212 protein-coding genes, 1 tRNA gene, 2 pseudogenes and 1 riboswitch (1 of these 216 only partly in view) are annotated in these 228,777 nt (G+C 58.3%); of the genes and pseudogenes, 164 read left to right on the forward strand and 51 right to left on the reverse strand.

Annotated elements, in window-relative coordinates:
- The 29 genes from PMI27_RS06245 to flhB all read left to right on the forward strand — a co-directional run.
- Positions 1-476: the 3' portion of a ketoacyl-ACP synthase III gene (locus PMI27_RS06245; RefSeq protein WP_008151032.1), read on the forward strand. 451 nt of this gene lie to the left of the window's left edge; only the last 476 of its 927 coding nucleotides appear in the window; the start codon falls outside the window, past its left edge; its stop codon occupies positions 474-476.
- 82 nt (positions 477-558) lie between these two features.
- Positions 559-1,851: a motility associated factor glycosyltransferase family protein gene (locus tag PMI27_RS06240; protein ID WP_008151034.1), complete on the forward strand. Its 1,293-nt coding sequence runs from the start codon at positions 559-561 to the stop codon at positions 1,849-1,851.
- Positions 1,848-2,114: a hypothetical protein gene (locus PMI27_RS06235; RefSeq protein ID WP_008151036.1), complete on the forward strand. Its 267-nt coding sequence runs from the start codon at positions 1,848-1,850 to the stop codon at positions 2,112-2,114. Before PMI27_RS06240 ends, PMI27_RS06235 begins: the two co-directional genes overlap by 4 nt.
- Positions 2,115-2,362: 248 nt before the next feature.
- The gene (locus PMI27_RS06230; protein WP_008151038.1) at positions 2,363-3,208 is read left to right on the forward strand and encodes a flagellin domain-containing protein; all 846 of its coding nucleotides are present in this window, start codon (positions 2,363-2,365) and stop codon (positions 3,206-3,208) included.
- Between the two features lie 72 nt (positions 3,209-3,280).
- Positions 3,281-3,649 (forward strand): flagellar protein FlaG, encoded by a 369-nt coding sequence (locus PMI27_RS06225; protein WP_008151040.1) that lies wholly within the window; start codon positions 3,281-3,283, stop codon positions 3,647-3,649.
- 82 nt (positions 3,650-3,731) lie between these two features.
- Positions 3,732-5,174 (forward strand): flagellar filament capping protein FliD, encoded by a 1,443-nt coding sequence (gene fliD, locus PMI27_RS06220; RefSeq protein WP_008151043.1) that lies wholly within the window; start codon positions 3,732-3,734, stop codon positions 5,172-5,174.
- A 126-nt stretch (positions 5,175-5,300) separates the two neighbouring features.
- Positions 5,301-5,696: a flagellar export chaperone FliS gene (gene fliS / locus PMI27_RS06215; RefSeq protein WP_008151045.1), complete on the forward strand. Its 396-nt coding sequence runs from the start codon at positions 5,301-5,303 to the stop codon at positions 5,694-5,696.
- Between the two features lie 10 nt (positions 5,697-5,706).
- Positions 5,707-6,003 carry a hypothetical protein gene (locus tag PMI27_RS06210; protein ID WP_008151048.1) on the forward strand — a complete coding sequence of 99 codons (297 nt, stop codon included), beginning with the start codon at positions 5,707-5,709 and terminating at the stop codon, positions 6,001-6,003.
- Between the two features lie 173 nt (positions 6,004-6,176).
- Positions 6,177-7,652, forward strand: a complete 1,476-nt coding sequence (locus tag PMI27_RS06205) for a sigma-54 dependent transcriptional regulator (RefSeq protein WP_008151050.1) — start codon at positions 6,177-6,179, stop codon at positions 7,650-7,652.
- A 128-nt stretch (positions 7,653-7,780) separates the two neighbouring features.
- On the forward strand, positions 7,781-8,986 hold the full coding sequence (locus tag PMI27_RS06200; RefSeq protein ID WP_166675828.1) for a sensor histidine kinase: 1,206 nt from the start codon (positions 7,781-7,783) through the stop codon (positions 8,984-8,986).
- 5 nt (positions 8,987-8,991) lie between these two features.
- Complete coding sequence (gene fleR, locus PMI27_RS06195) at positions 8,992-10,377, forward strand: sigma-54-dependent response regulator transcription factor FleR (RefSeq protein ID WP_008151054.1); 1,386 nt, start codon at positions 8,992-8,994, stop codon at positions 10,375-10,377.
- Between the two features lie 264 nt (positions 10,378-10,641).
- Positions 10,642-10,971: a flagellar hook-basal body complex protein FliE gene (fliE, locus tag PMI27_RS06190; protein ID WP_008151056.1), complete on the forward strand. Its 330-nt coding sequence runs from the start codon at positions 10,642-10,644 to the stop codon at positions 10,969-10,971.
- Positions 10,972-10,985: 14 nt separating this feature from the next.
- The gene (fliF, locus tag PMI27_RS06185; RefSeq protein ID WP_008151059.1) at positions 10,986-12,770 is read left to right on the forward strand and encodes a flagellar basal-body MS-ring/collar protein FliF; all 1,785 of its coding nucleotides are present in this window, start codon (positions 10,986-10,988) and stop codon (positions 12,768-12,770) included.
- Positions 12,763-13,782, forward strand: a complete 1,020-nt coding sequence (gene fliG / locus PMI27_RS06180; protein WP_007948903.1) for a flagellar motor switch protein FliG — start codon at positions 12,763-12,765, stop codon at positions 13,780-13,782. Before fliF ends, fliG begins: the two co-directional genes overlap by 8 nt.
- 7 nt (positions 13,783-13,789) lie before the next feature.
- Entirely contained in the window at positions 13,790-14,599 is an 810-nt protein-coding gene (gene fliH / locus PMI27_RS06175) for a flagellar assembly protein FliH (RefSeq protein ID WP_008151061.1), read from the forward strand.
- Positions 14,589-15,947 carry a flagellar protein export ATPase FliI gene (gene fliI / locus PMI27_RS06170; RefSeq protein WP_008151063.1) on the forward strand — a complete coding sequence of 453 codons (1,359 nt, stop codon included), beginning with the start codon at positions 14,589-14,591 and terminating at the stop codon, positions 15,945-15,947. Before fliH ends, fliI begins: the two co-directional genes overlap by 11 nt.
- A gap of 6 nt (positions 15,948-15,953) precedes the next feature.
- A complete protein-coding gene (gene fliJ, locus PMI27_RS06165; RefSeq protein WP_008151064.1) occupies positions 15,954-16,403 on the forward strand; it encodes a flagellar export protein FliJ in 450 nt (149 codons plus the stop codon).
- A gap of 166 nt (positions 16,404-16,569) precedes the next feature.
- Positions 16,570-16,875: an STAS domain-containing protein gene (locus PMI27_RS06160; protein WP_008151067.1), complete on the forward strand. Its 306-nt coding sequence runs from the start codon at positions 16,570-16,572 to the stop codon at positions 16,873-16,875.
- Positions 16,876-16,880: 5 nt separating this feature from the next.
- Positions 16,881-18,587, forward strand: coding sequence for an ATP-binding SpoIIE family protein phosphatase (locus PMI27_RS06155; RefSeq protein ID WP_008151069.1), 1,707 nt, complete (start codon positions 16,881-16,883; stop codon positions 18,585-18,587).
- A 30-nt stretch (positions 18,588-18,617) separates the two neighbouring features.
- Positions 18,618-18,986, forward strand: coding sequence for an Hpt domain-containing protein (locus PMI27_RS06150; protein WP_008151070.1), 369 nt, complete (start codon positions 18,618-18,620; stop codon positions 18,984-18,986).
- An 83-nt stretch (positions 18,987-19,069) separates the two neighbouring features.
- Positions 19,070-20,431 carry a flagellar hook-length control protein FliK gene (locus PMI27_RS06145; RefSeq protein WP_008151073.1) on the forward strand — a complete coding sequence of 454 codons (1,362 nt, stop codon included), beginning with the start codon at positions 19,070-19,072 and terminating at the stop codon, positions 20,429-20,431.
- 236 nt (positions 20,432-20,667) lie between these two features.
- The gene (fliL, locus tag PMI27_RS06140) at positions 20,668-21,168 is read left to right on the forward strand and encodes a flagellar basal body-associated protein FliL (protein ID WP_008151075.1); all 501 of its coding nucleotides are present in this window, start codon (positions 20,668-20,670) and stop codon (positions 21,166-21,168) included.
- A gap of 9 nt (positions 21,169-21,177) precedes the next feature.
- The gene (gene fliM, locus PMI27_RS06135; RefSeq protein ID WP_008151077.1) at positions 21,178-22,146 is read left to right on the forward strand and encodes a flagellar motor switch protein FliM; all 969 of its coding nucleotides are present in this window, start codon (positions 21,178-21,180) and stop codon (positions 22,144-22,146) included.
- A gap of 72 nt (positions 22,147-22,218) precedes the next feature.
- Positions 22,219-22,677: a flagellar motor switch protein FliN gene (fliN, locus tag PMI27_RS06130; RefSeq protein ID WP_008151080.1), complete on the forward strand. Its 459-nt coding sequence runs from the start codon at positions 22,219-22,221 to the stop codon at positions 22,675-22,677.
- A complete protein-coding gene (gene fliO, locus PMI27_RS06125; protein ID WP_008151082.1) occupies positions 22,678-23,148 on the forward strand; it encodes a flagellar biosynthetic protein FliO in 471 nt (156 codons plus the stop codon). It begins immediately after the preceding gene.
- Positions 23,148-23,906, forward strand: coding sequence for a flagellar type III secretion system pore protein FliP (fliP, locus tag PMI27_RS06120; protein WP_008151084.1), 759 nt, complete (start codon positions 23,148-23,150; stop codon positions 23,904-23,906). The genes fliO and fliP overlap by 1 nt, the downstream gene beginning before the upstream one ends.
- Complete coding sequence (fliQ, locus tag PMI27_RS06115) at positions 23,903-24,172, forward strand: flagellar biosynthesis protein FliQ (protein ID WP_007948918.1); 270 nt, start codon at positions 23,903-23,905, stop codon at positions 24,170-24,172. Before fliP ends, fliQ begins: the two co-directional genes overlap by 4 nt.
- Positions 24,173-24,175: 3 nt before the next feature.
- A complete protein-coding gene (gene fliR, locus PMI27_RS06110; RefSeq protein WP_008151086.1) occupies positions 24,176-24,958 on the forward strand; it encodes a flagellar biosynthetic protein FliR in 783 nt (260 codons plus the stop codon).
- 2 nt (positions 24,959-24,960) lie between these two features.
- On the forward strand, positions 24,961-26,100 hold the full coding sequence (gene flhB / locus PMI27_RS06105; protein ID WP_008151088.1) for a flagellar biosynthesis protein FlhB: 1,140 nt from the start codon (positions 24,961-24,963) through the stop codon (positions 26,098-26,100).
- A gap of 1,096 nt (positions 26,101-27,196) precedes the next feature.
- Here flhB and PMI27_RS06100 read toward each other — a convergent pair.
- Positions 27,197-27,556 (reverse strand): DUF6124 family protein, encoded by a 360-nt coding sequence (locus PMI27_RS06100; protein ID WP_008155825.1) that lies wholly within the window; start codon positions 27,554-27,556, stop codon positions 27,197-27,199.
- A 587-nt stretch (positions 27,557-28,143) separates the two neighbouring features.
- Here PMI27_RS06100 and flhA point away from each other — a divergent pair.
- The 14 genes from flhA to PMI27_RS06030 all read left to right on the forward strand — a co-directional run bounded on the left by flhA (position 28,144) and on the right by PMI27_RS06030 (position 42,553).
- Positions 28,144-30,273 (forward strand): flagellar biosynthesis protein FlhA, encoded by a 2,130-nt coding sequence (gene flhA, locus PMI27_RS06095; RefSeq protein WP_033053491.1) that lies wholly within the window; start codon positions 28,144-28,146, stop codon positions 30,271-30,273.
- An 11-nt stretch (positions 30,274-30,284) separates the two neighbouring features.
- Positions 30,285-31,613 (forward strand): flagellar biosynthesis protein FlhF, encoded by a 1,329-nt coding sequence (flhF, locus tag PMI27_RS06090; RefSeq protein WP_008155822.1) that lies wholly within the window; start codon positions 30,285-30,287, stop codon positions 31,611-31,613.
- Between the two features lie 114 nt (positions 31,614-31,727).
- Positions 31,728-32,558, forward strand: coding sequence for a flagellar synthesis regulator FleN (gene fleN / locus PMI27_RS06085; protein WP_008001746.1), 831 nt, complete (start codon positions 31,728-31,730; stop codon positions 32,556-32,558).
- Complete coding sequence (gene fliA / locus PMI27_RS06080) at positions 32,555-33,295, forward strand: RNA polymerase sigma factor FliA (protein WP_007894214.1); 741 nt, start codon at positions 32,555-32,557, stop codon at positions 33,293-33,295. The genes fleN and fliA overlap by 4 nt, the downstream gene beginning before the upstream one ends.
- Positions 33,296-33,462: 167 nt before the next feature.
- Positions 33,463-33,834, forward strand: a complete 372-nt coding sequence (locus tag PMI27_RS06075; protein WP_003183998.1) for a chemotaxis response regulator CheY — start codon at positions 33,463-33,465, stop codon at positions 33,832-33,834.
- A gap of 31 nt (positions 33,835-33,865) precedes the next feature.
- Complete coding sequence (locus tag PMI27_RS06070) at positions 33,866-34,654, forward strand: protein phosphatase CheZ (protein WP_008155819.1); 789 nt, start codon at positions 33,866-33,868, stop codon at positions 34,652-34,654.
- 37 nt (positions 34,655-34,691) lie between these two features.
- A complete protein-coding gene (locus tag PMI27_RS06065) occupies positions 34,692-36,941 on the forward strand; it encodes a chemotaxis protein CheA (protein ID WP_008155817.1) in 2,250 nt (749 codons plus the stop codon).
- A gap of 49 nt (positions 36,942-36,990) precedes the next feature.
- Entirely contained in the window at positions 36,991-38,121 is a 1,131-nt protein-coding gene (locus PMI27_RS06060; RefSeq protein WP_008155815.1) for a protein-glutamate methylesterase/protein-glutamine glutaminase, read from the forward strand.
- A complete protein-coding gene (locus PMI27_RS06055; protein WP_008155813.1) occupies positions 38,121-38,861 on the forward strand; it encodes a flagellar motor protein in 741 nt (246 codons plus the stop codon). Before PMI27_RS06060 ends, PMI27_RS06055 begins: the two co-directional genes overlap by 1 nt.
- Positions 38,862-38,876: 15 nt before the next feature.
- Positions 38,877-39,767: a flagellar motor protein MotD gene (gene motD / locus PMI27_RS06050; protein WP_008155811.1), complete on the forward strand. Its 891-nt coding sequence runs from the start codon at positions 38,877-38,879 to the stop codon at positions 39,765-39,767.
- Between the two features lie 43 nt (positions 39,768-39,810).
- Positions 39,811-40,599 carry a ParA family protein gene (locus PMI27_RS06045; RefSeq protein WP_008155810.1) on the forward strand — a complete coding sequence of 263 codons (789 nt, stop codon included), beginning with the start codon at positions 39,811-39,813 and terminating at the stop codon, positions 40,597-40,599.
- A gap of 120 nt (positions 40,600-40,719) precedes the next feature.
- On the forward strand, positions 40,720-41,586 hold the full coding sequence (locus tag PMI27_RS06040) for a CheW domain-containing protein (protein WP_008155808.1): 867 nt from the start codon (positions 40,720-40,722) through the stop codon (positions 41,584-41,586).
- An 88-nt stretch (positions 41,587-41,674) separates the two neighbouring features.
- Positions 41,675-42,160 carry a chemotaxis protein CheW gene (locus PMI27_RS06035; protein ID WP_008155806.1) on the forward strand — a complete coding sequence of 162 codons (486 nt, stop codon included), beginning with the start codon at positions 41,675-41,677 and terminating at the stop codon, positions 42,158-42,160.
- The gene (locus PMI27_RS06030; protein WP_008155804.1) at positions 42,161-42,553 is read left to right on the forward strand and encodes a DUF2802 domain-containing protein; all 393 of its coding nucleotides are present in this window, start codon (positions 42,161-42,163) and stop codon (positions 42,551-42,553) included. It begins immediately after the preceding gene.
- Between the two features lie 128 nt (positions 42,554-42,681).
- Here the strand turns inward: PMI27_RS06030 and PMI27_RS06025 are convergent, their stop codons facing one another.
- Together PMI27_RS06025 and fliK are read right to left on the reverse strand one after the other, a co-directional pair.
- Entirely contained in the window at positions 42,682-43,011 is a 330-nt protein-coding gene (locus PMI27_RS06025) for an EscU/YscU/HrcU family type III secretion system export apparatus switch protein (protein WP_008155802.1), read from the reverse strand.
- Positions 43,008-44,582 carry a flagellar hook-length control protein FliK gene (fliK, locus tag PMI27_RS06020; protein ID WP_008155800.1) on the reverse strand — a complete coding sequence of 525 codons (1,575 nt, stop codon included), beginning with the start codon at positions 44,580-44,582 and terminating at the stop codon, positions 43,008-43,010. The genes PMI27_RS06025 and fliK overlap by 4 nt, the downstream gene beginning before the upstream one ends.
- A 197-nt stretch (positions 44,583-44,779) precedes the next feature.
- Here fliK and ccmA point away from each other — a divergent pair, with 197 nt between their 5' ends.
- The 10 genes from ccmA (at position 44,780) to PMI27_RS05970 (ending at position 52,145) form a co-directional block, all read left to right on the forward strand.
- Complete coding sequence (gene ccmA, locus PMI27_RS06015) at positions 44,780-45,415, forward strand: cytochrome c biogenesis heme-transporting ATPase CcmA (protein WP_007894233.1); 636 nt, start codon at positions 44,780-44,782, stop codon at positions 45,413-45,415.
- A complete protein-coding gene (gene ccmB, locus PMI27_RS06010; protein WP_008155797.1) occupies positions 45,412-46,080 on the forward strand; it encodes a heme exporter protein CcmB in 669 nt (222 codons plus the stop codon). Before ccmA ends, ccmB begins: the two co-directional genes overlap by 4 nt.
- A 75-nt stretch (positions 46,081-46,155) precedes the next feature.
- Positions 46,156-46,911, forward strand: a complete 756-nt coding sequence (locus PMI27_RS06005) for a heme ABC transporter permease (RefSeq protein ID WP_033053494.1) — start codon at positions 46,156-46,158, stop codon at positions 46,909-46,911.
- Entirely contained in the window at positions 46,908-47,084 is a 177-nt protein-coding gene (gene ccmD, locus PMI27_RS06000; protein WP_008145547.1) for a heme exporter protein CcmD, read from the forward strand. Before PMI27_RS06005 ends, ccmD begins: the two co-directional genes overlap by 4 nt.
- On the forward strand, positions 47,081-47,536 hold the full coding sequence (gene ccmE, locus PMI27_RS05995; protein WP_008145548.1) for a cytochrome c maturation protein CcmE: 456 nt from the start codon (positions 47,081-47,083) through the stop codon (positions 47,534-47,536). The genes ccmD and ccmE overlap by 4 nt, the downstream gene beginning before the upstream one ends.
- A 3-nt stretch (positions 47,537-47,539) precedes the next feature.
- Positions 47,540-49,528, forward strand: a complete 1,989-nt coding sequence (locus tag PMI27_RS05990) for a heme lyase CcmF/NrfE family subunit (RefSeq protein ID WP_008145549.1) — start codon at positions 47,540-47,542, stop codon at positions 49,526-49,528.
- Entirely contained in the window at positions 49,525-50,061 is a 537-nt protein-coding gene (locus PMI27_RS05985; RefSeq protein ID WP_008145551.1) for a DsbE family thiol:disulfide interchange protein, read from the forward strand. The genes PMI27_RS05990 and PMI27_RS05985 overlap by 4 nt, the downstream gene beginning before the upstream one ends.
- Positions 50,058-50,531, forward strand: a complete 474-nt coding sequence (locus PMI27_RS05980; RefSeq protein WP_008145552.1) for a cytochrome c-type biogenesis protein — start codon at positions 50,058-50,060, stop codon at positions 50,529-50,531. Before PMI27_RS05985 ends, PMI27_RS05980 begins: the two co-directional genes overlap by 4 nt.
- Positions 50,524-51,726, forward strand: coding sequence for a c-type cytochrome biogenesis protein CcmI (gene ccmI, locus PMI27_RS05975; RefSeq protein WP_008145553.1), 1,203 nt, complete (start codon positions 50,524-50,526; stop codon positions 51,724-51,726). The genes PMI27_RS05980 and ccmI overlap by 8 nt, the downstream gene beginning before the upstream one ends.
- 14 nt (positions 51,727-51,740) lie before the next feature.
- Complete coding sequence (locus tag PMI27_RS05970; protein ID WP_008145556.1) at positions 51,741-52,145, forward strand: hypothetical protein; 405 nt, start codon at positions 51,741-51,743, stop codon at positions 52,143-52,145.
- Between the two features lie 181 nt (positions 52,146-52,326).
- On the opposite strand, the gene PMI27_RS05965 is transcribed toward PMI27_RS05970, so the two are convergent.
- From PMI27_RS05965 to PMI27_RS05955, 3 genes are all read right to left on the reverse strand, one after another.
- On the reverse strand, positions 52,327-53,214 hold the full coding sequence (locus PMI27_RS05965; RefSeq protein ID WP_008145557.1) for a LysR family transcriptional regulator: 888 nt from the start codon (positions 53,212-53,214) through the stop codon (positions 52,327-52,329).
- A gap of 147 nt (positions 53,215-53,361) precedes the next feature.
- Complete coding sequence (locus PMI27_RS05960) at positions 53,362-54,081, reverse strand: SDR family oxidoreductase (protein WP_008145558.1); 720 nt, start codon at positions 54,079-54,081, stop codon at positions 53,362-53,364.
- 183 nt (positions 54,082-54,264) lie between these two features.
- Positions 54,265-55,470 carry an MFS transporter gene (locus PMI27_RS05955; protein ID WP_008145559.1) on the reverse strand — a complete coding sequence of 402 codons (1,206 nt, stop codon included), beginning with the start codon at positions 55,468-55,470 and terminating at the stop codon, positions 54,265-54,267.
- Positions 55,471-55,705: 235 nt separating this feature from the next.
- Between PMI27_RS05955 and PMI27_RS05950 the strand changes: the two genes are divergently transcribed.
- Positions 55,706-56,335 (forward strand): hypothetical protein, encoded by a 630-nt coding sequence (locus tag PMI27_RS05950; protein ID WP_008145560.1) that lies wholly within the window; start codon positions 55,706-55,708, stop codon positions 56,333-56,335.
- Between the two features lie 191 nt (positions 56,336-56,526).
- On the opposite strand, the gene PMI27_RS05945 is transcribed toward PMI27_RS05950, so the two are convergent.
- From PMI27_RS05945 to gcl, 8 genes are all read right to left on the reverse strand, one after another.
- Positions 56,527-57,525, reverse strand: a complete 999-nt coding sequence (locus PMI27_RS05945; protein ID WP_008145562.1) for a sulfate ABC transporter substrate-binding protein — start codon at positions 57,523-57,525, stop codon at positions 56,527-56,529.
- Positions 57,526-57,718: 193 nt separating this feature from the next.
- Positions 57,719-58,543 carry an ion transporter gene (locus tag PMI27_RS05940; protein WP_008145563.1) on the reverse strand — a complete coding sequence of 275 codons (825 nt, stop codon included), beginning with the start codon at positions 58,541-58,543 and terminating at the stop codon, positions 57,719-57,721.
- Between the two features lie 21 nt (positions 58,544-58,564).
- Positions 58,565-59,479: an urea transporter gene (locus PMI27_RS05935; protein ID WP_008145564.1), complete on the reverse strand. Its 915-nt coding sequence runs from the start codon at positions 59,477-59,479 to the stop codon at positions 58,565-58,567.
- Between the two features lie 147 nt (positions 59,480-59,626).
- On the reverse strand, positions 59,627-61,042 hold the full coding sequence (gene pyk, locus PMI27_RS05930; protein ID WP_008145567.1) for a pyruvate kinase: 1,416 nt from the start codon (positions 61,040-61,042) through the stop codon (positions 59,627-59,629).
- On the reverse strand, positions 61,032-62,312 hold the full coding sequence (locus tag PMI27_RS05925; protein ID WP_008145568.1) for a glycerate kinase type-2 family protein: 1,281 nt from the start codon (positions 62,310-62,312) through the stop codon (positions 61,032-61,034). The genes pyk and PMI27_RS05925 overlap by 11 nt, the downstream gene beginning before the upstream one ends.
- A gap of 173 nt (positions 62,313-62,485) precedes the next feature.
- On the reverse strand, positions 62,486-63,376 hold the full coding sequence (locus PMI27_RS05920; RefSeq protein WP_008145569.1) for a 2-hydroxy-3-oxopropionate reductase: 891 nt from the start codon (positions 63,374-63,376) through the stop codon (positions 62,486-62,488).
- A 125-nt stretch (positions 63,377-63,501) separates the two neighbouring features.
- Positions 63,502-64,284: a hydroxypyruvate isomerase gene (gene hyi, locus PMI27_RS05915; protein WP_008145570.1), complete on the reverse strand. Its 783-nt coding sequence runs from the start codon at positions 64,282-64,284 to the stop codon at positions 63,502-63,504.
- A 180-nt stretch (positions 64,285-64,464) separates the two neighbouring features.
- A complete protein-coding gene (gcl, locus tag PMI27_RS05910; RefSeq protein ID WP_008145572.1) occupies positions 64,465-66,240 on the reverse strand; it encodes a glyoxylate carboligase in 1,776 nt (591 codons plus the stop codon).
- Positions 66,241-66,507: 267 nt separating this feature from the next.
- Between gcl and PMI27_RS05905 the strand changes: the two genes are divergently transcribed.
- Entirely contained in the window at positions 66,508-66,948 is a 441-nt protein-coding gene (locus PMI27_RS05905) for a GlcG/HbpS family heme-binding protein (RefSeq protein ID WP_008145573.1), read from the forward strand.
- A gap of 199 nt (positions 66,949-67,147) precedes the next feature.
- Complete coding sequence (locus PMI27_RS05900) at positions 67,148-67,606, forward strand: REP-associated tyrosine transposase (RefSeq protein WP_008145574.1); 459 nt, start codon at positions 67,148-67,150, stop codon at positions 67,604-67,606.
- 127 nt (positions 67,607-67,733) lie between these two features.
- Here PMI27_RS05900 and PMI27_RS05895 read toward each other — a convergent pair whose 3' ends face one another.
- Positions 67,734-68,342, reverse strand: coding sequence for a TetR/AcrR family transcriptional regulator (locus tag PMI27_RS05895; protein ID WP_008145575.1), 609 nt, complete (start codon positions 68,340-68,342; stop codon positions 67,734-67,736).
- Positions 68,343-68,477: 135 nt separating this feature from the next.
- Between PMI27_RS05895 and PMI27_RS05890 the strand changes: the two genes are divergently transcribed.
- On the forward strand, positions 68,478-69,392 hold the full coding sequence (locus tag PMI27_RS05890; RefSeq protein WP_008145577.1) for a DUF808 domain-containing protein: 915 nt from the start codon (positions 68,478-68,480) through the stop codon (positions 69,390-69,392).
- 175 nt (positions 69,393-69,567) lie between these two features.
- Here the strand turns inward: PMI27_RS05890 and PMI27_RS05885 are convergent, their stop codons facing one another.
- Together PMI27_RS05885 and PMI27_RS05880 are read right to left on the reverse strand one after the other, a co-directional pair.
- Positions 69,568-70,356 (reverse strand): MlaA family lipoprotein, encoded by a 789-nt coding sequence (locus PMI27_RS05885; protein WP_008145578.1) that lies wholly within the window; start codon positions 70,354-70,356, stop codon positions 69,568-69,570.
- A complete protein-coding gene (locus PMI27_RS05880) occupies positions 70,349-71,647 on the reverse strand; it encodes a hypothetical protein (RefSeq protein ID WP_008145579.1) in 1,299 nt (432 codons plus the stop codon). The genes PMI27_RS05885 and PMI27_RS05880 overlap by 8 nt, the downstream gene beginning before the upstream one ends.
- Positions 71,648-71,871: 224 nt before the next feature.
- On the opposite strand from PMI27_RS05880, the gene PMI27_RS05875 reads away from it, so the two are divergent.
- On the forward strand, positions 71,872-72,240 hold the full coding sequence (locus PMI27_RS05875; protein ID WP_024164596.1) for a hypothetical protein: 369 nt from the start codon (positions 71,872-71,874) through the stop codon (positions 72,238-72,240).
- Between the two features lie 123 nt (positions 72,241-72,363).
- Here the strand turns inward: PMI27_RS05875 and PMI27_RS05870 are convergent, their stop codons facing one another.
- Positions 72,364-73,959 (reverse strand): glycoside hydrolase family 17 protein, encoded by a 1,596-nt coding sequence (locus PMI27_RS05870; RefSeq protein WP_008148575.1) that lies wholly within the window; start codon positions 73,957-73,959, stop codon positions 72,364-72,366.
- Between the two features lie 286 nt (positions 73,960-74,245).
- On the opposite strand from PMI27_RS05870, the gene PMI27_RS05865 reads away from it, so the two are divergent.
- From PMI27_RS05865 to PMI27_RS05855, 3 genes are all read left to right on the forward strand, one after another.
- Positions 74,246-75,097, forward strand: a complete 852-nt coding sequence (locus PMI27_RS05865; RefSeq protein WP_008148577.1) for a glycine betaine ABC transporter substrate-binding protein — start codon at positions 74,246-74,248, stop codon at positions 75,095-75,097.
- 250 nt (positions 75,098-75,347) lie between these two features.
- Positions 75,348-75,659, forward strand: a complete 312-nt coding sequence (locus PMI27_RS05860) for a DUF485 domain-containing protein (protein ID WP_008148580.1) — start codon at positions 75,348-75,350, stop codon at positions 75,657-75,659.
- Entirely contained in the window at positions 75,656-77,314 is a 1,659-nt protein-coding gene (locus PMI27_RS05855) for a cation acetate symporter (protein ID WP_008148582.1), read from the forward strand. The genes PMI27_RS05860 and PMI27_RS05855 overlap by 4 nt, the downstream gene beginning before the upstream one ends.
- Before the next feature lie 337 nt (positions 77,315-77,651).
- On the opposite strand, the gene gltA is transcribed toward PMI27_RS05855, so the two are convergent.
- The gene (gene gltA / locus PMI27_RS05850; protein WP_008148584.1) at positions 77,652-78,941 is read right to left on the reverse strand and encodes a citrate synthase; all 1,290 of its coding nucleotides are present in this window, start codon (positions 78,939-78,941) and stop codon (positions 77,652-77,654) included.
- Between the two features lie 364 nt (positions 78,942-79,305).
- Between gltA and sdhC the strand changes: the two genes are divergently transcribed.
- The 12 genes from sdhC to PMI27_RS05795 all read left to right on the forward strand — a co-directional run bounded on the left by sdhC (position 79,306) and on the right by PMI27_RS05795 (position 93,767).
- A complete protein-coding gene (sdhC, locus tag PMI27_RS0229755; protein WP_033053500.1) occupies positions 79,306-79,680 on the forward strand; it encodes a succinate dehydrogenase, cytochrome b556 subunit in 375 nt (124 codons plus the stop codon).
- Positions 79,674-80,042, forward strand: coding sequence for a succinate dehydrogenase, hydrophobic membrane anchor protein (gene sdhD / locus PMI27_RS05845; RefSeq protein WP_008148589.1), 369 nt, complete (start codon positions 79,674-79,676; stop codon positions 80,040-80,042). The genes sdhC and sdhD overlap by 7 nt, the downstream gene beginning before the upstream one ends.
- Positions 80,043-80,045: 3 nt before the next feature.
- Positions 80,046-81,821 carry a succinate dehydrogenase flavoprotein subunit gene (gene sdhA / locus PMI27_RS05840; protein ID WP_008148591.1) on the forward strand — a complete coding sequence of 592 codons (1,776 nt, stop codon included), beginning with the start codon at positions 80,046-80,048 and terminating at the stop codon, positions 81,819-81,821.
- Between the two features lie 11 nt (positions 81,822-81,832).
- Entirely contained in the window at positions 81,833-82,537 is a 705-nt protein-coding gene (locus PMI27_RS05835; RefSeq protein WP_008148594.1) for a succinate dehydrogenase iron-sulfur subunit, read from the forward strand.
- A gap of 259 nt (positions 82,538-82,796) precedes the next feature.
- On the forward strand, positions 82,797-85,628 hold the full coding sequence (locus PMI27_RS05830) for a 2-oxoglutarate dehydrogenase E1 component (protein WP_008148596.1): 2,832 nt from the start codon (positions 82,797-82,799) through the stop codon (positions 85,626-85,628).
- 42 nt (positions 85,629-85,670) lie between these two features.
- Entirely contained in the window at positions 85,671-86,891 is a 1,221-nt protein-coding gene (gene odhB, locus PMI27_RS05825; protein ID WP_008148598.1) for a 2-oxoglutarate dehydrogenase complex dihydrolipoyllysine-residue succinyltransferase, read from the forward strand.
- A 110-nt stretch (positions 86,892-87,001) separates the two neighbouring features.
- Positions 87,002-88,438, forward strand: coding sequence for a dihydrolipoyl dehydrogenase (lpdA, locus tag PMI27_RS05820; protein ID WP_008148600.1), 1,437 nt, complete (start codon positions 87,002-87,004; stop codon positions 88,436-88,438).
- Positions 88,439-88,638: 200 nt separating this feature from the next.
- Positions 88,639-89,805: an ADP-forming succinate--CoA ligase subunit beta gene (gene sucC, locus PMI27_RS05815; protein WP_008148602.1), complete on the forward strand. Its 1,167-nt coding sequence runs from the start codon at positions 88,639-88,641 to the stop codon at positions 89,803-89,805.
- Positions 89,805-90,686 carry a succinate--CoA ligase subunit alpha gene (gene sucD, locus PMI27_RS05810; RefSeq protein ID WP_008148605.1) on the forward strand — a complete coding sequence of 294 codons (882 nt, stop codon included), beginning with the start codon at positions 89,805-89,807 and terminating at the stop codon, positions 90,684-90,686. Before sucC ends, sucD begins: the two co-directional genes overlap by 1 nt.
- Before the next feature lie 402 nt (positions 90,687-91,088).
- Complete coding sequence (gene brnQ / locus PMI27_RS05805; RefSeq protein WP_008148607.1) at positions 91,089-92,402, forward strand: branched-chain amino acid transport system II carrier protein; 1,314 nt, start codon at positions 91,089-91,091, stop codon at positions 92,400-92,402.
- Between the two features lie 226 nt (positions 92,403-92,628).
- On the forward strand, positions 92,629-93,366 hold the full coding sequence (locus PMI27_RS05800) for a DUF599 domain-containing protein (RefSeq protein WP_008148609.1): 738 nt from the start codon (positions 92,629-92,631) through the stop codon (positions 93,364-93,366).
- On the forward strand, positions 93,366-93,767 hold the full coding sequence (locus PMI27_RS05795; protein WP_008148612.1) for an MAPEG family protein: 402 nt from the start codon (positions 93,366-93,368) through the stop codon (positions 93,765-93,767). Before PMI27_RS05800 ends, PMI27_RS05795 begins: the two co-directional genes overlap by 1 nt.
- A 74-nt stretch (positions 93,768-93,841) precedes the next feature.
- Here the strand turns inward: PMI27_RS05795 and PMI27_RS05790 are convergent, their stop codons facing one another.
- Positions 93,842-94,075 (reverse strand): hypothetical protein, encoded by a 234-nt coding sequence (locus PMI27_RS05790; RefSeq protein ID WP_008148614.1) that lies wholly within the window; start codon positions 94,073-94,075, stop codon positions 93,842-93,844.
- 159 nt (positions 94,076-94,234) lie between these two features.
- Between PMI27_RS05790 and PMI27_RS05785 the strand changes: the two genes are divergently transcribed.
- The 4 genes and pseudogenes from PMI27_RS05785 to PMI27_RS30735 form a co-directional block, all read left to right on the forward strand.
- Positions 94,235-94,711, forward strand: coding sequence for a PaaI family thioesterase (locus PMI27_RS05785; protein ID WP_008148616.1), 477 nt, complete (start codon positions 94,235-94,237; stop codon positions 94,709-94,711).
- On the forward strand, positions 94,708-95,145 hold the full coding sequence (locus tag PMI27_RS05780; RefSeq protein WP_008148618.1) for a PaaI family thioesterase: 438 nt from the start codon (positions 94,708-94,710) through the stop codon (positions 95,143-95,145). Before PMI27_RS05785 ends, PMI27_RS05780 begins: the two co-directional genes overlap by 4 nt.
- Before the next feature lie 96 nt (positions 95,146-95,241).
- Positions 95,242-97,146, forward strand: a complete 1,905-nt coding sequence (gene htpG / locus PMI27_RS05775; protein WP_008148620.1) for a molecular chaperone HtpG — start codon at positions 95,242-95,244, stop codon at positions 97,144-97,146.
- Positions 97,147-97,187: 41 nt separating this feature from the next.
- Positions 97,188-97,328, forward strand: a pseudogene (locus PMI27_RS30735) (dienelactone hydrolase family protein); the annotation flags it as partial.
- 133 nt (positions 97,329-97,461) lie between these two features.
- On the opposite strand, the gene PMI27_RS05770 reads toward PMI27_RS30735, so the two are convergent.
- Positions 97,462-98,322 (reverse strand): pirin family protein, encoded by an 861-nt coding sequence (locus tag PMI27_RS05770; protein WP_008148622.1) that lies wholly within the window; start codon positions 98,320-98,322, stop codon positions 97,462-97,464.
- 61 nt (positions 98,323-98,383) lie between these two features.
- Complete coding sequence (locus tag PMI27_RS05765) at positions 98,384-98,800, reverse strand: OsmC family protein (RefSeq protein WP_008148624.1); 417 nt, start codon at positions 98,798-98,800, stop codon at positions 98,384-98,386.
- A 252-nt stretch (positions 98,801-99,052) separates the two neighbouring features.
- On the opposite strand from PMI27_RS05765, the gene PMI27_RS05760 reads away from it, so the two are divergent.
- From PMI27_RS05760 to PMI27_RS05750, 3 genes are all read left to right on the forward strand, one after another.
- Positions 99,053-100,678, forward strand: a complete 1,626-nt coding sequence (locus PMI27_RS05760) for a methyl-accepting chemotaxis protein (protein WP_008148626.1) — start codon at positions 99,053-99,055, stop codon at positions 100,676-100,678.
- A gap of 169 nt (positions 100,679-100,847) precedes the next feature.
- Complete coding sequence (locus PMI27_RS05755; RefSeq protein ID WP_008148628.1) at positions 100,848-102,224, forward strand: pyridoxal-phosphate dependent enzyme; 1,377 nt, start codon at positions 100,848-100,850, stop codon at positions 102,222-102,224.
- Complete coding sequence (locus PMI27_RS05750; RefSeq protein WP_008148631.1) at positions 102,221-103,399, forward strand: cystathionine gamma-synthase; 1,179 nt, start codon at positions 102,221-102,223, stop codon at positions 103,397-103,399. The genes PMI27_RS05755 and PMI27_RS05750 overlap by 4 nt, the downstream gene beginning before the upstream one ends.
- A gap of 63 nt (positions 103,400-103,462) precedes the next feature.
- Here the strand turns inward: PMI27_RS05750 and PMI27_RS05745 are convergent, their stop codons facing one another.
- The 3 genes from PMI27_RS05745 to purM are packed head-to-tail and all read right to left on the reverse strand — an operon-like array spanning position 103,463 to position 105,893.
- On the reverse strand, positions 103,463-104,176 hold the full coding sequence (locus PMI27_RS05745) for a DUF3108 domain-containing protein (protein WP_008148635.1): 714 nt from the start codon (positions 104,174-104,176) through the stop codon (positions 103,463-103,465).
- A gap of 8 nt (positions 104,177-104,184) precedes the next feature.
- Positions 104,185-104,835: a phosphoribosylglycinamide formyltransferase gene (gene purN, locus PMI27_RS05740; RefSeq protein ID WP_008148637.1), complete on the reverse strand. Its 651-nt coding sequence runs from the start codon at positions 104,833-104,835 to the stop codon at positions 104,185-104,187.
- Positions 104,835-105,893, reverse strand: a complete 1,059-nt coding sequence (gene purM / locus PMI27_RS05735; RefSeq protein WP_008148639.1) for a phosphoribosylformylglycinamidine cyclo-ligase — start codon at positions 105,891-105,893, stop codon at positions 104,835-104,837. The genes purN and purM overlap by 1 nt, the downstream gene beginning before the upstream one ends.
- 382 nt (positions 105,894-106,275) lie before the next feature.
- Between purM and PMI27_RS05730 the strand changes: the two genes are divergently transcribed.
- The 6 genes from PMI27_RS05730 to PMI27_RS05705 all read left to right on the forward strand — a co-directional run bounded on the left by PMI27_RS05730 (position 106,276) and on the right by PMI27_RS05705 (position 111,629).
- Complete coding sequence (locus PMI27_RS05730; protein ID WP_008148641.1) at positions 106,276-107,337, forward strand: DUF2066 domain-containing protein; 1,062 nt, start codon at positions 106,276-106,278, stop codon at positions 107,335-107,337.
- Positions 107,338-107,375: 38 nt separating this feature from the next.
- On the forward strand, positions 107,376-108,449 hold the full coding sequence (locus PMI27_RS05725; RefSeq protein WP_008148643.1) for an AI-2E family transporter: 1,074 nt from the start codon (positions 107,376-107,378) through the stop codon (positions 108,447-108,449).
- A gap of 230 nt (positions 108,450-108,679) precedes the next feature.
- Positions 108,680-109,384 (forward strand): DnaA regulatory inactivator Hda, encoded by a 705-nt coding sequence (gene hda / locus PMI27_RS05720; RefSeq protein ID WP_008148645.1) that lies wholly within the window; start codon positions 108,680-108,682, stop codon positions 109,382-109,384.
- A gap of 227 nt (positions 109,385-109,611) precedes the next feature.
- Positions 109,612-110,259, forward strand: coding sequence for a C40 family peptidase (locus PMI27_RS05715; protein WP_008148647.1), 648 nt, complete (start codon positions 109,612-109,614; stop codon positions 110,257-110,259).
- Between the two features lie 164 nt (positions 110,260-110,423).
- On the forward strand, positions 110,424-110,960 hold the full coding sequence (locus tag PMI27_RS05710; protein WP_008148649.1) for a C40 family peptidase: 537 nt from the start codon (positions 110,424-110,426) through the stop codon (positions 110,958-110,960).
- A gap of 15 nt (positions 110,961-110,975) precedes the next feature.
- Complete coding sequence (locus PMI27_RS05705; protein WP_008148651.1) at positions 110,976-111,629, forward strand: O-methyltransferase; 654 nt, start codon at positions 110,976-110,978, stop codon at positions 111,627-111,629.
- Between the two features lie 122 nt (positions 111,630-111,751).
- Here the strand turns inward: PMI27_RS05705 and PMI27_RS05700 are convergent, their stop codons facing one another.
- Both PMI27_RS05700 and PMI27_RS05695 read right to left on the reverse strand, forming a co-directional pair.
- The gene (locus PMI27_RS05700) at positions 111,752-113,065 is read right to left on the reverse strand and encodes a PQQ-dependent sugar dehydrogenase (protein ID WP_008148652.1); all 1,314 of its coding nucleotides are present in this window, start codon (positions 113,063-113,065) and stop codon (positions 111,752-111,754) included.
- A 68-nt stretch (positions 113,066-113,133) separates the two neighbouring features.
- On the reverse strand, positions 113,134-113,718 hold the full coding sequence (locus PMI27_RS05695) for a hypothetical protein (RefSeq protein ID WP_008148655.1): 585 nt from the start codon (positions 113,716-113,718) through the stop codon (positions 113,134-113,136).
- Between the two features lie 155 nt (positions 113,719-113,873).
- Positions 113,874-114,108, forward strand: a riboswitch (cobalamin riboswitch).
- A gap of 81 nt (positions 114,109-114,189) precedes the next feature.
- On the opposite strand from PMI27_RS05695, the gene cobO reads away from it, so the two are divergent.
- The 14 genes from cobO (at position 114,190) to PMI27_RS05630 (ending at position 125,741) form a co-directional block, all read left to right on the forward strand.
- Positions 114,190-114,801, forward strand: coding sequence for a cob(I)yrinic acid a,c-diamide adenosyltransferase (gene cobO / locus PMI27_RS05690; protein ID WP_008148657.1), 612 nt, complete (start codon positions 114,190-114,192; stop codon positions 114,799-114,801).
- Between the two features lie 10 nt (positions 114,802-114,811).
- Entirely contained in the window at positions 114,812-116,212 is a 1,401-nt protein-coding gene (locus PMI27_RS05685; protein WP_008148659.1) for a cobyrinate a,c-diamide synthase, read from the forward strand.
- On the forward strand, positions 116,209-116,859 hold the full coding sequence (gene bluB / locus PMI27_RS05680; protein WP_008148660.1) for a 5,6-dimethylbenzimidazole synthase: 651 nt from the start codon (positions 116,209-116,211) through the stop codon (positions 116,857-116,859). Before PMI27_RS05685 ends, bluB begins: the two co-directional genes overlap by 4 nt.
- The gene (cbiB, locus tag PMI27_RS05675; protein ID WP_008148663.1) at positions 116,856-117,764 is read left to right on the forward strand and encodes an adenosylcobinamide-phosphate synthase CbiB; all 909 of its coding nucleotides are present in this window, start codon (positions 116,856-116,858) and stop codon (positions 117,762-117,764) included. Before bluB ends, cbiB begins: the two co-directional genes overlap by 4 nt.
- Positions 117,757-118,749, forward strand: coding sequence for a threonine-phosphate decarboxylase CobD (gene cobD, locus PMI27_RS05670; RefSeq protein ID WP_008148665.1), 993 nt, complete (start codon positions 117,757-117,759; stop codon positions 118,747-118,749). The genes cbiB and cobD overlap by 8 nt, the downstream gene beginning before the upstream one ends.
- The gene (locus tag PMI27_RS05665) at positions 118,746-120,197 is read left to right on the forward strand and encodes a cobyric acid synthase (protein ID WP_008148668.1); all 1,452 of its coding nucleotides are present in this window, start codon (positions 118,746-118,748) and stop codon (positions 120,195-120,197) included. Before cobD ends, PMI27_RS05665 begins: the two co-directional genes overlap by 4 nt.
- A 129-nt stretch (positions 120,198-120,326) precedes the next feature.
- Positions 120,327-120,848, forward strand: a complete 522-nt coding sequence (gene cobU / locus PMI27_RS05660) for a bifunctional adenosylcobinamide kinase/adenosylcobinamide-phosphate guanylyltransferase (protein ID WP_008148670.1) — start codon at positions 120,327-120,329, stop codon at positions 120,846-120,848.
- Positions 120,845-121,900, forward strand: a complete 1,056-nt coding sequence (cobT, locus tag PMI27_RS05655; protein ID WP_008148673.1) for a nicotinate-nucleotide--dimethylbenzimidazole phosphoribosyltransferase — start codon at positions 120,845-120,847, stop codon at positions 121,898-121,900. The genes cobU and cobT overlap by 4 nt, the downstream gene beginning before the upstream one ends.
- Entirely contained in the window at positions 121,897-122,472 is a 576-nt protein-coding gene (gene cobC, locus PMI27_RS05650; RefSeq protein WP_008148676.1) for an alpha-ribazole phosphatase family protein, read from the forward strand. Before cobT ends, cobC begins: the two co-directional genes overlap by 4 nt.
- A 2-nt stretch (positions 122,473-122,474) precedes the next feature.
- Positions 122,475-123,209: an adenosylcobinamide-GDP ribazoletransferase gene (locus PMI27_RS05645; RefSeq protein ID WP_008148678.1), complete on the forward strand. Its 735-nt coding sequence runs from the start codon at positions 122,475-122,477 to the stop codon at positions 123,207-123,209.
- Positions 123,210-123,349: 140 nt separating this feature from the next.
- Positions 123,350-123,754: a MarR family winged helix-turn-helix transcriptional regulator gene (locus PMI27_RS05640; protein WP_008148679.1), complete on the forward strand. Its 405-nt coding sequence runs from the start codon at positions 123,350-123,352 to the stop codon at positions 123,752-123,754.
- A gap of 52 nt (positions 123,755-123,806) precedes the next feature.
- Positions 123,807-125,015, forward strand: a complete 1,209-nt coding sequence (locus PMI27_RS05635) for an MFS transporter (protein WP_008148680.1) — start codon at positions 123,807-123,809, stop codon at positions 125,013-125,015.
- The gene (locus tag PMI27_RS32290; protein WP_008148682.1) at positions 125,012-125,134 is read left to right on the forward strand and encodes a hypothetical protein; all 123 of its coding nucleotides are present in this window, start codon (positions 125,012-125,014) and stop codon (positions 125,132-125,134) included. The genes PMI27_RS05635 and PMI27_RS32290 overlap by 4 nt, the downstream gene beginning before the upstream one ends.
- A gap of 55 nt (positions 125,135-125,189) precedes the next feature.
- Positions 125,190-125,741 (forward strand): glutathione peroxidase, encoded by a 552-nt coding sequence (locus PMI27_RS05630; RefSeq protein WP_008148685.1) that lies wholly within the window; start codon positions 125,190-125,192, stop codon positions 125,739-125,741.
- Positions 125,742-125,830: 89 nt separating this feature from the next.
- Here the strand turns inward: PMI27_RS05630 and PMI27_RS05625 are convergent, their stop codons facing one another.
- The 3 genes from PMI27_RS05625 to PMI27_RS05615 all read right to left on the reverse strand — a co-directional run bounded on the left by PMI27_RS05625 (position 125,831) and on the right by PMI27_RS05615 (position 128,246).
- Positions 125,831-127,117 (reverse strand): OmpP1/FadL family transporter, encoded by a 1,287-nt coding sequence (locus PMI27_RS05625; RefSeq protein WP_008148686.1) that lies wholly within the window; start codon positions 127,115-127,117, stop codon positions 125,831-125,833.
- A 145-nt stretch (positions 127,118-127,262) separates the two neighbouring features.
- A complete protein-coding gene (locus PMI27_RS05620) occupies positions 127,263-127,745 on the reverse strand; it encodes a hypothetical protein (protein ID WP_008148688.1) in 483 nt (160 codons plus the stop codon).
- A gap of 276 nt (positions 127,746-128,021) precedes the next feature.
- Entirely contained in the window at positions 128,022-128,246 is a 225-nt protein-coding gene (locus tag PMI27_RS05615; protein WP_007898912.1) for a hypothetical protein, read from the reverse strand.
- A gap of 998 nt (positions 128,247-129,244) precedes the next feature.
- Here PMI27_RS05615 and PMI27_RS05610 point away from each other — a divergent pair.
- Positions 129,245-129,568, forward strand: a complete 324-nt coding sequence (locus PMI27_RS05610; protein ID WP_081757437.1) for a sel1 repeat family protein — start codon at positions 129,245-129,247, stop codon at positions 129,566-129,568.
- A 175-nt stretch (positions 129,569-129,743) separates the two neighbouring features.
- Positions 129,744-131,108, forward strand: coding sequence for a DNA recombination protein RmuC (gene rmuC / locus PMI27_RS05605; RefSeq protein WP_166675829.1), 1,365 nt, complete (start codon positions 129,744-129,746; stop codon positions 131,106-131,108).
- Positions 131,109-131,240: 132 nt separating this feature from the next.
- Here rmuC and PMI27_RS05600 read toward each other — a convergent pair whose 3' ends face one another.
- Complete coding sequence (locus PMI27_RS05600) at positions 131,241-134,711, reverse strand: hybrid sensor histidine kinase/response regulator (protein WP_008148694.1); 3,471 nt, start codon at positions 134,709-134,711, stop codon at positions 131,241-131,243.
- A 250-nt stretch (positions 134,712-134,961) separates the two neighbouring features.
- A complete protein-coding gene (locus PMI27_RS05595) occupies positions 134,962-135,501 on the reverse strand; it encodes a TetR/AcrR family transcriptional regulator (RefSeq protein ID WP_008148697.1) in 540 nt (179 codons plus the stop codon).
- Between the two features lie 89 nt (positions 135,502-135,590).
- Here PMI27_RS05595 and PMI27_RS05590 point away from each other — a divergent pair, with 89 nt between their 5' ends.
- From PMI27_RS05590 to PMI27_RS05575, 4 genes are all read left to right on the forward strand, one after another.
- Complete coding sequence (locus tag PMI27_RS05590) at positions 135,591-136,784, forward strand: MFS transporter (RefSeq protein ID WP_008148699.1); 1,194 nt, start codon at positions 135,591-135,593, stop codon at positions 136,782-136,784.
- A gap of 42 nt (positions 136,785-136,826) precedes the next feature.
- Positions 136,827-137,138 (forward strand): cupin domain-containing protein, encoded by a 312-nt coding sequence (locus PMI27_RS05585; RefSeq protein ID WP_008148700.1) that lies wholly within the window; start codon positions 136,827-136,829, stop codon positions 137,136-137,138.
- Positions 137,139-137,243: 105 nt separating this feature from the next.
- A complete protein-coding gene (locus PMI27_RS05580; protein WP_008148701.1) occupies positions 137,244-138,395 on the forward strand; it encodes a TDT family transporter in 1,152 nt (383 codons plus the stop codon).
- Positions 138,396-138,493: 98 nt separating this feature from the next.
- On the forward strand, positions 138,494-140,368 hold the full coding sequence (locus PMI27_RS05575; RefSeq protein ID WP_008148702.1) for an MFS transporter: 1,875 nt from the start codon (positions 138,494-138,496) through the stop codon (positions 140,366-140,368).
- A gap of 46 nt (positions 140,369-140,414) precedes the next feature.
- Here the strand turns inward: PMI27_RS05575 and PMI27_RS05570 are convergent, their stop codons facing one another.
- The 5 genes from PMI27_RS05570 to PMI27_RS05550 form a co-directional block, all read right to left on the reverse strand.
- Positions 140,415-141,341 (reverse strand): GGDEF domain-containing protein, encoded by a 927-nt coding sequence (locus PMI27_RS05570; RefSeq protein ID WP_008148703.1) that lies wholly within the window; start codon positions 141,339-141,341, stop codon positions 140,415-140,417.
- 373 nt (positions 141,342-141,714) lie between these two features.
- Positions 141,715-142,455 carry a YciK family oxidoreductase gene (locus PMI27_RS05565; RefSeq protein ID WP_008148704.1) on the reverse strand — a complete coding sequence of 247 codons (741 nt, stop codon included), beginning with the start codon at positions 142,453-142,455 and terminating at the stop codon, positions 141,715-141,717.
- 183 nt (positions 142,456-142,638) lie between these two features.
- Positions 142,639-143,310, reverse strand: coding sequence for an N-acetylmuramic acid 6-phosphate phosphatase MupP (gene mupP / locus PMI27_RS05560; protein WP_008148705.1), 672 nt, complete (start codon positions 143,308-143,310; stop codon positions 142,639-142,641).
- 4 nt (positions 143,311-143,314) lie between these two features.
- Positions 143,315-144,013, reverse strand: coding sequence for a bifunctional 2-polyprenyl-6-hydroxyphenol methylase/3-demethylubiquinol 3-O-methyltransferase UbiG (gene ubiG, locus PMI27_RS05555; protein WP_008148706.1), 699 nt, complete (start codon positions 144,011-144,013; stop codon positions 143,315-143,317).
- Between the two features lie 57 nt (positions 144,014-144,070).
- The gene (locus PMI27_RS05550; RefSeq protein WP_008148708.1) at positions 144,071-145,405 is read right to left on the reverse strand and encodes a TRZ/ATZ family hydrolase; all 1,335 of its coding nucleotides are present in this window, start codon (positions 145,403-145,405) and stop codon (positions 144,071-144,073) included.
- Between the two features lie 108 nt (positions 145,406-145,513).
- Between PMI27_RS05550 and mtnA the strand changes: the two genes are divergently transcribed.
- The 20 genes from mtnA to PMI27_RS05460 all read left to right on the forward strand — a co-directional run bounded on the left by mtnA (position 145,514) and on the right by PMI27_RS05460 (position 174,203).
- Entirely contained in the window at positions 145,514-146,590 is a 1,077-nt protein-coding gene (gene mtnA, locus PMI27_RS05545; protein WP_008148711.1) for an S-methyl-5-thioribose-1-phosphate isomerase, read from the forward strand.
- A gap of 424 nt (positions 146,591-147,014) precedes the next feature.
- Complete coding sequence (gene gyrA, locus PMI27_RS05540) at positions 147,015-149,672, forward strand: DNA gyrase subunit A (protein ID WP_008148713.1); 2,658 nt, start codon at positions 147,015-147,017, stop codon at positions 149,670-149,672.
- A gap of 236 nt (positions 149,673-149,908) precedes the next feature.
- Positions 149,909-150,994 (forward strand): 3-phosphoserine/phosphohydroxythreonine transaminase, encoded by a 1,086-nt coding sequence (serC, locus tag PMI27_RS05535; protein WP_008148715.1) that lies wholly within the window; start codon positions 149,909-149,911, stop codon positions 150,992-150,994.
- Positions 150,994-152,088, forward strand: coding sequence for a prephenate dehydratase (gene pheA, locus PMI27_RS05530; RefSeq protein WP_007899727.1), 1,095 nt, complete (start codon positions 150,994-150,996; stop codon positions 152,086-152,088). Before serC ends, pheA begins: the two co-directional genes overlap by 1 nt.
- Before the next feature lie 12 nt (positions 152,089-152,100).
- Positions 152,101-153,213: a histidinol-phosphate transaminase gene (gene hisC / locus PMI27_RS05525; protein ID WP_008148717.1), complete on the forward strand. Its 1,113-nt coding sequence runs from the start codon at positions 152,101-152,103 to the stop codon at positions 153,211-153,213.
- 28 nt (positions 153,214-153,241) lie between these two features.
- On the forward strand, positions 153,242-155,449 hold the full coding sequence (locus tag PMI27_RS05520; protein WP_008148718.1) for a bifunctional prephenate dehydrogenase/3-phosphoshikimate 1-carboxyvinyltransferase: 2,208 nt from the start codon (positions 153,242-153,244) through the stop codon (positions 155,447-155,449).
- Positions 155,446-156,135, forward strand: a complete 690-nt coding sequence (gene cmk, locus PMI27_RS05515) for a (d)CMP kinase (RefSeq protein ID WP_008148720.1) — start codon at positions 155,446-155,448, stop codon at positions 156,133-156,135. Before PMI27_RS05520 ends, cmk begins: the two co-directional genes overlap by 4 nt.
- 120 nt (positions 156,136-156,255) lie before the next feature.
- The gene (rpsA, locus tag PMI27_RS05510; RefSeq protein ID WP_008148721.1) at positions 156,256-157,947 is read left to right on the forward strand and encodes a 30S ribosomal protein S1; all 1,692 of its coding nucleotides are present in this window, start codon (positions 156,256-156,258) and stop codon (positions 157,945-157,947) included.
- A gap of 218 nt (positions 157,948-158,165) precedes the next feature.
- On the forward strand, positions 158,166-158,444 hold the full coding sequence (locus tag PMI27_RS05505) for a hypothetical protein (protein WP_008148723.1): 279 nt from the start codon (positions 158,166-158,168) through the stop codon (positions 158,442-158,444).
- 152 nt (positions 158,445-158,596) lie between these two features.
- Positions 158,597-158,893, forward strand: a complete 297-nt coding sequence (gene ihfB, locus PMI27_RS05500) for an integration host factor subunit beta (protein WP_008148724.1) — start codon at positions 158,597-158,599, stop codon at positions 158,891-158,893.
- Between the two features lie 27 nt (positions 158,894-158,920).
- Entirely contained in the window at positions 158,921-159,160 is a 240-nt protein-coding gene (locus PMI27_RS05495; protein WP_008148725.1) for a LapA family protein, read from the forward strand.
- A 230-nt stretch (positions 159,161-159,390) separates the two neighbouring features.
- Positions 159,391-160,461, forward strand: coding sequence for a dTDP-glucose 4,6-dehydratase (gene rfbB / locus PMI27_RS05490; RefSeq protein WP_008148726.1), 1,071 nt, complete (start codon positions 159,391-159,393; stop codon positions 160,459-160,461).
- Between the two features lie 2 nt (positions 160,462-160,463).
- Entirely contained in the window at positions 160,464-161,357 is an 894-nt protein-coding gene (rfbD, locus tag PMI27_RS05485; protein WP_008148727.1) for a dTDP-4-dehydrorhamnose reductase, read from the forward strand.
- Positions 161,354-162,244, forward strand: coding sequence for a glucose-1-phosphate thymidylyltransferase RfbA (gene rfbA, locus PMI27_RS05480; RefSeq protein ID WP_008148728.1), 891 nt, complete (start codon positions 161,354-161,356; stop codon positions 162,242-162,244). Before rfbD ends, rfbA begins: the two co-directional genes overlap by 4 nt.
- Before the next feature lie 54 nt (positions 162,245-162,298).
- On the forward strand, positions 162,299-163,222 hold the full coding sequence (locus PMI27_RS05475; RefSeq protein ID WP_008148729.1) for a glycosyltransferase: 924 nt from the start codon (positions 162,299-162,301) through the stop codon (positions 163,220-163,222).
- Positions 163,219-164,181 (forward strand): UDP-glucose 4-epimerase family protein, encoded by a 963-nt coding sequence (locus tag PMI27_RS05470; protein ID WP_008148730.1) that lies wholly within the window; start codon positions 163,219-163,221, stop codon positions 164,179-164,181. Before PMI27_RS05475 ends, PMI27_RS05470 begins: the two co-directional genes overlap by 4 nt.
- Entirely contained in the window at positions 164,178-165,197 is a 1,020-nt protein-coding gene (locus tag PMI27_RS05465) for an MraY family glycosyltransferase (protein ID WP_008148731.1), read from the forward strand. The genes PMI27_RS05470 and PMI27_RS05465 overlap by 4 nt, the downstream gene beginning before the upstream one ends.
- Positions 165,198-165,333: 136 nt before the next feature.
- Positions 165,334-167,271, forward strand: coding sequence for a glycosyltransferase family 2 protein (locus PMI27_RS30060; RefSeq protein WP_008148732.1), 1,938 nt, complete (start codon positions 165,334-165,336; stop codon positions 167,269-167,271).
- A gap of 729 nt (positions 167,272-168,000) precedes the next feature.
- Positions 168,001-172,965: a glycosyltransferase gene (locus PMI27_RS30065; RefSeq protein ID WP_160171638.1), complete on the forward strand. Its 4,965-nt coding sequence runs from the start codon at positions 168,001-168,003 to the stop codon at positions 172,963-172,965.
- 260 nt (positions 172,966-173,225) lie between these two features.
- Positions 173,226-174,203 carry an NAD-dependent epimerase/dehydratase family protein gene (locus tag PMI27_RS05460; RefSeq protein ID WP_008148734.1) on the forward strand — a complete coding sequence of 326 codons (978 nt, stop codon included), beginning with the start codon at positions 173,226-173,228 and terminating at the stop codon, positions 174,201-174,203.
- A gap of 250 nt (positions 174,204-174,453) precedes the next feature.
- Here the strand turns inward: PMI27_RS05460 and PMI27_RS05455 are convergent, their stop codons facing one another.
- Together PMI27_RS05455 and PMI27_RS0229775 are read right to left on the reverse strand one after the other, a co-directional pair.
- Positions 174,454-175,197, reverse strand: coding sequence for an ABC transporter ATP-binding protein (locus PMI27_RS05455; RefSeq protein ID WP_008148735.1), 744 nt, complete (start codon positions 175,195-175,197; stop codon positions 174,454-174,456).
- A gap of 13 nt (positions 175,198-175,210) precedes the next feature.
- The gene (locus PMI27_RS0229775) at positions 175,211-176,011 is read right to left on the reverse strand and encodes an ABC transporter permease (protein WP_033053507.1); all 801 of its coding nucleotides are present in this window, start codon (positions 176,009-176,011) and stop codon (positions 175,211-175,213) included.
- A 679-nt stretch (positions 176,012-176,690) separates the two neighbouring features.
- Here PMI27_RS0229775 and PMI27_RS05450 point away from each other — a divergent pair.
- The 8 genes and pseudogenes from PMI27_RS05450 to PMI27_RS05425 all read left to right on the forward strand — a co-directional run bounded on the left by PMI27_RS05450 (position 176,691) and on the right by PMI27_RS05425 (position 186,785).
- On the forward strand, positions 176,691-178,685 hold the full coding sequence (locus PMI27_RS05450; protein WP_033053509.1) for a polysaccharide biosynthesis protein: 1,995 nt from the start codon (positions 176,691-176,693) through the stop codon (positions 178,683-178,685).
- 728 nt (positions 178,686-179,413) lie between these two features.
- Positions 179,414-182,650 carry a glycosyltransferase gene (locus tag PMI27_RS05445; protein ID WP_008148740.1) on the forward strand — a complete coding sequence of 1,079 codons (3,237 nt, stop codon included), beginning with the start codon at positions 179,414-179,416 and terminating at the stop codon, positions 182,648-182,650.
- A gap of 120 nt (positions 182,651-182,770) precedes the next feature.
- A complete protein-coding gene (locus PMI27_RS05440) occupies positions 182,771-183,799 on the forward strand; it encodes a GHMP family kinase ATP-binding protein (protein ID WP_008148742.1) in 1,029 nt (342 codons plus the stop codon).
- Positions 183,784-184,380 carry a D-sedoheptulose 7-phosphate isomerase gene (locus PMI27_RS05435; RefSeq protein WP_033053512.1) on the forward strand — a complete coding sequence of 199 codons (597 nt, stop codon included), beginning with the start codon at positions 183,784-183,786 and terminating at the stop codon, positions 184,378-184,380. The genes PMI27_RS05440 and PMI27_RS05435 overlap by 16 nt, the downstream gene beginning before the upstream one ends.
- Positions 184,380-185,069 (forward strand): nucleotidyltransferase family protein, encoded by a 690-nt coding sequence (locus PMI27_RS05430; RefSeq protein ID WP_008148746.1) that lies wholly within the window; start codon positions 184,380-184,382, stop codon positions 185,067-185,069. The genes PMI27_RS05435 and PMI27_RS05430 overlap by 1 nt, the downstream gene beginning before the upstream one ends.
- A 216-nt stretch (positions 185,070-185,285) precedes the next feature.
- A pseudogene (locus PMI27_RS31610) lies at positions 185,286-185,443 on the forward strand (IS66 family transposase zinc-finger binding domain-containing protein); the annotation flags it as partial.
- A gap of 44 nt (positions 185,444-185,487) precedes the next feature.
- On the forward strand, positions 185,488-185,655 hold the full coding sequence (locus tag PMI27_RS31800; RefSeq protein WP_160171639.1) for a hypothetical protein: 168 nt from the start codon (positions 185,488-185,490) through the stop codon (positions 185,653-185,655).
- Between the two features lie 41 nt (positions 185,656-185,696).
- On the forward strand, positions 185,697-186,785 hold the full coding sequence (locus PMI27_RS05425) for an acyltransferase family protein (RefSeq protein ID WP_008148748.1): 1,089 nt from the start codon (positions 185,697-185,699) through the stop codon (positions 186,783-186,785).
- Positions 186,786-187,068: 283 nt separating this feature from the next.
- Here the strand turns inward: PMI27_RS05425 and PMI27_RS05420 are convergent, their stop codons facing one another.
- Together PMI27_RS05420 and PMI27_RS05415 are read right to left on the reverse strand one after the other, a co-directional pair.
- Positions 187,069-188,178: an acyltransferase family protein gene (locus tag PMI27_RS05420; protein ID WP_008148750.1), complete on the reverse strand. Its 1,110-nt coding sequence runs from the start codon at positions 188,176-188,178 to the stop codon at positions 187,069-187,071.
- 36 nt (positions 188,179-188,214) lie between these two features.
- Entirely contained in the window at positions 188,215-188,982 is a 768-nt protein-coding gene (locus tag PMI27_RS05415) for a putative nucleotide-diphospho-sugar transferase (protein WP_008148753.1), read from the reverse strand.
- A 359-nt stretch (positions 188,983-189,341) separates the two neighbouring features.
- Between PMI27_RS05415 and PMI27_RS05410 the strand changes: the two genes are divergently transcribed.
- From PMI27_RS05410 to fabF, 3 genes are all read left to right on the forward strand, one after another.
- Entirely contained in the window at positions 189,342-189,677 is a 336-nt protein-coding gene (locus PMI27_RS05410) for a ComEA family DNA-binding protein (RefSeq protein ID WP_008148755.1), read from the forward strand.
- A gap of 204 nt (positions 189,678-189,881) precedes the next feature.
- Positions 189,882-190,676 (forward strand): SDR family NAD(P)-dependent oxidoreductase, encoded by a 795-nt coding sequence (locus tag PMI27_RS05405; RefSeq protein ID WP_008148756.1) that lies wholly within the window; start codon positions 189,882-189,884, stop codon positions 190,674-190,676.
- A gap of 32 nt (positions 190,677-190,708) precedes the next feature.
- Positions 190,709-191,983, forward strand: a complete 1,275-nt coding sequence (gene fabF, locus PMI27_RS05400) for a beta-ketoacyl-ACP synthase II (protein WP_008148757.1) — start codon at positions 190,709-190,711, stop codon at positions 191,981-191,983.
- Here the strand turns inward: fabF and PMI27_RS05395 are convergent.
- Positions 191,980-192,537, reverse strand: a complete 558-nt coding sequence (locus PMI27_RS05395) for a TetR/AcrR family transcriptional regulator (protein ID WP_008148758.1) — start codon at positions 192,535-192,537, stop codon at positions 191,980-191,982. The two genes, fabF and PMI27_RS05395, sit on opposite strands and share 4 nt — an antisense overlap.
- A gap of 176 nt (positions 192,538-192,713) precedes the next feature.
- On the opposite strand from PMI27_RS05395, the gene PMI27_RS05390 reads away from it, so the two are divergent.
- Positions 192,714-193,367: a GntR family transcriptional regulator gene (locus PMI27_RS05390; protein WP_008148759.1), complete on the forward strand. Its 654-nt coding sequence runs from the start codon at positions 192,714-192,716 to the stop codon at positions 193,365-193,367.
- A gap of 15 nt (positions 193,368-193,382) precedes the next feature.
- Positions 193,383-194,234, forward strand: coding sequence for an urea carboxylase-associated family protein (locus PMI27_RS05385; protein WP_008148761.1), 852 nt, complete (start codon positions 193,383-193,385; stop codon positions 194,232-194,234).
- A gap of 43 nt (positions 194,235-194,277) precedes the next feature.
- Here PMI27_RS05385 and PMI27_RS30745 read toward each other — a convergent pair whose 3' ends face one another.
- Positions 194,278-194,445, reverse strand: a complete 168-nt coding sequence (locus PMI27_RS30745) for a DUF2897 family protein (protein ID WP_008148765.1) — start codon at positions 194,443-194,445, stop codon at positions 194,278-194,280.
- A 124-nt stretch (positions 194,446-194,569) separates the two neighbouring features.
- Positions 194,570-195,934, reverse strand: coding sequence for an ethanolamine permease (eat, locus tag PMI27_RS05380; protein WP_008148767.1), 1,365 nt, complete (start codon positions 195,932-195,934; stop codon positions 194,570-194,572).
- A gap of 404 nt (positions 195,935-196,338) precedes the next feature.
- Here eat and kdpF point away from each other — a divergent pair, with 404 nt between their 5' ends.
- The 6 genes from kdpF to PMI27_RS05355 all read left to right on the forward strand — a co-directional run bounded on the left by kdpF (position 196,339) and on the right by PMI27_RS05355 (position 204,624).
- Entirely contained in the window at positions 196,339-196,428 is a 90-nt protein-coding gene (gene kdpF, locus PMI27_RS30750; protein WP_007899818.1) for a K(+)-transporting ATPase subunit F, read from the forward strand.
- 8 nt (positions 196,429-196,436) lie between these two features.
- Positions 196,437-198,131 (forward strand): potassium-transporting ATPase subunit KdpA, encoded by a 1,695-nt coding sequence (gene kdpA / locus PMI27_RS05375; RefSeq protein WP_008148771.1) that lies wholly within the window; start codon positions 196,437-196,439, stop codon positions 198,129-198,131.
- Between the two features lie 10 nt (positions 198,132-198,141).
- A complete protein-coding gene (gene kdpB / locus PMI27_RS05370; RefSeq protein ID WP_008148773.1) occupies positions 198,142-200,199 on the forward strand; it encodes a potassium-transporting ATPase subunit KdpB in 2,058 nt (685 codons plus the stop codon).
- Positions 200,200-200,533: 334 nt separating this feature from the next.
- A complete protein-coding gene (gene kdpC, locus PMI27_RS05365) occupies positions 200,534-201,079 on the forward strand; it encodes a potassium-transporting ATPase subunit KdpC (RefSeq protein ID WP_008148776.1) in 546 nt (181 codons plus the stop codon).
- A 132-nt stretch (positions 201,080-201,211) separates the two neighbouring features.
- On the forward strand, positions 201,212-203,857 hold the full coding sequence (locus PMI27_RS05360) for a sensor histidine kinase (RefSeq protein WP_008148778.1): 2,646 nt from the start codon (positions 201,212-201,214) through the stop codon (positions 203,855-203,857).
- Positions 203,858-203,925: 68 nt separating this feature from the next.
- Entirely contained in the window at positions 203,926-204,624 is a 699-nt protein-coding gene (locus tag PMI27_RS05355; RefSeq protein WP_008148780.1) for a response regulator, read from the forward strand.
- 140 nt (positions 204,625-204,764) lie between these two features.
- Here PMI27_RS05355 and PMI27_RS05350 read toward each other — a convergent pair whose 3' ends face one another.
- The gene (locus PMI27_RS05350; protein WP_008148782.1) at positions 204,765-205,805 is read right to left on the reverse strand and encodes a patatin-like phospholipase family protein; all 1,041 of its coding nucleotides are present in this window, start codon (positions 205,803-205,805) and stop codon (positions 204,765-204,767) included.
- Between the two features lie 221 nt (positions 205,806-206,026).
- Here PMI27_RS05350 and PMI27_RS05345 point away from each other — a divergent pair, with 221 nt between their 5' ends.
- The 3 genes from PMI27_RS05345 (at position 206,027) to PMI27_RS05335 (ending at position 208,190) form a co-directional block, all read left to right on the forward strand.
- Positions 206,027-206,305 carry a hypothetical protein gene (locus PMI27_RS05345; RefSeq protein ID WP_008148784.1) on the forward strand — a complete coding sequence of 93 codons (279 nt, stop codon included), beginning with the start codon at positions 206,027-206,029 and terminating at the stop codon, positions 206,303-206,305.
- A gap of 89 nt (positions 206,306-206,394) precedes the next feature.
- Positions 206,395-207,153 carry a CHAD domain-containing protein gene (locus PMI27_RS05340; protein ID WP_008148787.1) on the forward strand — a complete coding sequence of 253 codons (759 nt, stop codon included), beginning with the start codon at positions 206,395-206,397 and terminating at the stop codon, positions 207,151-207,153.
- Positions 207,154-207,392: 239 nt separating this feature from the next.
- Entirely contained in the window at positions 207,393-208,190 is a 798-nt protein-coding gene (locus PMI27_RS05335) for an acyl-CoA thioesterase (protein WP_008148789.1), read from the forward strand.
- Here PMI27_RS05335 and PMI27_RS05330 read toward each other — a convergent pair whose 3' ends face one another.
- Both PMI27_RS05330 and PMI27_RS05325 read right to left on the reverse strand, forming a co-directional pair.
- The gene (locus PMI27_RS05330) at positions 208,191-208,556 is read right to left on the reverse strand and encodes a hypothetical protein (protein ID WP_008148791.1); all 366 of its coding nucleotides are present in this window, start codon (positions 208,554-208,556) and stop codon (positions 208,191-208,193) included.
- A gap of 240 nt (positions 208,557-208,796) precedes the next feature.
- The gene (locus PMI27_RS05325) at positions 208,797-210,278 is read right to left on the reverse strand and encodes a methyl-accepting chemotaxis protein (RefSeq protein ID WP_008148792.1); all 1,482 of its coding nucleotides are present in this window, start codon (positions 210,276-210,278) and stop codon (positions 208,797-208,799) included.
- A 178-nt stretch (positions 210,279-210,456) separates the two neighbouring features.
- On the opposite strand from PMI27_RS05325, the gene PMI27_RS05320 reads away from it, so the two are divergent.
- From PMI27_RS05320 to PMI27_RS05285, 8 genes are all read left to right on the forward strand, one after another.
- Complete coding sequence (locus PMI27_RS05320; protein ID WP_008148794.1) at positions 210,457-210,987, forward strand: hypothetical protein; 531 nt, start codon at positions 210,457-210,459, stop codon at positions 210,985-210,987.
- A gap of 64 nt (positions 210,988-211,051) precedes the next feature.
- A complete protein-coding gene (locus PMI27_RS05315; protein ID WP_008148797.1) occupies positions 211,052-211,243 on the forward strand; it encodes a PLDc N-terminal domain-containing protein in 192 nt (63 codons plus the stop codon).
- 200 nt (positions 211,244-211,443) lie between these two features.
- Positions 211,444-212,319 (forward strand): polyamine aminopropyltransferase, encoded by an 876-nt coding sequence (speE, locus tag PMI27_RS05310; RefSeq protein WP_008148800.1) that lies wholly within the window; start codon positions 211,444-211,446, stop codon positions 212,317-212,319.
- A gap of 169 nt (positions 212,320-212,488) precedes the next feature.
- Positions 212,489-212,722 carry a hypothetical protein gene (locus PMI27_RS05305; RefSeq protein ID WP_008148802.1) on the forward strand — a complete coding sequence of 78 codons (234 nt, stop codon included), beginning with the start codon at positions 212,489-212,491 and terminating at the stop codon, positions 212,720-212,722.
- Between the two features lie 213 nt (positions 212,723-212,935).
- Positions 212,936-213,277 carry a ribonuclease E inhibitor RraB gene (locus PMI27_RS05300; RefSeq protein ID WP_008148805.1) on the forward strand — a complete coding sequence of 114 codons (342 nt, stop codon included), beginning with the start codon at positions 212,936-212,938 and terminating at the stop codon, positions 213,275-213,277.
- Between the two features lie 458 nt (positions 213,278-213,735).
- Entirely contained in the window at positions 213,736-215,145 is a 1,410-nt protein-coding gene (locus tag PMI27_RS05295) for a circularly permuted type 2 ATP-grasp protein (protein WP_008148806.1), read from the forward strand.
- 12 nt (positions 215,146-215,157) lie between these two features.
- Positions 215,158-216,108, forward strand: a complete 951-nt coding sequence (locus PMI27_RS05290) for an alpha-E domain-containing protein (RefSeq protein WP_008148807.1) — start codon at positions 215,158-215,160, stop codon at positions 216,106-216,108.
- On the forward strand, positions 216,105-216,914 hold the full coding sequence (locus PMI27_RS05285; protein ID WP_008148810.1) for a transglutaminase family protein: 810 nt from the start codon (positions 216,105-216,107) through the stop codon (positions 216,912-216,914). Before PMI27_RS05290 ends, PMI27_RS05285 begins: the two co-directional genes overlap by 4 nt.
- 122 nt (positions 216,915-217,036) lie before the next feature.
- Here the strand turns inward: PMI27_RS05285 and PMI27_RS05280 are convergent, their stop codons facing one another.
- A complete protein-coding gene (locus PMI27_RS05280; RefSeq protein WP_008148811.1) occupies positions 217,037-217,858 on the reverse strand; it encodes a c-type cytochrome in 822 nt (273 codons plus the stop codon).
- Positions 217,859-218,454: 596 nt separating this feature from the next.
- On the opposite strand from PMI27_RS05280, the gene PMI27_RS05275 reads away from it, so the two are divergent.
- From PMI27_RS05275 to PMI27_RS05265, 3 genes are all read left to right on the forward strand, one after another.
- Entirely contained in the window at positions 218,455-219,660 is a 1,206-nt protein-coding gene (locus tag PMI27_RS05275; RefSeq protein WP_008148813.1) for an acetyl-CoA C-acetyltransferase, read from the forward strand.
- Positions 219,661-219,689: 29 nt separating this feature from the next.
- On the forward strand, positions 219,690-221,834 hold the full coding sequence (locus tag PMI27_RS05270; RefSeq protein WP_008148815.1) for a 3-hydroxyacyl-CoA dehydrogenase NAD-binding domain-containing protein: 2,145 nt from the start codon (positions 219,690-219,692) through the stop codon (positions 221,832-221,834).
- 95 nt (positions 221,835-221,929) lie between these two features.
- The gene (locus PMI27_RS05265; protein ID WP_008148817.1) at positions 221,930-222,658 is read left to right on the forward strand and encodes an amidotransferase; all 729 of its coding nucleotides are present in this window, start codon (positions 221,930-221,932) and stop codon (positions 222,656-222,658) included.
- 124 nt (positions 222,659-222,782) lie between these two features.
- On the opposite strand, the gene PMI27_RS05260 is transcribed toward PMI27_RS05265, so the two are convergent.
- The 3 genes from PMI27_RS05260 to PMI27_RS05250 form a co-directional block, all read right to left on the reverse strand.
- The gene (locus PMI27_RS05260; RefSeq protein ID WP_008148819.1) at positions 222,783-223,754 is read right to left on the reverse strand and encodes a magnesium and cobalt transport protein CorA; all 972 of its coding nucleotides are present in this window, start codon (positions 223,752-223,754) and stop codon (positions 222,783-222,785) included.
- A gap of 162 nt (positions 223,755-223,916) precedes the next feature.
- Positions 223,917-224,639, reverse strand: coding sequence for a 1-acylglycerol-3-phosphate O-acyltransferase (locus PMI27_RS05255; RefSeq protein ID WP_008148821.1), 723 nt, complete (start codon positions 224,637-224,639; stop codon positions 223,917-223,919).
- Between the two features lie 214 nt (positions 224,640-224,853).
- Positions 224,854-225,543, reverse strand: coding sequence for a crotonase/enoyl-CoA hydratase family protein (locus tag PMI27_RS05250; protein ID WP_008148824.1), 690 nt, complete (start codon positions 225,541-225,543; stop codon positions 224,854-224,856).
- A 64-nt stretch (positions 225,544-225,607) separates the two neighbouring features.
- Here PMI27_RS05250 and PMI27_RS31805 point away from each other — a divergent pair, with 64 nt between their 5' ends.
- The 5 genes from PMI27_RS31805 (at position 225,608) to PMI27_RS05235 (ending at position 228,184) form a co-directional block, all read left to right on the forward strand.
- The gene (locus PMI27_RS31805) at positions 225,608-225,757 is read left to right on the forward strand and encodes a hypothetical protein (RefSeq protein ID WP_160171640.1); all 150 of its coding nucleotides are present in this window, start codon (positions 225,608-225,610) and stop codon (positions 225,755-225,757) included.
- Positions 225,758-225,850: 93 nt separating this feature from the next.
- Positions 225,851-225,940 (forward strand) — tRNA-Ser (locus tag PMI27_RS0229785).
- 329 nt (positions 225,941-226,269) lie between these two features.
- Positions 226,270-226,452, forward strand: a complete 183-nt coding sequence (locus PMI27_RS05245) for a hypothetical protein (RefSeq protein ID WP_008148826.1) — start codon at positions 226,270-226,272, stop codon at positions 226,450-226,452.
- A gap of 96 nt (positions 226,453-226,548) precedes the next feature.
- The gene (locus PMI27_RS05240) at positions 226,549-227,829 is read left to right on the forward strand and encodes a serine hydrolase domain-containing protein (protein WP_238545918.1); all 1,281 of its coding nucleotides are present in this window, start codon (positions 226,549-226,551) and stop codon (positions 227,827-227,829) included.
- A gap of 34 nt (positions 227,830-227,863) precedes the next feature.
- Positions 227,864-228,184, forward strand: coding sequence for a YbjQ family protein (locus PMI27_RS05235; protein WP_008148829.1), 321 nt, complete (start codon positions 227,864-227,866; stop codon positions 228,182-228,184).
- The last annotated feature ends 593 nt before the right edge of the window (positions 228,185-228,777 follow it).

Below are 228,777 nucleotides of genomic sequence, written 5' to 3' on the forward strand. Positions count from 1 at the left end.
AAGACCGCAACACCACCATGCTGTTTGGTGATGCCGCCACCGCGACCTGGATGGGCGAAGACGCACCATGGCAGTTGGGCAAGGCCAAGTTCGGCACTGACGGTTCCGGCGCACCGCACCTGAAGGTCACCGATGGCGTGTTCTTCATGAACGGCCGTCAGGTGTTCAATTTTGCGCTGCTTAAAGTCCCGGCGCATTTGCACGAGTTGCTGGCCGATTCGCAACTGACCGCTGACGATATCGATGCCTTTTGCATCCATCAGGGCAGTGCAGCGATTGTCGATGCCGTGGCGCGACGCTTCGAAGGCGAGCCGGAGAAGTTCATCAAGGACATGGTCGAAACTGGCAACACGGTGTCCTCGAGCATTCCGTTGCTGTTGGAAAAACATGTCATGGACTCCGCCTGGAAGCGCGTCGCGTTGAGCGGTTTCGGTGTTGGTCTGTCGTGGGGTTCGGCGATTATCTATCGCCCTTGATCTTTCAAAGCCAGGCACAAAAAAAGCGTTCAAGGTGTAACCTTGAGCGCTATTTTTTTGCCCGAATGAAAAGCGAGGCTCCATGAGCGAGTTCTTTGAGCGCAACGTCGACGTCATACAGCGCCGCTGGCCGATGCTGTCTGCGCGCTTGCTGGTTGAGAACACAAGCTTGTTGCAGGCTGAACTGGTGGAAGGCCTGGGCTCGACACTGAGCATCAATGGCATTCAACTGACCAGCCGCCATGACCGCGTCCGTGAGGCCAGGCTTCAGGCCGACAGCCTGCCGATCGACAGCCCCGTGGTGCATGTCTACGGCACCGGGCTTGGTGATCTGCAAGTGGAGCTGCTGGCGCGCGTCGGGCTTGAGCGTTTGTATGTGCACATCCTCAACGGTGCGGTGTTTGCGCTGGTGCTGCAACTGCTGGATCAGCAGCAGTGGCTCGGCGATCCGCGGGTCGAGCTGATGTACGCCGGCGATCTGGCGGAAATCCAGCTGCCGTTTTTCGCCTTGCCGTCCGAGCTGGTATTGGCGGATGACTTCAATGCCAAGATCCGCGATCGCCTGATCAGCGAAACCCACTTGATGTTCAATAACCGTGAGTTTGATCCTCAGGCTCCAGACATCGTCGAGCGCTTGCAGGCGAGTCTGAGCCTGGTCCAGGCCGATGATGATGTCGCCCGGCTGTTCGGTACGCGGCCGGGGCAGGAAGTGTTCGTGATCGCCACCGGACCGAGCCTGGAGTTGCACTTCGAGACATTGCACGCAATTCGCCATCAGGTAGAGCGGCCGCTGTTCATCTGTGTCGATACCGCTTACCGGCCGCTGCTTGATCACGGCATCCGTCCCGACATCGTCGTCAGTATCGATCAACGCATCTCGACCCGGCACCTGCCGCCTGAAGGAACGACGGACATTGCCCTGGCATACATGCCCATGGTCGATCCACAAGTGCTGAAAGCCTGGCAGGGCGCACGGTATGTCGGTTATTCCGCCAGTCCAATTTATCAACACATGCGGCAGCAGTTACCGAGAGGCGAGCTGTATGTCGGTGGCAGCGTGATTCATCCGGCGGTGGACCTGGCGGTGAAGATGGGCGCGGTGCAGATCACCCTGTTTGGTGCCGACTTTGCCTTTCCAAGCGACAAGACCCATGCGGGCTGGGACGATGGCGACTTGGGGCCACAACTGGGGGCGGCCAAACACTGGGTGCTCGACGGTCTCGGACAACGAATCAAAACCCAGCTCAACTTCCGCAGCTACCTGTGTGAGCTGGAGCGCTATATCGCTGCGCATCCACACGTAGCCTTCTACAACAGCAGTCGAGCCGGGGCCATGATTGCCGGCACGACATTTCATCCGGAGTTCACTCAATGAGCGAAGTGTTACTCGTTGATCAGGCCCGGCAATGTTCAGCATTGTTTCGCCTGGGAAGAGATGTCGAGGCTGCGCTGGTCATGGTCGAGGTGGCGGAGCGAGTGCAGTCGCGGGTCGGCGGGGCAGACAGCCAGATTGCGGCCCGGTGGATGGCATTGCTGACATGCCTGCTTGATAGTCAGGAACGACAGGACTGGTTGGCGCTGGCGGACTACCTTGAATACGAACTGGTCGATTTGCTGCTGGCTGTCAATTCCGCGTAATCCATAGGAGATCAGCGAGAGCGGGGATGTAAGGAGGTTTTTCGGCAGTTCTCTGGCGTCATTTTTTGGTGGTTGGGTCGTCGCTAGGCCTTTGTTTTAAAGGGGGTGGCAGGGTGATGGCAAAAAAATTTCAAAATCCCCTAAAGCAACCTGCGTTGGCGACGATAACTATTACGAAGGTTCTCTAGGCCATACCCGGCGGTTGCCAGGGCCGGAAGCCGCAGTACCCAACCAACGAGGAATTCGTCATGGCTTTGACAGTAAACACCAACACTACTTCTCTGAACGTTCAGAAAAACCTGAACCGTGCTTCCGACGCTCTGTCGACTTCGATGACCCGTCTTTCTTCCGGCCTGAAAATCAACAGCGCCAAAGACGACGCCGCCGGCCTGCAGATCGCTACTCGTATGAATTCGCAAATCCGTGGTCAGACCATGGCTATCAAAAACGCCAACGACGGTGTTTCGATCGCTCAGACCGCTGAAGGCGCTCTGCAAGAGTCGAGCAACATTCTGCAGCGTATGCGTGAAATCGCACTGCAATCGCGAAACGATTCCAACGGCACTGCTGACCGTACCGCTCTGGACAAAGAATACCAACAGTCGATCGCTGAGCTGACCCGTATCGCTCAGTCGACCAACCTGAACGGCAAGGCGCTGATCGACGGTACTGCTGGTGCGATGGAGTTCCAGGTAGGTTCGAACACTACCTCTGACAACCAGATCACTCTGACCCTGTCGACCAGCTTCGACGCCAGCGCCCTGGCCATGACCGGTACTGTGATCTCCGGCGTAGACAACACAACTAACCACACTAACGTTGATGCCTCTATCTCGGCTATCGACGCTGCTCTGGCAAACATCAACGCCACTCGCGCTGACTTGGGTGCTGCTCAGAACCGTTTCTCGACTACCATTTCCAACCTGCAGAACATCAACGAAAACGCCAGTGCTGCACTGAGCCGCGTACAAGACACCGACTTCGCTGCTGAAACTGCACAGCTGACCAAGCAACAAACTCTGCAACAAGCTTCCACCGCAGTTCTGGCTCAGGCCAACCAACTGCCATCCGCTGTACTGAAACTGCTTCAGTAATAGCCGGATGAGTTTTGGCGGGGGAGTGCGTATACGTGCTCTCTCGCTTTTTCAGTTTAAGAGGTAATGGACATGGATATGAGCGTGAAGCTGAACTTGTCTTATCCAGCTGCGAAGCCGGCGACGACCGTTGCTGACAAGCCGGTGGAAAAGCCTCGAGCCGATGCCCTTGTGGTGGCGCCGGTCAAGGATGAACAAAAGCAAGACTCGGTATCCGAGCGGGACAAACTCAAGATGGCCGTTCAGGAAATTGAAAAGTTCGTTCAGTCGGTCAAGCGCAATCTGGAGTTCTCGATCGACGAGCCTTCAGGCAAAGTAATCGTCAAGGTTATTGCCAGTGACTCGGGTGAGGTGGTTCGCCAAATCCCCAATGAAGAAGTCCTGCGGCTGGCCAATAGTTTGAATGATGCAAGCAGCCTGTTGTTCAGCGCGAAAGCCTGACAGCTGGCATGAATATTGTTGCTATGTTCTTTTGGACGTTGTAGTGGTCAAAAGACCGGCGACACACTGAAGGGAGATATGCATGGCAAGTCCAATTCTACCGGGCACGGGTTTAGGCTCTGGCCTTGATACCGGTGCTATTGTCAAAGCCTTGGTCAATGCCGACAAAGCAGCCAAGCAGAACCAGATCGACCGTCAGACGACCACCAACACCGCGCAGATTTCCGGTATCGGTAGCCTCAAAAGTGTCCTGGCGAACTTCCAGACTGCAATCAAGAATCTGGGCAATACGCAAACTCCGCAATTCCTGGGTTACAACGCCACCTCCGCTGACGCGAAAGTATTGACCGCTGTAGCCAGCAACACGGCCGTCAACGGCACTTACGTGATCAAGGTCTCTAATCTTGCGACCTCGTCCAAAGTGGCTACCGCAGCCTTTGCCGGCGGTACCAGCAGTGCCATTGCGAGCGGCACGCTCAATATCACGCAAAACGGCGTTTCCAGTTCTGTCACCATTCCGGCAGGCGCGACGTTACAGTCGGTTCGAGATGCGATTAACACCCAGCAGGGCGCCAACGGCTTCAGTGCCAACATCGTGACCGACTCGTTTGGCTCGCGTCTGGTGATGGGCTCCACGGCGACCGGTGCCGGTTCCGATATCACCCTCAGCGGTATCGCGGGTCTGGAGATCAATGCCGGCCAGCAAATGGGTACAACCCCGACAGCGACTTCGGCGGGTGCCATTGGCGATTTCGCGAAGGACGCCAATTTCACCGTGGACGGGCTCGCGCTGACCAGCAAAAGCAACAAGGTTGACGCGGCCATTTCCGGCTTGACCCTGAATCTGGTCGCTGGTGGTGATGCAACCACGACGGTAACGGTCGGCCCGAACAGTGATGGTCTGAAAAAATCCATTCAAGCTTTCGTTGATGCTTATAACCAGGTTGTGACCAGTGTTAATGCGCTGACCAAGCCCACCCTGGATGACGATGGCAAACCGACCATTGCTGCTGCACTGACCGGTGACCCGTTGGCGCGCGGCATCCTGGCCTCGATTCGTTCGCCGTTGGTCACTACCGGTGCGGGTGACAAACTTACTGTTCTGTCGCAATTGGGTATCACCACCAATCAGAAAACCGGTGCGCTGGATTTCGATAGCACCAAGTTCACCACCGCGATGGATACCCAAAAACTCGGTGGTGAGGTTCAGAAGCTGTTCCTGGGCGATCCGACGGCGACTGGCGATGCGGCCAAAGGCCTGTTGACGCGCATGAACGATGCCATCACCCCATACACGGTCACTGGCAGTGAGGGTATCCTCGATGCCCGTTCGACCAGCCTGGCCAAGGCCAAGTCGAATCTGGCCAACCAGCAGCTAGCTCTGGATCGCCGTATCGAGACGCTGACTGCCGTGCTGACCAAGAAGTACAACGATATGGATTCTCTGGTGGGCAAACTCAAGGCAACTGCCAGCAACATCACCTCGATGTTCGAGGCGATGAACGCGCAGAAAAACGCCTCATAGCGCATAAACGCCAAAAGCCCGGCAGCGGATTCCGCTTGTCGGGCTTTTTTTTGTTGGGTCTAAAGATTTTTGACGCCGTGTCGATACACTGGCTATACGAATCACAGAGTTTTGATGAGGTACAGCATGAACCCGATGTTAGCCCTTCGGCAGTACCAGAAGATTGGTGCTCAGGCCCAGACTTCCGAAGCCAGTCCCCATCGCCTGGTGCAAATGCTTATGGAAGGCGGTCTGGACCGCATCGCTCAGGCCAGGGGAGCCATGGAGCGCAAAGACATCCCCAATAAAGGCATTTTCATCGGCAAGGCGATCGGGATCATTGGCGGCTTGCGTGAAGGTCTGGACTTGGAAAATTCTATCGAGTCCGTGGGTGAGTTGGACAAGCTGTACACCTACATGATGAAGCGCCTGACGGAAGCCAACATCAAAACCGATCCAAAGATTCTCGACGAAGTCGCTGATTTGCTTCGCACCGTAAAAGACGGCTGGGATGCTATCGCCGCGCCGGGTCCGCAGTTTTAAGGAGATCACCATGAGTCTTGTATTGCAGCGAATCGAACAAACCCGTGAAGGCCTGGTCGGTGCTTTGGCCGAGCGTAACTGGGAAGCCATTGGTGAGTTGGACTTGGCTTGCCGTTCCTGCATGGAAGACGTCTTGAGTGAAGCTTCGGTGGACGAGGCCGCGTTACGCGACAATCTTGAGGAGTTGCTGGGGGTGTATAAACAGCTTCTTGAGGCGGCGACAGGGGAGCGACAAGCGATAGTTGACGAGATGTCGCAGATCCACCAAGCACAGAGCGCAGCAAAGGTTTACCATCTGTTCGGTTAATTAATCCCCGGTTAATCCAAACATAGTGCGCCATAAATTTGACTGTGCACGGTTTTTTGACTTAACTAGTGGCTGGTTCCAGATTTCAGGCGTCTACAGGCATAACGTGTCTGCAAGCGTCTAGCTTGCCCCATCATTTTGGGCATTGAGTTGACTAGGGAAGTTGCTATTGCATGTGGCGTGAAACCAAAATTCTGCTGATTGATGACGATAGCGTCCGCCGCCGCGACCTGGCGGTGATTTTAAATTTTCTTGGCGAAGAAAATTTACCCTGCGGTAGCCATGACTGGCAGCAGGCTGTCGGCTCATTGTCATCAAGTCGTGAAGTAATCTGTGTCCTCATCGGGACGGTCAATGCTCCTGGCGCACTCGTGGGCTTGTTAAAGACACTCTCAACCTGGGATGAGTTCCTTCCGGTTTTGTTAATGGGCGATAATTCTTCCGTTGACTTGCCAGAAGACCAGCGTCGCCGAGTGCTTTCGACCCTCGAGATGCCACCCAGCTACAGCAAACTGCTCGACTCCCTGCACCGTGCCCAGGTCTATCGCGAGATGTACGACCAGGCCCGCGAGCGCGGCCGTCACCGTGAACCCAATCTTTTCCGCAGTCTTGTCGGCACCAGCCGGGCGATTCAACACGTCCGTCAAATGATGCAGCAAGTCGCCGACACCGACGCCAGTGTGCTGATCCTCGGTGAGTCGGGGACCGGCAAGGAAGTGGTCGCGCGCAACCTGCACTATCACTCCAAGCGTCGAGACGCGCCGTTCGTACCGGTCAACTGCGGGGCGATCCCGGCCGAGTTGCTGGAAAGCGAACTGTTTGGCCACGAGAAGGGCGCCTTCACCGGGGCAATCACCAGCCGCGCCGGGCGTTTCGAACTGGCCAATGGCGGCACGCTGTTCCTCGATGAAATCGGCGACATGCCGTTGCCGATGCAGGTCAAGTTGCTGCGCGTATTGCAGGAGCGCACCTTTGAGCGCGTGGGCAGCAACAAGACCCAGAGCGTCGACGTGCGGATCATCGCGGCAACCCACAAGAATCTCGAAAGCATGATCGAGATCGGTACCTTCCGCGAAGACTTGTACTACCGCCTGAACGTGTTCCCGATCGAAATGGCGCCACTGCGCGAGCGTGTCGAAGACATTCCGCTGCTGATGAACGAGTTGATCTCGCGCATGGAGCACGAGAAGCGTGGGTCGATCCGTTTCAATTCCGCGGCGATCATGTCGCTGTGCCGCCACGGCTGGCCGGGCAACGTCCGCGAACTCGCCAACCTGGTGGAGCGCATGGCGATCATGCATCCGTACGGGGTGATCGGCGTGGTCGAGCTGCCGAAGAAATTCCGTTACGTCGACGACGAAGATGAGCAGTTGGTCGACAGCTTTCGCAGCGATCTTGAAGAGCGCGTGGCCATCAACGGTCATACTCCGGACTTCTCTGTCGGCGCCATGCTGCCGCCGGAAGGTCTGGACCTGAAGGACTACCTCGGTGGTCTGGAACAAGGGCTGATTCAGCAGGCGCTGGATGATGCCAATGGCATCGTGGCGCGCGCGGCAGAGCGGCTGCGTATTCGTCGCACCACACTGGTGGAAAAGATGCGCAAGTACGGTATGAGTCGTCGTGATGGTGATGAACAGGCAGATGATTGACGCCTGTTTTTCAAGTCCTTCATTTATATGCGGTTTTTTTTAGGCACGGGTATTGCTACACCCCTCGCAACGTTCCGTTTAACTGACGGTCAGCCAAGCGAGAGTGCACGATGCCCCAAGCCGCCCAGATGTCTCCTGTCCCTGACGCTTCGGGACAACCGTCGTCCGTAGAGCAGGCGAGCCGGCTTGGCCTTGAGCAGGCGTTTGCACTGTTCAACCAGATGTCGAGCCAATTGACCGATTCCTACAGCATGCTCGAAGCCCGGGTCACCGAGCTCAAGGGTGAGCTGGCGGTGGTCAGTGCTCAACGCATGCAGGAGCTGGCGGAAAAAGAACGCCTGGCCAACCGGCTGCAAAACCTCCTCGATCTGTTGCCCGGCGGCGTCATCGTCATCGATGCCCAAGGCATCGTGCGCGAAGCCAACCCCGCTGCCTGCGAACTGCTCGGTCTGCCCCTCGAAGGCGAGCTGTGGCGTCATGTCATTGCCCGCTGCTTTGCGCCCCGTGAAGACGACGGTCACGAAATCTCGCTCAAGGACGGTCGGCGTTTGTCGATCTCCACTCGCTCGCTGGATGCCGAGCCCGGTCAGTTGGTGTTGCTCAACGACCTGACTGAAACTCGTCATCTGCAAGATCAGTTGGCCCGCCACGAACGTCTGTCGTCCCTCGGCCGAATGGTCGCGTCCTTGGCTCATCAAATTCGTACCCCCTTGTCCGCCGCCTTGCTCTACGCCAGTCATTTGACTGAGCAAGCGTTGCCGGTCGAGACCCAGCAACGTTTTGCCGGGCGCCTGAAAGAGCGTCTGCATGAGTTGGAGCATCAGGTTCGCGACATGCTGGTGTTTGCGCGCGGCGAGCTGCCGCTGACCGATCGCGTCACGCCCAAAGTGCTGATGCAGTCGCTGCAGGCGGCCGCACTGACCCATGTGCAGGACCTGCCGATTCGCTGGCAGTGCGACAGTCATTCGGGCGAGTTGTTGTGCAATCGCGACACGCTGGTCGGGGCGATCCTGAACCTGATCGAGAACGCCATCCAGGCCAGCGCCGGCGATGTGCGTTTGAAAGTCCATTTCTATACCCGTGACAACAACCTGCGTGTAGCGGTCAGCGACAGCGGTAGTGGCATCGATACGAAAGTACTGGCGCGTCTGGGTGAACCCTTCTTTACCACTAAAACCACTGGAACCGGCCTCGGCCTGACCGTGGTCAAGGCAGTGACGCGTGCTCATCAAGGAGAATTGCAGCTGCGCTCGCGGCTCGGTCGCGGCACGTGTGCGCAGGTGATCCTGCCGCTTTTTTCGGGTGAAAAGCCCAGCGCTCAGGGAGCGGAGTGAAGGACATGGCAATCAAGGTTTTACTGGTCGAGGATGACCGCGCGCTACGTGAAGCATTGGCCGATACGCTGTTGCTCGCCGGCCACGATTTCAAAGCCGTCGGCTCGGCTGAAGAAGCGCTGGCAGCGGTCGGTGCCGAGGCGTTCAACCTGGTGCTGAGTGACGTCAACATGCCGGGCATGGACGGCCATCAACTGCTCGGATTGCTGCGCGCTCGTCAGCCGCAGCTGCCAGTGTTGCTGATGACCGCTCACGGGGCTGTCGAGCGGGCGGTCGATGCGATGCGTCAGGGCGCAGCGGATTACCTGGTCAAGCCATTCGAGCCCAAAGCCTTGCTCGATCTGGTGGCGCGACATGCGCTGGGCAGTCTCGGCGCGACCGAGGGCGAGGGCCCTGTAGCGTTCGAGCCGGCCAGTGCGCAATTGCTGGAATTGGCCGCACGGGTGGCGCGCAGTGATTCCACGGTGTTGATTTCCGGTGAGTCCGGGACCGGCAAGGAAGTGCTGGCGCGTTACATCCATCAGCACTCTCACCGCGCCAGTCAGCCGTTCATTGCGATCAACTGTGCAGCGATCCCGGACAACATGCTCGAAGCCACCTTGTTCGGTCACGAAAAGGGTTCGTTCACTGGCGCCATCGCAGCGCAGGCCGGCAAGTTCGAGCAAGCCGATGGCGGCACGATCCTGCTCGATGAAATCTCCGAAATGCCCCTGGGCCTTCAGGCCAAGTTACTGCGGGTATTGCAGGAGCGCGAAGTCGAGCGAGTCGGTGCTCGCAAGCCGATCACGCTGGATATTCGAGTGGTCGCCACCACCAACCGTGACCTGGCCGGTGAAGTGGCTGCGGGGCGTTTTCGTGAAGACCTTTACTATCGCCTGTCGGTGTTTCCGCTGGCCTGGCGTCCGTTGCGCGAGCGTACCGCCGACATCCTGCCGTTGGCCGAGCGTCTTCTGGCCAAGTACGTCAATAAAATGAAGCATGCCGCGGCAAAGCTGTCGCCCGAGGCTCAGGCGTGCCTGATCGGTTATCCATGGCCGGGTAATGTGCGTGAGCTGGATAACGCGATTCAGCGGGCGCTGATCCTGCAGCAGGGCGGATTGATACAGCCTGAGGATTTCTGTCTGGCCGGGCCGGTCGCCTGTGCGCCGTTGCCAGCCTTGGCGCCAGTGTCCGTGCGAGCCGTGGAGGTTGAATCCGAGTCCGCCGGGGCGCTGGGTGATGACCTGCGTCGCCGTGAGTTCCAGATGATCATCGACACCTTGCGCTCTGAACGCGGCCGTCGCAAAGAGGCTGCCGAGCGTTTGGGCATCAGTCCGCGCACCCTGCGTTACAAGCTGGCGCAGATGCGTGATGCCGGAATGGACGTGGAAGCGTACTTGTTCGCCACCTGAAAGTTGACACAAGCAACACTAATCCAAAAATGTGGGAGCGGGCTTGCTCGCGAATACGGTTTTCCATTCAACAGAGATGCTGGCTGGTCTACAGCTTTCGCGAGCAAGCCCGCTCCCACATTTGTTTTGCGGTGATTCATGGTTAAAGCAAAGCAGGGAAGGCTTTTGTTTAGAGCGGCCACGGAGCTGGCACCCTTGTTGCTAACACCTCACTACCCGCCGAGTGAGTGTCAAAAAATTGCGGGTCGCCAGAGAGAATAGACCATGAGCCAAGGTATTGAATTTAATCGATTGATGTTGGACATGCGCTCCATGCAAATGGATGCCATGTCTGCGTCGAAATCGACTGCCGCTGTTCCTGAAATGGGTGGCAGCAGCTTTTCCGACATGCTCGGTCAGGCCGTCAATAAAGTGAACGACACCCAACAGGCGTCCAGTCAGTTGGCCAGTGCCTTCGAGATCGGCAAGAGCGGCGTCGACCTGACGGACGTGATGATTTCCTCGCAGAAGGCCAGCGTGTCTTTTCAAGCGTTGACCCAAGTACGCAATAAGCTGGTTCAGGCATACCAAGACATCATGCAGATGCCGGTTTAAGGACGATTTGAGTCATGGCAGAAGCAGTCGCCGATAACGTTCCGGCCAAGGCCACTCCAATAGACGGCAAGCCGCCGCTGTTCGGGTTGTCCTTCCTGGAAAACCTCTCCGAGATGACCATGTTGCGTCAGGTGGGCCTGTTGGTCGGCCTGGCTGCGAGTGTGGCGATTGGCTTTGCCGTGGTGTTGTGGTCCCAGCAGCCGGACTACCGGCCTCTGTACGGCAGCCTTGCCGGTATGGACGCCAAACAGGTCATGGATACCCTGGCCGCAGCCGACATTCCCTATACCGTTGAACCGAACTCCGGTGCCTTGCTGGTCAAGGCCGATGACCTGTCCCGTGCGCGAATCAAACTCGCGGGCGCTGGTGTCACTCCCAGCGACGGCAACATCGGCTTTGAAATTCTCGACAAGGACCAGGGCCTGGGTACCAGCCAGTTCATGGAAGCGACCCGTTATCGTCGCGGTCTCGAAGGCGAGCTGGCTCGCACCATCTCCAGCCTGAACAACGTCAAGGGTGCCCGCGTGCACCTGGCGATTCCGAAAAGTTCGGTGTTCGTGCGCGACGAGCGCAAGCCGAGCGCTTCGATTCTGGTGGAGCTGTACGCCGGCCGCTCGCTGGAGCCGGGTCAGGTGCTGGCGATCATCAACCTGGTGGCCACCAGCGTTCCCGAACTCAGCAAATCCCAGATCACTGTTGTCGACCAGAAAGGCAACCTGCTGTCGGATCAGGCGGAAAATTCCGAGCTGACCATGGCCGGCAAGCAATTCGATTACAGCCGTCGCATGGAAAGCATGCTGACTCAGCGCGTGCACAACATTCTGCAACCGGTGCTGGGCAACGATCGCTATAAAGCCGAAGTCTCGGCCGATGTGGATTTCAGCGCTGTCGAGTCGACCTCCGAGCAATTCAACCCGGACCAACCGGCGTTGCGCAGCGAGCAGTCGGTCAACGAACAACGTACCGCCAGCAATGGCCCGCAAGGTGTGCCGGGTGCGCTGAGCAACCAGCCGCCGTCGCCTGCTTCCGCACCGCAAACCACCGGTGGCGCTACCGCATCGGCCGGCATGGTGCAGCCAGGCCAGCCACTGCTGGATGCCAACGGTCAGCAAGTCATGGACCCGGCCACCGGCCAGCCTATGCTCGCTCCGTACCCGGCGGACAAGCGTCAACAGTCCACCAAGAACTTCGAACTCGACCGTTCCATCAGCCACACCAAACAACAGCAGGGTCGTTTGAATCGCCTCTCGGTGTCGGTGGTGGTGGATGACCAGGTCAAGATCAACGCGGCCAACGGTGAAACCACCCGTGCGCCGTGGACCGCCGATGAATTGGCGCGCTTCACTCGCCTGGTACAGGACGCCGTCGGCTTCGATGCCAGCCGTGGTGACAGCGTCAGCGTGATCAACATGCCGTTCTCCGCCGAGCGCGGTGAAGTGATTGCCGAAATTCCGTTCTACTCCCAGCCGTGGTTCTGGGACATCGTCAAGCAAGTGCTGGGTGTCTTGTTCATCCTGGTGCTGGTGTTCGGTGTGCTGCGTCCGGTGCTCAACAACATCACCGGCGGCGGCAAAGACAAACAGCTAGGCATCGGCAGCGACGTCGAGTTGGGTGGCATGGGCGGCCTGGACGGCGAACTGGCCAACGACCGCGTCAGTCTCGGTGGCCCGACCAGCATTCTGCTGCCGAGCCCGAGCGAAGGCTATGACGCACAGTTGAACGCAATCAAGAGTCTGGTGGCCGAAGATCCGGGTCGCGTGGCCCAGGTCGTGAAAGAGTGGATTAACGCAGATGAGTGATAACCGAGCCGTTGCCGCCAAACTGTCCAAGGTCGACAAAGCCGCGATTCTGCTGCTGTCCCTGGGTTCGACCGACGCCGCCCAAGTGCTGCGCCACATGGGGCCTAAAGAGGTCCAGCGTGTGGGTGTGGCCATGGCCCAGATGGGTAATGTGCACCGCGAGCAGGTCGAGCAGGTGATGAGCGAGTTCGTCGATATCGTCGGCGACCAGACCAGCCTCGGCGTCGGCTCCGATGACTACGTGCGCAAAATGCTCACGCAGGCCCTGGGCGAAGACAAGGCCAACGGCCTGATCGACCGGATCCTGCTGGGCGGCAACACCAGTGGCCTCGACAGCCTGAAGTGGATGGAACCGCGCGCCGTCGCCGACGTGATCCGTTACGAGCACCCGCAGATCCAGGCGATCGTGGTGGCGTATCTCGATCCGGACCAGGCCGGCGAAGTACTCGGCAATTTCGACCACAAGGTGCGTCTGGACATCATTCTGCGGGTCTCCTCGCTGAATACCGTGCAGCCTGCGGCCCTGAAAGAACTCAACCAGATTCTCGAGAAGCAGTTCTCCGGCAACTCGAATGCCTCGCGCACCACCTTGGGTGGCATCAAGCGCGCGGCAGATATCATGAACTTCCTCGACAGCTCGATCGAAGGTCAGCTGATGGACTCGATCCGCGAAGTCGACGAAGACCTGTCCGGTCAGATCGAAGACCTCATGTTCGTGTTCAACAACCTGTCCGATGTCGACGATCGCGGTATTCAAGCGTTGCTGCGCGAAGTGTCCTCCGACGTGCTGGTGCTGGCCCTCAAGGGTTCGGACGAAGGCGTCAAAGAGAAGATCTTCAAGAACATGTCCAAACGGGCGGCCGAACTGTTGCGCGACGACCTCGAGGCCAAAGGCCCGGTGCGTGTCAGCGACGTGGAAACCGCGCAGAAAGAAATCCTCACCATTGCCCGCCGTATGGCCGAAGCCGGAGAAATCGTTCTCGGCGGGAAGGGCGGCGAAGAGATGATCTAAGGTCACTATGTCGTCCAAACATGATGAGTCCAACACCGACCTGATCCGCGGCAAGGACGTCGATGGTTTCGACGTCTGGTCGCTGCCCAGTTTCGATCCGTTCGTGCCGGAACCCGAGCCGGAACCTGAGCCCGAGCCGCCGGAAATGGAAGAAGTGCCGCTGGAAGAAGTCCAGCCACTGACCCTCGAAGAACTCGAAAGCATTCGCCAAGAGGCCTACAACGAAGGCTTCGCCACGGGCGAGAAAGAAGGTTTCCACAGCACCACACTCAAGGTCCGCCAGGAAGCCGAGGTGGCCCTGGCCGCCAAGATTGCCGCTCTGGAGCAATTGATGGGGCATTTGTTCGAGCCTATCGCCGAGCAGGACACCCTGATCGAAAAGTCCCTGGTCGACCTCGTGCAGCACATCACCAAACAGGTGATTCAGCGCGAACTGGCCATCGACTCGACGCAAATCGAACACGTCATGCGTGAAGCCCTCAAGCTCTTGCCGCTGGGCGTGGGCAATGTGCGGCTGTACATCAATCCGCAAGATTTCGAACAGGTCAAAGCCCTGCGCGAACGCCATGAAGAAACCTGGCGCATCGTCGAGGACGAGGCATTGTTGCCCGGCGGTTGCCGGGTCGAGACTGAACACAGTCGCATCGATGCCACGGTCGAAACCCGCGTTGCACGGGTCATGGACAAGCTCTTCGATCAGATGCACGAACAGGCCTTGCACCCGGCCGAGCCGGATCTGAGCCTGGAACTGCCGATCAGCGACAAGCCAGCGGTCGTGCCGGTCGAACCTGAACCGGACGTTCCCGATGCGCCTTGATCGCACCAGCTTCGCCAAGCGCCTCGGCAGCTACGCCGAGGCCACGGAGCTTGCAGGCGCGCCGATCCTTGAAGGCCGCTTGCTGCGCATGGTCGGCCTGACCCTCGAAGCCGAGGGCTTGCGCGCCGCCATGGGCAGCCGCTGCATGGTCATCAACGACGACAGTTATCACCCGGTGCAGGTCGAAGCCGAAGTCATGGGCTTCTCCGGCAGCAAGGTGTTTCTGATGCCGGTCGGCAGTGTTGCCGGCATCGCTCCCGGTGCCCGCGTGGTTCCTCTGGCCGATACCGGCCGTCTGCCGATGGGCATGAGCATGCTCGGGCGGGTGCTCGATGGCGCCGGTCGCGCGCTGGACGGCAAGGGCGGGATGAAGGCCGAAGACTGGGTGCCGATGGACGGCCCGACCATCAACCCGCTCAAGCGCGAACCGATCAGCGAGCCGCTGGACGTGGGCATTCGCAGCATCAACGGTTTGTTGACGGTCGGTCGCGGTCAGCGTCTGGGCCTGTTCGCCGGTACTGGCGTGGGCAAGAGTGTGCTGTTGGGCATGATGACCCGCTTCACCGAGGCCGACATCATCGTCGTCGGGCTGATCGGTGAGCGGGGTCGTGAAGTTAAAGAATTCATCGAGCACATCCTCGGTGAAGAAGGCCTCAAGCGTTCGGTCGTGGTGGCGTCCCCGGCGGACGATGCGCCGCTGATGCGTCTGCGCGCGGCGATGTACTGCACGCGAATCGCCGAGTATTTCCGCGACAAGGGCAAGAACGTCCTGTTGCTGATGGACTCCCTGACCCGTTTCGCCCAGGCCCAGCGGGAAATCGCCCTGGCCATCGGCGAGCCGCCAGCGACCAAGGGCTATCCGCCATCGGTGTTCGCCAAACTGCCGAAACTGGTGGAGCGGGCCGGTAATGCCGAGAAGGGCGGCGGCTCAATCACCGCGTTCTACACCGTACTGTCCGAAGGCGATGATCAGCAGGACCCGATTGCCGACGCCGCGCGAGGCGTGCTCGACGGGCACATCGTGCTGTCCCGGCGCCTGGCCGAGGAAGGTCATTACCCGGCCATCGATATCGAAGCGTCCATCAGCCGGGTCATGCCGTCGGTGGTTACGCCGGAACACATGATGCGCGCCCAGTATTTCAAGCAGCTGTGGTCGCGTTATCAACAGAGTCGAGACCTGATCAGTGTCGGTGCCTACGTCGCCGGTGGTGATCGGGAAACCGACCTGGCGATCTCCCTGCAACCGCAGTTGGTGAAATACCTGCGCCAGGGCCTGAACGACAGCATCGGCCTGGGCGAAAGCGAAGCCTATCTCGGCACGATTTTCGCTCCCGCGGCCGGCGGCTAACCGGCCATGGCCCAGAGCCGAGCCTCGCGCCTGGCCCCCGTGGTCGAAATGGCCGAAAAGGCCGAGAAAACCGCGGTCCTGCGTCTGGGGCACTTTCAGGGGCAAGTCCGTCTGGCGGAAAGCAAACTCGCCGACCTCGAAGCCTTTCGTCTCGATTACCAGGAGCAATGGATCGTGCGCGGCAGCAGTGGCGTGTCGGGCCAATGGCTGCTGGGTTATCAAGGCTTTCTGGCGCAACTGGGGACCGCCATCGACCAGCAGCGACAAAGCCTGGTATGGCATCAAAACAACCTGAACAAGGCGCGGGAGTCCTGGCAGCAGGCGTTTGCCCGGGTCGAAGGCTTGCGCAAACTGGTGTTGCGCTACATGGATGAGGCGCGGCGGCTGGAAGACCGGCGTGAGCAAAAGCTGCTGGATGAGTTGTCCCAGCGGTTGCCGCGCGAAAATCCGTATTGAGTGGTGCCTTCGAAAAGATCGCAGCCTTCGGCAGCTCCTACAGACCGGGTTTACACGCGGCCCCTGTAGGAGCTGCCGAAGGCTGCGATCTTTTGATCTTGCTCCAGCCTCAGCCAAGTGCTAAACCTTGTACACGTACGTTCACCAATGACAAGGAAGCCGTTAAATGCCAGTTGTTACAGAAGTCTCCCAAGATGGGCAAAAGCTGACGATATCGGTCAAGGGACGTTTCGATTTCGCAAAGCATCAGGAATTTCGTGAATCCTACGAAAATCTTCAGCCAAAACCCGAATCCTTCGAAGTGGATCTGAAAGACGCCACCTACCTCGACAGCTCAGCGCTCGGCATGCTGTTGCTATTGCGTGATCACGCGGGCGGCGAGAATGCCGAGATCACGTTGACCAACGCTAATGCAGATGTGCGCAAGATTCTCGCCATCTCCAACTTCGAACAAATCTTCGACGTGGCGTGACCGCCATGCAGGCCTTGTTCGAACCGCTGACGATCCTGATCGCCGAAGACAGTGCGGCCGATCGCATGCTGCTGTCGACCATCGTTCGTCGCCAGGGGCATGAGGTGCTGACCGCCGCCAACGGTGCCGAAGCCGTTAAAGCGTTTCGCCAGCAACGACCGCAACTGGTGCTCATGGACGCGATGATGCCGGTGATGGACGGTTTTGAGGCGGCGCGGCAAATCAAGGTATTGGCAGGGGAAACCCTGGTGCCGATCATCTTCCTCACCTCGCTGACCGAAAGCGAAGCGCTGGCCCGTTGTCTGGAGGCCGGGGGCGACGACTTTCTGGCAAAGCCCTACAACCAGGTGATCCTCGCCGCCAAGATCAAGGCGATGGACCGCTTGCGACGATTGCAGGCCACGGTGTTGCAACAGCGCGACCAGATCGCCAGGCACCACGAGTACCTGCTCAACGAGCAGCGCGTCGCCAAGGCCGTGTTCGACAAGGTGGCCCACTCCGGCTGCCTGAATGCACCGAATATTCGCTACCTGCAATCGCCCTATGCGTTGTTCAACGGCGATCTGCTGCTGGCCGCATTTACCCCCGCGGGCGACATGCACGTGCTGCTCGGTGATTTTACCGGTCACGGTTTGCCGGCCGCGGTCGGTGCCATGCCCTTGGCCGAAGTTTTCTATGGCATGACCGCCAAGGGTTACGGCCTGTCCGAAACCCTGCGCGAGATGAATGCCAAGCTCAAGCGCATCCTGCCGGTGGACATGTTCTGTTGTGCAACGATGCTGTGCCTGAGTTTTCAGCGACGCTCGGTGGAGGTCTGGAACGGCGGAATGCCGGACGGTTACTTGCACAGCATCGCCAGCGGTGAGCGAACGCCACTGACGGCTCGGCATTTGCCGCTCGGCGTGCTGAGCCCGCAATCCTTTGTTGACCGCACCGAGGTGTTTCCGATGGCGGTCGGGGATCGGGTCTTCCTGTTGTCCGACGGGGTGATTGATACCTGCGATGCCAACGAACAGTTGTTTGGTGTGGAGCGATTGCAGCAGGTGTTTGCGGCCAATCGTCAGCCTGATGAGCTGTTCGAAGAGATCGAACAGGCGTTGCGGGACTTTCGCGGCGAGGCCCGTGATGACGTGAGCATGGTCGAGGTCAGTCTGCTGGAGGCCGCACAACTGAGCCCGCCGGCGCTGGTGTATTCCGACAGTGGTCAGTCCTGCCCGCTGGACTGGTCAGTGAGTTTCGAATTTCGTGCCGCCACGCTCAAACGCTTCAATCCGCTGCCGTATCTTCTGCAATTGCTGCTTGAAGTCCACGGTCTGCGGGCTCAGAGCGGGGCGCTCTACAGTGTTTTGGCTGAACTGTATTCCAATGCCCTGGAGCATGGGGTGCTGGGGCTGGATTCGGCGCTCAAGCGCGATGCCTCGGGTTTTACCCGCTACTATCAACAGCGCAATACCCGCCTGGACGAGTTGCAGGATGGCTTCGTGCGGGTGCATTTGCAGGTGACACCCAAGGGCGAGGGCGGGTGCCTGATTGTTCGGGTTGAAGACAGTGGCAAGGGTTTCGATGTCGCGCGGGTGATGGAGCGGCCCGCTGATGGCGTCCGTCTGTCGGGACGTGGCGTCAGTCTGATCCGTCAGCTGGGCCGCAATGCGAGTTGGTCTGACAATGGTCGAAGTGCCCGCGTGGAGTTTTTCTGGGAGGCTCTGGCATAATCCACGCATTCTTGATCAAGGAGTGAGCAAGTGGCTGACACACACCTGGACCGCGACGTCTTGAACGCGTTGCAAGAGGTCATGGAGGATGAGTATCCGATGTTACTGGATACCTTTCTCGCCGATTCCGAAGAGCGTTTACGCATCTTGCGAAAGGCTGAAGATGCCGCGCAACTCATGAATGCTGCCCATAGCTTCAAGGGCAGCAGCAGCAACATGGGCGCCATTCGCCTGGCTGAGTTGTGCCATGAGCTGGAGGAGCGCGCCAAGCAAAATAGCCTCGCTGGCGTCGAAAAGCTGATCGGGGAAATTGACGGCGAATTCGCCATCGTCCGACCTCTGTATGAGGCGGAGCGTCAGCGTTCCCTTTCTGCCAAAGAGACCGTCCGGCGCTTTTAGCGCCTGTCACTCAAATCTGGCGCGACCTTTGCACTAATCTCAGTCAACTGTACCTACGATCCCAGTGCAGCGGAGACCGTTCCATGCCCGTTACCCCCAATATGCTTCTTCAGGCCGCCGCGCAGGCCAAGACTCAAGCCGCTTCCGCCAATACACCGGCGCTGGCCGCAGAGCCTGGGGACAAGGCATCCAGCTTCGCTCAGGTCTACGCCAATCAAGCCCGGAACAAACCCTCTGCGGTGGGTGATGGATCGGCCAGCCCGGTACGCGATAAAGCGCCGGACAGCTCCGATAAAAAGGACGTCAGCAACGACGAGTCTGCCGCCCCGGAACCTGCGGTTGCCGATAGCGGCAAATCCTTGCCTGCCGATAAACCGGCGCAGGCTGACGACGAGGTCGCCAGCGATGACGGGTCGGATACTGCGCAGACGCCGGTTGCCGATGCCGCGCCCGTTGACCCGACGCTGGATCCTGCGTTGATGCAGGCAGTACAACCTGCGGTGCCAGCACCGGTCCCGGCAGCGCCGCTCGTTGTAGTCACCCCGCAACCGCAGGTCGAGGCGGCCGTGACGGCGGCAACGACTCCGGTCGTTGCAAGCCCTGACACCGATTTCGATCCCGAAGCCGATCCTCTCGATTCATTGCCCGCCGTGCGTATGGCCATGGAGCAGGGCGGCCATATTTCGGCGGCGAGTCAGGCCCAGCCCAAAGCGGCACCGACCTCCGCCCAGGCTCAGGCCGACGGCGAGTCCACCTCGGCGCAGAACTTCGCCGCCGGCATGGCGAGCATGCTCGATGTGCAAGCCGACAAGGACAGCACCGGCCAGGGCGGCGACAAGGCCTTCAGTGGTCTTATCGATGACGGTCTCAAGGACCTGAAGTCCGCGAGCAGCGATACCCGGGTCGACGATTTCGCCAACCGTCTGGCGGCACTGACCCAGGCGGCCACGCCGAAAACCGCGAACGCATTGCCGGTGAATCAACCGATCGCCATGCATCAGAGCGGCTGGACCGAAGAAGTGGTGAACCGGGTCATGTACCTGTCCAGCGCCAATCTCAAGGCCGCCGACATCCAGTTGCAACCGGCCGAACTGGGGCGCCTGGACATTCGGGTGAACATGGTTCCGGATCAGCAGACCCAAGTGACGTTCATGAGCGCCCATCCAAGTGTTCGCGAAGCGCTGGACGGGCAGATGCATCGCTTGCGTGACATGTTTGCGCAGCAGGGCATGGGCCAGGTCGATGTCAACGTGTCCGACCAGTCCCGTGGCTGGCAGGGCCAGGGGCAGGAACAGGCTCAACAGGGTCAAAGTCAGGGTGGGCGCACCAACGCCAGCGGTGGTCGTCTCGATTCCATGGACGAAGAGCTGGCACCAACAGCTGCCGAAGTAGCGGCCAGCACCACCAGCGTCATTGGCTCCAGCGCCGTCGATTATTACGCCTGATAGACCCCGACACCAATCCCTGTGGGAGCGAGCCTGCTCGCGATGAGGTCTGAACAGTCAACATCTTCATTGACTGTTCAGACCTCATCGCGAGCAGGCTCGCTCCCACAGTGGATTTGCAGCGTTCTTCAAATTGCTATCAGTCCCACCCATCTTCCCTCAGACACTTCTGGCATAACACTTGCTCTTGCCTTGCCGTGCGACTGTGAAAACCCGAATAGTGACGGATTATTGGCATGGCGAAGAGCGAAGCAGCAGTAAAAGACCCCGCAACCAAAGGCAAACTCAAGCTGATCATTGTGATCGTGGTGGCCCTGCTGCTGGCGATCGGTTTGTCCGTGGGAGCAACCTGGTTCTTCATGCACAGCGCTCAGAGCAAGCCTGCCGCCGCGGCTGAAACCGCCCCGGTCGGCAAGCAGCCAGCGATTTTCGAGCCCATGGCTCCAGCCTTCGTGGCCAACTACAACCAGAACGGCCGTCAGCGCTACATGCAGGTGAGCATCACCATGCTTGGTCGCAATCAGGCCGATCTGGACGCGCTCAAAGTCCACATGCCTGTCATCCGCAATAACCTGGTCATGCTGTTCTCCGGGCAGGACTTCGCCACCCTGGCGTCGCCGGTCGGCCAGGAAATGTTGCGTCAGAAAGCCACGGCCAGCGTCCAGGAAGTGGCGCAGAAAGAACTCGGCAAAGTGGTCATCGAACAGTTGCTTTTCACTAATTTCGTACTGCAGTAGGAACACGACATGGCCGTGCAGGACCTGCTGTCCCAGGATGAGATCGATGCGCTGTTGCATGGCGTCGACGATGGTCTGGTACAGACCGATACCGCTGCTGAACCCGGCAGTGTCAAAAGCTACGACCTGACCAGTCAGGATCGGATCGTCCGTGGACGCATGCCGACCCTGGAAATGATCAACGAGCGTTTCGCCCGTTACACCCGCATCAGCATGTTCAACATGCTGCGCCGCTCGGCGGACGTTGCCGTCGGTGGCGTGCAGGTAATGAAGTTCGGCGAATACGTGCACTCGCTGTACGTGCCGACCAGTCTCAACCTGGTCAAGATCAAACCGTTGCGCGGCACCGCGTTGTTCATCCTCGACGCCAAACTGGTGTTCAAACTGGTGGACAACTTCTTCGGTGGCGACGGCCGTCACGCGAAGATCGAAGGGCGTGAATTCACCCCCACCGAATTGCGTGTAGTGCGCATGGTGCTGGAGCAGGCCTTCGTCGATTTGAAAGAAGCCTGGCAGGCGATCATGGAAGTGAACTTCGAGTACATCAACTCGGAAGTGAACCCGGCCATGGCCAACATCGTCGGCCCGAGCGAAGCGATTGTGGTGTCGACGTTCCACATCGAACTCGATGGCGGTGGCGGCGACCTGCACGTGACCATGCCGTACTCGATGATCGAACCTGTACGCGAAATGCTCGACGCCGGCTTCCAGTCGGACCTCGACGATCAGGACGAGCGCTGGGTCAACGCCTTGCGCCAGGACGTGCTGGACGTTGATGTACCGATTGGTGCCACGGTTGCCCGTCGCCAGTTGCGCCTGCGGGACATTTTGCACATGCAGCCGGGGGACATTATCCCGGTCGAGATGCCAGACGAAATGATCATGCGCGCCAACGGCGTGCCTGCGTTCAAGGTCAAGATGGGGTCGCACAAAGGCAACCTCGCGTTGCAAGTGATCGAGCCGATCGAGCGCCGCTGACCGGCGCTCCAAACCCCCTGTGCTTTTAACTGACGGCTCCTGATTGAAGGGATGCCCGCCGAGGACAAATTGATGGCTAACGATATGAACACCCAGGACGACCAGGCGCTGGCCGATGAATGGGCTGCGGCCCTGGAAGAAACCGGCGACGCCGGGCAGGACGACATCGATGCCTTGCTGGCTGCCGACGCCGCCAGTTCGCCGTCCAACCGTCTGCCGATGGAAGAGTTCGGCAGCGTGCCGAAAAACAACGATCCGGTCACCCTCGATGGTCCGAACCTGGACGTGATTCTCGATATCCCGGTGTCGATTTCCATGGAAGTCGGCAGCACTGATATCAACATCCGCAACCTGCTGCAGCTTAACCAGGGTTCGGTGATCGAGCTCGATCGTCTGGCCGGCGAACCGCTGGACGTGCTGGTCAACGGCACGCTCATCGCTCACGGTGAAGTGGTGGTGGTCAACGAGAAGTTCGGCATCCGCCTGACCGACGTGATCAGCCCAAGCGAACGCATCAAGAAGCTGCGCTGAGTGAAAAAGGTTCTGGGGGTTTTGCCAGGGGTGGCGCTGGGGTTAGCGCTGGCCTTGCCGTTCAGCGTTCTGGCTGCCGAGCCGGTGACGACAGCTGCCACTGCCGCCGTGCCTGCCGTCAGCAGTGGCGTGGCTGGGCAATTGACGCAGTTGGTGCTCGGTTTGCTGCTGGTGCTGGGGTTGATCTTTTTCCTCGCCTGGTTGCTGCGTCGGGTCCAGCAGGCCGGGCCAGCCGGCAAAGGGCAGGTCATCGAACTGATCGGCTCCCGCGCGCTGGGCCCTCGCGACCGGTTGATGCTGGTGCAAGTCGGCAACGAGCAGATCCTGCTCGGCCTGAGCCCCGGCACCATCACCGCGTTGCATGTGCTCAAGGAGCCGGTGCAAGTGCCCAGCGGTACTGAAAAAGCGACCCCCGAGTTTGCCCAGCGCCTGATGGAGTTGTTGGGCAAGGATCAGAAGGATAAGAAGTAATGGGTGCGTTACGCATCGTCTTGACGCTGGCCCTGATGCTGGCCGCGCCGCTGGCGTTCTCCGCCGATCCGTTATCGATCCCGGCAATCACCCTGGGCACCAACGCCAACGGCGCTCAGGAATACTCGGTCAGCCTGCAAATCCTGCTGATCATGACCGCGCTGAGTTTTATCCCGGCGTTCGTCATGCTGATGACCAGTTTCACCCGGATCATCATCGTCTTCTCGATCCTGCGTCAGGCCCTGGGCCTGCAGCAGACACCGTCTAACCAGATACTCACGGGTATGGCGCTGTTTCTGACAATGTTCATCATGGCGCCGGTATTCGACCGTGTTAACCAGGATGCCTTGCAGCCGTATCTGGCGGAGAAACTCACCGCTCAAGACGCCGTGGCCAAGGCGCAGGTGCCGATCAAGGATTTCATGCTCGCCCAGACTCGCAGCAGCGATCTGGAGTTGTTCATGCGCTTGTCCAAGCGCACTGATATCGCATCGCCCGATCAGGCGCCGCTGACGATTCTGGTGCCGGCGTTCGTCACCTCGGAGCTGAAGACCGCGTTCCAGATTGGCTTCATGATCTTCATTCCGTTCCTGATCATCGACCTGGTCGTGGCCAGTGTGCTGATGGCGATGGGTATGATGATGCTCTCGCCGCTGATCATTTCCCTGCCGTTCAAGATCATGTTGTTCGTGCTGGTGGATGGCTGGGCGTTGATCATCGGTACGCTGGCGAGCAGCTTCGGCGGTGTATCGCCATGACGCCAGAAGTTGCGGTAGACATCTTCCGGGAAGCGCTGTGGCTGACCACCATGATGGTTGCCGTGCTGGTGATTCCGAGTTTGCTCGTGGGCCTGTTGGTGGCGATGTTCCAGGCCGCGACCCAGATCAACGAGCAGACCCTGAGCTTCCTGCCGCGCCTGCTGGTGATGCTGGTGACGCTGATCGTCGCCGGTCCGTGGCTGGTGCAGACCTTCATGGAATACATCCTGCAGTTGTACGGCAGTATTCCTCAGGTTATCGGCTAAACCATGTCGCTGCTTCAGCTGACCGATACCCAGATCAGCACGTGGGTAGCTTCCTTCATACTGCCGCTGTTTCGCATCGGCGCGGTACTGATGACCATGCCGATCTTCGGCACGACCCTGGTGCCGACCCGCGTACGTTTGTATTTCGCCCTGGCAATCACAGTGGTCGTCGTGCCCGGCCTGCCACCGATGCCACAGGTTCATGCGCTGGACCTGAGCGCGCTCCTGCTGATCGCCGAACAGGTCATTATCGGCGCATTGATGGGGCTCTCCCTTCAGCTGTTTTTTCAAGCGTTTGTCGTCGCCGGGCAGATCATTTCGATTCAGATGGGGATGGGCTTCGCGTCTATGGTCGACCCTACCAACGGCGTGTCGGCAGCGGTGATCGGTCAGTTCCTGACGATGCTCGTTACCCTGTTGTTTCTCGGCATGAATGGGCATCTGGTGGTGTTCGAGGTGTTGACGGAAAGCTTCACCACCTTGCCGGTCGGCAGCGCGATGTTGATCAACCACTTCTGGGAAATGGCCAACAAGCTGGGATGGGTGCTGGGTGCGGCGATGCTGCTGGTTTTGCCCGCGATTACGGCGTTGTTGGTGGTTAACATCGCTTTCGGGGTGATGACGCGGGCGGCGCCGCAATTGAACATCTTTTCCATCGGTTTTCCGCTGACCCTGGTTCTGGGGCTGGTGATCTTCTGGGTCGGTCTCGGCGACATTCTCAATCAGTATCAGCCCTTGGCCACCGAGGCCCTGCAGCTGTTACGTGATATGGCACAGGCGCGCTAGCCATGGCCGAGAGCGAGAGTGGTCAGGACAAAACAGAAGACCCCACGGATAAGCGCAAAAAGGACTCCAGGGAAAAGGGCGAGATTGCCCGATCCAAAGAACTCAATACCTTGGCAACCATGCTGGCCGGTGCTGGTGGGTTGTTGATCTACGGCGGCGGGCTGGCCCAGGATCTGCTGGAAATCATGCGTCTGAACTTTTCGCTGCCGCGGGAAGTGTTGCTCACTCCGGGGGCGATGGGGCAGTACCTGCTGCATTCCGGCAAGATCGCGATTCTGGCGGTGCAGCCGATATTGCTGACGCTGCTGCTGGCGGCATTCCTGGGGCCTGTCTCCTTGGGTGGCTGGTTGTTCGCCGGTGGTAGCCTGGCCCCAAAATTCAGCCGGATGAACCCGGCGGCGGGTCTCAAACGGATGTTCTCCAGCAGTGCCCTGATCGAACTGCTCAAGGCGCTGGCCAAATTCCTGCTGATTTTATTCGTGGCATTGTCCGTCCTGCGCTCGGACATTGATGATCTGTTACGCATCGCCCATGAACCGCTGGAGCAGGCGATCATCCATAGCGTTCAGTTGGTGGGCTGGAGTACGTTGTGGATGGCTTGTGGGCTGATTCTGATTGCCGCGGTGGATGTCCCGGTGCAGCTTTACCAGAGCCACAAGAAACTGCTGATGACCAAGCAGGAAGTGCGCGACGAGCATAAGGATCAGGAAGGGAAGCCAGAGGTTAAACAGCGCATTCGCCAGCTGCAGCGCGAAATGTCCCAGCGCCGGATGATGGCGGCGATCCCCGATGCCGATGTGGTCATCACCAACCCGACCCACTACGCCGTAGCGCTCAAGTACGATCCGGACAAGGGTGGGGCGCCGATGCTGATCGCCAAGGGCAGCGACTTCCTGGCCTTGAAGATCCGTGAAATCGCTGTGGCCAACGAAGTGCTGCTGCTTGAGTCGCCGGCACTGGCGCGTTCGATCTACTACTCCACCGAACTTGATCAGGAAATCCCAGGCGGCCTCTACCTTGCCGTCGCCCAGGTGCTCGCTTACGTCTACCAGATCCGCCAGCACCGCGCCGGCAAGGGTAAGCGCCCGGATCCGCTCAAGGACGACCTGCCGATTCCACCGGATTTGCGGCGCGATTCCTGATAACACCCCAATCCCTGTGGGAGCGAGCCTGCTCGCGAAAGCGGTATCCAAGTCAACATGTATGTTGAGTCTGACGGCCTCTTCGCGAGCAGGCTCACTCCCACATTGATCGTTGTCGGCCACAGAACCAGCGTGCAATAGGAGCCGAGCTTGCTCGCGATGGCGTCAGCCCAGGCAATGCAAATTTCCCGGATGCATCTGGAAAGCGGTAGCCAAGTCAACATGGATGTTGAGTCTGACGGCCTCTTCGCGAGCAGGCTCACTCCCACATTGATCGTTGTCGGCCACAGAATCATCGTGCAATCACGCTCCCTTGTAGGAGCCGAGCTTGCTCGCGATGGCGTCAGCCCAGGCAATGCAAATCTCCCGGATGCACCTGGAAAGCGGTATCCAAGTCAGCATGGATGTTGAGTCTGACGGCCTCTTCGCGAGCAGGCTCGCTCCCACATTGATCGTTGTCGGCCACAGAATCATCGTGCAATCACGCTCCCTTGTAGGAGCCGAGCTTGCTCGCGATGGTGTCAGTCCAGGCAATGCAAATTTCCCGAATGCACCTGGAAAGCGGCAGCCAAGTCAGCATGGATGTTGAATCTGACGGTCTCTTCGCGAGCAGGCTCACTCCCACATTGATCGTTGTCGGCCACAGAACCAGCGTGCAATCACGCTCCCTTGTAGGAGCCGAGCTTGCTCGCGATGGCGTCAGCCCAGGCAATGCAAATCTCCCGGATACACCTGGAAAGCGGTAGGGCAGACAACATTTCTGTTGAATGTGAAATTGCATTCGCGAGCAGGCTCACTCCCACATTGATCGTTGTCGGCCACAGAACCAGCGTGCAATCACGGTCCCTTGTAGGAGCCGAGCTTGCTCGCGATGGCGTCAGCCCAGGCAATGCAAATCTCCCGGATGCATCTGGAAAGCGGTAGCCAAGTCAGCATGGATGTTGAGTCTGGCGGCCTCTTCGCGAGCAGGCTCACTCCCACAGGTTCGGCGTGTAAACACAGATTTGTGATCGACACCGATCCCTGTGGGAGCGGGCTTGCCCGCGAAGACGTCAGCAGACACAACGCCGCACTCAGGGCTTGTCACAGCTGCCTGCTACTGCGGCAATTCCAGATTATCCATCACCCGATTCACCGCCAGCTCGCCGAGCATGATCAGTTGCGCGATACCCAGCAGCGTCCTGCGCTGCGACGCGGGTATGAGGTGGGCGAAGTCATGGGCGATGGTTCTGGCTGAAGCGAGTGTTTCGCTGGCATCGGCCAGCAGCTCCTCGTTTTTGAAGTCCGCGGTGACGGCGTACATTCTGCGGGCTTTACGTGGCGGTGGCGTGGAGCCGGGTGGGCAGAGATAGTGATCGAGGGCGCGTTCGGCGGCGTCGTTGAGCTTTTTGGGATCGAGGGATTCGTAGGGGGAGGTGGAGTCGGTTTCGGGCGGGTTGGGTGTTGGTTTGATCATGGTGAGGCTCCTTGATGAATGGAGCTGCCACCGTTCGCGGTCAAACAAACAGGGTGGCAGCTGTACGCGGGTTGACCGACCGGACATCAAGGAATCCGGCACACCCGAAGGTGTCCCACGCACAGCCGCCGCGACATGATTTCAGACAAAGCCTGAGTACGTGCAGGATGCTGCGCCTTGATGTTGGGCGGACGGTCAAACCCGATCGCTGATTCGTCAGCGACCGATCCACAATAGAACCCGCCCCCAAGGCGCACAAGCCGGCGGATTCTGGCGTAGCTGTAGGCAATGGCGCAAGGATGCGTAGCCTTGGTGGTGTGTCTTGAGGTGTCTTTTAAACGCCAGAGTTTAAAAGACATTTTGTGCTGACTTCACGGGCCCCTTCGCGAGCAGGCTCGCTCCCACATTTGGAATGCATTTCCCTGTGGGAGCGAGCCTGCTCGCGAAAGGGCCATCCCGGTCAGCAGAAAAATCACGTTCAAAACCCTCTGTTTCAATCATTGGCAAAAGTTGGAAGGCTTCTTGCAGTAGCGGCTCTGCGCCTGCTTCAGGCGTCAAAAGTTTGCTTTAAGGGACGGGGAAAACCGGTGGATCGCTCTCAGTTACTCAACAGTGCTCGCACAAACGTTGCCGACTTAAGTCGAGGCAATCTGGGTGTGCCGTTGTTGCTGCTGGTCATGCTGGCGATGATGATGTTGCCGGTGCCGCCGTTCCTGCTGGACGTGTTCTTCACGTTCAACATCGCGTTGTCGATCGTCGTGTTGCTGGTCTGTGTTTACGCCTTGCGGCCGCTGGATTTCGCGGTGTTCCCGACCATTCTGCTGGTGGCGACATTGCTGCGACTGGCGCTGAACGTGGCCTCCACGCGCGTGGTGATGCTCCACGGTCAGGACGGCCATGCCGCTGCCGGTAAGGTGATTCAGGCCTTCGGCGAGGTGGTGATCGGCGGTAACTACGTGGTCGGTATCGTCGTCTTCGCGATTTTGATGATCATCAACTTTGTCGTGGTGACCAAGGGTGCCGGGCGGATTTCCGAGGTGAGCGCGCGTTTCACCCTCGATGCGATGCCCGGTAAACAAATGGCCATCGACGCCGATTTGAACGCCGGCCTGATCGACCAGAACCAGGCCAAACTGCGCCGGATGGAAGTGGCCCAGGAAGCCGAGTTCTACGGTTCCATGGACGGTGCCAGCAAGTTCGTTCGCGGTGACGCCATTGCCGGCCTGCTGATTCTGTTCATCAACCTGATCGGCGGCATGGCGGTCGGTATCTTCCAGCACGGCATGACCTTCGGCGATGCCGGTCGGGTGTACGCCTTGTTGACTATCGGTGACGGTTTGGTGGCGCAATTGCCATCACTGCTTTTATCGACAGCTGCGGCGATCATGGTGACCCGTGCTTCCGGTTCGGAAGACATGGGCAAGCAGATCAATCGCCAGATGTTCGCCTCGCCCAAAGCGTTGGCCGTGGCGGCGGGTTTGATGGCGGTGATGGGCCTCGTGCCGGGCATGCCGCACTTTTCCTTTCTCAGCATGGCAGCCCTGGCGGCTGGCGGCGCGTACCTGTTCTGGAAGAAGCAGAACGTGGTCAAGGTTCAGGCCTTGCAAGAGGTCAAGCGTCAGCAGGAGCTGTTGCCATCGCCGGCTCGCGCTCAGGAGACCAAGGAGCTTGGCTGGGACGACGTCACGCCGATCGACATGATCGGCCTGGAAGTCGGCTACCGGCTGATTCCGCTGGTGGACCGCAATCAGGGTGGTCAGTTGCTGGCGCGGATCAAGGGCGTGCGCAAGAAACTGTCCCAGGATCTGGGCTTCCTGATGCCGACTGTGCATATCCGTGACAACCTCGACCTGGCGCCGAGCGCCTACCGCCTGACCCTGATGGGGGTGATCCTGGCCGAAGCGGAGATTTACCCGGACCGCGAACTGGCGATCAACCCGGGGCAGGTCTACGGCACGCTCAACGGCATTACCGCCAAAGATCCGGCTTTCGGTCTGGAGGCGGTCTGGATCGAAATCAGCCAGCGTGCCCAGGCTCAATCCCTCGGTTACACCGTGGTCGATGCCAGTACGGTAGTGGCAACTCACTTGAACCAGATTTTGTACAAGCACTCGAGCGAGTTGATCGGTCACGAGGAAGTGCAGCAACTCATGCAATTGCTGGCCAAAAGCTCACCAAAACTGGCCGAAGAGCTGGTGCCAGGCGTGGTGTCGCTGTCGCAGCTGCTCAAAGTATTGCAGGCGTTGCTGGCCGAACAGGTGCCAGTACGGGACATTCGCAGCATTGCCGAGGCCATCGCCAACAATGCCAGCAAGAGTCAAGATACTGCCGCGCTGGTGGCCGCGGTGCGCGTCGGCGTATCCCGCGCAATCGTCCAAAGCATTGTAGGGACTGACTCCGAGCTGCCAGTGATCACCCTGGAGCCAAGGTTGGAACAAATATTGCTCAATAGTCTTCAGAAGGCAGGACAAGGCTCGGAAGAGGGCGTTCTGCTGGAGCCAAGCATGGCTGAGAAACTGCAACGCTCGTTGATCGATGCGGCGCAGCGTCAGGAAATGCAAGGTCAACCGGTGATTCTGTTGGTGGCCGGTCCGGTTCGCGCGATGCTGTCGCGATTCGGCCGATTGGCAGTCCCGGGTTTGCATGTGTTGGCTTACCAGGAAATTCCTGACAACAAGCAAGTGACCATCGTTGCGACAGTAGGGCCCAACGGCTGAGGTAGTGGTTTATGCAAGTTAAGCGTTTTTTCGCCGCCGATATGCGTCAGGCCATGAAGCTGGTTCGTGATGAGCTGGGCGCTGATGCCGCCATCATTGGCAACCGCCGGATCGCTGGTGGTGTCGAGCTGACGGCTGCCCTGGATTACAAGTTGTCGGCGCTGGCTCCGCGTGTTCCGAACATGGAACTCGAAGACGAGCTGCGCAAGACCCAATCGCGGATCGTCACCGCCCAGGCCGAACTGAGCCTGCGCAGCGATGGCGAGAGCGACAAGTCCACCAATCGCCAATTGTTCGCCGGCCTGCCACTGACCGCCGCCGAGCCGCTGATCGAACCGACCTACACCGAACCCCGTCGTCCTGCACCGGCTGCGGCACCTGCTTCCGGCGGCGTTGACCCACGGGCGTTCGACTCGATGCGTTTCGAACTCAACAGCCTGCGCGAACTGATGGAAGTGCAACTCGGCTCCCTGGCCTGGAATCAGCTGCAAGGCAGCCGTCCGGCCCAGGCCAATCTTTGGCGTCGCCTGCAACGCATCGGCCTGTCCGGCCCGTTGTCGCGCGATTTGCTGGCGCTGATTACCGATATTGAAGAACCTCGTCAGGCCTGGCGCATGTTGCTGGCACACCTGGCGCGGATGATCGCCACACCGGAGGTCGAGCCTCTGGAGGAGGGCGGCGTGATTGCCATGGTCGGCCCCGCCGGCATGGGCAAAACCACCACCCTGGCCAAACTCGCGGCCCGTTACGTGCTCAAGTACGGCGCGCAAAATATCGCGCTGGTCAGTATGGACAGCTATCGTATCGGTGCTCAGGAACAGCTCAAGACCCTCGGTCGGATCCTCAATGTGTCGGTGACTCACGTCGATCCGGGGCAGTCACTGGTACAGGCGCTGGAGCCTTTGTTGCGCAAACGCGTGGTGCTGATCGATACCGCCGGCCTTCAGGCCAGTGATCCGGCACTGCGCATGCAGCTCGAAAGCCTGGCCGGTCGTGGCATCAAATCAAAAAATTACCTGGTTCTGGCAACCACCAGCCAGAAACAGGTTCTAACGGCCGCTTATCACAGTTACAAGCGTTGTGGGCTCGCTGGCTGCATCCTGACTAAACTGGATGAAACGGCAAGTCTGGGCGAGGTGTTGAGCCTGGCCATCAGTCATGAATTGCCGGTGGCCTACCTGACCGATGGCCCGCGGATTCCGGATGATTTGCATCTACCGCGTCGTCATCAGTTGGTCAGTCGCGCCGTAAGCGTGCAAATGCAAGAAGAACCCAGCGAAGAAGCCATGGCTGACATGTTCGCTGATATTTACCACAGCCCGACCAAGCAGGTCGGCTGAGGTACTAATGACAGTTTTTGTACCTACATCGATGGTCTGCCATGCATTGTTCCGTTTGTGAACGCGCAGCCAGTAATGTGGCCTCCGTCTAAGTAAGACAAGGTAAAGAAATTCATGGGCAGCATGCATCCCGTACAGGTGATCGCGGTGACCGGCGGCAAAGGTGGCGTCGGGAAGACTAACGTGTCAGTGAACTTGTCCCTGGCTCTAGCTGAGCTCGGTCGGCGCGTCATGCTGTTGGACGCCGATCTGGGGCTGGCGAACGTCGACGTCCTGCTGGGACTGACACCTAAACGTACTTTGGCCGACGTGATCGAAGGCCGCTGCGAGCTGCGCGACGTACTGTTGCAAGGCCCCGGCGGCATCCGCATCGTCCCGGCCGCGTCCGGCACACAGAGCATGGTTCATTTGAGCCCGGCTCAACACGCCGGCCTGATCCAGGCGTTCAGCGATATCGGCGACAACCTCGACGTGCTGGTGATCGACACCGCGGCGGGCATTGGTGACTCGGTCGTCAGTTTCGTCCGCGCAGCGCAAGAAGTCTTGCTGGTGGTCTGCGACGAGCCGACCTCGATCACCGATGCCTACGCACTGATCAAATTGCTGAACCGCGATTACGGCATGAACCGCTTCCGCGTCCTGGCCAACATGGCCCAGAGCCCGCAGGAAGGGCGCAACCTGTTCGCCAAGTTGACCAAGGTCACGGATCGCTTCCTGGACGTCGCCTTACAATACGTCGGCGCGGTGCCTTACGACGAAAGCGTGCGCAAGGCTGTGCAGAAGCAGCGCGCCGTTTACGAAGCCTTCCCGCGCTCCAAGTGCTCACTGGCGTTCAAGGCCATTGCACAGAAGGTCGATACCTGGCCGCTACCTGCCAACCCGCGTGGGCACCTGGAGTTTTTCGTCGAGCGCCTCGTGCAACAAACCGCGGGACCTGTGCTATGACAGCCAGTGGCTACAACCTCTACAAGAAGTCGGCACGTGACGCGCAGTACGAGCTGATCGAGCGTTACGCGCCACTGGTTAAACGCATTGCCTACCACTTGCTGGCGCGTCTGCCGGCCAGTGTCCAGGTTGAAGACCTGATCCAGGCCGGGATGATCGGCCTGCTTGAAGTGTCGACCAAATACGACGCCAGCAAAGGCGCGAGTTTCGAGACGTACGCGGGCATACGAATCCGCGGCGCGATGCTCGACGAAGTACGCAAAGGGGACTGGGCGCCACGTTCGGTCCACCGCAATACCCGGATGGTCAGCGACGCCATTCGCTCGATTGAAGCTAAAACTGGCCGTGACGCTAAAGATCACGAGGTTGCGGCCGAACTCCAATTGAGTCTCGACGATTATTACGGGATTTTGAACGACACCCTGGGCAGCCGGTTATTCAGTTTCGACGATCTGTTGCAGGACGGCGAACACGAAGGGCTGCACGAGGATGGCGCCAGTGCACATCTGGAGCCGTCACGCGATCTGGAAGATGAACGCTTCCAGGCGGCGCTGGCGGACGCGATTGCCAATTTGCCGGAGCGTGAGCGACTGGTGTTGGCGCTGTACTACGACGAAGAGTTGAACCTCAAGGAAATCGGTGAGGTCCTGGGGGTCAGCGAATCTCGGGTCAGCCAGTTACACAGCCAGTGCGCGGCCCGTTTGCGGGGGCGTTTGGGGGAGTGGCGAGCGCGCTGAAGGCAGTGTGGGGACACTGCGAACGCGGCTGGTGGGGTGTTGAACCTTGCCGGTCCCGATCTGTTGTGCTCCAGACAGTCATTGAGTGCTTTGCCGGATTGATTGAAATGGCGCGTCCAGGTGCTGGGCGCGTTTAAGACTGCTTGGAGGTCGAATTGGACAAGAACATGAAAATCCTCATCGTTGATGACTTCTCAACGATGCGGCGGATCATTAAAAACCTGTTGCGTGACCTTGGGTTCACCAACACGGTCGAGGCCGACGATGGCACTACTGCCATTCCGGTTCTCAACAGCGGCAGCATCGACTTTCTGGTAACAGACTGGAACATGCCTGGCATGACCGGTATCGACCTGCTGCGCCACGTGCGTGCCGATGAAAAGCTCAAGCACCTGCCGGTGCTGATGGTGACCGCTGAAGCCAAGCGCGAGCAGATCATCGAGGCAGCCCAGGCCGGTGTTAACGGCTATGTGGTCAAGCCCTTCACGGCCCAGGCGTTAAAAGAAAAAATCGAGAAGATTTTCGAACGCATCGGTTGATGTGCGAAGCCACTGCGCCACGGGGGGAGCTATGGAGCATTACGAGTCTTCACAGGGCGATTTCGAATCGACTCTGAAAAAACACGCGGTCGAACTGGTCGAAAGCCTTGAAAAAGGCAGGTTCGGCGACGCTGTGCAATTGATCCATGAGCTCAATCAGACCCGTGACCGTGGCCTGTATCAAGAGGTGGGCAAGCTCACTCGCGAGCTGCATAGCGCGATCGTCAATTTCCAGATTGACCCGCACATGCCGCAAGCCGAGGAAGTCTCGCAGATCACGGACGCCACCGAGCGTCTGGGTTATGTGGTCAAGCTGACCGAGGCTGCTGCCAACCGCACCATGGACCTGGTGGAAAACGCCACGCCGCTGGTCAACGGCCTGAGCAACGAAGCCCAGGCCTTGAGCACCGACTGGGGACGGTTCATGCGTCGCGAAGTCGGGGCTGAAGAGTTCCGCGAGCTGGCTCGGCGAGTCGACGGTTTCCTGACACGCAGCAGCGAAGACAATCGCGTTGTGTCGAGCAACCTCAACGACATTCTGCTCGCTCAGGATTACCAGGACCTCACCGGTCAGGTGATCAAGCGTGTGACCCAATTGGTCACCGAAGTTGAAAGCAACCTGCTCAAGCTCGTGCTTATGGCCAGTCAGGTGGACCGCTTTGCGGGCATCGAACATGACCGTGAAGCGATGCTGGCAGAAAAAGATCCGCAAAAACATCTCTCTCAGGGTGAAGGTCCGCAGATTCATGCCGATAAAAGAGAAGACGTTGTGTCCGGTCAGGACGATGTGGACGATTTGCTATCCAGTCTTGGATTTTAGGTTTTTAGGTTTTTAGACCTTTAGGAGCACCCCCTTAATGAGCTTCGGCGCCGATGAAGAGATCCTTCAGGATTTCCTGGTTGAGGCCGGCGAGATTCTAGAGCAACTGTCCGAACAGCTGGTCGAGCTGGAAAGCCGACCTGATGATGCGGACTTGCTCAATGCAATTTTTCGCGGTTTTCACACTGTAAAAGGAGGCGCCGGCTTCCTCCAGCTCAACGAGCTGGTGGAGTGCTGTCACATCGCCGAGAACGTGTTCGACATCCTGCGCAAGGGTGAACGTCGCGTCGACTCGGAACTGATGGACGTGGTTCTTGAAGCGCTGGATGCGGTGAACGGCATGTTTACCGAAGTCCGCGAGCGCAGCCCGATCACGGCTGCCACGCCAGAATTGCTGGCGGCACTGGCCCGTCTGGCCGAGCCGCAAACCGCCGATGAAACGGCACCGGTCGCCGAAGCGGTGGAAGAACCTGCCGCCGAGAGCGAATCGGGTGACATCACCGATAACGAATTCGAACAACTGCTGGACTCGCTGAACGCCGTCAAGGCTCAGGCAGAAGCCCCGGCAGCTGTGCCAGCGCCGAGCAGCAATGCGGCGGGCAGCGACGAAATCACCGATGCCGAGTTCGAGTCGTTGCTCGATCAACTGCACGGTAAAGGCCAGTTCGCCGTCGATGCGGTAGCCCCGGCGCCAGCCGCACCGGCTGCCCCGAAAGCGGCAGGCGACAGCTCCGATATCACCGACGACGAGTTCGAAGCACTGCTCGATCAACTGCACGGCAAGGGCAACTTTGCCGTTGATGCGCTGGAATCGGCGATTGCTGCGGTCCCGGCCCCGGCTGCGCCAACCGCTAAAGCGGCTGGCGGCGATCTGATCTCCGATCACGAGTTCGAATCGCTGCTCGACGAATTGCACGGCAAAGGCAAGTTCACTGAAGTCGGTACCGCGTCGGGCGCCAGCGCTCCGGTTGCGGCACCCGTGGCCAAGGCTGTTGCACCGAAACCTGTCGCCAAAGCGCCCGAGCCTAAAGCCGAAGCGCCGAAGCCTGCCCCTGCTGCAGCCCCGGCTCCGGCTCGTGCCGCGTCCGCGCCGCCACCGGAAAAACCGGCCAGCGAAGCCGAGACCACCGTGCGGGTCGATACCGCGCGTCTCGACGAAATCATGAACATGGTCGGCGAGTTGGTACTGGTGCGTAACCGCTTGGTCCGTCTGGGCCTCAACAGCGGCGACGAAGCCATGTCCAAGGCCGTGTCGAACCTCGACGTGGTCACGGCCGACCTGCAAACCGCGGTCATGAAGACCCGGATGCAACCGATCAAGAAGGTCTTCGGGCGCTTCCCGCGTCTGGTTCGCGACCTGGCTCGCCAGCTCAAGAAAGAGATCAACCTGGAACTGGTCGGCGAAGAAACCGACCTCGACAAGAACCTCGTCGAGGCCCTGGCCGACCCGCTGGTCCACTTGGTGCGCAACTCGGTCGACCACGGTATTGAAGAGCCGGCCGAGCGTGAAGCGATGGGCAAGCCTCGCAGCGGCAAGGTGATCCTGTCCGCTGAACAGGAAGGCGACCACATCCTGCTGTCCATCTCCGATGACGGCAAGGGCATGGACGCCGATGTTCTGCGCGGCATTGCCGTGAAGAAAGGCTTGATGGACAAGGATGCAGCGGATCGCCTCAGCGAATCCGATTGCTTCAACCTGATCTTCGCGCCGGGTTTCTCGACCAAGACCGAAATTTCCGATGTCTCCGGACGCGGCGTGGGCATGGACGTGGTGAAAACCAAAATCGCCCAGCTCAACGGCACCATCAATATCTATTCGACCAAGGGCAAGGGCTCGAAGATTGTCATCAAGGTCCCGTTGACCCTGGCGATCATGCCGACGCTGATGGTCATGCTGGGCAACCAGGCGTTTGCGTTCCCGCTGGTGAACGTCAACGAGATCTTCCACCTCGACCTGTCGACCACCAACGTGGTGGATGGCCAGGAAGTGGTGATCGTGCGGGACAAGGCGCTGCCATTGTTCTACCTCAAACGCTGGCTGGTCAGCTCCGCCGCTCACGAAGAGCAGCGTGAAGGCCATGTGGTGATCCTTTCGGTGGGCACTCAGCGGATCGGCTTCGTCGTCGATCAACTGGTGGGCCAGGAAGAAGTGGTCATCAAGCCATTGGGCAAAATGCTCCAGGGAACCCCGGGCATGTCCGGCGCCACCATCACCGGTGACGGCCGCATTGCGCTGATTCTCGATGTTCCGAGCATGCTCAAGCGTTACGCCGCACGGCGTATTTGATTCTGGTGGGGCGGGGCGACTGAGCCTCGCTCCCTCTAACGGAGTGTTTATGGCAGTTAAAGTCCTGGTGGTGGACGATTCGGGGTTTTTCCGCCGCCGCGTCTCGGAAATTCTTTCAGCGGATCCGAATATCCAGGTCGTCGGCACGGCGACCAACGGAAAAGAGGCGATTGATCAGGCGCTGGCCCTCAAGCCAGACGTGATCACCATGGACTACGAGATGCCGATGATGGATGGCATCACGGCGGTGCGGCACATCATGCAGCGCTGCCCGACCCCGGTGTTGATGTTCTCCTCGCTGACCCACGAAGGCGCTCGGGTAACCCTCGACGCGCTGGACGCTGGCGCGGTGGATTTCCTGCCGAAAAATTTCGAAGACATCTCCCGCAACCCGGAGAAGGTCAAGCAACTGCTGTGCGAGAAGATTCTCAGCATCTCGCGCAGTAACCGTCGCGCCAACACTTACAGCGCTCCGGCCCCTGTCGCCGCACCCGCCCCGACGCCTGCACCTTCGAGCGTCAGCAGCTACGGCAGCAGCGCGCCTGCGCGTCCGGCACCGGCTCCGATTCCGGCGCGTACCCATGCGCCAGCCTCGTCGTCGCCAGCGCCAAAACGCAAAGCCTACAAACTGGTCGCCATCGGTACGTCCACTGGCGGCCCGGTTGCCTTGCAGCGGGTTCTGACCCAATTGCCGGCCAATTTTCCCGCACCGATCGTATTGATCCAGCACATGCCGGCTGCCTTTACCAAGGCCTTCGCCGAGCGTCTGGACAAACTCTGCCGCATCAGCGTCAAGGAAGCCGAGGATGGCGACATCCTGCGTCCGGGCCTGGCGTTGCTGGCGCCGGGTGGCAAGCAAATGATGATCGACGGCCGTGGCGCGGTGAAAATCCTGCCGGGCGACGAACGTCTGAACTACAAGCCGTGCGTGGACATTACCTTCGGTTCCGCAGCCAAGTCTTATGGTGACAAAGTTCTGGCGGTCGTCTTGACCGGCATGGGCGCCGATGGTCGTGAAGGCGCGCGTCTGCTCAAGCAGGGCGGCAGTGCAATCTGGGCCCAGGATGAAGCCAGCTGCGTGATCTACGGCATGCCGATGGCCATCGTCAAAGCCGAACTCGCCGACGCGGTGTACAGCCTGGACGATATTGGCAAGCATCTGGTCGAGGCTTGTATCTGATGGATGTTTTAAGCCTTATCGGGATCATCATGGCGTTTGTCGCCATCATTGGCGGCAACTACCTTGAAGGCGGTCACCTTGGTGCCCTGGCCAACGGCCCGGCAGCGTTGATCGTTCTCGGTGGGACCATCGGTGCGGCGCTGTTGCAGGCGCCGATGAGCGCCTTCAAGCGCGCCATGCAGATTCTGGCCTGGATCCTGTTTCCTCCACGCATCGACCTCGCCGGTGGCGTCGATCGCGTCGTCAACTGGAGCCTGACCGCGCGCAAGGAAGGCTTGCTGGGTCTGGAAGGGGTGGCCGACGCCGAACCTGATAACTACTCGCGCAAAGGCCTGCAACTGCTGGTGGACGGCGCCGAGCCGGAAGCGATTCGCAGCATCCTTGAAGTGGATTTCTACACCCAGGAAAGCCGCGACATCGAAGCCGCCAAAGTCTTCGAAAGCATGGGCGGCTACGCGCCGACCATCGGTATCATCGGTGCGGTGATGGGCCTGATCCACGTGATGGGCAACCTGGCCGATCCCTCGCAACTGGGTAGCGGCATTGCCGTGGCCTTTGTCGCGACCATCTACGGCGTGGCCAGTGCCAACCTGGTGCTGCTGCCGATTGCCGCCAAACTCAAGTCCGTCGCTTTGCGGCAGTCGCGTTATCGCGAAATGTTGTTGGAAGGCATTCTGTCGATCGCCGAAGGTGAAAACCCTCGCTCTATTGAGTTGAAGCTTCAGGGCTTCATGGATTGATGGGAGTAATGGACTATGGCTCGTCGTCGGCAACCTGAAGAACATGTAAACCATGAACGTTGGCTGGTTTCTTACGCCGATTTCATTACGTTGCTGTTCGCTTTCTTCGTGGTGATGTACTCGATCTCTTCGATCAACGAAGGCAAGTACAAGGTCATTTCCGAAGCGTTGATTGGGGTCTTTACCGACTCCGACCGCGCCCTCAAGCCGATCCCGATCGGCGACGAGCGACCGAAGACCGTGACCCCGGCCAAGCCGCTGGTTAAAGACGCCGAGCAGGTCGACGCCGGTATCGCGGGTGCCAGCGATCCGCTCAAAAGCATCGCCGACGACATCAGCGCGGCGTTCGGCGACTTGATCAGCTCCAACCAGATGACCATTCGCGGCAACGAGCTGTGGGTCGAGATCGAACTCAATTCCAGTCTGTTGTTCGGCAGCGGCGACGCCATGCCCAGCGACATCGCGTTCAACATCATCGACAAGGTTGCCGCGATTCTGAAACCGTTCGACAACCCGATTCACGTCGAAGGTTTCACTGACGATCAACCGATCCGTACCGCGCAATACCCGACCAACTGGGAGCTGTCCTCGGCCCGTTCGGCAAGCATCGTGCGCATGCTGGCGATGCAGGGTGTAAACCCCGGTCGCCTGGCGTCGGTAGGTTACGGCGAGTTCCAGCCAGTGGCCAACAACGCCACTGCCGAGGGGCGGGCGCGTAACCGTCGCGTGGTGCTGGTGGTGTCGCGAAATCTCGATGTACGCCGCAGCCTCACGGGTACCGGAACGGCCAATGCGAAACCGGATGCCGCGTTGAAGCGTGCTGGCACACAAACTGCACCGACCCCGGTCAAGTCGCCGGGACGAGAGAGTGCCGTCAATTCTCCGTCACCCGCATTAATACGTTGAGCTATTTCTCGGTCCGCCATTTCGACCGGGAGGAACAATCCGAATGAGAGTCTGGGCCGTTGCCAATCAAAAGGGTGGTGTTGGTAAAACCACTTCCTCTATCGCTTTAGCCGGTTTACTGGCCGAGGCGGGCAAGCGCGTGGTCGTGGTCGATCTCGACCCCCACGGCTCCATGACCAGCTACTTCGGTTACGACCCCGACAGCCTGGAACACAGCAGCTACGACCTGTTCCTGCACAAGGGCAGTGTGCCGCAAGGCTTGCCCGGTCAGTTGTTGTTGCCCACCAGCCACGAGAGTATTTCCCTGTTGCCATCAAGCACCGCGCTCGCGACCCTCGAGCGCCAGTCGCCGGGGCAGAGTGGCTTGGGCCTGGTGATTGCCAAGAGCCTGGCGCAACTTTGGCAGGACTTCGATTACGCGGTGATCGACAGCCCGCCGTTGCTCGGCGTGCTGATGGTCAATGCCTTGGCGGCGAGCCAGCAATTGGTGATTCCGGTACAGACCGAACACCTGGCAGTCAAAGGCCTGGAACGCATGGTCAATACCCTGGCGATGATCAACCGTTCGCGTAAACAGGCGCTGCCGTTCAGCATCGTGCCGACCCTGTTCGACCGCCGCACACAGGCGTCCCTCAGCACGCTGCGGGTGTTGCGCGACAAATACCCGGAAGAAATCTGGCAGGGCTACATCCCGGTCGATACCCGCTTGCGGGATGCCAGCCGTGCCGGCGTGACGCCTTCGCAGTTCGACGGCAAGAGCCGTGGGGTGCTGGCTTATCGCGCGTTGCTCAAGCATCTGCTGGCAGCACAACTTGTCCCGCAGGTGGCCTGAGATGAACTCATTACCTGTAGGAGCAAGGCTTGCCCGCGATAGCTTCACCGCGGTTTTCACAGCTGCACCGAGTTATCGTTCATCGCGGGCAAGCCTTGCTCCTACAACAACGGTGCGCGCATGAATCGGCCGGTGAAGATCACCTCGCGTCCGCAACTGGCTCTCCAGTCTTATCTGGACAGCTTGTTGATGGAGGCGACTGAAGAACTAGCGCCCCAAGTCGAAGCACTGCCTGAGGTGGTCGAAGTTGAAGCTGCGCTGGACGAGTTCCAGGCAGCGGTGCTCGAAGAACAGGCTCGCGATGCGCAGAAACCCGCCGTGGTTGCCGCGCCGGTAGCAGCGCCTGTGGTGAAAGCCCCTGTGGCGTTGATCGAAACACCAGCGCCGGTTCTCGCGCCGGTCTCGACCATTGCACCGCTGCTGCAAGCCTTGGTGCCACCGGTGGTCGAAGTCCACCGGCCGCCGAGCAACACGCCACCCCCTGTGGAAACCGATGGTCGCCCGTCCTGGGCTGCCGAGCCGTTCGAATGCCTGTTGTTCGACGTCGCCGGTTTGACCCTGGCGGTGCCGCTGGTGTGTCTGGGCTCGATTTATTCGTTGGCTGGCCACGAGCTGACGCCGCTGTTCGGTCAGCCGGAGTGGTTCCTCGGGATCCTGCCGAGCCAGGCCGGCAACCTGAAAGTATTGGACACCGCGCGTTGGGTCATGCCCGACCGCTACCGCGACGATTTCCGCCAGGGCCTGCAATACGTTATTTCGGTTCAGGGCTACGAATGGGGGCTGGCGGTGCATCAGGTCAGCCGCTCGTTGCGCCTGGACCCGAACGAAATCAAATGGAGAAGTCATCGAGGTCAGCGGCCGTGGCTCGCCGGCACGGTGATTGAGCACATGTGTGCGCTGCTGGACGTTTCCGCCCTGGCCGAGTTGATCGCCAGCGGCGGGGCAAAGCACATGAGCGGCAGCAAGCCGCTACACAAACCGACATAGCTGCCGACATAACAAGTATGCGACGGCATTGTTGAATGCCGCCAACAGAACACACACCGCCAGAAGCGGTTTTTCGAGGGGTCAGGGTATGAGTAATCAAGCGACGAATGCAAAAGGTTCTGAAGATCCGATCCTGCAATGGGTAACCTTCAAACTGGACAACGAAACCTACGGCATCAACGTGATGCGCGTTCAGGAAGTCCTGCGTTACACCGAGATCGCCCCGGTCCCGGGTGCCCCGAGCTACGTGCTGGGCATCATCAACCTGCGCGGTAACGTGGTCACCGTGATCGACACCCGTCAGCGCTTCGGCCTGATGAATGCCGAGATCAGCGACAACACTCGTATCGTCATCATCGAAGCCGACAAGCAAGTCGTCGGGATCATGGTCGACAGCGTGGCCGAAGTGGTTTACCTGCGTCAGTCGGAAATCGAGACCGCGCCGAACGTCGGTAACGAAGAATCCGCCAAGTTCATTCAAGGCGTGTGCAACAAGAACAACGAACTGCTGATCCTGGTCGAGCTGGACAAGATGATGAGCGAAGAAGAATGGTCGGATCTGGAGAACATCTGATTGATTCTTGAGGTAGCGGTCATTGTCCTGTTCCTCTTTTGGGCAGGCACGCTGGCGATGTTTCTGGCGTACATACGAGGCCAACGACTGATCGCCGCGCAACAGGCCCAGGGCGATGCGCTGCGCGATCAGCGCATCAAGGACCTGGCCAAGCGCGTCGAGGACTACCAAAGCGGCAACGTGCGCATGGGTCAAGACCTGCACGAGCTGCGCGCGGTGGTTGGCCCGTTGCCGGACAAACTGGCTCAGCTGGAACAACGCGATCCGTCGAGCCTGTCGTTTGCCCAGGCGGCAAAACTGGTCGGCATGGGCGCGAGCGTCGATGAACTGACTCAGTCCTGCGGCTTGACCCAGGCTGAGGCGGAGTTGATGAGCAAGTTGCACAAGAACTGATAGTTGCTATACAGCCGAGATCGCCATCGCGGGCAAGCCTTGCTCCTACGGGTTAGAGTCGTTTAAACATCCAACGAACGCCTCATTCCGTAGGAGCAAAGCTTGCTCGCGATGGCGTCCTCGAAACCTCAGTAATCATCCCCACGATCGGTGATGTCCTTCTCGACCATCGCCGCATTCGGATCATGCCCTGCCGGGAACTTGTCCTTCAAATTCCACGCAAACGCAATAATCTCGGCAATCGTGCGATACAACTCCTCCGGAATACTTTCCCCCAATTCCATCCGCGCCAGCAGTTTCACCAGCTCGGGGTTCTCGTAGATCGGTACTTCGCATTCGCGGGCAATCTTCAGAATGGCTTCGGCCAGTGCTTCGTCACCTTTGGCCGTGAGGGTAGGGGCATGGCTGCCGTCGTACTTGAGGGCGATGGCCTGGCGCGGGGTGTTTGGGGTTTTCATGCGGTTTCGTCGACCCAGCGTTGTTCGAGACGGGTTTGAGGGCCTTGTGGCGGTGTGCCGAGATGGCAATCGAGATCGCCGACATTCAGGCCGGACGCCAGCAGACGCTGGCGCAGTTCGGCCAGATGACTTTCGATCAGGCTCGCGGTGTAGGGGCGTTCGGCCCACAGCTGGCTGGACAGGCTGCCTTTGATCAGTTGTGCCTGAATCTGCAACGGGCCCAAGGGCTCCATGTCGAACGCCAGGTCCACTCGCCACAATTGTTGTTTGGGGTCGCGATCGTCCCGGCGTTCGTTTTGCTGTTCCTTCTCGGGCGCTTCTTCGCGCTGGAACTTGACCTGCAACGGCACGATGTCCTGCAGATTGCGCATCGGGATTTCCAGTTGCCAGGTGCTCATCAACCGTCCGTCGTCAGTGACGCCGGTCTGTTCCAGGCTCGACAGTTGATGGCTTTGCAGGCGTGAAACCGCCGCGGCTGCCAAACGCAGCAAGTGCTCGAGATCGCCTTCGCCGTCCATGCTTTGGAGCAGGCGTTGGGGCAGCGGGAAGCTGGTTGGCTGCGGTTTGGCGCTGACCTGACCGAGCATGCCGAGGGCGCTGCGCACGAAGTTCGGCATGGCCTGGGCCAGTGTGTTGGCGGCAATGATCGCGTTGAGACTGGTGTTGGCCGGCAGGCCTGGCGTCAATTGTGCGATCAGCTTGAGCAGATCACCTTTCATGTCCGGGGCCAGCGTCGGGTTCTGACCGCTGAGCAGTTTGGCTTCAAGGAACAGGCCGCTATTGGCCAGAGCCTGGGCCAGCCCCTTTGGCGTGCTGAGTTGTTGAACATCCGGCAGGCCGGCGAGCAACTTGTCGACGGCAGCACGCAGATTACTGGACGTCTGGTCCGAGGCCGGCAGGTTTTGCAGGAGATTGAGCAAGCCATCCAGCGAGCCCTGGCGGCTCTGTTGACTGACCAGTTGTTGGGTCACTGCCAATTGCTCCTGGCGGCTGCTCAATGGCACGAACTTCAATGTCTGGGTGTCCTGCACCAGCGCACTCAGCAAAGTGCCGATGCGCAGCGGCGTCGGGCTGTCGATGTTCAGGGTGCTGCCGCTCAACGCGGTATTGAGCAAGCTCACCATCGAGCGAAACACCGTCGGCTGGCCCGGCACCTGCGGCAACACCTGAGAGGTCAGTACTTTGCCTTGCAGCAGGGTGCCGACGGGCAGTTGCGCCGTGTCGATACGAGTGAGGGTGGCGACACTGGAGGCGATGGCCTGTTGCACGGTGACGGCCAGATTACCCGCCGACGGCTGAGTGATCGCCAGGCTGGTGCCCTGAGGCAACGGTTGGGTGCTGGTGGCCTGGACTGTGGTCTGACGGCCGCTGTCGAGGGTGACCTTAAGCAACAGTTGAAAGGTTTGATCCGCCTGCTTGAGCGACAGCACTTCGGCCTTGGCGGTCTGGCCGGCAGTGATCAGGCCCTCCATCGGCGTCAGTAACTTCAGCAGGTCGCCACTCACCACCAGCGGTCGCGAAGTCGCGGACGTGGTTTGCGGTAGCGCAAGGATGTTCATTTCGCCTGTCATACGCGGTCACAACCTGAGGAAATTGCCCTCTTGAGAGTAGGGCATGGCATGTATAATGCCGCCCCGTTGTATCCGGGGCGCTGAAAACATTTCAAATACTTGATCCAGCTCCTTAGAACGGGCCGCCAATGCATTTATCCTGCATATCTTTAACGGCCGCTCCACTGCCGACTTGAACCCAAAAGGCCCGTGATCTCTTGACCAGTCCTGTCCTGCAAACCGTTGCCCTCGCCTGTGAGCGAGACCTTCGGCTGCTCTTCGAAAATCTCGAATTGAGACTGGCCAGTGGCGAAATGTTGCAAATCAGCGGCCCCAACGGCAGTGGCAAAACCAGCCTTTTACGTCTGCTTTGCGGGCTGATGCAGCCGACTGCCGGTCAGGTGCTGCTCAACGGCCAGCCATTGAACGAGCAACGTTTTGAGCTGGCGCGCAACCTGCTGTGGATCGGCCATGCCGCCGGGATCAAGGATTTGCTGACGCCGGAAGAGAATCTGAGCTGGCTTTGCGCCTTGCATCAACCGGCCTCCCATGAGGCGATCTGGCAGGCGCTGACGGCTGTCGGACTGCGCGGTTTCGAGGATGTTCCTTGCCATACGCTGTCTGCCGGGCAGCAACGCCGGGTCGCGTTGGCGCGGTTGTACCTGGAAAGCCCGCCGCTCTGGATCCTCGATGAGCCATTCACCGCGCTCGACAAACAAGGCGTGGCGCAACTCGAAGAACACCTGGCCGCACACTGCGAGCGCGGTGGCATGGTGGTCTTGACCACTCACCACACGCTGACCCGGATGCCGGCCGGCTATCGCGACATTGATCTGGGGAATTGGGCCGTATGAGTGTTTTCGGCCTGTTGGTCGCCCGTGAAGCCCGATTGTTGTTCCGCCGTCCGGCGGAGTTGGCCAATCCGCTCGTATTCTTCGCGATCGTGGTTTCCCTGTTCCCGTTGGCGGTCGGACCCGAGTCTCAATTGTTGCAAACCTTGTCTCCGGGACTGGTCTGGGTAGCGGCCCTTTTATCGGTTTTGCTCTCGCTGGACGGGCTTTTCCGCAGTGATTTCGAAGACGGATCGCTTGAGCAGTGGGTCCTTTCGTCGCACCCCCTGCCTCTTCTGGTTTTGGCCAAGGTACTGGCACACTGGTCCTTCTCCGGTCTGGCACTGGTTTTGCTCGCTCCATTACTGGCATTGATGCTCGGTTTGCCAACCGCCTGTCTGCCGGTGTTGCTGCTTTCCTTGTTGCTGGGTACACCGGTGCTGAGCCTGCTCGGTGCGGTGGGCGCAGCCCTGACGGTGGGATTGAAGCGCGGTGGCCTGTTGCTGGCGCTGCTGATTCTGCCGTTGTACATCCCGGTGTTGATTCTCGGCAGTGGCGCCTTGCAGGCGGCATTGCAGGGAATGCCGGCGACCGGTTATCTCTTGTGGCTTGGTAGCCTGACCGCCCTGGCGATAACGCTGACACCTTTTGCAATCGCTGCTGGCCTGAAGATCAGCGTCGGCGAATAATGAGGTCTGGTCAAATTTTGATCAGTAAAGACCCTTGGCTCTTCAAAGCGAAGAGCAACCGTGATGGAAACAGTAATGAACTGGACCTGGTTTCATAAGCTCGGCTCGCCCAAATGGTTTTACGGCATCAGCGGCAAACTGCTGCCGTGGCTGAGTATCGCTGCGTTGCTGCTGATCAGCGTTGGTGTAGTGTGGGGCCTGGCCTTCGCGCCGCCGGACTACCAGCAAGGCAACAGCTTTCGCATCATTTATATCCACGTTCCGGCCGCCATGCTGGCCCAGTCCATCTACGTGATGCTGGCGATCTGTGGCATCGTCGGGCTGGTGTGGAAGATGAAGCTGGCAGACGTCGCCCTGCAATGCGCGGCGCCCATTGGCGCGTGGATGACCGCCGTGGCGCTGGTCACCGGCGCGATCTGGGGCAAACCGACCTGGGGCTCGTGGTGGGTCTGGGATGCACGACTTACGTCCATGCTTATTCTGCTGTTTCTGTACTTCGGTCTTATTGCGCTGGGCAATGCGATCAGCAATCGTGACAGTGCCGCCAAGGCCTGCGCGGTGTTGGCGATTGTCGGCGTGATCAACATCCCGATCATCAAATACTCGGTGGAGTGGTGGAACACCCTGCACCAGGGTGCGACGTTCACCCTCACCGAAAAACCGGCAATGCCCGCCGAGATGTGGCTGCCGCTGCTGCTGACGGTGCTGGGTTTCTACTGTTTCTTCGGCGCGGTGTTGCTGCTGCGCATGCGTCTTGAAGTGCTCAAGCGCGAAGCCCGCGCCAGTTGGGTCAAGGCCGAAGTGCAGAACAGTCTGGAGGCCGCTCGATGAGTTTTGCTTCATTCGGCGACTTCCTCGCCATGGGCCATCATGCCCTGTATGTCTGGTCAGCCTATGGCATCTGCCTGGCGGTGCTGGCCCTCAACGTGGCGGCGCCAATCCTGGCCCGCAAGCGGTATCTGCAACAAGAGGCGCGTCGTCTGCGCCGGGAGAACGGCAAGTGAATCCGCTGCGCAAAAAGCGTCTTATCATCATTCTCGCGATCCTGGTCGGCGTCGGTGCTGCCGTCGGCCTGGCCCTGAGCGCCCTGCAGCAAAACATCAATCTGTTTTACACCCCGACCCAGATCGCCAACGGCGAAGCCCCGCAAGACACGCGCATCCGCGCCGGCGGCATGGTCGAGAAAGGTTCGCTGCAACGTTCCGGCGATTCGCTGGACGTGAAATTCATCGTCACCGACTTCAGTAAATCCGTGACCATCACTTATCGCGGCATCCTTCCGGACCTGTTCCGCGAAGGGCAGGGCATCGTTGCCCTGGGCAAGCTCAACGCCGACGGCGTGGTGGTGGCCGACGAAGTGCTGGCCAAGCACGATGAAAAGTACATGCCGCCGGAAGTGACCAAGGCTTTGAAAGACAGTGGTCAATCTGCTCCAACGCCCGCGAAGGAGGGTTGATCGATGACGTCTGGACTCTATATTCCTGAACTCGGCCATCTGGCCATGATTCTGGCGCTGTGTTTCGCGCTGGTTCAGGCCGTGGTGCCGTTGTTCGGTGCCTGGCGCGGTGACCGCTTGTGGATGAGCCTCGCTCAGCCAGCGGCTTGGGGGCAATTCGCGTTTCTGTTGTTCTCCTTCGGTTGCCTGACTTACGCCTTCATGGCCGACGATTTCTCCGTCGCCTATGTGGCCAGCAACTCCAACAGCGCCTTGCCGTGGTACTACAAGTTCAGCGCGGTGTGGGGCGCGCACGAAGGGTCGTTGCTGCTGTGGGCGTTGATCCTTGGCGGCTGGACCTTCGCGGTGTCGGTGTTCTCCCGGCAGTTGCCGCAAGTGATGCTGGCGCGGGTGTTGGCGGTGATGGGCATGATCAGCACCGGTTTCCTGCTGTTCCTGATCCTCACCTCGAACCCTTTCGCCCGCATCCTGCCGCAGATTCCTGCGGACGGTCGTGACCTCAATCCCTTGCTGCAAGACATCGGTCTGATCGTTCACCCGCCGATGCTGTACATGGGTTATGTCGGTTTCTCCGTGGCCTTCGCTTTCGCCATCGCTGCACTGCTGGGTGGTCGTCTTGATGCAGCGTGGGCTCGCTGGTCCCGTCCGTGGACCATCGTCGCCTGGGCCTTCCTCGGTATCGGCATCACCCTCGGTTCATGGTGGGCGTACTACGAACTCGGCTGGGGCGGCTGGTGGTTCTGGGACCCGGTGGAAAACGCCTCCTTCATGCCTTGGCTGGTGGGTACGGCGCTGATTCACTCGTTGGCGGTCACGGAAAAACGTGGCGTGTTCAAGAGCTGGACCGTATTGCTGGCCATCGCTGCGTTCTCGTTGAGTTTGCTGGGGACCTTCCTGGTGCGTTCCGGCGTGCTGACCTCGGTTCACGCCTTTGCGTCCGACCCTGAACGCGGCGTGTTCATCCTGATCTTCTTGCTGTTTGTAGTCGGTGGTTCGCTGACGTTGTTCGCCCTGCGCGCTCCGGTGGTGAAGAGCCACGTCGGCTTCAACCTCTGGTCCCGGGAAACCCTGCTGCTGGGTAACAACCTGGTGCTGGTGGTGGCGGCGTCGATGATTCTGCTGGGCACGTTGTATCCGCTGATCCTCGATGCGATGACCGGCGCCAAGCTGTCGGTCGGCCCACCGTACTTCAACGCACTGTTCATTCCGTTGATGGCCTTGCTGATGATGGTGATGGCGGTCGGCATGTTGGTGCGCTGGAAAGACACCCCGGTCAAATGGCTGATGAGCATGCTGACCCCGGTGTTGCTCGGCAGCGCCGCGCTGGCCGTGGTCGCCGGTGTCGCTTATGGCGATTTCAACTGGGCGGTGATCGCGACCTTCATGCTCGCGGCCTGGGTGTTGCTGGCCGGTGTGCGTGACATCTTCGACAAGACTCGCCACAAGGGCTTGATCAAAGGTCTGCCGACCCTGACCCGCAGTTATTGGGGCATGCAGGTCGCTCACCTCGGTATCGCCGTGTGTGCCCTCGGCGTCGTGCTGTCGAGCCAGAACAGTGCCGAGCGCGACCTGCGTCTGGCGCCGGGTGAGTCGATGGACCTGGGCGGTTACCAGTTCATATTCGAAGGCGCCAAGCATTTCGAAGGCCCGAACTTCACCTCCGACAAGGGCACCGTTCGGGTGATCCGCAACGGCAACGAAGTCAGCGTGCTGCACCCGGAAAAACGCCTCTACACCGTGCAGAACTCGGTGATGACCGAAGCCGGGATCGACGCCGGTTTCACCCGCGACCTCTACGTCGCACTCGGCGAACCGTTGGGCGATGGCGCCTGGGCCGTTCGCGTCCACGTCAAACCGTTCGTGCGCTGGATCTGGTTCGGTGGACTGCTTACCGGTTTGGGCGGGTTGCTGGCGGCATTGGATCGCCGTTATCGGGTCAAGGTGAACAGCCGTGTGCGTGAAGCGCTGGGTATGACGGGAGCCACGGCATGAGACGTTGGTTGATGCTGTTGCCCCTGGTGATTTTCCTGGTAGTGGCTGTTTTCCTTTATCGCGGTCTGTTCCTGAACCCGGCCGAGTTGCCCTCGGCGATGATCAACAAGCCGTTCCCGGAGTTTTCCCTGCCGGCCGTGCAGGGCGACAAGACCCTGACCAAGGCCGACATTCTGGGTAAACCAGCGCTGGTCAACGTCTGGGGCACGTGGTGCATTTCTTGCCGGGTCGAGCACCCGGTGCTGAATAAACTGGCCGAGAAGGGCGTGGTGATCTACGGCATCAACTACAAGGACGTCAACGCTGACGCCTTGAAGTGGCTGGTGGAATTCCACAATCCGTACCAGCTGGACATTCGTGACGACGCAGGCACTTTGGGTTTGAACCTGGGTGTGTACGGCGCTCCGGAAACCTTCTTTATCGACGCCAAGGGCATCATCCGCGACAAGTTCGTTGGCGTGATCGACGAACAGGTCTGGCGCGAAAAACTGGCGGCCAAGTATCAGGCGCTGGTTGATGAGGCCAAGCCATGAAGCGCTGGATAGCCGCCGCGGTATTGGGTTTGAGCATGGCCGGCGTGGCGCACGCGGCCATCGACACCTACGAGTTCGCCAAAGAAGGTGATCGCGAGCGTTTTCGCGAGCTGACCAAAGAGCTGCGTTGCCCCAAGTGCCAGAATCAGGACATTGCCGATTCCAACGCACCGATCGCCGCCGACCTGCGCAAAGAGATTTTTCGCATGCTCGGCGAGGGCAAGGACAACCAGCAGATCATCGACTTCATGGTCGACCGTTACGGTGATTTCGTCCGTTACAAACCCGCTCTGAACGCCAAGACTGCTGTGCTCTGGTTCGGCCCTGCCGGCCTGCTGCTGGGCGGTTTTGTGATCATCGCCGTGATCGTCCGCCGTCGTCGCGTGCAACGCGCTGACACCAAGGATGAGCTCTCTGCCGAGGAGCGTGAGCGCCTCGACCACCTGTTGGATAAAACCAAGAATGATTGATTTCTGGCTCGCTGCAGGTCTGCTGCTTCTGGTTGCCCTGAGTTTTCTGCTGATTCCTGTTCTGCGTGGTCGTCGCGCCCAGCTTGAAGAGGATCGTACGGCCCTGAACGTCGCGCTGTATCAGGAACGCGTGGCTGAGTTGCAGACTCAGCAGGAAGAGGGCGTTCTCGACGCCACGCAAATGGACACCGGTCGCGCCGAAGCCGCCCGTGAATTGCTCGCCGACACTGAAGGCGTCGAGGCGCCACGCGTGTCCCGCCTGGGCAAACCGTGGCCCTTGCTGGCGGCGATTCTGGTGCCGGTGCTGGGCCTCGGCCTGTATCTGCATTTCGGCGCCAGCGACAAGGTCGAACTGACCCGCGAATTCTCCCAGGCGCCGCAGTCGATGGAAGAGATGACCCGTCGCCTGGAGCGTGCGGTCGCGGCTCAGCCGGATTCGGCTGAAGGCCTGTATTTCCTCGGTCGCACGTACATGGCCCAGGATCGCCCTGGCGATGCGGCGAAGATCTTCGAGCGCACGGTGAACCTGGCCGGTCGTCAGCCGGAGCTGTTGGGTCAATGGGCGCAGGCCCAGTACTTCGCCGACGGCAAGAAGTGGTCGGACAAGGTTCAGGCCCTGACCGATGAAGCACTCAAAGCCGATCCGAAAGAAGTCACCAGCCTTGGCTTGCTCGGTATTGCTGCCTTTGAAAGCCAGCGTTATCAGGACGCCATCGATTACTGGAATCGCCTGCTGGTGCAACTGCCACCGGAGGACAGTTCCCGCGCCGCGCTGCAAGGCGGCATCACTCGGGCCACCGAGAAACTCGAAGCCAGCGGCGGCAAGGTCGCCCAGGCGCCCGCCGCCAAGGTGGCGGCACTGCTCAAGGTGCGAGTGGATCTGGCGCCAGAGCTCAAAGCCAAGGTCCAGCCGGGCGACAGCGTATTCATCTTCGCCCGCGCCACCGCAGGGCCTCCGGCACCCCTGGCCGCCAAACGTCTGACCGTGGCCGACCTGCCGGCGACCGTCGAGCTAGGCGACGCCGATGCAATGATGCCGCAGTTGAAACTGTCGAACTTCCCTGAAGTCCAACTGGTTGCACGCATCTCTCGCGCCGGTAAACCCACTGCCGGCGAATGGATCGGTCGCAGCCAGCCTCTGGCCAGCAGCACCACGACGCAGCAAACACTGACCATCGACAGCCCGGACAAATGACAGGAAACGCCACTATGACCGCCCTCGCTCGTATCACCCTGCTCAGTATGGTTTTGGGGTTAAGCGCTTGCGTGGTCCAGCCACAGCAGCCTGAACGGCTGCCACCGATCCCGCCGTCGCAGCCGCGTCCGACGCCATCCCCGACACCGACACCGGGCAAGACGAGCATCCCGGCCAAGCCCGCCAAACCGCTGCCACGCACCTCCGCCAGCTTCGCGCCGCCGCCGGGTGGCAACAGCCATTGGGACGCCAAGCTCGGCGTGTACGTTCTCGATGATCAGACCAACACCTTCTACCGCCAGCGCACGTACTACCGCTGGAACAACGGCTGGAGCCGGTCGATCAGCCCGAACGGGCCGTGGGAAGAGACGGATATCCATGGCGTGCCGGGCGGGTTGGGACGGCAATTCGGGCAGTAAACAGAAACGGCGATCTAAGGATCGCCGTTTTGCTTTTTAGAGTCTGAAAAGATCGCAGGCTTCGCCAGCTCCTACAGGATCGTGTACGACAATGACCGGCGGGTGTACTCGATAAAGGTAGGAGCTGGCGAAGCCTGCGATCTTTTGATCTTGATTGTGTAGTTCAGGGGCGCGGGGAGTTTCAAACCTCCTTTGTCAGCAACCCCTGCACATACTCCGCAAACGCCCGAGCCTTCGCACTGGCCATTCTGCCTGTGGGAAACACCGCCCAAAGGTCCTGATTCGGTAACGTCCAATCCTTCATCACTTCCCGGACCGCGCCGTTGGCCAGTTCCGGGGCAAACATCCATTCGGATGCCATGGTCAGGCCTTGATGAGCGAGCACGGCTGCACGCAGACCCTCGGCGGCGTTGACGCGGATTCGCCCGCTGATGATGACGGACTGATCATCTGTCCCGTTGCGCAATTGCCAACTGGCACTACCGCCCAAGGTGTAGATGACGGCTTGGTGTTTACTCAGATCGGCAGGGCAGGTGGGCTCGCCGTGTTTTTCGAAATAGGCGGGCGTGCCCAGCACCACGCGCCGGCACTCGGCGATCTTGCGGGCGGTGAGGCCGGAGTCGCTCAAGGCGCCCATGCGCAGGGCGATGTCGACGCCTTCTTCCACCAGATTGACGTTGCGATCGTCCAGCATCAAATCGATGTTCAGGCCCGGGTTCTGATCGAGAAATGGCCCCAGGTGCGGAACGATGTGCAGCCGGCCGAAGGTCACGGCGGCGCAGATGCGCAGGTTGCCGGTCAGGCCGCTGGCGGCACCGCGAGCGGCATTGTCAGCCTCGTCCGCTTCTTCGATGGCACGCTTGGACCGTTCGAAAAAGGCCAGGCCAGCTTCGGTGGGTGTCAGGCCTCGGGTCGAGCGCAACAGCAGCCTGACCGCGAGGCGGGCCTCCAAATGCGCGATGGCTTTCGAGACGGCGGGTTGGCCAATGTTCAGGCGCCGGGCGGCGGCGGAAAACGAGCCGGTTTCCACCACGTAGACGAAGGTTTCCATTGCGGCGAGGCGGTCCATCTATAGTCCTTCTACAATTCTGAATATTGTCGGAGATTCAGTGTGGGAGCGAGCCTGCTCGCGATGAAGGCGCTGCGGGTTATCAGTAAAACTGCGTCATCGTTCATCGCGAGCAGGCTCGCTCCCACAGGGGATTTGGGTTGTCGGTCAGAACGCAGCTTTGCCGATTGAGGCGCCGCCATCGACAAACAAGGTTTGCCCGGTGATAAACCCGCTCTGCTCGGACAACAAAAACGCAATCGCCGCCGCGATCTCCTGCGGTTGCCCCAACCGCCCCATCGGAACGCCGGCCAGATACCGCGCTTCACCCTCACTGCCCGGCGGATTGTTGGCGCGAAACAGTTCTGTTTCAGTCGGGCCCGGGGCCACGGCGTTTACCGTCACGCCGGTTTGCGCCAGTTCCAGCGCCCAGGATCGTGTGAAGCTGATCAACGCCGCTTTGGCCGCCGCGTAGGCGGTGCGTTGCGTGATACCCAGCACGGTCAGGCTGGAAATGTTCACCACCCGACCCCAGCCCTTGGCGCGCATGTTCGGCAGCAGTGCCTGAGTGGCCTGCAACGCCGAATGCAGGTTGACCCGCATCACGTCGTCGAACGTGTCGAGGTCGATTTCCCCCAGCACCTGCGGGCGCACCAGCCCGACGTTATTCACCAGCCCGTCGAACTCATAAGTCCTGGCCAGATCAGCCAGCACTTCCTGAGTCAGTGCCCTGTTGCTCAGATCCAGCGGAAACAGAATGCCGGGAAAGCTCAGGTCGGGCGATCGGGCGATTCCGACCACCCGATGCCCCGCGCGATCCAGATGCTCGGCGACCGCACGGCCGATGCCTTTGCTGGCGCCGGTGATGAGAAAGGTACGTCGGGTCATTACACACTCCTTGAGAGAACATGCCGCGGCTCAGGCGGCATTTGATCGGTTCAGCCGCGAATCGCATCCAGCATCGCGTCAGGCTCAGGACGGTGAGTGTAATCCGGGTTGACCTCGGCGTAACGGATCAGGCGAGATCCTGATTCCTGTGGGAGCGTGGCTTGCCCGCGATGCTTTTAATGATTACGCCGTCGCCAACGAACGCTTTTCTGAAACACTCAAAAACCGAATCAACGCCAACAACGGAAACGCGCTACCCACAATCACGATCCACAACCAGCCGCCGTGTTCATACACCGCACTGGCCACCGAGGAGCCAAACGCCCCACCGATGAAGATGCTGGTCATGTACAGCGCATTCAGGCGGCTGCGGCTTTTGGCGTCGAGGGCGTAGACCGCGCGTTGGCCGAGGACCATGTTCATCTGTACGCAGAAGTCGAGCACCACGCCGGTGACGGCGAGGCCGATGACGCTGTAGACCGGGTGGATGAAGGCGGGCAGAAAACTCAGGCTGGCGAACAGCAGGGCCAGCAGTGAGGCGATGCGGGTGTGGCCGGCATCGGCCAGTCGACCGGCAATGGGGGCGGCGATGGCGCCGATGGCCCCGACCAGGGCGAAGATCGCGATCTGGGTTTGCGACAAGCCATGATTGCGCGCCAGTTCCAGCGGTACGGCGGTCCAGAACAGGCTGAAGGTGGCGAACATGCACCCTTGGTAAAACGCGCGCTGACGCAACACCGGTTGTTGACGCAACAGGGTCCACAGCGAGCCCAACAACTGACCATAAGAAGCGCTGTGATCAGGCTGGCGCTTGGGAATCGTCAGCGCCAACACCATGCTGATCGCCGCCATCAGCACCGCTGCAATCACAAACATCGCACGCCAGCCAAAATGGTCAGCCACCACGCTGGACACCGGTCGCGCCAACAGAATCCCCAACAGCAAACCGCCCATGATCCCGCCGACCACACGGCCACGAGACTCTTCCGGGGCCAAGTGCGCAGCCAGTGGAATCAGGATCTGCACCGACACTGAACTGAATCCCACCAACAACGAAATCAGCAGAAACACGTTTGGCTGATCGGTGAACGCTGCACCCAATAGACTGGCAATCGCCACCACGGTCGTGATGATCATCAAGCGGCGGTTTTCCAGCAAGTCACCCAGCGGCACCAGGAAAAACAAACCCAACGCATAACCGATCTGGGTCAGCGAAACGATCAGGCTGGCCATGGTGCTGGTCAGGCCGATGTCCGGCGCGATCAGGCCGATGATCGGTTGGGCGTAGTAAATGTTGGCAACGATGGCGCCGCAGCAGAAGGCAAACAGCAGCACCATGCCTCGGGTCATTGTCGCGGTGCCGTGGGGCACTGGGGTCGCTGGATTCATAACGGGTCTCGCTGAGCAAAAGAGAATGCGCGCAGGCTAAAGGGCTATCGGAATGGGCAGAAGAGGGTTTGGAGTGATAGCAATCATTCCGTTGCGGAATGAGTGACGGACGAGTGTGATGCCCATCGAGGAGCATGGCGTCAAAACATTGAGGTCCGATGATACATTCACTTACATCCTGTTCGATAGCGTGCTTATGTTCTCACTTCAAGTTTCATAAACGGAAGGCACTTTCATGAATGCGATGTTTCGTCACCTGATTCGCGGCGCTTCAGTTGTTACCTTGATCGGCTTGTTCACGGCAGGTCTTGCCCAGGCTGCTGACGCGCCGGGCATGCGTATCGGGGTTCGCGGCGAGATCACCGGGGTCAGCCCCGACGTGCTGAAAGTCCACGTCAACAGTGGTGAAAACGTGGTCATCAATCTGACCAAGGACACCAAAGTCCGCGCCGTCACCCTGGCCAATATCGAAGACATCAAGCCCGGCAGCTACATCGGTTCGGCAGCCATACCGCAGGAGGACGGAACCCTCAAGGCACTGGAAGTCCATGTCTTTCCACCGGAACTGGCCGGCAGCGGCGACGGCCATCGACCCTTCGACCTGGTCAAGGGCAGCAGCATGACCAATGGCAGCGTGGGCGATTTGGTCGTCAGCAATGGTCGGGTCTTGACCGTCAACTACAAGGGCGGCCAGCAGAAGATTCTGGTGCCGGAGGATGTGCCGATCGTGAACCTGGTACCGGGTGATCGCAGCTTGTTGAAGGTGGGGGTGAAGATCGTGACGTTTGTGACCCAAAGTGCTGACGGGACACTCACCGCGCAATCGATCGCGGCCGGCAAGGATGGCGTGACACCGCCGATGTAACTGCTTGGCGCAAACCCTGTGGGAGCGAGCCTGCTCGCGATGGCGGCGTGTCAGGCAACAAATTTATCGAATGGATAAATGTCATCGCGAGCAGGCTCACTCCCACAGGGGATTTTCAGCGAACACGAGTTTTGTGTTCGGCCACAAAAAAGGCGACCTTCTCAGGTCGCCTTTTTCATTGGACTCAGGAATTACTGACCGCTGTAGATCTGATCAAAGATCCCGCCATCATTGAAGTGAGTCTTCTGCACAGTTCGCCAGTCACCAAAGGTCTTCTCCACCGACAGGAAATCCACTTTCGGGAAACGATCGGTGTACTTGGCCAGTACCGCCGGGTCACGCGGACGCAGGTAGTTCGCCGCAGCAATCTCCTGACCTTCCGGCGACCACAGGTACTTCAAATATTCCTCGGCCGCCGCGCGGGTGCCTTTCTTGTCGACGGTCTTGTCGACCACCGATACGGGCGGCTCGGCTTCGGCGGAGACGCTTGGGTAAATGACTTCAAACTGATCACGACCAAACTCACGGGCAATCATTTCCGCTTCGTTTTCGAAGGTCACCAGCACATCACCAATCTGGTTGGTCATGAAGGTCGTAGTGGCGGCGCGGCCACCGGTGTCGAGCACCGGCGCTTGCTTGAACAGCTTGCCGACGAAGTCTTTGGCTTTGCTTTCGTCGCCACCGTTTTTCAGCACATAACCCCAGGCCGAGAGGTAGGTGTAGCGGCCGTTACCCGACGTTTTCGGGTTTGGCACGATCACCTGCACGCCGTCCTTGAGCAGGTCGGGCCAGTCTTTTAGGGCTTTCGGGTTGCCTTTGCGGACGATGAACACGGTGGCCGAGGTGAACGGCGCGCTGTTGTTTGGCAGGCGTGTGACCCAGTTATCCGGGACCAGTTTGCCGTTGTCCGCCAGGGCGTTGATGTCGGTGGCCATGTTCATGGTGATGACGTCAGCCGGCAGGCCATCGATCACCGAGCGCGCCTGTTTGCTGGAGCCGCCGAAGGACATCTGCAGGGTGATGTTTTCGTTGTGCTCGGTTTGCCAGTGTTTCTGGAAGGCAGAGTTGTAGTCCTTGTAGAAATCGCGCATCACGTCGTAGGAAACGTTAAGCAGGGTCGGTGCGGCCTGAGCCACGCTGGACAGAGCCAGGCCAGCGGCCAGAAGTGAGGCGCCAAAGAGTTTTTTCACTGCGCAGTCCTTGTTCTTTGTAGGAGCTGCCGCAGGCTGCGATCTTTTGATGTTGATTCTTCAAGATCAAAAGATCGCAGCCTGCGGCAGCTCCTACAGGTTAGTTGTCAGTCATCGAAGAGGTGTTGCCACCGTTTAGCCGGCGACTATAACGGGGCTCGCATAGTCCTTTAAAGATTAAAAAATACTTTGCTTATTCCATTTTCTTAAACAACACATTCCCGCATCGTGAGCAGAACGCCGCCCCATGCTCGTGGTTGTTTTTCTTGCACACCGGGCAGTCATGTTGCAGTTGTTCACCGCGCATTGCGTTGGCCAGTTCGGCGGTGAAAATTCCCGTCGGCACGGCGATGATCGAGTAACCGGTGATCATCACCAGCGACGATATCACCTGGCCCAGCGGTGTCTTCGGCACGATGTCGCCGAAGCCCACGGTGGTCAGCGTGACGATAGCCCAATAGATGCCTTTGGGAATGCTGGTGAAGCCGTGCTCCGGGCCTTCGATCACGTACATCAGCGTACCGAACACCGTCACCAGGGTGCAGACGCTGAGCAGAAACACCACGATCTTCTGCTTGCTGCCGCGCAATGCGGACATCAGATAGTTGGCTTGCTTGAGGTACGGACTCAGCTTGAGCACGCGGAAAATCCGCAGCATCCGAATGATCCGGATAATCAGCAGGTACTGCGCATCAGCGTAATACAGTGCAAGAATGCCGGGCACGATCGCCAGCAAATCCACCAGTCCATAGAAGCTGAACGCGTAGCGCAACGGCTTGGGCGAACAGTACAGGCGCAGGCCGTATTCGATGGCGAAGATGACCGTGAAGCCCCACTCGATGTACGCCAGCAGGTCGGCGTAGTTCTGGTGAACCGCGTCGATGCTGTCGAGCATCACGATCACAATGCTGGCGAGGATGATCAACAGCAGAATGCCGTCGAAGCGCCGACCGGCCTTGGTGTCGCTCTGGAAAACCATGACGTAAAGCTCTTCACGCCAGTTTTTGCTGCTGTCCATGGATACCGCCTGAACCAATGATCAGCGAAGCCTAGGTTGATTCTCCTCCAGAGTGCAAGGCGTACGGGCGACAGGGGTCTTGCCGAGCATTTGAACAACCGTGCGGATCAACCAGCAGGAGAGGATGAACGGCGCGGTCAGCGTTGGCAGACCGATGGCGGCAAACACCGGCGTCAGCAACAGCGCTGATGCAATACCGACCAGTGGCAGCCAAGGCTTCTGGCGCTGCGAGCTGAAGGCGAGGGCGGCGAGTACGGCGTTATAGCCACCGAGCCCGATCAATGCGGTATAGAAGTCGTGATGCAGCATGCTCCAGCCCATGCCCGCGACAGACGCCGACAATGCCCAGCAGAATGCGCGGCGATCAGCGATCAGCAAACCCACGGCAATCATCGCACCGGCCAGTGGATGACCGAGGAACATCACCTGGCCGAGGCCTTTCAGTGGTGCGGCGAGCATGTTCAGCGTATTGATTTCGATCAGGTGCGCATTTGTCGAGGGCGTGGCGAAGCACAGCAGCAACCAGCCCAGCCCCACGAAGGGCGCCGTATAGGCAGGCAGGTATTGGCTGACCCGGACGCGTTTGAGCCACTGTTGAGTGACCATCGCGCTCAGACCGCCAGCGGCGATGATCAGCGGCGGTAACATCGCTGACCAGGGGAAGTAGAGGCTCAGCAGCAAACCGAGCAAAACACCGTTGTAACTGAAGAGCCCGGCCTGTCGATCGGCCTTGGCATAGCCGCGTCGTTGCGCGGTGAGCAACCCGGCGACACCGCCCAGCAGTGCACCGCCGAGCAGGGCGGGTGCGGTGAAAAGAATGGCCAACAGGCACAGCAGACCGCACAGCGGATGGCGCTGGAGAAAGATCTGACTGAAACCGTTGAGCAGGGCAGTGGCCCAGTCGGGGCAGTGGGTGTTGAAGTGGTTGGCAGGCATGGCAGTTCTGAAAGACAGTGAAACCGAGTCGCCCGCATCGCCAGCAGGCTGGCTCCCACACTGAATCTCAGTTCAGTATTGATTCCGTGATCGACACAAAACCAATGTGGGAGCCAGCCTGCTGGCGATGAGGCCGGTATGGGCGCTCTAGATCAACGTCTCGATACGCAATGAGTTAGTCGACCCCGGCTGCCCAAACGGCACACCCGCGGTGATCAATAAGGTGTCGCCACGCTTGGCCATACCCTGCGCCTGGGCAATCTCCAGTGCCGTCGAGCACACCTCATCCACCTGCCGCAGCCGATCATTGACCACCGAGTGCACGCCCCACGCCACCGTCAACCGGCGAGCGGTCTGCAGGTTCGGCGTCAGGTTGAGGATCGGCACCGTTGGCCGCTCCCGCGCTGCACGCAAACTCGAGGTACCGGATTCGCTGTAATTCACCAGTACCGCCACCGGCAGCACATTGCTGATGCGACGAATCGCGCAGCTGATCGCATCGGAAACAGTCGCCTCAGCCTTGGGGCGGCTGACGTCCAGTTGCGCCTGATAGTCCGGACCATTTTCCACCTGACGAATGATCTTGCTCATCATCTGCACGGCTTCCAGCGGGTACTCACCGGACGCGGTTTCCGCCGACAGCATCACCGCATCCGCACCTTCGGCCACGGCGTTGGCAACATCGGTCACCTCGGCACGGGTTGGGGCAGGGGAGAAGCGCATCGACTCGAGCATCTGCGTCGCCACCACCACCGGTTTGCCGAGCTGACGGCAGATGGTGATGATGTTTTTCTGAATCTGCGGCACGCTTTCGGCCGGCACTTCCACGCCCAGGTCACCGCGAGCCACCATGATCGCGTCGCTCAATTCGGCGATCTCGCGCAGTTGTGTCACGGCCGAAGGCTTCTCGATCTTGGCCATCAAAAATGCTTTGTCGCCGATCAGTTCGCGCGCCTCGCGGATGTCTTCCGGACGCTGCACAAACGACAGCGCGACCCAGTCCACACCCAGCTCCAGACCGAAGCTCAAATCGCGACGGTCCTTGGCGGTCAGCGGGCTCAGTTCCAGCACCGCTTGCGGTACGTTCACGCCTTTGCGATCCGAGAGTTCGCCGCCATTGAGCACCGTGGTGTCGATGGCGTCGGAGTACTTTGTCACCACGCGAAGACGCAGCTTGCCGTCGTCCAGCAGCAGGTCCATGCCCGGTTCGAGCGCCGCGATGATTTCCGGGTGAGGCAGGCTGACCCGGCGTTCATCACCCGGCGTCGGGTCCAGGTCCAGGCGCAGTGCCTGACCGCGATGCAGTTGCACCTTGCCCTCGGCGAACTTGCCGACCCGCAGTTTCGGGCCTTGCAGGTCCATCAGAATGCCCAGCGGATAATTCAGCTGGCGCTCGACTTCACGAATCCACTGATAGCGCTGAGCGTGGTCGGCGTGATCGCCGTGGCTGAAGTTCAGGCGAAAGATGTTGACCCCGGCCTGCACCAGTTCGCGGATGTCGTCGATCCCGTGAGTGGCAGGACCGAGGGTGGCGAGGATTTTGACCTTCTTGTCAGGCGTCATTTTTAGGGCTCTCGAGAATCAGGATGGCACGGAAGTCGTTGATGTTGGTGCGGGTCGGTTCAGTGACGATCAGCGCGTCCAGCGCCTCGAAATAGCCGTAGCCATTGTTGTTGTCCAACTCGTCGCTGGCGCTCAGGCCGAGGGCGGCGGCGCGGGCATAGCTGTCCGGGGTCATGATGGCGCCGGCGTTGTCTTCGGAGCCGTCGATGCCATCGGTGTCGCCGGCCAGCGCGTAGACGCCGGGCAGGCCTTTGAGGCTGTCAGTCAGGCTCAGCAGGAATTCGGCGTTGCGTCCGCCACGGCCATTGCCGCGTACGGTGACCGTGGTTTCACCGCCCGAGAGGATCACGCAGGGCGCCGCCAATGGCTGACCGTGCAGCACGACCTGACGGGCGATGCCGGCGTGAACCTTGGCCACTTCGCGGGATTCGCCTTCCAGGTCGCCAAGGATCAGCGGGCTGAAACCGGCCTGACGCGCTTTCACCGCAGCGGCTTCAAGCGACTGTTGTGGACGAGCGATCAGCTGGAAGTGGCTGCGCGCCAGGCTCGGGTCGCCGGGTTTGACCGTCTCTGATTCCGGGCTCTGCAACCAGTTGCGCACCGAGGCCGGGACTTCAATGGCGTAACGCTTGAGGATCGCCAGGGCTTCGGCGGAAGTGCTCGGGTCGGCCACGGTGGGACCGGAGGCGATGACCGTGGCGAGGTCGCCCGGTACATCGGAAATCGCATAGGTATAAACAGTGGCAGGCCAGCAGGCTTTGCCGAGGCGGCCGCCCTTGATCGCCGAGAGGTGCTTGCGCACGCAGTTCATCTCGCCGATGGTGGCGCCGGATTTGAGCAGGGCTTTGTTGATCGACTGCTTGTCGGCCAGGGTGATGCCGGCCGCGGGCAACGCCAGAAGGGCAGAGCCGCCGCCCGAGAGCAGGAAGATCACACGGTCGTCTTCGGTCAGGTTGCTGACCAGTTCCAACACGCGTTTGGCCACTGCCAGACCGGCAGCATCAGGCACCGGGTGAGCGGCTTCGACCACTTCGATTTTTTCACACGGGGCGCCGTGACCGTAACGCGTCACCACTAAACCTGATACTTCACCCTGCCAGCAACGCTCCACCACTTGAGCCATGGCCGCGGCGGCTTTGCCGGCGCCGATGACGATCACCCGACCGCTGCGGTCTTTGGGCAAATGGGCTTCGAGGACTTGCTGCGGATGGGCCGCGTCGATGGCTGTGGCAAACAGCTCGCGCAGGAATTGTTGCGGATTGACCGACATGGCGGGCTCCCGGATTTCTTGTTATTAGGGATATCGAGCCATGCACGGCCCCTGTAGGAGCAAGGCTTGCCCGCGATGCAGACACTGTGGTGTTTCTGCTGCACCGAGGCGATTCCATCGCGGGCAAGCCTTGCTCCTACAGAGGGCCAGGCAGGCCCTCTGTAGTGCAGGTGTTACTTATCGCGAATCGAGAAATTCGCCATGTGTTCCAGGCCCTTGATCAGCGCCGAGTGGTCCCAGTTGCTGCCGCCGATAGCCGCGCAGGTGCTGAACACTTGCTGGGTGTTGGCGGTGTTTGGCAGGTTGATGCCCAACTCGCGCGCGCCGGCCAGGGCCAGGTTCAGGTCCTTCTGGTGCAGGCTGATGCGGAAGCCTGGGTCGAAGGTGCCTTTGATCATGCGCTCGCCGTGTACTTCGAGGATCTTCGAGGAGGCGAAGCCTCCCATCAGTGCTTCGCGCACCTTGGCCGGATCGGCACCGTTTTTCGAAGCAAACAGCAGGGCTTCGGCCACGGCCTGAATGTTCAGCGCCACGATGATCTGGTTCGCCACTTTGGCGGTTTGACCGTCGCCGTTGCCGCCCACCAGGGTGATGTTCTTGCCCATCGCCTGGAACAGTGGCAGAACGCGTTCGAAGGCATCGGCCTCGCCGCCGACCATGATGCTCAGGGTCGCGGCCTTGGCGCCGACTTCACCGCCGGACACTGGCGCGTCGAGGTACTGAGCGCCTTTTTCGTTGATTTTGGCGGCGAAGGCTTTGGTGGCGGTTGGCGAGATCGAGCTCATGTCGATCACGACTTTGCCTTTGCCAACCCCGGCCGCAACACCGTCGGCGCGGAACAGCACGTCATCGACCTGCGGGGTATCCGGCACCATGACGATGATGAATTCGGCTTCTTGCGCGACTTCTTTCGGGTTCGCCAGGGCGACGGCGCCACCGGCAATCAGGTCAGCAGGCGCAGGGTCGTGGTGCGCCGACAGGAACAGGCTGTGACCGGCTTTCTGCAGGTTCAACGCCATTGGGTGGCCCATGATGCCGGTGCCGATAAATCCGATTTTAGCCATGAGAAAATCCTCTTGTTTTTATAAACAGCCGTAGGAGCTGCCGAAGGCTGCGATCTTTTGATTTTGCTTTTGAAGGTCAGGATCAAAAGATCGCAGCCTTCGGCAGCTCCTACAGGGATATACGTTTAGATTGCGTTATGGGTTTTGAGCCAGCCCAGACCTGCTTCAGTGGTGGTCAGCGGCTTGTATTCGCAGCCAACCCAACCCTGATAACCGATGCGGTCCAGGTGTTCGAACAGGAAGCGGTAGTTGATTTCACCGGTGCCCGGTTCGTTGCGCCCTGGGTTATCGGCCAACTGGATGTGGTTGATCTCGCCCAGGTGCGCAGCCATGGTGCGGGCCAGGTCGCCCTCCATGATTTGCATGTGGTAGATGTCGTATTGCAGGAACAGGTTGGCGCTGCCGACCTGTTCGCGAATCGACAGGGCTTGCGCCGTGTTGTTCAGGTAGAAACCCGGGATGTCGCGGGTGTTGATCGCTTCCATCACCAGTTTGATGCCCGCCGCTTGCAGCTTCTCGGCCGCGTACTTGAGGTTGGCAACGAAGGTTTTTTCCACGGTGGCATCGTCGACGCCTTGTGGGCGAATACCGGCCAGGCAGTTGACCTGGGTATTGCCCAACACTTTCGCGTAGGCAATCGCCAGGTCGACACCGGCGCGGAACTCTTCAACCCGGTCCGGCAGGCACGCGATACCGCGTTCGCCCTTGGCCCAGTCACCGGCCGGCAGGTTGAACAGCACTTGGGTCAAGCCATTGGCATCGAGCTTGGCTTTGATTTCGGCAGAGCTGAAGTCGTAAGGGAACAGGTATTCGACACCACTGAAGCCGGCCTTGGCGGCAGCTTCAAAACGGGCAAGAAAATCCTGCTCGGTGAATAGCATGGACAGGTTGGCTGCGAAACGCGGCATGGTGGTCTCCTCGTGCAGATTAAATACAGATGGCCCGGCTAAACGCGATCAGTCCCCTCTCCTGGGGGAGAGGGTTAGGGTGAGGGGTGGATTCAGAGTGAGATCCAGATCCCACGAACGGCACAAAACCACCCCTCACCCCAGCCCTCTCCCCGAGGGGAGAGGGAGCTAAAAGCCAAATCAATCGAGCAACGAAATCGCCGTTGGCGCATCGTTGCCGACCAGCGCCAGGTCTTCGAATTCGTTGACGGCGTTGATCTCGGTGCCCATGGAAATGTTGGTCACACGCTCCAGAATAATCTCGACGATCACCGGCACCTTGAACTCTTCGATCAGCTCCTGAGCCCTGCGCAGGGCAGGCTGGATCTGGCTCGGTTCGAATACACGCAGCGCCTTGCAGCCCAGGCCTTCGGCGACCGCGACGTGGTCGACACCGTAACCGTTGAGTTCCGGAGCGTTCAGGTTGTCGAAGGACAGCTGTACGCAGTAGTCCATGTCGAAACCGCGCTGAGCCTGACGAATCAGCCCCAGGTACGAGTTGTTCACCACCACGTGGATGTACGGCAGCTTGAACTGCGCGCCCACCGCCAACTCCTCGATCATGAACTGGAAGTCATAGTCGCCCGACAGCGCCACAACTTTACGGGTCGGATCAGCCTTGACCACACCCAGCGCTGCCGGAATGGTCCAGCCCAACGGGCCGGCCTGACCGCAGTTGATCCAGTGACGCGGTTTGTAGACGTGCAGGAACTGCGCGCCGGCAATCTGCGACAGACCGATGGTGCTGACGTAGCACGTGTCCTTGCCGAACACCTGGTTCATCTCTTCGTAAACGCGCTGCGGCTTGACCGGGACGTTGTCGAAGTGAGTCTTGCGCTGCAGGCTGGATTTGCGCTGCTGGCAGTCTTGCAGCCAGGCACTGCGGTTTTTCAGCTTGCCGGCGGCTTGCCATTCGCGAGCGACTTCGATGAACACGGTCAGCGCGGCAGCGGCGTCGGAAACGATGCCCAGGTCCGGGGTGAACACGCGGCCGATCTGGGTCGGTTCGATGTCAACGTGAATGAACTTGCGGCCTTCGGTGTAAACGTCGATCGAACCGGTATGACGGTTGGCCCAGCGGTTACCGACGCCCAGCACCAGGTCGGATTTGAGCATCGTCGCGTTGCCGTAGCGGTGCGAGGTTTGCAGGCCGACCATACCGACCATCAACGGGTGATCGTCCGGAATGGTGCCCCAGCCCATCAGAGTCGGGACCACCGGAATACCGGTCAGCTCGGCGAACTCCACCAGCAACTCGCTGGCGTCGGCATTGATGATGCCGCCACCGGCCACCAGCAACGGACGCTCGGCCTGATCGAGCATGGCCAGGGCCTTCTCGATTTGCACGCGGTTAGCGGTTGGCTTGGCCAGCGGCAGTGGTTCATAGGCGTCGATGTCGAATTCGATTTCAGCCATCTGCACGTCGAACGGCAGATCGATCAGCACCGGGCCTGGACGGCCGGAGCGCATTTCGTAGAAGGCTTTCTGGAACGCGTAAGGCACCTGGCCCGGTTCCATGACGGTGGTTGCCCACTTGGTCACTGGCTTGACGATCGAGGTGATGTCGACAGCCTGGAAGTCTTCCTTGTGCATACGGGCGCGGGGGGCCTGGCCGGTAATGCAAAGAATCGGGATCGAGTCGGCCGAGGCGCTGTAGAGCCCGGTGACCATGTCGGTACCGGCAGGTCCCGAAGTGCCGATGCACACGCCGATGTTGCCGGCCTTGGTGCGGGTGTAGCCCTCGGCCATGTGCGAGGCGCCTTCAACGTGGCGAGCGAGGACGTGATCGATGCCACCGACCTTCTGCAAGGCGGAGTACAGCGGGTTGATCGCGGCGCCCGGGATGCCAAAAGCGGTATCAACCCCTTCACGGCGCATCACCAGAACGGCGGCTTCGATTGCTCTCATTTTGCTCATGGTTTTGGTGCCTCTTACGTTTTGTAATTGTATACAAGTGGCTTTGCGCAGAGTGTATTCACGGCGGACGGCGCAGGTCAATCCATTTTCTCAAGCGGCCGTTTCATTCGTCGGAAGCCCGATCTACTGTGGCTTTTCGTCGCATGTGGCGCTTTTCGAGAATTATTGTATACAAAAAAATAACTCATTGTGTTCTATTTGTTGCATTGGACTTCTGAACAAAACACAGTCCAGCAGCTTTCCCTATAACAAAATGAGGACGGCACCATGAGCGCTTTAACCTTGAAAGTCGCAGTCAACCTGGCCAATCAGGCTATCTCCGCAGGGCGTGCAATCTCGGCGGCTCCATTGACCATTGCAGTACTGGATGCGGGTGGACACTTGGTCACCCTGCAGCGTGAAGACGGCGCCAGCCTGCTGCGCCCGCAGATCGCCATCGGCAAAGCCTGGGGCGCCATCGCCCTGGGCAAAGGCTCACGCCTGCTGGCGCTGGACGCACAACAACGACCGGCGTTTATCGCCGCTTTGAACAGTCTGGGGCAGGGCAGTGTTGTGCCGGCACCGGGTGGGGTGTTGATTCGGGATCAGGACGGGAACGTGCTGGGGGCTGTTGGTATCAGCGGTGATCTTTCTGATGTTGATGAGCAATGTGCGATCAACGCAATCGAGGCGCTGGGGTTGCGGGCGGATGCGGGGGTGACTGCTTGATTAAAGGGTGATTGATACACCGTTATCGCCAGCAGGCTGGCTCCCACAGTTTATCTCTGACACTTAGATAATCCCCTGTGGGAGCCAGCCTGCTGGCGATGGCGGCCTACCAGACACATCCTGCCAAAAAACCGCCCCCCGCCTTTCGGTTATCACAAGGCTAGGCTCTTTTTGATTTCATCATGAAAAGGGCAAAGGAATGCCGGATTTACCTGCTTCAAACCGTCTACGCATCGGCCGCTACGCCGAGCAAAGCCGCATCTATCTGTTAACGACAAACACACTCGACCGAGAACCTGTTTTCAAGGACTTCACCTTGGGCAGATTAGTCGTCTCGCAATTTCGCGCTGCGCAGGACCAGGGTTGTGCAAACTCACTGGCCTGGGTCGTCATGCCGGATCATTTTCATTGGCTGATCGAGTTGCAGCAGGGCTCGCTGGCTGGACTGATGCAAAGGACCAAATCGTTGAGTACCAAGGCAGTGAATCTGTCTACCGGTCGTGGTGTCAGTCTTTGGCAGCGAGGTTTTCATGATCGAGCGCTGCGTCGTGAAGAGGACTTGGTAAAAGTCGCTCGGTATGTTGTGGCTAATCCATTGCGGGCCGGGTTGGTAGGGCGACTTGGCGACTATCCGTTGTGGGATGCAATTTGGGTTTGATCCAAAACCGAGTCGTCCCCTATCGCCAGCAGGCTGGCTCCCACAGTGGATCTTCAGTGATCACTAAATGTGCATTCAACACAAAACCCTGTGGGAGCGAGCCTGCTCGCGAAGGGCGCGCTGCGATCTATCGGTCCAGCTCACACCCCTTGAGTACCAACCGGATAATCGTCTGCGCCGCCGCTTCATAATCCGCCTCATCGAGCTTGGCCTTTCCGGTCACCGCGGAAATCTGCCAGTCGAAGTCGGCGTAGGTCTGGGTCGCGGCCCAGATGCTGAACATCAGGTGGTTGGGGTCGATCGGGGCGATCTGGCCGCGGTCGATCCAGGTCTGGATGCAGTCGATGTTGTGCTTGGCCTGGCCGTTGAGCCGTTCAACCAGATCGGCGCTCAGGTGCGGGGCGCCGTGCATGATTTCGCTGGCGAACACCTTGGAGGCGAAGGGCAGGTCGCGGGAGATGCGGATTTTCGAGCGGATGTAGCCGCTCAGCACTTCACTGGGCACGCCGTCGGCGTTGAACGGTGTCGAGGCCTGCAGAATCGGTTCGATGATGCTTTCCAGGACCTCGCGGTAGAGGTTTTCCTTGGATTTGAAGTAGTAGTAGACGTTGGGCTTGGGCAATCCCGCCTTGGCTGCGATGTCACTGGTTTTGGTCGCAGCGAAGCCCTTGTCGGCAAATTCTTCACTGGCGGCACGCAGGATCAGTTCTTTGTTGCGCTCGCGGATAGTGCTCATAAACCAGGGGGTTCCTTGCCTGTGCTGGCGGTTGCGCATGGTAGCACCGGCCTCGCGCGGCGCTCAAGAATGCCCCGCAGCACGTTAGGCCGCGCTATGCTGCGCGGCATTCATTATTCGAAGGAAACCTGATTCATGGCAGGAAGCAGTTTGCTGTTGCTGATCGACGACATTGCCGCGGTACTCGACGACGTGGCATTGATGACCAAAATGGCCGCCAAGAAAACCGCCGGCGTGCTCGGTGACGATCTGGCGCTCAACGCCCAGCAGGTTTCCGGCGTGCGTGCCGAGCGGGAAATCCCGGTGGTGTGGGCGGTGGCCAAGGGCTCGTTTCTCAACAAGCTGATCCTGGTGCCCTCGGCGTTGGCCATTAGCGCGTTCATTCCGTGGCTGGTTACGCCGCTATTGATGGTCGGTGGCGCCTATCTGTGTTTCGAAGGATTCGAGAAGCTGGCGCACAAATTCCTGCACAGCAAGGCTGAAGATCAGGCCGAACATGCTGAGCTGGTCGAGGCCGTAGCCAATCCGGCGGTCGATCTGGTGGCGTTCGAGCAGGACAAGATCAAAGGCGCCATCCGCACTGACTTCATTCTCTCTGCAGAAATCATCGCGATCACTCTGGGGACCGTGGCTGATGCTTCGCTGACCCAGCAAGTCATCGTGCTTTCAGGCATTGCCATCGTCATGACCATCGGCGTGTATGGCCTGGTGGCCGGCATCGTCAAACTCGACGACCTCGGTTTGTGGCTGACCCAGAAGCCTGGCCAGATGGCCAAAAGTATCGGCGCCGGGATTCTGCGTGCGGCGCCGTACATGATGAAAAGCCTGTCGGTGATCGGCACGGCAGCGATGTTCCTGGTGGGTGGCGGGATTCTCACCCACGGCGTGCCGGTGGTTCATCACTGGATTGAGAGCGTCAGCGCAGGGGCGGGCGGTGCCGGGTTTATCGTGCCGACGTTGCTGAATGCGGTGGCGGGGATTGTGGCGGGTGCGGTGGTGTTGGTGGGTGTGATGGTTGCCAGCAAAATCTGGCGTGCAGTCAAAAACTGAACCTGTAGGAGCTGAGCTTGCTCGCGATGAGGCCATAACATTCAACATCTATGTTGGCTGTTACACCGCTATCGCGAGCAAGCTAGGCTCCTACAGGAGAGGGTGGTGTCTGATCCATCGGGCATGAAAAAGGCCATTCGATTCGCATCGAATGGCCTTTTTTGTTGCCGATGAATTACTCGGCGATCTGCAACTTGCGCGACTCGGTGTACACGTAGCGCACTTTCTCGTACTCGAATGGTGAGTTCAGCTGGCCATAGCGGAAGCTGTTCTGGTAGCGCTTGTCGATGCCACGCAGGACCCAGATTTCCGGGTGGTTTTCGCTGACTTCGGAGACGTTCAGGAAGTTGATCGCCGACTCTGCGGTGAAATCGACCGCCAGGCCCCCGGTGTCGCGGATGTTCGAAGGGCCGAGGATCGGCAACACGAAGTAAGCGCCGCCCGGCACGCCGTAGAAGCCCAGCGTCTGGCCGAAGTCTTCGCTCTGGCGCGGCAGGCCCATGGCGGTGGCCGGGTCCCACAGACCGGCGATGCCTATGGTGGTGTTGAGGAGCAGGCGCGCGGTGGTTTCCATCGAACGCTGCCCCTTGAACTGCAGCAAGCTGTTCAACAGGTTCGGCACGTCACCGAGGTTATTGAAGAAGTTGCTGACACCGGTGCGCAGGAAACTCGGCGTGATGTAGCGATAGCCATTGACCACCGGCAGGAACACCCATTGGTCGAAACGGTAGTTGAAGTGGTAGATGCGGCGGTTCCACTCTTCCAGCGGGTCGTAGACGGCCAGCGCGCTAAGCGTCGAACGTTCGAACTCACGCTGATCCAGCCCCGGGTTGAATTTGAGTTTGCTCAGCGGCTCCTTGAAGCCGTCACTGTCAATCACAACCGGAGCGTTGGCTTTGCTGTTGTCGGCATTGGCGACGCCTGCGCAGAGTAGCGCTGCGATAAGCAGGAGGTATTTAGCCACGGAAGAACTCCAGCATGGCGTCGCTGTTGACGCGGTAATTAAGGTTGCCGCAATGGCCGCCCAGTGGATAAACGGTCAAACGATCGCCAAAGGTCTTGCGCAGGAAACCAAGGTCGCCAGGGCCGAGAATCACGTCGTCGGCGTTGTGCATGACGGCGATTTTCGGGCTGTCGTGCAGGTAATCCTTGAGTGCATACAAACTGACCTGGTCGATCAGTTGCAGCAGGCTGCCGCCGTCGGTGCGGGCGCGCCACATCGGGATGACCTGTTCGGTGATGTAACAGTCGAAGTCGCACTGCAGCGCGCGTTTGAGGAACGGCGTGAGGGTGGTGCCTTCGGTGATCGGGTATTTCGGTGGAGTGATCAGGCCGCGGCGGTTGATCAGGTCCGAGGTGAAGGCAATGTCGGCTGCCGAGAAGCGGAACGAAGTGCCGATCAGCATGGCCATCTGTTCGTTGCTCAGGTGCTGCTTGGACTGCTGGAAGTCGTAGAGCAGGGCATCGTTGAGGTCGATGTAGCCTTTCTGCTGGAAGTAGCGAGTCAGTTTGTTCAGCACCAGCTCATAGAACGTTGTGCTGTTGTTGATGCCCTTGACCTCGGTCTGGACCAGCTTGTCGAGGTTGGTGATCGAGGTGTAGAGGTTGACCGGCGGGTTGAGCAGCAAGACTTTCTTGAAGTTGAAGCTGCGGCGGGTTTCATCCAGGTGCGCGACGAACGCCGCATCCAGTGCGCCCAGGCTGTAGCCGGTCAGGTAGTAATCGGTAACGTCTACATGCGGGTTTTGTGCCCGCACGGCCTGCATCACCCGGTACATGTCTTCGGCGTCTTCCTTGGTGATGCCGGGTGTGGCAAAGCGTGAGGCGGCGCTCATGAAGTCGAAGCTGGTGGGCGACGACAGTTGCACCACGTGGTAGCCGGCCTTGTAGTAGAGCTTCTTCAGGTATTCGTTAAGGCTGCTGTCATAGCGCGCGCCGGTGCCGGCGATCAGGAAAATCAGCGGAGCGGCTTTATCCTGGGTGGCGATGCGGTAGGTGAGTTTCTTCACTGGCCAGAAGTTGTCCGGCAAATCGAATTCACGCTCCGGGCGTAACCTGACGCTGCGGGTTTCCTGATTGATGTCATCGTCCAGCGGCAAGTCCGGACGCAGGTCCGGCGGTGTCGTCGCGATGGTCGCCTCGAACGGGTTGGTCAAGGGGTAGCCATAACTGGCGGCGTCGATGTCCGCCGCCAGTGCGGACGCACTCAAAATAAGGCCGCCAAACAGGGCGGCGAAGCGCAAGGAACGGAGCATGACTAGATCCCTTAGAGAAAGGTGCCAAATGAAGTTCGCAGGCTATGACCACGGGGTTTGCGCCAAAGTGCCATGGATCGGCACCAATCAGGGCTAATTTCGGAGTAATAGTAGCTGGACGATACACTTTGCAGCGATTTGGTGACCAATTATCTGTCACATGCGTTTGCTTGGCGCTGGCGGGGGATTAAGCTGGCCGCCGTTTTCGTTTATTGGAGTGCTTCATGTCCCGCCGTCTGCCTGTGATTCTGCTGCTCGTTCTCCTGCCGATATGGCTGGCCGCCAGTTATGGCGCGCGTTATGGCTTTATGGAGGATGCTCAATGGGTCGGCCTCTGCGTGGACGAAGCGAGCCGCTGGGAATGCCAGGTTCGTTCGAGCCTGGGCTTGATGATTCACTTCAATGTCTTGGGATTCACGGCATTGGCGGCAGCCGTTATCGGATTTGTGCTGCCGGGCCGGGCCGGGTGGTGGTTGGCGGTGCTGGCGCTGGTGTTCGGGTTTCCGGCGTTGGCGTTGTATAACACGACATTGGCTGTTTTTGCGGTGGTGATTGCTGGATTGCGTCTGGTCCGGGCGTCCCGCAGCGCCTGATAGTCAGTCTTCGCGAGCAAGCTCGCTCCCACAGGGATCTTTGTCGTACACAAATTCTGTATTCGCTGAAGAACCCTGTGGGAGCGAGCTTGCTCGCGATGAGGCCAGTAGCTGCGCAGAGGATTACCCTTTGCGAACCCGCAAACTGCGCCACAACGCTGCAACCATCAACACACTCACCAGCGCCCAACCCCAGGCCTGCTGATTCTGCAAGCCTTCACGATAAAGCTGCGGCGCAATGCCAGCACCGATAATGAAGGTCAGCAGGGCAATCTCCCGGCGCGGCACGCTCACCGGGCGGCACAGATAGACCAGCGCCGGCAGGATGAATGCGACACTCGGGAAGCTGCGATAACGCGGGTCGAACACCAACTCCAGCATCGTCACCGCAGCGGCAAACCCGGCCACCGCGAGCAACCAGCCCGCCCGACGTTCCAGCGCATTGAACGCCCGTTCGCGCCAGCCGGTGCGAGCGCTCAGGGTCAGTGCCGCATGGGCCAGCACCAACACATTCAACGCCGTCAGCAAAGCAACCCACAACCACTCACTGGTAAACCGCGTAGTGACACGGGCCAGGTCGCCCCAGGCGCCAATCGAGCAAGCGGCCAGCGCACCGAGCAGCGGTAGAACCAGCGCTGCGCGAGTGCTGCGGACACGGCCTCCGAGGATTAACGTGCCAAGGAAAATCAAACCACCCACTACCAGCCACTGCGCCCAGTAAGGCACGTTCGACACCGGACCGGCGAGCACGCCCTTGTCCTGGCGATCGGCATCAAACAGCCCCCAGTAACCACCGACCGCACCTTCGCTGGCGCGTTTCCACGGCTGGTCGAAGGCTTCGATCAGGTTGTAATGCCAGCCTTGCTGCTCCGCCATGATGACAAAAGCACGAATGAACTTGGCTTCATTGACCCGGCTCGGCAGGGCGGTTTCACGCTGACGGCCTTCGCTGGGCCAGCCGGTTTCGCCAATCATCACGTCCTTGGGTGCGAACTTGTTGCCGAACACCTGACGTACTTCGGCCACGTGCTGCAGGGCGGCGTCGATATTCGACGGGTCATCTTCCCAGTACGGCAACAAATGGATGGTCAGGAAATCCACCGCCGGGGCGATTTCCGGGTGCTTGAGCCAGAACTCCCAGACGTCGGCGTAAGTGACAGGCTGTTTGACCTGGCTTTTGACTTTACTGATGAGCTTGGCCAGTTGCGCGCCAGTGACTTCCTTGCGCAACAGGGTTTCATTGCCGACGATCACCGAAGTCACCACGTCCGCGTTGGCGTTGGCCGAAGCGATCAGCAGGTCGACTTCCTTGGCGGTGTCAACCGGGTTGCTGTTGACCCAGGCGCCGATCATCAGTTTCAGCCCGTGCTTGCGCGCCAGGTCGGGCAGGGCCTCGAGGCCGGTCATGGAATAGGTGCGGATGCATTCGAAGCTTTTGGACAGCAGCGCAAGGTCGGCGTCCATGCGCTCGGGGCGCAGCTTGAACGGCTGATCGAACGGCGATTGGTCCTTGTCGAACGGGGTGTAGGAGGCGCATTGCAGCTTGTGCGTCGCGCTGGCCACATCCGGCAGCACCACCGGTTTACCGAGGCCGTACCAGAAGCCACCCAGGGCAAAAAGCCCCAGCAGGCAGGCGAATAGATAAGCAAAAAAAGGAAAGCGGGATGTCGCGGGCATGGTCAGGCCGTCTGGGAGCAAAGCCGCGCATGTTACCTTCATTTGCCGCGTGCTTGGTGGCCTGCATACTTTTGACATGCAAAGTTTGGGCGGATTGGCGGGCGGACTTTCGGTGGTCTAGATTAATGGCGTTCTGATGTCGTTTCTCGATGCCTTGAGGTCGCTGGCAGAGAAGGTCGCCATTGTCTTGGGGTTGATTATCGAGGCGTCAGTACTCCGCTGATGTTCGGATGAGTTTGCGGTGGGCGTGATGGGGGCGCTGGGCACCATAACAATACGTTGACGCGACTCGGCATCCGTCGAGCGCAGCACTTTCGGGGAAGTAACGATGAAGATGCGACGACTCTTGGGCGCAGGTGCCGCTTTGGTGCTGGCGATCAGTTCTACTGTGGCCAGCGCTGAAGGCAAGGCAGTGACTATCGGTTATGTTGACGGCTGGTCGGACAGTGTCGCCACGACCAACGTGGCCGCTGAAGTGATCAGGCAGAAACTCGGTTATGACGTGAAACTGCAAGCGGTCGCCACCGGGATCATGTGGCAGGGTGTGGCCACAGGCAAACTCGATGCCATGATGTCTGCGTGGCTGCCTGTGACTCATGGTGAATACTGGACCAAGAACAAGGATCAAGTCGTCGATTACGGTCCGAACTTCAAGGACGCAAGAATTGGCCTGATCGTGCCGGAGTACGTCAAAGCTAAAAGTATTGCCGATCTGAAAACCGACGACAGCTTCAAAGATCGCATCGTCGGCATCGACGCCGGTTCGGGTGTGATGCTCAAGACCGAACAGGCCATCAAGGACTACGATCTGACCGGCTATCAACTCAAGGCCAGTTCCGGCGCCGGCATGATTGCCGAGCTGACCCGTGCCGAGAAGAAAAACGAATCCATTGCTGTCACCGGTTGGGTGCCGCACTGGATGTTCGCCAAGTGGAAACTGCGCTTCCTGGACGACCCGAAAGGCGTTTATGGCGCGGCTGAAACTGTAAACAACATCGGCAGCAAAGAACTGGCAACCAAGGCTCCGGAAGTTGCCAAGTTCATGAAGAACTTCCAGTGGGCGTCGAAAGACGAAATCGGCGAAGTCATGTTGGCCATTCAGGATGGTGCCAAACCTGAAGCCGCCGCGAAGGATTGGGTCGCCAAACACCCGGAACGCGTTGCAGATTGGACTAAATGATTTGAGCTGACGCGTCTGGTCAGCACTTCTGAAGGCCGCTTGGCATAACCGCCAAGCGGCCTTTTGCTTTTCTGTCGGAGCACGGCTTGCCGGCGATGGCGGCTTCAAGATCGCTATCGCCGGCGAGCCGTGCTCCTACAGGGAACAAAACCGTCATGTCGTTCTAATACTAAGGTCGTCTGGAACCAGTTCCGTAGCCGCATAGAGTGGATAACGTTCCAACTTCATCTGTGCTGCGAGGATAAAAACAATGAACGACAGCATTTACCTCTCGATTCAAAACAGCCCGCGCTTCAAGGAGCTGGTTAGTAAGCGAGAAAAGTTCGCCTGGATTCTTTCGGCGATCATGCTTGGGCTTTACTCCGGATTCATCCTTTTGATTGCTTACGGGCCGCATATTCTGGGGGCGAAAATCAGCCCCGAGTCTTCGATTACCTGGGGGATACCGATTGGTGTCGGGCTGATTCTCTCGGCCTTTATCCTGACTGCAATCTACGTACGACGCGCCAATGGCGAATTCGACGACCTGAACAATGCGATTCTCAAGGAGGCTCAGCAATGATCCGGCGTCTAATGGCTCTATTGAGCATCGCAGCCTTTGCACCTGGCGCCTGGGCAGGTGAAGCCCTGACCGGCGAAGTGCACAAACAACCGCTCAACGTTTCCGCGATCCTGATGTTCGTCGCGTTCGTTGGCTTGACCCTGTGCATCACCTACTGGGCCTCCAAGCGCAACAATTCGGCGGCTGACTACTATGCGGCGGGTGGCAAGATCACCGGCTTCCAGAACGGTCTGGCGATTGCCGGTGACTACATGTCGGCGGCATCCTTCCTGGGTATTTCCGCCCTGGTGTTCACCTCTGGCTACGACGGCCTGATCTACTCGATCGGCTTCCTGGTGGGCTGGCCGATCATTCTGTTCCTGATCGCCGAGCGCTTGCGTAACCTGGGTAAATACACCTTTGCCGACGTGGCGTCCTACCGCCTTGGGCAAACCCAGATCCGCACGCTGTCCGCTTGCGGCTCGCTGGTGGTGGTGGCGTTCTACCTGATCGCGCAAATGGTCGGTGCCGGCAAGCTGATTCAGCTGCTGTTCGGTCTCGACTACTACGTTGCCGTGATCCTGGTCGGTATCCTGATGTGCATGTACGTGTTGTTCGGCGGCATGCTGGCGACCACTTGGGTGCAGATCATCAAGGCCGTGTTGCTGCTGTCCGGTGCTACGTTCATGGCGCTGATGGTCATGAAGCACGTCAACTTCGACTTCAGCTTGCTGTTTTCCGAGGCGATCAAGGTTCACCCTAAAGGTGAAGCGATCATGAGCCCGGGCGGTCTGGTGAAAGATCCGGTCTCGGCGTTCTCGCTTGGCCTGGCACTGATGTTCGGTACCGCTGGCCTGCCGCACATTCTGATGCGCTTCTTCACCGTGAGTGATGCGAAAGAAGCTCGCAAGAGCGTGCTGTATGCAACCGGCTTCATTGGTTACTTCTACATCCTGACGTTCATCATCGGCTTCGGCGCGATCCTGCTGGTCAGCACCAACCCTGCCTTCAAAGATGCTGCTGGCGCGCTGTTGGGCGGCAACAACATGGCGGCGGTGCACCTGGCTAACGCGGTGGGTGGCAGTATCTTCCTGGGCTTCATCTCGGCAGTCGCGTTCGCAACCATTCTGGCTGTAGTGGCTGGTTTGACGCTGGCCGGCGCTACGGCGGTGTCTCACGACCTTTACGCGAGTGTGATCAAGAAGGGCAAAGCCAACGACAAGGACGAGATCCGCGTTTCGAAAATCACCACCGTCTGTCTGGGTGTGTTGGCGATCGGTCTGGGCATTCTGTTCGAAAGCCAGAACATCGCGTTCATGGTGGGCCTGGCGTTCTCCATCGCGGCGAGCTGTAACTTCCCGGTGCTGCTGCTTTCCATGTACTGGAAGAAGCTGACCACGCGTGGTGCGATGATCGGCGGCTGGCTGGGTCTGATCAGTGCCGTTGGTTTGATGGTCCTTGGGCCAACCATCTGGGTGCAGATTCTGCATCACGAGAAGGCTATCTTCCCGTATGAGTACCCGGCGCTGTTCTCCATGGCCATTGCGTTTATCGGGATCTGGTTCTTCTCGATCACTGACAAGTCGACGGCGGCTGACAATGAGCGGGCGCTGTTCTTCCCTCAGTTTGTTCGTTCGCAGACGGGCTTGGGGGCGAGTGGGGCGGTTGCTCACTAAGGCTTCAGGCTTGGCTATATAAGAAGCTGCGTTAAACAGAAATGCCCTGGTCGAGAGATTGGGGCATTTTTTTGGACGGTTTGATTGTGTACATATCCGTTGTTGCGGTAATGGCTGATTATGGTTTCGCTTTTACAGCGACTCACTTTTCGGCGTTTGGAAAAGTGAGTCGCTGTAAAAGCGAAACCGCCAGCCGCCGTTACCGCAAAAACGGATATGTATCCAACCAAAGTCCCAGTCGGCCCTAAGGCCGCTGCGACCGCACAAACAAAAACGGCCTCTATATAAATAGAGGCCGTTCCCGGTGCAACTTTAAGACGTTATCGCAAGACAGGTCTTATTTGCGGTCTTCCAGCTTGGTGATGTCACGCGACTCGTAGCCGGTGTACAGCTGGCGCGGACGGCCAATCTTGTACGGGCTGGAGAGCATTTCTTTCCAGTGGGAGATCCAGCCGACGGTCCGCGCCAAAGCGAAGATGACGGTGAACATGCTGGTTGGAATGCCGATCGCCTTGAGGATGATCCCCGAGTAGAAGTCGACGTTCGGGTACAGCGAGCGTTCGATGAAGTACGGGTCGGTCAGGGCGATCTCTTCCAGGCGCATGGCCAGTTCGAGCTGCGGATCGTTGGTAATGCCCAGTTCTTTCAGCACTTCGTCGCAGGTCTGCTTCATGACTGTTGCGCGTGGGTCGCGGTTTTTGTAAACCCGGTGACCGAAGCCCATCAGTTTGAACGGATCGTTCTTGTCCTTGGCCTTGGCGATGTACTTGTCGATGTTCGACACATCGCCAATTTCATCGAGCATGGTCAGAACAGCTTCGTTCGCGCCGCCGTGGGCAGGGCCCCACAGTGCAGCGATGCCGGCGGCGATACAGGCGAACGGGTTGGCACCCGAAGAGCCGGCCAGGCGTACGGTGGAAGTCGATGCGTTCTGCTCGTGGTCGGCATGGAGGATGAAGATCTTGTCCATGGCGTTAGCGAGTACCGGGCTGATCGGTTTGATCTCGCACGGGGTGTTGAACATCATGTGCAGGAAGTTTTCCGCGTACGTCAGGTCGTTGCGCGGGTACATCATGGGTTGCCCCATCGAGTACTTGTAAACCATCGCTGCCAGGGTGGGCATCTTGGCAACCAGGCGGATCGCGGAGATTTCGCGATGCTGCGGGTTATTGATGTCCAGGGAGTCGTGGTAGAAGGCCGAGAGCGCGCCGACTACGCCGCACATGACGGCCATCGGGTGGGCGTCGCGACGGAAGCCGTTGAAGAAGGTCTTCAGCTGCTCGTGAACCATGGTGTGGTTCTTCACGGTGCTGACGAACTGGGCCTTCTGTTCTGCGGTCGGCAATTCGCCGTTGAGCAGCAGATAGCAGGTTTCCAGGTAGTCCGACTTTTCAGCCAACTGTTCGATCGGGTAGCCGCGGTGCAGCAGGATGCCGTTGTCGCCGTCGATATAGGTGATCTTCGACTCGCAGGAAGCTGTCGACATGAAACCAGGGTCAAAGGTGAAACGGCCCGTGGCCGTCAGGCCCCGAACATCGATAACATCGGGACCAACGGTGCCGGTTAAAATGGGCAGCTCGACGGGGGCTGCGCCCTCGATGATCAACTGCGCTTTTTTGTCAGCCATGTGGCCTCCTATTTATGCTTGAAATCATCAGACAGACCCCCCACGCAGGGCCCGCACCACTATAGTGAGATAAATTCGAATGTCAATTTGCCTAAAGTCTTGCTCCAGAAGGCTTTAACCGGACTTTTTCCTCGAAATTGACTGCCATTTACGCCTTTTATACGACTTGTGCAATGAGCTATTAGGGGAAGGCGATTGCGTTGTCATTAGTAGCCTAACTGTCTATACTCGGCCTCCGACCGCCAGGGGCTTTTGGGCCTGCTTTACTGGGGGTCGCACTCCCTGGGTGGTGGGTACCTGACCAGTGCACTCCCCAACAACTTTGCCCTGATTGTTAGGGGCTCTTCAGTGTGAAAAAAAAGCCGTGAATAGCCAACGACCTGTAAACCTAGACCTAAGGACCATCAAACTCCCAGTCACTGCTTACACGTCCATTCTTCACCGAATCTCCGGAATCATCCTCTTTGTCAGCCTGGCCATCATGCTTTATGCATTGGACAAGTCGCTCGACTCGGAAGAAGGCTTCGGTCAGGTGAAAGCGTGTCTGACCAGTCCGCTAGCCAAGCTAGTGACATGGGGCATCCTGTCCGCCTTGCTGTATCACTTGGTTGCCGGTGTGCGCCATTTGATGATGGACATGGGCATCGGCGAGTCGCTTGAGGGCGGCAAACTGGGCTCGAAAATCGTTATCGCCGTTTCCGTGGTGGTAATCGTTCTGGCAGGAGTTTGGATATGGTAACTAACGTCACGAACCTGTCGCGTTCGGGCCTCTATGACTGGATGGCACAACGTGTGTCTGCGGTCGTTCTCGCGGCTTATTTCATCTTCCTGATCGGATACGTCGTTGCCCATCCTGGCATCGGCTACGCCCAATGGCATGAACTGTTCGCAAGCAACTGGATGCGTATTTTCAGTCTCCTGGCTCTCGTTGCCCTCGGCGCTCACGCCTGGGTCGGCATGTGGACCATCGCGACCGACTACCTGACGCCAATGGCGTTCGGCAAGTCCGCGACTGCAGTACGTTTCCTCTTCCAGGCAGTATGCGGCGTCGCGATGTTTGCGTACTTCGTCTGGGGTGTGCAGATTCTTTGGGGTATCTGATTCATGTCTACTACAGTTAATACGCTTTCGTTCGACGCCATCATTATTGGCGGCGGCGGTGCTGGCATGCGCGCTGCTCTGCAGCTGGCACAGGGTGGTCACAAGACCGCCGTAGTTACCAAGGTTTTCCCTACTCGTTCGCACACTGTATCCGCCCAGGGTGGCATCACCTGCGCCATCGCCTCGGCAGATCCGAACGATGACTGGCGCTGGCACATGTACGATACCGTCAAGGGTTCCGACTATATCGGTGACCAGGACGCTATCGAATACATGTGTTCCGTAGGCCCGGAAGCGGTCTTCGAACTCGAGCACATGGGCTTGCCGTTCTCCCGTACCGAACAAGGCCGCATCTATCAGCGTCCGTTCGGCGGTCAGTCGAAAGACTTCGGTAAAGGTGGCCAGGCTGCACGTACGTGCGCCGCTGCCGACCGTACCGGTCACGCACTGCTGCACACCCTGTACCAGGCCAACCTGAAGGCCGGCACTGTATTCCTCAACGAATACTACGGTGTCGACCTGGTGAAGAACGAAGATGGTGCCTTTGTCGGCATGATCGTCATCTGCATCGAAACCGGCGAAACTTCCTACGTCCGCGCTAACGCCACTGTACTGGCGACTGGCGGTGCTGGTCGTATCTACTCGTCCACCACCAATGCCCTGATCAACACCGGTGACGGCGTCGGCATGGCTCTGCGTGCTGGCGTGCCGGTACAAGACATTGAAATGTGGCAGTTCCACCCGACCGGCATCGCCGGCGCCGGTGTACTGGTTACTGAAGGTTGCCGCGGTGAAGGCGGTTACCTGATCAACAAGCATGGCGAGCGTTTCATGGAGCGTTATGCTCCGAACGCCAAAGACCTTGCTGGTCGTGACGTTGTTGCTCGCTCGATGGTTAAAGAAATCATCGCTGGCAACGGTTGCGGTCCGGATGGCGACCACGTAATGCTGAAACTCGATCACCTCGGTGAAGAAGTTCTGCACAGCCGTCTGCCAGGCATCATGGAACTGTCCAAGACCTTCGCCCACGTCGATCCAGCCGTGGCGCCGATTCCGGTCGTTCCAACCTGCCACTATATGATGGGCGGCGTTGCCACCAACATTCATGGTCAGGCAATCACTCAGGACGCAGACGGCGTTGACCAGATCATTCCTGGTCTGTTCGCGGTGGGCGAAGTGGCTTGCGTATCGGTTCACGGTGCCAACCGTCTGGGCGGCAACTCGCTGCTCGACCTGGTGGTATTCGGCCGTGCGGCCGGCCTGTTCCTGGAGCAGACCCTGAAAGAAGGCGTCGACTACACCCGCGCTCGCCAGTCCGACATCGACGCTGCCCTGGCACGTCTCGATGGCCTGAACTCGCGTACCGAAGGCGAAGACGTCGCTACCCTGCGTAAAGAACTGCAAAACTGCATGCAGAACTACTTCGGTGTATTCCGTACCGGCGAATACATGCAGAAGGGTATTGCCCAGCTGGCTGATCTGCGTGGCCGTATCGCCAACGTCAAGATCAACGACAAGAGCCAGGCGTTCAACACCGCTCGTATCGAAGCTCTGGAATTGCAGAACCTGCTGGAAGTGGCCGAAGCTACCGCCATCGCCGCAGAGATCCGCAAAGAGTCCCGCGGCGCTCACGCCCGTGAAGACTACGAAGATCGCGACGACGAAAACTGGCTGTGCCACACCCTGTACTTCCCGGGTGACAAGCGCGTAACCAAGCGTGCTGTGAACTTCTCGCCGAAGACTGTTCCGACTTTTGAACCTAAGATTCGGACTTATTAAGGGTGGCCGCCATGTTGCAAGTCAGTGTTTATCGCTACAACCCTGATCAGGACGCTGCGCCGTTCATGCAGGAATTTTCGGTCGATACCGGTGGTAAAGACCTGATGGTGCTGGACGTGCTGGCCCTGATCAAAGAGCAGGACGAAGGTTTCTCCTATCGTCGCTCTTGCCGTGAAGGTGTTTGCGGTTCCGACGGCATGAACATCAACGGCAAAAACGGTCTGGCGTGCGTCACGCCGCTGTCCGCTGTCGTAAAAGGTAACAAGCTGATCGTTCGTCCTCTGCCAGGTTTGCCGGTAATCCGTGACCTGGTCGTCGATATGAGCATCTTCTACAAGCAATACGAAAAGGTTAAGCCATACCTGCAGAACGACACGCCGGCTCCGGCCATCGAACGTCTGCAGACCCCTGAAGAGCGTGAAAAGCTCGACGGTCTGTACGAGTGCATCCTGTGCGCTTGCTGCTCGACCTCTTGCCCGTCCTTCTGGTGGAACCCGGACAAGTTCCTGGGTCCAGCTGCTCTGCTGCAAGCGTATCGCTTCCTGGCAGACAGCCGCGACACCAAGACTGCCGAGCGTCTGGCTTCGCTGGATGACCCGTTCAGCGTATTCCGCTGCCGCGGGATCATGAACTGCGTCAACGTCTGCCCGAAAGGCCTGAACCCGACTAAGGCCATCGGTCACGTACGTAACATGCTGCTGCAAAGCGGCGTGTGATTCAGCAGTACCCGTAGGACCGCTGTACCCGTAGATGCTACGGCGCAGGCTTCAACCGGCGCCGTAGTTTTAACCTGAGCAGCAGCTTATAAGGCTGCGGCTCTTATTTTGAAGAAATGAGACAAGCAGGGGCATCCGGGCTGGTACCCGGACTATCAGCGTGATCCTAGGTGGCTTGTTTTAGTCGCTGCATTCGGACTTCTGCAAGCGTGCTCGGTGTCGACGCCGGTGGTGTTCCCCTAACCGAGGGTGACCAAGCATGCAAGAAAGCGTGATGCAGCGCATGTGGAACAGCGCCTACCTATCCGGTAGTAACGCTGCCTATGTGGAAGAGCTCTACGAGCTCTACCTGCACGACCCTAACGCTGTGCCAGAAGAGTGGCGCACCTACTTCCAGAAGTTGCCTGCTGACGGCAACACTGCCACCGATGTTTCGCACTCCACAATTCGCGATCATTTCGTCTTGCTGGCAAAGAACCAGCGCCGCGCCCAACCGGTTTCCGCCGGCAGCGTGAGCAGTGAGCACGAGAAGAAGCAAGTTGAAGTGCTGCGATTGATCCAGGCCTACCGTATGCGTGGCCACCAGGCAGCCCAGCTTGACCCGCTGGGGCTGTGGCAGCGTCCTGCACCTGCAGACCTGTCGATCAATCATTACGGCTTGACCAATGCCGATCTTGATACGACCTTCCGTGCCGGCGACCTGTTCATCGGCAAAGAGGAGGCGAGCCTACGCGAAATTCACGAAGCGTTGCAGCAGACATATTGCCGCACCATCGGCGCTGAATTTACGCACATCACCGATTCCGAGCAGCGCCAGTGGTTCCAGCAGCGTCTGGAAAGCGTGCGCGGCCGTCCGACGTACTCCGCCGACATCAAGAGCCACCTGCTCGAGCGTGTCACCGCCGGCGAAGGTCTGGAAAAATACCTGGGTACCAAATACCCGGGTACCAAGCGTTTCGGCCTGGAAGGCGGCGAGAGCCTGATTCCGATGCTCGACGAGCTGATCCAGCGTTCCGGTTCCTACGGCACCAAGGAAATCGTTATCGGCATGGCCCACCGTGGTCGTCTGAACGTACTGGTCAACACCTTCGGCAAGAACCCGCGCGAACTGTTCGACGAGTTTGAAGGCAAGAAGAAGGTCGAGCTGGGTTCCGGTGACGTTAAATATCACCAGGGCTTCTCGTCCAACGTGATGACCACCGGCGGTGAAGTTCACCTGGCCATGGCGTTCAACCCGTCCCACCTGGAAATCGTATCTCCAGTGGTCGAGGGTTCGGTTCGCGCCCGTCAGGATCGTCGTAACGACCCTACCGGCGAGAAGGTTCTGCCGATCTCCATCCACGGTGACGCGGCATTCGCCGGTCAAGGCGTGGTCATGGAAACCTTCCAGATGTCGCAGACCCGCGGTTTCAAGACCGGCGGTACCGTGCACATCGTGATCAACAACCAGGTCGGTTTCACCATCAGCAACCCGCTGGACTCGCGCTCCACCGAGTACGCGACCGACGTTGCGAAGATGATCCAAGCGCCGATCCTCCATGTGAATGGCGATGATCCGGAAGCCGTGTTGTTCGTGACCCAGCTGGCCATCGACTACCGCATGCAGTTCAAGCGTGACGTGGTGATCGACCTGGTCTGCTACCGTCGTCGTGGCCACAACGAGGCCGACGAGCCAAGCGGCACCCAGCCAATCATGTATCAGCAGATCGCCAAACAGCGCACCACCCGTGAGCTGTATGCCGATCGTCTGACTCAGGGCGGTGTGCTGGACGCAGAGCGTGTTCAGGCGAAAGTCGATGAATACCGCAATGCGCTGGACAACGGTCTGCATGTTGTAAAAAGCCTGGTCAAAGAGCCGAACAAAGAGTTGTTCGTGGACTGGCGTCCGTATCTGGGGCACGCCTGGACCGCGCGTCACGACACTCGCTTCGATCTGAAAACCTTGCAGGAACTGTCCGCCAAGCTGCTGGAAATTCCGGAAGGCTTCGTGGTTCAGCGCCAGGTCTCGAAAATCTACGAAGACCGTCAGAAAATGCAAGCCGGCGGCCTGCCGATCAACTGGGGTTACGCCGAAACCATGGCGTACGCGACCCTGGCGTTCGAAGGTCACCCGATTCGCATGACGGGTCAGGACATCGGTCGCGGTACGTTCTCGCACCGTCACGCTGTCTTGCACAACCAGAAAGACGCGGGTACCTACATCCCGCTGCAAAACCTGTACAAGGGCCAGCCACGTTTCGACCTGTACGATTCGTTCCTGTCCGAAGAAGCCGTGCTGGCGTTCGAATACGGTTACTCGACCACCACGCCTGAGGCGCTGGTGATCTGGGAAGCCCAGTTCGGCGACTTCGCCAACGGTGCCCAGGTGGTTATCGACCAGTTCATCACCAGTGGCGAGCACAAGTGGGGCCGTCTCTGCGGTCTGACCATGCTGCTGCCGCACGGTTATGAAGGTCAGGGTCCGGAGCACTCTTCGGCTCGTCTGGAGCGTTACCTGCAACTGTGCGCCGAGCACAACATTCAGGTAGCGGTACCGACTACGCCGGCTCAGATCTACCACTTGCTGCGTCGTCAGGTGATTCGCCCGCTGCGCAAGCCGTTGATCGTTCTGACTCCGAAGTCGCTGTTGCGTCACAAACTGGCCATCTCGACCCTGGAAGATCTGGCCGAAGGTTCGTTCCAGACCGTTATCCCGGAAATCGATACCCTGGACCCGAAAAAGGTCGAGCGCATTGTTCTGTGTAGCGGCAAGGTCTACTACGACCTGCTGGAAAAACGCCGTGCCGAAGGTCGTGATGACATCGCCATCGTGCGTATCGAGCAGCTGTACCCATTCCCTGAGGACGACTTGAACGAAGTCCTGGCTCCGTACACCAACCTCAAACATATCGTTTGGTGTCAGGAAGAGCCGATGAACCAGGGTGCCTGGTACTGCAGCCAGCACCACATGCGCCGCATCGTTGGCAATCACAACAAGTCTCTCGTACTCGAGTACGCGGGCCGTGATGCTTCTGCTGCACCTGCTTGTGGTTATGCATCGATGCACGCTGAGCAGCAGGAAAAACTGCTGCAAGACGCCTTTACTGTTTAACGCCTTCGCGCACCTGAAACCGAATTTAAGGACTCACAGATAATGGCTATCGAAATCAAAGCCCCCACTTTCCCGGAATCGGTTGCCGATGGCACCGTTGCCACCTGGCACAAAAAGCCGGGCGACGCCGTCAAGCGCGATGACCTGATCGTCGACATCGAAACTGACAAAGTCGTATTGGAAGTGTTGGCCACCGCTGATGGCGTGCTGGGCGCTATCGTCAAGAACGAAGGCGACACCGTTCTGTCCGACGAAGTCCTGGGCTCCATCGAAGCGGGCGGCGCTGCTGCCGCTCCAGCTGCTGCCGCTGCTCCTGCCGCTGCACAAGCTGCTGCTCCAGCCGCTGAAGGCGAAGATGATCCTGTTGCTGCACCGGCTGCTCGCAAGCTGGCTGAAGAAAACGGTATCAACATCGCTTCCGTTGCCGGCACTGGCAAAGGCGGTCGTGTGACCAAGGAAGACGTTGTTGCCGCTGTAGCTGCCAAGAAAGCCGCTCCGGCTGCCGCACCTGCCAAGGCTGCTGCGCCTGCCGGTGCTGCTCCAGTGTTCGCTGCCGGCGATCGCATCGAGAAGCGCGTACCGATGACCCGCGTGCGGGCCACCGTTGCCAAGCGTCTGGTTGAAGCTCAATCGAACATGGCAATGCTGACCACTTTCAACGAAGTCGACATGACCGAAGTCATGGCCCTGCGTTCGAAGTACAAGGACCTGTTCGAGAAGTCCCACAATGGCGTGCGCCTGGGCTTCATGTCGTTCTTCGTCAAGGCTGCCACCGAAGCGCTGAAACGCTTCCCGGCTGTCAACGCGTCGATCGACGGTGCTGACATTGTTTATCACGGCTACGCTGACGTCGGTGTTGCTGTTTCCAGCGACCGCGGCCTGGTTGTTCCGGTTCTGCGTAACGCCGAACTGATGAGCCTGGCTGAAATCGAAGGCGGCATCGCCACCTTCGGCAAGAAGGCTCGTGACGGCAAACTGTCGATGGACGAGATGACCGGCGGTACGTTCACCATCACCAACGGTGGTACTTTCGGTTCGATGATGTCGACGCCGATCGTCAACCCGCCTCAAGCGGCCATCCTGGGCATGCACAACATTCTGCAGCGTCCTATGGCGATCAACGGTCAGGTTGTTATCCGTCCGATGATGTACCTGGCTCTGTCCTACGATCACCGTCTGATCGATGGCAAAGAAGCTGTGACCTTCCTGGTTACCATCAAGAACCTGCTGGAAGACCCGGCTCGTTTGCTGCTGGATATCTGATTTCGTTGCACGGGCCGTCCAGCGATGGACGGCCCTCCTGTAATGACCAGCTTCGTCCCACGACGGTCCTCAAAAGGGACCGTCCGGTTTGATTCGAGAAGGAATGACACATGACTCAGAAATTCGACGTGGTAGTGATTGGCGCGGGCCCTGGCGGCTACGTGGCTGCCATTAAAGCAGCGCAACTGGGCCTCTCCACTGCCTGCATCGAGAAATACACCGACAAGGAAGGCAAACTGGCCCTCGGCGGTACTTGCCTGAACGTCGGCTGCATTCCATCCAAGGCGCTGCTGGACAGCTCCTGGAAGTTCCACGAAGCCCAGGACGGTTTCGCGATCCACGGTATCAACCACGCTGGCGTGACCATGGACGTGCCAGCAATGGTCGGCCGTAAAGCCAACATCGTCAAAGGCCTGACTTCGGGTGTTGCCACCCTGTTCAAAGCCAACGGTGTGACCTCGATCCAGGGCCACGGCAAACTGCTGGCCGGCAAGAAAGTCGAAGTCACCAAGCCAGACGGTTCGGTAGAAATCATTGAAGCCGAGAACGTGATTCTGGCTCCGGGCTCGCGTCCGATCGACATTCCGCCAGCTCCGGTTGACCAGAATGTGATCGTCGATTCGACTGGCGCGCTGGAATTCCAATCCGTACCTAAACGTCTGGGCGTGATCGGCGCTGGCGTGATCGGTCTGGAACTGGGTTCGGTCTGGTCCCGTCTGGGCGCAGAAGTCACCGTTCTTGAAGCCCTGGACACCTTCCTGATGGCCGCTGACGCTGCCGTTTCCAAGGAAGCGCTGAAAACCCTGACCAAACAAGGTCTGGACATCAAGCTGGGCGCTCGTGTTACCGGTTCCAAAGTGAACGGTAACGAAGTAGTCGTGAACTACACCGATGCCAACGGCGAACAGAACATCACTTTCGACAAGCTGATCGTAGCCGTTGGTCGCCGTCCGGTGACCACTGATCTGCTGTCCGCTGATTGCGGCGTGACCCTGGACGAGCGCGGTTTCGTGCACGTTGACGATCACTGCGCCACCACCGTACCGGGCGTTTACGCGATCGGCGACGTGGTTCGCGGCATGATGCTGGCACACAAGGCCTCGGAAGAGGGCATCATGGTCGTCGAGCGCATCAAGGGCCACAAAGCCCAGATGAACTATGATTTGATCCCTTCGGTTATTTATACTCACCCGGAAATCGCGTGGGTTGGTAAAACCGAGCAGACCTTGAAGGCTGAAGGCGTTGAAGTTAACGTTGGCACCTTCCCGTTCGCAGCCAGTGGCCGAGCCATGGCAGCCAACGACACCGGCGGTTTCGTGAAAGTCATCGCTGATGCCAAGACTGACCGCGTATTGGGCGTCCACGTGATTGGCCCGAGCGCTGCAGAACTGGTTCAGCAGGGCGCGATCGGTATGGAATTCGGCACCAGCGCTGAAGACCTGGGCATGATGGTTTTCTCCCATCCGACCCTGTCCGAAGCCTTGCACGAAGCAGCTCTGGCTGTGAATGGCGGCGCCATCCACATTGCCAACCGCAAGAAGCGTTAAGACAAGACAATAAGAAACCACGGCGGAAGGCCCGTCGTGAGCCTTGCGTGCAAGACTCACCGCGGAATGTCCGCCGGACGCAGCCTTGCGTAGTCTCACCGGTTATCCGGAACACCTACGCAAGCAGCAGTCACAGGTGGTGCGGCACTTGAACAAGTGCAGCACCGAATGCGCAGTACCTAACGAAGACGGTAATAAGCATGAATCTTCACGAGTATCAGGGTAAGCAGCTGTTCGCTGAATACGGCCTGCCAGTATCCCAGGGTTTCGCCGTAGACACCCCGGAAGCAGCAGCAGAAGCGTGCGACAAAATCGGCGGGACCGAATGGGTTGTCAAAGCCCAGGTTCACGCAGGTGGTCGCGGTAAAGCGGGCGGCGTTAAGCTGGTTCGCAGCAAAGAAGACGCCAAAGCATTCGCTCAACAGTGGTTGGGCAAGCGTCTGGTGACTTACCAGACTGATGCCAATGGTCAGCCAGTCACCAAGATCCTGGTTGAATCGTGCACTGATATCGCTAAAGAGCTGTACCTGGGCGCTGTCGTTGACCGTTCGAGCCGTCGCATCGTGTTCATGGCTTCCACCGAAGGTGGCGTGGACATCGAGAAAATCGCTCACGACACCCCTGAGAAAATTCTCAAGGCCACTATCGATCCACTGGTTGGCGCTCAGCCATTCCAGGGTCGCGAGCTGGCATTCCAGCTGGGTCTGGAAGGCAAGCAAGTTGCTCAGTTCGCCAAGATCTTCGTAGGTCTGGCCAAGCTGTTCAAGGATCACGACCTGGCTCTGCTGGAAGTGAACCCGCTGGTGATCAAGGCTGACGGCGATCTGCATTGCCTCGACGCCAAGATCAACATCGACGCCAACGCCATGTACCGTCAGCCTAAGCTGAAGACTTTCCACGATCCGTCGCAAGACGATCCGCGCGAAGCGCACGCTGCCAAGTTCGAACTGAACTACGTAGCACTGGAAGGCAACATCGGTTGCATGGTCAACGGTGCTGGCCTGGCCATGGGTACCATGGACATCGTCAACCTGCATGGCGGCAAACCAGCCAACTTCCTCGACGTGGGCGGCGGTGCTACCAAAGAACGCGTTACCGAAGCGTTCAAGATCATCCTGTCCGACACTAACGTCGCTGCAGTATTGGTCAACATCTTCGGCGGCATCGTTCGTTGCGACATGATTGCCGAAGGCATCATCGGCGCTGTGAAAGAAGTCGGCGTGAAAATCCCGGTTGTTGTTCGCCTTGAAGGCAACAACGCTGAGCTGGGCGCTAAAGTACTGGCAGAAAGCGGTTTGAACATCATCGCTGCTACCAGCCTGACCGACGCTGCTCAACAAGTTGTCAAAGCTGCGGAGGGCAAATAATGAGCGTCCTGATCAATAAAGACACCAAAGTTATCTGCCAGGGTATTACCGGTTCGCAAGGTAGTTTCCACACCCAGCAAGCCATCGAATACGGCACCAAGATGGTGGGTGGCGTAACTCCAGGCAAAGGCGGCACCGAGCACCTGGGTCTGCCAGTGTTCAACACCGTGAAAGACGCTGTAGCTGCCACTGGCGCCACCGCCAGCGTGATCTACGTTCCAGCTCCTTTCTGCAAGGACTCCATCCTGGAAGCAGCATTCGGCGGCATCAAGCTGATCGTTTGCATCACTGAAGGCATTCCTACCCTGGACATGCTGGATGCCAAGGTCAAGTGCGACGAGCTGGGCGTAGTCCTGATCGGTCCTAACTGCCCAGGCGTGATCACTCCAGGCGAATGCAAGATCGGCATCATGCCAGGTCACATTCACTTGCCAGGCAAGGTCGGTATCGTTTCCCGTTCCGGCACCCTGACCTACGAAGCTGTGAAGCAAACTACTGACGCCGGTTTCGGTCAGTCGACTTGCGTCGGCATCGGCGGTGACCCGATCCCGGGTTCGAACTTCATCGACATCCTGAAGCTGTTCCAGGAAGACCCGAAGACCGAAGCGATCGTGATGATCGGTGAGATCGGCGGTTCGGCTGAAGAAGAAGCGGCTGCCTACATCAAGGCACACGTGACCAAGCCGGTTGTTTCCTACATCGCTGGTGTGACTGCCCCTGCGGGCAAGCGCATGGGCCATGCTGGCGCAATCATCTCTGGCGGCAAAGGCACTGCAGACGAGAAGTTTGCTGCCCTGGAAGACGCAGGCGTTAAAACCGTGCGTTCGCTGGCAGACATCGGCAAGGCTTTGTCCGAGCTGACTGGTTGGGCAATCAAGTAAGCCTCGCGCTTATCTGACGCTTCACCAAACAAAGGCCACCTTCGGGTGGCCTTTGTCGTTTCCGGGATTTGTGTTGGCCGTGCGGGCCCCTTCGCGAGCAAGCCCGCTCCCACATTTGACCGCATTCTAATGTGGGAGCGGGCTTGCTCGCGAAGGCGGACTTAAGGACGACAACCATTTACATGCAAAAACGCGACACGGAAATGTCGCGTATCGGATAGATCGCACCCTAACAGTGCGTTTGTCGGGCAAATTCGTTAGGCTAACAGCCATTTTTGCGTCCGCGGCCCACAAGGTTGCTACGCGCTAAACGGGTCAGTCCTATACGGACCGACAGCATTTCCCTCACCCCTCAGGGAAATCCCTCTCTAAATTCCGATTCAGTAGTGTGGTATTTCCTTAATGAAAGTGTTGAAAGGCCAGGACATCCTGGCACTTGGTTTTATGACGTTTGCCCTGTTTGTCGGGGCTGGCAACATCATCTTCCCGCCTATCGTCGGTCTGCAGTCCGGTCCAAATGTCTGGATGGCGGCGCTGGGCTTTCTGATCACCGCGGTCGGTCTGCCGGTAATCACCGTCGTTGCCCTGGCCAAGGTCGGTGGCGCCATGGATGCCTTGAGCAGCCCGATCGGGAAAGTCGCCGGTGGCCTGTTGGCGGCCGCGTGCTACCTCGCTGTCGGCCCGCTGTTCGCGACACCGCGCACCGCCACCGTGTCATTCGAAGTCGGCTTGGCGCCGCTGACCGGCGAGAGCCCGCTGGCGCTGTTCCTCTACAGCTCGGTGTACTTCCTGCTGGTGTTCTTCATCTCGCTCTATCCGGGCCGGCTGCTGGATACCGTAGGACGTTTCCTCGCGCCACTGAAGATCATCGCCCTGGCCGCGCTCGGCATCGCCGCGTTTGCATTGCCGGCCGGTGATATCGGCGTGGCCACTCCTGAATACGTGGCGGCGCCGTTCTCCCAAGGCTTCATCAATGGTTACCTGACCATGGATACCTTGGGCGCGCTGGTGTTCGGCATTGTCATCGTCAACGCAATCCGTTCCCGTGGCGTCGAGTCGCCGGTGTTGATTACCCGTTACGCGATCATCGCCGGGCTGATTGCCGGCGTGGGCCTGGCGCTGGTTTACGTCAGCCTGTTCCGTCTCGGTTCGGGCAGCCATGAAGTGGCCGCGGGTGCCACCAACGGCGCGGCGGTGTTGCACGCTTACGTGCAGCACACCTTCGGCTCTCTGGGTAGCGGTTTTCTGGCGGTGCTGATCTCCCTGGCCTGTCTGGTAACGGCGGTGGGTCTGACCTGCGCTTGCGCCGAATACTTCAGCCGTGTGCTGCCGCTTTCCTACAAGACGTTGGTCATCATCCTGGCGGTGTTCTCGCTGTTTGTGTCCAACCTGGGCCTGACCAAGCTGATTGCGTTCTCGATCCCGGTGCTGACCGCGATCTACCCGCCGTGCATCGCCCTGGTCGCCCTGAGCTTCTGCAAGGACTTCTGGCATGAGCAGGGCCGAATCGTCGGTCCGGTGATGCTGGTGTCGTTCATCTTCGGTTTGATCGACGCCCTCAAGGGCGCGGGTCTGGCGGACTGGATGCCGACTCAGTTGTCCCACCTGCCGCTAAGCGAGCAAGGCCTGGCCTGGCTGGTGCCGTCGGTCATGACCCTGGTCGTTGCGGTGGTTTGCGATCGCCTGCTGGGCAAACGCGAAGAAGCACTGGCTTAAGCCGCTTCATGGCCCGCCATAAGCGGGCCTCGAGCACCCATGGAAATGCCCCGTATCAATCGATACGGGGCATTTTTTTTGGAGGGGGTGCAGTGTCTTTTTCCTTGAGCTAACGTCGAATATCTCACTTGTAGGAGCAAGGCTTGCCCGCGATGATGATCTCCAGGATGCCATCGCGGGCAAGCCTTGCTCCTACGGGTTTAATCAACGTCTCACAAGGAATTGCATGTCGTTCATCCACGCCAACATGATCCACATCCTCGCCGCGCTCTGGTTCGCTATCTGCTGGGGCGGCTACACCCGTTATGCGACGTGGAAGGGCCGCGACACCGCGTGCCTGGCCAGCGTGCTGCACCTTTATCGCGAAGACTGGATGCGCCGCATGCTGTTGCGCGACAACCGCATCGCTGACGCCAGCGTGATCGGTAACCTGGAGCGCAACGCCTCGTTCTTCGCCTCCAGCACACTGATTATCCTGGCCGGCATTCTCACGGTGCTCGGAGCCTCCGAAAGGGCAGTATCGTTATTGGCGGATATCCCGATGGTGCAGCAGGCCTCTCAAGGAATGTCCGAGATCAAGTTGCTGTGCCTGGCGCTGGTGTTTGTCTATGCGTTCTTTACGTTCAGCTGGTGCATGCGCCAGTACAACTTTGCGGCCATTCTGGTGGGCTCGGCGCCTATGGTCGGTGAACGTCACGTTTCTGAACAAGAGCGCAAAGCCTTTGCTGCCCGGGCGGCCCGCGTTATTTCCATGGCTGCCAACCAGTTCAACTTCGGACTGCGCTCCTACTACTTCGGCATGACCATGCTGGCCTGGTTCGTCAGCCCGTGGTTGTTCATGTTGATGAGTGCCGGCGTGGTGCTGGTGTTGTATCGCCGGGAGTTTCATTCCGACGTTCTCGACGTGATGGTCTATACACCTACAGAGGCGCCATTGCCCGAGGCGATTAAAGAGGCTGTTTGATGAGTATTCCGTTCTGGTGTGTATTTATCAGCGCACTGCTGATTTATGTGGCGAGGATTCCAGTCGCCAGGGCGATGAGCGAGCAGGGTGGTTACGACAACCATTTGCCGCGCCAGCAACAAACGCAGCTGACAGGCTTTGGTGCCCGTGCGTTGGCGGCTCATCAAAACTGTTTTGAGGCGTTCATTCTGTTCGCGGTGGGAGTGTTGATGGCGCACACCACGCAGACGGCGGGATGGCTGATCGACTTGCTGGCAATCATCTTCGTGATTACGCGAGTCATTTATTTGCTGTGCTATTGGGTTGATCTGGCCTGGCAGCGGAGCCTGGTATGGTTCGTCGGACTAGTGTGTTCGTTGTTGCTGATGATTAGTCCGACTTTTAAAACTATTTTTCTGTAACACCTGCTTTGTAAAAAACCACGCAAAAGAAAACCCGCACTTGGCGGGTTTTCTTTATCACGCTAAAAACTGTTTTAGTTTTTAGGTGCTTCTTTTGCTGCCGCTGCATCCGATTCAGCCTGAGCTTTGGCGGCTTCGGCGTTTTCTTTCGCCGCGTCGTTCACTTTATCCTGAGCTTTGCTCATGTCTTGTTGAGCTTGCTCAGCATGTTTGGTGGCTTCTTGAGCTTTGTCCTCGGATTTTTTATCGCAGGCTGCGAGACCGAGGGAAGCGGTCAACATCAAGGCAATAGCTAAAGTCTTACGCATGGGGTGTTTCTCCTTATGGAAAATATCTACTTGGCCTTTCGAGCGCAGCCCATCGCGTTAAGTTCCTCAATTCATACAGATATATAAGTTTATTCCGACGGGAACTTTTACTAAAAACGCCTGGTACGTTGGCTGAACACTAAGAAGAGTTTTATCAAAATGTCCGAAATCCCCGTTTTTGAGCGCGCAACACGATTTCTATCGGCGCTGCGACATTGTCAGGTACTTGGGCTGCGGGTTCACAGCGCCAGCAGCGAAGGCCTGACAGTGATCCTGCCGTACAGCCCTCAAATTGTTGGCAATCCGCAAACCGGCGTGATTCATGGCGGGGCGCTGACCTCGCTGATGGACACGGCCTGCGGTATGTCCACCCTCTGCGTGCTGCCCGAGTTCGAAGTTTGTCCGACCCTCGACCTGCGCATCGACTACATGCACGCCGCCGAGCCGCATAAAGATGTCTACGGTTTTGCCCAGTGCTACCGGGTGACCACGGATGTGATCTTTGCTCGCGGTTTCGCCTACCAGGACGACCCCGAGCAGCCCATCGCCCATGTGGTGGGCACCTTCATGCGCATGGGCAAAGCCATCAAGGGCACCAAAGGCTTTGGCGGCGTCATCGCCGGAGGTGCGAAATGACCGATTCCTTCAAGGAACAACTTCAGCTGGCACATGAGCAGGGCGATTATGCCTCGCTGCTGCACCTGATTCCTTACGCCAAACTGATCGGCGTCGAATGTTCGCGGGTGGGGGATGATCTGCTGTTTCGCTTGCCGGCGAACAAGGACAACATTGGTAACCCTTTATTACCGGCGATTCATGGTGGCGTGATCGCCGGGTTCATGGAATTGTCCGCAGCGCTGCACCTGCTGATTTTCACCGGTTCACCGGGTGTGCCGAAGATCATCGATTTCTCCCTCGACTATCTGCGCGCCGGGCAGTTTCGCGACACCTGGGCCAGATGCCAGGTTTGCCGGCAGGGCCGCCGGGTGGCGAACGTTGCGATTACGGCCTGGCAAAGCACTGAAGCCGAACCGATTGCCACGGCCCGTGCCCATTTCAAAATTGAATAGCCCTTGAAATCCTGAACTCAGCCCCCAACTTTGATGACAACCCGCCGCCGACCCTTCAGGTCGCGGCCACTGCCATCTGATTGGAGTTTGATGACCATGAGTGTGGAAACTCAAAAGGAAACCCTGGGCTTCCAGACCGAGGTGAAGCAACTGCTGCACCTCATGATCCATTCGCTGTATTCCAACAAGGAAATTTTCCTTCGCGAATTGATCTCGAACGCCTCTGACGCTGTCGACAAATTACGTTTCGAAGCCCTGTCCAAGCCTGAGTTGCTGGAAGGTGGCGCCGAACTGAAAATCCGTGTGAGCTTCGACAAGGACGCTAAAACCGTCACCCTCGAAGACAACGGCATCGGTATGAGCCGTGAAGATGCGATCACCCACCTGGGTACCATCGCCAAATCCGGCACTGCCGATTTCATGAAACATCTCTCCGGTGATCAGAAAAAAGATTCGCACCTGATCGGTCAATTCGGTGTGGGTTTCTACTCTGCATTCATCGTCGCCGATAAAGTCGATGTGTTCAGCCGTCGTGCCGGTGCTGCTGCCAGCGAAGGCGTGCACTGGTCGTCCAAAGGTGAAGGCGATTTTGAAGTTGCCACCGTTGATAAAGCCGAGCGCGGCACTCGCATCGTCCTGCACCTGAAGTCCGGTGAAGACGAATTCGCCGATGGCTGGCGTCTGCGCAACATCATCAAGAAGTACTCCGACCACATCGCTCTGCCGATCGAGTTGCCGAAAGAAGTGGCAGCCGTCGAAGGCGAAGAGCAACCGGCCGTTGAATGGGAAACCGTCAACCGCGCCAGCGCCCTGTGGACCCGTCCGCGTACCGAGATCAAGGACGAGGAATACCAGGAGTTCTACAAACACGTCGCTCACGACTTCGAAAACCCGCTGAGCTGGAGCCACAACAAGGTCGAAGGCAAGCTCGAATACAGCTCGCTGCTCTACGTGCCGGCCCGTGCTCCATTCGATCTGTACCAGCGTGAAGCGCCGAAAGGCCTGAAGCTGTACGTACAGCGCGTGTTCGTGATGGATCAGGCAGAGTCGTTCCTGCCGCTGTACCTGCGTTTCATCAAAGGCGTGGTCGATTCCAACGACCTGTCGCTGAACGTGTCGCGGGAAATCCTGCAGAAAGACCCGATCATCGATTCCATGAAGTCGGCGCTGACCAAGCGCGTTCTCGACATGCTGGAAAAGCTGGCGAAGAACGAGCCTGAGCAATACAAGAGCTTCTGGAAAAACTTTGGCCAGGTCATGAAAGAAGGCCCGGCAGAAGACTTCGCCAACAAAGAGAAAATCGCTGGCCTGCTGCGTTTCGCATCGACCAACGGTGATGAAGGCGAGCAAGTGGTAGGTCTGGCCGAATACCTGGCTCGCGCCAAGGAAGGTCAGGACAAGATCTACTACCTGACCGGCGAAACCTACGCGCAAGTCAAGAACAGCCCGCACCTGGAAGTCTTCCGCAAGAAAGGCATCGAAGTGCTGCTGCTGACCGACCGCATCGACGAGTGGCTGATGAGCTACCTCAGCGACTTCGACGGCAAGAGCTTTGTCGACGTGGCGCGCGGTGATCTGGACCTGGGCAACCTGGATTCGGAAGAAGACAAGAAAGCTGCGGAAGAAGTCGCCAAGTCCAAAGAAGGTCTGGTTGAGCGTCTGAAAACTGCACTGGGCGACTCCGTTGCTGAAGTGCGGGTTTCCCACCGTCTGACCGACTCCCCGGCGATTCTGGCCATCGGCGAGCAGGACCTGGGCATGCAGATGCGTCAGATCCTCGAAGCCAGCGGTCAGAAGGTTCCGGATTCGAAGCCGATCTTCGAATTCAACCCGGCTCACCCGCTGATCGAGAAGCTCGACAACGAGCAGAGCGACGAGCGCTTCGGCGACCTGTCGCACATTCTCTTCGATCAGGCGGCCCTGGCCGCCGGCGACAGCCTGAAAGACCCGGCCGCCTACGTGCGCCGTCTCAACAAGCTGCTGGTTGAACTGTCGGTTTAACTGCGTTGTACAAAAACCCGCTTCGGCGGGTTTTTTTTATTCTGCTGAGCTACGGCGGCGCGGTGCATTCCTTCACCGATCCGCACGCCAATGTGCCGGGCATGATGATGTATGACGCGAAGACGGCAAGTCGTGCGTTTGCCTCGATGCACAATCTGCTGGATGAAGTTTTTAAAGGCTGATAGCTGGTTTTTGATCTGACATCGTTGGTTTCAGTGCCGCCGTCTTCGCGAGCAAGCCCGCTCCCACATGGGATCGCGGTCCACTGTGGGAGCGGGCTTGCTCGCGAAAGCGGTTTAACTGGCGCTAAATATCTTAAGGCAATTCGATCCGCTCACTTTCCCCCGGCACCATCGGCCAATCCCCGGCGGCCCAGCGTCGCCGCGCTTCATCGATCAACGCCGGATCGCTCGCCACGAAGTTCCAGTTGATCCGCCGCGGCCCATCCAGCGGCGCACCACCAAACAGCACGGCATGACAGTCGCTTTCAGCGAACAGTGTCATCTCTTCCCCGACCGGCAACACCACCAGCGAATGCGGTTCTATCAGCTCGCCATCCAGTTGCACCTCGCCGTCCAGCACATACAACGCCCGCTCTTCATGCTCGGTAGGAATCAGCAAGGTGGTCGCCGTTTGCAGGTTCAATTCGGCATACAAGGTAGGAGAAAGCACCGGGACCGGTGACTCCAGGCAAAAGCCTGACCCGGCAATCATCCGGATCTTCACCCCCAGGTTATCGCTGACCGGCAGCGTGGCCGCTGGATGGTGGCTGTAGTGTCCGGGGCCGTGCTCTTTATCTTTCGGTGAGGCCAGCCAAATCTGCAAACCGTGCATCGTGAAGCCGCTGTCTTTCAACGCCTCAGGCGTGCGTTCAACGTGGGCAATCGCGCTGCCCGCCGTCATCCAGCTGACATCACCGGCGTCCACCACCTGGTCGGAGCCGAGGCTGTCCTTGTGCTGGATTTTTCCTTCGAACAAGTACGTGAGGGTCGACAGACCAATGTGCGGATGCTGACGGATGTTCATGCCTTTTCCCGCTTCATAACGGGTTTCGAGCATGTGGTCGAAAAACACGAAAGGCCCGACGCTGCGGCATTTGGCTGACGGCAGTGGGCGAAGAATGGGTTGGCCTTCGACATCTTCGGCGCGGGGACGGATCACGAGCGGAGTGTTCATGCTGCATTCCAGGCTGAGCGGGTAATGCGTGGAGCATAACCCGCTTGCGCAGCCCTTGCCGCTATTGGCTGAAGGCACCTTCAGACAGGTGCGTTTCGATGCTGACGTCGGTGGTGGTCATCAACTTGTGGACCGGGCAACGGTCGGCCACGCGGTGCAGTTCGTCGCGCTGAGCATCGGTGAGCACACCTTTGAGTGTCAGTTTGACGTGGAGGGCATATTTACCTTTCTGCTCTTCACTGTTGTCACGTTTGACTTCGACGGTGACACCAGTCAGCGGGATGCCTTTCTTCTTCGCGTACATCTTCAGGGTCAGGGCTTTGCAGGCACCCAGGGCCGCGTCGAAGTAATCGTGTGGCTCGGGCGCCGAGCCTTCGCCGCCGGCGAGTGTCGGTACGTCGGCAAAGAGTTGATGGTCATCGATCTGTACGCTGTGACGAAAACCTTCGGCGGAAACGGTATTGACGGTGACAGTCATGGGAACCTCGCAGGCAACAGGAAAAGTCATTCGATCAAAAAAGACCTTGAAGGTATAGAGCATTCCGCCTGTTACGCGTTCCACTTTCTTGCTCGCCCGTTCCCGAGCGCTGAATCGTTACCGCCCGGTGATCGAAGCAGTTGAGGCGTTTTGATATCACGTTTTCGTCTTACGCAAAATTTCCCCGGGCCGATACCTTCTTAAGCAACCCGCTGCAGGGTTGATGCAGCGCTTTTGGAAGGAACCAGAGCAATGAGTATCAGAAGTCTGAATATTGCGCCGCGCGCGGGCCTGGGTTTCGGCCTGCTGGCGTTGATGGTGTTTGGATTGGGGGCGTTCGCCCTGCTGCAAATGTCGAACATGCGCGCGCAGTCCGATCAGGTCGACGACAACTGGCTGCCCAGCGTGATGGCGGTTGGGGAGATGAATCAGGACATGCTGCGGCTGCGGGCATTGACCATGCGCCTGCTGATCAATCGGGACCCGCAGGCGCTGGCGCAAAACGTCAGCAAACTCAACGAGCTCAAAGGCATCCTGGGTGAGCCTCAGCAGCGCTATGACGTGCTGATCGTGCTGCCTGAAGAGCGTGTGCTGTTCGATCGCTTCAAAGCCTCGGAGCAACACTACCTGCAGTTCCAGACTCAGGTGATGACGCTGTCTGCTCAGGGACGAGTGGAAGAGGCGGCCGCCATCCTCAATGGCGAGATGAGTCCGTTGGCTGATGAAATCGCCGCCACCCTCAAGGCATTGGTCGAACTGAACAAGCACAACGCTAACCTGGCGACGGAGGCGGGGCGCCAGGTGTTCAGCCGTTCGCGGGTCGGGGTCGGGGTGATGATCGGCGTGACGGCGCTGATGACCATCGGCCTGGCGCTGCTGCTGACCCGCAGCATCGTCGTGCCGCTCTCCCAATCGTTGAAGGTGGCTGAAGGGGTGGCTGGCGGCGATCTCACCGGTGATATCAGCATCAGCGGCAAGGACGAGCCGGCGCGGCTGTTGCACGCCCTCAAGAGCATGCAGGGGAGTTTGCGCGAAACCCTGCGGCGTATTTCCGACTCATCCAGCCAATTGGCCTCGGCCTCGGAAGAGCTCAGTTGTGTGACCGAAGAGGCCACCCGGGGCCTGCATCAGCAGAGCCTGGAAATCGACCAGGCCGCCACGGCGGTGAATCAGATGACCGCAGCGGTGGAGGAGGTCGCGAGCAATGCGGTGGCGACGTCCGAAGCGTCTCGGGAGTCCGACCGGATCGCCCAGCACGGTCGTGAGCAGGTGCATCAGACCGTGTTGTCCATCGAGTCCCTGGCCGATGATGTCACGGCCAATGCGACCCAGGTCGAGGACCTGGCGCAGAAAGTTTATGGCATCAGCAAAGTCCTGGAGGTGATTCGCTCGATTGCCGAGCAGACGAACTTGCTGGCCCTGAACGCGGCCATCGAAGCGGCGCGGGCCGGGAGTGCCGGGCGCGGATTTGCGGTGGTGGCCGATGAAGTGCGGGCGCTGGCGCACCGGACGCAGCAATCGACCCAGGAAATCGAGCAGATGATCTCCGGCATCCAGAAAGGCACCGATGCCGCAGTCAGCTCGATGCAGCAGAGCAACACGCGTGCGCGTTCGACCCTGGAAGTGGCGAAAGCCGCGGGCACGGCGCTGGAGGAAATCGCCACGGCGTTTACCCTGATCAATGAGCGCAACCTGGTGATCGCCAGCGCCTCAGAGGAACAAGCGGCTGTCGCGCGCGAGGTGGATCGCAACCTGATGAACATTCGCGATCTTGCGTTGCAGACGTCGGCCGGGGCGAATCAAACCAGTGCCGCGAGCCAGGAGCTGTCTCGGTTGGCGGTCGATCTGAATACGATGGTGGCGCGGTTCTCGGTCTGAACGCCGAGCGGTTTTGTCGTTCCGGCGACGCTACCGGCTGGCTGTGCAAGGTTGCGGGTGGCGCCATCCCGGCCTATGGTCCAAGCGATGCTTTACTTGCGACTGGCGCGCGATGACTCGCCGTCGGTTGCTGTCCATCCAGTGCTGATTTGCGTAGCGAGGTGACGACATGCCCACCGACTCCCGACCCGCCGTGCTCGAACTGATCGGCAATACGCCGCTGGTGCGCGTCAGCCGTTTCGATACCGGCCCGTGCACGCTGTTCCTCAAGCTCGAATCGCAGAACCCCGGCGGCTCGATCAAGGATCGCATCGGCCTGGCGATGATCGACGCCGCCGAGCGCGATGGCAGCCTGCGACCCGGCGGCACCATCGTCGAGGCCACCGCCGGCAACACCGGCCTTGGCCTGGCCCTGGTCGGCCGTGCCAAGGGTTACCGAGTGGTGTTGGTGGTGCCGGACAAGATGTCCACCGAGAAGGTCTTGCACCTCAAGGCGATGGGCGCCGAGGTGCACATCACCCGCTCCGACGTCGGCAAGGGCCATCCCGATTACTACCAGGACGTTGCGGCGCGGCTGGCGCTGGAAATCCCCGACGCTTTCTTCGCCGATCAATTCAACAACCCGGCCAACCCGCTGGCCCACGAGTGCAGCACCGCGCCGGAGATCTGGGCGCAAACTCAGCATGACGTGGACGCGATCGTCGTCGGCGTTGGCTCGGCCGGTACGCTGACCGGTCTGACTCGTTTCTTCCGCCGCGTGCAACCGGAGCTGGTCATGGTGCTGGCCGACCCGGTCGGTTCGGTGATGGCCGAATACAGCCGCAGCGGCACCATGAATACGCCCGGCTCCTGGGCGGTGGAGGGCATCGGCGAGGACTTCATTCCGTCGATTGCCGACCTGTCCAGCGTGCGCCACGCCTACTCGATCAGCGACGAGGAAAGCTTCGATCATGCCCGCCAACTGTTGCGCGCCGAAGGCATACTCGGCGGCTCTTCGACCGGCACACTGCTGGCGGCGGCGCTACGTTACTGCCGCGAGCAGACCGAGCCGAAGCGGGTCGTGAGCTTCGTCTGCGACACCGGCACGCGCTATCTGTCGAAGGTCTACAACGACCAGTGGATGAACGATCAGGGCCTGTTGCAGTACAAACATTACGGTGATCTGCGCGACCTGATCTCGCGGCGCTTCGAGGATGGCCGGGTGATCAGCGTGGGCCCGGACGATACGCTGCTCACCGCGTTCCAGCGCATGCGCCTGGCGGATGTGTCGCAACTGCCGGTGCTGGAGGGCGGGCAGCGGTTGGTCGGCGTGATCGACGAGTCCGACATTCTGCTGGGCATGCAAGAAGATGCTTCGCACTTTCGCGCGAGCGTGGCCAGCGCGATGACCGATCAGCTGCAAACCCTGCCTCCAAGTGCCAGTCTGGCTGAACTTCGGGCGGAGCTCGACCGTGGGCTGGTGGCGATCATCGCCGACGCTTCGGGCTTCTACGGCTTGATTACTCGAGTCGACATGCTTATTCACCTACGGAGATCCCTTAGATGAGTCAACACGATGAAAACGCTGTGCCACGTGCCTTCGCCACCCGTGTGATCCATGCCGGGCAAACGCCCGACCCTACCACCGGGGCGCTGATGCCGCCGATTTACGCCAACTCCACCTATTTGCAGCAGAGTCCCGGTGTGCACAAGGGCTTCGACTACGGGCGCTCGCACAACCCGACGCGCTTTGCGCTGGAGCGTTGTGTCGCGGACCTCGAAAGCGGCACCCAGGCCTTCGCGTTCGCCTCCGGGCTGGCGGCGATCTCCACCGTGCTCGAACTGCTCGACGCGGGCTCGCACATCGTCTCCGGCAATGATTTGTACGGCGGCACCTTTCGGCTGTTCGACAAGGTGCGCAAACGCAGCGCCGGGCATCGCTTCAGCTTCGTCGATCTGACTGACCTGGAGGGGTTCGAAGCGGCACTGCAGCCCGACACGAAAATGGTTTGGGTCGAGACGCCAAGCAATCCCTTGCTGAGTCTGACGGACCTCGCCGCCGTCGCGCGCATCTGTCGCTCGCGAGGCATCATTTGTGTTGCCGACAACACCTTTGCCAGCCCGTGGATACAACGCCCGCTGGAGCAGGGCTTCGACATCGTGCTGCACTCGACCACCAAGTACCTGAACGGCCACTCCGACGTGATCGGCGGCATCGCAGTGGTCGGACAAAACGCAGACCTGGCGGAGCGTCTGGGCTTCCTGCAGAACTCGGTAGGCGCGATCGCCGGGCCGTTCGACGCTTTCCTCACCCTGCGCGGCGTGAAGACCCTGGCGCTGCGCATGGAGCGCCACTGCAACAACGCGCTGGACCTGGCGCAATGGCTGGAGCGTCAACCGCAGGTGGAGCGCGTCTATTATCCGGGCCTGCCGTCGCACCCGCAGCACGCACTGGCGCAGCGGCAGATGCGCGGTTTCGGCGGGATGATATCTCTCGACCTGAACTGCGACCTGGCCGGTGCCACGCGCTTCCTCGAGAGTGTGCGGATCTTCGCCTTGGCCGAGAGCCTGGGCGGGGTGGAAAGCCTGATCGAGCACCCGGCGATCATGACCCACGCCAGCATCCCCGCAGACACCCGTGCGCAACTCGGCATCGGCGATGCGTTGGTGCGGTTGTCCGTGGGGGTCGAGGATGTCGAAGACCTGCGCGATGACCTGGCACAGGCGCTGGCGCGGATCTGAATATCAGCAGGCAAAAAAAATCCGGAACCCTTATCGGATTCCGGATTTTTGTGTCGAGCCGGATCAGCTGCCTTTGACAGCCTTGCCGTTGACCGTACCGTCGAGGAGCATGATGTTGTACTCCTTGCCGTCGGTTTCAACCTGTTGCAGACGAACCAGCAGGTAATCCCAGTCCTTGGCGAACCACAGGACGGTGATGCGCTTGCTTTGCGTCGGGTCGCGCACGCGCTCGACCTTGATCGCATCGATCTGGCCAGCCTTGGTGTCGACCTTTTCCGAACCCAGCACGCGGAAATCATAGGTATCGACTTCACCATCGTCGACGACTTGATAGCTCATGCTTTTCTTGCCAGCGGCCACGTCGTGCTGCAAGGCGAGCTGATAAGTGGATTTGTCGACCATGCCGCGGTTGAGCGGGATCTTGACCGGGTCACCACGATCGGTGCCGGTGACCATTTTGTTGGTCCAGTCGAAATCCAGGTCAGCCTTCTTGGCTTTACCCAGGCCGCCACGTTCGAAGTGGTAGGACTGCGGCAGCATGGTGTCCTTGTCCAGCGTCAGGGTGCTTTCTTCGGTCAGGCTGGCGATCATCATCGAGGCCTTGAAGCTGAGCTTCCAGGCGCCGTTGGCTTGCTTGGTCAGGCTTCGTTCAGCGGTGCCGCTCATGGGCAACTGCTTCCAGTCAGCGGTATAGCTGGCGGAGAAAGGTTGAAGTTCTGCAGCCTGCGCAAATGGCAGTGCGAGCAGAGCGCAAGCGAAGAGCAGGGCACGACGCATAAAATCTCCTAGGTTCGAATCAAGTGGCCGCTGGCCGCGAGTAACTTTCCATCCAGTAAAGCACCTTGTTCGCCGAGTGATAAACGACCTTCGGCAAACCAGCGTACAGCCAACGGGTAGATCAGGTGTTCCTGTGTATGAACTCGCTGCGCCAGACTCTGCGGCGAATCGTGCAACTCTACCGGTATTACTGCCTGTACGACCAGTGGTCCGCCATCGAGTTCCTCGGTGACGAAGTGCACGGAACAGCCGTGCTCGGTGTCGCCGGCTTCCAGCGCGCGCTGATGGGTGTGTAACCCTTTGTATTTGGGTAGCAGCGAAGGATGGATGTTGAGCAGGCGACCCGCGTAGTGGCGCACGAAGTCAGCGCTGAGAATGCGCATGAAACCGGCCAGTACCACGAGTTTGGGGTTGAACGCGTCGATCTGCTCGATCAGCGCGGCATCGAAGGCCTCGCGGCCTTCGAAAGCCTTGTGATCCAGGGTGCGGGTGTCGATACCCGCGTCCCTGGCGCGTTGCAGGCCGTAGGCGTCGGCGCGGTTGGAAATCACCGCAGCGATGCGGGCCGGGCTGTCGCCGGTCCGCGTGCTGTCGATCAAGGCCTGCAAGTTACTGCCGGTGCCGGACAACAGCACCACCACATCACAGGTCTGGGACATCAATGAGCCTTGAGGTTCTTCAGTTCAACCTGAGCCGCGCCTTCGGCAGCGGTGGAGATCTGACCGATGACCCAAGGCTGCTCGCCGGCTTCGCGCAGGACGTTCAGGGCGGTTTCGACGTGCTCTTGAGCAACGCAGATGACCATGCCCACGCCGCAGTTCAGCACGCGGTGCATTTCGTTTTCGTCGACGTTGCCTTTCTCTTGCAGCCAGTCGAACACGGCAGGACGGGTCCAGCTCGCGACGTCAACCACCGCTTGTGCGCCTTTTGGCAGAACGCGCGGGATGTTGTCCAGCAGGCCACCACCGGTGATGTGGGCCATGGCTTTGACGGCGCCGGTTTCCTTGATCAGCTTGAGCAGCGGCTTCACGTAGATACGGGTCGGAGCCATCAGCAGGTCGGTCAGCGGTTTGCCGTCGAGCTGGATGTTTTCGATGTCGGCACCGGACACTTCGATGATCTTGCGGATCAGCGAGTAGCCATTGGAGTGCGGGCCGGAAGACGGCAGGGCGAGCAGGGCATCGCCGGCAGCGACTTTGGAACCGTCGATGATTTCGGATTTTTCCACGACGCCGACGCAGAAGCCGGCCAGGTCGTAGTCTTCGCCTTCGTACATGCCAGGCATTTCAGCGGTTTCGCCGCCAACCAGCGAGCAGCCGGACAATTCACAGCCAGCGCCAATGCCGGTCACGACCTGGGTCGCGGTTTCGACGTTGAGTTTGCCGGTGGCGTAGTAGTCGAGGAAGAACAGCGGCTCGGCGCCGCAGACCACCAGGTCGTTTACGCACATGGCAACCAGGTCGATGCCGATGCTGTCGTGCTTGTTCAGGTTCAGTGCCAGGCGCAGCTTGGTGCCGACGCCGTCAGTGCCGGAAACCAGCACGGGCTGCTTGTAGCCGGCCGGGATTTCGCAGAGGGCGCCGAAACCGCCCAGGCCGCCCATGACTTCCGGGCGCGCAGTGCGCTTGGCGACGCTCTTGATGCGTTCGACCAATGCTTCACCGGCGTCGATGTCTACACCGGCGTCCTTGTAGCTCAGGGAGGGTTGCTTGCTCATGATCCAGGCCTTTAGGGGGGATTCAGGGGTAACGACCGAGTCCAGTGGGACCACCGAAACTGACGAAGGCGATTGCCATCCGCGAATTTCAGGGTGCCCGGCTGTTGCCGGTCTGCGAAGGCGCGCGATTTTATCAGGCTTGAGGGGCAGCGGCCATCCTCACGCCGACGGCAGGGGCATATCCGCTTAAAAAAACCTTCATTGCCCGTGTTGGCCGCATCCTTCATGGCTGTATAAGGTATCGCTATTAACCGTCTATCGTTATGACAGTGCAAAAACTTACCAGGGTCAGGTGAATGTTTTGCTGGGGGGCGTGGTCACAGCCTTGCTCAATCCGGTTCACGCGGCCTGTTCCAGCCGCTCTTGTCGTCAGGAATCCTCCATGCGTTTTTTTTCTAGATTTTTGTTTGCGGGCTGTATGTCATTGGTCAGCCTGGCGAGTCATGCCGAAACCGTCAAAAACCTGTATCAGGTGCGCCAGCCTGTCAGTGGGCAAACCCCGGAAGTGCGTGATCAAGCGACCCAGCAAGCGCTGGATACGCTGGTGTTGCGTCTGACCGGCGATCCCAAGGCTGCGCAAAGTCCGGGGTTGGCGGCACTGCGCAAGGACCCGCAGCAAATCATCAGTCAGTACGGCTTTGACGCCGGCCCGCCGGAAGTGCTGAAGGTCGATTTCGACCCGGCCACCACCGAGCAAGCGTTGCGCCGTGCCGGGCTGTCGTTGTGGGGGGCGAACCGGCCTTCGATCCTCGGCTGGTGGTTGAACGATTCCACCGAGGGTTCAAGTCTGGTCGGTGATGGCCAGGCCAGTGCTGCACCGCTGCGTCGAGCAGCGCAACACCGTGGTCTGCCGCTGCGCCTGCCGCTGGCCGATCTGAGTGAGCAGATCGTCGCCACTGCACCGAATCTGGAAGGTACGGACGCGACGCCACTGCGCGGGGCATCGGAGCGTTACAACGCTGACGCCTTGCTCGCGGTGCATGCTCGTGAAGAGGGCGGACAGTGGCAGGCCAAGTGGCATTTGTGGCTCGGCGACAAGAAGGAGGCGGGCAGCGTGCAGGGCGCGGATCAGGCCGCGGTGGCCGATGCGGTGATGCTGGCGGTCAGTGAGCGGCTGGCACCGCGGTTTGTCGTCAAGCCGGGTGCTTCGGGCGAACAATTGCTCGAAGTGCAGGGCATGAACCTGGAACACTACGCGACGCTTGGACGTTTGCTGGAACCGTTTGGTGCGCGCCTGCAAAGTGTCGACGGCGACCGGATTCTCTATCGGGTCAATGGCAGCGCCGAACAGTTGAAGGCGCAATTGTCGCTGGCCAGGTTGCAGGAAGTTCCAGCAGGTGAGGCGCCAGCCCCCACCGCCCCCGTTCAACCTGCTGCCGCCGGTTCGACACCGGCCCTAGCGCCCACGCCGGCACCGATGCCGCAGTTGCGTTTCCGCTGGTAAGTTTTTCTTTCTTTATATAGATGCATATGGAGTTGTACATGGCCGATACGCGGCGTTGGTTCTGGTTGGGTGGGGTGATCCTGCTCTGCGCGTTTGTCTGGCTGTTGCATCCGATCCTGACGCCGTTTCTGGTGGCGCTGCTGTTGGCTTATCTGTTCGATCCATTGGTGGATCGGCTGGAGAAGGCCGGTCTGTCTCGGACGTGGGGCGTGGTGGCGGTGTTTGCGTTGTTCACCTTGATCTTCACGACCTTGCTGCTGGTGTTGGTGCCGATGCTCGCCAAGCAGCTGTTTCGCTTGTACGAATTGGCGCCGCAGATGCTCGACTGGTTGCAGCACACCGCACTGCCGTGGGCGCAATCGAAATTCGGACTCTCGGATAATTTCTGGAAATTCGACAAGCTCAAGGCAGCAATCAGCGAGCACATGGGCCAGACCACTGACATTGTCGGGGTCGTGCTGAGTCAGGCGACGGCTTCCGGGCTGGCGCTGATCGGTTGGTTGGCGAATCTGGTGCTGATCCCGGTGGTGAGTTTCTATCTGCTGCGGGACTGGGACCTGATGATGGCCAAGATCCGCGGTCTGCTGCCCCGTGATCGCGAAGAGCGCGTTGTGATCCTGGCGGGTGAATGCCATGAAGTGCTGGGTGCATTCGTGCGCGGGCAGTTGTTGGTGATGGTGGCGTTGGGCGTGATCTACGCGGCCGGCCTGATGTTGGTTGGGCTGGAGCTGGGGCTGTTGATTGGGATGATTGCCGGTCTGGCGGCGATCGTGCCGTACATGGGGTTCGTTATCGGGATCGGTGCAGCCTTGATTGCCGGTCTGTTCCAGTTCGGTGGCGATCTGTATCCCATGATCGGAATCGTCGCGGTGTTCATGGTGGGTCAGGCGCTGGAAGGCATGGTGCTGACGCCATTGTTGGTGGGGGACCGGATCGGTCTGCACCCGGTGGCGGTGATCTTCGCGATTCTGGCCGGGGGCGAGCTGTTCGGTTTTACCGGTGTGCTGCTGGCGCTGCCGGTGGCGGCGGTGATCATGGTGCTGGTGCGCCATGTGCATGATTTGTATAAAGATTCGGATATCTACGGCGGTGCCGACGAGTCTGAACGCTAAGGTTCGTTGGTGGTTGGTAACGGGTGGCCTGGTTCCATGCCAGGTTGGCCCGCCTCCCTTGCGCGGCTGTCACATGCGCCGCCAAAGAAACTGGCATAAAACCAGGGTGTTAACGCAAACCTTTGATTTTGCTTGTGGTCTGTCGCATTGTGCGACCCGCCTCACGGGTATAAACTTCGCAAACTTTACACAGAGGCCACTAACGGTTCCTTTGGAACTGTTCAGTCAGCATGAAACCGATTCAGCTGCCCCTAGGTGTGCGTCTGCGTGATGACGCTACCTTTATCAATTACTATCCAGGCGCCAATGCCGCTGCACTCGGCTATGTCGAGCGGCTATGCGAAGCCGACGCCGGGTGGACCGAAAGCCTGATTTATCTCTGGGGCAAGGACGGGGTAGGGCGTACGCACTTGTTGCAGGCGGCCTGCCTGCGCTTCGAGCAACTGGGGGAGCCGGCGGTGTATTTGCCGTTGGCCGAACTGCTTGATCGCGGCATCGCCATCCTCGACAACCTCGAACAGTACGAACTGGTCTGCCTGGATGATTTGCAGGCGGTGGCCGGTCGAGCGGATTGGGAAGAGGCGTTGTTCCATCTGTTCAACCGTCTGCGTGACAGCGGTCGACGCCTGCTGATCGCTGCATCGACATCCCCGCGTGAACTGCCGGTGAAGCTGGCGGACCTCAAATCCCGTCTGACGTTGGCACTGATCTTTCAGATGCGTCCGCTCTCCGACGAAGACAAGTTGCGTGCCTTGCAACTGCGCGCCTCTCGTCGCGGCCTGCACCTGACCGATGAAGTCGGGCATTTCATTTTGACCCGCGGTACGCGCAGCATGAGTGCGCTTTTCGAGCTGCTTGAGCGTCTCGATCAGGCTTCCCTTCAAGCTCAACGCAAGCTGACCATTCCCTTTCTGAAAGAAACGCTTGGCTGGTAACAAAAGCCTGGTAAAGCCAAGGCCCTAGCGGGTTTCGGCATCTTTCAGGCGTCAAGAATTCCGCTTTCCTACAGGGCTGCAGGCTGCGCGAACGTCTAAAACGGGCTTAAGCGCTTAGATGTAAACGCGAAACCAAGAAGTCACATAAAGTTCGATTGAATTTGCAAATGAGGTTGATAGTAGGCATAGTCTCGGCTTCTTTAGAACTATCAGCCACGGTCGTGCCCATGCTAAATCGCTTTGCACCCCTCGTGCCTCTCGCACTCGTCACCCTGTTGTTCGGTTGCGCTGCTCACTCTCCAGTGTCCCAGCAAGAGCAACAACAGCAGGTTAAAAACTCTGCTACCGCCCAATCTTCCGTGCTTTATCAGCAAGCTCTTTTCCAGGAAGAGGCGGCCACCGAAAAAGAACTGGCAGACTTCGCCGGCGGCAAGTCGTACCAGCTTCCGGTTCTGGCCGACAGCATCCTCGAACGCGGCATGTCCCTGATCGGTACCCGTTACCGTTTCGGCGGCACCTCCGAGGCTGGCTTTGATTGCAGCGGCTTCATCGGTTACCTGTTTCGTGAAGAAGCCGGCGTGAACCTGCCACGCTCCACCCGCGAAATGATCAACCTCGACGCTCCGCTGGTTTCTCGCAGCAAGCTGGAGCCTGGCGACTTGCTGTTTTTCGCCACCAATGGCCGTCGCGGCCGCGTCAGTCACGCCGGGATCTACCTGGGTGACAACCAGTTCATCCATTCCAGCAGCCGCCGTAGTGGTGGTGTCCGGATCGATAGCCTGGGCGACAGCTACTGGAGCAAGACCTTCATCGAAGCCAAGCGCGCACTCGCGATGGCACCGACTGCGGCCCCGATCGTCACGGCGCGCAAGTAAGCGGACTTTTTGTAAGGTGAACTTAAAGTCTTACTTGAAGTTTGCCACGTAGCAGCTAGAATCCGATCTATTATTGATGGCAAACCGCCTGCGTCCTGCGCAGGCGGTTTTCTTTTCTGCGCCCCCTGCAGAAAAAGCCGCAGCCAGATCAGGATGCTCTGCATATGTCGATGTCGGCCCGCCTCGCAATCATGTTCTTCGCAGCGCTGCTCAGCGCCTGCGCCAGCCGTACACCGCCACCTGCGCCGGTGGTTCGCGCACCCATTATTTTCAGTTCCTCCCAGGCATTCTCCCCTGAGGCGGAAGACGTCTTGTTCCGCGCGCTCGGCCTGGTGGGCACGCCGTATCGTTGGGGTGGCAACACGCCGGATTCGGGTTTCGATTGCAGCGGGCTGATCGGTTATGTCTACCGTGACGTCGCCGGCATTTCTCTGCCGCGTACCACACGCGAGATGATCGGCATGCAGGCGGCCAGCGTGGGCAAGGAAGGCCTGCAAACCGGTGACCTGATCTTCTTCGCCACCAATGGCGGTTCTCAAGTCAGTCATGCCGGGATCTACGTCGGCGAAGGTCGCTTCGTCCATGCGCCGGCCACCGGCGGCACGGTGAAGCTCGACAGCTTGTCCAAAGCTTACTGGCAAAAAGCCTATCTGAGCGCCAAGCGCGTCTTGCAACCTGAGCACTTGGCGCGCAATCCCTAAATGGCAGAGGTTGTCATGACCGCTCGCACACTCAATCTCGACGATTCCCTGTATCAATACCTGCTCGACGTTTCCCTGCGCGAAACGCCGTTGCTCAAGCGTTTACGTGACGAAACCCAGGCGCTGCCCATGGCTCGCTGGCAGGTGGCGCCGGAGCAGGGGCAGTTCCTCGCGCTATTGGTGAAACTCACCGGTGCCAAGCGTCTGTTGGAAATCGGCACCTTCACCGGTTACAGCGCCTTGTGCATGGCGGCTGCATTGCCGGATGACGGTTCGCTGATCTGCTGTGACATTCCCGGCGACTACAACGCCACCGCGCGCCGTTACTGGCAGGAGGCGGGACTTGCCGAGCGGATCGAACTGCGTCTGGCGCCCGCGCTGGATACCCTGGCTCAGCTGGATCAGCAAGCGTCATTCGACCTGATCTTTATCGATGCCGACAAAGCCAACTACCCACGTTATCTGGAGCACGCATTGCGACTGCTGCGTGTCGGCGGTCTGGCGGTGTTTGATAACACGCTGTGGAGTGGCCGGGTGCTTGAGGACAATCCCGAGAGCGAAGACACCCGAGCCATCCAGGCGCTCAATCGTGCATTGAAGGATGACTCGCGTGTGGATTTGTCGTTGTTGCCGTTGGGGGATGGGCTCACACTCTGCCGCAAGCGCTGAACGCGGTTCTTGTGGGAGCGGGCTTGCTCGCGAAGACGGTGTAACAGTCAACAGAGATGCTGAATGTTATGGCCTCTTCGCGAGCAAGCCCGCTCCCACATGGGTTATGTGCGGTTCGAAATTTATTTAACCGCCGACACGCGCCACACCTTGTTGCCCACGTCATCCGCCACCAACAAATCACCCTGCCGGTCAATCACCACGCCCACCGGCCGGCCCATGGCTTTTTCCTCGTTATTGAGGAAGCCAGTGAGCACATCCACCGGCGGCCCGCTCGGTTTTCCTGAGCTGAACGGTACGAAAATCACTTTGTAGCCACTGTGCGGTTTACGGTTCCACGAGCCATGCTGGCCGATGAATGCCCCTTCCTTGAATTGCGCCGGCAGTCTGTTGCCTTCAGCGAACGTCAGGCCCAATGAGGCAGTATGCGGGCCGACCGCGTAGTCCGGCGCAATGGCCTTGGCCACCAGGTCGGGGTTTTGCGGCTCGACGCGAACGTCGACGTGCTGACCGTAATAACTGTAAGGCCAGCCGTAGAACCCGCCGTCCTTCACTGACGTGATGTAGTCCGGCACCAGATCGCTGCCGATTTCGTCGCGCTCGTTGACCGCTGTCCACAATGCGCCGCTCCGGGGTTCCCAGGCCAGCCCGTTTGGATTACGAATCCCCGAGGCGAAGATGCGATGGTTGCCGGTGGCGCGATCCACTTCCCAGATCGCTGCGCGACCTTCCTCCTGATCCATGCCGTTTTCACCGACGTTGCTGTTCGAGCCCACCGTGACGTACAGCTTGCTGCCGTCCTTGCTGGCGATGACGTTTTTGGTCCAGTGGTGGTTCAGCGTGCCGCCCGGCAGGTCGATCACCTTCATCGGCTGCGACTTGATCGCTGTCTCGCCGTTTTCATAGTGAAAGCGCAGCAAGCGGTCCGTGTCGGCGACGTACAGATCATTGCCGACCAAGGTCATGCCGAAGGGTGAGTTGAGGTTTTCCAGGAACACCGTGCGGGTTTCGGCGATGCCGTCGTGGTCCTTGTCGCGCAGCAGCCTGATGCGGTTCGGGCTCGGTACGCCGGCGCCGGCACGGCCCATGACTTTGCCCATGACCCAGCCACGAATACCTTGGCCGTCATCGGGTTTGGGTGGTGCGTTGGTTTCGGCGACCAGCACGTCGCCGTTGGGCAACACGTAGAGCCAGCGCGGGTGATCGAGACCTTCGGCAAATGCCGCCACCTGAGTGCCTGTCGCGGCGATGGGTTTCGCACCGTCCGGCCAGCCGATCGCCGGGGCGATGTTCACCGTCGGGATCAGGGTCTTGTTCGGTTCTGGCAGCTTGGGCGATGGGCCGGTGCCGTCGGAGACTTGCAGCCTGGCGTTTTCTCCACAGGCCGCAAGCCCTCCGGCGAGCACGATGACGAGAGCGAGCGGGGGCTTGCGCATGCTGATCTTCCCTATGAATGCATTGACCTAATCAATAGAGAAGAGCAGGTGCGCGATGGTTCAACCGGTCAGCCGCGGGCTTCCTTGAACAGCACGGCTATGCCAGGGTGATAGTTGCCGGCTTCGTTGCGCAACTTGCGATAGGCATAGGGGAAGTACCAGGCCACGGCGCAGGTGTGTTCCTTTTGCAGATCATCGACCATGTCCTGGAGTTCTTCCGGGGTGGCGCTCTGTTGAGCTTTTTGCGGCGCAACGAACAGGCAGCCGAGTTTCAGGTCGCTGGCGTAGCTGATGCGTTTGGCATCGCTGGTGATGTCCTGCAAGGCTTGAGTCAGGTTCAGGCTGTTGACGCGTGGCCAGCGCTGCGTCGCCTGAAGGTAAGCGCGTTCTTCGCTGGTCGCGATAAACAGATCGGCGCGGCCATTGCGTTCGCCTTCTTCGACCTGTTTACGGGTCGGTGTTTGTTGCAGCGTGACCATTTCCGCCATCCAGGCCGCGGCGGAAAGCAGGCTCAGGTTGGCTTTTTCGTCGTACCAGTAAGGCGTGTCATTATCGCCGCGCACGGCGTTGTAGCGGTCGATACAGTCAAACCAGCGTTCCAGCACCGGGCGCAGGAATTCCAGCTTCGGATTGCTGATGATCATGCCTTGCATGTGGCTCACCCTTGTTATTTGTGTTGTGAGGTTGTGGCTCTTTGATATCACCGCTGAGAGTGTGGCACAAGATTGGCGTCAGATAATTGATCGGCGGCAGTTATTCGCTCGCAGGCCGCCTGTCTTCAATTGACGCTCCATCCCCAACCCTCTAACCTTCGCGGCTTGTTTCAGGTGCTCTGTGACGTTGGTCGACAGAGTGAAACAGGGAAGCCGGTGAGTGATTCTCTTCAAGTGACGAAGAGCCATAATCCCGGCGCTGCCCCCGCAACGGTAAATGAGTGAAGGCTGCGCCTTGAGCCACTGTGTCGACTGTCGACATGGGAAGGCGCGCAGTCAGGCAAATCGCCGCTCATGAGCCCGGAGACCGGCCTGATCCATCCAGCGGCATCACGGTGGGCGATGCCAGGCTTCTTGCCGTCTATTCTTGTGCCTGCCCGCCGTTATCCAGCCTCAACGGAGAGCTCCCCCATGACTGATACCCCCGATCGTGACGAACGTCATCTGGCGCGCATGCTGCGCAAAAAAGCCGTGATCGACGAACGCATCGCCAATTCCCCGAATGAATGCGGCCTGCTGCTGGTGCTGACCGGTAACGGCAAAGGCAAAAGTAGCTCGGCCTTCGGCATGCTCGCCCGGTCCATGGGCCACGGCATGCAGTGTGGCGTGGTGCAGTTCATCAAGGGGCGCAGCAGCACCGGCGAAGAGCTGTTCTTCCGGCGCTTCCCGGAACAGGTGCGTTTTCATGTGATGGGCGAGGGCTTCACCTGGGAAACCCAGGATCGCCAGCGTGACATCGCCGCCGCCGAAGCCGCGTGGGCGGTGTCGCGCGAATTGCTGCGTGATCCGTCGATCGGCCTGGTGGTGCTGGATGAATTGAACATTGCACTCAAGCACGGCTATCTGGATCTCGATCAAGTGCTCAGCGACTTGCAGGCCCGTCCGCCGATGCAGCATGTGGTGGTGACAGGTCGCGGCGCCAAGCCGGAGATGATCGAACTGGCCGACACCGTTACTGAAATGAGCGTGATCAAGCACGCGTTCCAGGCCGGCATCAAAGCGCAAAAAGGCGTCGAGTTGTGAGCTGCACTTTATGAATAGCCATCGTCAATGCCCGGCGGTATTGATTGCCGCGCCGGCCTCCGGTCAGGGCAAGACCACCGTCACCGCCGCACTGGCCCGTTTGCATCGCAATCAGGGGCGCAAAGTGCGCGTGTTCAAATGCGGCCCGGACTTTCTCGACCCGATGATTCTCGAGCGCGCCAGCGGTGCGCCGGTGTATCAACTGGACATGTGGATGGTCGGCGAGCAGGAAAGTCGTCGACTGTTGTGGGAGGCCGCCGGCGAAGCGGATCTGATCCTCATCGAAGGCGTCATGGGGCTGTTCGACGGTACGCCGTCGAGTGCTGATCTGGCGCGGCACTTCGGTGTGCCGGTGCTCGGTGTTATCGACGGCACTGCCATGGCCCAGACCTTTGGCGCACTGGCCCTGGGGCTGGCGAAGTATCAGCCGGACTTGCCGTTTGCCGGTGTGCTGGCCAACCGCGTCGGCACCCTGCGTCACGCGCAATTACTGGAAGGCAGCCTCACTGAAGGCTTGCGCTGGTACGGCGCCTTGTCCCGGGAAACCGGGATCGAATTGCCGAGTCGGCATCTCGGGCTGGTTCAGGCCAGTGAGTTGAACGATCTCGACCTGCGCCTCGATGCAGCGGCTGACGCACTGGCCAGCAGTTGCGAGGTCGCGCTGCCACCAGCGGTGGCATTCGCCGCGCCTGATGTGATCGCTGCAGAACCGTTGCTGGCCGGCGTGCGTATCGCCGTGGCCCGTGACGAAGCGTTTGCCTTCACCTACGGTGCAAGTCTGGATTTGCTGCGAGCCATGGGCGCCGAGTTGTCGTTTTTCTCGCCGATTCGTGACACGCAATTGCCGGAGGCAGACAGCCTCTATCTGCCGGGTGGTTATCCCGAATTGCACCATGTGGCCCTGTCACAGAACACCACGATGCTGGCCGCAATCCGCGCTCACCATACGGCGGGTAAACCATTGTTGGCCGAGTGCGGCGGCATGCTGTATCTGCTCGATTCGTTGACCGATGTCGAGGGCACTCGCGCTGAACTGGTCGGCTTGCTGGCCGGTGATGCGGTGATGCAAAAGCGTCTGGCCGCGTTGGCGTTGCAGGCAGTTGAGTTGCCGGAAGGTTTGTTGCGCGGGCACACGTATCACCACTCGTTGACCAGCACTGAGCTTGAGCCGATTGCTCGTGGGCTGAGCCCGAATGGTGGGCGAGGGGCGGAGGCGGTTTATCGTGAGGGGCGGATGACCGCCTCTTATGTGCACTTCTATTTTCCGTCCAATCCATTGGCGATTGCCGCGCTGTTTGTGCCTGACCATACGGACGCCATCGCGAGCAGGCTCACTCCCACAGGGGACCGCGTTTCTTCAGATAGCACACCTTCCACTGTGGGAGCGAGCCTGCTCGCGAAGAGGCCATGACTGACAACGCCTTTTCCGAAGCTGAACGCGCAGCGGTCTACCGAGCCATCGGCGAACGCCGCGACATGCGTCATTTCAGCGGCGGCACGGTCGAGCCCGAGTTGCTGCGGCGCCTGCTCGAAGCCGCGCATCAGGCGCCGAGTGTCGGCCTGATGCAGCCCTGGCGGTTCATCCGCATCAGCGATCGAGCCCTGCGCGGCAAGATTCAGTTATTGGTGGAGGAAGAACGCCTCCGCACCGCCGAAGCCCTCGGCGAGCGCACCGACGAGTTCATGAAGCTGAAAGTCGAAGGCATCAACGACTGCGCCGAGGTGCTGGTCGCGGCGCTGATGGATGATCGCGAGCGTCACATCTTCGGCCGTCGCACCTTGCCCGAAATGGACATGGCCTCGTTGTCCTGCGCGATCCAGAACCTCTGGCTGGCCTCCCGCGCTGAAGGATTGGGCATGGGCTGGGTCTCGCTGTTCGAGCCGCAAGCCCTGGCGGACCTGTTGGGTCTACCCGCCGGAGCCAAGCCGTTGGCCGTTCTTTGCCTGGGGCCGGTCAAGGAATTCTATCCGGCGCCGATGCTGGTACTCGAAGGCTGGGCGCAGGCGCGTCCGCTCAGTGAGTTGCTGTATGAAAATTATTGGGGAGTAAGTCAATGAGTGTGGCGTTGTTGAGTGTCGCCGCGGTTGCGCTGGATGCGCTGCTGGGTGAACCCAAGCGCTGGCATCCGCTGGTGGCGTTCGGCCGTTTTGCCGACCGCATCGAGCAACGTTTCAATGGTGAAGGTCGCGGCTGGCGCAGCCATGGCGTCACCGCTTGGGTGATTGCAGTGTTGCCGCTGACCCTGCTGGCCACGGCGTTTTCCTGGGCGCCCTATGTCGGCTGGATCGTCGAGATTCTGGTGCTCTATTGCGCCCTCGGCATGCGCAGCCTCGGTGAACACGTCGAGCCGGTGGCCAAGGCGCTGCGCAGTGATGATCTGGACGAGGCGCGCAAACGTGTCAGTTATCTGGTCAGCCGCCAGACCAGCGAACTGGATAAAACCGAAGTCGCCCGCGCCGCTACAGAATCGGTGCTGGAGAACGGCAGCGATGCGGTATTCGCTGCGCTGTTTTGGTTTGCCGTGGCCGGCGCGCCTGGCGTGGTGCTCTACCGTTTGAGCAACACGCTGGATGCGATGTGGGGTTACCGCAATGAACGCTTCGAGCGTTTCGGCTGGGCGGCGGCAAAGATCGACGATGTCCTCAACTATATTCCTGCACGCCTGGTGGCGCTGACCTACGCGCTGCTGGGCAAAACCCGTCTGGCGCTGAAATGTTGGCGTACCCAAGGCCCGACCTGGGACAGCCCGAATGCCGGTCCGGTGATGGCGGCCGGTGCCGGAGCGCTCGGCGTCGAGTTGGGCGGGGCGGCGATTTATCACGGCGAACTGCATCAGCGTCCGCAATTGGGCGAAGGCGAACCGGCGGACGCCGACTCCATCGACCGCGGCTGGCAATTGGTCCAGCGCGGGGTATGGTTATGGTTGCTGATCCTCTGCGTGGGGGCTGAATTTTATGCTTGAGCACGGTGGTCGGTTACGCAAGGCGGCGCTCGAATACGGCATCGCCGAAGCCGAGTGGCTCGACCTGTCCAGCGGCCTCGCGCCCTGGCCGTTTCCGGTCCCGGAGATTCCGTTGCGGGCCTGGGCGCGTTTGCCGGAAACCGACGACGGTCTGGAGCAGGCGGCCTGTGATTATTACGGCGCCGCTCAGGTGCTGCCGGTGGCCGGTTCGCAAATGGCGATCCAGTTGCTGCCGCGTTTGCGCCGGGCGGGCAAGGTCGGCGTGCTCTCGCCGTGTTACGCCGAACACGCCGAAGCGTGGCGCCGCAATGGCTACATCGTGCGTGAAGTGCTGGAGCAGGAAGTCGATTTCTATCTCGACAGCTTCGACGTGCTGGTAGTGGTCAACCCGAACAATCCTACCGGCCTGAGCCTGACACCGACTCGGCTGCTCGACTGGCACTCGCGGCTGGCCCAGCGTGGTGGCTGGCTGGTGGTGGACGAGGCGTTCATGGACAACACGCCGCAGCTGAGCCTGGCACCTTTTGCCAATCGGGTCGGGTTGATCGTGCTGCGTTCCTTCGGCAAATTTTTCGGCCTGGCCGGTGTGCGCCTGGGTTTCGTGCTGGCCGAGCGCAAGTTGCTCAAGTTGCTGGCCGAGCAAGTGGGACCGTGGGCGGTCAGCGGGCCGACGCGGGTGCTGGGTCAGGCCTGTCTGCTGGATACCGAAGGGCATGCCCGGCAGCGGGTTCGCACTGAAGAGGCCAGCGAGCGTCTGGCGCTGTTGCTTGAACACCACGGTTTCAAACCCCAGGGCGGCTGCGCGTTGTTTCAATGGCTGATCACCGAACGCGCCGAAGCCTTGCATGAATTCATGGCTCGGCGCGGCATTCTGCTGCGGTTGTTCACGCACAACAGCAGCCTGCGTTTCGGCTTGCCCGCCGATGAAGCCGACTGGACACGTCTCGCGCAAGCGTTCGAAGCCTACGCTAGGGAAACCCAATGACAACGTTGATGGTGCAGGGCACCACTTCCGACGCCGGTAAAAGTACGCTGGTAACGGCGTTGTGCCGCTGGGTCACGCGTCAGGGCGTCAGCGTCGTGCCGTTCAAGCCACAGAACATGGCGCTCAACAGTGCCGTGACCGCCGACGGTGGCGAGATCGGTCGTGCGCAAGCGGTGCAGGCTCAAGCCGCCAACCTTGAGCCGCACACCGACATGAATCCGGTCCTGCTCAAACCCAACAGCGACACCGGCGCTCAAGTGATCATCCATGGCCGAGCGGTCACAACGATGAACGCGGTCGCGTATCACGACTACAAAGCCATCGCGATGCAAGCAGTGCTGGCCTCTCATGGACGGCTGAGCGCAGCGTATCCAGTGGTCATGGTCGAAGGCGCGGGCTCGCCGGCCGAGATCAATCTGCGTGCCGGCGACATCGCCAACATGGGCTTTGCCGAAGCCGTGGATTGTCCGGTGGTGCTGATTGCTGACATCAATCGCGGTGGGGTTTTCGCGCATCTGGTGGGCACGCTGGAACTGCTGTCGCCCAGCGAGCAGGCGCGGGTCAAAGGCTTCATCATCAACCGGTTTCGTGGCGATATCGCTTTGCTGCAACCGGGCCTCGACTGGCTGGAAGCGCGGACCGGCAAACCGGTGATCGGCGTTCTGCCTTACGTGATGGACCTGCACCTTGAGGCCGAGGACGGCATCGATCAGCGTCAGACCGACAAGGCCGACCAGGTGCTGAAAGTGGTGGTGCCGGTGCTGCCGCGCATCAGCAACCACACCGATTTCGATCCGCTACGCTTGCATCCGCAGGTGGATCTGCAATTTGTCGGCCCCGGTCAGGCAATTCCACCGGCGGACCTGATTATTCTTCCCGGCTCGAAAAGCGTGCGCAGCGACCTCGCGTATCTGCGGGCCAATGGCTGGGACACTGCGATCAGTCGTCATCTGCGTTATGGCGGCAAAGTGCTGGGGATTTGCGGCGGTCTGCAAATGCTCGGCGACCAGGTACACGACCCGCTGGGCCTCGAAGGCGCACCGGGTTCCAGCGTCGGTTTGGGCTTGTTGGCGTTCGAAACCCGGCTCGAAGAAGAGAAGCAATTGCGCAATGTGCGCGGGCGTCTGGCGCTCGAAGACGCGCCGGTCATCGGCTATGAAATTCATGCCGGCGTGACCACCGGGCCGGCGCTGGAAAACGCCGCCGTGCAACTGGACGACGGTCGCTGCGACGGTGCGCAAAGCGTGGACGGGCAGATTTTCGGCACCTATCTGCATGGCCTGTTTGAATCGCCCGCGGCGTGTAGTGCGCTGTTGCGCTGGGCAGGTTTGCAGGCGGTGCAGGACGTGGATTATCACGCGTTACGTGAGCGCGATATCGAGCGGCTGGCGGATCTGGTGGAGAAGCATCTGGATACCCGACTGTTGCGTGAGCTCTGTGGGATTTGAGGGGGTTTGAGAATGTCATCGCGGGCAAGCCATGCTCCTACAGGGGCAAGAGCCGCTCTTGATCCTGTAGGAGCAAGGCTTGCCCGCGATGAGGCCCGTCGCCACACCGCCAATTTGAAGGAATGAACCATGCTGCAACTGATCCTCGGCGGCGCCCGCTCCGGCAAAAGTCGCTTGGCTGAAAAGCTGGCTGCAGACAGTCAATTACACGTGACCTACATCGCCACCAGCCAACCCCTCGACGGTGAAATGAACGAGCGGGTGGCCCATCACCGCGCCCGTCGCCCAGCCGAATGGGCGTTGATCGAAGAACCTGTGGAACTCGCCCGCATCCTGCGCGAAACCGCCAGTGCCGATCAGTGCCTGCTGGTGGATTGCCTGACGTTGTGGATGACCAACCTGCTGATGCTCGACGACGCCGAGCGTCTGTCGGCCGAGCGTGATGCGCTGCTGGACTGCCTGGCGTCGTTGCCGGGTGAAATCATTTTTGTCAGCAACGAGACCGGAATGGGTGTCGTGCCGCTGGGCGAATTGACTCGCCGCTATGTCGATGAAGCCGGTTGGCTGCATCAAGCCTTGGCCGAGCGCTGTCAACGCGTCGTCCTGACCGTCGCCGGCCTGCCCCTGACTTTGAAAGGAACTGCGTTATGACTCAATCCTGGTGGCTGAACCCGTGCAAACCGATCAACGCTCAAGCGGTCGAGCAGGCTGAGGCCCGTCAACAGCAGCTGACCAAACCGGCCGGCTCCCTCGGTCGGCTTGAGTCGGTGGCCGTGCAATTGGCCGGGCTGCAGGGGCAGGTCAAGCCGAGTCTGGATCAGCTGTGGATCGCAATTTTTGCCGGCGACCATGGCGTGGTTGCTGAAGGGGTGTCGGCATTTCCCCAGGAAGTCACCGGGCAGATGTTGCTCAACTTCGTCAGTGGCGGGGCGGCGATCAGCGTGCTGGCGCGGCAACTCGGGGCCTCCCTGGAAGTCGTCGACCTCGGCACGGTCACGCCGTCGTTGAATTTGCCAGGTGTGCGTCACGTCAACATCGGCCCGGGCACGGCGAATTTTGTCGAAGGTCCGGCGATGACGCCGGCTCAAGGCGAACTCGCTTTGCAGGCCGGCCGCGACAGTGTGCAGCGCGCCATCGCGGCGGGAGCGCAGTTGTTTATCGGTGGCGAGATGGGCATCGGCAACACCACCGCGGCCAGCGCGTTGGCCTGTGCCTTGCTCGATTGCCCGGTGGTGCATCTGGCCGGGCCGGGTACAGGTTTGAATGCGGCGGGTGTCAGCCATAAAGCGCAGGTGATCGAACGCGCTTTGGCGTTGCACAGCGCTCAGCGTGGTGATGCGCTGCAAACCTTGTTCAACCTCGGCGGTTTTGAAATTGCGGCTCTGGTCGGCGCGTATCTGGCGTGTGCCCAGGAAGGCGTTGCGGTGCTGGTGGACGGTTTTATTTGCAGCGTCGCGGCGTTGGTGGCGGTGCGCTTGAATCCTGAATGCCGTCAGTGGCTGTTGTTCGGCCATCGCGGCGCCGAGCCGGGTCATCGTCATGTGCTGGAAACCCTCAACGCCGAACCGCTGCTGGACCTCGGCCTGCGTCTGGGCGAGGGCAGTGGTGCCGCGTTGGCCGTGCCGTTGCTGCGTCTGGCGTGCGACCTTCACGGGCAGATGGCGACATTCGCCGAGGCCGCCGTGGCGGATCGTCCGGTATGACCTTGCGCCTGGACCTGTTGCGCCACGGCGAAACCGAACTCGGTGGCGGTTTGCGCGGCAGCCTCGACGATGCGTTGACTGAAAAGGGCTGGGCGCAGATGCGCGCGGCAGTGGTCGAGCAGGGGCCTTGGGATCGTTTGGTCAGCTCGCCACTGCAGCGGTGCGCGCGGTTCGCCGAAGAGCTCGGCGCACAGTTGGGTTTGCCGGTGCAGTTGGATAAAGACCTCCAGGAGCTGCACTTCGGCGTCTGGGAAGGGCAGAGCGCCGCCGCGTTGATGGAAACCGATGCCGAGGCGTTGGGATTGTTTTGGGCCGACCCTTATTCGTTTACGCCGCCTCAGGGTGAGCCGGTGGTGGATTTTTCGACGCGGGTGTTGGCAGCTGTTGAGCGCTTGCAGGCTACTTACGCAGGCGAGCGGGTGTTGCTGATCAGTCACGGCGGGGTCATGCGTTTGTTGCTGGCTCAGGCGCGGGGATTGCCTCGTGAGCAGTTGCTCAACGTCGAAGTCGGGCATGGCGCGTTGTTTTCGCTGACGGTCGAATCCGGCCTGTTGTTAAAGGAAGCGCTCTGACCATGTTGCCGTTCTGGATCGCCCTGCAATTTTTGAGCAGTCTGCCGATTCGTCTGCCGGGCATGCCGGAACCACAGGAATTGGGGCGGTCCTTGCTGTTTTATCCGCTGGTCGGCCTGCTGTTCGGCGGGATTTTGTGGGCGTCCAACTGGCTGCTGCTCGGTACCCCGTTGTTGCTTCACGCCGCGCTGTTGCTGACGGTTTGGGTCCTGCTCAGCGGTGCCTTGCACCTGGATGGCCTGGCCGACAGCGCCGATGCATGGCTCGGTGGGTTCGGAGATCGCGAGCGCACGTTGACGATCATGAAGGACCCGCGCAGCGGGCCGATTGCGGTCGTGACGCTGGTGCTGGTGTTGCTGCTCAAATTCGCCGCGTTGCTGGCATTGATCGAGCAGCAACACGCCGTTGTCCTGATCATTGTCCCGTTGATCGGGCGCAGCGCGATGTTGGGGTTGTTCCTGACCACGCCTTATGTGCGTGCCGGTGGCCTGGGACAAGCGCTGGCCGATCATCTGCCGCGTCTGGCGGGTAAGCAGGTGTTGGCGGTGAGTGCGTTGGCGTGTGTTTTGATTGCCGGCCTCAGCGGCGTATTGGCAGTGGTGCTGGCGGCGCTGGTGTTTGTCTGGCTGCGGCAACTGATGCTGCGCCGATTGGGCGGCACGACGGGCGATACGGCGGGGGCGTTGCTGGAATTGCTGGAAATGGTTTTACTGGTCAGCCTCGCACTGGTTCCGTAGGAGCAAAGCTTGCTCGCGATGGCCGCGCTGCTGTTCTTTCAGGGAAAACGCGTTAACGTTCATCGCGGGCAAGCCTTGCTCCTACAGGTAATTTGTATCAAAAATTTGCATTCATTTAACCGCGGGTATATACACGCACCATGCTCGACTCCCAATGTTTATGCATCAACCTGCGTCGCGCCGCCCGTGGCGTCAGCAGGCATTACGACGGCGCTCTCGACGGCTTCGGGATCAACGTCGCCCAGTATTCTCTGCTGTGTAATCTGCAGCGTCTGGATAAACCGAGTATTTCCACGTTGGCCGAGGCCATGGGGCTGGATCGTAGCACCTTGGGGCGCAATCTGCGGGTGCTGGAAGGCGAAGGCCTGCTGAAGCTGGTCGAGGGCGAAGACATGCGTAACCGCATCGTCATGCTCACCGAGGCCGGTGTTGAGCGGCTGAAAGCGGCCTTGCCCGCGTGGGAAGCGGCGCAACAGCGGTTGATTGACCGTTTGGGTGCCGAGAAACGCGAAACCTTGCTGCGACTGCTGGACGAACTGGCGTGATGCCGGTTTTTCCGATCTTAAGCGGGTATATACCCGCTACCGGAGAATAAGAATGACATCGATGTGGCGTACGTGTGGTTGGGTTTTGTTGGGGAGTGCGCTGATTCTTGCGTTGTCCTTGGGGGTAAGACACGGCTTCGGGCTGTTTCTGGCGCCGATGAGTGCCGAGTTCGGTTGGGGGCGTGAGACGTTTGCCTTCGCCATTGCTTTGCAGAACCTGATCTGGGGCCTGGCGCAGCCATTCACCGGCGCGCTGGCCGACCGCTTTGGTGCCGCGAAAGTGGTGTTGGTCGGCGGTGTCTTGTATGCATTGGGCCTGGTGTTCATGGGCCTGTCGGATTCCGCCGTGACCTTGTCCCTGAGTGCCGGCCTGTTGATCGGCATCGGTCTGTCCGGTACCTCGTTCTCGGTGATCCTCGGCGTAGTCGGCCGTGCAGTGCCGCCAGAGAAACGCAGCATGGGCATGGGCATTGCCAGCGCTGCCGGCTCTTTCGGTCAATTCGCCATGTTGCCCGGCACGCTGGGGTTGATCGGCTGGCTCGGCTGGTCCGCTGCATTGCTGGTGTTGGGCCTGTTGGTGGCACTGATTGTGCCGCTGGTGAGCATGCTCAAGGACAAGCCGCTGCCGGTGCTCGGTCATGAGCAAACGCTGTCCGAAGCATTGCACGAGGCCTGTTCCCATTCGGGATTCTGGCTGCTGGCGTTCGGCTTTTTTGTCTGCGGTTTTCAGGTGGTATTCATCGGCGTGCACTTGCCGGCTTATCTGGTGGATCAGCATCTTCCGGCGAGCGTCGGCACCACGGTGCTGGCGTTGATCGGGCTGTTCAATATTTTCGGGACCTACACGGCGGGCTGGCTGGGCGGACGGATGTCCAAGCCACGTTTGCTTACGGGCCTGTATCTGCTGCGGGCAGTGGTGATCGGGTTGTTCCTGTGGGCGCCCGTCACGACGACCACCGCGTACCTGTTTGGCATGACGATGGGCTTCCTGTGGCTGTCGACGGTGCCCTTGACCAACGGCACCGTCGCGACCTTGTTCGGCGTGCGAAATCTGTCCATGCTCGGTGGGATTGTTTTCCTGTTTCACCAGCTCGGATCGTTCCTAGGCGGCTGGTTGGGCGGGGTGGTGTATGACCGAACCGGGAGCTATGACTTGATCTGGCAAGTGGCGATTCTCTTGAGCCTGTTGGCCGCCGCCCTGAACTGGCCGGTGCGTGAGCGGCCGGTGGCGCGCCTGCAAACACAGATGAGTGCGATATGAACAGTCTCTGGCCGCGGATCGCTGTCGTCGCTGTCTGCGCGTTGCTGCTGGCCCTGTCGTGGTGGGGCTGGCATCAGGGCGGGCTGGCGCTGATGCAACTGGGCATGGGTGCTTGCTAGCAGGATGTGAGGGCGAGTAACTTCGGTTTGGACGACTTCTCGAGGATGCCCCCACATGCTGATGCGCTGGCTCGCAGTTCCCGCGTTACTGGTAGCGTTTAGTGGATTGGCTCAAGCGGCCGAGTGCCCGGAGCTTTTGCAGGGCTCGTTGCCCAAGTTGCGCGCCAAGGAATCCATCGACCTGTGCCAGCGCTTCGCCGGCAAACCGCTGGTGGTGGTCAATACCGCGAGCTTCTGTGGTTTCGCCCCGCAGTTCAAAGGCCTTGAGGCGCTGAATCAGCGTTACAAGGATCAGGGGCTGGAAGTAATCGGCGTTCCGTCCAACGACTTCAAGCAAGAGTCCAAGGATGGCGAAGAGACTGCCAAGGTCTGCTACGTGAACTACGGCGTGACGTTCACCATGACTGAACCGCAGAAAGTCCGCGGTAATGACGCGACGCACTTGTTCAAGATCATCGCCGGGCAGAGCACCGCGCCGAAGTGGAACTTCTACAAGTACGTGGTCGATCGCAAGGGCCAGGTAATCGCCAATTTCTCCAGCCTGACCAAGCCTGACGATCCCGAGTTCATCGCCGCGGTGGAGAAAGCCCTGGCCTCGCAACCCTGATTGACGCCCATTAAAAAGCCCCGCCTCTGTACAAGAGAACGGGGCTTTTTCAATTCAGGCGGCGAGCGGTTCAGGTTCGCCGTGAATCATCAGAAGCGGTAGGTCGCGCCAACACCGAAACCGTTCGCACTGTTTTCGTACTTGGCGTTGTAGGACTGGCCCAAAGCGTTAGCGCGGTTGACAGTGACAGATTCTTCCTTGAGGTAAGAGTAAGCCACATCAATGGTCCAGTCGTCGGTTGGGTTGAAGCCCGCACCGACACTGAAGATGGTCCGGTCGCCGGTAGGAATGCGTGGCGAACGATCAGTGTTGTTGGTGGGCGACTGGTCAAAGGAGAGACCGGTACGCAGTACCCACTGCTTGTTCAGCTGGTAGGAAGTACCCAGGGCGTAGGCCCAGGTGTCATGCCAGTTCTGGTCTTCCTTGATGGTACCAACGATTTGTGGGGCGAGGGCACCACCGCTAAGTGCGGTTACGCCTTCGTTGTTGACCGTGATGTCTTTCAGGCGGCTCCAGCGAGTCCAGGTAGCACCGGCATAGAGCTTCCAGGCATCATTTATATCTTGAGTCACGGAAAGGTCATAGGACTCAGGTGTTTCGATCTTCAGCGAGGCATCGTAACGGTTGGATTTGAGCACCTGAGGTGGCACGCCAGCGCCGGCAGTCACATCGGTGTGGCCGTCGAGCTTGTAGTTCACTTTCGAGTGATAGGTCAGGCCCACGCGAGTGGTGTCGGTGGCTTGCACCAGGACGCCGGCGTTAAAGCCCAAGGCCGTATCGTCGCCCTTGATCTCCACATTGTTATCACCAGTCCGGGGGATAGGGAGAGCAATGTCCGATTCCAGGGTGCCGGAAATCCGGTTGATGGTAGGGCCAAAACCGATCGAAACTTTATCGTTGAAAGCGTAGCTGACGGTTGGCTGCAGAGTGATGACTTTGACTTCACTCTTGCTGCCGAAAGCGCGGCCCTGAAAGCCGTTTTCGTAGTCGGTGATCAGCCCGAACGGAGCGTAGACACCCAAACCAAAAGCCCATTCATCGTTGATTTTATTTGTATAGAAACCCATCGGCACTGAAGTGAACGGAACCATATCGCCTTTGTTGGTTCCGCTTGAACGGCCGCTGGTATCGCTGATATCGCTCGAGGCGTCGATCGCTGCGATACCGCCAGTGATTTGTTGGCCTTTGAGGCGGGCCATACCGGCAGGGTTGCCAAAAACTGTACTTGCATCATCGGCAGATGAAGAGCGCCCCGCAAAACCTGTCCCCATCCCGCTGATGCTTTGTTCGTTAAGGGCAAAGCCACTGGCGAAGATCTGAGTGGATGCCAAGGTAACGGCGAGGCTAAGGGTGGTTTTGAGCATTACTTTTTTCATTATTAGAACTCCTGGTGATCACCGGGGCGAAAATTACCAACATTTTCGTCCCAGCGCTATAGGCTGTATCGCTTGATTTAGAGCGGTTTTGTAGGACAATCCGACCAAAATCGCAGCCGTTGCGCGATCTTGTGGAAACAGCAGATCAGCAGGCGACCAGATTCAGCGGTGAAACACAGGTTTGCCAGGCGCAGGTGAAGTCTCTCAGGCGTCCTTGAGGCTGGAAGGTCTGGCGCCAGATGCGGGCCATTCCCAGTAGGTCGTCTGCTTCGGGGAGGGGGGTGTTCTGTTCTTCTACCAGCAGCCAGGCGATGGCTGTGGCGTAACGCAGGTTGACGGTCAATTCGAGGTGCGGACCACTCAGGAACGCATGTTGGCTGGCCAGGCCGCGAACCAGGCTTGCGCGTTCCGGGTCAAGCGCCAGGTAGTGGTCCCAAAGTGCTTGATGGCGGAGTTCGGCGATTCGGTACAGGCCGTGTCCACGGCGGTCATGCAGGGCAGTACCAAGGGCTGACTGGCTGGCGGCGACGCCCAGCAGCAGGGATTCGGCAGTTGCGCTATGGCACCCGAGGTAAATCAATGTCGGGCGGATCACATAACGGCACAGTTCGCTGGCAGCGATACCCATAAAGCCCTCGAAACATGAAATGGTCGGCGATACCTGAAGAGGCCTTGGCAGCGGGTGAATCGACTCAGGCTCGCCGGAAGCGGCTGAAGCCGCTTGAGTTGAAGTGTAGTGTCATATTCGCGCCGTAAAGGTCTGTTTTTAAAATATTTCCGGCTGCGAGTTATAACCGTTATATCGGTTTGTGCTTAGGCGGCAGCGGCGAAAAGAGAAATATCGGGCAATAAAAAGCCCCGCTTTTTGAGCGAGGCTTTTGAGGTTTTCAGTCTTTCTGGCGTATCAGGCAACCAGTGCCTGACGGGTACGCTCGATCACGGCCTGCAGCGGCTCGGCGCTGGAGTATTGATCGGGGTACAGGCGTTCGCTGTGACGAGCGATGCCGTGTTCGTTGACCAGAGTGAAGCTGAAGCAGCCTTTGCGAGCGGCCATGATCAGGCAGTTCATTGGTGCAAAAGCGTTGGTTAGGGTGCGAATGGCATCCTGGGTGTGGATTTGAGTAGACATAGTCATTGGGTGTTCCTACAAGCGACACGGATAAGAACCGTGCAAAGTTAAAACGTTCCAGTGACGACGACCACCATTGGTCGAACGAAGAACCCGACTGGAACAAAGCAGCCAGTTTGAAGCGCTGATAAATTGGCGCGCTTGGGCTGGCAGGTAGGTACTTAGGAGGGCAGGCAACACATCAAGGGCAAAGGTTCTGGGCCCAGGGTGAAGATCCTGATCAATTTGCAGGTTGGTTCGGTCAGAGTAAGTGAGCTTCGCAACACCCTTTGCTTTCGATTCAAAGGCTGTGTTGACGCAAGGTTTACCTGGAAACCATCGAGGTGGTCGATCCCGCTTTGTCGGTGGAGGCTTCCTTTGGGAAGGCTGACCGGGGGGATTTGTTCGACCAGAATTGACTTTCAGCTTGGTACTAACGCCGCGGATACTAACGGATTGAATTGCTGAAGGGAAGTGTGTTAGCAAAATAGTTCTGAGAACGCCCTCATTCAACGTCCGGATTGGCGCCCGGAAACAGCCATGACCCGCAGACTTGCCCTGTAATAGCACAAATTCCGACCATTGGTAGTTACGGCTCATCGGGCCAGGACCAGCCTGGATCACGGGTTTGCCAAGGTTTATCCCCAGGTGCAGGCAAAAAATGCGCCGAAAAAGCGCATCGATATAACTGCCTCGAAGGGACTTGTGCACATAAGTGACGGTGGGCGTCACGCCGCTGTCATCTCCCCTTCAAATGCAGTGGGTGCCTGTAACCAAAATTTAAGTCAATGAAAAACATCGCTTTTTTTTACTGGTGAAAAAATCGTCAGTTTGACTGCGGGCCCCATTCCATACGGCTTTGCGAGAGTTCAAGGGCGGTTGTCCACTGAGTTATCCACAGCTTCTGTGGATTGTCCCGAGCGCTTGCTCTAGGACGGGCGTGCCGGGTTTTTTTAGACTTTACCTGTAAGAAAAAAAGAGTAGAGTGGCGCGCCTTCCGATCTGCCCCACAGTGCTTTATGAAGTTTCGCTCAGTATCAGTCTCTGCAACCTCCACACCTCCCGGCATTACCCCGCCCAAGCGCTTTTCGATGCGGGTGGCCGAGTGGCTGCTGGACAGCCCGCGGCTGGGCGAAAACCCCAACGTCAAACACTTCGCCGGACGGTTGCTCAAGCAGCCAGCCCGTGAAGGGGTCGTGGCCGCGCAAAGCCGTCTCGGTCAACTGATGTGCCGTGAATGCGGGAATGCCCGGGATCGTCGTATCGGTCAGGACCTTCTGCGTTCGGCCGCGCGGGCAGGGGATCGGCGCGCCCAGCAAGAACTGGGTCTGATCGAAGACTGAGCTGTCCAAGACCTGACGCCTTGGTTAACCTTCAAGCTTTATTTCATTGGCAGGAGTGGCTATGGCTATGGACTTGACCAGCGCATTGCTCGGTCTGGCGGGCGCTGCGCTGCCGTTACTGGTACTGGCCTGGCAACTTCAGCGGCGAGCGAGCACCACGCAGTCAGAGGTTGCACTGCTGGAAGAACGTCTGGCCATGGCCCATCTGGCTCAGGATGGATTGAACGCGCAACTCGAAGCCTGTCGCGATGAAATCGGTGATCTGGGCCAGGCCAACGCCGCCAAACAGGCAGACCTGGCCGCCGTACGCCGTGAAGTCGAACTGCTGCAGATCGAACGTGACGACGCACGCGACGCCGCCCACGCCTGGAATCTGGAACGCGCCGGCAAAGAGGCTGAGTTGCGTCGTCTGGACGCCCAGGCCGCTTCGCTCAACGCCGAGCTGCGTGAGCAGCAGGAAAGCCATCAGCAACGCCTTAACGACCTGCAGGGCTCGCGAGACGAGCTGCGAGCGCAGTTCGCCGAGCTGGCCGGCAAGATCTTCGACGAGCGCGAGCAGCGTTTTGCCGAAACCAGTCAACAACGCCTCGGTCAGTTGCTCGATCCATTGAAGGAACGCATCCAGTCCTTCGAAAAACGCGTCGAAGAAAGTTATCAGGCAGAAGCCCGCGAACGTTTTTCCCTGGCCAAGGAACTGGAGCGGCTGCAACAGCTGAACCTGCGCCTGAGCGACGAAGCCACCAACCTGACCCGCGCCTTGAAAGGGCAGAAAACCCAAGGCAACTGGGGCGAGTTGATTCTTGAGCGGGTGCTTGAACACGCGGGCCTGGAGAAGGGGCGCGAGTACCAGACCCAGGTCAACCTCAAGGGGCCGGACGGTGAGCGTTTCCAGCCGGACGTGATCATTTATCTGCCGGGCGACAAACAGGTGGTGGTCGACTCCAAGGTCAGCCTCACGGCCTATCAGCAATACGTCGCGGCCGAAGACGATGCCATCGGCCAGATCGCCATCAAGCAGCACGTGCTGTCCTTGCGCACTCACGTCAAAGGGCTGGCCGGCAAGGATTACAAGCGTCTCGACGGTTTGCACAGCCTGGATTTCGTCCTGCTCTTCGTACCGATTGAAGCGGCGTTTTCCGCCGCATTGCAGGCTGAGCCGACGCTGTTTCAGGAGGCCTTCGATCGCAACATCGTGATCGTCAGTCCGACCACTTTGCTGGCGACCCTGCGCGTCATCGACAGCCTGTGGAAGCAGGAGCGCCAGAGCCAAAACGCCCGGGAAATCGCCGAGCGGGCCGGGTGGCTGTACGACAAGTTTGTGTTGTTCATCCAGGATCTGGATGAAGTCGGCAATCGCCTACAACAATTGGACAAAGCCTACAGCTCTGCGCGCAACAAGCTGACGGAAGGCCGCGGCAATCTGGTCAGCCGCGCCGAGCAGCTCAAGTTGCTTGGCGCGCGGGCGAGCAAGAGCCTGCCGGCAGACTTGCTGGAACGGGCGATGACCGATGTGGATGGTTTGGCCGAGTTGCCGGAGTAGCCAAAAAGGCATCGCGAGCAGGCTCGCTCCCACATTTTTGACCGAGTTATCCGGACGAACACGGTCAAATGTGGGAGCGAGCCTGCTCGCGATGGCGGCAGTGGCTCCACCACAAGACTCAAAGCTGTCGCGCTACAACGGCAAATGCCGACTCAACAACGCCCGCAACGCCGCCGGTTTCACCGGTTTAGCCAAATAATCCAGCCCCGCCGCATGCACCTGTGCCACCGTCTCCGGTCGCCCATCGGCGCTGATCACTACCCCTGGCACTGGCTCACCCAATCGGGTTCGCAGCCATGCCATCAGTTCGGTCCCGGTCTCGCCATCGTCCAGGTGGTAATCCACTAAGGCCAATTGAGGTCGCATCCCGTCGCTGAGCAGCGCCGCGCATTCATCGCGGTTGCGTGCGGTCCAGACCTGACAACCCCAGCGCGTGAGCAAACTGTTCATGCCGATCAGGATGCTGTCTTCGTTGTCGATGCACAGCACCTGCGAGCCGCTCAGCAATTTGCCATTGAGTTCGGCGACCTTAGTCGGGATCGCGGTTTGCGCCCGAGCCAACGGCACACTGACACTGAACACGCTACCGCGCCCCGGCCAGGAGCGTACGCGCAAGGTATGACCGAGCACGCGGCACAACCCGTCGGCGATCGCCAGGCCCAGCCCCAGGCCTTTTTCAGCGCGCGTCTGGTGGCTGTCGAGGCGTTTGAACTCTTCGAAAATGACCTGCTGTTTATCCACAGGAATGCCCGGACCACGGTCCCAGACTTCCAGGCACAGCTCGCCCTTGCGTCGGCGAACCCCCAGCAGCACCGGGCCTTTGGCGTAGCGGAAGGCATTGGTCAGGAAGTTCTGCAGGATTCGCCGCAACAGTTTGATGTCGCTGTCGACGCGCAACGTACTGCCCCTGACGCGGAATTTCAGCCCCTGGTCGCGGGCCAGCGCCTTGAACTCGGCACCGAGGACATCGAACATCTCATTGAGCACGAACGGTTTGGGATCAGGGTTGATCTTGCCGTTTTCCAGACGGGAAATGTCTAGCAGGTCGCTGATCAAGTCCTCGGCCGAGCGCAGTGAAGTGTCCAGATGATGGACCAGTTTCTGCGCCTCACCGGAGAGGCCATCGTCCTGGTGGGAAAGGGCGGCCGAGAACAGTCGCGCCGCGTTCAACGGTTGCATCAAGTCGTGGCTGACCGCCGCCAGGAAGCGGGTTTTAGACTGGTTGGCCGACTCCGCGGTGCCCTTGGCTTCGGTCAGGGCGAGGTTGAGTTGCGACAGTTCGTGGGTCCGCTCGGTGACCCGTCGCTCCAGGCCCTCGTTGGCTTCGGTCAGCGCTTGCTCCGCCTCGCGGAACGCGGTGATGTCGGTGAAACTCATGACAAAACCGCCGCCTGGCATCGGGTTGCCGATCAGCTCGATCACACGGCCATTGGGGAAAAGTCTTTCAGAAGTATGGGCGCGGCCCTGACGCATCCAGTGCAAGCGCCGTGCGACGTGCACTTCGGCTTCGCCGGGACCGCACAGGCCGCGCTCGGCGTTGTAGCGAATGATGTCGGCAATCGGCCGGCCAAGCCTGATCAGTCCATCCGGGTAGTTGAACAGCTCCAGATAGCGCCGGTTCCAGGCCACCAGTTTCAGCGACTGGTCGACCACACTGATGCCTTGGGTGATGTTCTCGATCGCGCCTTGCAGCAGCGCGCGGTTGAATTGCAGCACTTCCGAGGCTTCGTCGGCGATTCGGACGACGTCCTCGAGTTGCATTTCCCTACCTTCGATGGCGGCTTTTACCACCGCCCGGGTCGAAGAAGCGCCGAGTACACCGGCCAGCAAGCGTTCGGTATGGGCGATCCATTCCCCGTCGGCGTTCTGGTTCGGGTTGAAGCCTTTGCCCTGACGGTAGGCGAAGCGGATAAAACTCTGACGGGCGCGTTCTTCGCCGACGAAGCGTGCGGCCAGCTGCAACAAATCGTCGATCTGCACCGACAGCATCGAACGGGCGCTGGGGCGGGCGCTGATTTCCTGACCGATGAAGCGACCCGCCTGCCAATGTTCCGAAACCCTCGTGCGCGACAGCACCGACACCCAGGCGAACAGCGTGAAGTTGCCCGCAAGAGACAGCACCACGCCTTGGGTCAGCGGGGTAATCGGCAGGTGCAACGGGTTGCTGTGTAACCAGGCCAGGCCGGGGAAACTGCTCAGCGACAAGCCGAGGCTGTTGGCGGCAATCGGCAGGATCAAGGTGTAGAACCACAGGAACGTCCCGGCGGCGAGACCAGCGAACACACCGCGACGATTGGCCTGTTTCCAGTACAGCGCGCCGAGCATGGCCGGGGCCAGTTGGGTCACGGCGGCGAAGGCGATCTGGCCGATGGTCGCCAGGCTCGCCGTCGAGCCGAGCAGGCGATAACTGACGTAGGCCAGCAGCAGAATCACCACAATGCTCACTCGGCGCACCGAGAGCATCCACTGGCGGAACACTTCAAACGGCCGCTCGGCGTTGTTGCGCCGCAGCAACCATGGCAACAGCATGTCGTTGGAGACCATGGTCGACAACGCCACGCTGGCGACAATCACCATGCCGGTCGCCGCCGAGGCGCCACCGATAAACGCCAGCATTGCCAGGGCAGGATGGGCTTGAGCCAACGGCAGGCTGATGACAAAAGAGTCCGGCAGCACCGAGCTCGGCAACAGCATCTGACCGGCGAGGGCGATGGGCACGACGAACAGCGCTGCCAGCGCCAGATAGGCTGGAAACACCCATTTGGCCAGGCGCAGATCCTGAGGGTCGATGTTTTCCACCACGGTCACGTGGAACTGCCGCGGCAGGCAGATGATTGCCATCATCGCCACGCCGGTCTGCACCACCATCGACGGCCAGTTGATGGTTTCCTTCCAATACTCTTCGAGGCGCGGGGCGAGCATGGCCTGGTCGAACAGGTCGTCGAAACCGTCGTACAGGCCGTAAGTCACGAACGCGCCGACCGCGAGAAAGGCAAACAACTTGACCAGAGATTCGAACGCAATCGCCAGCACCATGCCGCGGTGGTGCTCCGTGGCGTCGAGGTTGCGGGTGCCGAAGACGATGGTGAACAGCGCCAGCACCAGCGACACGATCAACGCCGTGTCTTGGGCGCGAGTGCCCATGGCGTCGGCACCGGCGCCGATCAGCAAGTTCACCCCGAGCACGATGCCCTTGAGTTGCAGCGCGATGTAGGGCAACACGCCGACCAGGCAGATCAGCGCCACCACCACGGCCAGCGACTGGGATTTGCCATAACGCGCGGCGATGAAGTCGGCAATGGAGGTGATGTTCTCCTGTTTGCTGATCATCACCATTTTTTGCAGGACCCACGGCGCGCACACCAGCAACAGGATCGGCCCGAGGTAGATCGGCAGGAAAGACCAGAGTTGTTCGGCGGCCTGGCCCACGGCGCCAAAGAAGGTCCAGCTGGTGCAATAGACGGCCAGCGACAGGCTGTACACCCAGGCGCGCACTCGCGGCGGCAACGGTGTGCTGCGACGGTCGCCGTAGAAGGCGATGGCGAACATGATGGCCATATAGGCCAGGGCGACGGCGGCGATCAGCCCGCTGGACAGCGACATGGGAACTCCAGACAAAAGACACCCGGGACTCCCGCCCGGACAGACAGTCTCGCACGATGGCAGGGGTTAGTCAGTGTCGACCAAGGTCGCGGCGTGGCGGGGTGTCGCAGGGTGCGTGTCAGTGGGATCTTTAGTGTTTGGGCAGGCCTCATCGCGAGCAGGCTCGCTCCCACATTGGATCTATGTTGGGCACAAATTACGCGTCCACTGAAGATCAACGGTGGGAGCGAGCCTGCTCGCGATGGCGGTATTACTGACTCAGCGCAATCTCGATCAACCGATGCAACTCCTCAACCTCCAGCGGCGCCGCTGAAAACAGGATACGAAACACCGTCGGCGCCGCCACCAGGTTGATCAGCCGATCAACATTCGGCTTAGGCTGATCGGGGTAACGATCCAGAATCGTCTGCAGCTGCCCGCCAATGATCGTCGCGCAAAGGGCCGGCGTGGTGCTGCATTGCACGTCGCGCAAGATGTTGCGGCCAGGCTCGGAACTCATCTCGTCCAGATACTGCTCGGCCCAGGCGCGCACGTCACCGCGCAGGCTGCCGGTATTGGCCGGTTCGCTTTCGGGGCGCATGCGGGCGAGGGCGACGTCCGCCAACAATACCGACAGATCGCCCCAACGCCGGTAGATCGTTGACGGCGTGACGCCGGCGCGCGCGGCGATTTGCGGGACGGTCACGGTGGCGCGGTCCTGCTCTTCGAGGAGATCGCGGACTGCCGAGTGAACCGACTCTTGCACCCGGGCACTGCGGCCGCCCGGGCGTAATCCTTCTTTAATTGCCATGCATCGGACCTTAACACAAAGAATTTGCTTTAAGCGTTGGCCGGTAGCACACTCCGCAAAAGCAAAAAGTTAGCTTTTGCGGAGTGCTCATGTCCAGTTCAACGTCTAATCGTTCAAGCCTGTGGTTCCTGGCGATCACCTTACTCAGTTTTCTTGCCGCTTCCACCGCGCCGACGCCGTTGTATCACTTGTACCAGGAACACCTGCAATTCTCGGCAGCGACCCTGACCCTGATTTTCGGCGTGTACGCCATCAGCTTGCTGGCGGCATTGCTCACGGTCGGTTCGCTCTCGGATTACCTGGGGCGCAAACCAGTGATCTTCACTGCTGTGATGTTGAACATGCTGGCGATGCTGCTGTTTATCAATGCAGACAGTGTCGCCTGGTTGATCAGCGCACGAGTGCTTCAAGGTTTTGCGACGGGGATGGCCACTGCCGTACTGAGTGCGGCGCTGTTGGACACCGATCGCCAGCAAGGGCCGCTGGTCAACAGTGTTGCGCCGCTGCTGGGCATGGCGGTCGGAGCCATGGGCTGCGGCTTGTTGGCCGAGTTCGCGCCGCTGCCATTGCAGTTGACCTATTGGGTGCTGTTCGCGCTGTTTGTGATGCAAGCGCTGTACGTCTGGCGTTTGCCGGAAAGCGTCAGCCCCCAACCGGGAGCCTGGGCCTCGCTGCGCCCGACACTACATGTGCCGATCCAGGCGCGACGTGCGTTGTGGCTGGTGCTGCCGATCAACATCGCGGTGTGGGCGCTCGGTGGTTTTTACGCTTCGCTGGCACCGTCTCTGGTGCGCACGGCCACGGGATCGACCTCGAATCTGATTGGTGGTGCGACGGTGGCCGTGTTGACGGTGACCGGCGCGTTGATGATCTACACCCTGCGCGATCGGCCGGCCGACAAGGTCTTGCGCTTGGGCGGCAGTCTGCTGCCCGTCGGCGTCGCGCTGATTCTGCTGGCGGTGCACAGCGCCAGCCTTACGCTGTTCTTCGCCGGGACACTGGTGGCCGGATGCGGTTTCGGCGCCGGTTTCCTCGGTGCATTGCGCAGCGTCGTGCCGCTGGCCTTACCCCATGAACGGGCAGGGTTGATGTCGGCTTACTACGTGCTCAGTTATCTGGCGTTCTGCTTGCCATCGTTGCTGGCCGGGAATTTGACCCGGACCTTCGGGCTGGTGGCTACCACCGATGGTTACGGCGCGGTGCTGATTACTCTCTCGGTCGGCGCTCTGCTCGCGTTGATGCGTCAGCAGTCCGTGAAAGTCTGTGGCGTCGATGTTCGATGACCGTTAGCCTTGGCACCGCCCTACCTTTCGACGGACCGACGCATGAAAATCATCCGCAGCAAATCCTTCACCGCTGACCGTGCCTGGGGCGCTTTGGATATCGCCAACATGAACGGCATCACCACGCGTTTGCACTGGACCGATCAGCCCTATAAATGGCACATCAATGACGGGCAAGAAGTGTTCGTGGTGCTGGATGGCGTTGTGCAGATGCGCTATCGCGAAGCAGGTCAGGAGAAAGAAGTGGAGTTGGGCGTAGGCGATATCTTCTATGCCGACGTCGGCACCGAACACGTTGCCCATCCGCAGGGGGCGGCAAGAATCCTGGTGATCGAAACTGAAGGCAGTGTCTGACGCTATATCTGCAAAACAGATAACAGTTAGAGATATTACCCGTTATATCGATATTCGATTCGGTTCTACCATGGGCTCCACCTCAACAGAGGACAGGAGTTCACCATGACATGCCCCAACACTGCCCCAGCCGGTTTCAAACCCTTCAGTCATTTGCAGCACCCGCGTGAAGTCATCCGCCAGTTCACGCCGAACTGGTTCGCCGCCACCATGGGCACCGGCGTGCTGGCGTTGGCGCTGGCGCAGCTGCCTGGCGCCAATGCCGGTTTGCACGCAATTGCCGAAGCCCTTTGGCTGTTCAATATCGTGCTGTTCGTCTTGTTCACTGCGCTATATGCGGCGCGTTGGGCGTTGTTTTTCGATGAGGCGCGGCGGATTTTCGGTCACTCCACGGTCTCGATGTTTTTCGGCACGATCCCCATGGGCCTGGCGACCATCATTAATGGTTTCTTGCTGTTCGGCCTGCCGCGTTGGGGCGAGGGCGTGATTCATCTCGCCGAGGTGCTGTGGTGGCTGGATGTGGCGATGTCTGTGGCGTGCGGCGTGCTGATTCCCTACCTGATGTTCACCCGTCAGGAACACAGCATCGACCAGATGACCGCCGTTTGGCTGTTGCCGGTGGTAGCGGCGGAAGTGGCGGCCGCCAGCGGTGGTCTGCTGGCGCCGCACCTGGCCGATGCCCATTCGCAACTGGTGGTACTGGTGACCAGCTACGTGCTCTGGGCCTTTTCCCTGCCGGTGGCGTTCAGCATTCTGACCATTCTGTTGCTGCGCATGGCGCTGCATAAATTGCCCCACGAAAACATGGCCGCCTCCAGTTGGCTGGCGCTGGGGCCGATCGGCACCGGGGCGCTGGGCATGTTGCTGCTGGGCGCCGACGCGCCGGCGATCTTTGCGGCCAACGGTCTGCCGGGCATCGGTGAAATCGCCGCCGGGCTGGGGTTGGTGGCCGGGATCACCCTGTGGGGCTTTGGTCTGTGGTGGATGCTGATCGCGGTGCTGATCACCCTGCGTTACCTGCGCGTCGGTATTCCGTTCAATCTCGGCTGGTGGGGTTTCACCTTCCCGCTGGGCGTCTTTTCTCTGGCGACGTTGAAGCTGGCCAGCACCTTGAGCTTGACGTTTTTCAGTGCTTTCGGCTGCGTGCTGGTAGTGTTGCTAGCGGTGATGTGGCTGATCGTCGCCAAACGGACAGTGCAGGGCGCCTGGCGGGGTGAGTTATTTGTCTCGCCGTGCATTGCAGGATTAAACAAATAACCTGCAAAGTTTAGGTAATGTGTGGCCTGGATCGTCGTTGGATATTCCAATAACTGCATCCACGCCACTCTCTACCCAACATCAGGGACACATGGAAGATGAGTCACCCCTCACAGTTCACCTTGCTTCGCACCCGGCGCTTCCTGCCGTTCTTCGTCACGCAGTCGCTCGGGGCGTTCAACGACAACATCTTCAAGCAGTCGCTGATTCTCGCCATTCTCTACAAGTTGACTATCGACGGTGACCGCTCGATTTGGGTCAACCTGTGTGCGTTGCTGTTCATCCTGCCGTTCTTCCTGTTTTCGGCACTGGCCGGGCAGTTCGGGGAGAAGTTCGCCAAGGACGCGTTGATTCGTCTGATCAAGCTCGGGGAAATCGCCATCATGGCGGTCGGCGCGGTCGGTTTCATGTTCGATCACCTGTCGCTGATGCTGGTGGCGCTGTTTGCCATGGGTACTCACTCGGCGCTGTTCGGGCCGGTGAAATACTCGATCCTGCCGCAGGCCTTGCGTGACGAAGAGCTGGTGGGCGGCAACGGCCTGGTGGAAATGGGCACCTTCCTGGCGATCCTCGCCGGGACCATCGGTGCCGGGATCATGATGTCCTCCAGTCATTACGCGCCGATCGTCTCCACGGCGATCGTCGGTGTTGCGGTGCTCGGCTATCTGGCCAGTCGCAGCATTCCACGGGCGGCGGCCGCCTCCCCGGAAATGCGTCTGAACTGGAATATTTTCAGTCAGTCCTGGGCCACGTTGAAGCTGGGCTTGGGGCAGACGCCAGCGGTGTCACGCTCGATTGTCGGCAACTCGTGGTTCTGGTTTGTCGGGGCGATTTATCTGACGCAGATCCCGGCCTATGCCAAGGAGTGGATGCACGGCGACGAAACCGTGGTGACGCTGATTCTTACGGTGTTTTCGGTGGGTATCGCACTGGGTTCGATGCTCTGCGAGAAACTGTCCGGCCGCAAAGTCGAAATCGGTCTGGTGCCGTTCGGCTCCTTCGGTCTGACCGTGTTTGGATTGCTGCTGTGGTGGCATTCCGGTGGAATTCCGGACAGCGTTGCCGGCCATGGCTGGATCGAAGTCTTGGGTTTTGGCCATGCCTGGCTGGTGTTGATCGACATTCTGGGGCTTGGGGTGTTCGGCGGTTTCTACATCGTGCCGCTCTACGCGTTGATTCAGTCGCGTACCCCGGAGAACGAGCGGGCGCGGGTGATTGCCGCCAACAATATTCTCAACGCGCTGTTCATGGTGGTCTCGGCGATTGTCTCGATCGTCTTGCTGAGCATGGTCAAGCTGTCGATCCCGCAGCTGTTCCTGGTGGTGTCGCTGCTGAACATCGGCGTCAACGCCTACATCTTCAGCATCGTCCCCGAGTTCAGCATGCGCTTCATGATCTGGCTGCTCAGTCATTCCATGTACCGCGTGGAGCATCGCAATCTGCAGCTGATTCCCGATGAAGGCGCGGCGTTGCTGGTGTGCAATCACGTGTCCTTCGTCGACGCCTTGCTGATTGGCGGCGCGGTGCGTCGGCCGATTCGCTTTGTGATGTATTACAAGATCTACAACTTGCCAGTGCTGAACTTCATCTTCCGCACAGCCGGGACTATTCCGATCGCCGGGCGTCAGGAAGACATTCAGATCTACGAAAAAGCCTTCACACGCATTGCGCAGTATCTGAAGGACGGCGAATTGGTGTGCATCTTCCCTGAGGGCAAATTGACCGCCGATGGCGAGATCAACGAGTTCAAGGGCGGGCTGACGCGGATTCTCGAAGAGACGCCGGTGCCGGTAATTCCGTTGGCATTGCAGGGGTTGTGGGGGAGTTTCTTCAGCCGCGATCCGCAAAAGGGCGTGTTTCGCCGGTTGTGGTCACGGGTGACGCTGGTGGCAGGGCCTGCGGTGTCGGTTGAGGCGGCAGAGCCAGCCAGGTTGCAAGGGATGGTGGGGCAATTGCGCGGCGCTGTGCGCTGATTCCTTTCGTTGCGGGCCGCTAACCCAGCGTGCCCGCTCCGGGCATTCAGCCCGCCATTGCCAACCGGTTACGTCCCTCGCGCTTGGCCACATACAACGCACTGTCGGCCCGTCGCAACAGGCTTTCGGCAGATTCGCCTGGCAATAGCGTCGAGCAGCCGAGGCTGACCGTCAGCTCGATCACATGGCCATCGGCCAAATAATCCTCTGCCTGCACTGCAAATCGTAGCCGTTCGCCAACCATGGCTGCCGCCTCACGACTCGTGTTGGACAGCAGGATCAGGAACTCTTCGCCACCAAAGCGGAAGACCATGTCCACGTTGCGCAACTGGTTTTTGATCGAGGCTGCAACGGCCTTGAGCACGTCATCGCCGGCGCTGTGTCCGTGGTTGTCGTTGATGCGTTTGAAGTGATCGATGTCCAGCATCAGCAGCGACAAGGGTTGCAGATGCCGACGCGACATCTCGATTTCCCGTTTCAGGGTCTGATCCATGGCAATGCGGTTGCCGGTGCCCGTGAGCGGATCGCGCAAGGCGCTTTGGGTGGCGGCGCGGTAGAGCAGGGCATTGCGCATCGGATACAGCAATGTGGACAGCGATGACTCGAGGTTGCCTTGTTCCTGCTCACTGAAACGCTGATTGCGGCGGAATACCAGTTCGCCCAGATTCTCGCCTTCGTGGCTGAGGCTGTAGCTGATCGAGTGATGGCCGCGCAGGCCGAACTCCAGGCGCAAGTCGCTGGACGGGTGCTCGTACGTCAAGGCATCAAGCGGTACTAGTCGCTGAATCTCACGGAAAAAGAGCCCGAGAATGCGTTGCGGCTCAAGACTGGTTTGCAGCTGCAGGCTGAGTTGCTGGCGCAGTTGCGAAAGGCTGACGGGCCTCTCGATGAGGGTAGGCTGCTGACCAAAGCCCAGGCGTTGCAATTTGGCGCTATCGAAGTCAATTGCGTTGGTCTGGGAAGGTGATTTCATATGGCGTGCGCCCCTAAGCAGTAAGGCTGTCTTACAGGCTGGGTGAGAGCGGCTTTGGGCTGCGCGTCATACTGGTCCATCAGTCCCGTAGGACATTTGGCCCAAGTTTAGTCCGCTTTGCCGACGATAAGTAATCTGTCGGCTCAGGCGTCCGCCCGTTTGCTTTCACACTGCGTGTCTGAGCAAATTTAGAGCGAAAGTCGTGCCATTCAGTTCAGTCGGATAAAAAACGTTATAAATCAAAGTATTGAGGCTGTTGATGAGGCGTGTCGCTGCGTTCGGTGACGTTTGGTTGACGTGTGATGGGGATGGTTGCGACGCATTTGTATGCCGCGACGGGAAGCCGTCGCAGCACAAAAGCGACGCGCGGGCGTTACTGAGCGTTGAACGCCTGGCCATTGATGCCGGTGCTGTCCGGACCCATCAGGTAGAGGTAGACCGGCATGATCTCCTCGGGCGTCGGGTTGTTCAGCGGGTTTTCACCCGGATAGGCCTGGGCGCGCATGCTGGTGCGGGTGGCGCCCGGGTTGATGCTGTTGGAGCGCACCGGTGCCACGGTGTCGACTTCGTCCGCCAGGGTTTGCATCAAGCCTTCGGTGGCAAACTTGGACACGCCGTAAGCGCCCCAATACGCACGCCCCTTGCGGCCGACGCTGCTGGAGGTGAACACCACCGAGGCGTCCTGGGACAGCTTGAGCAGCGGCAGCAGGGTGCTGGTGAGCATGAACATGGCGTTGACGTTGACTTGCATGACACGCATGAAGTTTTCGCCGGACAGTTGCTCGATCGGCGTACGCGGGCCAATGATCGACGCGTTGTGCAGCAAACCGTCGAGATGGCCGAATTCGGTTTCGATCATCGCGGCCAGCTCATCGAATTGATGGGGCAGGGCGGTTTCCAGGTTGAACGGGATCACGGCCGGTTGTGGGTGGCCGGCGGCTTCGATTTCGTCGTAGACCTGAGTCAGGTTGGCTTCGGTCTTGCCCAGCAACAGCACAGTGGCGCCGTGCGCGGCAAAGGTTTTCGCGGCGGCAGCGCCGATGCCACGGCCAGCGCCGGTGACCAGGATGACCCGGTCCTTGAGCAATTCTGGGCGGGCGGAATAATCAAACATAAGAAACCTCACAACAATTCAATAGACAGGCATCGCACTTGTGGCGAGGAGCTTTTGTGGCGAGGGGGCTTGCCCCCGTTGGAGTGCGAAGCGCTCCTCTTGCATTTGCAGGTTTATACGACTGCTCCGCAGCTGAACGGGGGCAAGCCCCCTCGCCACAAAAGCATCCTGCAGCCAGTCAGGTCAGCAGCTACACAGCGCGCTATCAAGCACCTTGCGCAACTCCAGCGGATGATCGACCACCACATCCGCGCCCCAATGCCGTGGGTTATCGTCCGGATGAATGTAGCCATAGGTCACGGCGGCCGTCCTGGTGCCGGCATCGCGACCGGATTCGATATCGCGCAAGTCATCACCCACGAACAACACACTGGCGGGATCGAGGTCGAGCATCTTGCACGCGAGAATCAACGGCTCCGGATCCGGTTTGCTGTTCTTCACATGGTCCGGGCAGATCAACAGCGCCGAGCGCTCGGCCAGGCCAAGCTGCTGCATGATCGGCTCGGCGAACCGCAGCGGCTTGTTGGTGACCACGCCCCAGATCAGGTTGGCCTTTTCGATGTCGGCCAACAGTTCGCCCATGCCGTCGAAGAGTTTGCTGTGAACCGCGCAACCAGCGAGGTAACGCTCCAGAAACTCCAGGCGCAATTCCTCGAAACCCGGTGATTCCGGGTCCATGGAGAAGGTCACTGCGACCATCGCCTTGGCGCCGCCGGAGATCTCGTCGCGAATGTGTTTGTCGTTCATCGGCGGCAAGCCGCGATCGGCGCGCATCGACTGACAGATCGCAATAAAGTCCGGCGCGGTGTCGAGCAGGGTGCCGTCCATGTCGAAAAGAACTGCTCTGATACGCATCGGCTTACTCCTCGCGCAGGGTCTGGATCATGTAGTTGACGTCCACGTCGGAGGCCAGTTTGTAGTGCTTGGTCAGCGGGTTGTAGGTCAGGCCGATGATGTCCTTGACGGTCAGGCCGGCCATGCGGCTCCAGGCACCCAGCTCGGACGGGCGGATGAATTTTTTGAAGTCGTGGGTGCCGCGCGGCAGCAGCTTCATGATGTATTCCGCGCCGACGATGGCGAACAGGTACGCCTTCGGGTTGCGGTTGATCGTGGAGAAGAACACCTGGCCACCGGGCTTGACCATGCGGAAGCAAGCGCGGATCACCGAGGATGGGTCCGGCACGTGCTCAAGCATTTCCAGGCACGTGACCACGTCGAACTGCTCGGGCATTTCTTCAGCCAGCGCTTCGGCGGTGATCTGCCGGTATTCGACGCTCACGCCGGATTCCAGTTGATGCAGTTGCGCGACCGCCAGCGGCGCTTCGCCCATGTCGATGCCCATGACGGTGGCGCCGCGCTGGGCCATGGCTTCGCTGAGAATGCCGCCGCCGCAACCGATGTCGAGGACTTTCTTGCCGGCCAGGTTGACCCGCTCGTCAATCCAGTTGACCCGCAGCGGGTTGATGTCGTGCAGCGGTTTGAACTCGCTTTCGCGGTCCCACCAGCGATGGGCCAGGGCTTCGAATTTGGCGATTTCGGCGTAGTCGACGTTGCTCATGGTTAAGTCCTCTAAAACTTGAAAAATCCTGTTGCCCCGGTGGTGAGTCCGGGGTGCTTACGATTCGGTATGGCCGCTGATGCGCTGGCCCCACGCCTTGGCGGTGGCGCAGAGTTGTTCTTCGTCCAGGCGAGTCAGGCGGCGGTCGTCGAGCAGTTGCTTGCCGGCGACCCAAAGGTGTTTCACGCAATCACGGCCGGTGGCATATATAAGCTGCGAAACCGGGTCGTAAACCGGTTGCTGCGCCAGGCCGGAGAGGTCGAACGCGACGATGTCTGCCGCTTTGCCGACTTCCAGCGATCCCGTTTCGGATTCAATGCCCAGCGCGCGGGCGCCATTGAGCGTGGCCATGCGCAGGGCGCGATGGGCATCCAGCGCGGTGGCCGAGCCGGCGACGGCTTTGGCCAATAAGGCGGCGGTGCGGGTTTCGCCGAGCAGGTCCAGATCATTGTTGCTGGCCGCGCCGTCGGTGCCGACCGCCACATTGACGCCAGCCTGCCACAAGCGCTCCACCGGGCAGAACCCGCTGGCCAGCTTCAGGTTCGACTCCGGGCAATGAATCACGTTGGTGTTACTTTCTACCAGCAACACCAGGTCTTCGTCGCTGATCTGAGTCATGTGGACGGCCTGGAAGCGCGGTCCCAGCAAACCCAGGCGCCCAAGGCGGGCCAACGGGCGTTCGCCGCGCTGCTCGACGGACTGCTGCACTTCAAAAGACGTTTCATGCACGTGCATGTGGATCGAGGCGTCCAGCTCTTCGGTGATCACCCGGATTTTCTCCAGGTTCTCGTCGCCCACGGTGTAGGGTGCATGGGGGCCGAAGGTGACTTTGATGCGCTCGTGGTGCTTGAGATCGTTGAACAGTTCGACGCCCTGACGAATGGCTTCATCCGCCGTGCTGGCGCCCGGGATCGGGAAATCGAGGATCGGAATGGCGATTTGCGCACGAATGCCGCTGTTATGGACGCGCTCGCTGGCAACCTTCGGGAAGAAATACATGTCAGAGAAACAGGTGATGCCACCTTTGATCTGCTCGGCGATCGCCAGGTCAGTGCCGTCACGTACGAAAGCTTCATCGACCCATTTGGCTTCGGCCGGCCAAATGTGGTTTTCCAGCCATGTCATCAAGGGCAGATCATCGGCCAGACCACGGAACAGCGTCATCGCCGCATGACCGTGGGCATTGATCAAGCCAGGGCAGAGCAATATGTCCGGCAATTCGCGGACTTCGGTTGCGTTAAGCTTCAGCGCGGCCGAGCGTGGGCCGATGAATACGATGCGTCCGTCGCGGATGCCCAGGGCGTGCTCTTTGAGGACAACGCCAGCGGGTTCGACGGGTACCAGCCAGGTCGGCAGCAATAGCAAGTCGAGCGCAGCGGCAGTGTTCGGCATCGAGAATCGGTTCCAGAGCTTTTGTAAAGGATGGCGAAGTATACCCGAGCGTCTTCGCAGGGGGATCGCTATAATCGACGGCTTTTGTTCATGTGTGCGGGGTGAGGGATGCGCGATCGACTGTTGGCTGCGGAGAAAGTAAAGGCCATCGATTGGCGTGATGGCGCCCTTTACCTGCTGGATCAGCGTGTTTTGCCGTTCGAGGAAACCTGGATCGCCTACACCAGCGCTGCTGGTGTGGCCGAGGCCATCCGTTCGATGGTGGTTCGTGGCGCGCCGGCGATTGGCATCAGTACCGCCTATGGCGTTGTGCTGGCGGCCCGCGCGCGGTTTGCCGAGGGCGGTGACTGGCAGGCGGCGCTGGAGGAGGATTTCGCGCTGTTGGCCGATTCCCGTCCGACCGCGGTCAACCTGTTCTGGGCCCTGGGCCGCATGCGCGACCGGCTTGAGCGTCTGAAGGATCACGCCGATCCGCTGGCGGTGCTGGAGGCAGAGGCTATCGCCATTCACGAGAGTGATCGCGAAGCCAACCTGACCATGGCGCAACTGGGTGTGGACCTGATCCGCAAGCACCAGGGCAATGCGCAGGCGATTCTGACCCACTGCAACACCGGCGCGTTGGCCACCGGCGGCTTTGGCACGGCGCTTGGCGTCATTCGTGGCGCGTTCATTGAGGGTATGGTCGAACGCGTCTACGCCAACGAAACCCGCCCATGGCTGCAAGGTTCACGCTTGACCGCGTGGGAATTGGCCAACGAAGGCATTCCCGTGACCGTCAATGCCGACGCCGCCGCTGCCCACATCATGAAAACCAAGGGCATTACCTGGGTGATCGTCGGCGCTGACCGGATCACCGCCAATGGCGACGTGGCCAACAAGATCGGCACCTATCAGCTGGCGGTGAACGCCATGCACCACGGCGTGCGCTTCATGGTGGTGGCGCCGAGTTCGACCATCGACATGAACCTGGCCAGCGGTGATGACATTCCGATTGAAGAGCGCGATGGTCGCGAGTTGCTGGAAGTCGGCGGCAAGCGGGTCGGGGCGGATGTCGATGCGTTCAACCCGGTGTTCGACGTGACCCCGGCTGACTTGATCGATGCGATCGTCACCGAAAAAGGCATCGTCGAGCGCCCGGATACCGCGAAAATGGCGCAGTTGATGTGCCGCAAGCGTCTGCATTGACGCTTTGTGTTGTCGGATAAATTGCTGTCGCGAGCAAGCTTTGCTCCTACAGGTTGCACATTCCTGTAGGAGCAAGGCTTGCCCGCGATGAACGATGACACGGTCTACCACCCCTGATGCCCCGCATTTTGCTTGCGAATCTTGGGTTGTGACGGCTCTAAGCCTCTCTCGTCCCTTTCAAGCCTGTCACCGGTCAACTAACTATGCTCCATGCGCATCAGGGGGATAGGTGCGTGGCGGCTCTTGTGATAACATCCGGCGGTTTCCAAGGTAGCCCGATGTGGCTGCCTTTACTGCGCAGATCCATGGCATAACTCGTTGATTTGTCGTAAGTCGGTGCATGGCACTCAGCCTGCAGCGGCGAGCTTCGTTCGTCCCATATGGATGTGACGAAGTTTCACCAGAAAAAGGAATCAGGCTTCTCATGGGCGAACTGGCCAAAGAAATCCTCCCGGTCAATATCGAAGACGAGCTGAAGCAGTCCTACCTCGACTACGCGATGAGCGTAATTGTCGGGCGGGCACTGCCGGATGCGCGCGATGGCTTGAAGCCCGTGCACCGGCGTGTGCTGTTCGCGATGAGCGAGCTGGGCAACGACTTCAACAAGCCGTACAAGAAATCTGCCCGTGTTGTCGGTGACGTGATCGGTAAGTATCACCCTCACGGTGATACCGCGGTGTACGACACCATCGTTCGGATGGCGCAGCCATTCTCGCTGCGCTACCTGCTGGTAGACGGTCAGGGCAACTTCGGTTCCGTGGACGGCGACAACGCCGCCGCCATGCGATACACCGAAGTGCGCATGACCAAGCTGGCGCACGAGCTGCTGGCTGACCTGCACAAAGAAACCGTGGACTGGGTGCCGAACTACGACGGCACCGAAATGATCCCGGCGGTCATGCCGACCCGTATTCCCAACCTGTTGGTCAACGGCTCCAGCGGTATCGCCGTGGGCATGGCGACCAACATCCCGCCCCACAACCTCGGTGAAGTCATCGACGGTTGCCTGGCACTCATCGACAACCCTGAGTTGACCATCGATGAGCTGATGCAATACATCCCCGGTCCGGACTTCCCGACCGCTGCGATCATCAACGGTCGCGCCGGCATCATCGAAGCCTACCGCACCGGTCGTGGCCGCATTTACATGCGCGCCCGCTCGATGATCGAAGACATCGACAAGGTCGGTGGCCGTCAGCAGATCGTCATCACCGAACTCCCTTACCAGCTGAACAAGGCCCGTCTGATCGAGAAGATCGCCGAGCTGGTAAAAGAGAAGAAGCTTGAAGGCATCACCGAACTGCGCGACGAGTCCGACAAGGACGGTATGCGCGTCGTGATCGAACTGCGTCGCGGCGAAGTGCCTGAGGTGATCCTCAACAACCTCTACGCCCAGACCCAGCTACAAGCGGTGTTCGGTATCAACATCGTCGCGCTGATCGACGGCCGTCCGCGGATCCTGAACCTCAAGGACCTGCTGGAAGCCTTTGTTCGTCACCGCCGCGAAGTCGTTACCCGCCGTACCGTGTTCGAACTGCGTAAAGCCCGCGAACGTGGCCACATTCTGGAAGGTCAAGCGGTTGCCCTGTCGAACATCGACCCGGTCATCGCCCTGATCAAGGCCTCGCCAACCCCGTCGGAAGCCAAGGAAGCGCTGATCAAGACGGCGTGGGAATCTTCCGCCGTGGTCGCGATGGTTGAGCGTGCCGGTGCCGATTCGTGCCGTCCAGAGACCCTGGACCCGCAATACGGTCTGCGCGAAGGCAAGTACTTCCTGTCGCCAGAACAGGCGCAAGCCATTCTGGAACTGCGTCTGCACCGTCTGACCGGCCTGGAACACGAAAAGCTGCTGGCCGAGTATCAAGAGATCCTCAACCAGATCGGCGAGCTGATCCGCATCCTCAGCAGCGCCACGCGCCTGATGGAAGTGATCCGCGAAGAGCTGGAAGTGATCCGCGCCGAATACGGCGACGTGCGCCGCACCGAGATTCTCGATGCCCGTCTCGACCTGACCCTGGGTGACATGATCCCGGAAGAAGAACGTGTCGTGACCATTTCCCACGGTGGCTACGCCAAGACCCAGCCATTGGCTGCGTACCAGGCTCAGCGTCGTGGCGGTAAAGGCAAATCGGCTACTGGCGTCAAGGATGAGGACTACATCGCTCACCTGCTGGTCGCCAACAGCCACACCACGCTGCTGCTGTTCTCCAGCAAAGGCAAAGTGTACTGGCTGAAAACCTACGAAATTCCGGAAGCGTCCCGCGCTGCCCGTGGTCGTCCGCTGGTCAACCTGCTGCCGCTGGACAGTGATGAATACATCACCACCATGCTGCCGGTCGACGAATACACCGAAGGTCACTTCATCTTCATGGCCACTGCCAAAGGCACCGTGAAGAAGACCCCGCTGGAATCCTTCAGCCGTCAACGCAGCGTCGGCCTGATCGCGCTGGAGCTGGATGAAGGTGACGTACTGATTTCTGCCGCCATTACCGATGGCGAGCGCGAAGTCATGCTGTTCTCCGATGGTGGCAAGGTCACTCGCTTCAAGGAAACCGACGTTCGCGCCATGGGCCGTACCGCTCGCGGTGTCCGCGGCATGCGTCTGCCGGAAGGCCAGAAGCTGATTTCCATGCTGATCCCGGAAGAAGGCAGCCAGATCCTGACCGCTTCGGCCCGTGGTTTCGGCAAGCGCACGGCGATCACCGAGTTCCCTGAGTACAAACGTGGCGGTCAGGGCGTTATCGCCATGGTCAGCAACGACCGTAACGGCCGTCTGGTCGGTGCAGTCCAGGTGCTCGACGGTGAGGAAATCATGCTGATTTCCGACCAGGGCACCCTGGTGCGTACTCGTGTCGACGAAGTCTCCAGTCTGGGTCGTAACACCCAGGGTGTGACCCTCATCAAACTGGCCAGCGATGAAACGCTGGTAGGTCTGGAGCGGGTTCAGGAGCCGTCGGAAGTCGAAGGCGAAGAGCTGGAAGAAGGTGAAGAGGGTGCAGTGTTCGACGGTGAAGTCGTGATTGACGACGTTGTCGAAGATCAGCAACTCGACGCCGCAGCCGACGAAGAACCGCAGGAATAAGCGGACAGACAGGGGGCGGATGAGAATTCGCCCCCTTGTTGTTTGTCCCGTGGAATTGTTTTTAATGTAGGGCTGTAGGAGCTGTCGAGCGAAGCGAGGCTGCGATCTCTTGATCTTGCTCTTGCTTTAGCTATGTGGGGTCCATACGAAAAGATCGCAGCCTCGCTTCGCTCGACAGCTCCTACAGGTCAAATAGTTTTGTTGCGTGATACCACCAAATCAGAGCGAGATTGGATGTGAGCAAGAGAGCCTATAACTTCTGTGCCGGTCCTGCGGCACTTCCCGAAGCTGTCCTGCAGCGCGCCCAGGGTGAACTCCTTGATTGGCACGGCAAGGGCCTGTCGGTCATGGAAATGAGCCATCGCAGTGATGAGTTCGTGTCCATTGCCACCAAGGCCGAGCAGGATCTGCGTGATCTGCTGAATATCCCCTCGAACTATAAAGTGCTGTTTCTGCAAGGTGGCGCCAGCCAGCAATTTGCTCAGATTCCTCTGAACCTGTTGCCGGAAAGCGGCACCGCCGACTATATCGACACCGGTATCTGGTCGCAGAAAGCCATCGAAGAAGCTTCGCGCTACGGAAACGTCAACATTGCCGCTACCGCCAAGCCTTACGACTATTTCGCTATTCCCGGTCAGAACGAATGGAACCTGTCGAAAGATGCGGCCTACGTTCACTACGCACCAAACGAAACCATCGGCGGCCTGGAATTCAACTGGGTTCCGGAAACCGGTGACGTTCCGCTGGTCGCCGACATGTCTTCCGACATTCTCTCGCGTCCGATCGATGTTTCGCGCTTCGGCATGATCTACGCCGGCGCCCAGAAGAACATCGGCCCGAGCGGCATCGTCGTCAACATCGTTCGCGAGGACCTGCTGGGTCACGCCCGTTCCCTGTGCCCGACCATGCTCAACTACAAGGTCGCGGCCGACAACGGCTCGATGTACAACACCCCGCCAACCCTGGCCTGGTACCTCTCGGGTCTGGTATTCGAGTGGCTGAAAGAGCAGGGTGGTGTTGAAGCCATCGGCAAGCTCAACGAAGTGAAACAGCGCACGCTGTACGACTTCATCGACGCCAGCGGCTTGTACAGCAACCCGATCAACAAGTCGGATCGCTCGTGGATGAACGTGCCGTTCCGCCTGGCGGACGACCGTCTCGACAAGCCATTTCTGGCCGGTGCCGAAGAGCGTGGCCTGTTGAACCTCAAGGGTCACCGTTCCGTGGGTGGCATGCGTGCCTCCATCTATAACGCCGTCGACATCGTTGCGGTCAACGCACTGATTTCGTACATGGCAGAGTTCGAGAAGGAACACGGCTAATGTCTGAGCAAGAACTCAAGGCACTGCGCCTGCGCATTGATGCCCTGGACGAGAAAGTCCTGGAGCTGATCAGTGAGCGCGCACGCTGCGCCCAGGAAGTTGCGCGAGTAAAGATGGCCTCGCTGGCCGAAGGCGAAGTGCCGGTGTTCTATCGTCCTGAGCGTGAAGCTCAGGTGCTCAAACGCGTGATGGAGCGTAACCAGGGGCCGCTGGGCAACGAAGAGATGGCGCGGCTGTTCCGCGAAATCATGTCCTCGTGCCTGGCACTCGAGCAGCCGCTGAAAGTGGCTTACCTCGGCCCTGAAGGCACCTTCACCCAAGCTGCCGCCATGAAGCACTTCGGTCACGCCGTGATCAGCAAGCCGATGGCGGCGATTGACGAAGTGTTCCGTGAAGTGGCGGCCGGTGCGGTGAATTTTGGCGTGGTCCCGGTGGAAAACTCCACCGAGGGCGCGGTCAACCACACCCTCGACAGCTTCCTCGAACACGACATGGTGATCTGTGGCGAAGTCGAGCTGCGGATTCACCACCACCTGTTGGTCGGTGAAAACACCAAGACCGACAGCATCAGCCGCATCTATTCCCACGCCCAGTCCCTGGCCCAGTGCCGCAAGTGGCTGGACGCGCATTACCCGAATGTCGAGCGCGTGGCGGTGTCCAGCAACGCCGAAGCGGCCAAGCGGGTCAAGGGTGAGTGGAACTCGGCGGCGATTGCCGGCGACATGGCTGCAGGCTTGTACGGGTTGACCCGTCTGGCCGAGAAGATCGAGGATCGCCCGGACAACTCCACGCGATTCCTGATGATCGGCAGCCAGGAAGTGCCGCCGACCGGCGACGACAAGACTTCGATCATCGTCTCCATGAGCAACAAGCCTGGCGCACTTCACGAGTTGCTGGTGCCGTTCCACGACAACGGCATCGACCTGACGCGAATCGAGACGCGTCCTTCGCGCAGCGGTAAATGGACCTACGTGTTCTTCATCGACTTTGTCGGCCACCACCGCGACCCATTGGTCAAAGGTGTGCTGGAAAAGATCAGTCAGGAAGCAGTGGCACTCAAAGTGCTGGGTTCCTACCCGAAAGCAGTTCTCTAAGGGCGGTAGCAAATGAGTGGTGACTTCCTCGCTCTGGCACAGCCGGGCGTGCAACAACTTTCGCCTTACGTTCCGGGCAAGCCCGTGGACGAATTGGCGCGCGAGCTGGACATCGATCCGGCCAGCATCGTCAAACTGGCCAGCAACGAAAACCCGTTGGGTGCCAGTCCCAAGGCTTTGGCAGCGATTCACGAAGCATTGGCCGAGCTGACCCGCTATCCGGACGGCAACGGTTTTGCGCTCAAGACCCTGCTGGCCGATCAGTGCCGCGTCGAGCTCAATCAGGTGACGCTGGGCAACGGTTCCAATGACATTCTGGAACTGGTCGCCCGTGCCTATCTGGCGCCGGGTCTGAACGCCGTGTTCAGCGAGCACGCGTTTGCGGTCTATCCGATCGTCACCCAGGCCGTTGGCGCTGATGCGCGGGTGATTCCTGCGAAAGACTGGGGCCACGATCTGCCGGCCATGCTGGCCGCGATCGATGCTGATACCCGCGTAGTCTTTATCGCCAACCCGAACAACCCGACCGGAACCTGGTTCGGCGCCGAAGCGCTGGATGAATTCCTGCAGGACGTTCCGGAACACGTGCTGGTGGTGCTGGACGAGGCCTACATCGAATACGCCGAAGGCAGCGATTTGCCGGATGGCCTGGACTTCCTGGCGGCTTATCCGAACCTGCTGGTTTCGCGCACATTCTCCAAGGCTTATGGCTTGGCGGCATTGCGGGTCGGCTATGGCTTGTCCACCGCTGTGGTCGCCGATGTGCTGAACCGCGTGCGTCAGCCGTTCAACGTCAACAGCCTGGCCCTGGCCGCTGCATGCGCTGCGCTGCAAGACGCCGAGTACCTGGCCGAAAGCCGTCGCCTGAACGAGTCCGGCATGCAGCAGCTGGAGGCGGGTTTCCGTGAGCTGGGGTTGAGCTGGATTCCGTCCAAGGGCAACTTCATCTGCGTCGATCTGGGCCGTGTTGCGGCTCCGGTCTTCCAGGGCTTGCTGCGCGAAGGCGTAATCGTGCGCCCGGTGGCCAATTACGGCATGCCGAATCACTTGCGCATCACCATCGGTCTGCCGGCGGAAAACAGCCGCTTCCTCGAAGCGCTGACCAAGGTTCTGGCTCGTGGTTGATGTCACTGCACTGCAATCTGCTGAACCTATGATCGGTCGCCTGGTGGTGGTCGGTCTGGGGCTGATCGGCGGTTCGTTTGCCAAGGGCTTGCGTGAAAGCGGCCTGTGCCGCGAAGTGGTCGGGGTCGATCTCGACCCGCAGTCGCGCAAGCTGGCGGTCGAGTTGGGTGTGGTGGATCGCTGTGAAGAAGACCTTGCCGCTGCGTGTCAGGGCGCCGACGTGATTCAGCTGGCCGTACCGATCCTCGCCATGGAAAAAATGCTCGGCCGATTGGCCGGCATGGACCTGGGGCAGGCGATTCTGACCGACGTCGGCAGCGCCAAAGGCAATGTGGTGCGGGCGGCAACCGAGGCGTTTGGCGGCATGCCGTCGCGTTTCGTGCCGGGTCACCCGATTGCAGGTTCCGAGCAGAGCGGGGTGGAAGCCTCTAACTCAGAGCTGTTCCGTCGCCATAAAGTGATTTTGACGCCGCTGGATCAAACCGATCCGGCAGCGCTGGCAGTGGTCGACCGGTTGTGGCGCGAATTGGGTGCCGATGTCGAGCACATGCAGGTCGAGCGTCATGACGAAGTGTTGGCGGCGACCAGCCATTTGCCGCACTTGTTGGCGTTCGGTTTGGTCGATTCGTTGGCCAAGCGCAATGAAAACCTTGAGATCTTCCGTTACGCTGCGGGCGGTTTCCGCGATTTCACAAGAATCGCGGGTAGCGACCCGGTCATGTGGCACGACATCTTCCTCGCCAACCGCGAAGCTGTCCTGCGCACACTCGATACATTTCGCAGCGACCTCGACGCCTTGCGCGACGCGGTCGATGCAGGGGATGGGCACCAATTGTTGGGCGTGTTCACTCGCGCCCGGGTTGCCCGCGAACATTTCAGTAAAATCCTGGCCCGCCGGGCTTATGTGGACGCTATGAATTCCAACGACCTGATTTTCCTGGCACAACCTGGTGGCCGCCTGACTGGGCGGATTCGAGTACCGGGCGACAAATCGATTTCCCACCGTTCGATCATGCTCGGCTCCCTGGCTGAAGGCGTTACCGAAGTGGAAGGTTTCCTCGAGGGCGAAGACGCCCTGGCAACCTTGCAGGCCTTCCGCGACATGGGCGTCGTGATCGAAGGTCCGCACCACGGTCGCGTGACCATTCACGGTGTCGGCCTGCATGGCTTGAAGCCTGCGCCGGGCCCGATCTATCTGGGCAACTCCGGCACTTCGATGCGTCTGCTGTCTGGCCTGTTGGCTGCGCAGAGCTTCGACAGCACGCTGACGGGCGATGCTTCGCTGTCCAAGCGTCCGATGAATCGCGTGGCCAATCCGCTGCGTGAGATGGGCGCTGTGATCGAGACCGCTGCTGAAGGTCGTCCGCCGATGATCATTCGCGGCGGCAACAAGCTCAAAGGCCTGACCTACACCATGCCGATGGCCAGTGCGCAGGTTAAATCCTGCCTGCTGCTGGCGGGTTTGTACGCCGAAGGCAAAACCACCGTCACCGAGCCGGCGCCAACCCGTGACCACACCGAGCGCATGCTGCGTGGCTTCGGCTACCCGGTCACCGTCAACGGTGCGACCGCTTCGGTCGAGTCCGGCCACAAGCTGACCGCGACCCACATTGAAGTGCCGGGCGACATCTCGTCCTCCGCGTTCTTCCTGGTGGCCGCGTCGATCGCCGAAGGTTCGGAGCTGGTGCTTGAACACGTCGGCATCAACCCGACCCGTACCGGTGTGATCGATATTCTGCGTCTGATGGGTGCTGATATCACTCTGGAAAACCAGCGTGAAGTCGGCGGCGAGCCGGTTGCGGATTTGCGCGTACGGGCAGCTAAACTCAAAGGTATCGAGATTCCCGAAGCGCTGGTTCCGCTGGCCATCGACGAGTTTCCGGTGCTGTTCGTGGCCGCGGCCTGTGCCGAAGGGCGCACCATCCTGCGTGGCGCCGAAGAGCTGCGGGTTAAAGAGTCGGACCGAATTCAGGTCATGGCGGATGGCTTGCTGGCGCTTGGCGTCAAATGCGAGCCGACCCCGGATGGCATCATCATCGACGGCGGCCAGATCGGCGGCGGCGAAGTGCACGGACACGGCGATCACCGGATTGCCATGGCCTTCAGCGTGGCTTCGCTGCGCGCCACTGCACCGATCCGCATCCATGATTGCGCCAACGTCGCGACGTCGTTCCCGAACTTCCTCGCGCTGTGCGCGCAGGTCGGTATCCGTGTTGCACAAGAGGCCCAGTCGTGATTATCAAGCCACCGGTCATCACCATCGACGGGCCTAGCGGTTCGGGCAAAGGCACTATCGCCGGGATTCTGGCCAAGCGTCTGGGCTGGTGTCTGCTGGATTCCGGTGCGCTGTACCGTCTGCTGGCATTCGCCGCGCGTAATCATGGCGTCGATCTGACCAATGAAGAGTCGCTGAAGCTGCTGGCCGCTCATCTGGACGTGCAGTTCGTCGGTGCGACCGAAGGTCATCCGCAGCGGATCATCCTCGAAGGTGACGATGTCACTGATGATTTGCGCAACGAACAAGTCGGCGCCTGGGCTTCCCAGGTCGCTGCACTGCCGGCGGTGCGTGATGCGCTGCTCCAGCGCCAGCGGGCGTTTCAGGAGGCTCCGGGTCTGGTGGCTGATGGTCGCGACATGGGCACGGTGGTTTTTCCGGATGCTCCGCTGAAGATATTCCTCACTGCCAGTGCCGAGGAGCGTGCGCGCCGTCGATACTTGCAGTTGAAGGGCAAAGTCGATGGTGTTAGTCTGTCGAGTCTGCTAGATGAGATACGTGTCCGCGATGAGCGTGACACCCAGCGAGCGGTAGCCCCGCTCAAACCGGCGGCTGACGCCATACAGCTGGATTCCACGGAATTATCCATCGATCAGGTGCTGGAACGCATCATGAGCGAGATCGCCATTCGCGATATCGCCGGGTGACCAAGAAGCGACTCAGGGGACCAGTCATAGTCCTGCGTCGCTTCTTCAAATGAACATAACCCACGTCGTCTGGGATGTGGAGATGGGCGTATCCTTCGCCCTTATTCAACAGGAATTAAAATGAGCGAAAGCTTTGCGGAACTCTTTGAAGAAAGCCTAAAAACCCTGAACCTTCAGGCAGGCTCCATCATCACCGGTGTTATCGTTGATATCGATTACCAAGCTCGCTGGGTAACCGTTCACGCTGGCCTGAAGTCTGAAGCACTCATCCCGCTTGAGCAGTTCTACAACGATGCTGGCGAACTGACTATCAACGTCGGTGACGAAGTTCACGTTGCTCTGGACTCGGTTGAAGACGGCTTTGGTGAAACCAAGCTGTCCCGTGAAAAAGCCAAGCGCGCTGAATGCTGGATTGTTCTGGAAGCAGCCTTCGCAGCCGAAGAAGTGGTCAAGGGCGTTATCAACGGTAAGGTTAAAGGCGGCTTCACTGTCGACGTTAACGGCATCCGTGCGTTCCTGCCAGGTTCTCTGGTTGACGTCCGTCCAGTGCGCGACACCACGCACCTGGAAGGCAAAGAGCTGGAATTCAAGGTCATCAAGCTTGACCAGAAACGCAACAACGTTGTCGTTTCCCGTCGTAGCGTCCTCGAAGCCGAGAACTCCGCTGAGCGTGAAGCTCTGCTGGAATCCCTGCAGGAAGGTCAACAAGTCAAAGGTATCGTCAAAAACCTCACCGATTACGGCGCATTCGTCGATCTGGGTGGCGTCGATGGCCTGCTGCACATTACCGACATGGCTTGGAAGCGTATCAAGCATCCTTCCGAAATCGTCAACGTTGGCGACGAGATCGATGTCAAGGTTCTGAAGTACGATCGCGAACGCAATCGTGTTTCCCTGGGCCTCAAGCAACTGGGCGAAGATCCATGGGTTGCTATCAAAGCCCGTTACCCAGAAAGCACTCGCGTCACCGCTCGTGTAACCAACCTGACCGACTACGGCTGCTTCGCTGAGCTGGAAGAAGGCGTTGAAGGCCTGGTACACGTTTCCGAAATGGACTGGACCAACAAGAACATCCACCCTTCGAAAGTCGTACAAGTCGGCGACGAAGTGGAAGTTATGGTTCTGGACATCGACGAAGAGCGTCGTCGTATCTCCCTCGGCATCAAGCAGTGCAAATCTAACCCATGGGAAGATTTCTCTGGCCAGTTCAACAAGGGCGATAAAATCTCCGGCACCATCAAGTCGATCACCGATTTCGGTATCTTCATTGGTCTGGACGGCGGCATCGACGGTCTGGTTCACCTGTCCGACATCTCCTGGAACGAAGTGGGCGAAGAAGCCGTTCGCCGCTTCAAGAAGGGCGACGAGCTGGACACCGTTATCCTGTCGGTTGACCCAGAGCGCGAGCGCATCTCCCTGGGTATCAAGCAACTGGAAAGCGATCCGTTCTCCGAGTACGTTCAAGAGAACGACAAAGGCGCAATCGTTAAAGGCATCGTGAAAGAAGTTGACGCTAAAGGCGCCATCATCACTCTGGCCGACGATATCGAAGCGACTCTGAAAGCCTCTGAAATCAGCCGTGACCGCGTTGAAGACGCGCGCAACGTTCTGAAAGAAGGCCAGGAAGTAGAAGCCAAGATCATCAGCGTTGACCGCAAGAGCCGTGTAATCCAGCTCTCCATCAAGTCGAAAGACGATGCTGAAGAGAAAGAAGCAATCCAGAGCTTGAAAGACAAGCCTTCGGATAGCATCGCTGCTGGTCCTACCACTCTGGGCGACCTGTTGCGTGCACAAATGGAAAAACAGAACTGAGTTCTGTCAGACCATAGAAAAAGGGCGACTTCGGTCGCCCTTTTTTTTGCCTGTGATTTGGCGATTCCAATGGTCTCGCAACGCTGCGATTGCTTGCCGTGAAACCAATCCTCTCAACAAGTTGTCTCTTTCTTAAGTCGGATCAATCGTTTATTTACGGCTAGTCTTTAGCTTGAAGCGAGCGACCGTCGGGCGGTGTATCCGGCCTAAGGAAGTGAATGAACAAGCTCATTGTCGTCATAGCAGTATTGACACTGGCAGGCTGTACCACTAATGCCAAGACTCATGCGGTGCGTGGGGTCAGTGGCATCGAGATCGATTGTTCGGGGTTGGGGTCGGGGTGGGAGAAGTGTCACAAGCGAGCGAGCAAGGAGTGCAAGGCGGCGGGCTACAAAGTTGTAGCCAGGTCCGATGATGCCAAGGACGAGGATGAGTACCCCTTTGGCTTTAATCCCGCGGGCTATCTGACGCGCACCATGCTGGTTATCTGCAGGTGAGTCCGGAAGGGCATGATCAGCGTTCCAGTGAACTTAAATGGGGCATCTCTTTGTGGGTAAAGATATGTCAAAACTCGGGCTGTTCAAATTCATCGGGGCGTGCTAAAACCTTTGAAGCGCTGATCTAGCTGCTTGAAAAAGAAGGGAAAAATATGACGAAGTCGGAGTTGATCGAACGAATTGTCACCCATCAAGGGCTGCTCTCATCCAAGGATGTGGAGCTGGCCATCAAGACCATGCTTGAACAAATGTCCCAATGTCTGGCCACCGGTGATCGCATCGAGATTCGTGGGTTTGGCAGCTTCTCCTTGCACTACCGCGCGCCGCGCGTAGGTCGCAATCCAAAAACCGGTCAGTCCGTCAGCCTCGACGGCAAGTTCGTGCCGCATTTCAAGCCAGGCAAAGAATTGCGCGATCGTGTGAATGAGGACGAGGAGGAGATGCTTTGACGGCCACCGCAATTCAAGGAACCGCTTATGCGTAACCTCAAGCGCGTACTGCTCGTCGTATTCGTTCTGTTGCTGGTTTTGGCGATCCTTGCGTTCGTTCTCGAGAATCAGCAATCGGTTTCCCTGCTATTCCTGGGGTGGGCGGGGCCGCAACTGCCGGTATCGCTGGTCATGGTTGCTGCTCTGCTGGTTGGGATGGTGATCGGGCCGATTCTGGGTTGGTTTCTGGGGCGCACTTCCAGAGTTTCACGCAAGCGCCTTGTCTGATTGCGACATGGCGCGGAAGGTGCACTAAACTTTAGCCACACTTTGTCTATATCCATTAGTAAAACCGTCATTAAGCTGTAAAATGCTGCGCTTGTCCGATAGTGGCATATTCCCACATCGGTTCAGACTGACTTTGTCAGAGGCCTCAGCTGACTTGATGGCTTCTGCATTCATGGATTAGACAGTGCTCGGTTGGCGGTCCTGTCAGTAACTCAAGGGTATGGTTTCGCGTGAAAATTCTAGTAACCGGCGGCGCCGGGTTTATCGGCTCGGCAGTCATCCGTCATATCATCTCCAACACCACCGACTCTGTCGTTAACGTCGATAAGCTTACTTACGCCGGTAACCTTGAGTCATTGGCCGAAGTTAGTCACAACTCGCGTTACGTATTCGAGCGCGTCGACATCTGCGACCGTGATCAGGTCGACCGCGTCCTGCGTGAACACCAACCGGATGCGATCATGCACCTGGCCGCAGAGTCCCACGTTGACCGCTCGATCTCTGGCCCGTCTGAATTCATCCAGACCAACATCATCGGCACTTACACCCTGCTGGAAGCTGCACGCCACTATTGGGCGGCGCTGGATGATGCGCGTAAAACCAACTTCCGCTTTCACCATATTTCGACTGACGAAGTTTACGGAGACCTTGAAGGTCCGGAAGACCTCTTCACCGAAACCACACCGTATCAGCCAAGCTCGCCATACTCCGCCAGCAAGGCCAGTTCCGATCACCTGGTTCGTGCCTGGAGCCGTACTTACGGCTTGCCGACCCTGGTCACCAACTGCTCGAACAACTACGGCCCATGCCATTTCCCTGAGAAGTTGATCCCACTGATCATTCTCAATGCACTGGAAGGCAAGCCGCTGCCGGTCTACGGCAAAGGCAACCAAGTCCGCGACTGGCTCTACGTTGAAGACCACGCCCGCGCACTGTACAAAGTCGTAACCGAAGGCGTTATCGGCGAGACGTACAACATCGGTGGCCATAATGAAAAGCAAAACATCGAAGTGGTGCATACCCTGTGCGCACTACTCGACGAACTGCGTCCCGATTCCGCTCACCGTCCACATGCCAGCCTGATCACTTACGTTCAGGACCGCCCGGGCCACGATCAGCGTTACGCAATCGACGCCAGCAAAATCCAGCGTGAGCTGGGTTGGACGCCGGAAGAGACCTTTGAAACCGGCATCCGCAAAACGGTCGAGTGGTACCTCAACAACACTGAATGGGTCGCTCACGTAAAGAGCGGTAGCTACCAGCAGTGGATCGACCAGAACTACGCAGATCGTTCGAACTAAGCATGAAAATACTTCTGCTCGGAAAAAACGGCCAGGTAGGCTGGGAGCTGCAGCGCTCCCTCGCACCGCTGGGTGAGTTAATCGCCCTGGACCGTCATACGGTTGATGGCTTGTGCGGAGATCTGGCCGATCTCGATGCCTTGCGCGCAACGATCCGCCAGGTCAAACCCGACGTCATCGTTAACGCTGCGGCCTACACGGCCGTTGATAAAGCTGAGTCCGAGACCGAACTGGCTGACCGTGTGAACGGTCAGGCAAGCCAAGTCATGGCCGAAGAGGCCACGACTCTGGGTGCCTGGCTGATTCATTATTCGACTGACTACGTCTTCAGCGGCCAGGGCTTTACTCCGTGGCAAGAGTCAGATGCAGTCGCCCCGGTGAATCACTACGGCGCGAGTAAACTGGCCGGCGAACAGGCGATTACCGCGTCGGGCTGCAAGCATCTGATCTTCCGCACCAGCTGGGTCTATGGCGCTCGCGGTAACAACTTCGCCAAGACCATGCTGCGTCTGGCCAAGGATCGCGAAACCTTGAGTGTCATCGCCGACCAGATCGGAGCCCCCACTGGGGCAGACCTGATTGCTGACGTGACTGCGTTGGCCATTCAGCAAGTTCTGCAACGTCCCGAGCTGTCGGGCTTGTATCACTTGGCGGCCAGTGGCGAAGTGTCCTGGCACGGCTATGCTAGCCATGTGATCGGTTTCGCCCAAGACAACGGCGAGCAGCTCGCCGTAACGGCGATCAATCCGATCGAAACGACGGCTTATCCAACACCTGCGCGCCGGCCTCTGAATTCGCGTTTGAATACTCAGAAGCTGCGTGACAATTTTTCTCTACACTTGCCGGATTGGCAAAGTGGCGTAACCCGAATGCTTAGGGAAGTTCTGAATAAATGAGCACGATAAATCGTAAAGGCATCATCCTCGCTGGCGGCTCGGGCACGCGTCTGCATCCGTTGACCCTTGGCGTGTCCAAGCAGATGCTGCCGATCTACGACAAGCCGATGATCTTCTATCCGCTATCGGTGTTGATGCTCGCGGGTATGCGCGAAATTCTGATCATCTCTACCCCGGAAGATTTGCCCTGCTTCCGTAAACTGCTCGGTGACGGAAGCCTGTATGGCATCAAGCTGACTTACGCCGAACAGCCTAGCCCGGACGGCCTGGCGCAAGCGTTCATCATCGGTGAAGAGTTCATTGGCAAGGATCCTTGCTGTCTGATCCTGGGCGACAACATCTTTTACGGTCAGCATTTCTCGGACAACCTGCGCTCCGCCAGCTCTCAACAACATGGCGCTACCGTATTCGGCTATCACGTCTCCGACCCGGAACGCTTCGGTGTTGTCGAGTTCGACAAAACCGGTCGCGCTCTTAGCATTGAAGAGAAACCGCTGAAGCCAAAATCCAACTATGCAGTGACCGGCCTGTACTTCTACGACAACGATGTTGTCGAGATCGCCAAGAGCATTAAGCCGTCCGAGCGTGGCGAGCTGGAAATCACCGACGTTAACCGCGCCTACCTCGAGCAGAACACTCTCAATGTAGAAATGCTCGGACGCGGTTTTGCCTGGCTGGACACGGGAACTCACGACTCGTTGCTCGAGGCCAGTCACTTCGTGCACACGATTGAGCAGCGTCAAGGCTTGAAAGTGGCCTGCCTGGAGGAGATCGCCTACAACAACGGTTGGATTACCGCTGAACAGTTGGGCGCTCAGGCCGATAAGCTGAAAAAGACTGGCTATGGTCAGTACCTGCAAAAACTGCTGGATTTGGATTCCCTCTGAGTAGAGAGGGTTTACTTTCAAACCTAGCGTTTAATCCGTGCAAGCAGGAATAGCATGCCAGTAAAACATCCCAAGGTTGCAGTTTTGCTGGCTGCGTACAACGGAATGCAGTGGATTGAGGAGCAACTGGTCTCGATTCTCGGCCAGTTATCGGTCGACGTTACCCTGCACATTAGCATCGACCCCTCTACTGACGGCACCGAGGCGTGGTGTAAAGCTTATGCGGCTGAGCATCCAGCAGTTGTAGTGCTTCCGGATGCCAATCGCTTCGGCGGAGCATCGCGCAACTTCTTTCGGTTGATCCGGGACGTTGACTTCGATGGCTACGACTTTGTCGCTTTTGCCGACCAGGACGACATCTGGTATCCCGACAAGCTGCACAGAGCAACCCAGGCGCTGCAGGCACGAGGAGTAGATGCCTACTCCAGTAACGTGACAGCGTTCTGGCCAAGCGGCAAAACCCTTCTGCTGGACAAGGCGCAGCCTCAGGTCGCCTGGGATTTTTTGTTCGAGGCAGCCGGGCCTGGCTGCACCTATGTCTTTAGAAAAAGCCTGGTAGAAGCCTTGAAAGTCTCGATGCTCGCCAACTGGCAGCAACTGCAAGGTGTAACTTTGCATGACTGGTATTGCTACGCCTTTGCGCGCAGTCATGGTTACCGTTGGTATATCGACCCGTTACCCAGCATGGATTACCGGCAGCACGAGCGTAATCAGGTCGGTGCCAACACAGGCCTGAGTCCGTTGATCGCTCGTTACAAAACCATTCATGACGGTTGGTGGTTCGGTCAGGTTCGCCTGATTGCAGATCTGGTGGGGCAGGGGGCGAAGCCCTTTGAAGGCGTCTTGCTGCAATTACGGCGTACGGAACTGATGAAACTGTCCTTCAGTGCCTGGCAATGCAGGCGCCGGGTACGGGACAAGATTTTCTTCTTTTTTATCTGTTGGGTCACCGCGTTGATAGGAAACAAAGCTCAATGACAGCCCCAAAGGTATTGGTCACGGGGGCAAGCGGTTTCGTGGGTGAGGCGCTGGTTTTCAGGATGTTGGTGGACAAACAGTTCGCTCCGATCGCAGCCGCTCGCAGTCCCACCCGGTTACAGGGGTTATGCCCGTTTGTACCCTTTGATCTGAATGATCCTGAAGTCTTGTCTGAGTTGAAGGATGTAAGTGCGGTCGTCCACGCGGCGGCCAGAGTTCATGTGATGAACGAAATCGCTTCTGATGCCTTGGCCGAGTTTCGCAAGGTCAATGTGGAGGGCACTCTTCGGTTGGCAAAGCGCGCCGCTGAATCGGGAGTCAAACGCTTCATCTTCATCAGTTCGATCAAGGTCAATGGCGAAAGCACCCAGCCAGGCAAGCCGTTCAAGGCTGACGATACTCCGGCCCCGGTGGATCCTTATGGCGTGTCCAAGCACGAGGCTGAACAAGCGCTGAGACAACTTGCTCGTGAAACCGGAATGGAAGTGGTGATTATTCGACCGCCATTGATCTATGGGCCGGGGGTTAAAGCCAATTTTCTGAGTATGTTGCGCTGGCTCAACAAAGGTATTCCTTTGCCGTTGGGAGCGGTCAGGAATCAGCGTAGCCTTGTGGCGATCGGAAACCTGGTGGACCTTATAATCACCTGTATTGATCATCCTGCCGCAGCGAACCAAACCTTTCTGGTCAGTGATGGCCAGGACTTGTCCACAACTCAAATGCTACGTTGCCTGGGCAATGCGCTCGGGACGAAGGCCTGGCTCTTGCCATTGCCAGAGTGGTTGCTGGTAGTGGCGGCTTCGGCATTGAGAAAGCAATCCGTTGCTCAACGGATCTGCGGGTCGTTGCAGGTCGACATCAGCAAAAATCGTGAATTATTGGGGTGGACACCCCCCATCAACATGGATGAAGCCATGCGCCAAACCGCAGGTCACTATCTGGACGCGCAGACGAAATGACTTTTTTGTGGCTGCTACTTGCAGTATTCGTTGTTTCCTGGGGGCTGACGCTTGTTTTACGTCGTTATGCTTTGGCCAAGAGCTTGATGGATATACCAAATGAGCGCAGCTCTCACTCGGTGCCTACTCCCCGGGGTGGAGGTGTAGCTATTGTTGTTTCCTTTCTGTTGGCGCTTCTGATCCTTCGTGGTCTTGATTTGATGAGCCTGGCGACGCTCTTTGGTTTGCTGGGGAGCGGCTTGTTGGTCGCGCTTATCGGTTTTGCCGATGATCACGGGCATATCGCTGCAAGGTGGCGCCTATTAGGCCATTTTGCTGCCTCGATATGGGCGTTATATTGGCTGGGAGGCTCTCCTTGCGTCACGCTCTTTGGCGCTACCCTTGATCCAGGGTGGATTGGGAATATTTTGTTTGTGCTGTATTTGGTCTGGATGCTGAATCTTTACAACTTCATGGATGGCATTGACGGCTTGGCCAGTGCTGAAGCGATCAGTGTCTGTCTCGGAATGTTGCTGGTCTATTGGTTTGGTGCAAACCTCGAACTGGCGTGGGGGCCTCTGGCTCTGGTGGCAGCGGTCGCGGGTTTTCTCTGTTGGAACTATCCGCCGGCGAAAATTTTCATGGGAGACGCAGGCAGTGGTTTTTTGGGGGTTGTATTGGCAGGGATGTCCATTGAGGCAGCCTCCAAGTCGCCCGAGTTGCTCTGGAGCTGGTTGATCATGCTTGGCGTTTTCATTGTTGATGCGACGTGGACCCTGATGCGCAGGCTTTTGCGAGGTGAAAAAGTATATGAAGCCCACCGCAGTCATGGTTACCAATATGCCTCTCGCAAGCACCGTAGCCATAAAACAGTAGTGCTGGCATCGATCACCATTAATTTTGTATGGCTCATGCCGTTATCGATCGCCGTAGCAAGTGGGTGGATTTCCGGATTTTTTGGTATGGTCGTAGCTTATGCTCCACTGCTATTTATCGCATGCACCTACAAAGCTGGAGAGTCGGAGCAAGTCGTGTAATTGAAAAGCGTCAGAAACACATATCAACACAGGTTTGCATGGTCGCCTCTCTTGTGGAGCGTCTTGGGATGTGCCTGCCGCTGATGTTGTGATATTTGCAGGTCGCTAAGTTGCATTGGTTAGGGGATTCGATTTAATGAGTGGTTTATTCAGTATGGTTTCTTCAAAAATTTGGCAAGTCGTAACGCGTTTTTTTCGAGGGCTGAGCTCTTTTTTGGCCAAGTCTAAAGCGTTCATTCGGCCCTTTTACCAAAAGTTTCCTTTCCTTGTGTGGGTTCGTGTTCGTATACATTTGTTTTTCAAGCGTTTGCGCGAAAACATAATGTTGGTGATTTATTCGCGAAATAATACCAAGGCGATACAGGCTATATTGAATCGTCGTTTTTCACGGTTCCAGAACTCGTCAGTCGCCCAGGCGCAACCCGTTATTGATGTGTCGGTGGTGACGTTCAATAGTGGTAAGTGGATTGATGGTTTTTTTGAATCGTTAAAGACGCAGAGTTACCCGCTCAGCAAATTGAATATGTTCTTTGTTGATAACGGGTCTTCGGACAGCACCCTCGAAGCATTGCAGCGTTGGCAGGCATTGCTTGGTCAGGAAGTGGCTGGTTTCGACATTCTGGAAGGCGGCAATGTCGGGTTTGGTGCCGGGCATGAAAAAGCAATCCATAAAGGAAGCTCTGAGTATTTTCTTGTTAGTAATGTGGATATCGTTTTTGCCAAAGACGCTATAACCAGAGTGGTGGCCGCTGCTTTGGCTGATGCCAAGGCTGAGGTGGCATCCTGGGAGTTGAGGCAGGCACCTTATGAGCATCCTAAATATTACGATCCGGTAACGTTGGAAACCAACTGGTCGTCCCATGCTTGCGTACTCGTAAGAAGGTCGGCTTACGTTGAAGTCGGTGGATACGAGCGCGAGATCTTCATGTATGGCGAAGACGTCGAGCTTTCCTATCGCTTCAGGTCCTATGGATACCAACTCAAGTATTGCCCGTCTGCCGTCGTCTATCATTACACCTATGAGCATGAGCATCATGTAAAACCGATTCAGTATACCGGCAGCACGCTGGCCAATGCTTATATCAGGCTACGCTATGGGAATTTGAGCGATAGAGTGGGTGGCTTTATCTTGCAGTGCCTGCTTTTGCTCCGTCCAGAACCCTATGCTGGCGCCCGTCGCGATGTGTTCAGAAACTTCGGTGTGATATTCAAGAAGGCTCGGTATTTTATGCGGGGCAAGGGGCCGAGTGAAAACTGCTACTTCCCTTTCAGGGGCTTTGATTATGAAATGATCAGGGATGGGGCGTTCTGGGAGGTGGGTGAGCCATTGACCGATTACCCTCTTGTTACTGTGGTAACTCGAACTTACAAGAATCGAGGAGAGTTTCTCAGGCAGTCCATGATCTCAGTGCTTAATCAGACGTATCCGAATATCGAGTTGATAGTCGTTGAGGATGGCGGTTCTACGATGAGCTCGGTTGTTGCTGATTTTGAGTTTCCGGCGGGGATGAATGTCAGTTACTACTCCCTCGATAAGGTCGGTCGTTCGGTTACCGGTAATTATGGTCTCGAAAAGGCAGCCGGAAAATATTGCATGTTTCTCGATGATGATGATTTGCTTTTTGCGGATCATGTCGAGGTGCTTGTTGGTGCGTTGGCGAAAAATTCTGATGCGGTAGCGGCTTACTCATTGGCACTGGAAGTCGGTACTGTTGCCAGTGGCGTGGAAGAGCAATATTTTGAGGTTAGTCATGCTGTACCTCCGATTCTCAAGCAAGAATATGACTATGATGTTCTGTTGGATCACAACTTTATAGCCATCCAGTCTCTCCTTTTTGAAAAGGATCTCTACTTGCAACGAGGTGGATTTCAAACGGATATGAGCAGTCTCGAAGACTGGAATCTCTGGCTGCGCTATGGTTATGGCAATACGTTTGCTTATGTGCCAAAAACAACGTCTTTGTTTAGAACTCCAGGGGACCCCTCTGTACGGGTGGAGCGGCATATGCAGTTGCATGAAGCTTATTATATTGCCAAGAATCACGCAGTGAAAACGTGTAAGAGTTATACCTGAGTTCGTGCTTTAGCGGTTTTTGGCATTGAGTTTTGTGAATTGAGTCATTCCGTGTGAGTGGCTCTTTTTTTTGTATTTCTCTACTGATGGAGCTCTGGCTGGTTGGTCGATGTGGTTGGTTTTCTATACAGTTTGTTGGCTTTTTATTGGTTTTTTGCTCCTCAATATTCTGGCTTGTTGTCCAGATTGATGGGGGCAGCCCTTTAAATAAGCAAATCAGGCTGTTTCGGGATGGGCGCAAGCCTGGGTAAGGATGGTTTCGAGCGGTGCCCCGTCCTGTGTCCCGTCAACGATTCGGTCCACCGTGTACGTGCCTGGGTTTGAGGTGATTTTCACTCTTGGCGGTAGGGGCTTGAGCCTTTTCTGTTGGGCGCTGCGGCTAGGCCATAGGTAAGAAACCCGGTATTTCTGAGCTATTTTGAATGTTAAGACCAAAAAATGTTATAAATCAGTTTTGGTTGGTTTCGCGCTTGTTTGCTCCGGGTCAGTGACCACGTTTGGGGTTCGCTCGGCCCAAGGGGGCTAACGTCGTCGACGTAAAGTCGTCGCTGGAACCAGGGAGTGGTGATTTGCAAGTGTTACCCTTTTATGTAGGGCTATGGTTGTAGCCGTCTTACAGGGTGTTCGGATTAGTGCAGATAATTTACTCGTTTGGAAGTGCGTTGCTGAGAGTCAGCATGCCCATAGGATTTTTTGACGCATATGCTAAATATTAGTGATTTGTCATCAGTGGACAAACAAAAAGTCTTTGACTATCTCAAGTGGAACAGTTTCCGTTCCGAGAAGTACAAGGTTTTATACGTTAGTACCCCCAAGGTTGCGAGTACTTCCCTGAAGTGGTGGTTTGCGTCACTGGAAGGTTGTTCGCAGGCCTTGCGTGGCGTCGGTGAGGCTGCGGGAAGCAATTCTGATCAAGTTGTTCACGAGTTTCACAAGGTTGCGCCCCATGTCAGCGGGCTGGAAATAGACGACCTTTTGGAACCTCTTCTTTCTGATACATATTTTCGATTTGCCGCCGTACGAAACCCTTATAAGCGCATCTTCTCTGCATGGCAGTCGAAAATACTGTTGCAAGATCCGGAGCAGGTCGCATCGTATCCAAAGTTTGAGTTGTTACAGCAGCCGGTAAAAAGCGTAGCGGATGTTGCGTCGGCTTTTGAGGCGTTTCTGGAGTATCTCGCTAGTAATAGCGCATCTTCACCTGAAAAAGATTTTTGGGCGCCTCAAGCCACGCTATTGCGTCCGGATCTGATCAATTATTCCTTGTTGGTCAAAATTGAAAGTTCCTCTGAACTCCATAAAGCATTATCGGAGCACTTCGGTGAGCAGGCCACCGATCCTTTCGCAGAGCCTTCACCAAGTGAAAATGTCATTCCCTTCCTTCCTGCTTTTATAACGGAACGAAGTGCGAATTTGATTAAAGAGTTGTATGCCGAAGATTTTGATGTCTTCGGATATGACAGGCAGGTACCAGAACGTACAGAAGCGTTTACGGTAGAGCAGTTGGATCTCGCGTTTGACGCGGCCAGGCTGATTCGGGAAAGTCGTCAACAAATAGGTGCGCGCGCCCTTCAAATCCAGGACTTGACTCAACAGATCGAGGATTTGAATCAGCGAATTGCGTCATTGAATCCGACTCTATTCGAACGTGAATCGCAGTTAAAAGAGCTCATGGGTTCTTTGGTTAAACGTGACCGGCATATCGCCAGTCTTGAGCAATCTGTGGGTGTGCTCAACAGGCAGTTAGTCGATCTCAAAGCCGTTTTGATTGATCACGAAAAAGAGAATGTCAGTCTGAAGGCTGATCTGCTCAAGACGCAGCAGGAACTCCAGGCATTACTCTCTTCGCATTCCTGGCGTTTAATGTCGTCTGTGCGCATGGTTTCAGGGTTTGTGCGAGAGTCTGTCCATAACGTCAGAACGCTGACATGGAGTAAAGTTGTCGACTCGTTAAGGCGTCGTCGAGAGCTTTATAACGAAAACACTCTTCGTGAGATTCAAGAAAGCGGGTTGTTTGATCCGGAATATTACCTGGCCAATAATGCAGATGTGCGTGCAAAAGGCACTGATCCACTCAAGCACTACATGCTCAAGGGCTGGATAGAAAATCGCAATCCTTGCGCCGCTTTCAGTCCTTCGGATTATCTGTTGGCCAACCCTGATGTTGCCGAGGCTCAGGTTCATCCGCTGCTTCACTACATTCAATGCGGACAGCTTGAAGGTCGTCCAATCAGATTGCCAGTTCGCATTTGCGAAATGACGGCGGTCAAGCGTCGTCCCGTCGGGCGCAATGCGGTTTTCAATCCGTATGGTGAATATACACCGATACCGGTCCTAAAGGCTGTGCTCGAGGCACAGATCGAAGCCGTCAAAAAATCAGGATTGTTCGACGAGAAGTACTACCTTGCGATGTACAGCGATGTACCGGAGGTCTCGGTAGATCCGCTCAGGCACTACTGTGAACAGGGCTGGCGCGAAGGTAAAAATCCTTCCATGGACTTTGATACGCGCGCCTACCTGGCACTTTACAAAGACATTCAACACATTGGTCTCAACCCGCTTTGGCATTACATTGTCACTGGCGCGGCGGAGCATAGAATAGCGGTACCGGACGCACTCATTAATCACGAAAACGACATCCGTTTTGGTGAAGTTAACAGCGACATCAAGTTGCTCGCGTTCTATGTATCGCCTGACTGGGAGGCGTTGCGTAGTGCCAGATTCGCTGCCAAAGGCAATTCGCAGCGACCACGCCCTGACAAGATGCTTGGGTTGTATGATTCGTTGGATGGGCGTGTGCTCACCCAGCAGGCACTCAGTGCCAAGAGCCATGGCTTTTTTGGCTTTTGCTTCAAACTGAGCGCAGATTCGGTTGTGCAAGCGTCGCCACAGCCTCTGGACATTTTTCTTGCCCATACAGAAATCGACTTTAATTTCTGCGTTCAAATAGATTTGCATCAGGAAGGCCTGGCGAATAACTTGATTACGCCTGTTGTTGCAGTTCTAGCTGATAAGCGATGTGTGCAGGTTGATGAGCGACCCGTCATCGTGGTTAAGCTCAATGAGTATGACGAAGACATCGTTGATTCAATTCGCAAGCTACGTGAGCGTTTGAATGAACTGTGTGACGGCGTGTACTTGATTGCTCAGTTTGGCTTCGCGGGTTCGGAAGAGTTGGCGCAGGACCTGGATGGTTTGTGTGACGCCGCGCTTGATCTTTCTGCAGATCCTGTGCCGGGCGAAACTGGCGTATTTACACCGCAAAACAAGAATGGAATAGATACCGTTCCGTATAACCTTGTTGCTTCGCAAGGGATCGTGCGGGCGCAGAAAACACATCTTCGTACTACTCCGGTTTTCCACGCTATTTCATTGGGGCGTGATGAAACTGCGCTTAAACAATATTCTCCTCTGGTGTATTCGCGCTTTCACATTCGTGACTATGGACGTTGGCTTGACGCGGCGATCAGAGGCGCAAGAAAAGCTCTCCCCGAGGATCGCCGTCTATTGTTCGTGAATGCCTGGAACAATTGGCAGGAAGGACTTTTCCTTGAGCCAGACAGTATCACCGGTTTTGGTCGGTTGAACGAAACAACACGCGCTTTGCTGGATATTGATTCCAGTATCATTATGCCAAAAGTTTCGGTAATTGTTCCAAACTATAATCATGAAAGCTACCTTGCTCGTCGGCTGGATAGTATTTATGGGCAGACTTACAAAAATATAGAAGTTATCCTGATGGATGACTGTTCGACTGATGATAGCCGTTCGGTGTTAACTGGTTATGCGGAAAAGCACCCTGATATAACGCGTTTGTTGTTCAATGAGACGAATTCGGGTGGCGTTTTTCATCAGTGGGCTAAGGGGATCAAGGCGGCCAAAGGTGACCTGGTATGGGTCGCTGAAAGCGATGACTACTGTGATGAGCGTTTCCTGGAGGCGCTTGTTAGTTGCTTTGATGATGAAGCGGTCATGCTTGCGTACTCGAAATGTGAGTTCGTAACCACCGACGAAGTTGTTATGCCGGACCAGTTCCTTAACTATGTAAGTGATCTGGAGTGTGCGAATAAATGGGCGGGTTCCTATGTAAGTACGGCGCATAACGAAGTGCGCTCGGCGTTGGGTATTAAAAATACAATACCTAATGCCAGTGGCGTGCTTTTCAAGCGTCCCGTTGATATGCCTCTGCTGGATGATCAGTCGTGGATGTCAATGAAAGTTGCCGGTGACTGGGTCTTCTATTTGCACATCCTGCGCGGCGGAAAAATTGCTTACTCCACTGAGGGTACAAACTTCTTCCGTCGACATTATGCAAGTACTGCCAACACCACTTATCGCAAAGAGGTCTTTTATCGCGAGCTCGGGGTGGCCAACAGAACGGTTCAGTCCCTCTACAATGTTCCGATGTCGGTGCTTGAGGCTTGCGAGGAATCCAGCAAGAAGCTGTATGACCACTATGTCGGGGGTTCCGCAGAAGAGTTTCTACGCTGGTATGACCATGATTCGATTGTTCGTGCAAGGGCTGACCGACTGCCGAACGTGATGGTTTCCACCATCGGCTTCTATCCGGGCGGTGCCGAAATTCTTCCGATTCGACTGGCAAACGAGTTTAAACGCCAGGGTATTTCCGTTTCCTTGTTTAGCGCCGGTATACCAAAACGCGAAGACGGTGTTCGCAAGATGCTGAGAAACGACGTGCCGGTGATCGAGACGTCGAATATCGAATCAGTGAAAGAGATCATTCATGATTTCGGAATTGAAGCACTTAATAGCCATCAGTGGTACGTTCAGAAGTATCCGGTCGATGTCCCGGATGTTTTTTCCGAGCTTGGCGCCCATGTGGCTGCTCTGCACGGGATGATTGAACATGGCAATGGAGTGACTGATGAACAGTTGCGCATTGCTGACAAAGGTGTGAGTACATGGGTCTATACCGCTGAGAAGAATCTTGTTCCTTTCTCGGACATCTCGCTGTACGACAAGTCTTCTCCCCGTTTCGTCAAGGTTCCTAACGGGTTGCAGCCGCCGGAAATTGTTCCAATCTCGCGCGTGCAGATGGGTATGCCGGAGGATGCTTTTGTATTGTGTTGTGTCAGTCGGGCAATTCCCGATAAAGGCTGGGGCGAAGCTATCCAGGCGGTAGAACTTGCGCGATCACTTTCCGGTCGGGACATCCGTATTATATTGGTCGGTAATGGCCTGGTGTACGATGAGTACTGTCAAGCAGGTGCGCCGGACTTCGTTTACCTGGCTGGCTTTAGTGATAACTCCGTAGGCCATTATGCTGCCGCGGACATGGGCATCATGTTGTCGACCTTCAGGTCCGAGAGTTTCCCCCTGACCATTGTCGACTGTCTGTTTGCCGGCAAGCCATACATTGCCACAGACGTAGGCGACATCAAAAACATGTTGACGATAGAGAGCGGCGTTGCCGGGGAGATTATCGAGTTGGAAGATTGGGTCGTCCCAATCGAGAGCACGGCCCGCGTGATTGCAGCGTTCGCGACAGATGAACGGAAATACCAGGAAGCCGTCGGCTTGGTGAAAGACGTTTCCAGTCGATATCGAATTGACGCCGTTGCCTCTCAATATCTTCGATTGTTCGAGCGTGACATTCAGCAGCACAAGGCAGAGTCGGCGAAGGCCGAAGGCTCTGGCATGACTGTCCAAGACCTGCAGGCGGACTTGCTGTAAGCAGGACAGCTAGCGTTAAGGGGAGGGCTCACAGGGCAGGTCCGGCTGATTGCCAGGCCTGCAGTGAGAGCGAGACGGGCGTCTCCGGCAATTTGGTAAGCCGCCTCTCTTGACGTATCATTAGCCGTCACAGTGTGTCCCGTTACATATTAAAGTGTAGGTCGTTGCAATGGTTGCCAAGGATGGGGCAGGTCACGCCCGCCTTGTCTACTGCTGCACAAGGCGGCAGTTCCAACCATATCAAGCGCTGGAGGGCGACGTTGAATAATTCCGAGAACACTTCCCCTAATCCCGTTAAGCGGTCCCTGGTTCTGGGGGGGCGCGGTTTCATAGGCACCCACTTGATAGACGCGTTGCTCGATCAGGGGCATTTTGTGCGCTGTTTCGATCGTCCTAACGTGGTGCCGCTAGGTGAATCCCACTCCAGTCATCCTAATTTCGAGCTTTGCGAAGGAGACTTCACCAGTGAGGCTGAAGTCGCCAAGGCATTGGAAGGTTGCGATGTTTGCTATCACCTTGTGTCGACTACGCTCCCCAAGTCTTCAAATGCTGATCCCGTCTTCGATGTGGAGAGCAATGTCGTTGCGACCATCCGCCTGCTAAACCTCGCGGTGAAGTCCGGCCTGAGGAAGATTATTTTTATCTCCTCCGGTGGCACGGTGTATGGAGACCCTACGCAAGTACCTATTCCAGAAACCCATGCTACTGACCCGGCCTGTTCCTATGGAATTGCCAAGTTGGCGATCGAGAAGTATTTGGCGCTTTTCCATCGCTTATACGGCCTTGACTATACTGTTCTACGTCTTGCAAACCCCTTTGGTGAGGGGCAGCGCACTTATGCTAGCCAAGGCGCGGTTGCCGTATTCCTTGGCAAAGTCCTGCGTGGCGAGACGGTAGAGATTTGGGGCGATGGCACGGTTGTACGCGACTACATTCATGTCTCTGATGTGGTGAGAGCGTTGTTGGCATCGTCAGCGCGATCTGGTGAAGAGCATGTGTTCAATATCGGTTCAGGGCGCGGACACAGTCTCAATGAGGTTCTTGACGCGATCGAGAGGGTCGCGGGGCGAAATGCAAGTCGTCAGTACTTGTCTGCTCGCGGATTTGACGTGCCTGTCAGTGTCCTGGATATCGAGCGCGCCAAACAGTCTTTGGGGTGGGTCCCTTTCGTGAGTTTCGATCATGGATTGGAGCGCTTTGCCGCTTGGTTATTGGATAATCCGGAGTCAACACATTGATTTAACGATGGGGCTGCAATTATGAGCCCGGTCAGATAATTCTCAGATGCGCAGCTCAAAATCTCCGGTTGGGGCATCCGCCATGGAGTTGAGAGGCGCGTGAGGCATGCTGTGTCGTTCGATATATTTAAGGTATGCCATAAACAAGAACGCCGATTTGTCAGATATGTTTGTGCTCACGAACATATCTAACAAATCGGCGTTCTTGTTTCTTTTAGCTTAATGAAGGTTACAGGCGCGGAGGAAAATATTAGTTACCAAAATAAGCTCGGGTAACTGTTTCCGGATCTGAATCCATTTTTATTCTGCCGTGCTCCAGCCAAATGACCCGATTGCATGTATGCAGCACCAGGTCACGGGAGTGGCTGGCTATCACCAAAATGCTGGTGGCTTGGACCAGTTCGTTCATCCGAGCTTCTGCTTTGTGCTTGAAGCCTTCGTCCCCTACCGACAGCCATTCGTCCATGATCAATATTTCAGGTCTGATGGTCGTCGATACCGCAAAGGCCAAGCGCAAGTGCATGCCGGAAGAGTACGTGCGCACCGGCATGTCAATGAAGTCACCCAGTTCTGAAAACTCAATAATTTCGTCGAGTTTTTCTGCGATATCACTTTTTGTCATCCCAAGCAGGATGCCGCGCATGAAGATGTTTTCCCTGCCGGATGCCTCCGGGTCTATCCCTAATGAAATATCAATGAGGGAAGCGACTTCGCCGCTGATACTGGCGGTGCCAGCGGAGGGGGTGTATACACCGCTCAGCAGCCTGAGTAATGTGCTTTTGCCAGCGCCGTTATGACCGAGCAATCCAACCCGGTCTCCGTCATTGAGGGAAAAAGTAAGGTCTTCCAGTGCTCTGACGATCACTCGGCCTTGGTCGTTGGCACTGAGTTTGCCGCCTGTAGCGACTTGAATCAGTCGCTTTTTCAGAGAGCGAGCACTTGCGTTATAGATAGGGAAATCAACGCATGCGTTATGAAATTCAATAGCAGCCATAATAGTTTTCTTCTTAGAGCCAATAAGCAATGCGACGTTTATAAAGGCCATAGATGATGATCGCGATGCACCAGCCAACCAGAGCCATGCCCCCGGCCACGCACCAGCTAACAGTGCCTACATCCTGTCCGAGCAAGGGGGCCCTGACTATTTGTACGAGGTGATAGATGGGGTTCAAATCCAGTAAATAGGTGCCGGCTCGTCCTGGTAGCAGGCTTGGAAGCCACATGATTGGCGTCAAATAAAAGGCAATTTGCAAGACGCTCGCAATGATCTGCGGGAGGTCACGATATCGAGCGCATAGAAGGCTCAATATCAAGCTGATCCATGCCAGATTGAGAGCAAGCAGCATAAAGCCCGGGACACTCAACAGTGCTCCAAGGCCCAATGGCTTCTGAACAGCCAGCAGCACAAGCGGGAAAATGACGATGTTGTGCGCGAGGATCAAAGTATTGCGCCATATCGTGCGTAAAATATGCACGAATAATGGGATGGGGAGTTGTTTGATAATGCTTTCTGCGGCGATGAGGCTGGTGCAGCCCTCTAACACGCAGGTAGAAATAAAACTCCAGAAAATCATACCTGCTGCAAGAAATGGCAGAAAGTCTTTCATGGGGGAGTTAAATATTTGGCCAAATACGAGGCCAATAGTACCAATCATAACGCCCATGCTGATTGTTAGCCAAAACGGTCCGACAGCAGAGCGCCTATACCGTTGACGTACATCCTGCCATCCGAGCATGCCTACCAGAGAATAGCGCTTTACAGCCGTCGCTATGTCTGCCAAGGCAGCGGTAATTGGGTTGTTTAGCATTCGAAATACCGGGTTGTCAAAACAGTCGATGATTGTAATCTTGTAGGAGGGTGTAGTGTCACTTTTTCCATCCCGTCTAGTTTCCAGTTTTTTACGATCGCGGGATCTACTCCACGTAGAATGCCCCCGCTGCAAGTAGGGGGCGTAAAGTCTGAAGCGATTTCGTATGGCGTGCGCGCATTCGGTGCGCTCGTTACCATGACAAACTTGAGCTACTCGTTCAGAAAACAGCGCTTGTGTCGAGCGATTCAGGTGTGCAAATGCTCAGAAATAAAGTTCCTGCCGGATGATGTGCGCTTTTTCTATCATCCCACGGTCAGAGGTTAACTCCCAAGAAAATTTCCTACATTCCAGAAACGCATATTGAGCCAGGTCGCCGCGTCTGGTCGTAAGTACCCCACGTAAATCACCTGCTCGAAAGGGGTCAGAGAGATTGGCTGATGGTTGCCGGCGAGCAGCTCCACAGCAGCAACGTGTTCTGGTTTTCGACAGGGTTTCGCGTCCTCGCATTCTCTGTCCGGCAGACCGGTCAAGGGGGCGAATTATAGCGACGCTTTGAGTAAAATGCTCCTTCCTGGGGCCTCCCCTGTGGAAGTATTGGGCGATCTCGTCCTCATTGAGGTTACAATGCCGACCGACGACCGCGTAAAAGGAGGGGGCTACGGGCTCGAACGCTTGAATGGATAAAATACGCAGAGTGTTGCTTGGTTTGCCTCGCAGGCAAAAAAGACTGATACAGGTCGCCACCGATGTGGTTTTGGTGTGGGTCGCCTTGTGGCTGGCCTTTATCGTCCGCCTCGGCATCGACGACATGTACAATCCGCTAAAGTCGCATTTCTGGCTGTTCGTCAGTGCCTCGATTATTGCCATTCCCCTTTTCGTACGCTTTGGCATGTACCGCGCCGTCATGCGCTACTTCGGCAATGATGCGCTGATTGCCATCGTCAAGGCGGTCAGTCTGTCCTCGCTGATCCTCGCCGTGGTGGTTTACTGGTACAGCAATCACCAGGCCGTGGTGCCGCGCTCCATCATCTTCAATTACTGGTGGCTAAGCCTGGTAATCATTGGCGGCCTGCGTCTGTGCATGCGTCAATACTTCATGGGTGATTGGTTCACCGCTGCGCAGCATGTACCGTTTGTCAATCGAGACGATGGTTTGACCAAGGTCGCCATTTACGGCGCAGGCGTGGCAGGCAACCAGTTGGTTGCAGCGTTGCGCATGGGCCGCGTGATGCGCCCAGTGGCGTTCATCGATGACGATTCCTCTATCGCGGATCGTTCGATTGCCGGGTTGCGGGTCTATAAGCCCAAGCATATTCAGCAGATGATCGACATGACCGGGGCTCAGGAAATTCTTCTGGCGTTGCCGTCTTCGACCCGTGCGCGGCGCAGGGAGATTCTCAATTTTCTGGAGGGTTTCCCGCTCCATGTGCGCAGTGTTCCGAATTTCACCGATCTGGCCAGTGGTCGGGTCAAGGTGGACAACATTCAGGAAGTCGACATTGCTGACCTGTTGGGGCGGGATTCGGTGCCGGCTCAGCCTGATTTGTTGGCTCGATGTGTGACGGGCAAGACGGTTTTGGTGACGGGGGCGGGCGGTTCGATCGGTTCCGAGCTTTGTCGGCAGATTTTCTCCCTGGGACCGACCACACTGTTGTTGTTCGATCATAGCGAATTCAATCTTTACAGCATTTTGTCTGAGCTCGAGCATCGTATTGCCCGTGAGTCGTTGCCTGTCCGGTTGTTACCGATACTGGGGTCGATTCGGCACCCCCATAAACTTCTGGATGTAATGAAGACCTGGAGCGTGGACACGGTTTATCACGCGGCGGCCTATAAGCACGTGCCTATGGTTGAGCACAATATTGCCGAAGGTGTACTCAACAATGTGATCGGGACGCTCAATACCGCTCAGGCTGCATTGGAGGCTGGTGTTGCAAACTTTGTGCTGATCTCGACCGATAAGGCCGTACGCCCGACCAATGTCATGGGTAGCACCAAGCGGCTGGCCGAGTTGACTTTGCAGGCCCTCAGTCGTGAGTTGGCGCCGGTGTTGTTCGGGGATAAGTCCAATGTGTCCCGGGTCAACAAGACCCGTTTCACCATGGTGCGGTTCGGTAATGTGTTGGGCTCGTCTGGCTCGGTTATTCCGCGCTTTCACAGCCAAATCAAATCGGGCGGGCCCTTGACGGTTACCCATCCGAAGATTACCCGTTACTTCATGACCATTCCCGAGGCGGCACAGCTGGTAATACAGGCCGGCTCAATGGGGCAGGGTGGAGATGTGTTTGTGCTGGACATGGGCGAGCCGGTCAAGATCATTGAGCTGGCGGAGAAGATGATTCACCTGTCTGGCTTGAGCATTCGCTCGGAGAATAATCCGCAAGGCGATATTGCCATCGAGTTCACTGGACTGCGTCCCGGGGAAAAGCTTTACGAAGAGTTGCTGATCGGCGACAACGTTTCCGCTACCCAGCACCCGATGATCATGAGCGCCAAGGAGGATCATTTGCCTTGGGAAGTGCTCAAGCGCAACTTGATGGAGTTGCTGTCTGCTGTTGAACTGGATGATTATTCGCGGGTTCGCCAACTTCTGCGTGACACTGTCAGTGGTTACGCCCCGGATGGTGAGATCGTCGACTTGATTTACCAGCAGCGTCGCCTCGAACCTTGATTGTTACACGCTCTGTAACAGGCACATTTTGACAGAGTTGTCCCGTGACCCGGATTTTGGGGCAGCTTTGCAATAGCTGTTCAGTGGCGACGGTCTATTTTGGTCGTACTGGAGTAGAGCGTGGCTGCCACGGCTTTAACCTGCACCACGAGGACAGCTTTCGCGGCCAGGCCGCAATGGCGTCCTGCGTCCCCTTTCATCACCGAATACCTCGAACGACTTCTTGAAACCACTCAGCTAGCGCTGAGCGATCATCTCCAGGTGTTCGCTGTAGTTTTCGATCTGCGCTTTGCAGATGACTACCTACCGGCATTCGATTATCTGCGAAAGAATGTTTGGCAGTAGCCTGCCGGTCAGCACGTCCGGGAAAACTGCGAATGAGTCTCCGGATGTGCTTGAATATGCCCTGACTACCTGACCTGAGCCCCATATGAGCCTGATGAGCTTTTTCAGGGAGCGTTGCGCGAGTAATGCAGAAATTGGCTTTCGTGAGGTGTTCGCAGCGGCTAAAAACACTAGAATGAGCGGCTGGAGTGATCGTTTTTGATCGATTCGCTGTTTTTTTTGAATTAAATATTTATTTGAAAGGAATGTCTGGTGCTGAATTTTTATCGAGTTAATAAGTTTTTTTTATTGTGGCAGTTTTTTTGCGGGGATTAAGGGGTTCGCTTTCTTTTGGCGGGTTCCAAATATTCTATTAAAGTAAAATATGATTAGGATTTATTGAAATGTGGCGCAATCCAAAATACTGGCTGGATGGTGAACCAATTCAAAATTTCGGCGATTTTTTGTCGGATTTTTTTATGCAAAAACTTTTTTATAGTGCGGGCATGCAGGCAGACTCCATTAGGATTGTCGGTAGCTGTATGGATGACGAGTTGTTGAAGAGTGAATCAGAGTTTGACTCTCAGCAGGGTATCCGAACTATTTATTGGGGATGTGGGCTTCGGCACGAATACAGTTTAACCGACAAGAGTCGTGGGCTTGTCGATATTCTGGCCGTTCGAGGCCCTTTATCACGATCAGCATTGCGGTTGGGGATAGAAACTCCAATGGGGGACCCGGGGTTGCTTCTCCCTGCTCTCTACACCCCAAGCTCTTTGCCTGGAATTAAGGGTGAGACTCTCTTGGTTCCTCATTTTCACGATATCAGAACGGACGATGAGCTCCTTGCATTAAGTGGATGTAGTGCGATCCTTAGGCCAAATATAAATAATGATACTCTTTGTATTTTTGAATTTATTGATCGTTTAACGACTGCAGAATTTGTTTTGTGCGGATCATTGCATGCAGCGATTGTGGCGGCGGCATATGGGCGTCGTTTTGGGTTCTGGAACAGCGATTGTATTGATCTGCCTTTTAAATGGCAGGATTTTGCGGCCTCAATTTCCATGCCTTGCGTTTTTCACGATAATGTTGGGCAGGCGCGATCTCATTTCATTAGCGAGATAGAGCCGAAAATATCGATCCCGGTCCTTTGGCCGCTGCTGGCTGTTGCGCCATTTGCTGTGCGTCCAGAAGCCATGGTAAAGGTTATGGAGTTCGATGTAAGAAGGCATGGAGTGTCCGCTCTTCAGGTGGCAGCTCCATCGCTTGCCGCAAATAAGGTACAGTCCGCTATTCTTCAGGTTAACTCGCTTTCAGCTAATTCTCTAGTTGCGCTGCAGAAAGCGCAGAGTGATTTGATGGAGTTAGGCGCTGCTCGCGAAGATGCCTTGCATGAGTTAGAGAGAGTTCGTGCAGAGGCTGCTAATGCTACATTTGAAAGGGATCTCGTTGTCGGTAGTACAAGTTGGCGGATTACGGCACCTCTTCGTAAAGTTGGGGTGCGTTACCCGGTGGTGGGGCGCACGCTTCGTCGTTCACTCAAGATTCTCTGGTGGACGCTTACGATGCAAATCGGCCATAAATATCTTTTGTGGAAAAGAAAACGCACCGTGGTGCAAGTGATTTCTGCGGATGCTGACACTGCACAAGTACAGCAAGTCGTTGCTGCCAAGTCAGATTTCAACTTGGAAAGTGCGTTTGTGTGCATGCATGGGGAAGCGCCAATTTACTTTCCACCGGTAGAGGCACCTGTAGTATCGATAGTGATACCCGTGTATCGAGAGCTAGGTGTTCTCAAAAATTGCCTTCGCTCAATTTCCATTGGTCTTGAGGGGGAGCCGTCTTTTGAAGTTATTCTCGTCGACGATTGTCCAGAAGAGCAAGTTCTGTGGGGCATACCGGATAGCGGGGGCTTAGTTAAGATTTCAAACTCGGAAAACTTGGGTTTCTCGCTTGCATGTAATCGAGGCGCCGAAGTGGCGCGCGGGCGCTTCGTCTGTTTTTTAAATAGCGATACAATAGTCTATTCTGGATGGCTTCGTCATTTAGTTGATGCGCACGAGGATGTCACCAGCGCAGGGCTTGTTGGTGGAATGCTATTGAATGTTGATGGTTCTATTCAAGATGCCGGTTGGCGGATGCTTCAAAGCGGCCAGGGTTATCCTATTGGCCGTAACAAAGATGCCAGAGACGGAGCCTTTACCTATCGTAGGGAGGTGGACTGTGTTGCTGGCACATGCTTTTTGATGAAGACATCTTTGTTTCTAGATATGGGGGGGCTCGATGCTCGTTACGCTCCTGCATCGTATGTAGATTTTGATCTTGCGTTCCGTGTGCAAGAGCGCGGGTTAAAGGTTATCTGCGAGCCAAAAAGCCGTATCGTCCATCTCGGCGGCGCATCATATGGGGATGCGAAGGAGATACCAAATCAGATAAATACCATCAATCAGGCGAAGTTCTCTGAGCGTTTTGCAACTGTTTTACCCATGCAGCCGAGCGGATCGGAAGATGAGTTTTTACTGCAGCAGGTGTCTGATGAGCGACCAGTCTTTCTAGTTGTTGAAAATAGTGTACCTCAGCCGAATCGTCATGCAGGCGATGTCACCATGAGCAGCTATTTATCCTTATTGGCGTCAACTGGATGGCGGGTCGTCTTCTGCCCTGTGGAAGGAAGGGCAGAAGGCCCTTCAGCCGATAATCTTGAGCGTCAAGGTGTCATGTTGATTAGATCACCTCAGACCCTTGAATCATGGTTAATGGAAAATGGCAAATACGTGAAGGAAGTGTGGTTGGCACGACCTGAAATTGCTGGAAATATCATTAATCCGTTACGGAATTTAACTTCTGCTCGCTTGACATATTACACTCATGATTTGCACCACGTGAGGCTTGAAAGGGAAGCGGAGTTATATGCTGATCCCGATAAACTTGCTGACGCAAATCGGATGAAGGAAGCAGAACTCTCGGTGTTTTCGAGTGTGGATAAAATTATATCGCCAAGTGCCGAAGAGGCGGAGGTGATACGACGTTTAGTTCCTGATAAGCCTGTTTTCGTACTGCCGCCATATTATTATGAAGCTCATGAAATTTGTCGTCGCGACGCTGCTCATTTCGAAGGGCTGACAGACATAGTTTTTGTCGGGGGGTTCCCTCACGCTCCGAACGTGGATGCAGCGCTATATATAGTAAATGAAGTAATGCCGCGTGTATGGGAGAAACGCCCAGATGCCCGCGTGGTCCTTGTTGGTTATGCGCCCCCGGCTGAAATTCTTGCTCTCGCTGGTTCTCGTGTCGTAGTGACCGGCCAGGTACCAGACGTCAAACCCTATCTCGATCGTGCGCGTATGGTGCTTGTAGCGCTTCGTTATGGTGCAGGAGTAAAAGGTAAGACAGTGGATGCTATGCGTGAGGGAATTCCAGTGGTTTCGACTCAGGTTGGCGTTGAGGGGGTTGGTGTGACATCTGGGCTTGACGCCATAGTAAGCGAGAGTGCGAATGGCCTTGCAGAAGGTGTTCTGGATTTACTGTCTGATACCGCGCGCTGTGCTGAATTGTCTTCTGCAGGAGCTGATCTGATTTTGAAGGGGTTCTCCCGTGCCGCTGCGTGTCTTGCAATTGAAGAGGTGTTTGGGGCGTGATGGCATGCTTCGGCTTTTTGAAAAAGTTGAAGCGGGTGCAAAAAAAATATTGCTTCACCCTCGGGGGTGAAGCTCTTGGGTTGCTTAAATGAACCGAGCAAGGGTATTGGAATCAACAATATGATAATTCGCGCACGTGCACCTTTGCGTCTAGGACTGGCAGGTGGTGGTACGGATGTTTCTCCGTTTTGTGATATCTACGGTGGTTACGTACTCAATGCAGCAATAGATCGTTACGCTTATGCGGTGATTGAAACTTTGGAGGAACCACTGGTTCGCTTCATCGCAACCGATCAACAGGTGGAGAAGGTAATGCCTTGCGCTGCCTCGTATGTGCTGGATGGCAAGCTTGACCTGCATGCGGCGGTTTACAATCATATGATTGAGCATTACAACGGTGGCCGCGCCATTGCGATGCAGTTCAGCACTTTATGCGACGCGCCTGTGGGGTCTGGCCTGGGTTCTTCCTCCACGCTAGTGGTTGCCATGATTCGTGCGTTTGTGGAGCTGCTGAATCTGCCACTTGATGACTATACAATTGCGCTCTTGGCTTTTCGGATTGAGCGAGTGGAGTGCGGGTTGCAGGGCGGCAGGCAAGACCAGTATTCCGCTACATTTGGTGGCTTCAACTTCATGGAGTTTTATGCTGATGATCGGGCAGTAATCAATCCATTACGTATCAAGAGTTGGATTATCTGCGAGTTGGAAGCTTCACTTGTGTTGTTCTTTACTGGAGTATCACGAGAGTCGGCGAAGATCATTGCCGATCAGAGTGGTAACGTGAAGGCGGGGGTGGTTGGCGCCGTGCAGGCCATGCACGGTATTAAGCACGAAGCGCTGGTAATGAAAGAGTGTCTGCTACGCGGAGATTTTTCTGGCTTCGTAGAATCAATGCGCGAAGGTTGGGAAAATAAGAAACGTTCGGCCGAGTCGGTATCGAATCCGTATCTAGATGAGATATATGACGCCGCCATTGCCTCAGGCGCTCTTGCTGGTAAGATTTCGGGGGCGGGTGGAGGTGGCTTTATGTTGTTCTTTGTGCCCACAGAGCGACGCATGGAAGTAATTCGGACCTTAAGCTCCTTCGACGGTCAGGTTAGTAATTGTCATTTCACCAAATATGGCACGCAGGCATGGAGAATCAATTGAGGACATACATTGAGGCGCAGATAGTCGATTCACAGGCAATCATGAGTGCTATGTTGGCTGATAGTAACCTTATCGACCGTGTCGAGGCTGCAGCATTATCCTGTATACACTGCATGAAACAAGGAGGAAAGATTCTTTTGGCAGGTAATGGGGGCAGTGCAGCTGATGCTCAGCATATTGCGGGTGAGTTTGTCAGCCGTTTTGCCTTTGACCGGCCTGGATTGCCAGCAATCGCGTTGACCACGGACAGTTCTATCCTTACTGCAATTGGTAATGACTACGGCTACGAAAAATTGTTTGCCAGGCAGGTGCAAGCACTTGGTCAAAAAGGCGATGTGTTCATTGCTTATTCAACCTCTGGTAAGTCCCCCAATATTCTATTCGCTCTGCAAGAGGCTCGGGCGCGTGGTTTAGTGTGTGTTGGACTGACCGGCAACCTCGGTGGCCCAATGAGCGAGATTTGTGATCATTTGCTTGAGGTCCCCTCACCAGATACACCAAAAATTCAGGAGGGCCACCTGGTATTGGGTCATATCTTGTGCGGCTTGGTAGAAAACGCAATTTTCAAGGGTAACGCCTGATGGAAGCCATTGTTCTGGCAGGGGGATTTGGCACCCGGTTACGTCAGTTGGTACCCGATCTACCAAAGCCCATGGCACCTATTGCTGGCAGGCCGTTTCTGGACATTTTGCTCAGTGCCTTGGCTCGTAAGGGCTTTAAGCGCGTGACATTGTCAACAGGTTATATGGCTGAAAAAATCTCTAACCATTTTGGCGAGCAATATGCGGGAATGGAGCTGAGCTATGTGGTTGAAGAGGAGCCTTTGGGTACGGGGGGTGCTGTTCGATTGGCCTTGGCGCAGTGTCATGAGGATCATGTGTATGTGTTTAACGGTGATACGTATCTAGACCTCGAGGTTGATCCAGTCGAAAGGCTTTGGCAGTTGCATCGGCGCCCAATCATCGTCGGGCGCGAAGTGTCGGATACTGCACGATATGGCCGTTTGCTTACAGACGAAGGGAAGGTAAGCGGTTTTACGGAAAAAGGCGTTTGTGGGGCGGGATTAATTAATGCTGGTTGTTACGTTTTCTGTCGGCATCAACTGGACTCATTTGAACCCTATTTTGCCTTTTCGCTGGAAGCAGACTACTTGGCAACAGAGGTAAAACACACATTTTTTGATGTTTTTGTAACGGAAGGTCAGTTTATCGATATCGGTATTCCTCAAGATTTCCAGCTTGCGCAAACTTTGCTGGCTAGTGTTCCGTGAAAAATTCAGGATTGTTTCTTGAACGAGATGGCCTGATTCATTCTGGTCGTGAGTTTAAGAGGGGAGATGTTTAGTTTGCAGGCGGCGTATTTTAACTACCTCTACCCAAGCCAGTAGACTTTCGAAAAACCATCGGCTCCCTGGCCGCCTTGGCCGAGTTGGAGAGCAAGGGTGTGGTATTCGCCCCGGTGCTTGTTATGTTATTCAACCAGTCTTGCCTGTGTCTGCCGCTAGCACACCTTCGGCGAAGAAGTCAGCGAGCAGCTTGAATTCGTGCCGATGCAGATCCGTGTGATCAAACACATCCGCAAGGGCACGGCCGCCGCGGCTACCAAAGCGCGCCAGTGCCCGGCGACAGTCCAGCACCGCTGATCTAAAAAAGCATGGCCAACCCAGCGCTACAGCTTGAAGTTGGACGGTGCATAGGCTGATTGAGCTGCAAGAGGACCAAGTGGCGTTGTATGATCCTCACAGCGTCACCAATGACGGCACGGGAATACGTGTGATCCAGGTCTGCAGCGAAGACATCGGTGCCGGCCTGACGAAGCGCCGGGCTATTGCCCTACGCGAGCTGTTGGAAGAGTAAAAATTTCTTATCACTTTTAATTAAAATCAGGGCGGAAATACATGCTGCACAAGGATAATAACTTGAACTTGTTACGGTTGGTTGCCGCGCTGATGGTGCTATATGCTCATTCATTCGATCTGTATGGTAACTCCCCGAAGATTTTTATTGGTCTTGATTCCTATGGCGGCCTCGGGATTGCGATATTTTTTATCATTAGTGGTTATTTGATTGCAAAAAGTTGGAGTTTTGATCCTTCGGTCATTAGTTTTTTAGTTAAGCGATCGCTGCGAATATTTCCAGCCCTGATTGTTGTTGTCGTGATAACTTCGTTTCTGCTTGGTCCGATTTTTTCCACTTTGACAGTCAAGCAGTATTTCTCAGATCTGGCATTTGTTATGTACTTGAAGAATATAATTTTAAGTCCGGTATTTTATTTGCCGGGCGTGCTGGAGCACTCCAGAGTTGCCAATGTGATCAATGGCCCTCTATGGAGTTTGCCTATCGAGTTTTTCATGTATTTGGTAGTCGTGGCGCTTGGGCTTTTATTCAATGGCGGTCGTGTTGTATACGCAATTGCCACAGCATTGTTTGCGCTGATTGTGGTTTTTTGGTGCTGGCGAGATGCGCCTCTGCTGGTGGTTTACGGTACTGATGTAAGAAACATTCCGTTGATAGGCATCTATTTCATGATTGGGGCATGTTATGCGAAGTGGGGGCTCGAACGGTGGTTCAGTCTCTCCGGCGTAACTGTCATGGTGATGATGACCCTTCTTCTGGCACCATATTCATCGATTTCGAAGTCCCTGCTATGGCTTACGTTGCCGTATGTCGTCTTGGCATATGGACTTTCCAGAAGTTGGTTGGGAAGCTTGGTTAATAAAGTGGGTGACTGCTCTTACGGTGTTTATATCTATGCTTTTCCGGTTCAGCAGTTTGTTTTGCTAAAATTCCCCGGCATTGCCTATTCAACCTACCTTGTTGTTACAGTGGTCATTACTCTGATTTTGGGATATGGCTCTTGGCATTTGATAGAGAAAAGGGTTCTCAAATTCAAGCCAAAAAATAAAGTCAGGCCTGTATCGAATGGTGTTGATGCCGATTCGGCGTTCAATCCTGTTGTGGGTGAGAAGCTCAATTCAGGGGCTTGAGCAAGTGTATGTATTTATGATGTAACAGCCGCTCAGGTCACCTATGAAGAGCTACAGGGTCTGCCGCGACAGCGCAGACACCTGACGATCCTAATTCGCCAGGCCGAAGAACCGTAAGCGCTCCATGAACCTCACATTCAAAGCACTTAACTGATCCCCGATGCTGTGCTTCCGATTTCTTACCGGAACCGGCATTTCATTAAGTGTCCTGACGCAATAGTCGAAAAGTCTATCTCGACCCAAGCCTGTAGACTTCCGAAAATCTATTGAAGGCCTTCCGCATTTATGCTGCATCAAGCCCATTTCGACGCGTCAGTGGATTCGCGGAAATGCGCCGGCCAAATTCATGGAAGGGCACTTCAACAATTCTATGAAAGATATCTGCTGCCGCGATTGATGCCACCACCCCTATCACGGGAATGACTACGATGCGGGAACTTTCGGACAATTCCAGTGTGTTACTCAGCCACATGGATGCGAATAAAACTTGCATATGTATCATGTAAAGCGGGTAGCTTATTCGCCCAAGGTATGTAACGAATCTTGTTGATAATATTGATCCGATCACGTTGCTGCTTCCGGAAAACTTGGCCGAGACAATGCTGAGGAACGTAATGATCCAGATTATTAATGGTGCCGAAAAATCGCGAAGAAAAACCAATGTAAACGCGATGGATAATGCGGCAACGGATATTAACTGTTGTTGTGATAATTTTTGCAAAAAGTTTTTGAACGCAAAATAGCTGAGGAAACCTGCGCAGAACATGGGTAAGTTGTTCCCTAGGAATCCGCTCTCCATGTAAGGGCTGACAATCCAGCATGCTGCTGTAATCGAGATAACTGCGATACGCGCCGAAACCCGCCCAAGGGATGTGAGCATCAGAAACAGCAACGGCGCGACTAAATAAAACTGCCACTCTACGGTAAGGCTCCATGCTTGTCCGACGAGTGTAAGGGATGCATAGGGTAAGACGGATGTCGGCAAAACTCCTTGTAGAAGTGGTATATGGGCCAAGATGTGAAAAAATAGATTGCTTTGAGCAATTTCAATAATCTGAATTCGTCCGTCTGTTGCAACTCCATGTGGCGACGCATGCAAAATTTCCGTGGCTATAGGCAACGAGATTATTGAAATAAGCAATGCAACCCAGTATACCGGTAATATGCGAAACGCCCGCCCTATTATATAGCGCGGGTATGATTGGGGGCCGCGATCAAGCATCGCGAAAATCACGAAGCCACTAAGTATGATAAATACCTGCACGGGATATGAATTATACAAGTTGTTGGGGAATGAGCCAAAAAGCGGGGCAAGTGCAGCAAGCACATGCCCCAAAACCACCCACAACGCCATAATTCCGCGTAAGCCTTCGAGTTCGCGAATATATTTCATTAGGCCAGTGACACCTTAATAATCAAGATTTATATTCTATCCGGGCAATGCCAGGTTTAAATTTGAATAGCTGGTAATGTCGATCCCTTCAAGATGCTCTGGCGGAATTAAAAATTCGTTTAATTCGAAGCGATCTCTAAATTCAGAGAGTAATTGCTCCTTTGTCTTGCTGCTTGAGGCTAGATGCAGAAGACGATGTTCGTTCGGCGCGTCGCGATAATGAAACTCTCGGCTATTGAACTCGGTATATTCAAGCCGGGTAAAAAAATCCCCTTCGCGGAAGCGACTATCCGTGCTTAGTACATAAACCATCGCATCCTGGTCGCCATTTGTATACATTCCGTATTTCTCTTGGTCCCACCACTTCTTCACATCGTCTAACTTTACTTTGCGTACTGCATCCAGGAACTGAGCTGAGCGACGTGTAGATTTTAAGAAAAACTGTCCCGATGAAACAAATGTCCATGCGCCTTGATTAACGGGACTCTTGCATATAACGAGATCGAACTTCGCGAAACGCTCAACATATGGAATGAGTCTCCAGGAGAAGTCCGTAAAGTAGGCATCATCATCCAGCCAGAAGACCCATTCGTCCGCACCTAGAGCTGCCTGGATGATCTCGATTTTCCTGAGATACGGGTTCATACCTTCTCGCCGAAGCATAAACGACCATACGTAGTTCGCTCCATTGACATCTGCAAAAAGCTTGTGGTTCACGAATGACTTAAATCTGATTCGATCACATCCGCTGACGATCGTGATGCCCGAGCGACGGGGAGAAAGTAGGCGCTTTGAAAATAGCATGGTGCATAGCTCCACTTGGCTATGAGGGGAAATAATGGACGCCATTCTACACGCAGGCGACATTCTGACGAGTGTTGCCAATTACTCCGCCTGACTCTTGCATTCAGGTGCGTCTATCTGGCGGGCTGGAATATCATTAAGAAGTTCGGCCGGGAGTTGTCCCGGATTGCCGGTTGATAGCAATACCGTCGAGCGTGCCATGCGGCCCTTCGACTGGATCTACCAGCAACGTCGCCTTGAACCCTGATTGTTTCACATCCTGTAACGGACACATTTTTGACAAGCTCCAGTCATCGCCTAAGTTTGGAAGGCAGCTTCGGAAAAGCTGCTTTCTCAATCGATGTCATGGAGCTTCATTTATGCGTACTGGCTATTTCTACTCTCTGGTTTTTGCCCTGCTCACCAGCGCCTCTATTGGCGCCATTGCTGCGCCCACGGCCAAGCCCGAGGGTGGCAATGCACCCTTGGTGCTGGAGGTTTCTCCCAAGGCACAGTCGGGCAAGGTCGATTTGAATCAGGCCGATGCGCCAACACTTCAGCGCGAGTTGTCTGGTGTGGGCGAGGCCAAGGCCAAGGCGATTGTTGCTTATCGTGAGGGTAATGGGCCGTTTGCGTCCGTGGACGAGCTGCTGGAAGTGAAGGGAATCGGTAAAGCGATTCTGGATAAGAATCGCGAGAAGCTTGAGGTGAACTAAGCTTATACGTCAGCGTCAGGGGCCGGTCATTGATCGGCCTTTTTGCTTTCTGGGGAACGCTGGGAGAGTCCGCCTTTCGTCGATGCGTGAAAAATTACGGCTATCATATACGCATTAAATTATGCCTATAATAAATTGGTTTCCGCCAAGCGCTCTGAGGCTCAGGCGCTTGTCTTTCCCTAGGCATTTCCGAGGAACACAGTCATGAACTCTGTCCAGTCCCAAGGTACGGCCCTCGTCACCGGTGCTTCTTCCGGTATTGGTGCGATTTACGCCGAGCGATTGGCGGCGCGTGGTTTTGATTTGTTATTGGTCGCCCGTGATCAAGAGCGGCTGGAAGGAGCGGCTACCAGGTTGCGCACCGAGCATGGCGTTCAGGTCGAGGTGCTCAAGGCGGATCTGACGCAAAAAGATGAGGTGCTGAAGCTTGAACAGCGTCTTCGCAGTGATTCAAGTATCAGCCTGTTACTGAACAACGCCGGAGTTGCAGCGGATGGTTTGTTGGCCAATGCCGACATGGATCAGCTGGAACGCTTGATTCAACTGAACGTGACAACGGTCACGCGACTGGCCTCGGCAGCGGCCGCCAGTTTTGCCAAGGCGGGTCGGGGGACGATCATCAATATCGGGTCAGTGGTGGCGTTGTTTCCCGAGCGCTTCAACGCGACTTACAGCGCCAGTAAGGCTTATGTATTAAGTCTGACGCAGTCGTTGAACGCCGAACTGGAGGGCACCGGGGTCAAGGTGCAAGCAGTGTTGCCAGGCGTCACGCGCACCGAAATCTGGGAACGCTCCGGTATCGACGCGACCCAGATTCCGGCGGATATGGTCATGGAAGCCGGGGACATGGTTGATGCGGCGTTGTCGGGTCTGGATCAGGGTGAGTTGATCACCATTCCTTCGTTGCCGGATGCGGCCGACTGGGATGCCTTCGTTGCGGCGCGACATGTAATGGCGCCGAATCTTTCCAAAAGTAAGGCCGCCGCACGTTACACGTGAGGCGTCATGAATCGGCTTGAGGTATTTGCGGTATGAGTGATCGTCGAGTAGTGGTAACGGGCATGGGTTTGGTGTCGCCATTGGGTTCTGGTGTCGAAGCCGTCTGGTCGCGCCTGTTGGCCGGCCGTTCCGGGTTGCGCAATTTGCCGGATGAGGTGGTTGCCGATTTGCCGGCCAAGGTCGGGGGTGCAGTGCCGACGCTGGCTGACGATCCCGAGGCGGGTTTTGACCCGGACCGGGCGACGGCGCCCAAAGAGCAGAAGAAGATGGACCGCTTCATTATGTTCGCCATGGAAGCGGCGCGTCAGGCGCTGGAGCAGGCCGGTTGGCAAGCGGCGGACGCCAATGCCCAGGAGCGTACGGCAACCATTATCGGCTCCGGCGTGGGTGGTTTCGGGGCGATAGCGGATGCGGTGCGCACCACGGACAGCCGTGGGCCGCGACGCCTGTCGCCGTTCACCATTCCTTCATTTCTGGTCAACCTCGCCGCGGGTCATGTGTCGATCCAGCACGGTTTCAAGGGCCCATTGGGTGCTCCGGTGACCGCTTGCGCGGCCGGGGTCCAGGCGATTGGTGATGCGGCGCGGTTGATTCGTTGTGGCGAGGCAGACATCGCGGTATGTGGCGGCGCGGAAGCGGCGATCGATCGCGTCAGTCTCGCCGGGTTTGCCGCTGCTCGCGCCTTGTCCAGCGGTTTCAACGACACCCCGGAACGTGCCTCACGACCGTTTGACAGTGACCGCGATGGCTTCGTCATGGGGGAGGGCGCTGGCCTTCTGGTGATCGAATCCCTGGAGCATGCCCTGGCTCGTGGTGCTCAACCGCTGGCGGAACTGGTCGGTTACGGCACCAGTGCCGATGCCTATCACCTGACGGCGGGTCCCGAGGATGGCAGCGGTGCACAACGGGCGATGTCGCTGGCCTTGGCCCAGGCAGGTATTTCGCCGGCGCAGGTGCAGCATCTCAATGCTCACGCAACCTCGACCCCGGTCGGGGACTTGGGAGAGTTGGCGGCCATCAAGGCGTTGTTCGGCACGGATAACAAAATCGCCGTGACATCGACCAAATCGGCTACCGGGCATTTGCTCGGTGCAGCGGGCGGTATCGAAGCGATCTTCACGCTGTTGGCAATTCGCGATCAGGTCGTCCCGGCCACCCTCAACTTCGACAACCCGGACCCCGCAGCCCAAGGCGTGGACATCGTCCACGGCCAGGCGCGGCCGATGGCCATCGAATACGCGCTGTCCAACGGCTTCGGGTTTGGTGGGGTGAATGCCAGCGTGCTGTTCAAGCGCTGGGAGGGTTAGTCCCGGGGTTGTTTGAGATAGGCGCGAGTCACGTCGAGAATCTGCTGAGCCAGCTCGGGATTCTCGACACTGCGTGACAGCAGTAACGCCCCGACCAGTGTCGACATGATGACGATGCTTTGGTCGGCGGCGTCCTCGTCTTCAAGGGTGCCTTGCACTTGTTCGAGCCGTGCGTTGAGCACCACGTCGGTGGTCGGGCTTTGCTGTCCGCGCAGGCCGAGTTCCGATGACATGGTCGGCAACGGGCAACCCTCATCGGGTGAAGTCTGGTGCCATTCGGACAAATAGGCGTCGATGAACGCTTCCAGCGGACGATCCTGGGCGAAGAGCTCGGCGCAAATCACATCGACCTGCTCGCCCGCGGCTTGCAAAGCCTTTTCCACCAGTTCGTCTTTGGATTTGAAATGCGAGTAGAAGCCGCCGTGAGTCAGGCCCAGTGCTTTCATCAGCGGTTGCAGACCTGTCGCGCCAATGCCATCGCGGCGAAAGCGCGCTGACGCTTCCTTGATGATGCGTTGGTGGGTCTGGGCTTTATGGTCCTGCGAGTAACGCATCGGGTATCTCCGCAACAATGCGCCATATTAACCAATGAAAATGGGATGGTGATTGTACTTCTACTTCTAAAAAGCATGCAGATGAGTCCAACTCCGTCCGGCTGTGCTGAACGAACTGGCACGAATAGTGTTTACTCAATAACTGACGATTGTTGAACAATCACGAGGCAATGAGTATGAACAGCGGACTGTCCCTGGCCGACCACATCACACTTGAGTTGCGCGCTGACATCATTGGCGGCCGTTTGCTGCCCGGCATGGCGTTGGTGGAAAACGATCTGGTGTCCGCCTACAACGCCTCCCGCAATACCATTCGCGAAGCGCTGCATCGACTGGGACAGGAAGGACTGACCCGTTATGTGCGCAACAAGGGCGTGATGGTGCGCAGGCTAGGCGTCGAGGACGTGCGGGACCTGTTCAAGGTCAGGCGCACCCTGGAGCTGCAGGCCATCAGCGCGAGTCAGCCGCTGCGCGACTATCAATCCGACCGGATGCTCGAAGCCCTGGAAGCTACCGAGCTTGCCCGGGAGCGCGAAGACTGGCGCGCCGTCGGCACCCACAGCCTGGCCTTTCATCAACACATCGTTGGATTGCTGCGCAGTCCGTTGTTCGACGAGTTCTTCACCAACGTCGTCGCGCAATTGCGCCTGGTGTTCTGCACCGCCCCCGATGAGTCACGTTTTCAGGCGCCTTGGCTGGCGCGTGACCGGCAGATCCATGAGTTGTTGGCCGAGGGCGACAAGCGCGCGGCCGAGGACGCCATGAGCCTGTATCTCGACGATTCCGAACACCTCCTGTTGCAGATGCTTACCCGTTCTTCCCATCACTGATCGAGGATTCGTGCCATGTACAAAGACTATCCGGCGGCCTATCAAGTCAGCAAAGGTTCCGCCTTGCAGGTGGACAAAGCCTTCTACGAACGGATCCGCGACAAGAAGGACGGACGCACGCTGATTGAAGAATTCGAGGTGCCGATTCGCACCGGTCGCGCCTGGAAAGTGCCGGCCGGGCATGTGTTCCGGGTGACCACCCCCGTTGGGCCGCAAGTCGGGGATTTCAACGTCTGGAATGCCAACGATCCACGGGAGCGTTTGTGGGCGGCGCGGACCCGACAGTTACAGGGCGCACACGTCAGCACCCATGACCGGCTCTGGTCGAACCTGCCTTTTCTGCGGCCGCTGGTGACCATCACCGATGACAGCCTGGCCGGTTACGGCATCGACGAACATGGCGGTCGCTTGCACGATTTGCTCGGCACCCGCTGCGACCCTTATGTGAACAAAATGCTCACTGGCGAAGACTTCCACCATCACTGCCACTCGAACCTGACCCGCGCGGTGCTGCCTCATGGGCTGACCGAGTTCGACGTGCATGATGTGCTGAACATCTTCCAGTGCACGGGCCTGAACCACGACGACATGTACTTCATGAAAGCCTGTCCGGCACAGAAGGGCGATTACCTGGAGTTTTTTGCCGAAATCGATCTGCTGTGTGCGCTCTCGACCTGCCCGGGCGGCGATCTGTCGCTGGCCATGTGGGGGCCGGATGCGCAGGATCCGCTAAGCGTATGTCGCCCGCTCGGGGTGGAGATTTATCGGTTGGAGGATTCGTTGCTTGAGGGCTGGAGCCAGCCGGAACGGGCTGCATACAAAGGGCTGCATGGCCTGCACATCGCCAAGGCGGATTGGGAGAAGTAAAACGCAAAACCCTGTCGTTCAATGTGAATGACAGGGTTTTGTTTTAGCGGTCCTGCGCATCCTTGGCATCCGCTTGCGCGTTGCGTTCAGCGACGCGTTTGCGTTGCTCCTCGGTTAGTTCGACCTTGTTGGCGGTGTCACGCAGCAGCATCAAACCACCAACGATCGAGCCAATTGCAACGATCAGAATCAACCAGGCATACCAGGGCATAGGGCTCTCCTTGAGGGCAGGCCGATTGGCGGATTTCGCCAATCGATCGTGCATACCACTTTGAGCGATTAATTTTCGCAGTGGTTCCATTCTATGCCTGTTCTGACAGCCGCACTTCGCCTGTTTAGAGCCCTGTCAGCATCGCGTCTGCCGGCGCATCGGCACGCAATTGCGCCGTGAGCATGAAGTACACGAAACCCGCGGCCATGAAGCCCAGGAAGATCAACCCGATCAGCGTGTTGAACCAGGCCATCGCCACCAGGCAGACCACCGCCAGCACCAGTGCAATCAACGGCACCAGCGGATAGCACGGCGCGCGAAAGGTACGCTCCAGATTCGGTTCGGTTTTGCGCAGTTTGAACAGGCTGAGCATGCTCATGATGTACATCACGATCGCGCCGAATACCGCCATCGTGATCATCGCCGCCGTCAGCGTCATGCCGCCCAGGTTGATCAAACCATCGCTATAAATCGCGGCAATGCCGATCACGCCACCGGCGATGATTGCCCGGTGCGGGGTCTGAAAACGTGACAACTTGGCCAGGGACACCGGCAGGTAACCGGCCCGGGCGAGGGCGAAGAACTGCCGCGAGTAGCCGAGGATAATCCCGTGGAAACTCGCCACCAGGCCGAACAGGCCGATCCACACCAGCATGTGCAACCAGCCCGAACTTTCGCCAACCACGGTTTTCATCGCTTGTGGCAGCGGGTCGTTGATGTTCGACAAGGTGCGCCAGTCACCGACGCCGCCGGCAAAGAACATCACGCCCATCGCCAGCAATACCAGCGTCAGAATGCCGCTGATGTAGGCCTTCGGAATCGTGCGTTTCGGATCCTTGGCTTCTTCGGCGGCCATGGCGGCGCCTTCGATGGCCAGGAAAAACCAGATAGCGAACGGAATCGCCGCGAACATCCCGGCAATCGCCGGCGCACCGAACACATCGGAACCGGCCCAGCCGTTCAGCGCGAAGTTACTGAAGCTGAACGCCGGGGCGACCACGCCCATGAACACCAGCAGTTCGGCCACTGCGAGAACGCAGACCACCAGTTCGAAGGTTGCGGCCAGTTTCACCCCGAGGATGTTCAGGCCCATGAACACGATGTAGGCGCCGACCGCCGCGTGTTTTGGATCAAGCGCTGGAAACTGCACGTTCAGATACGCACCGATCGCCAGAGCGATGGCCGGCGGGGCGAAGACAAATTCAATCAGTGTCGCCAGCCCCGCGATCAATCCGCCTTTCTCGCCAAAGGCGCGACGGCTGTAGGCAAAGGGACCGCCAGCGTGAGGAATCGCGGTGGTCAGTTCGGTGAAACTGAAGATGAAGCAGGTATACATCGTGGCGACCATGAAGGAGGTCACCAGAAAACCGAGTGTGCCCGCCACGCCCCAGCCGTAACTCCAGCCGAAGTATTCACCGGAAATCACCAGCCCGACTGCAATGCCCCACAAGTGCAACGTGCCCAGCGTGGGTTTGAGTTGTGTGTTCATGCGTTGCTCCCTGAACGGTTTGGAAAGCTCGGGAGAGGGCGTTTGCAGTGGGCGTGCCAGTGTTGTGATCGCGGTCGTAAAGTGCAGAAAGGCGTCGTATCGGGGATATTCGGTGCTGGATGTCAGTGTTTTGTGCGCCAGTTGGGGGCAACGGTGTTTGTTATGCCGCCATCGCGGGCAAGCCTTGCTCCTACAAAATCGGGTTCGCAGAGAACCTGTAGGAGCAAGGCTTGCCCGCGATGAGGCCTGCCCACACGCCGCAAAAAAACCACTGTAACGCCGGCATAAACCCACTCTTTACGCTTTCTTTATGCACAGCCAACACCCTCGCTCTCGTTCCTTTACAGCCTCCCTACCGACAATGACTCCACACGCGGCAATACGCCGTAACACGGAGAACTTCCATGAGCGTTCTGGACGGGGTGTCACTGCTATTGGCAGTGGGGCTGTTCATTTATCTGTTGGTTGCGCTGTTGCGCGCGGACCGGAACTAGGAGCGGCTATGCACAGTTATGACTATTGGCTGATCCTCGCCTTCTTCGCCCTGGTGCTGATTCCGGCACCGTTTCTGGGGCGCTTCTACTACAAGGTGATGGAAGGTCAGCGCACCTGGCTTTCGCCGATTCTCGGACCGTTGGAGCGCGGGTGTTATCGGGTGGCCGGCGTTGATCCGCAGGCCGAACAGAGCTGGCAGAAATACACCCTGGCCTTGCTCGCCTTCAACCTCGCGGGCTTTTTGCTGTTGTTCGCGATCCTGTTGTTTCAGGATTACTTGCCACTGAATCCGCAAAACCTGCCGGGTCAGGAGTGGACGCAAGCGTTCAATACTGCCGTCAGCTTCATGACCAATACCAACTGGCAGTCCTACAGCGGCGAAGCGACCCTGAGCTACCTGAGTCAGATGGTCGGCCTCACCGTGCAGAACTTCGTCAGCGCCGCCACCGGCCTCGCCGTGTTGGTAGCTCTGTGTCGCGGTATCGGTCGCAAGTCGAGCAAGACCCTCGGCAACTTCTGGGTCGACATGACCCGCGCCACCCTCTACGGCTTGCTGCCGCTGTGCCTGCTGCTGGCGCTGTATCTGGTCTGGCAGGGCGTGCCGCAAACCTTCGCTCAGTACGTGAATGCCGTGACGATGCAAGGCGTCGATCAGGTGATCCCGCTCGGCCCGGCCGCCAGTCAGATTGCGATCAAGCAACTGGGCACTAACGGCGGTGGCTTCTTCGGCGTCAACTCGGCGCACCCGTTCGAGAACCCGACGGCGTGGAGCAACCTGTTTGAAGTCGGCTCGATCATTCTGATTCCGGTGGCGCTGGTGTTCACCTTCGGCCACTACGTGAAAGACCTGCGTCAGAGCCGCGCGATCATCGCCTGCATGCTGGCGCTGTTCCTGATCGGCGGTGCGACGTCGCTGTGGGCTGAATACCAGCCGAACCCGACCCTGAACAATGTCGCCGTCGAACAGACCGCGCCGCTGGAAGGCAAGGAAGCACGCTTCGGCACCACCGCCACCGTGCTGTGGTCGGTGACTACCACGGCGGCGTCCAACGGTTCGGTCAACGCCATGCACGACAGCCTCAACCCGCTGACCGGCATGGTCGCGATGGTCAACATGATGGTCGGCGAAGTGATCTTCGGCGGCGTCGGTGCCGGGCTCTACGGCATGTTGCTGAACGTGTTGATCGCGGTGTTCCTCGCCGGCCTGATGATCGGCCGCACGCCGGAATACCTCGGCAAGAAATTGCAGGCGAAGGAAGTCCAGTTGCTGGTCGTGACCTTGTTGGTGATGCCGGTCGGCGTGCTGGTACTCGGCGCGATTGCCGCGAGCTTGCCCGGCCCGGTTGCGGCGGTGAGTAACCCTGGTGCCCACGGCTTCAGCCAGTTGCTGTACGCCTACACCTCGGCCAGCGCCAACAATGGCTCGGCGTTTGGCGGCTTCGGTGCCAACACCGCGTTCCACAACCTGATGCTGGGTCTGGGCATGTTGATCGGTCGCTTCGGTTACATCCTCCCGGTACTGGCGTTGGCCGGCAGCCTGGCGATGAAGAAAACCGCGCCGATTGGCCAGAACAGCTTCCCGACCCATGGCCCGCTGTTCGTGACCTTGCTGACCGTGACCATTTTGCTGGTGGGTGGTTTGACCTTCCTGCCGACATTGGCGCTGGGTCCTATTGCTGAACATTTGAGTATGGGCTTCTAAGGAATCCATCATGAATATGCCTGTAAGCAAAACCGCCGTCGTCAAGGCGCCGGAACAACCGAAAACCGCGATCTCGGCCCTCTGGCGTCCGGCGCTGGTGCAAGCCTTCGTCAAGCTCGACCCTCGGCAATTGCAGCGTGCGCCGGTGATGCTGGTGGTCGAACTGACCGCAATCCTGACCACCGTGCTGTGCTTCATTCCCGACAGCAGCGTGCCAACTTTTGTCGCCGCACAAATCGCCTTGTGGTTGTGGTTCACCGTGCTGTTCGCCAACTTCGCCGAAGCACTGGCCGAAGGTCGCGGCAAGGCCCGCGCCGACAGCCTCAAGGCCGGTAGCGAGGGCCTGAGTGCCCGGCGCAAAACCAGCAACGGCGCCTTTCAAGTCGTGCCGGCCACCAGCCTGCGCAAGGGCGATGTGGTCCGCGTTGAAGCGGGGGAAATGATCCCCGGTGACGGCGAGGTGATTGAAGGTATCGCCGCGGTCAACGAAGCGGCGATTACCGGTGAATCCGCGCCGGTGATTCGCGAATCCGGCGGCGACCGTTCGGCCGTCACCGGCAACACCCGATTGGTGTCCGACTGGCTGTTGGTGCGCATCACCGCCAACCCGGGCGAGTCGACACTGGACCGCATGATCGCCCTGGTCGAAGGCGCCAAACGCCAGAAAACCCCGAACGAAGTGGCGCTCGACATCCTCCTGATCGGCCTGACCCTGATCTTTCTGTTGGTGGTCGTCACCCTGCAACCGTTCGCCCACTTCGCCAACGGCAGCCTGCCGCTGGTGTTTCTGGTGGCGTTATTGGTCACGCTGATTCCGACCACCATTGGCGGTCTGTTGTCGGCCATCGGTATCGCCGGGATGGACCGTCTGGTGCGCCTGAACGTGATCGCCAAATCCGGTCGTGCGGTGGAAGCGGCGGGGGATGTACACGTCCTGCTGCTGGACAAAACCGGCACCATCACCTTCGGTAACCGCCGTTGCACCGCGGTCTATGCCGCGCCGGGTGTGAGCAGCAAAGAGCTGGCCGAAGGTGCGCTATTCGCTTCGCTGGCCGATGACACTGCTGAAGGCAAATCCATCGTTGAGTACCTGCGCGGGATTCATCCACAGCCTGAGCCTTCCGCAGAGCTGCTGACTGCGGTGCCGTTCAGCGCCGAGACGCGTTTGTCCGGTGTCGACTATCAGGGCCGGGTCTATCGCAAAGGCGCGGTGGATTCGTTACTGGCCTTCGTCGGCCTGAAACGCGCCGATCTGGCCGCACCGCTGTCCCGGGAAATCGACAAGATCGCCCAAAGCGGCGGCACCCCGTTGCTGGTCTGTGCCGACGGTAAATTGCTCGGCGCGATCCACCTCAAGGACGTGGTCAAACCCGGCATTCGCGAGCGTTTCGCCGAGCTGCGAAAACTGGGGATTCGCACCGTCATGGTGACCGGCGACAACCCGCTGACCGCTGCAGCGATTGCGGCCGAGGCGGGCGTGGATGATGTGCTGGCTGAAGCCACACCGGAGAAAAAACTGGCGCGCATTCGCCACGAGCAGAACGACGGTCGCCTGGTCGCCATGTGCGGCGATGGCGCCAACGACGCCCCGGCCCTGGCTCAGGCGGACGTGGGCATGGCGATGAACGACGGCACGCAAGCGGCGCGCGAGGCGGCGAACATGGTCGACCTCGACAGCGATCCGACCAAGCTGCTGGACGTGGTGCAGATCGGCAAGGAATTGCTGGTGACCCGTGGTGCGCTGACGACGTTTTCCATCGCCAACGACGTCGCCAAATACTTCGCGATTTTGCCGGCTCTGTTCGCCTCGATCTACCCGCAACTGGGCGTGCTGAACGTCATGCACCTGAGCAGTCCGCAGAGCGCGATTCTCTCGGCGATTGTGTTCAACGCCTTGATCATTGTGGTGCTGATTCCATTGGCATTGCGCGGTGTGCGGGTGCAGGCGGCGAGTGCGGCGGCGTTGCTGCGACGCAATCTGTTGATCTATGGATTGGGCGGGATTGTGGTGCCGTTTGTGGGGATCAAGGCGATCGACATGCTGTTGACGGCGTTGCATTTGGTTTGAGGCTGACATCGCTCCCCTCACCCTAACCCTCTCCCGGGGGAGAGGGGACTGATCTCGGATGTCTTGCGAAATTTAGCGACCTGAAGGATCGAGTCGAACGCAGGTTTTGAAAGGCACAAAAATCGGCTCCCTTTCCCCCCTCTCCCCCGTGGGGAGAGGGGACTGATCTCGGATGTCTTGCGAAATTTAGCGACCTGAAAGATCGAGTCGAACGCAGGTTTTGAAAGGCACAAAAATCGGCTCCCTTTCCCCCTCTCCCCCGTGGGGAGAGGGCTGGGGTGAGGGGTGGATTTCCCTGACACCCCACTACTTCTCCAATTTCGAGGATTTTGAAATGTCCACAATGATACGCCCGGCCCTGAGCCTGCTTGTCCTGATGACCCTGATCACCGGCGTCGCCTATCCACTGGTGGTTACCGGTGTTGCCCAGGTCGCGTTCCCCGATCAAGCCAATGGCAGTCTGGTTCATGACGCCGATGGCAAGGTCCGCGGCTCGTCGCTGATTGCGCAAGATTTCGTCGGTGACGCCTGGTTCCATCCACGGCCATCGGCCGGTGCATTTGCCACCGTGTCGAGCAGTGCCAGTAACCTTTCGCCGAGCAACCCGGCGTTGGCCACTCGGGTGATCGACGATGCCAACAAACTGCAGGTGCCCGGCCAGGGTCCGGTGCCATTGGCGATGGTCACCACCTCCGGCAGCGGTCTCGATCCACACTTGCCACCGGCCGCGATTGCCTATCAACTGGCGCGTGTTGCAGCGGCGCGCAATCTGCCGGTGGCGACCCTTCAACAATTGATGGATGCGCACATCGAGCAGCCATTGGTGGGGCCGCCGGTGGTGAATGTTCTGGCGCTGAATATGGCGCTGGAAAACCTGTAGATCGGTGGCGCCGCTAATCGCGAGCAGGCTCGCTCCCACAGGGGAATGCATTCCAAAATGTGGGAGTGAGCCTGCTCGCGATGGCGGCCGAACAATCACCACATCAACATCTGAATAAAGTGAGCTTCAACCATGAGTGACTCCGGCCGCGCCGACGCGCTGTTAGCAGACCTGCCCCGCGACGGCCGTGGCCGGCTCAAGGTTTTTCTCGGCGCCGCGCCCGGTGTCGGCAAGACTTACGCCATGCTGCAAGCGGCCCATACCCAACTGCGTCAGGGCGTGAAAGTCATTGCCGGCGTGGTCGAAACCCATGGTCGCGCCGAGACCGAAGCGTTGCTCGGCGGCTTGCCGCAGCAGCCGTTGGTGCGCTCGGAATACCGTGGCGTGATGCTCGAAGAAATGGACCTCGACGGCCTGCTCGCAGCCAAACCGAAACTGGTGCTGGTGGACGAACTGGCCCACAGCAACGCCCCCGGCAGTCGCCACACCAAACGCTGGCAGGACATTCAGGAACTGCTCGCGGCAGGCATCGACGTGTACACCACGGTCAACGTCCAGCACCTGGAAAGTCTTAACGACAAAGTGCGCGGCATCACGGGTGTGCAGGTCCGCGAAACCCTGCCGGACTGGGTGCTGCAAGAAGCCTACGAACTGCTGCTGATCGACCTGCCGCCGCGCGAGCTGCTCGAGCGTTTGCGCGATGGCAAGGTTTACGTGCCGGAGCAGGCGAGGGCGGCTATCGACGCTTTCTTTACCCAGACCAACCTCACGGCCCTGCGTGAACTGGCGATGCAAACCGCCGCTGCTCAGGTCGATGATGATTTGACTCAGGGCTATCGCCAGCTCGGCCAAGCGGCGCCAGCGGTGCGCGGTCGCTTGTTGGTCGGCGTCGATGGCGATGCACAGGCTGAGCGTCTGGTGCGTCACGCCAGTCGCGTCGCCCAGCGTCGGCATTTGCCGTGGAGCCTGGTGCATGTGGACAACGGCAGCGTGCCTGACGAACAGTCGCGCCTGCGCCTGCAAAGCGCCCAGCAATTGGCCGAACGCCTCGGCGGCGAGGTGGTGCTGCTGCGCGCCGGTGAGGTGGCGAAAACCCTGATCCAGCATGCCGCCGAACGCCGTGCGAGTCTGGTGTTGGTCGGTCAGTCCCGGCAGCGTTTGCGTCGGCGGTTGTTCGGCGGCGGTCTGGCGTCGCGTTTGTTGCGCGATGCGCGCGGACTGGAAATCAACGTCCTCGACAGTGATCACGAACAACATCAGCCGCGTCAGCGTTCGGCGCAGGCACTGGTGTGGTTCGACTACGCGCTGGCGCTGGTGGCGACGGTGCTCGCCAGTGCATTGGCCTGGGCGGTGGCGAGTGTCTTGCCGCTGCCCAATATCTCGCTGGTGTTCCTCGCCGCAGTGTTGCTGGTGGCGGTGCGCAGCAGCCTCGGCCCAGCGTTGGCCTGTGCGGCGCTGTCGTTTCTGACCTATGACTTTCTGTTCATCCCGCCGAATTTCTCGTTCGCCATCCAACGCGAAGAAGATGTGCTGACCTTGCTGTTCTTCCTGCTGATGGCGGCGCTCACCGGTAACCTCGCGGCCCGGCAACGGCGGCAATTGCAGGCGCTGCGCGACACCCAGGAAGAGACCACCGAACTGCTCGACCTGTCGCGCAAACTCACCGCTGCCACCGACCGCCAGGCGGTGGTCAGCGCAGCGGCCCAGCACCTCGATGGCTGGAGTGATCTGCAACTCTGCCTGCTCAATCAAGACGGGCAGGGCGGCTGGAAGGTCGAAACCGGTGGCCCGTTGGAGTTTTCCGAAGCCGAGCGCGCCGCAGCCGATTGGGCTTGGCAACACGATCAACCGGCCGGCGCGGGCACCGGTACGCTGCCGTTCGGGCGTTGGTGGTGGTGGCCGTTGTCAGTGGAAGACGGGCCGCTGGCATTGCTCGGTGTGTGTGCCAAAGAGGGCCAGACCTTGAGCGGTCAGCGTCGGCGTTTGTTAACCGCACTGAGTCAGCCACTGGCCCAGGCGCTGGCCCGGGCGCAACTGGCTGAAGACCTGGAAGCCGCTCGGCTGCACGGCGAGACCGAGCAATTGCGCAGTGCCTTGCTGGCCTCGGTGTCCCATGATTTGCGCACGCCGCTGACCTCCATGCGCGGCAGCATCGACAGCCTGTTGGCCCTCGGTGAGGCGATCCCGCTTGAGGATCGCCGCGAACTGCTTGAAGGCACTCGCGATGAAGCCGAGCGCCTCGATCGCTACATCCAGAACCTGCTCGACATGACCCGCCTAGGGCACGGCGCCCTGAAGCTGGCGCGGGACTGGGTGTCGCCGGCCGACATCGTCGGCAGTTCGCTCAATCGTCTGCGCGCCGTGCTGGCGCCATTGCAAGTGACCACCGAAGTGCCGCCAGAGTTGCCGTTGCTGTACGTCCACGCCGCGCTGATCGAACAGGCGCTGGTCAACGTACTGGAAAACGCCGCGCGGTTTTCACCGTCTAACGGCCGCCTGCAATTGCGCGCCGGGGCCGATGACAGCGAACTGTTTTTTTCGGTGAGCGATGAAGGTCCGGGGATTCCGCAGGAAGAGCGGGCGAAGATTTTCGACATGTTCTACACCGCCGCGCGCGGTGATCGTGGCGGGCAAGGCACCGGGCTGGGGCTGGCGATCTGTCAGGGCATGGTCGGTGCTCACGGCGGGCGGATCAGCGTCGCCGATGGCATTGAAGGGCGCGGCACCTGCATCACTTTGCACCTGCCGTTGCAGGCTCAGCCGGCCTTTGAAAATTAAGAGCCGAAAATGAAGCCTGATCGCGCTTGCGCTACTCTCTTGCCACTTCTTTGTGTTGATGTGAATTCATGAGCCAGACCGCGACCATTTTGGTCATCGACGACGAACCGCAGATCCGCAAATTCCTGCGCATCAGCCTTGTTTCCCAGGGCTACAAAGTGCTGGAAGCCGGCACCGGCACCGAGGGCCTGGCGCAGGCTGCACTGAATAAACCGGACTTGCTGGTACTCGACCTCGGCCTGCCGGACATGGACGGCCAGCAAGTGCTGCGCGAGTTTCGCGAATGGTCGACGGTGCCGGTGCTGGTGCTCTCGGTGCGCGCCAGTGAAGGGCAGAAAGTCGAAGCGCTCGACAACGGCGCCAACGACTACGTGACCAAGCCGTTTGGCATTCAGGAATTTCTGGCCCGGGTGCGTGCGTTGTTGCGTCAGGCTCCGGCGGGAGAAGCTCAACAAGCGGCACTGACGTTTGGCCCGTTGACCGTGGATCTGGCGTATCGCCGGGTGTTGCTCGACGGCACCGAAGTAGCGCTGACCCGCAAGGAATACGCGGTGCTGGCGCAACTGGCGCGGCATCCCGGGCGGGTCATCACCCAGCAGCAACTGCTCAAGGATATCTGGGGGCCGACCCATACCGAGGACACTCACTATTTGCGGATTGTGGTCGGGCACCTGCGCCAGAAACTGGCGGATGATCCGACTCAGCCGCGGTTTATCGTCACCGAGGCTGGGGTCGGGTATCGGTTGTTGAGTGAGGACAGTCTTTAGTTTTTATGTTGGATTATCCGGCCCCATCGCGAGCAGGCTCGCTCCCACAGTGATCCGGGTGTTCACAGATCATGTGACCGCCACAAAACTCTGTGGGAGCGAGCCTGCTCGCGATGGGGCCCTTGGGTTCACCAGGAACCTCAGGAATCCCGCTCATTCTCATACCGATCCAGCGTATCCCGCGCAATCTCCCGCCCCAACGCGATCAGTTCCGGTGCCTTGTAAAACTCGAAAAACCGGCACACTCGCTTTGGCACGTTGATCAAAATATCCGGCGGGTAACCGGCGATCTTGTACTGCGCCAATGAGGTTTGCATCACCTCGAAACTCTGGTTGATCAGGTCCAGCAAAGACGCCGGTCCGACGTTGTCGATGATGAACGAGCCGGTGGCGGACTTCGGCGCGCCGGCGCGTTCAGGGGCGGCAGCCGGTTGCTGGGCTTCGGGTTCGGCGGATTCGATCCACGGGTTGATCTCGGCCGCTTCTGCCATCAACGCTTCCTTTTCCAGCCGCAGCAATTGTTCCGCCTGCTTACGGCGGAAGGGCAGTTTTGAACCGAGCGAGCTGATCAGGCTGTCGAAACGGGTCTTGAACGCCGCCGGGCGCTGGATCACCGGCAGTTGATAGTGGCGCTGGTTGGTGGAGTTGAGGTTGACCGCGATGATCAGGTCGCAATGACTCGACACCACCGGCACGATCGGTAAAGGGTTGAGGATGCCGCCGTCCACCAGCATGCGGTTGCCCTGCATCACCGGGGTGAACAGGCTGGGAATCGCCGCCGAAGCGCGCATGGCCTGGTGCAGGCAGCCTTCCTGAAACCAGATTTCCTGTTGGTTGGTCAGGTCGGTGGCCACCGCCGTGTAGGGGATGCGCAAGTCTTCGATATTGATCTCGCCGACGATCTTGCGGATCTGCCCGAAAACCTTTTCCCCGCGAATTGCGCCCAGACGAAAACTGACGTCCACCAGACGCAAGACGTCGAGGTAATCCAGGCTTTCGATCCAGTTGCGATAATCGTTGAGTTTGCCGGCGGCATAGATCCCGCCGACCACTGCGCCCATGGAACATCCGGCGATGCAGGCGATGTCGTAGCCACGCCGTTCGATCTCTTCAATGACCCCGATATGGGCGTAGCCCCGGGCCCCACCTGAGCCCAGCACCAGTGCGACACGCTTTTTCATGAATCGCCCTCGTCTGACAAGGTTCAACAATGCACCTATCGAGGGGCAAGCTTCAATCGCTATGGTCGTTCGGCGAGGCCAGTGCGTCGTTTTTTGACACTCCGGGAAGGCGAATGGGTATTCTCGCGGGCTCTATAGTTTCCACTGCGGGCCCGAGGCACTTTTCACGCGCCAGACCGTCTTACCTGCATGCATGTTTACCTATCTTTGAGGTGTGAGTGATGAAAGTCTGGATCTGTGTGCCGTTGATGGCCCTGGCACTCGCCGGTTGTGCCGGTAAAACCGCTTACCGTGACAGCTGCGGTAGCCAACTCGACGCCGCCTGGCATGAGCTGGACCTGGCCAAAGTCGAGGGTTTTGCCGGGACCGTCAGCTACTCCAAGGCGCTGTCGTTGCTGACCGGTGCCAAGACCCAGCAGCAATTCGAAGCCTATGAGGGTTGCTCCAGGAAAGCCGAGAAGGCGCGTTTTTATATTCGTGAATCACGCGCGGGGCGCTGAAAGCCGCTCTAAGCTCTAAGCTGCAAGCAATAAGTCAGTCGCCCCGGATTTCGGCTGGCGGCTTGCAGCTGTTTACGGAGTAAACCCCCATGATTAACCGGTTGGTGGCTCATGTCCTGGGCCTGGAAGTCCGTTTGCTGGCCTGTCAGGCACGCTTGAGTGCCCGCACCGACCCTGAAGCGTTGCACGATCTGCGCACCACGGTTCGCCGTTTACGCAGTTTGCTGCGGCCATTGCGCGGCTTGCCCGGGGTCGAACAGCTGGAAGCGGCGGCGTCCCGGGTCGGCGACTTGACCACGCCGTTGCGCGATCGCGAAGTGCTGGCGGCGTACCTGCTCGAGCATGATCAACCCGAGGCTGCCCATCGGCGTATGGCGCAGATGGCCGAGGCTTACCCGGCGGTCGCGACGAGCCCTGAAGTGGCGCAATTGCTGATGATCCTCGACGCCTTTCCGCGTTTTCTGCGGGCCTCCCAGCGTCAGGGCTTGGTCAAGGGTTTGCGTCAGCGCATCGAAAAACGTTTGGCCAAGCAGTGGAAAAAACTCGACAACGCCCTGCACGATCCGGCACATGATCGCCACCGTTTGCGCCTGCTGATCAAGCGCGTGCGCTATGGCATCGAAGCCTATCCCGAACTGGATCGATTGCCGAAAGCGGCGATGCCGCGCTTGAAGTCCGCGCAAGGTGCCTTGGGCGATTGGCACGATTGCTTGCAATGGCTGGCCATGGCCGAGCAGGAAACCGATTTGCAGCCCTGCGTCGCGGACTGGAAAACCGCCATGGCCAAGGCCGAAGGCCGTGCCGACCGCGTCCTCGACAAACTCAGCGCTGCATGCTTCAAATCCTGAAACCACCACAAATCCTTGTGGGAGCGAGCCTGCTCGCGAAAGCGTTTTCACATCCAACATGGATGAGGCTGAAAGACCGCTTTCGCGAGCAGGCTCGCTCCCACATTAGATCACTGTTGAATTTTGAATCGATGTCCGGCATGCGGCCTATCTGTCAGTCTCTTTGGCCGGAATAAGCGCTGTGCCATCCTCGCCGGCTGGTTAAGATCCCTTCATCCTTTTCCTGCACCGAGGTTTCCATGCGCTTTTCCGATCTGCTCGACGCTGTCCGCAGCCAGCCGCTGGAGCTGTCTATTCCGGCCGAATGGGCTCAGGGGCGTGCCAGTTTCGGTGGCCTGGTGGCCGCCTTGCAGTACGAAGCCATGCGCGCAAAAGTCCCGGCGGATCGTCCGGTGCGGTCGTTGGCGATCACCTTTGTCGGCCCGGTCGAGCCTGAAGTGCCGGTCAGTTTTGAAGTCGATGTGTTGCGCGAAGGCAAAGCGGTTATCCAGGTGCTGGGGCGGGCGATGCAGAAGGGCCAGGTGGTGACGTTGGTCCAGGGCAGCTTTGGCGCGTCGCGGCCGTCGGAGGTGGCGGTGATCGCCGAACCGGCACCCGAGATGAAGCACTGGGACGACTGCCAGGAACTGCCTTACGTCAAAGGCGTGACCCCGGAATTCATGCGTCATCTGGCGATGCGCTGGAGCGTCGGCGGTCTGCCGTTCACCGGCAACAAATCCCGCGAGATGGGCGGCTGGGTGCGCTTACGTGGGGACGTGAAGGAAGAGGCCGTCAGCGAGTCGCATATCCTGGCGCTGGTCGACGCCTGGCCACCGGCGCTGTTGCCGCACCTGAAAAAACCGGCGATGGGCAGCACGCTGACCTGGACCATCGAATTCGTCCAGCCGTTGCTTGAATTGAGCACGCTGGACTGGTGCAAATACCTGGTTGAAATCGAACATGCCGCTGACGGCTACGGTCATGCGGCCGCGAAATTGTGGAACGCGGACGGTCAGTTGATTGCCATGAGCCGGCAGACGGTGACGATTTTCGCCTGATCAGTGACGACGGTGGCGCTCACGCCAGGCGCGCCACCAGCCGCCGCTCAGGAAGAACCGAGGGAAGGTCAGAAACTGCTCGACCAACAAGCGTGACACGGCATCTTTGCGATCACTGAACGGCTCGGCGGCTTGCACCTCCAGGCTGTGACCGTGGCGTTGCAGGCCGAGGGCGGCGAGCAGGCCGATGACGCCAATCGCGACATTGGTGAAGCTCAGACCGAACACTCCCGAGACAATCAGCAGAAACGCCACGATGAACAGCGGCACGGCAATCAGGTGCAGCACCAGATTGGTCGGGTGCTGGTGATTGTTCGGGTACGCTCGCCATTGCCAGGCGGGGAGGTTGGGGTGACGTTTGCCCATGATGGTAATCCTTGGTTCGTTGAGGCTCTTGAACAAAGAATAGGCCGGGGCAAACCAGTCGGCGAATCAAGGCTGGCTATCGAAGTGATAGGTGTCATGTTCAACATTGATGTTGAACGGGCTGATGCTATCGCGGGCAAGTCGGATCGCCGCACCGCTTGCTCCTACGGATTGATGTCGTTCACAGATTTTGCGACACCCTCCACCCTGTAGGAGCAAGGCTTGCCCGCGATGAGGGCCTTACAGCTTCAGCTGCCCGATAGCCTTGCTCAATTCCCCCGCCAACGCCGCCAGCTCATTGCTGGTAGTCGCCGAATCCACGGTCTGCTGCACGGTGTTCTCGGTCACATCCCGAATGCTCACCACCGCCCGATTCATCTCTTCGGCCACGTGGCTCTGCTGTTCGGCCGCCACCGCGATCTGCGTGTTGCTTTCGCGCATCTGCGCCACGGCGCTGGTGATCTCCACCAACGCTGCACCGGCCTCCTGAGCCTGCTGCACGCAATCGTCGGCCTTGAACGAGCTTTCCTGCATGAAGTCCACCGCGTCCCGAGTCCCGGCCTGCAACGCGGAAACCATGATCGTGATCTCGTCAGTGGAGGTCTGGACACGTTTGGCCAGATTGCGCACTTCATCGGCGACCACCGCAAACCCACGACCCATTTCACCGGCACGGGCGGCTTCGATAGCCGCATTCAGCGCCAGCAGATTGGTCTGCTCGGCGATGCTGTGAATCACATTGACCACGCCGTTGATCTTCTGACTGTCCTCGGCCAGACGCTGAATCATCTCGGCAGTCTGTTGCACTCCGCTGGACAGGCCGGCAATCGACTTCTGCACCCGACTGACCACTTCCTGCCCGCTGCCGGCCAGGGTGTCGGCGGTTTGCGAGAGATCGCGGGTGGCGCCGGCGTGCTGGGCAATGTGATAGACCGTGGCGGTCATTTCATTGATCGCCGTGGCGGCCTGATCGGTTTCGCTTTGCTGGCCGAGCATGCCGTGACGCACCTCGTTCATGCTCGACGCCAGCCGCGCCGCGCCGACATCCAGTTGCCGGGCGGTGCTGGCGACGGTGTTGACCACTCGCTGGTAACCGGCCTGCATGGCGTTGAAGGCATTGGCCATCTGCCCGACTTCGTCAGAGCAGGCCAGCGGCACACGTGCAGAGAGGTCACCGGTTTTCTCGACGTGGAGCATCACGTCCTTCAGCGTATTGAGCTGGCTGAGCAGGAAGCGGATCAACAATTGCGAAGCGCCGAGCATCGCCAGCATCAGGATCGCCACCGCGACGGCGTAGTTGGGAAAACGCTCGCCAAATACCTGGGCCATGCTCGGGCCATGGGCAATCACCGCGACCTGGTTGCCATCCATGCGCGTAAACACTTCTGCGCCCATCAACGGGTTGTCGCCGAACAGCGGCATGGCATTGATTGCGACCCAGCCATTGGTATCGGCCAGTTCCAGTACCGGCTGCCCGTTCAGCAACGGTGCCTGCCCGCGACTGAACGTCAGCACGTTTTCGGCTTTGGGGAGCGGTTGCGCGGCGGGCCAGGCGCTGAGCAGTCGCGCCTGGGCTTGTGCCGATGCCTGGTAAGCATGGCTGCGGGCCTGTTGTTCGAGCTGTACGGCGTACAACACCAGCAGCAAGGTCGTGACGAAGGCGACGGCGTTGACCGCCCAGAATTTGTATTTCAGCGAGATATTGCTAAGCCAGGCACCCATGGAGGTCTTCTCTGATAGCGGAAACAGTTTTGGCAAGGTGCCAGTATTGTGCCGCTACCCAGGGGGCTGGATCTTGATGTGGGTCAACAATCCCGGCCATGCTCGCGCACAGGAATTGCGGGGCGTAATGCGCTATCCTTCGCGCCTTCAAAATTCCCTCGCTACAGGATTCCGCCCCATGAAAGCCGCACTCGTCGAACTCATCAGCAAAATAAGCTCCGGGTGCATGAGCGATGACGAAATCCTGAAAGTCGCTGATGAAGCGGACCAGGCCTACGCCGATCCCGAGGCTTTTCTGACAGCCAATCCAGATATCAACTACGACGAAACGTTCCCGATTCCGCTGGGCGAGTGGGTCGTCGTCGGCAGCCTTCCGGAGACCGTGCTGTTCCAGGCCGACACCTACGTGGACCTGTTCGCCCAGATCGTTTCCTCGTTCGGCCCCGGGGTTGATTTCAATATCAAGCCCAAGCAACTGGCCAAGACTGAAGCCCTGACCGCACTCAATCGCATTCAGGTGCAGATGGGCAGCATGAACAAGGAAAACGGCGGTTACACACTGATGAACTTCAGTCAGTTGCTCGACGACGAACTGCAAGTAGTGCTGGTCTTCGGCAACGACGTGCCGCGCGTGCTCGAGTTGTGCGCCAAAGTCGGCATCGCTGCCGCACCCTCGCTGGAAGCCCTCAAAATCGCCGTCCACGTTTAAAAAACGGAACCCTCGCAAGGCCCGGCTATCCTAAGAGTGCAAACCACTCTTAGGGAGCGACACCATGGGTTCCACGTTCAATGGTCTGATTGGCCTGATTATTCTTGCCCTGGATATCTGGGCAATCATCAACGTGCTCAAAAGTGGTGCCGACACAGGGATGAAAATCATCTGGGTGCTGCTGATCCTGCTGCTGCCGGTGCTGGGCCTGATCATCTGGGCCATCGCCGGGCCACGGGGCAACGTCCGGATCTGACCCGAAACACCACCAAACCCGTAGGAGCATGGCTTGCCCGCGATGGGATCGCCGCGGTCTGCCAGATGCACCGCAGCGATCCCATCGCGGGCAAGCCTTGCTCCTACAGGGTTGGGTTGGTCTTCAACCGAGGTTCGACCTGTCATGTGCCGCGACGTAGTATTCGCGCCTTGCCATCCGCATTCATCGGAGCACTTCCCATGAGCAACACGCCAACCAGCGAGTACCTGGAAACCCTCTACGAAGGCTACGGCCAGCGTTTTCGCATGGAAAAACTGCTGCACGAAGTGCGCACCGAACACCAGCATCTAGTGATTTTCGAAAACCTGCGCATGGGCCGCGTCATGGCGCTGGACGGCGTGATCCAGACCACTGAAGCCGACGAATTCATCTACCACGAGATGTTGACCCACGTGCCGATCCTGGCGCATGGCACCGCCAAGCGCGTGCTGATCATCGGTGGCGGCGACGGTGGCATGCTGCGTGAAGTGGCCAAGCACCGCAGCATCGAGCACATCACCATGGTCGAGATCGACGGCACCGTGGTCGACATGTGCAAGAAATTCCTGCCGAACCACTCCAAGGGTGCGTTCGCTGATCCACGCCTGAACCTGGTGATCGACGACGGCATGCGTTTCGTCGCCACCACCAGCGAAAAATTCGACGTGATCATTTCTGATTCCACCGACCCGATTGGCCCGGGCGAAGTGCTGTTCTCGGAAAACTTCTACCAGGCCTGCCGTCGCTGCCTGAACGAAGGCGGCATCCTGGTGACCCAGAACGGCACGCCGTTCATGCAAATTGAAGAAGTCAAAACCACCGCCGGGCGTCTGCGCAGCCTGTTCCCGGACTGGCACTTCTATCAGGCGGCCGTGCCGACCTACATCGGCGGCGCCATGACCTTCGCCTGGGGCGCGACCAATACCGCCTATCGCAAATTGTCCCGCGAAACCCTGCAGCAGCGCTTCGCCGGCAGCGGCATCATCACCCGCTACTACAACCCGGAAATCCACATCGGCGCGTTCGCCTTGCCGCAATATGTCCTGCAGGCTGTGAACAAGCCTAGCAACGACTGATATCGAGCAAGCCGGAAAGGGCCCTCTCAGGTTGTGTGAAAACACACCGCAGACGGCCCTTTTTTCATGCTTCACTTATAGATGTAGAAGGTCCGGTTGAACGATTGGCCGGGGAAGAATGTCGAGATACATGTAAGCCCATCCATGGGTTTTATCGAGGAGGCACCTGATGCAAAAGTGGAAAGTCACTTTCGTTGATGATCACGGTGAACAAGTTGACGAGGTGTTCGAGAGCGATGAATGCCCGAACAACGAACAAGCCGCGAAGCTCATTCGCGCCCGGTGCCTGCCTGTGGCTGCCGAACTGGACCTCAACGATCTGGAAGGGCGCGCCGATGATCCGACTGTCAAAAGTCTGAAGACCCAGAACAGCATTGAAATCCTCAGCATCACGCCAATCTGAACATCTCCTGTCACATTTCTAACCAGACCTTGGCAGTGGCTCTATCTTGAGGCTACTCTGCAACCGAGATCAGCGAACGGATCGCTAAGGTCTGGTCTTGTCAGCTACATGCTTGCTTCCCACCGGCAACGTTGTTGCCGCATCGCTCGCCCCATTCGGTTGCGAGTGCCGGGAATACGGAAAGTCTATCCATCAGTCTGAGGGGGACGTTTCATGAGCACAGCCTATCAAGAAGACATCAGCACCAGCGTGTTGCGCCGCATGAAAGAAGGCGGTTTCGACTTTTCACGATTCCATCCCATCGAGTTCTACGCCATTTTTCCGGACGAGGAGCGGGCGCGCAGGGCGGCAGGGCATTACTGTGGTGAATCCTTGAATGCGCAAATCAGTGTGCGCGACGACGGCGCGTGGTACCTGGAACTGAGCAAAGTGATGTACGCCACTTATGACGGCATCGGCGATTTTGAGCAGGATTTCGAGGCGGTGGTCGAGCCTTTGGGCGGCATCATCGAAGGATGGGGCGTCAAGCAGGAGGTACGAGGGCGACTCGCATAACTTATGAACAGTGACAACACTCAGCAACGGCTGACCTTCGGGTTGGCCGTTTTCGTTTGCGGGGGGGAGATCAAGAGATCGCAGCCTCGTTTCACCTGTAGGAGCTGTCGAGTGAAACGAGGCTGCGATCTTTTGATCGTGGTTTTTGATTCATAACGTTTCAAAAACGCAAAAAAAAGCCGCCTAAACAGGCGGCCAAAGGGAAGTTCGTCAAGTTTTCCAGCGAATGCGCGGATTATCCGCACCGCTTCCCGGGCAGTGAAATCAACTCTGGCTATGCTGGTGATAGGCGACAACATTGCTTCGCAATGAAGCGGGGGCGATCAGGCGGGGGCATTTACCGCACAGGATTGGTGCGGTGCGTGCAGTGCGATTATCCAACTGATTGATATCAAAGCGTTTATGCCGATGGCACGGGCTTTGCGAAGCCCAGATGTCCGGGTGACAAGGAGTACGGCATGATCCGCACCTATTTTGATGAGATGTACGATGCCGGCGGCCAGGTCCGCCCGCATTATCGGGAGTTTGCCCGTTGGCTGGCCGAAACGCCTGACGAGCTTTTGGCACAACGGCGACGCGAGGCCGATCTGTTATTTCATCGCGCCGGGATTACATTCACGCTCTATGGTGATGAGCAAGGGACAGAGCGCCTGATTCCCTTCGACACCATCCCCCGCAGCATCCCCGCCAGTGAATGGCGAGTCGTCGAGCGCGGCTGCATTCAGCGGGTCAAGGCGTTGAACATGTTCCTCGCCGACCTCTATCACGAGCAGCGCATTATCAAGGCCGGCATCATCCCGGCCGAACAAGTGCTGGCCAACGAGCAATACCAGTTGGCGATGCAAGGACTGAATCTGCACCGCGATATCTATTCCCACATCTCCGGTGTCGATCTGGTGCGCGATGGCGACGGCACGTACTACGTGCTTGAGGACAATCTTCGTACACCGAGCGGCGTCAGCTACATGCTCGAAGACCGCAAGATGATGATGCGGTTGTTCCCCGAGTTGTTCGCGGCCCAGCGCATTGCCCCTATCGACCACTATCCGAACCTGTTGCTCGACACCCTGAAAAGCTCCAGCCCGATTGATAACCCGAGCGTGGTGGTACTGACGCCGGGCCGTTTCAACAGCGCGTTCTTTGAACATGCGTTTCTGGCGCGGGAAATGGGCGTTGAGCTGGTGGAAGGCGCGGACCTGTTCGTGCGGGATGACAAGGTGTTCATGCGCACCACGGACGGACCGAAAGCCGTCGATGTGATCTACCGTCGCCTCGACGATGCGTTCCTCGATCCGCTGGCGTTCAACCCGGACTCGATGCTCGGCGTTCCAGGGCTGCTGTCGTCGTATCGCTCCGGCAACGTGGTGCTGGCCAATGCCATCGGCACCGGGGTCGCGGACGACAAGTCGGTGTACCCCTTTGTCACGGACATGATCCGTTTCTACCTGGATGAAGAGCCGATCCTGAAGAATGTGCCGACGTGGCAGTGTCGTAATCCCTCTGAACTGTCCCACGTACTGGCCAATCTTCCGGAACTGGTGGTCAAGGAAACCCAGGGCTCCGGCGGTTACGGAATGCTGGTCGGGCCGGCGGCGACGGCGGCGGAAATCGAGTCTTTCCGCGCGCGGATCAAAGCCAAGCCCCATGCGTACATCGCGCAACCGACGTTGTCCCTGTCGACCTGTCCGACCTTTGTCGAAAACGGCATCGCTCCACGCCACATCGACCTGCGTCCGTTTGTATTGTCTGGCCGCGAAACCCGGGTTGTGCCCGGCGGTTTGACCCGTGTTGCCCTGCGCGAAGGCTCTCTGGTGGTGAATTCATCCCAGGGCGGTGGAACCAAGGACACCTGGGTGGTCGAGGATTGAAGGAAGCCTGCCATGTTAAGTAGAACTGCCTCGGATTTGTATTGGATGTCGCGTTACCTGGAGCGGGCGGAAAACCTCGCACGGATGCTCGACATCAGTTATTCGCTGTCGCTGATGCCACAGGATGGTCGTGGTGACGGCCTGCATGAACTCGCCATGCCGTTGCTGATCACCGGCACCCTGGACGATTACCTGGAACGCCACGGCGAATTGCACGCTGAACGGCTGCTGCATTTCTTCGCCCTGGACGCGGCCAACCCGGCGAGCATCTACAGCTGCCTCGGCGCCGCGCGGGCCAGCGCCCATGCGGTACGTGGGCGAATCACCGCCGACATGTGGGAAAACATCAATGCCACCTGGCTGGAAATCCGCGGGATTGCCGATCAGGGCTTAAGTCGCTACGGCATGAGCCGTTTCTGCGAGTGGATCAAGGAACGTTCCCACCTGTTCCGCGGCGCGTCCTACGGCACGATCATGCGTAACGATGCGTTCCGCTTTATTCGTCTTGGGACGTTTATCGAAAGGGCGGACAACACGCTGCGCCTGCTCGACGCCCGCTACGAAATGGCTGGCGATCAGGCCGAGGCGGTCAGTGATGGCACTGCTCACGCGTATTACCAGTGGAGTGCCTTGCTGCGGGCGTTGTCCTCGTTCGAGGCCTACACCGAGATCTACCGCGATGCGCCCGGCGCCCGGCATGTGGCTGAGTTGCTACTGCTGCGTGCTGACGTGCCACGTTCATTGCGCGCCTGCACCGAAGAAATCGACCAGATCCTTGCCCAATTGCCGGGGGCCAACGGTCGTCCCGCACAACGCCTGGCAGCGGAAATGGACGCGCGCCTGCGCTACACCGGCATCACCGAAATTCTCGACGAAGGCCTGCACGCCTGGCTGACCGAGTTCATCCCGCTGGTGCGCCAGTTGGGTAACGCCATACACAGTTCCTATCTGGAGGCTGCATGAGACTTTCCATTAGCCACGAGACCACCTATCACTATGAAGATCAGGTGCGGGCGAGCATCCAGTACCTGCGACTGACACCCCACGACAGCGAGCGCCAGCACGTGCTCAGTTGGCAGCTCGACTTGCCGCGCCCGGTGCGCGCGCAACTCGATCCGTTCGGCAACATCCTGCACGTGCTGACCCTGGACGAGCCTCACGAGGCGATCATCATCGGCGCCCGGGGTCAGGTGGACATCGACGAATTGCGCGAGGCGGAGCATGAAAGCCAGTCGGCGCTGCCGTTTCTGCGCTTCACGCGCCTGACCGAAGCCGACGAAGCCCTGCGTGCGTTCGCCGAGAAAGAGTGCAAGCAACGCCGGGATCGCACGGCGCTGATCGACTTGATGCATAGCCTGAACCAGCACATGACCTACACGCCGGGCTCCACCGAAGTGGACACCAGCGCCGCCCAGGCCTTCGCCGGGCGTTCGGGCGTCTGTCAGGACCACACCCACGCTTTTCTCGCCTGTGCCCGCAGCCTGGGCATTCCGTCGCGTTATGTGTCGGGCTATTTGTACAGCGAGAACAGCGAACACCTGGCCAGTCACGCCTGGGCGGAAGCCTGGCTCGATGACGCCTGGTACAGCTTCGACGTGACCAATGAATTGGCGCGGCCCGAGCGTCATTTGAAACTGGCGGTGGGCCTGGATTACCTGGATGCATGCCCGGTACGTGGCATGCGGCGTGGCGGTGGTTGCGAGCAGATGCATGCGAAGGTGTTTGTGTCACCGACACCGATGCCGATTATCTCAGTCCAACAGCAATAATCCGAAACACCATAAATCCCCTGTGGGAGCGAGCCTGCTCGCGATAGCGTCTTATCAGTCACCACTTCTGTGACTGACACACCGTAATCGCGAGCAGGCTCGCTCCCACAGGGGGGGTAGTGTCAGGGCTTAACCTTGCGCCCAGCCATGTGCTTCAAATACCCCACCAACCTCTCCAGATCCCCGTCCGGCAACACCGTCGCCGAGAACCCGGGCATCTTCGCCTGGGGCCACTGGCGCAAGCTCTGCGGATCACGAATGTAGCGCTTGAGGAAATCCGCGCCAAAGTACTCGGTCGGGTTAAACGGAATGTTCAGGTCAGGCCCAAACTGCGCATCCCCGGCGCCGTTCAATCGGTGACACGCCAGGCAATTCTTCTGAAACAGCGCAAAGCCCTTGTTCACCGGATCGTCAGCCTTCAACGCCGGATCGGGCAGCAGGGCAGGGAAGCGCTCGGCCACCGGCGCCATGCGCTTGATGCTCGCCACTTGAAAGGGCCATTGCTCGGGGCTGATGTCGCCCGCCTGCGGATCGGTCCAGACCAGATAGAACGGCCCGGCGCCGTGTTTGCCTTCCGACAGCGGTGGCCACGGCTTGGCGGGTTCTTCAACCGCCAACCATGCGCGCGCACCCTGGGTATTGAGCAACGGCGCAGCCGACAGTTCTGCGGCAAAACCATCCAGGGCTACCGCCTGTAAATGGTCTTCAGGCTTGATGCCCGTCAACAACGCAGCCACCGGAACAGCGCGATAGCTCATGTCCCGTTTGTAGGAAACGTCGTTGCTGATGGTGATGGTCTGAGCCTGAGGATGCTTGAGCAACTCCTCGGTTTGCCAGGTGCGACTGCTCGCGCCCAGCTCAAGGTTCAGCTGTGCGGCAGACAGAGGCGTGCTGAGCAGCAAGGCCCCGAACAAAATGAGCGTTTTCAAATGATCGCCGTCCATGTCGTGGAAGTGCCGCAAAGGTTGGCACACCCACGCTGGTCCGGGTAGCGAACCAGTCACATTTTTGGAGGGCGATATAAAACCTGGCGCCGTATTTTTTATTGACCGACTAGCCGATCACCTTGGTCAGGTTCGGCAAAATCAACAACAGCGTAGTGGCGAAAAGAATGAGCCCGGCTTGACGTACTTTCGATTGTTTGAACATGGCTTGACCGCCTTTATTGTTATTTCCTGATGCCTGCCTGCATTTCTCCATGACGGCAGAGCGTTGCACTTCCTGTTTGACGAGCGCCTCGGCAAAACCCGACGACAACTTCGTACAACTTCACCTTAGAGCCCGCGTCACGCTTGCTTTAGATCCATTTCGTATGGACTTTACATAAATTGCTCTTAAAAAGGCATGAGGCCTATTGCCAGCTTCTTGGGCGCCCGTTTGCTAGACAGCTTGGTGTCCTGAATCGGTTAATCCGGTGGTTGCCTACCGTCCGTCTGAGCGTGACCGTCAACGTCTGTGAGCACTGCGGTCATTGAATCCGGGGCCGCTCGGCCTAAGGTGGGAACTCTGAATTTACTCCCTGCCCAGGTTTGAGAACGTCATGACCCAAGCTTTGATTTTCGACGCGTTACGCACGCCCCGCGGCAAAGGCAAGGCCAATGGTGCCTTGCACAGCGTCAAACCGGTGAACCTGGTGGCCGGGCTGCTCACGGCGCTGCAACAGCGCACGTCTCTCGATACCAGTCAGGTCGACGATGTGGTACTTGGCTGCGTGACGCCTGTCGGCGACCAGGGTTCCGACATCGCCAAAGCCGCGACCCAGGTGGCGGATTGGGACGTCAGCGTGGCGGGTTTGCAGATCAACCGCTTCTGCGCCTCGGGGCTGGAGGCGGTGAACCTCGGCGCGATGAAGGTGCGTTCCGGCTTTGAAGACCTGGTGGTGGTCGGCGGCGTCGAGTCCATGTCTCGCGTGCCGATGGGCAGCGATGGTGGCGCCTGGGCACACGACCCGGAAACCAGTTTTCACAGCCATTTCGCCCCTCAAGGCGTGGGCGCTGACCTGATTGCCACGCTGGAAGGCTTCAGCCGTCAGGACGTCGATGCCTATGCGCTGCACTCTCAGCAAAAGGCTGCGCGGGCAAGGGCCGACGGTTCGTTCAACAAATCGCTGGTGCCGGTGCAGGACCAGAACGGCATCATCCTGCTCGATCACGATGAATTCATCCGCGCCGGATCGACCATGGAAGGCCTGGGCCAGCTCAAGCCGAGCTTCGAGATGATCGGGCAAATGGGCTTCGATGCCACGGCGCTTCGGGTCTACAGCCATGTCGAGCGCATCAACCACGTGCACACGGCGGGCAACAGTTCCGGGATCGTCGATGGCGCGGCGCTGATGCTGATCGGCTCCGAAGCCAAGGGCCGGGCGCTGGGTTTGCAACCGCGGGCGCGAATCGTCGCCACCGCCGTCACCAGCACCGACCCGACCATCATGCTCACCGGTCCCGCGCCGGCCACCCGCAAGGCACTGGCCAAGGCCGGGCTACGGGTTGAAGACATAGACCTGTTCGAGGTCAACGAAGCTTTCGCCTCGGTGGTGCTGAAATTCATCAGGGACATGGCTATCGACCCGGACAAGGTCAACGTCAACGGCGGCTCCATCGCCATGGGCCACCCGCTGGGCGCCACTGGCTGCGCGATCCTCGGCACGTTGCTCGATGAACTGGAAACCCGGCGCCTGCGCTATGGCCTCGCGACGCTATGTGTCGGCGGCGGCATGGGCATCGCCACCATCATCGAACGCCTCTGAGCCCCGACCGACTTCAAGGAAACCCTTTCATGACCGAAGCCATCCGTTACGAAAAAGGTCAGGACCAGATCGTCGTCCTGACCATCGATATGCCGGGCCAGAGCGCCAACACCATGAACGCGGTCTACCGCGAAGCCATGGCCGCGTGTGTTGCCAGACTGGTTGCCGACAAAGACACCCTCGCCGGCGTGATCATCACCTCGGCCAAAAAAACCTTTTTCGCCGGCGGCGACCTCAACGAACTGATCAAGGTCGGCAAGCCCGAAGCCAAAGCCTTTTATGACATGGTGCTGACACTCAAAGGGCAACTGCGCACCCTCGAGACCCTCGGCAAACCGGTGGTCGCCGCGATCAACGGCGCCGCGTTGGGCGGCGGTTGGGAAATCTGCCTGGCGTGCCATCACCGGGTTGCGCTGGACGATTCTTCGGTGCAACTCGGCTTGCCGGAAGTGACCCTCGGCCTGCTGCCGGGCGGAGGTGGGGTGGTGCGCATGGTGCGGATGCTCGGTATTGAAAAAGCCTTGCCGTACCTGCTCGAGGGCAAGAAAGTCCGGCCGCAGCAGGCGTTGCGGGCAGGTTTGATTGATGAGTTGGCGGCGGATCGTGACGAACTGCTGGCCAAGGCTCGCGCTTGGATTGTCGCCCATCCTTCGGTTGTGCAGCGCTGGGACGTGAAGGGTTACCAGATTCCCGGTGGCACGCCGTCGAACCCGAAAGTCGCGCAAATGCTGGCCATCGCGCCGTCGATCCTGCGCAGCAAAACCCAGGGCTGCCTGCCCGCGCCAGAGAAAATCCTCTGTGCTGCGGTAGAAGGTGCTCAGGTGGATTTCGACACCGCGCACCTGATCGAAACCCGCTACTTCACCGAATTGACCACCGGCCAGGTGTCGAAAAACCTGATCGGCACGTTCTGGTTCCAGCTCAACGAAATCAATGCCGGCAGCTCGCGGCCCCAAGGCTTTGAACCTTACGTGACGCGTCGCGTGGGCGTGCTGGGCGCAGGCATGATGGGCGCCGGAATCGCCTTTGTCAGCGCGTCGGCCGGCATCGACGTGGTGCTCAAGGACATCAATCTTGCGGCGGCACAGAAGGGCAAGGCTCATTCGGCGGCGCTGCTGGATAAGAAGGTTGCGCGTGGTCTATTGAGTGCCGATCAGCGCGATGCAACGCTGGCGCGAATTCATCCCACTGAAAGCGATGCCGACCTGGTCGGTTGTGATCTGATCATTGAAGCGGTGTTTGAAGATCGCGAACTGAAAGCCAGCGTCTCTTCGGCAGCGCAAAAAGTCATTGGCCCGGATGCGGTGATTGCTTCCAACACGTCAACCCTGCCCATCAGCGGCCTCGCGAACGCCGTACCGGATCAGAGCAAATTCATCGGTCTGCATTTCTTCAGCCCCGTGGAGAAAATGCCTTTGGTGGAAATCATCAAAGGCGCCCACACCAGCAATGAAATCCTGGCTCGCGGGTTCGATTTCGTCCTGCAAATCAAGAAAACGCCGATTGTGGTCAACGACAGTCGCGGTTTCTTCACCTCGCGGGTGTTCGGCACATTCACCAACGAAGGCATCGCCATGCTGGGCGAAGGCGTGAGCGCGCCGATGATCGAGACTGAAGCGCGCAAGGCCGGCATGCCGATCGGACCTCTGGCGATCTCCGACGAAGTTTCCCTCAGCCTGATGAGCCATATCCGCCAGCAAACTGCCAAAGACCTGCGAGCAGAAGGGAAATCGCTGATTGAGCACCCGGCATTCGCCGTGATTGACTTGCTGCTCCAGGAATACAAGCGTCCGGGCAAGGCTGCTGGTGGTGGTTTCTACGATTATCCGGCCCGTGGGCAGAAGCATCTGTGGCCAGAGCTGAAAAGCCTTTTTGAGAAGGCTGACGGGCAGATTTCGCCGAAGGACGTGCGTGATCGGCTGCTGTTTGTGCAAGCCATCGAAACCGTGCGCTGTGTGGAGGAGGGGGTGTTGACCTCGACGGCGGATGCCAACATCGGCTCGATCTTCGGGATCGGCTTCGCCGCCTGGACCGGCGGCGCGCTGCAGTTCATCAACCAGTATGGCGTGAAAGATTTCGTCGCCCGCGCCCAGTACCTGGCGGAGCAGTATGGCGAGCGATTCGCCCCCCCTGCGCTATTGCTGGAAAAAGCGGCTAAAGGGGAGGCGTTCTAGGGGACGGGTGACGCATTCCGGGGCTTGCCTTGCCAGTGTGTTTCAAGGCAGGCTCTGGGGTGTGCATTATTCCCATCACGTGTCAGGTATTTTTTATGTCGTTACGCATCTGCATTCTGGAAACCGACATCCTGCGTCCGGAACTGGTCGATGAATATCAGGGTTACGGGCAGATGTTCCAGCGTCTGTTTTCGCAGCAACCCATCGCGGCCGAGTTCACTGTGTACAACGTGATGCAGGGCGAGTATCCCGGCGATGAGCTGACCTTCGATGCCTACCTGGTCACCGGCAGCAAGGCCGATTCCTTCGGCACCGACCCGTGGATTGAAACCCTCAAGGCTTACCTGCTGACCCGCTACGAGCGCGGCGACAAACTGCTGGGCGTGTGCTTCGGCCATCAACTGCTGGCGCTGCTGCTGGGCGGCAAGAGCGAACGTGCGACCCAAGGCTGGGGCGTTGGCACCCACAAGTACCAACTCGCCGCCAAGGCGCCGTGGATGAGCCCGGTGAGGGAAGAACTGACCTTGTTGATCAGCCATCAGGACCAGGTCACCGCGCTCCCGGAAAACGCCACGGTCATCGCTTCCAGCGAATTCTGCCCGTTCGCCGCGTACCACATCAACGATCAGGTGCTGTGCTTCCAGGGGCATCCGGAATTCATTCACGATTACTCGCGCGCACTGTTGGATATTCGTCAGGAAGCGCTGGGCGAGCAGATTTATTCGAAAGGCATGGCGAGCCTTGAGCACGAGCATCACGGCACTACCGTTGCGGAGTGGATGATGCGGTTTGTGGCGCACAAGCCAGCATCCGAGTCGGTTTAAAAGATAAAAGCTTCGCGAGCAAGTCGAATCGTCGCACCGCCGCTCCCACAATGATATCTACAACACCGGAGATCCACTGTGGGAGCGGGCTTGCTCGCGAATGTCACAGGCACCTCGGTAATGGCTACAGCCAGCCCGACTTTTTGAAACTCGCCCACAAACTTACGCACCCCACCGCAATGACCCCCAACACCCCGAAATAACCGTAATGCCAACTCAACTCCGGCATGTCCTGAAAGTTCATCCCGTATATCCCGGCCACCGCCGTCGGGAACGCCAGAATCGCCGCCCACGCCGCAAACTTGCGCTGCACCACGCTTTGGCGTGACGCCTCCAGCAACACCCCAACTTCAATGGTCTGGCTGGCAATGTCCGCCAGGGTCGTCAGGTCTTCCATCTGCCGCGTCACGTGGATCTGCACATCGCGAAAGTACGGGCGCATGTTCTTGTCGATGAACGGAAAACTCAGTTTCTGCAATTCCTCACCAATCTCCACCATCGGCGCCGCAAACCGGCGCAAGCGCAGCACATCGCGGCGCAGGCTGTGAAGTTTTTGAATGTCGCGTTCGTTCAGGGAGCTACACATGACGTTGCGTTCCAGCTCATCGATCTCTGCATGGATCGCTTCACCCATGGGCTGGTAGTTTTCGATCACGAAGTCGAGGATGGCATAGAGTACGAAGTCTTCCCCATGCTCCAGCAACAACGGACGCGCCTCACAACGCTGTCGGACATGGGCGTAGGACGCTGAGTGACCGTTTCGTGCGGTAATGATGTAGCCCTTGCCGGCAAAGATATGAGTCTCGATGAACTCCAGTTTTCCTTCATTCCGGATCGGTGAATACGTGACGATGAACAGTGCATCGCCGAAGGTTTCCAGTTTCGGCCGACTATGTTTTTCCAGGGCGTCTTCAATGGCCAGTTCGTGCAGGTTGAACTGGCGTTGCAGATTGAACAGCTCCTGGGCGTTCGGCTCTTCAAGGCCGATCCAGACAAAGTGGCCAGGCTTTGCAGCCCAGGCAGCGCCTTCGTCGAGGGTGATATTGGTGACTTTCTTACCAGCGCTATAAACCGCAGCAGCAACAACTCTACCCATGATAGTGATTCACTTCTTATTGGCAGCTTTCTATTAGCAAAGATGGCAGTGGCAGGCAGTCTCCAGCTTAGCCCTGTCTACTGCTTGAGAGTCAGTGAAATCTGTTGAGTTCGAAGGCAAAAGCTCGCAGGCAAAAGAAAACCCGCACAAGGCGGGTTTCTTTTAGGCGGCTTGCAGTTGCCGATCCATCGAAGCGATGCAGTCGCGCATCTGCTCGCGGCACTGGGCAATCAGCATCGGCATGTCATCCAGGCTCAATCCCGCGGTAGGAATCGCCGGTAACGAGCGGATCAGAATCTTCCCACTGCGCCAACGGTTCAATCGCATGTGTTTAACGTAACTGCTGACACACACCGGAACAATCGGCACCCCGGCGGCAATGGCCATTTGAAAGGCACCTTTCTTGAATGGCAGCAACTCTTCGCCCAAGTTGCGTGTGCCTTCCGGGAAGACCCAAATCGAAGTGTCTTCATTCTGTAACGTGTGGGTAGTGGTCAGCATCGACTGGCGTGCTTTCTGCGCATTACCGCGATCGATCAGCACATTGCCCGCCAGCCAGAACAACTGACCAAACAGCGGCACCCACTTCAGACTCTTCTTGCCGATACACACGGTGCGGCGGGGCACCACGTTGCCGAACACAAACAGATCGTAGTTGGACTGGTGGTTGGCGATGATCACGCAGCTGTCGGGTTTATCCATCAGCGGTCCGACGTCGGCCTTCACCCGCAGACGCAAAATGCACATCGCCGGCCATGCATAAAGACGCGCACACAAACGGCTGTTATCCGGGTTGAACGGTCGGCACAGGCCAAGAACCACCCCAAGCACACCGGCCAGAATAAAGTGCAAGCCCATCAATAACATACGAAACACAAACAGCATTTACAGGCCCCACCGGGACAAAAGGTGGCGCAGTGTACGGATGTGCACTGTTTTCGGCAATTGCCGCTATAGAGGTAGGAGATAGGCGATGTTTGAGCGCATGTTTCCGACTTATGGGTCAGATGCGATCTAGAGCGGTTGTAGGCTATTTAACGGCGCGCATAAGAAAAAGCCCGACACGACGGTCGGGCTTTTCGGTGTGGCACGTTTGGGTTTAAACCAAAAAATCCTGATCCTCGATGATCGCGTTGTCCAGCCTCTCCAGCAGCGCCTTGCGCACTTTGAGTTTGGTGTTCTTGTGCGCGGTCATGTTGATCTTCTTCAACTGACGAGCCGCCGCCAGCGCCGCGCCTTGCAGCTCTTCGGCCGACACCACCAGGTCGAAGAACCCGGCATCCACAGCACTTTGCGGATTAAACATCTCAGCGTTGATCACCGCGCGGTGGAACGCCGACTTGCGCAGACGATCACGGGCCAGCTCGATACCGGCGTGGTGCATGGTCATGCCGATCTGCACTTCGTTCAAACCAATGGTGAACGGGCCGTCGACACCAATGCGGTAATCCACCGACAACAACAGGAACGCGCCCTTGGCCACCGCATGCCCAGGGCACGCGACGATCACCGGGAACGGGTGCGACAAAAGGCGACGTGTCAGCGTCGAACCGGCAGTCACCAGCGCCACGGCTTCTTTAGGGCCGGAGGTCATCACCTTCAAGTCATAACCGCCCGACAGCATCCCGGGCGTACCGGTAATGATCACCACCGCACGATCAGTCACTGCCTGATCCAGCGCGGCGTTAAACGCAGCAATCACGTCCGGAGAGATGGCATTGACCTTGCCATTGCTCAAGGTCAGGGTCGCGATACCGTCTTCGAGATGGTAGGAAATCAACTCACTCATGACGCTATTCCTTTCAATAAAGTAGCGCAGACGTTACTCACCGCCGCAGGCCAGGTAAAGCGCCGTGACTGACCGCCCAGTCACCCTTTCCCCGCCCGGCAAGCGTCGCCCGCCACGTCTGCCGCGCATTCCCCTCTATATAGAGGAGGGCGCGAAGCCGGAGATTGGCGGGTTTGCCATGGACTGGAACCTGCTCGAACAACTAAAACGCTAAGCGCATGAAAATTCTGCAAAAAAAGTTTGCCATCGGAAAAGCTTTCGACTACATTAGCGCGCCTCGACAGACAGAACTTGTTTGACGAGATACGGTGAAGTGTCCGAGTGGCTTAAGGAGCACGCCTGGAAAGTGTGTATACAAGAAATTGTATCGAGAGTTCGAATCTCTCCTTCACCGCCAAATTCGATGTAACCAAAACCCCTGATTTCGAAAGAAGTCAGGGGTTTTGTGGTTTCTGGCGTCTGGATTTTGTGGAAGGCAATATTATTGATCCACGCTCATCCGCGAAGGCACTTCCGAAATTCATGTAGGACGGGTGACAGGCATGTGGGATGTAATGCCGGAAAGCCAGATAGTTGGGTGCTTTCACAGGTTTCAGCAACTGGCACGAGCCGTTTCGTGAGGGGTATTCGCTTTGCGCCTTTAGGGGACACAATGGATCAACGGGCAAGGCACATGACGCGGCCCGTTATCTGGAAGGACGAACGCACGTAATGCAGGAACTCACAATGGAACAGGCAGAACTGGAAAAGGTTCATGTGGAGATCGTCAAGCTGATGGCTGAGCAGCGCAAGCTGAACGCCCAGGCCGGGAAGATGACCCGTGAAACTGTTTGGTATCCGGTGGCTGTGGCGACTGGGTTGATTGGCACGGTGGCCACTGTCACAACTGTGCTGGTAAAGCTGCTTTAACCTGTTGGACTGCCCAAGCCCTCGAATGGAATCGACACTATGTCCCACCCTCGCGCCGCTTCCCGCCGCATAGCTATTTCCCTCACCGCCGTGTTGATGAGTACCGTCTCCTTTTTCGCCGCTGCAACTACGACCAAGACTTTCCCCGATGCCATAGCCAGCGACCCCGCAAAACTAGGCTGGATGGTCGGCTCGCCACCCCCTGCAGATCGCACCGTGCGTTTCGATGACGGCAGCTATTTCCAGTTCCCGGCGATGCGCTGGAGTGTCTCGAACTTCCGTCAACTGATGCCTACGATCGACGTTTCACGGGGGTTCGGTGCGCCGGTTCCACTGGTATCTGCGCAGCGCAAAGACATTGATGCGATCAGCTTCGTCCCGCTTGGCGCGAAGGCTCCGATGACCTGGGAGCAATCCCTCGCGGCCACCTACACCGACGGGATTGTGGTGATGCATCGCGGGAAAGTTGTCTACGAGCGTTATTTTGGCGTGTTGAAGCCTGAAGGCCAGCACGCGGCAATGTCGGTGACCAAGTCCGTGATCGGCACGTTGGGGGCGATGTTGGTGGCAGAAGGGCGAATCGATGCGAACAAGCACGTCGCCGAATACATCCCCGAACTGGCGGCCTCCGCGTTTGGCAGCGCCACGGTGCGTCAGGTCCTCGATATGACGACCGGCCTCAAGTACAGCGAGGACTACGCCGACCCGAACGCCGAGGTCTGGGCTCATGCAAAAGCTGGGAGCCCTCTGCCCAAGCCAAAGGACTACAGCGGTCCGCGAAGTTACTACGAGTTTTTGCAGACGGTTCAACCGCAAGGCGAACACGGCAACGCGTTCGGCTACAAGACCGTCAATACCGATGTACTGGGCTGGATCATCGCTCGAGCGACCGGTCGCAACGTCGCACAGTTGTTGTCGGAGCGGATCTGGAGCCGTTTGGGTACTGAGCAGGACGCCTATTTCACGGTGGATTCCATTGGCACCCCGTTTGCTGGCGGCGGCTTGAACACCGGTTTGCGCGACCTGGCACGGTTTGGCGAGATGTTGCGTAATGACGGCCAGTTCAACGGTCAGCAAATCGTGCCCAAAGCGGTGGTTGACGACCTCCGTCGCGGCGGCGACAAGCAGGCATTCGCCCAGGCGGGTTACGACTTGTTGAAGGGGTGGAGCTACCGTTCAATGTGGTGGGTGACCAACAAAGAGGGTGGAGCCTTCATGGCGCGAGGGGTCCATGGGCAACGCATTTATGTCGACCCGAAAGCCGAGATGGTGATTGTTCGCTACGCCTCCCATCCGGTCGCCAGTAACTCGGCTAATGATCCGGTCACCTTGCCGGCGTTTGATGCGTTGGCTCAACATCTGTCCAGGTTGCCTTGAGTAATTATCCCCGGGCTTTGAAGAAGGAAATTTAATGATCACCACCACAACCCACACCATCGAAGGCCAACAAATCACCGCCTATCTGGACATCGTCAGTGCCGAGTCGGTGCAAGGTGTCAACGTTATCCGCGATATGTTCGCCGGGATGCGGGATTTTTTCGGTGGGCGTTCTCAGACATTGGAGCGGGCGTTGAAGGAAGCACGGATTCAGGCAACCGACGAGTTGAAGGAACGGGCGCGGGCACTTCAAGCTGATGCGGTGGTGGGGCTTGATTATGAGATCAGCATGCCGGCCGGGAAGGGCGGGATGGTGGTGGTGTTCGTGACCGGGACGGCGGTCAAGCTGAGATGAGTGGGGGCACGAAGCCGTTCGTCGGGGACGCAATAATCTGAACTACAAGTCCAGTACTGACTGACTAGTCTCAAAAGCGTTGAAGGTCGACATTTTCCCAGGCAAATAGGGCTTGCCGGTGTCGACCCATTTTTGAGAGGGGAGAAGTATGGCTGATTCGTATATCGAAGACGACGGGTCTGAGTTTCCGATCAACAATTGCGTGCAGTGTGGTCAAGCGGAGTATGTGTCGGGCTTTGGTGAAGACCGGGCCAAGGTCGCCAAAGTGAAATCCAAGGTACCCCGAACCGAAAAGGCGAATTTCTTACCCAAGAGGGTGGTGGCGCCTTCCAGGAAGTAACCGTTAACCGGACAGTCCCCCGCCATTGAGCGGGGTTTTTATTTTCACAAGGTTGGTAGTTGGGATTTTGACTACAGATACACAACCCGCGGTTAGTGTTTTTTTTTCACAAACTTTTCACACCTGCCTACGTAGGCTCAACTCATCCGTTAGAAAGCAGTACCTGGCCCGTTCCCCAGCGGGCTTTTTTTTGCCTGTCATAAAACCTTTTCTAAAAACGCTGTCCAACCGTCGCCTATTGCGAGGTTGTACC

It is taken from the genome of Pseudomonas sp. GM41(2012), from assembly GCF_000282315.2.
Taxonomy (GTDB): domain Bacteria; phylum Pseudomonadota; class Gammaproteobacteria; order Pseudomonadales; family Pseudomonadaceae; genus Aquipseudomonas.

Coding starts and splice junctions, on each gene's coding strand:
- PMI27_RS05250 (WP_008148824.1), bottom strand. CDS start 225,543: ATGAGTGAGTTGATTTCCTACCATCTCGAAGACGGTATCGCGACCCTG.
- cobT (WP_008148673.1), top strand. CDS start 120,845: ATGACTCAATCCTGGTGGCTGAACCCGTGCAAACCGATCAACGCTCAA.
- PMI27_RS05320 (WP_008148794.1), top strand. CDS start 210,457: ATGAAAGCCGCACTCGTCGAACTCATCAGCAAAATAAGCTCCGGGTGC.
- PMI27_RS06025 (WP_008155802.1), bottom strand. CDS start 43,011: ATGAAAACCCCAAACACCCCGCGCCAGGCCATCGCCCTCAAGTACGAC.
- sucD (WP_008148605.1), top strand. CDS start 89,805: ATGAGCGTCCTGATCAATAAAGACACCAAAGTTATCTGCCAGGGTATT.
- PMI27_RS05645 (WP_008148678.1), top strand. CDS start 122,475: ATGTTGCCGTTCTGGATCGCCCTGCAATTTTTGAGCAGTCTGCCGATT.
- PMI27_RS05305 (WP_008148802.1), top strand. CDS start 212,489: ATGCAAAAGTGGAAAGTCACTTTCGTTGATGATCACGGTGAACAAGTT.
- PMI27_RS05570 (WP_008148703.1), bottom strand. CDS start 141,341: ATGAAATCACCTTCCCAGACCAACGCAATTGACTTCGATAGCGCCAAA.
- PMI27_RS05350 (WP_008148782.1), bottom strand. CDS start 205,805: ATGAAAAAGCGTGTCGCACTGGTGCTGGGCTCAGGTGGGGCCCGGGGC.
- PMI27_RS05710 (WP_008148649.1), top strand. CDS start 110,424: ATGTCGATGTCGGCCCGCCTCGCAATCATGTTCTTCGCAGCGCTGCTC.
- PMI27_RS05270 (WP_008148815.1), top strand. CDS start 219,690: ATGACCGAAGCCATCCGTTACGAAAAAGGTCAGGACCAGATCGTCGTC.
- PMI27_RS06075 (WP_003183998.1), top strand. CDS start 33,463: ATGAAAATCCTCATCGTTGATGACTTCTCAACGATGCGGCGGATCATT.
- PMI27_RS05475 (WP_008148729.1), top strand. CDS start 162,299: ATGCCAGTAAAACATCCCAAGGTTGCAGTTTTGCTGGCTGCGTACAAC.
- PMI27_RS05700 (WP_008148652.1), bottom strand. CDS start 113,065: ATGCGCAAGCCCCCGCTCGCTCTCGTCATCGTGCTCGCCGGAGGGCTT.
- PMI27_RS05715 (WP_008148647.1), top strand. CDS start 109,612: ATGCTAAATCGCTTTGCACCCCTCGTGCCTCTCGCACTCGTCACCCTG.
- ccmI (WP_008145553.1), top strand. CDS start 50,524: ATGATTGATTTCTGGCTCGCTGCAGGTCTGCTGCTTCTGGTTGCCCTG.
- ccmB (WP_008155797.1), top strand. CDS start 45,412: ATGAGTGTTTTCGGCCTGTTGGTCGCCCGTGAAGCCCGATTGTTGTTC.
- PMI27_RS05920 (WP_008145569.1), bottom strand. CDS start 63,376: ATGGCTAAAATCGGATTTATCGGCACCGGCATCATGGGCCACCCAATG.
- PMI27_RS05280 (WP_008148811.1), bottom strand. CDS start 217,858: ATGGACGGCGATCATTTGAAAACGCTCATTTTGTTCGGGGCCTTGCTG.
- PMI27_RS05445 (WP_008148740.1), top strand. CDS start 179,414: ATGTGGCGCAATCCAAAATACTGGCTGGATGGTGAACCAATTCAAAAT.
- PMI27_RS05505 (WP_008148723.1), top strand. CDS start 158,166: ATGAACAAGCTCATTGTCGTCATAGCAGTATTGACACTGGCAGGCTGT.
- ccmD (WP_008145547.1), top strand. CDS start 46,908: ATGAGTTTTGCTTCATTCGGCGACTTCCTCGCCATGGGCCATCATGCC.
- fliM (WP_008151077.1), top strand. CDS start 21,178: ATGGCCGTGCAGGACCTGCTGTCCCAGGATGAGATCGATGCGCTGTTG.
- sucC (WP_008148602.1), top strand. CDS start 88,639: ATGAATCTTCACGAGTATCAGGGTAAGCAGCTGTTCGCTGAATACGGC.
- PMI27_RS05600 (WP_008148694.1), bottom strand. CDS start 134,711: ATGTCGCTGTCCAGCGGGCTGATCGCCGCCGTCGCCCTGGCCTATATG.
- PMI27_RS05285 (WP_008148810.1), top strand. CDS start 216,105: ATGAGACTTTCCATTAGCCACGAGACCACCTATCACTATGAAGATCAG.
- PMI27_RS05895 (WP_008145575.1), bottom strand. CDS start 68,342: ATGAGCACTATCCGCGAGCGCAACAAAGAACTGATCCTGCGTGCCGCC.
- PMI27_RS05520 (WP_008148718.1), top strand. CDS start 153,242: ATGATCGGTCGCCTGGTGGTGGTCGGTCTGGGGCTGATCGGCGGTTCG.
- PMI27_RS05235 (WP_008148829.1), top strand. CDS start 227,864: ATGATCACCACCACAACCCACACCATCGAAGGCCAACAAATCACCGCC.
- PMI27_RS06005 (WP_033053494.1), top strand. CDS start 46,156: ATGAACTGGACCTGGTTTCATAAGCTCGGCTCGCCCAAATGGTTTTAC.
- pyk (WP_008145567.1), bottom strand. CDS start 61,042: ATGACGCCTGACAAGAAGGTCAAAATCCTCGCCACCCTCGGTCCTGCC.
- eat (WP_008148767.1), bottom strand. CDS start 195,934: ATGAACACACAACTCAAACCCACGCTGGGCACGTTGCACTTGTGGGGC.
- PMI27_RS06100 (WP_008155825.1), bottom strand. CDS start 27,556: ATGATCAAACCAACACCCAACCCGCCCGAAACCGACTCCACCTCCCCC.
- gyrA (WP_008148713.1), top strand. CDS start 147,015: ATGGGCGAACTGGCCAAAGAAATCCTCCCGGTCAATATCGAAGACGAG.
- PMI27_RS05750 (WP_008148631.1), top strand. CDS start 102,221: ATGAGTCAACACGATGAAAACGCTGTGCCACGTGCCTTCGCCACCCGT.
- mupP (WP_008148705.1), bottom strand. CDS start 143,310: ATGCGTATCAGAGCAGTTCTTTTCGACATGGACGGCACCCTGCTCGAC.
- fliN (WP_008151080.1), top strand. CDS start 22,219: ATGGCTAACGATATGAACACCCAGGACGACCAGGCGCTGGCCGATGAA.
- PMI27_RS05985 (WP_008145551.1), top strand. CDS start 49,525: ATGAGACGTTGGTTGATGCTGTTGCCCCTGGTGATTTTCCTGGTAGTG.
- PMI27_RS05755 (WP_008148628.1), top strand. CDS start 100,848: ATGCCCACCGACTCCCGACCCGCCGTGCTCGAACTGATCGGCAATACG.
- motD (WP_008155811.1), top strand. CDS start 38,877: ATGGCTCGTCGTCGGCAACCTGAAGAACATGTAAACCATGAACGTTGG.
- fliD (WP_008151043.1), top strand. CDS start 3,732: ATGGCAAGTCCAATTCTACCGGGCACGGGTTTAGGCTCTGGCCTTGAT.
- PMI27_RS05630 (WP_008148685.1), top strand. CDS start 125,190: ATGCTGATGCGCTGGCTCGCAGTTCCCGCGTTACTGGTAGCGTTTAGT.
- gcl (WP_008145572.1), bottom strand. CDS start 66,240: ATGAGCAAAATGAGAGCAATCGAAGCCGCCGTTCTGGTGATGCGCCGT.
- PMI27_RS05390 (WP_008148759.1), top strand. CDS start 192,714: ATGAACAGCGGACTGTCCCTGGCCGACCACATCACACTTGAGTTGCGC.
- PMI27_RS05880 (WP_008145579.1), bottom strand. CDS start 71,647: ATGCTCCGTTCCTTGCGCTTCGCCGCCCTGTTTGGCGGCCTTATTTTG.
- hisC (WP_008148717.1), top strand. CDS start 152,101: ATGAGTGGTGACTTCCTCGCTCTGGCACAGCCGGGCGTGCAACAACTT.
- fabF (WP_008148757.1), top strand. CDS start 190,709: ATGAGTGATCGTCGAGTAGTGGTAACGGGCATGGGTTTGGTGTCGCCA.
- PMI27_RS05335 (WP_008148789.1), top strand. CDS start 207,393: ATGCGCTTTTCCGATCTGCTCGACGCTGTCCGCAGCCAGCCGCTGGAG.
- PMI27_RS05780 (WP_008148618.1), top strand. CDS start 94,708: ATGACCGATTCCTTCAAGGAACAACTTCAGCTGGCACATGAGCAGGGC.
- PMI27_RS05385 (WP_008148761.1), top strand. CDS start 193,383: ATGTACAAAGACTATCCGGCGGCCTATCAAGTCAGCAAAGGTTCCGCC.
- PMI27_RS06210 (WP_008151048.1), top strand. CDS start 5,707: ATGAGTCTTGTATTGCAGCGAATCGAACAAACCCGTGAAGGCCTGGTC.
- PMI27_RS05430 (WP_008148746.1), top strand. CDS start 184,380: ATGGAAGCCATTGTTCTGGCAGGGGGATTTGGCACCCGGTTACGTCAG.
- kdpF (WP_007899818.1), top strand. CDS start 196,339: ATGAGCGTTCTGGACGGGGTGTCACTGCTATTGGCAGTGGGGCTGTTC.
- fliR (WP_008151086.1), top strand. CDS start 24,176: ATGTCGCTGCTTCAGCTGACCGATACCCAGATCAGCACGTGGGTAGCT.
- PMI27_RS06240 (WP_008151034.1), top strand. CDS start 559: ATGAGCGAGTTCTTTGAGCGCAACGTCGACGTCATACAGCGCCGCTGG.
- PMI27_RS05685 (WP_008148659.1), top strand. CDS start 114,812: ATGAATAGCCATCGTCAATGCCCGGCGGTATTGATTGCCGCGCCGGCC.
- PMI27_RS05595 (WP_008148697.1), bottom strand. CDS start 135,501: ATGGCAATTAAAGAAGGATTACGCCCGGGCGGCCGCAGTGCCCGGGTG.
- PMI27_RS06045 (WP_008155810.1), top strand. CDS start 39,811: ATGAGAGTCTGGGCCGTTGCCAATCAAAAGGGTGGTGTTGGTAAAACC.
- fliJ (WP_008151064.1), top strand. CDS start 15,954: ATGGCCCAGAGCCGAGCCTCGCGCCTGGCCCCCGTGGTCGAAATGGCC.
- hyi (WP_008145570.1), bottom strand. CDS start 64,284: ATGCCGCGTTTCGCAGCCAACCTGTCCATGCTATTCACCGAGCAGGAT.
- PMI27_RS05935 (WP_008145564.1), bottom strand. CDS start 59,479: ATGCCTGCCAACCACTTCAACACCCACTGCCCCGACTGGGCCACTGCC.
- rfbD (WP_008148727.1), top strand. CDS start 160,464: ATGAAAATACTTCTGCTCGGAAAAAACGGCCAGGTAGGCTGGGAGCTG.
- PMI27_RS05875 (WP_024164596.1), top strand. CDS start 71,872: ATGTCCCGCCGTCTGCCTGTGATTCTGCTGCTCGTTCTCCTGCCGATA.
- cobU (WP_008148670.1), top strand. CDS start 120,327: ATGCTGCAACTGATCCTCGGCGGCGCCCGCTCCGGCAAAAGTCGCTTG.
- PMI27_RS05405 (WP_008148756.1), top strand. CDS start 189,882: ATGAACTCTGTCCAGTCCCAAGGTACGGCCCTCGTCACCGGTGCTTCT.
- PMI27_RS05990 (WP_008145549.1), top strand. CDS start 47,540: ATGACGTCTGGACTCTATATTCCTGAACTCGGCCATCTGGCCATGATT.
- PMI27_RS06160 (WP_008151067.1), top strand. CDS start 16,570: ATGCCAGTTGTTACAGAAGTCTCCCAAGATGGGCAAAAGCTGACGATA.
- PMI27_RS05855 (WP_008148582.1), top strand. CDS start 75,656: ATGATCCGGCGTCTAATGGCTCTATTGAGCATCGCAGCCTTTGCACCT.
- PMI27_RS05440 (WP_008148742.1), top strand. CDS start 182,771: ATGATAATTCGCGCACGTGCACCTTTGCGTCTAGGACTGGCAGGTGGT.
- PMI27_RS05835 (WP_008148594.1), top strand. CDS start 81,833: ATGTTGCAAGTCAGTGTTTATCGCTACAACCCTGATCAGGACGCTGCG.
- gltA (WP_008148584.1), bottom strand. CDS start 78,941: ATGGCTGACAAAAAAGCGCAGTTGATCATCGAGGGCGCAGCCCCCGTC.
- lpdA (WP_008148600.1), top strand. CDS start 87,002: ATGACTCAGAAATTCGACGTGGTAGTGATTGGCGCGGGCCCTGGCGGC.
- PMI27_RS05580 (WP_008148701.1), top strand. CDS start 137,244: ATGACATGCCCCAACACTGCCCCAGCCGGTTTCAAACCCTTCAGTCAT.
- PMI27_RS05635 (WP_008148680.1), top strand. CDS start 123,807: ATGACATCGATGTGGCGTACGTGTGGTTGGGTTTTGTTGGGGAGTGCG.
- PMI27_RS05730 (WP_008148641.1), top strand. CDS start 106,276: ATGCGTTTTTTTTCTAGATTTTTGTTTGCGGGCTGTATGTCATTGGTC.
- PMI27_RS06200 (WP_166675828.1), top strand. CDS start 7,781: ATGTCTCCTGTCCCTGACGCTTCGGGACAACCGTCGTCCGTAGAGCAG.
- PMI27_RS05255 (WP_008148821.1), bottom strand. CDS start 224,639: ATGCTGTTTGTGTTTCGTATGTTATTGATGGGCTTGCACTTTATTCTG.
- PMI27_RS05315 (WP_008148797.1), top strand. CDS start 211,052: ATGGGTTCCACGTTCAATGGTCTGATTGGCCTGATTATTCTTGCCCTG.
- PMI27_RS05295 (WP_008148806.1), top strand. CDS start 213,736: ATGATCCGCACCTATTTTGATGAGATGTACGATGCCGGCGGCCAGGTC.
- cobO (WP_008148657.1), top strand. CDS start 114,190: ATGACTGATACCCCCGATCGTGACGAACGTCATCTGGCGCGCATGCTG.
- PMI27_RS05455 (WP_008148735.1), bottom strand. CDS start 175,197: ATGGCTGCTATTGAATTTCATAACGCATGCGTTGATTTCCCTATCTAT.
- fliI (WP_008151063.1), top strand. CDS start 14,589: ATGCGCCTTGATCGCACCAGCTTCGCCAAGCGCCTCGGCAGCTACGCC.
- PMI27_RS32290 (WP_008148682.1), top strand. CDS start 125,012: ATGAACAGTCTCTGGCCGCGGATCGCTGTCGTCGCTGTCTGCGCGTTG.
- ihfB (WP_008148724.1), top strand. CDS start 158,597: ATGACGAAGTCGGAGTTGATCGAACGAATTGTCACCCATCAAGGGCTG.
- fliA (WP_007894214.1), top strand. CDS start 32,555: ATGACAGCCAGTGGCTACAACCTCTACAAGAAGTCGGCACGTGACGCG.
- PMI27_RS05415 (WP_008148753.1), bottom strand. CDS start 188,982: ATGCTATTTTCAAAGCGCCTACTTTCTCCCCGTCGCTCGGGCATCACG.
- PMI27_RS05925 (WP_008145568.1), bottom strand. CDS start 62,312: ATGTCGGTCAATCCGCAACAATTCCTGCGCGAGCTGTTTGCCACAGCC.
- PMI27_RS05790 (WP_008148614.1), bottom strand. CDS start 94,075: ATGCGTAAGACTTTAGCTATTGCCTTGATGTTGACCGCTTCCCTCGGT.
- PMI27_RS06155 (WP_008151069.1), top strand. CDS start 16,881: ATGCAGGCCTTGTTCGAACCGCTGACGATCCTGATCGCCGAAGACAGT.
- PMI27_RS05330 (WP_008148791.1), bottom strand. CDS start 208,556: ATGGGCAAACGTCACCCCAACCTCCCCGCCTGGCAATGGCGAGCGTAC.
- PMI27_RS05425 (WP_008148748.1), top strand. CDS start 185,697: ATGCTGCACAAGGATAATAACTTGAACTTGTTACGGTTGGTTGCCGCG.
- kdpB (WP_008148773.1), top strand. CDS start 198,142: ATGAATATGCCTGTAAGCAAAACCGCCGTCGTCAAGGCGCCGGAACAA.
- PMI27_RS05245 (WP_008148826.1), top strand. CDS start 226,270: ATGGAACAGGCAGAACTGGAAAAGGTTCATGTGGAGATCGTCAAGCTG.
- PMI27_RS05745 (WP_008148635.1), bottom strand. CDS start 104,176: ATGCGTCGTGCCCTGCTCTTCGCTTGCGCTCTGCTCGCACTGCCATTT.
- pheA (WP_007899727.1), top strand. CDS start 150,994: ATGTCTGAGCAAGAACTCAAGGCACTGCGCCTGCGCATTGATGCCCTG.
- brnQ (WP_008148607.1), top strand. CDS start 91,089: ATGAAAGTGTTGAAAGGCCAGGACATCCTGGCACTTGGTTTTATGACG.
- fliK (WP_008155800.1), bottom strand. CDS start 44,582: ATGACAGGCGAAATGAACATCCTTGCGCTACCGCAAACCACGTCCGCG.
- PMI27_RS05265 (WP_008148817.1), top strand. CDS start 221,930: ATGTCGTTACGCATCTGCATTCTGGAAACCGACATCCTGCGTCCGGAA.
- fliP (WP_008151084.1), top strand. CDS start 23,148: ATGGGTGCGTTACGCATCGTCTTGACGCTGGCCCTGATGCTGGCCGCG.
- purM (WP_008148639.1), bottom strand. CDS start 105,893: ATGAGCAAGCAACCCTCCCTGAGCTACAAGGACGCCGGTGTAGACATC.
- PMI27_RS05240 (WP_238545918.1), top strand. CDS start 226,549: ATGAGTACCGTCTCCTTTTTCGCCGCTGCAACTACGACCAAGACTTTC.
- PMI27_RS05465 (WP_008148731.1), top strand. CDS start 164,178: ATGACTTTTTTGTGGCTGCTACTTGCAGTATTCGTTGTTTCCTGGGGG.
- PMI27_RS05640 (WP_008148679.1), top strand. CDS start 123,350: ATGCTCGACTCCCAATGTTTATGCATCAACCTGCGTCGCGCCGCCCGT.
- kdpA (WP_008148771.1), top strand. CDS start 196,437: ATGCACAGTTATGACTATTGGCTGATCCTCGCCTTCTTCGCCCTGGTG.
- PMI27_RS30745 (WP_008148765.1), bottom strand. CDS start 194,445: ATGCCCTGGTATGCCTGGTTGATTCTGATCGTTGCAATTGGCTCGATC.
- PMI27_RS05870 (WP_008148575.1), bottom strand. CDS start 73,959: ATGAAGGTAACATGCGCGGCTTTGCTCCCAGACGGCCTGACCATGCCC.
- PMI27_RS05955 (WP_008145559.1), bottom strand. CDS start 55,470: ATGAATCCAGCGACCCCAGTGCCCCACGGCACCGCGACAATGACCCGA.
- speE (WP_008148800.1), top strand. CDS start 211,444: ATGAGCAACACGCCAACCAGCGAGTACCTGGAAACCCTCTACGAAGGC.
- PMI27_RS06060 (WP_008155815.1), top strand. CDS start 36,991: ATGGCAGTTAAAGTCCTGGTGGTGGACGATTCGGGGTTTTTCCGCCGC.
- PMI27_RS05585 (WP_008148700.1), top strand. CDS start 136,827: ATGAAAATCATCCGCAGCAAATCCTTCACCGCTGACCGTGCCTGGGGC.
- PMI27_RS05565 (WP_008148704.1), bottom strand. CDS start 142,455: ATGTTTGATTATTCCGCCCGCCCAGAATTGCTCAAGGACCGGGTCATC.
- fleN (WP_008001746.1), top strand. CDS start 31,728: ATGGGCAGCATGCATCCCGTACAGGTGATCGCGGTGACCGGCGGCAAA.
- PMI27_RS05470 (WP_008148730.1), top strand. CDS start 163,219: ATGACAGCCCCAAAGGTATTGGTCACGGGGGCAAGCGGTTTCGTGGGT.
- PMI27_RS05435 (WP_033053512.1), top strand. CDS start 183,784: ATGGAGAATCAATTGAGGACATACATTGAGGCGCAGATAGTCGATTCA.
- rfbA (WP_008148728.1), top strand. CDS start 161,354: ATGAGCACGATAAATCGTAAAGGCATCATCCTCGCTGGCGGCTCGGGC.
- PMI27_RS05725 (WP_008148643.1), top strand. CDS start 107,376: ATGGCCGATACGCGGCGTTGGTTCTGGTTGGGTGGGGTGATCCTGCTC.
- mtnA (WP_008148711.1), top strand. CDS start 145,514: ATGCGCGATCGACTGTTGGCTGCGGAGAAAGTAAAGGCCATCGATTGG.
- PMI27_RS06035 (WP_008155806.1), top strand. CDS start 41,675: ATGAGTAATCAAGCGACGAATGCAAAAGGTTCTGAAGATCCGATCCTG.
- PMI27_RS05950 (WP_008145560.1), top strand. CDS start 55,706: ATGAATGCGATGTTTCGTCACCTGATTCGCGGCGCTTCAGTTGTTACC.
- PMI27_RS06040 (WP_008155808.1), top strand. CDS start 40,720: ATGAATCGGCCGGTGAAGATCACCTCGCGTCCGCAACTGGCTCTCCAG.
- hda (WP_008148645.1), top strand. CDS start 108,680: ATGAAACCGATTCAGCTGCCCCTAGGTGTGCGTCTGCGTGATGACGCT.
- PMI27_RS05550 (WP_008148708.1), bottom strand. CDS start 145,405: ATGCCGAACACTGCCGCTGCGCTCGACTTGCTATTGCTGCCGACCTGG.
- PMI27_RS05940 (WP_008145563.1), bottom strand. CDS start 58,543: ATGGACAGCAGCAAAAACTGGCGTGAAGAGCTTTACGTCATGGTTTTC.
- PMI27_RS05610 (WP_081757437.1), top strand. CDS start 129,245: ATGAAGTTTCGCTCAGTATCAGTCTCTGCAACCTCCACACCTCCCGGC.
- PMI27_RS05300 (WP_008148805.1), top strand. CDS start 212,936: ATGAGCACAGCCTATCAAGAAGACATCAGCACCAGCGTGTTGCGCCGC.
- cobD (WP_008148665.1), top strand. CDS start 117,757: ATGCTTGAGCACGGTGGTCGGTTACGCAAGGCGGCGCTCGAATACGGC.
- PMI27_RS30060 (WP_008148732.1), top strand. CDS start 165,334: ATGAGTGGTTTATTCAGTATGGTTTCTTCAAAAATTTGGCAAGTCGTA.
- fliL (WP_008151075.1), top strand. CDS start 20,668: ATGGCGAAGAGCGAAGCAGCAGTAAAAGACCCCGCAACCAAAGGCAAA.
- flhF (WP_008155822.1), top strand. CDS start 30,285: ATGCAAGTTAAGCGTTTTTTCGCCGCCGATATGCGTCAGGCCATGAAG.
- PMI27_RS05800 (WP_008148609.1), top strand. CDS start 92,629: ATGTCGTTCATCCACGCCAACATGATCCACATCCTCGCCGCGCTCTGG.
- PMI27_RS05590 (WP_008148699.1), top strand. CDS start 135,591: ATGTCCAGTTCAACGTCTAATCGTTCAAGCCTGTGGTTCCTGGCGATC.
- PMI27_RS05890 (WP_008145577.1), top strand. CDS start 68,478: ATGGCAGGAAGCAGTTTGCTGTTGCTGATCGACGACATTGCCGCGGTA.
- PMI27_RS05705 (WP_008148651.1), top strand. CDS start 110,976: ATGACCGCTCGCACACTCAATCTCGACGATTCCCTGTATCAATACCTG.
- PMI27_RS05860 (WP_008148580.1), top strand. CDS start 75,348: ATGAACGACAGCATTTACCTCTCGATTCAAAACAGCCCGCGCTTCAAG.
- fleR (WP_008151054.1), top strand. CDS start 8,992: ATGGCAATCAAGGTTTTACTGGTCGAGGATGACCGCGCGCTACGTGAA.
- PMI27_RS05275 (WP_008148813.1), top strand. CDS start 218,455: ATGACCCAAGCTTTGATTTTCGACGCGTTACGCACGCCCCGCGGCAAA.
- htpG (WP_008148620.1), top strand. CDS start 95,242: ATGAGTGTGGAAACTCAAAAGGAAACCCTGGGCTTCCAGACCGAGGTG.
- PMI27_RS05905 (WP_008145573.1), top strand. CDS start 66,508: ATGAGCGCTTTAACCTTGAAAGTCGCAGTCAACCTGGCCAATCAGGCT.
- PMI27_RS05665 (WP_008148668.1), top strand. CDS start 118,746: ATGACAACGTTGATGGTGCAGGGCACCACTTCCGACGCCGGTAAAAGT.
- PMI27_RS05830 (WP_008148596.1), top strand. CDS start 82,797: ATGCAAGAAAGCGTGATGCAGCGCATGTGGAACAGCGCCTACCTATCC.
- purN (WP_008148637.1), bottom strand. CDS start 104,835: ATGTCCCAGACCTGTGATGTGGTGGTGCTGTTGTCCGGCACCGGCAGT.
- PMI27_RS05765 (WP_008148624.1), bottom strand. CDS start 98,800: ATGACTGTCACCGTCAATACCGTTTCCGCCGAAGGTTTTCGTCACAGC.
- fliF (WP_008151059.1), top strand. CDS start 10,986: ATGGCAGAAGCAGTCGCCGATAACGTTCCGGCCAAGGCCACTCCAATA.
- PMI27_RS05450 (WP_033053509.1), top strand. CDS start 176,691: ATGGATAAAATACGCAGAGTGTTGCTTGGTTTGCCTCGCAGGCAAAAA.
- PMI27_RS05395 (WP_008148758.1), bottom strand. CDS start 192,537: ATGCGTTACTCGCAGGACCATAAAGCCCAGACCCACCAACGCATCATC.
- PMI27_RS06205 (WP_008151050.1), top strand. CDS start 6,177: ATGTGGCGTGAAACCAAAATTCTGCTGATTGATGACGATAGCGTCCGC.
- PMI27_RS05620 (WP_008148688.1), bottom strand. CDS start 127,745: ATGGGTATCGCTGCCAGCGAACTGTGCCGTTATGTGATCCGCCCGACA.
- PMI27_RS05575 (WP_008148702.1), top strand. CDS start 138,494: ATGAGTCACCCCTCACAGTTCACCTTGCTTCGCACCCGGCGCTTCCTG.
- ubiG (WP_008148706.1), bottom strand. CDS start 144,013: ATGAGCAACGTCGACTACGCCGAAATCGCCAAATTCGAAGCCCTGGCC.
- PMI27_RS05965 (WP_008145557.1), bottom strand. CDS start 53,214: ATGGACCGCCTCGCCGCAATGGAAACCTTCGTCTACGTGGTGGAAACC.
- fliE (WP_008151056.1), top strand. CDS start 10,642: ATGAGCCAAGGTATTGAATTTAATCGATTGATGTTGGACATGCGCTCC.
- PMI27_RS05760 (WP_008148626.1), top strand. CDS start 99,053: ATGAGTATCAGAAGTCTGAATATTGCGCCGCGCGCGGGCCTGGGTTTC.
- PMI27_RS05410 (WP_008148755.1), top strand. CDS start 189,342: ATGCGTACTGGCTATTTCTACTCTCTGGTTTTTGCCCTGCTCACCAGC.
- PMI27_RS05615 (WP_007898912.1), bottom strand. CDS start 128,246: ATGTCTACTCAAATCCACACCCAGGATGCCATTCGCACCCTAACCAAC.
- PMI27_RS05260 (WP_008148819.1), bottom strand. CDS start 223,754: ATGGGTAGAGTTGTTGCTGCTGCGGTTTATAGCGCTGGTAAGAAAGTC.
- PMI27_RS0229775 (WP_033053507.1), bottom strand. CDS start 176,011: ATGCTAAACAACCCAATTACCGCTGCCTTGGCAGACATAGCGACGGCT.
- PMI27_RS05495 (WP_008148725.1), top strand. CDS start 158,921: ATGCGTAACCTCAAGCGCGTACTGCTCGTCGTATTCGTTCTGTTGCTG.
- fliQ (WP_007948918.1), top strand. CDS start 23,903: ATGACGCCAGAAGTTGCGGTAGACATCTTCCGGGAAGCGCTGTGGCTG.
- PMI27_RS06070 (WP_008155819.1), top strand. CDS start 33,866: ATGGAGCATTACGAGTCTTCACAGGGCGATTTCGAATCGACTCTGAAA.
- PMI27_RS06235 (WP_008151036.1), top strand. CDS start 1,848: ATGAGCGAAGTGTTACTCGTTGATCAGGCCCGGCAATGTTCAGCATTG.
- PMI27_RS05355 (WP_008148780.1), top strand. CDS start 203,926: ATGAGCCAGACCGCGACCATTTTGGTCATCGACGACGAACCGCAGATC.
- PMI27_RS05900 (WP_008145574.1), top strand. CDS start 67,148: ATGCCGGATTTACCTGCTTCAAACCGTCTACGCATCGGCCGCTACGCC.
- flhB (WP_008151088.1), top strand. CDS start 24,961: ATGGCCGAGAGCGAGAGTGGTCAGGACAAAACAGAAGACCCCACGGAT.
- PMI27_RS05340 (WP_008148787.1), top strand. CDS start 206,395: ATGATTAACCGGTTGGTGGCTCATGTCCTGGGCCTGGAAGTCCGTTTG.
- PMI27_RS05695 (WP_008148655.1), bottom strand. CDS start 113,718: ATGCAAGGCATGATCATCAGCAATCCGAAGCTGGAATTCCTGCGCCCG.
- fliH (WP_008151061.1), top strand. CDS start 13,790: ATGTCGTCCAAACATGATGAGTCCAACACCGACCTGATCCGCGGCAAG.
- PMI27_RS05785 (WP_008148616.1), top strand. CDS start 94,235: ATGTCCGAAATCCCCGTTTTTGAGCGCGCAACACGATTTCTATCGGCG.
- PMI27_RS05420 (WP_008148750.1), bottom strand. CDS start 188,178: ATGAAATATATTCGCGAACTCGAAGGCTTACGCGGAATTATGGCGTTG.
- fliS (WP_008151045.1), top strand. CDS start 5,301: ATGAACCCGATGTTAGCCCTTCGGCAGTACCAGAAGATTGGTGCTCAG.
- rpsA (WP_008148721.1), top strand. CDS start 156,256: ATGAGCGAAAGCTTTGCGGAACTCTTTGAAGAAAGCCTAAAAACCCTG.
- PMI27_RS05345 (WP_008148784.1), top strand. CDS start 206,027: ATGAAAGTCTGGATCTGTGTGCCGTTGATGGCCCTGGCACTCGCCGGT.
- PMI27_RS05325 (WP_008148792.1), bottom strand. CDS start 210,278: ATGGGTGCCTGGCTTAGCAATATCTCGCTGAAATACAAATTCTGGGCG.
- PMI27_RS06055 (WP_008155813.1), top strand. CDS start 38,121: ATGGATGTTTTAAGCCTTATCGGGATCATCATGGCGTTTGTCGCCATC.
- PMI27_RS06225 (WP_008151040.1), top strand. CDS start 3,281: ATGGATATGAGCGTGAAGCTGAACTTGTCTTATCCAGCTGCGAAGCCG.
- fliG (WP_007948903.1), top strand. CDS start 12,763: ATGAGTGATAACCGAGCCGTTGCCGCCAAACTGTCCAAGGTCGACAAA.
- sdhA (WP_008148591.1), top strand. CDS start 80,046: ATGTCTACTACAGTTAATACGCTTTCGTTCGACGCCATCATTATTGGC.
- PMI27_RS05770 (WP_008148622.1), bottom strand. CDS start 98,322: ATGAACACTCCGCTCGTGATCCGTCCCCGCGCCGAAGATGTCGAAGGC.
- PMI27_RS05960 (WP_008145558.1), bottom strand. CDS start 54,081: ATGACCCGACGTACCTTTCTCATCACCGGCGCCAGCAAAGGCATCGGC.
- PMI27_RS05795 (WP_008148612.1), top strand. CDS start 93,366: ATGAGTATTCCGTTCTGGTGTGTATTTATCAGCGCACTGCTGATTTAT.
- sdhD (WP_008148589.1), top strand. CDS start 79,674: ATGGTAACTAACGTCACGAACCTGTCGCGTTCGGGCCTCTATGACTGG.
- PMI27_RS05290 (WP_008148807.1), top strand. CDS start 215,158: ATGTTAAGTAGAACTGCCTCGGATTTGTATTGGATGTCGCGTTACCTG.
- PMI27_RS05865 (WP_008148577.1), top strand. CDS start 74,246: ATGAAGATGCGACGACTCTTGGGCGCAGGTGCCGCTTTGGTGCTGGCG.
- cobC (WP_008148676.1), top strand. CDS start 121,897: ATGACCTTGCGCCTGGACCTGTTGCGCCACGGCGAAACCGAACTCGGT.
- PMI27_RS06145 (WP_008151073.1), top strand. CDS start 19,070: ATGCCCGTTACCCCCAATATGCTTCTTCAGGCCGCCGCGCAGGCCAAG.
- PMI27_RS05980 (WP_008145552.1), top strand. CDS start 50,058: ATGAAGCGCTGGATAGCCGCCGCGGTATTGGGTTTGAGCATGGCCGGC.
- kdpC (WP_008148776.1), top strand. CDS start 200,534: ATGTCCACAATGATACGCCCGGCCCTGAGCCTGCTTGTCCTGATGACC.
- bluB (WP_008148660.1), top strand. CDS start 116,209: ATGACTGACAACGCCTTTTCCGAAGCTGAACGCGCAGCGGTCTACCGA.
- PMI27_RS06065 (WP_008155817.1), top strand. CDS start 34,692: ATGAGCTTCGGCGCCGATGAAGAGATCCTTCAGGATTTCCTGGTTGAG.
- PMI27_RS05360 (WP_008148778.1), top strand. CDS start 201,212: ATGAGTGACTCCGGCCGCGCCGACGCGCTGTTAGCAGACCTGCCCCGC.
- PMI27_RS05625 (WP_008148686.1), bottom strand. CDS start 127,117: ATGAAAAAAGTAATGCTCAAAACCACCCTTAGCCTCGCCGTTACCTTG.
- PMI27_RS06230 (WP_008151038.1), top strand. CDS start 2,363: ATGGCTTTGACAGTAAACACCAACACTACTTCTCTGAACGTTCAGAAA.
- PMI27_RS05970 (WP_008145556.1), top strand. CDS start 51,741: ATGACCGCCCTCGCTCGTATCACCCTGCTCAGTATGGTTTTGGGGTTA.
- cbiB (WP_008148663.1), top strand. CDS start 116,856: ATGAGTGTGGCGTTGTTGAGTGTCGCCGCGGTTGCGCTGGATGCGCTG.
- odhB (WP_008148598.1), top strand. CDS start 85,671: ATGGCTATCGAAATCAAAGCCCCCACTTTCCCGGAATCGGTTGCCGAT.